We start from the raw sequence: 230,686 nt of genomic DNA, 5'->3' as shown, positions 1-230,686 counted from the left end.
TAAAAACGATCGGTCTATTATTCTCATTTACACCAGTTAGAAACGGTGAAAACCAATCACATGTAGGCCAATCTAATTGTTGATTTAACTTAAATAGTCTATTTAAATGTTCAAAGGCACCACTGCTTACTAACTGAGGGTGCCATTGCTCATAAGGGGTAAACCGCTTCATGAGTACCTTTTGCTTTACAGAGTATTCGCTCAGTTTACCGCAAAAACTGGTTCTATTTAATAGAAGTTCTTATACTGTTGGTACTTAAAACAAAAAAAGAGTGACTATGAAACGTTATTTTTCTCTTACACTACTGGCAAGCGCAGTGCTTGCAGGTTGTGCAGCAACAAGTCTCACTTCTGAAGATGTTGAACAAGGCTATGAGTCTATCAATGCACAGCAACTTGCAGAGCATGTAAAGGTATTGGCATCTGATGAATTTGGTGGTCGTGCACCATCATCTAAAGGCGAAGAGCTGACTCTTGCTTATCTAACTGAACAATTTAAAGCAATTGGTTTTGAACCAGGTAATGGCGACAGCTTTTTGCAAGAAGTACCGCTTGTATCTCTTGAAGCAGATTCTGATATGGTTTTATCAATTGGTGGCAAAGATTACCAATATAAAAAAGATATGGTCATGGGCAGCAGCCGTATTAGTGAAAACGAGAGTATTAAAGATTCAGAGCTTGTCTTTGTTGGTTATGGTGTAAACGCGCCAGAGTATAACTGGAATGACTATGAAGGCCTTGACGTAAAAGGTAAAACAGTAGTCATGCTAGTGAACGACCCCGGTTTTGCCACCAAAGATCCAGCACTATTTACTGGCGATGCAATGACCTATTATGGTCGTTGGACATACAAATATGAAGAAGCTAGTCGTCAAGGTGCTGCTGGTGCAATCATCATTCATGAAACAGCCCCAGCTTCTTACCCTTGGTCTGTTGTTGAGAACTCATGGAGTGGCGAACAATTTGGTTTTCAAAAAGAAAATAACAACATGGATCGTGTCACTGTTGAAGGCTGGGTTACAACTGATGTAGCTAAAGAGCTCTTTACAAAAGCAGGCCTTGATTTTGACACTGCAAAGCAAAATGCAGCAAAAGGTGCCTATCATGTCGATATGGGCGATTTAACAGCATCTGTAGCGGTTAAAAACACCATAAAAAAATCTATCTCATATAATTTCATCGCGACGTTACCAGGTAGCGAAAAGCCAGATGAGCACATCATTTATTCTGCGCATTGGGATCACCTAGGTACAGATAAAAATCGTAAGGGCGATCAAATTTATAATGGTGCTCACGATAATGCAACTGGCACAGCGGGTATGATTGAAGTGGCTGAAGCATTTGCTCAATTGCCTAAGCATCCTAGCCGTTCAATGACTTTCTTAGCAGTGACAGCAGAAGAGCAAGGTTTACTAGGCTCTAAATACTATGCTGCAAACCCAGTGATCCCAGCCAATAAAACCGTTGCAAACATTAATATGGATAGCCTGAATCTATTAGGCAAAGTGAAAGATATTAGTGTAGTCGGCATTGGTAAATCACAAATGGACTCTTTACTCGCTAGCGCAGCGAAAAAGCAAGGCCGTACTGTGTCTGGCGACCCTAAACCATCTTCAGGTGGTTACTACCGTTCAGATCACTTTGCCTTTGCCAATATGGGTGTACCAGCCATGTATGCTGGTGGTGGTAGTGAAGCGTTTGACGAAGAAACTGCAAGTTACCGTAAACGTATGAGCTTAGTGCTTCGTGGTTGTTATCATCAACCTTGTGATAGATACCGTGATGAATGGGATTTATCAGGTGCTGTGCAAGATTTACAGCTGTTTTATCAAGTAGGTTTTGATATATCTGAACAGGTAGAATGGCCAAAATGGAATGAAAGCTCAGAATTCCAAAGAAAATAATGCAAATGATATTGATTTTCATTTGATTTAATTCTAAAGTGCAACTTAATAACGTTTTAGGTTGCACTTATGTTCACTCTCACATTGCCAAAGTTTATGTCATCTATATCAACACGCTCTTTTATTGAAAATAAACGCATGTTGTTGCCACTGGTTTTACTTATTTGTTTGGCCTACTCCCCTATTCGCGACATTACTCTTACTGCAATGAGCGATGCTTTTTTTCAAGTTAGCGTATTTGTCGCTGCTACGCTTTTTATTTACTACTACTTGATTGATAGACTTCCTCAGTTAGAGTTAGCCTACCTTAATGCTAAATCACCTATTTTAGAAGTTAGTTTTGCCTCTTTCTTAGGCGCTTTGCCTGGTTGCGGCGGCGCAATCATCGTGGTGACTCAATTTACGAAAGGACAGGCTAGCTTTGGCTCTATAGTCGCTGTGTTAACAGCCACCATGGGCGATGCCGCTTTTTTGTTACTCGCAACTAAACCAACTGAAGGTTTACTAATAATGCTTATTGGATTAAGCGTTGGTGTGATCAGCGGTAGTTTGGTGAATTACTTTCATAAAAGTGACTTTTTAAAGCCAGAAAACCAAGATGTAGAGCATGAATACAAGAGCCAACCAAGTAAAGCCATCATTTTGAGCAAATCAATTTGGAAGGTTATATTAATTCCGAGCCTTATTATTGCGTTTCTTATTGCGCTCAATGTTGATTTTGCACAATTTGGCTCAGGATTAAATGATACGGTTATGTTTTTTGGTGCTGCAATGGCATTATTTGCAGTAATAGCGTGGGCTTTTTCATCTAAAGGTAAAAGCTATCAAGACATTACCTGCGAAGAAGAATCTAGCCAACCGCCTTCTAAGCTCTATAAAGTGTTACAAGACACACACTTTGTCACTGCGTGGGTTGTGGCGTCTTTTATGCTGTTTGAATTATTGGTTAACTTTGCTGGTGTTGACCTAAAAGCGTGGTTTTCACATTACACCTACCTTGCACCACTCATCGCTGTGCTCATAGGCTTTTTGCCTGGTTGTGGTCCACAAATCATTGTCACTACTTTATATATTCAGGGTATTATTCCGTTTAGTGCCTTGGCAGCAAATGCTATTTCTAATGATGGTGACGCCCTCTTCCCGGCAATTGCAATGGCACCAAAAGCCGCACTTATCGCAACCTTCTATTCAGCCATTCCTGCGGTGTTAGTTGGCTACGGCTTGTATTTTTATGGTGTTTAATAAAACCAACAGACACAAAAAAGCTCAACAATAACGTTGAGCTTTTTTTGCTACAATAAGCGTTAGCTCATTGCCATCATCATTTTAGCGGGTTCTTCTAGATACGATTTCCACAGATTATTAAAACGAGCAATAGTCCCGCCATCAATAACACGGTGATCGCCAGACCAACTTACCTGCATGATCGCTTTACTTATCACGTTACCTTTATCATCAAAGCGAGGGAGATGCTGAAGTTTACCTAATGCAACAATGGCAACTTCTGGCTTATTGATAATAGGCGTTGCGATAGTCCCACCTATTGCGCCAATATTAGAAATACTGATTGTGCCACCTTTTAAGTCATCAGGGCTAACACGACCGTCTCTAGCAGCATCAGTTAAGCGTGTAACAGCATTTGCAACATCAATAATACTCTTATTTTGACATTGCTTGATATTAGGCACTAAAAGACCAATTTTAGAATCAACGGCCATGCCAATGTTATGATCGTTAAAATAGGTTAATTCAGTACACTCATCATTTACTTTAGAGTTTAGTACTGGGTATTCTTTCATTGCTAGCGATAACGCCTTAATAAAAAACGGCATCATCGTTAATTTAATGCCCTGCTGCTTGTATTGCTCTTTCAACGAACTACGTAAAGCAATTAAATCGGTTAAGTCTATTTCATCACAAAAAGTAAAATGTGGAATGCTACTAACAGAGGCAACCATCTGTTTAGCCATAGCAGCTTTAATCCCTTTAATAGGCTCAACACGTGTGCTTTCATTGCTAACAGCAGCTGTATTGACCACAGGTGCGTCAAGCTCAGACGTATCAATAGTATTTGGTACTTCTGAATTTACAAATTGTTCAATGTCTTCTTTATAAATACGGCCGTTTTTTCCGCTACCTGGTACGCACGTTAAATCAACATCCATTTCACGCGCTTTTCGACGAACAGCCGGTGAAGCAACAGCCTTTTTATTCACAACCGGAGTAATAACATTACACGTTGGTGCAGCTGGTGTGTGCTCTTTGGCGTTGGACTGCGCTTTAACAACAGCTTCATTCACATCAACCTGGGATTGGCCTGTACCTGCAATGCTCATTTGAAACAGCGGACTATGAACCTGTGCAACATCCCCTTTTGCATAATAGAGCTTATGAACTGTACCAGTATATTTAGCAGGAATTTGTACCAGCGCTTTATCTGTCATTACATCACAAACAGCTTGGTCTTCTTCAATGTGCTCGCCTTCTGCGACTAACCATTCAACAATTTCACACTCAACAATTCCTTCACCTATATCAGGTAAAATAAAATCTTCTAATTGTTCAGAGCCATTATTTGCTGGGTTTATTGGTTGCTCAACCGGTTGCGAGCTCGCTTCACCTGCAACATCCATCGCAAATAAAGGGGCATGTACAGCCGCGATATCACCTTTTTGATAATACAACTTGGTAATTACGCCATCGTGAACGGCGGGAATTTGCACCAACGCTTTATCTGTCATTACATCACAGATAGGTTGATCTTCATCGACTGTGTCGCCTTCTTCTACAAGCCATTCAACAACTTCGCACTCAACAATGCCTTCGCCAATATCGGGTAAAATAAAATCTTTTGCCATGATAACTCCTAAAATTCGACCGATTGCTTAATGGCAGCAAGTACTTTTAATGCATCTGGCACATATTCTTTTTCAAGTGCCAACGGATAAGGTGTATCAAGTCCACATACTCGTAAGATTGGAGACTCTAAATGTAAAAAGCATTCTTGCTGAATCGTTGCCGCGATCTCGCTACCAAAACCGTTAGTGATTGGTGCTTCATGGCTTATTACTAAGCGCCCTGTTTTCGTAACTGACTGCGCAATTGTTTCAACATCCCAAGGTAGTATGCTGCGTAAATCAATCACTTCACAGCTAATGCCTTGTTCAGCAGCTTGTTTTGCAGCATCTTCGATAATTTCCATTTGTGCGCCCCAAGCAAGTAATGTTACATCACTTCCTTGCTCAACAACCTCAGCTTTACCAAGCTCAATGCTGTAATCATCTTCAGGAACTTCCCCTGTAGATGCACGGTATAAACGTTTAGGCTCAAAGAAAATAACCGGGTTATCATCTTTAATAGATGCACGTAATAAACCTTTAGCTTGGTACGGGTTACGAGGTACTACAATTTTTAATCCTGGGGTATGAGCAAAATAAGCCTCTGGAGATTGAGAGTGATATAACCCCCCTGCTATACCACCGCCGTAAGGCGTGCGTATGGTTAAATTACCCACATTAAACTCATTACCACTGCGATAACGGAATTTAGCTGATTCATTTACAATTTGGTCAAATGCAGGAAAAATGTAATCGGCAAATTGTATTTCTGCAAGCGCTGGCGCGCCAAATGCAGCCAAGCCATTAGCAAAGCCCATGATCCCTTGCTCAGTCAATGGAGTATTGAAAACGCGATGCTGACCATATTTTTCTTGTAACCCTGACGTGGCACGAAACACGCCACCAAAGTAGCCCACATCTTCGCCAAAAATACAGGCTTGCGGATGCTCTGCCATCGTAATATCAAGGGCTGAATTAATTGCATGTAACATATTCATTTTAGCCATTACTTAATTCTCCCTGCAGTGACTGGATAGGCATCAGGATGTTGCTTAATATGGGTTTTTAATTGCTCATATTGACGTTGTAATGATGGTATTGGCGTGTCGTATACATCAGAAATCAACTCTTCTAATGCTGGTTTCTCAATCACCTCTGCACGTTTTAATGCAGCAAGAATGTCTTCACGAATTTGTTCTTTCGCTTTTACATCGTCTTCGTCATTGAGCCATTCTTGTTTTATTAACCACTTACGGAAACGCTCAATTGGGCAAGCGTGATAGTTAGCTTCTTCCGCTTTTGAACGATAACCACTTGGATCATCTGACGTTGAGTGAGCACCTAAACGATATGCAATTGATTCTATTAATACCGGCTCACCAGTGGATGTTGCTATTTCACGCGCTTTTTGAGTTGCCGCAAATACCGCTAATGCATCGCCGCCGTCAACTCGAATGGTTTTAATACCATAGCCCACACCACGAGAAGCTATGCCATCACCTTTAAACTGCTCATCTGCTGGGGTAGAGATAGCATAGCCATTATTACGAGCAAAAAAGATCACCGGGGCTTTATGCACAGCAGCCATATTTAAGCCTGCATGAAAATCACCTTCAGAGGCCGCCCCTTCACCAAAGTAACATATAGTGACATTGTCGATATTACTTTTTAGCTCACCGGTTTTAGCGTCAACGTGCTTAATTTTTTGGCCATAAGCGTAACCCGTTGCCTGCGGTATTTGGGTACCTAAAGGCGACGAAATAGTCATGTAGTTCAACGCTGCACTACCATAGTGAATCGGCATTTGACGCCCTTTACCTAAATCAAGTTCATTTGAAAACATTTGATTCATAAATTGGTCAAGGGTGAAACCGCGATAATGCAATGCTGCTTGCTCACGGTATTGAGCCATGATCATATCATTTTGATCCAGTGCTGCTGCTGAGGCTGTAACCGCAGCTTCTTCACCTAAACATTGCATATAAAAGCTAACGCGGCCTTGGCGTTGAGCTGCTTGCATACGTTCGTCAAGTGCTCGAATAAAACGCATTGTTTCGTATAAGCTAATTGCTGTGTCTTTATCAATATCGGGTGCACAAGCACCGCTGTGGATATCGCCATCCTCGGTTAAAATACTCAAGGTTGGAATATTTAAGGCATGACCATCAATAAATTCAAGTTCATGACTAATATTCTGCGATACGTTATTTGGGTTACTCATAACCTACCTTCTTCTGTTGTCGAGAAATACAGTGCTAAATTAGGTAACCTGATCTTAGGTTAATTATTATTATTCGTAATTTTTGCTAGGTTAATCTTTGCAAAAATTGCACTGTAATTAAATTAAAGCTGCCAACACTTTACGTTAACGTAAAATGTTATTCAACTAATGATAGACGAATGATTGATAAATGACGAGAGAGGGACTGGAAAGTTAACTATACAATATAAAGTGATATTTAAAATCATATAGTTAACTCAAATATTATACTGGAATTAATTAAAATTCTCATTAATTTCAAGGGGAACAACAGTTAATAATGCACGTTGGCCTAGTGCTACATCTGCATTTGGAAAAATAATCGCTTCACCATCTACATCTGCGTAATAACAGGTCTGACCATCTTTGGCGAGCAGTTCGCCTTTTGCAAAGCCTGTAAAATTCACGGCATCATCAGAAAATGGGAAAGAAAAATCCTGCTCTGTGCGATTTATTGAACGATGTACAGAGAACAGCTCAAAATCATCTGCATTAAATTGCTTGTAGTTAACTTCATTTTGAGTAATTAATGCAATTAATGTATCTTTGGTTTTGGCAAAGCGAGACATATCATTTTCACCAAAAGGTTTTACCTGGCCAAGTTCTACGGTGAACGAGTCAGCGCCGTGTACATAAGAAGAGTAATAACTGAATGTAGTAGCGGCAGACTTCATCATCAATACAGTATTTACACCACAACTGAGTAAAAACTGCAGCTGAGATTTTTTCCACGGTTTACCATGCAAAAAAGGATACACTGCAAATTTGTCGTTTTTCGAGCCTCTTATCGCAGTATGTAAATCGTAATGATAGCGTTCACGTTGTTGACCACCACGATTATAAAAATCAGTCACGTACTGTTCGAGTTGTGCCGCCCGTTTTCGTTCATTATTCATAGCTATACCATCAACTGTATGATGGCCATTAAATAAACGGTTTAAGTTTTCTTCAACAAACCGTTTACCAATATTGATTGACTGCGGATTACCGTAAATAAACAAAACCCTTTGTGCGAGTGTAAGTTTACCACTGATAATACTTTTAATTAACGCATCACATATTTCAATTGGAGCTGTTTCATTTCCATGAATAGCACTTGATAGTACAACGTCTTTTGTGGTGTCGCATGTTGGTTGGAATTCAATAACCCCTGTGTCATGTACATTTACTTTTGTACCGTTTGCCAAGGTGAATTCACCTGGGTCTAAGTGCCATTCATTTTCTCGGCTTAATGTAAGGAAATCCCCTGAGCTTTTTAATTCTTCTATATAATCTGATTTGGCTGACATGTTCATCGCCTTTTGTGTGGAGTAAATACAAAAACGGCTGAAAGAATCAGCCATTTTTAAAATTATGCGCAATATTAACTAATTACAGAATCAACTAGCTTTTTAGCTTCTTTTTCTAGCAAGGCTAAGTGCTCTTCACCTTTAAAAGATTCTAAATAAATTTTATAGATATCTTCTGTACCCGATGGACGTGCTGCAAACCAACCGTTTTCAGTCACAACCTTAAGGCCGCCAATAGCAGCATTATTACCTGGCGCGTGCGTTAATTTTTGTAAAATTGGCTCACCTGCTAATGTATCCGCAGTGACATCTTGCGCACTTAATGCTTTTAAACGCTGTTTCTGTTGTGCCGTTGCTGGTGCATCAATACGCTTATATAAAGGCGCACCAAATTCTTGCTCAAGCTCTTTATAAAGTGCTGATGGCGTTTTACCTGTCACAGCTATAATTTCAGCAGCAAGTAAGCCCATGATAAAACCGTCTTTATCTGTATTCCATACCGTGCCGTCTAAACGTAAAAACGACGCCCCTGCACTTTCTTCACCACCAAATGCGAGTGATCCTTCGTTTAGGCCCTCTACAAACCATTTGAAGCCAACAGGCACTTCTTTGACTTGACGATTATTACGTTCGACTACGCGATCAATCATCGCACTTGACACTAACGTTTTGCCGATTTGAACATCACTAGACCAATTACGGTGATTAAGTAAATAATCTATCGCAACGGCTAAGAAATGGTTTGGATTCATTAAACCATCAGGGGTCACAATGCCATGTCGGTCATAATCAGGATCGTTACCAATACCAAGGTCGAATTCATCTTTTAACGCAATTAAATTTGTCATTGCATAAGGAGAAGAGCAATCCATGCGAATTTTGCCATCTTTATCTAGCGGCATAAAAGCAAAACGCGGATCAACACTTTCATTCACGACTGTTAGGTCTAAATTAAATTTCTCTGCAATTATTGGCCAAAAGTTAATCCCTGAACCACCAAGTGGATCAATGCCAACTTTCACTTTTGCTTGAGCAATTTTAGCAACATCAACTACATTGACTAAATCGGCAATATACGGTGTCATCAAATCTTGGTACTTTATAAATCCCGAACGAGATGCTTTAGCAAACGGGAATAATTCAACCTCAACTAAGTCTTCTAATAACAACTTATTGGCTCTGTCTTCAATCCATTTGGTTACGTCGGTATCTGCCGGACCGCCATTAGGTGGATTATATTTGAATCCGCCATCTTCAGGTGGATTGTGTGAAGGCGTCACCACAATGCCATCAGCTAATTCGTGAGGGTGGGCTTTATTATGACAAACTACCGCATGACTGATCACTGGTGTCGGTGTGTAATCATCATTTTCTTGAGTAATTACTTGAACTTCGTTAGCAACTAATACTTCAATTGCAGAGTTATAAGCGGCTTCACTTAGGGCATGGGTATCTTTACCTAAAAAAAGCGGACCAAAGATATTGTTTTGTTTTCTGTAATCGCAAATTGCTTGGGTAACAGCAAGGATATGTGATTCATTAAATTTCACATCGTAAGAGCAACCACGATGCCCTGATGTACCAAACGCAACACATTGCTCTGGATTTTGTTCTAAATCTGGCTCATTTAAATAATAAGCCGACACTAATTTTGGTACGTTTACTAAATCAGATTGAGTTGCAGCTTTACCTGCACCTGGATGAATCGCCATTACATTTCCTTATTTGTTATAAGTAATCTCTAATTTGTTCTGCTTGTTCGGCATTATAACCCAAGCCAAGCGCCACTTCGTGCAACATCATTTTCTTTCGTGTTGTATTTGAATTTGTCATGACCCAATATTCACTGTCCGTGATATTTTTTGGATTCATGCTGCTTCCACTATTTACTAAATCTTCTTTACTAGTAGCAAAATAGACACGGTCACGGCCTTGAACATCAAGGACTGCTGAAAAATCGTCTTTGTGTGTGCGGTGTAGTGCAGACAGAATAAATAAAAACCGTCCAACTACGCCCTTTTGCATCGCGAGCTCTTCTTTATTGAGTACATTAAAGACACTAGCGTTTTTTTGCTTCATTTTTGTGACTGGCTTTGTTGGGGTGTCTTCTGTTGTTGCCTGTGCGGCGGTAGTATCACTTTGCGATGTAGCATCTACCTCTGCGTGGTCCTGCTCAACGTTGTCAGTTGTTTGTTCAATATCGCCGTTAAGGTTTAATAAACGACGTAAAATAGTTGATGCACTTTCGCCAATACTTTGCGTATTACTCGCAATGTATTGATACAACTCGTCGTCTATGTCAATTTTTTTCATGTTATTCCTGTCGTTACGGGTCATATTTTTTCATTCAGCTTGATTATACCCAAAGCTGATTTAATTCTCTATGTTTTGCAATTTGTTATTTCACTAGGCAAACTAAGCACACTTTTATTGGAGACCACAATGCTATTAAATTATAAACAATCGGGCCAAGGTTTGCCTGTTATTCTTATACATGGTCTATTCGGCTCACTTGAAAACCTGAACGTCATTGCCAACTCATTGGCTGAAAATTTTCTCGTCATCAACGTAGACTTGCGTAACCATGGACGCTCAGCACACAGCGAAACCATGGACTATGCCAGTATGAGCCAAGATATCATAGAGCTTATGCAGTATTTAAATATAGATAAAGCACATTTTATTGGTCACTCGATGGGCGGAAAAGTCGCTATGCAAGTGGCTCATTTATATCCTGAAAAAGTCAGCCGTTTAGTCGTTCTCGATATCGCACCTGTTGCCTATCAAGCACGTCATACAAGTATTTTTAAAGCCCTTAATAATGTTGCTAATCAAGCCATTAATGATAGAAAACACGCTGATACTGTTATGCAAGAAGATATTAGCGAACTTGGCGTACGCCAGTTTTTACTTAAAAGCTTAGCTAAAAATGAACAAGGTACTTTTGCTTGGCGATTCAATTTAGCAGCTTTGAACAATAAATATGAAAATATTTTATCAGATATTAAAGCAAATGATTCTTGTTTATGCGATACTTTGTTTATTAAGGGTAATGACTCTGATTACATATTGCCTCAATATAAAGAAGCAATTATGGCTCGCTTTAAAAATGCGAAGGCAAAAATTATTCACGGCGCAGGCCACTGGCTTCATGCACAAAAGCCTCAAGCCGTGAATAAAGCGATCAGTGATTTTTTACTTGCCGACTAGGCCAAATTTAATCACGTGTTTTTGATCAAGCACACTAAATTATTACGATTTAGTGTGCTATAGTACGCGCCGTTTAATTTAAAGGTTATACGTTGATGGTCAGTCAGTTAATTAACGAATTTGATACCCTTGGGTTGTATTTTGGCTTAGCCGGTGTGTTCTTTTTTATCGGTATGGCTATTCAAGATGTACTAAAACGTGGCAATGTGCCTAAATTTGGTCGTTATATAGTATGGCTTGTACTCTTTTTAGGCTGTTCTGGTTTTATTGCTAAAGGGCTTATTCAAGTTTTTTGGCAAGGCGCAGGTGTAGGGTAACTAACCATGGCTAAATCAGAAACAGACAGAACAACGCTCGATTTATTTGAATACGAAAAACGCCCAGGCAGGCCTAAAACGAACCCCCTTCCACGGGACATTCAGTTAAAGGTAAATAAACGTAATCAAATAAAAAGAGATAAGGCACGTGGTTTAAAACGTGTTGAATTTAAAGTTTCATCTCAGCTTTATCAGGCGTTAAGTGATATGGCCGATGCACAAAATATTAGCCGCAGTGCACTGATTGAAACGATTTTACAAGAAAGATTGGCTATTGATAGATAAAAGGTTTTAAATTCATGGCAAGTGTAGGTATTTTTTTCGGTAGTGATACAGGTAACACAGAACACGTAGCTAAAATGATCCAAAAAGAATTGGGTAAAAAGCTTGTGGCTGTTCATGATATTGCGAAAAGCTCAAAAGAAGAGATCGCAGAATTTGATTTAATCTTATTTGGCATCCCTACCTGGTATTATGGTGAAGCGCAATGTGACTGGGATGACTTTTTCCCTGAACTTGAAGAGATAGACTTTGATGGCAAACTTGTGGCTATTTTTGGCTGTGGTGACCAAGAAGACTACGCTGAGTACTTCTTAGACGCGATGGGTATGATTAACGATATTGTCACTGAACGTGGTGCTATCGTTGTTGGTCATTGGTCAACAGAAGGCTATGACTTTGAAGCATCTAAAGGCATGGCTGATGATAACCACTTTGTTGGTTTAGGAATTGACGAAGACCGTCAACCAGAGCTGACAGAGCAACGTGTTAAAGCATGGTCTGCCCAAGTGTATGAAGAAATGTGCTTGAGCGAACTTGCTGACTAACAAGCTTAAAAAGCGTCAAATGACGCTTTTTAATTATGCTTTTGTTTAGCAATTAAGCTTTCAGATACTTTATTGAAATTGATCTTTGCACTTGAGCGTTTAGCACGTTATTCTAAGCGTTGCTAATGTGTCGTGCACATCTTTTTTAAGGTGTACTAGTATAACCAAATTAAAATTGAGACAGATTTAATGACTGATCACAACTTGGAATTAAAAAAAGCCGGTTTAAAGGTAACTTTACCGCGTATTAAAATTTTAGAGATATTGCAATCTCCAGATAACCAACACATCAGCGCTGAAGATGTTTACAAAATTCTTTTGGATCTAGGCGAAGAAATTGGTCTTGCTACGGTTTACCGTGTTTTGAACCAATTTGATGATGCAGGTATTGTTTCTCGTCACCACTTTGAAGGTGGTAAGTCAGTATTTGAATTATCTGGCAGCACTCACCACGACCACCTTGTTTGCTTGAAGTGCGGCAAAGTTGTTGAGTTTGAAGATGACTTAATTGAACGACGTCAGGTTGAAATCTCTGAAGCAAATGGTATTAAGCTAACTAACCATTCTCTTTACCTTTACGGCGAGTGTACTGACACTGAGGCCTGTAAAGCTTTTGCTGACAGCCAATAATTTAGCTTTATAAATAATAAAAAAAACCTGCTTAAGCAGGTTTTTTTGTGTCTATTACGTTTAGAGCAGAATTACTTCTGCTCTATTTTAGCCCATGAATCACGAAGACCCACAGTTTGATTAAACACTAAGGTTTCAGACTTAGTATCGCGGCTAAAGTAACCTGTTCGCTCAAACTGAAAACCTTGCGCTGGCGTAGCGTTTGCGAGTGATGGCTCAAGCTTTGCATTAGGTAAAACAACTAGAGATTCTGGATTTAGTGTAGTTGCAAAATCTTCAGCCGCAGCTGGGTTTGGCACACTAAATAAACGGTCATATAAACGTACTTCAGCTGTCACTGCTTCAGTTGCGCTAACCCAGTGGATCACACCTTTAACTTTACGCCCATCACTTGGATTTTTCCCTAGTGTTTCAGGATCATAGCTACAATATATAGCAGTGATTTCACCATTTTCATCTTTTTCAACGCGGTTCGCTTTGATCACATAAGCACCGCGTAAACGCACTTCTTTATCAAGTACTAAACGTTTAAATTTATTGTTGGCTTCTTCACGGAAGTCTTCGCGTTCAATATAAAGCTCACGTGTGAAAGGCACGTCACGACGACCCATTTCTTCCTTATTTGGGTGATTAGCAACAGATAATATCTCTTGCTCACCATCAAAGTTTTCGATAACAACTTTCACAGGATCGAGTACAGCCATTGCACGAGGCGCGTTTTCATTTAAATCTTCACGAATACAGGCTTCAAGCATGCCCATCTCAACCATGTTTTCTTGCTTAGTTACACCAATTCGCAAACAAAACTCGCGAATAGACGCTGGTGTATAACCACGGCGACGAAGACCGGCAATTGTCGGCATACGTGGATCGTCCCAGCCTTCTACGTGCCCATTTACCACTAAGTCATTTAACTTACGCTTAGACATAATGGTGTATTCAAGGTTTAATCGTGAAAACTCAATTTGCTGTGGATGACATTCAAGGCTGATGTTATCAAGTACCCAGTCATATAGACGGCGGTTGTCTTGGAACTCTAACGTACACAAAGAATGAGTAATACCTTCAAGCGCATCTGAAATACAATGCGTGAAATCATACATTGGGTAAATACACCACTTATCAGCAGTTTGATGGTGATGCGCAAAACGAACACGATAAATAATTGGATCGCGAAGCACCATAAATGAGCTTGCCATATCAATTTTAGCGCGTAATACACATTCACCCTCTTTAAACTCACCATTACGCATTTTTTCAAATAACGCGAGGTTTTCTTGCGGTGATGTATCGCGAGTTGGGCTATTTTTACCAGGCTCTTTTAATGTGCCACGGTATTCACGGGCTTGATCTGCCGTTAAAAAACACACATAAGCCAAGCCTTTTTCAATTAACTCAACCGCATAACCATATAGGGCATCAAAATAGTTAGATGAATAATTGATTTCACCATCCCATTGAAAGCCTAACCACTGCACGTCTTCTTTTATTGAATTTACATAGTTGATGTCTTCTTTTTCTGGGTTAGTATCATCAAAACGTAAATTACAAAGACCGTTATAATCTTGTGCGATACCAAAATTTAAACAGATCGATTTTGCATGGCCAATATGTAAGAAACCATTAGGCTCTGGTGGAAAACGCGTATGCGTGGTCGCATGCTTTCCTGATGCTAAATCTTCATCAATACGGGTTCTAATAAAATTACTTGGGCGATTCTCAATTTCCGCCATAGGAGTACAATCCTCACATAAGTGCATGGTTACAAAACTACTGCATTATTACAAAAACAACCGTTAACATACAGTAAAACATGTGGGTTTATTACATATATACCCAAGCAACCTCACAAAGTGACACAGGGTTTAAAAATTGGGCTATAAATTGTTCTAGCGCAATAAAAAAGTCATTCAAACAAGTTAAAGTGGCGCCATTAACGAAACAATATTAGGGAATAAATATGGCTTCATTATCGCAACATCGCGTGTACATACCAACGAGTGCACGAGCAAATCAATACATACTTGCTGAATTTAAACCAAGCAATAAACTCTACTCACAGTTTGAAACGCCGCGGCAATGCTATGAGCGAATCGCAAGGCAGCTATTTGCTCTGTGTGATGAATATGAGCTGCACAATGTTCATCTAATAGCCAACGATAAATTACCTGTTGTTAGATTTCACGAAGAATCCTATTGTTTACAAACAAATAAGCAAATATTGTTTTTCTATAACCCTCGTTATCACGAAGCGCATAAGTGTTTTTATGACACTGAGCAAGCAAGTACAAAAATTCGCCTACTATTTTTAGCAACCGGTGATGATTTACGTGCTAACAGTGCTATTTTTCATAATAATGTGAAGAAGGTATTAGACACTTTGCAAGAAAGTATTCTTGATGGCGAGGAGCAATTTAAACTGCGTGACCATCAGCATTTAACTTACGATCTATTTGCTAAAGCGAAAGGTCACAAAGAAAGCTACGGCTACAAACTGCGAGGCTTATATCAACGCTACCAAAGTCGTCATTGTAGTTTACCCGAACACCATAATGAAATGACCTACGCGACCTTTAAAATTCCTGTGACTCGCACCATTAAAACCCAGTTTCAACATTTACTGAACAAGGGAAACTACACCGAGTTTTATGAGCATTTCTACAATGAGTTTATAAGCCAGTGCGAAGCTAAACAATTAAATATTGCCGCTATGGTGGCTAATGGCAGTATACCCATAATTCGAAACAGTAAGATTGACAAAAATGACAGTAACAGTGAACTACAAAAGTTAAGCTTTTCGACCAATGAACAAACCTGCCAGTTCAATCATTACTTTTTAGAGAACAAGCTTGTTGAAACAATGCATTTTATAATTGTGGCCAATGAAAACGATGAACAAGGCGTAGGTCATGGGCGTTTTATGAATAAAGTAGAAAGTGTCATTCGTAATATGGTTGAGCCTCTTGCGATTAATAAAGAGCGTCAAGATATCACTGTGCGTTTCTTTCAACATATCAGCTATTATCAATAGCAAATAATTCATAAAGCAGTTTTGCTTCACCCATAAAAAAACCCCAAATAGTTGGGGTTTTTCTGCAAACTTATTTGGCTTAATTATTACGTTGCGCGTCTTTTTGTGCCTTTTTAGCTTCTTTACGCTTTTGTAATACAGCCTGAGCTTCATTACCTATATGCCCTTCCCCGCGCGCTTGAGCTAATTCAATTTGCTTTTGACGTTCAGCAAAACGCGCACGTTGTTCATCGGTCACATCATCAATACAGTGATGGCACGATACCCCTTCCATATACTCAGATTTTAGCTTTTCTTCTTCAGTGATTGGCATACGACACGCATGACATTGATCGTATGAGCCTTTTTGTAAATCATGATCAACCGCAACGCGATTATCAAAAACAAAGCATTCACCTTGCCACATGGTCTCTTCTTTTGGCACTTCTTCAAGATACTTTAAGATGCCACCTTCAAGGTGGTATACATCATCAAACCCTTGCTCTTTCATATACGCGGTTGATTTTTCACAGCGAATACCACCAGTGCAAAACATGGCTACTTTTTTATGTTTTGTTGGATCGAGGTTTTCTTTTGCCCATTGTGGGAATTCACGAAATGTTTTTGTATTTGGATCGACTGCGTTTTCAAACGTGCCAATTTCAATTTCATAATCATTACGGGTATCAACAAGGATAACCTCAGGATCTGAAATTAGCGCATTCCAGTCTTTTGGTTTAACGTAACTGCCAACCACTTTAAGTGGGTCGACCCCTTCAACACCCATAGTGACAATTTCTTTTTTTAATTTCACTTTGGTACGGTAAAACGGGCATTCATCATCATAAGACTCTTTAGACACGATATTGTCTAAATTAGGCTGGCTATCAAGCCAAGCAAGTAGATTATCAATGCCTTCACGTTTAGCTGCAACTGTACCATTAATACCTTCGGCAGCAATTAACAACGTACCACGTACATCGTTTTTCTCCATTACATCAAGCAAAGGTTGGCGAAGGTCTTCATATTCAGGTAGGGCAACAAATTTATACAGTGCACACACAACAAAGTGCGCGCTAGTGACATTATCTTTATGAATGGCTGTCATGAGCGTTCCTAATTTTGCTTTTTGATAACCGAATCGTAAATCCGGCGCATTGGGGCGCATATTTTACGCTTTTTCAAATTAAATGCAAAAAAACTAATGATTAACGGGTTTTTACTGTGAGCAATCACCTTGACTGAGCTATAATAGCGGCCAGATTTATGAAGATTTAAATTACTCATTTGGAGATAGACACTTTGCACTTTACTGATCTTGGCATCGATAACCGCCTTGAAACTCAACTTGCGCACCAAGGCATTACTAAGCCTACAGATATTCAGGCTCACGCTGTGCCGACAGCATTGGCTGGCCATGATATTTTTGCTCAATCTAAAACTGGTTCAGGTAAAACATTAGCGTTTTTATTACCTGCCGTTCAGCGTGTCATGAAGCAAAAAGCGCTCAGTAAACGTGACCCACGCGTTTTAATTGTCGCTCCAACTCGCGAGCTTGCCACCCAAGTTTTTACTCAACTTAGGTTACTTATTGCTGGTACCAACATAAAAGCGGTAAAAATACTCGGTGGTGAAAACTTTAATGACCAAATAAAAGCGCTAAGAAATGACCCGCATTTTGTTATTGCTACCCCTGGCCGTTTAGCTGATCACCTAACCCAACGTTCATTGCAGTTAAGTGGTTTAGAGTTATTAATTTTCGATGAAGCAGATCGGATACTTGATTTAGGCTTCACTGAACAATTAAAAATGATTAATGATTTGGCCGACCACCGTTTACGCCAAACATTATTGTTTTCGGCCACGCTTGATCACGCCCAAGTTGATGCGCTATCGCGTAATTTACTTAAAAAGCCTAAAAAAATAATGCTAAGTGCCGCAAATGAGCAGCATTCTGATATCAAACAGAGCTTATATTTAGCTGATCACTTAGATCACAAAGAAGCGCTATTAGAGCACTTTGTTAAACAAGAAGACGTAGGCCAATGCATTATTTTTACCGCGACACGTGCAGACACAGCTAGATTAAGTGAGCTTTTAAATAGTAAAGGACTAAAAACACAAGCGCTTGCTGGCGATTTAACACAAAGTAAACGCCTTGAAATCATGGATGCCTTCAGCCGAGAAAACTTCAAAGTCCTTATTACCACGGATGTTGCCTCGCGTGGCTTAGATTTATTAAGCGTAACCCATGTAATTAATTTTGATTTACCCAAACATGCAGAAGAATACGTTCATCGTATTGGTCGCACAGGTCGCGCCGGATTCAAAGGCACAGCTATCTCATTGGTCGGTCCTAAAGATTGGCCTAGTTATAAGGCCATTAAGTCATTTTTAAATGATGAATTAGAATTTCACACTGTTGAAGGGCTAACGGGTAAATTTAAAGGCCTACGGGATAAAAAACCGCAAATACAGAACAAAGTAAACGATAAAGTAAAACCAAAAGCTAAAGCTGCACCTAAGCGCAAAGCTAAGCCTAAAAAACCTCAAGCACCAATAAAAGCACCATTAAATATTGATGGTGATGCACCAATGCGCCGTCGTAAAAAGCCAGAGCAGGAATAATTATGAGTTACCTTGGTACAACCCAAACCTTATTTGTTAACGAAGTCAGTAATGAAGGTGCTTACCTTGATGGCCACGATTTAGGCGAAGTTTTTTTACCTAGTCATGAAATTAAACATGAGCTTGAAGCCGGCGATAGCATTAGTGTTTTTATCTTTTTAGATAATGCTAATTTACCGACAGCAACAACTAAAAAACCACACGCACAAGTGGGTGAATACGCCCTACTGCGTGTTAAAGAAATTAATAGCATCGGCGCTTTCTTAGATTGGGGTTTAGACAAAGATGTACTTGCCCCGTTTAATGAACAAAAGCCTCGTATGCAAGAAGGCCACTCCTACTTAGTACGCCTTTACTTAGATAACGCAAGCTCACGTATTTGTGCGTCTAGCAACTTTAATCGTTTTCTATCAAAAGATGAACCACAATACACTACCCTTCAGGAAGTGAATTTAATTGTTGCTGGCAAAACAGATATCGGCTACAAAGTATTGATCGAAGAAGCACATTTTGGTGTGGTTTTTTATAATATGGTATTTAAAAACCTGTTTGTTGGTCAAAAGCTCAAAGGCTTTATTCAGAAAGTTCGTGAAGATGGCAAAATAGACGTCATACTTGAAAAGCCAGGTATGGGGAAAGTCAGTGAGCTGGGTGAAAAAATCATGCAAAAGCTAAAAGACGAAGGCGGTGTTTTAGCAATTGGTGATAAGTCAGACCCTGAACTTATTAAAAAAGTCTTCTCTACCAGCAAAGCAAACTACAAAAAAGCCATTGGCGGTTTGTTTAAGCAAGGTTTAATTGATATTGAAGCTAAGTCTATTAGGCTTAAGTAAGCGGTCAGCGGTAATTTAAAATGATATAGAAAAGAGTAAAGTGAAAGCTTTGCTCTTTTTGTTTTATACGCTCCAATGGCAACTATGAGCGAACAGTGGTCATGGATCAAGATTCAAATTTTAGCCATTTTAATTACTTGTTTACAAAAGTAACTATTGGTGAAATTATCAGGGTATGTATATACGCTGTTTTGGTGCGTTATAAACAACCAAAATGGCGTTCAATAAAATTGTTAAAGTTTTAAGTTAGTCAGCACCTAAATAGGGAAATTATGTACATTAGAAAAGTTATTAGTTTTGAGGGTTCTTGGACGCAATTAGATAAACATATAAGCCAATTTAACGATATAAAGAGCTTTATTAGCCAAGTTACATTAGAAAATATCCGTAAAACTCCTGACCGCTTTAGGAACGAAATTAATGACGAGATTAACCCTAGGAAACTATTTGGTTGCTGGGAAGAAATAATAAAAAATTCAGAATGGGTTTCATCTCGTAGCTACTTAGCGGATGACCGTAATAACAGAAAATATTATGGCTATCTTGGAGATTGCTTAAAAGATATATCAGTAAGGTTTATTACACATAGAGATTTGGTAAACCGTTGGTTATTTAGTACAACGCCTATAGCTTATAAAAACTCCGTGATTAATATACCTGTTGCCGTAATGTTAACTACAGACGCTGAAGAAGCTATTCACGGAGATAAGCGAAGAAGCATGATGTCTGCAAATTTTGAAAAAACAGTTGAAGAATTGCAAGCACTAGCACCTTTATCTCAATCACACCCTTTTGTAATTATCGGTGTTTCTTTTGATGATGGAGCACTTGAAGTTATAGATATTGAATCTGAACTCGGAATTGCTGAAAAACAGGTAGTAATAAACCGCTCTATAGAATTTCCGCCTGAGTTCCATAGTGCTGGAATTGGTATTTTAAGTTATTTTGGTACAGTTCTTCGAGAAAAATATCCAGATCAAGAGGCAAAAGTAAAGATTGAACAAGATGGACATATGGTTCGAATGGTTATTGAAACCGAAGATGGAAATAAAGAAATAATTGAAAAGGCATTGCAAGAATATGAACTAGTTGTTACAGGAGAAAAACCTCCTGAAGCCTTCTACGATAATGCTTTAAAGGTTATAGAGTTGAAAACTGAATTACGTGTCGCTTATACAAAAATAGAAGCGCAAAGAGACCTTCTAATTCATAAAGGGCAGGAATTATCTACATTAAAAAGCCTTTTCGAAAACTCTTTATCAAGGCCAAACGAACAACCTTTAAGTTTAAATTTTTCACCGGTGATAAATGTTACTACCACTCAAACAAATACCACTGTAATTAACAATGATATTCTTGATGTTGCAGATGAAATTAAATCATTAATATCTAAAAGTGGAGATGATTCTGGAACTGAATTAAGGCTATTAGATTTAAATAGCTCTATCGAAAATATTGATGCAACAAGTTCTCCAGAAGAAGTTAAAAATTCGGTAGGCCTTACCAAATTAAAGAGGCTTATTGACGATGCATTAAATACTGGCAGCGACTTGAATGACTTCTTTGAGAAAATATCAGGAGGAGTCGACAAACTTAAAGGCTTAGCTTTTAAATACAATTCGATAGCTGAGTGGTGTGGTGCTCCTCAAATCCCATCGGCTTTCTTAAAATAAAACTCTAATCGGGTAGCCGGAGGTCTCTAACCTCCAGCCCCCACACCACCCATCATGCGCTTTTTATTAACAGGAAGTGCAACGGGCGGTTCATCTCCCGTAATGAATATTGATCCAAATATCTCTCAATGATGCTAAACCTTGTGAAGCTAGATAGTCATTGCCTAGCGCAATGTTAATTCCTTTTGTTTTTGAGCTTCGACAAGGGCCTTCGCTTCCAAGCGCCTACTTTTGGTACTGGTGATACCACAGGCTATGGCAAGTCGTTCACTGACCCCTAATTTCATTAAACTGCGTACTTTATAAAGAGCGCCATTGTCGCCAGTAGCAAATTCTTATCCTTCAGCGTATCCAGTGATCTAAATCCACCGTTAGGTGATAAGCATTGGCTATTAGGTAGTAGTGTCGTCAGGCGCGCAAATACTTTTGAGCCTAGAACCTGTTTCACTCTTAAGCGCAGCGTCTCTTAACCTCTTTGTGAATCATTTACTAAATTTTTTGCACAAATAAAAGTGGGAAATGGGTTCGTGTCTTGCCTTTTGCCACTTTGTGTTTTGAATCACCGCAACTGACATATTCAGTCTATTTATCACCAAATGATTAAGTTTGAATACCTACAAACAAAAAGAGCAAAGTAAATACTTTGCTCTTAGAAGTAATAGTAAAAATAACGTTTGTTTATTTTAACGAGTCATTAATTTCTTTAAGAACCGCGACAGGATCTGCGGATTGTGTGATCGGGCGACCAACAACTAGGTAATCACTGCCATCATCAATGGCTTGTTTTGGCGTCATAATGCGCTTTTGGTCGCCAGCATCACTGCCTGCTGGGCGAATACCTGGGGTTACAAGTTTAAAATCTTCACCTAGCTCTGCTTTTAATTGCTTGGCTTCTTGTGCTGAGCACACTACCCCGTCAAGGCCTGACTCTTTTGCAAGCTTGGCTAAATAGATTACTTGTTCCGCAGGTGTTTTCTCGACACCTAATCGTTTAAGTTCAGCTTCATCCATACTTGTTAATACAGTGACCGCAATTAATAATGGTGCTTTATCACCAAACTGCTCAAGCGCTTGTTTAGCTTTCTTCATCATTTCTACGCCACCGCTGGCGTGAACATTAACCATCCATACACCCATTTTAGCCGCGGCAGTAACCGCTTTTGCTACCGTGTTAGGAATATCATGGAATTTTAAATCTAGAAAAACATCAAACCCTAGATCAATGAGCTCTTTTACAAACGCCGGCCCAAAATAGGTAAACATTTCTTTGCCTACTTTTAATCTGCAACTATCTGGAGAAAGTTGTTTTACAAAATTTAAGGCTGTTTGCTGATCATCGTAATCAAGGGCGATAAGAACTTTTTTTGATTGTTCGAGAGACATAACTTTCCTAACAAGAATGAAAATATAAGTAAAATTAAAAACCGTCTATGCCACGGCTTGGCACTATGGTTTCCCAGTGCTTACACGAAGGACACACCCAATAAATAGTGTGGCTAGTAAAACCGCAGTGTTGGCACTGAAAATCGGGTTTAGTTGCAATATAGGACGTAACCAAGTTATCAATTTGGTCTAGCACTTCTTTAATATCATGATTTTGCTTAGCTAATAACTGTAATAAAAAACTAAAACCACGAATTGTCGGCTGGCGTTTTAAACTATCCGTTAAAAACTTAATTGCTTGTTCTGTATGCCCTTGCTCTAATAAAGCTTGGCAATGCTTTATTTTTATTAAAACGCCACCTTTATCAAGTAGTTGTACTAGTAGCTCGTGAAATTGGTGGGTTAAATTTAACTGACTGTAACTATGCGCTAAATCGTCAATAAATAGTGGAGCGAAAAATGTAAAGTTTGTAATTAGTTCGCGCCAATAGTAAATGGCTTTTACGTAATCTTCTTTAGCAAAAGCTGACTTTCCAAGCTCGAATAATGGCCTCATGGCTTTTTGGTTTAAGCTAATTGCTTTTCGCATTATCTGCGGGTCGTTTTCAAGCAATGCAGCTTCACAGTAAAAATTAGCAATCGCTTTAAAATGTTGAGGTTTTGAAAATAAATCGCTATGGGCTTCAAACATATTAATGCCTTTTTCCCACTCACGTGTTTGTGAATACAAGGTAAGGATAGGCTCGAGCGCTTCACTTTGATTCGCTTTAACCAGCCATACTAAATGCTCTTCTGCACCATCTAAAAGTCCAGCCATAATATAGTCTTCAGCAAGCTCTAGACGACTAGAGGCTGCTTGCTGTTCATTGAGGCTAGGATGCTTTAACAAAAGTTCATGGATTTTAATTGCACGGTCTAACTCACCACGGCGACGAAACATGGTCGCAAGTGTTGAATAATGCTCTACAGAGTCCGCTGCAACTTCTAACAGATTAATGAGGTGTTCAAGGCCTTGATCTTCTTCTCTATCGAGCAAGAATTTTAAACCTTTACTGTATTCTGAGGTGATCTGACGGTTTAATTGATGAGCTTGGTTTTTAGCACTGTTTTTACCCATGATCCAGCCATAACCAGCCGCAACAGGTAAAAGTAAAAACAAAAGCTCAATCATAGTTAGGTGTCTTTATTGGCAACAAGCTTATTATTATTTTTTTCAGGCGCTAATTTTTTTTTCAAACGATAATTTTGCCACTTCAATTGTGAAAACAATTTAAAGCTAATAAAACAACCAATTGCGACACCTAAAGCAAAGCAGATACTAATTATCATTGCTAAGGGTAATGTATTACTAGCAATAATATAATTAATTTGTACCAACTGTGGATTCTGTGAACCAAGTACAAATGCAAAAATTAAGCATATTGCTACCAAGATTACTTTTAATACCCGAAACAAGTAACTACTCCTGCTGGTAACTAGGCAATGCTCGCGTTAACGCGATCTCTAAGCTCTTTACCTGGTTTAAAATGAGGTACATGTTTACCGTCTAATTCAACCGTATCACCTGTTTTAGGGTTGCGGCCAGTGCGCGGTGAACGAAAATGCAATGAGAAACTACCAAAGCCACGGATCTCAATACGATCTGAGCTTGATAATGAGCCGGCCATTTGTTCAAGAATTTCTTTAACAGCATTTTCAACATCTTTCACAGGTACGTGTGCATGTTGCTCGGCAAGTTGTTCTATCAATTCTGACTTAGTCATAGCGTTTCCTTAAAAAGAGATAAAGGAAGGGCAACACTGCCCTTCCAATTATTAAGACTGATTAATTAGTCTTTTTGTGCATTTGCGAATGCAGCAGCCATTGCGTTTTCGAACACTGGCTCTTCTTTCTTAAGCTTTTCTAGTACTTCTTTCTCTTCTGCTTCGAAAAGAGCTTTAACTGAAAGGCTTAAAGTGCGGTTCTTACGATCAACACCAACATATTTCACTTCAACTTCGTCGCCTACAGAAACAACAGTAGTTGCATCTTCAACGCGCTCTTGTGCGATATCAGCTACACGGATGTAACCTTCAACGCCTTCGATAAGTTCAACAGTTGCGCCTTTCGCATCAACTTCTGTCACTTTACCTTTAACAATAGCACCTTTTTTGTTTGCATCAAGGTAGTTATTGAATGGGTCAGCTTCGATTTGCTTAACACCTAGAGAGATACGTTCACGCTCTGGGTCAACTTGCAATACGATAGCAGTGATTTCGTCGCCTTTCTTGAATTCACGTACAGCGTCTTCGCCAGGTGTGTTCCAAGAAATGTCTGAAAGGTGTACAAGACCATCAATACCACCGTCAAGACCGATAAAGATACCGAAGTCAGTGATTGATTTGATCTTACCAGTAACTTGGTCGCCTTTGTTTTGAAGACGAGCAAATTCTTGCCAAGGATTAGCAATACATTGCTTAAGACCAAGAGAAATACGACGACGCTCTTCGTCGATTTCAAGAACCATAACTTCAACAGTGTCGCCAAGGCTAACAACTTTTGAAGGATGGATGTTCTTGTTAGTCCAATCCATTTCAGAAACGTGTACTAGACCTTCAACGCCTTCTTCGATTTCTACGAAGCAACCGTAATCTGTAAGGTTAGTTACACGGCCAGAAAGTTTAGAACCTTCTGGGTAACGACCAGCGATAGCTGCCCATGGATCTTCGCCAAGCTGTTTAAGGCCTAGAGATACACGAGTTTTCTCTTTGTCGAATTTAAGAACTTTAACTGCGATTTCGTCGCCAACATTAACGATTTCTGAAGGGTGCTTAACACGCTTCCACGCCATATCAGTGATGTGTAGTAGACCATCAACACCACCAAGGTCAACGAATGCACCGTAGTCAGTAAGGTTCTTAACGATACCTTTAACTTCTTGACCTTCAACAAGGTTAGCAAGAAGCTCTTCACGTTCTTGTGAGTTTTCAGATTCGATAACTGCACGACGTGAAACAACAACGTTGTTACGTTTTTGGTCAAGCTTGATTACTTTGAATTCAAGCTCTTTGCCTTCAAGGTGAGTTGTGTCACGTACTGGACGAACATCAACAAGTGAACCAGGTAGGAAAGCACGGATTGAATCAACTTCAACTGTGAAACCGCCTTTAACTTTACCGTTGATAACACCAGTAACAGTTTCTTGCTCTTCACATGCTTTCTCAAGACGGATCCACGCTTCGTGACGCTTCGCTTTCTCACGAGAAAGGATAGTTTCACCGAAACCGTCTTCGATTGCATCTAGTGCAACATCTACTTCGTCGCCAACTGCAACTTCTAGTTCACCAGCAGCATTTTTGAATTGCTCTGCAGGGATAGCACTTTCTGATTTAAGACCAGCATCTACAAGTACAATGTTATTCTCGATAGAGATTACTGTACCTTTAACAATAGAGCCTTGCTCTGCTTCAAAACCCTTTAGGCTTTCTTCAAATAACTGCGCAAAATTTTCTGACATACGAATATACGTCTCATATATTTAATACCAATAAGCAACCATGCTGCATGGGGTTGTTAAAATAGCACTGGCATCCTGCTGGCGCATGTAAAAATGTGTTTACTTTCTGCTAGGAAGTTTACCTTCAGAAACCGCAGCATCCAATAAAGTCATAACTTTATCAAACACTTGCTGTGCATTGAGCTCACTTGTATCAAGTTCAATAGCATCTTCTGCTGGTACAAGCGGCGCAACTTCACGATTCATATCGCGTTCGTCACGAGCTTGAATATCTTCTAATAGACCACTTAGTGTAACATCAAGACCGCGTTCATTCAACTCAACATAACGTCTACGGGCGCGTTCTTGTGCACTGGCAGTTAAATAAATTTTTAATGGTGCATCTGGGAATACTACAGTCCCCATATCACGACCATCCGCAATTAAGCCACTTTCGGTTCGAAAAGCACGCTGACGACGAAGTAGTGCTTCTCTCACTCGTGGTAAAGCCGCTACTTTTGATGCAGCAGCACCAACTTCTTCATTACGAATAGTGGTTGATACATCTTCGCCTTCAAGAATAACCTTTCCAGCATTGGTTTGACTATCAACTAAAAACTGCACATCCAGATTGGCAGCTAAAGGCACCAATGCCTCTTCGTTGTCCAATGCAATTTGATGATGAAGTGCCGCCAGTGATAACACACGATAAATCGCGCCACTGTCTAAAACATCCCATCCTAATTTATCGGCTAACAAGCGACAAACAGTTCCTTTACCTGAACCACTTGGGCCATCAACGGTGATTACGGGCATTAATAACGCCTGCATTTAAAACCTCCTGCAATGCACACCAAAATAAAACCGCCGTATTATACGCCAGATATTAAAATAGATCCGCTTTTTGTACGCAAGTTTTTATTTTTACGTATTGTAACTATTTACTTACAGACGCTAGTACATTGAAAAACGTTGGAAAAGTTTTATAGGTACATTTAGGATCGTTAATTGTGATTGCTTGACCACCCACTGCCACCATGGCAAAGCACATGGCTATTCTATGGTCATCATAAGTGTCTATGGCCACATCGTTGAATTTAGTTGGTGGCGTTATTTCAATAAAATCTTGACCTTCAACAACCTCAGCCCCCACTTTACGTAGCTCAGTGGCCATGGCATACAATCTATCAGTTTCTTTTACTCGCCAATTATATATATTTCGAATAGCAGTCGGCCCATCGGCAAATAATGCAACGGTGGCAAGAGTCATGGCCGCATCAGGAATTGCATTAGCATCAATGTCGACCCCTTTCAATTGGCCTTTACGCACGACTAATCGCTCATCATACCAATCAATTTGTGCGCCAACCTGCTCCATTACTTTGGCAAAACCAATATCACCTTGAACTGATTTAGCACCCACTCCTTTAATTTCAATTTCACCACCTGCAATAGCCGCTGCGGCAACAAAATATGATGCAGATGAAGCATCACCCTCTACCATAATTCGCTCTACGGCTTGATATTGTTGTGAGCCTTTAACTTTAAAAGATTGATAATTATCATGGCTAACATCAACACCAAAACGCGCCATCACGTCTAAAGTAATGTCGATATATGGTTTTGACACTAAAGTGCCTTTAATTGTGATTGTGGTATCGCCATTAAATAGTGGTGCAGCCATTAATAGAGCTGTTAAAAATTGACTTGAAATACTGCCATCAATTTCAACATTGCCACCATTAATTTGACCACCGGTGATTTTAAGGGGCGGATAATCTAAATGCTTTAAGTATTTGATTTCACCACCGAGCGCTTGTAATGCATCAACCAAATGGCCAATTGGGCGCTCTTCCATACGCGGCTCGCCAATTAACTCATACTCACCCTGCACAGCCGCTAGCACGGCTGTTAGAGGTCGATATGCTGTACCTGCGTTACCTAAAAACAAAGGTTCACTTGGCGTTAAAAACTGCCCACCAACGCCTTGTACGGTAGCCACGGTTTTATCTTCATTAAGTTCAACATTAACCCCTAATAATTTAAGGGCGCCAAGCATGTGACGAATATCGTCGCTATCAAGTAAGTTTTCAACAACGGTGGTGCCTTGTGCAAGAGCAGCCAGTAATAATATTCTATTAGATAAACTCTTAGAGCCTGGGAGGGTAACAGTGCCATTTACTGATGATATTGGCTCAAGTCGTAACTGTTCCATTAACTGTTCTCCTGAGCAAATTTAGCCATAAAATCAACCAGCGCTTTTACACCTGCAAGGGGCATTGCATTATAAATACTCGCGCGCATACCACCAACAATTCTATGCCCTTCCAATGCAAGTAAACCCGCGGCTTTAGCTTGAGCTAAAAATTGCTCATTTAAACTTTCGTCATTTAACCAAAATGGTACATTCATGCGAGAGCGGCAATGCTTGGCTACTTTATTATTATAAAATGGCGACTCGTCAATAAAATTATATAACAGCTCGGCTTTTGCTATATTTTGCTGCTCCATGGCTTTAACACCACCGTTTTGCTCAAGCCATTCAAATACTTCAGCGGCTAGGTACCAAGCAAACGTTGGCGGCGTGTTATACATGCTGCCTTGTTTAACTTCCAGGGCATAATCAAAAATCCCCGGCTTTGGTAGGCCTTGGCGTTCAAGCAAACTTTTACGAATGATGACTATTGCAAGCCCTGAAGGGCCGATATTCTTTTGTGCACCGGCATAAATTAGGTCAAACTGGTTCACATCAAATTCGCGAGACAGAATTGTTGATGACATATCAGCGACAATAGGCGCTGTTGGGTGGCTTGGCACATCAAACACTTCAATACCATCAATGGTTTCATTTGGGCAGTAATGAATATATGAAGGATCCTTTGGAAACGACCATTCACTCACTGGCTTAATCGAAAACTGTTCGTTTGTATCATTACGAACATCAAGCTCTTCAACTTGCGTAAACTTTAATGCCTCTGCTACAGCGCCTTTAGACCACACACCATTTTCACAATAAACAGCGGCTTTATCATCCAAATGCAAATTTAAAGGAACAGCTGCAAATTGACCACGGCCACCACCGTGCATAAACAGTACTTCAAACTCATCGCTAATATTCATTAATCGGCGCAAGCTTGCTTCGCATTTTTCAGTTAATGCTAAAAATTCTTTACTACGGTGACTAATTTCCATCACCGAGACACCTAAGTTTTGCCAATCGACAAATTCTTTTTGTGCTTTTTCCATCACAGCTGGCGGTAGCATTGCTGGACCCGCACAAAAATTATATATACTCATTACCTTTCCTCATTCCAGTAATTACCTTTTTTATTTATAAATAAAAAAAGCGGCCGAAGCCGCTTTTTAATGGTCAATGTTATTCAACCGGTGGATTATCACCTGCTTCTTCATTTACCGTTTCGACTATTTCTTCACTCTCGCCTTCGATAGCGTCAAGCTCATCGATTTCGATCTCTTCGATACGTTGTAAACCAACTACTTGCTCTTCGTCAATAGTTCTTATCAAAATAACACCTTGAGTATTACGCCCAACGGTAGAAACTTCGTTTACACGAGTTCGAACAAGCGTACCACGATTAGATATAATCATGATTTCGTCATTGTCGTCTACTTGTACAGCGCCAACAACAGCACCGTTACGCTCACTCACTTTAATCGATACAACACCTTGTGTTGCACGACTCTTAGATGGGTAATCTTCAAGTAATGTACGCTTACCGTAACCATTTTCAGTCACTGTTAAAATAGCACCATCAGTCTTAGGCACAATCAAGGATACAACACGTTGCTCATCGGCCATCTTGATACCACGAACACCCGTTGCGGTACGGCCCATTGGGCGCACACCTTTAAAGCGGATTTCAGGGTTACCATCTTCATCAAGCACAGGGTTACCATTTTCATCAACAACAGCTGTCTCTTCGGCTTCTTTAAAGCGTACAACTTTACCCGCATCAGTAAAGAGCATGATTTCGTTGCTGCCGTCGGTGATATCAACACCGATTAAGCTATCGCCTTCATTAAGATTTACCGCGATGATACCGCTAGCACGTTGACGGCTGTATGCAGTCAATGGTGTTTTCTTCACTGTACCAAATGCCGTTGCCATGAAGATGTATTTATCTTCTTCGTATTCACGTACCGGTAAGATAGCAGTAATACGCTCATCAGCTTCAAGTGGTAGCAAGTTAACAATTGGCTTACCACGTGCCGCACGACTCGCTAGCGGTAATTGATACACTTTAAGCCAATACAAGCGTCCTGCTGTTGAGAAACACAAAATAGTATCGTGGGTGTTCGCAACCAATAAACGCTCGATGAAGTCTTCATCTTTCATCTTGGTTGCTGATTTACCTTTACCACCACGTCGCTGCGCTTCGTAATCTGATAATGGTTGATACTTCACATACCCTTCGTGAGACAAGGTAACAACAACATCTTCTTCATTGATCAAGTCTTCAAGACTAATATCGTGTGCTGCGGCGTTAATTTCTGTACGACGCTCATCACCGTATTGGTCTTTAATTTCAACCAATTCGTCACGAATAACTTCCATTAAACGCTCTGGTGATGCCAAGATATGTAATAACTCAGCAATTAAATCTAACAACGTTTGGTATTCGTTTAAGATTTTTTCATGTTCAAGACCTGTTAGCTTGTGTAAGCGTAGATCTAGAATTGCTTGAGCTTGCTGCTCAGAAATATAATATTGACCGTCACGGATACCTAAGTCATCTGCTAACCAATCAGGGCGTGCAACGTTTGCTTCACCTGCTTTTTCAAGCATCGACTTAACGTTACCTAACTCCCAAGGGCGTGCTGTTAATGCGGCTTTCGCTTCTGCTGGTGTCGGTGATTTACGAATTAATTCGATAATCGGGTCGATATTCGCAAGCGCGATAGCTAAACCTTCAAGGGTGTGAGCACGGTCACGGGCTTTACGTAAGTCAAACACGGTACGACGCGTAACCACTTCACGGCGGTGAATGATAAACGCTTCAAGCATTTCTTTTAAGTTAAAGCATTTAGGCTGGTTATTGATCAAAGCAACCATGTTCATACCAAACACTGTTTGAAGCTGTGTTTGTGCATATAGGTTATTAAGTATAACTTCGCCTACATCACCACGTTTGATCTCGATAACGATACGCATACCGTCTTTATCTGATTCATCACGTAATGCGCTGATACCTTCGATTTTCTTATCTTTTACAAGCTCAGCAATTTTTTCAATCAAACGCGCTTTGTTTACTTGATAAGGAATTTCATGAACGATGATGGTCTCACGACCTGACTTTTCGTCCACTTCAATTTCAGCACGAGCACGAATATACACTTTACCACGGCCGGTTAAATAAGCTTGTTCAATGCCTTTTTTACCGTTAATGATTGCCGCAGTTGGGAAATCAGGACCAGGAATGTATTCAATTAACTCATGAATAGTTAAATCTGGGTTTTGTATTAAAGCCAAACAGCCATTAATAACCTCAGATAAGTTGTGTGGCGGTATATTTGTTGCCATACCAACGGCAATACCTGATGAACCATTCACTAATAGGTTAGGAACTTTCGTTGGTAACACATCTGGGATTTGCTCAGTACCATCATAGTTAGGTACAAAGTCTACGGTCTCTTTCTCAAGATCGGCTAATAATTCATGCGACATTTTTGCCATACGTACTTCGGTATAACGCATTGCTGCCGCTGAGTCACCATCAACAGAACCAAAGTTACCTTGGCCGTCTACTAACATATAACGTAAAGAGAATGGCTGGGCCATACGGACTATGGTGTCATAAACCGCACTGTCGCCATGGGGATGGTATTTACCAATTACGTCACCGACAACACGTGCCGATTTTTTATATGGTTTATTCCAATCATTACTAAGCTCGTTCATTGCAAACAAAACGCGGCGGTGAACTGGCTTTAAACCATCACGCACGTCAGGCAATGCACGTCCAACAATTACGCTCATCGCGTAATCTAGATAGGACGTTTTTAACTCGTCTTCAATATTGACTGGCAGAATTTCATTGGCGAGATCAGTCATTTGATATCACATTCCTTCAGTATTAACTCACAAAGTGCCGTTTTAAAGGCGCTATAGAGTATTTGTTGTTATTAAACGTATTCTAATAGACCATGCTACCACAATTAATTTAGATTTACAGGCGCTAAATCTTTGCGATTTATTAATTTAGCCCTATATAATGGCCTCAGATTGACGAGGAAGTATTTTATGACCGAACATCAAAATGTAGATAGTGCAGAAATTGCAAAGTTTGAAGCCATTGCCGAAAGGTGGTGGGACCGCGAAGGTGAATTTAAACCCCTTCATGAGATTAATCCGTTACGATTAGATTTTATCTGTAATAAGACACAAGGGCTATTTGATAAGGAAGTACTTGATGTTGGCTGTGGTGGCGGAATTTTAACAGAAAGTATGGCCCGTATGGGTGCTAAAGCGACCGGCATTGATATGGGGCAAGAGCCATTAACAGTGGCAAAGTTACATAGCTTAGAAACTGGAGTGAATGTTGATTACATTAAAGTACCTGCAGAAGAGTACGCACAACAACACCCTGCTCGCTTTGACGTAATTACCTGTATGGAAATGCTTGAGCATGTCCCTGATCCATCCTCAATTATCCATGCTGTGGCAGCACTGGCAAAACCGGGGGCTGACATATTTTTTTCAACTTTGAATAAAACCCCTAAAGCGTATTTATTCGCTATTGTCGGTGCAGAAAAGCTTTTAAAAATGGTGCCTGAAGGTACTCATGATCACAAAAAGTTTATCAAACCCGCCCAATTAATTGCTTGGGCTGAACAAGCGGGCTTAAAAGTACGTGCTAGTACGGGTTTAAATTACAATCCACTGTCAAAGCAATACACATTAAATAGTGATGTAAGCGTTAATTATATTCTACATTTTGAGAAACTTGCCTAATGGTAAGTTTCAATAAAACAGAGCAAACAATTGAATATGATGCATTTATTTTTGATTTAGACGGTACCCTACTTGATACAGCGGATGATTTAGGTGCTGCGCTTAATAGTGTTCTCAAAGCACATTTAATGCCCTTGGTCACTGCAGACATATACCGCCCTGCCGCCTCCAATGGTGCAGTAGCACTTTTAGAAGTCGGTTTTGGTCAGTTATGGCAATCACGGCAAGACCAAAGTGAGCTGCGTCAGCAATTACTTGATGCCTACAGTGCTAATATTGCAGCTCATAGTCAGTGCTTCACCGGCGTCGCGCAATTGTTATTAGCCCTTGATCAACAAAAGATAAAATGGGGGATCATGACAAATAAGCCAGAGTTTCTTACTAAGCCATTAGTTGCCCAAATACCTGAACTCAAAGATACTCACGCTTTAGTCAGTGGTGATACCCTCAATATTGCAAAGCCCTCCCCTTTACCTTTGTTACATACAGCTGAGCTTTTAGATGTCGAACCTAAGCGCTGTTTATATATCGGCGATGCACAACGTGATATAGAAGCTGCAAAAGCCGCCAATATGCACAGCGCGACCGCACTGTGGGGTTATGTACCAAGTGAAGCCGAGGCATTAAGTTGGAATGCAGATTTTAACTGGCAAAGCCCAATTGATGGATTTAACCACATATAGTGCATTTACAGTTTAAAAACACTATATGTTGTGATTAGTTTAAAATTAGCTCAAACTGTGTTGATAAAAAAAGCAGCCAAAATTTATTTTTAAAATGACTAAATTTAATAGATCTTGAGTTGCTTTTTATAAATTTCACCTTAATCAAATGGTCAAAGGTTAATGGCTACTAACACAAGCATGTTATCCCAAACTTATCCACAAAGGGTCTCCTTTCTGTCCCTTGCAAATGATCGCAGACCACACTATCTTGTGATCTAGAATTTGAAGAGCACCAGATATTGTGGCTAAATGTTATTCAATTAAATTCGCTTTTAACGTTATAACTAGAATAATAATTTTCTAAGACTATATTTCCCAAGGAATACAGGCAAAACTATGAACCAACAGCTATCTGTAAGCAAACGTGACGGCCGTAAAGAGTCACTTGATCTTGATAAAATTCATCGCGTTATTGAGTGGGCCGCCGAAGGTTTAAATAACGTTTCAGTTTCGCAAGTAGAGTTAAAGTCACATATTCAGTTTTATGATGGTATTCGCACTGAAGACATCCATGAAACGATTATCAAGGCTGCTGCTGATCAAATCTCTAAAGACAGCCCAGATTATCAATACTTAGCGGCTCGTTTAGCTGTATTCCACCTACGTAAAAAAGCATATGGCCAATTTGAGCCACCACGTTTATATGATCACATTACTAAGTTAGTAGAAGACAAGCGTTATGATGCGCATCTACTGGTTGATTACACAGAACAAGAAATTGACGAGCTAGATAACTACCTTGATCATAGCCGAGATTTAAACTTCAGCTACGCAGCTGTAAAGCAGCTAGAAGGTAAGTATTTAGTACAAAACCGTGTGACGGGTGAAATTTACGAAAGTGCACAGTTTTTATATATTCTTGTTGCTGCAAGTTTGTTCTCGGATTACCCAAAAGAAACGCGTTTAGATTACATCAAGCGTTTTTATGATGCGGTATCAATGTTTAAAATTTCATTACCAACGCCAATTATGGCGGGGGTACGTACACCAACACGTCAATTTAGTTCATGTGTTCTAATTGAATGTGGTGACAGCCTTGATTCTATCAATGCCACTTCATCTGCCATTGTAAAATATGTATCGCAACGCGCAGGTATTGGTATTAATGCTGGTCGAATCCGTGCTTTAGGTAGTCCTATTCGCAATGGTGAAGCTTACCACACCGGTTGTATCCCATTTTATAAGCACTTTCAAACAGCGGTTAAAAGCTGTTCGCAAGGTGGTGTCCGTGGTGGTGCAGCAACGTTATTCTACCCATTATGGCATTTAGAAGTTGAAAACTTATTAGTACTTAAAAATAACCGTGGTGTTGATGATAACCGTGTTCGTCACTTAGACTACGGCGTACAATTTAATAAATTAATGTATGCGCGTCTGATCAAAGATGATTACATTACTTTATTCAGCCCATCTGATGTGCCGGGTCTATACGATGCATTCTTTGAAGATCAAGATGAATTCGATCGTTTATATGTTCAATATGAGCAAGACGAGTCAATTCGCAAAAAGCGTATTAAAGCAATTGAGCTGTTTTCAATGTTTGCCCAAGAGCGTGCCAGCACCGGCCGTATTTATTTACAAAACGTTGATCACTGTAATACGCACAGCCCATTTATTTCTAAGGTTGCACCGATTCGTCAATCTAACTTATGTTTAGAAATTGCATTACCAACTAAACCACTGAGCAATGTAAATGATGAAGAAGGTGAAATTGCCTTATGTACGCTTTCTGCCTTTAACTTAGGCGCAATTGAGTCACTTGACGAATTAGAAGAGCTTGCAGAGCTTGCGGTACGTGCACTAGACAATTTACTTGATTTCCAAGACTACCCAGTGCCTGCAGCTAAAAATGCGACTATGGGTCGTCGTACACTGGGTATAGGTGTTATCAACTACGCATACTACTTAGCTAAAAATGGTAAGCGTTACTCAGATGGCAGTGCCAATTCACTTACCCACAAAACATTTGAAGCAATTCAATATTACCTTATGAAAGCATCAAACGAGCTTGCAAAAGAGCGTGGGGCATGTCCTAAGTTTAATGAAACAACGTATTCACAAGGTATAATGCCCACTGATACGTATAAAAAAGACTTAGATAAGATCTGTGACGAGCCACTGCATTTAGATTGGGATGCATTACGTGCGAGCATTAAAGAACACGGTATGCGTAATTCAACATTGTCAGCGCTTATGCCGTCAGAAACATCATCACAAATCTCAAACGCAACCAATGGTATTGAGCCACCACGTGGTCATATCAGTGTTAAAGCAAGTAAAGATGGTATTTTAAAACAAGTTGTACCTGAGTATGACCGCTTAAAAGAAAATTATGAGTTATTGTGGGATATTCCTTCAAACCAAGGGTATTTGCAACTTGTGGGGATTATGCAAAAGTTTGTTGATCAAACTATCTCAGCAAATACAAATTATGATCCAAATAAGTTTGAAGGTGGTAAAGTACCTATGAAGGTATTACTGCAAGACTTACTTGCTGCTTATAAGCTTGGCGTAAAAACCTTGTATTACCACAACACCCGCGACGGTGCATCAGATTCACAAGATGAGCTTGCTCCGCAAGTAGAAGATGACGATTGCGCAGGCGGTGCGTGTAAAATATAAAAATATTTAAATAAAATCACAGCGGGCTTTATGCCCGCTTTGCCCTGTTAGTTTTTTGAGTGAACCTATGTCTTATACTACTTTTAGCCGAAACCATAATAACCAATTACAAGAACCGATGTTTTTCGGCCAGACAGTTAACGTATCTCGTTATGATCAACAAAAGTACCCTATTTTTGAAAAATTAATCGAGAAGCAGTTATCTTTCTTTTGGCGCCCTGAAGAAGTAGATGTAAGTAAAGATCGATTAGACTTTCAAGCACTGCCAGATCACGAAAAACATATATTTTTAAGTAACTTAAAATACCAAACGTTACTTGATAGTGTTCAAGGGCGCTCTCCAAATGTTGCCTTACTACCCATTGTATCAATCCCAGAGCTTGAAACCTGGATTGAAACATGGGCGTTCAGTGAAACAATTCATAGTCGTTCATACACGCATATTATTCGTAACGTGACACAATCACCTGAGCTCATTTTTGATGATATTGTCAGTAACGATAAAATTAGTGAGCGCGCTGATGCGGTGACAAAATATTATGACGAACTGATCAATAAAGTGGCTATCTACAACCTTTACGGTGAAGGTAAACATGAATTAAATGGTGAAACCGTGCATATCAGCTTATTTGAGCTGAAGAAGCTGTTATACCTCGCCATGATGTCAGTTAATATTCTAGAAGCAATTCGTTTTTACGTTAGTTTTGCTTGTTCATTTGCCTTTGCAGAGCGTGAATTAATGGAAGGTAATGCCAAAATCATCAAACTCATAGCCCGTGATGAAGCATTGCATTTATCTGGCACTCAGCATATTTTAAATATTATGCAAGATGGTAAAGACGACCCTGAAATGGCTATTGTCGCTGCACAATGTAAAGATGAAGCTATAAAGATGTTTGTTGATGCCGCAGAGCAAGAAAAAGAGTGGGCTGAGTACCTATTCAAAGATGGCTCAATGATTGGTCTTAACAAAGATATTCTTTGCCAATATGTCGAATACATCACTAATGCACGTATGAGTGCTGTAGGTCTACCAACGCAATTTGCTAATAACAGTAACCCAATCCCATGGATAAACTCTTGGTTGGTTTCTGATAACGTTCAAGTAGCACCACAAGAAGCCGAGATCAGCTCTTACTTGGTTGGTCAAATAGATTCACAAGTTGATGCATCTGACTTTGGTGATTTTGATCTGTAATGCCTGATAGTAAAACTGTAAGGGTTGACCTTACAGATAGCAGCCAGAATGTACGCTTTGACTCTGGCTGCCCTTCTCTTTTAGACTGCCTCGAACACAATAAACTAACGGTTTCATACCAATGTCGTGAAGGGTATTGCGGCGCCTGTAGAGTCAAGTTAACGAAAGGCAGCATCATCTATAATCAAGAACCTCTCGCGTTTGTCCGTGAAGGTGAAGTATTGCTTTGTTGTTGTAAACCCGACGGCGATATCGCTATCACTTTAGAATAAAGCACTCGCTAGCATACAAATACACCTATTAGATAAGACAAACCAGGCAGTCTATTTGAAGTTAATTACAAGGGGCATTGCCACTTTACTAGCACCCCTTGAATTAATCCTCTATATTTTAGCCCCCTAAATAAACCATTAACTTTTTTTACAATTAAGACCTAAGCGCTATTAAAACCCTTCAGATATTACCTATTGCAAGATATAGAAACCTACAATACTTACGCTTCAATTTAATTTTAGCTTAATAAATTTAGGCCTTTGTTTTCTTGCTGATGAATTGTAACAGGCCAACCTGGGAACTGGTTACTTGCCGTATTATCAGCTACATCAACTAAAAACCGATATGCTTCCATTGTGTAGGTGAGCTTTTTAGAGTCAAAGGTAATAAAACCAAAACCACTGCCTTTCTCATGTGCCTTTACATATCGGTTAGTAGATTTCCCTACTTCAGGATTACCTACCGCATAGACATAAATTTTATTACCAAAGGTATCATGATACTCGCCTGTTTCAGCAAGCCCATGTGCTGGGCGATTTTGATAAGGCATCTTCATAGAGTCAGGTTTCCACCACCTTGGCCAACCGGCAGAAATAGCTGGCGTACAAAAAGCCCAGTTGCTATCTCTTTGCTGATTTACCCCATATTGTGATAAGGAGCCTAAGTGGGTATCACCACAAATATGTAACGCCATAGAATCACGCATTGCGTCAATTGCACGGTTACGTGCAGATGCAGGCCAACCACTTGAGTCGAAATCATATTTTAAGAAACGATCAGGTAAGGGCTGATGAGTAGAAATAGCAGCAAATACGGTTTGGCTTAATACCGCTTTTAATTTATGTCCACGCCAGTCATTACCCCACTTCACAAGAAAGTTCTCTTGGGGGTTTCCTAACAGGTCTAAGCCAAGGGGGTTAAATATTGGATTATAATAAAGCGGATCTTCGTCTTGTCCTGTTTCTCCTACCGCAACATCAATACGTTCTGGAGCACTTTTCCACTGCCTATCGGCAAGTATGGCAAAACCAACACCGCCGTATAACATCGTTCCGTAGTACGAGCTAATACCATTGGTTGGTGTTGGATCATGAGGATCTGGGTGATGGTTTAGAGTCGTTCTATGTACCATATTAACCACGCGTGCAGAATCAATGTAGCCACCTAAAACACTCGCTGTAGGGTCTTTCGAAATGTTTTCCATCCTTGCACCACCCTCACCCCACAAATTACCTTGGAGTACATCATGATCATCGGGCAAACAAATTGTCGGCTGATTACGCATGACCTCTTTGAAAGCCCAACCAAACTGATAGAATTTTCGTAAATAATTTAAAATTGCTAAATTATCTGGAGTACGAATTACACCAAACCCGCCATGACTTTCATAAATTTGGTCACCAGAAAAGAACACCAAATCGGGGTTTAGTTTTTCGACATTTTGAGCAACTGGCTGGTACGGAAAACCATAATCATTTTGACATGTCAGCGCAGCCATTCGTAATTTTTCACTCGCTGGGTTCGCTTTTATAACTCCTGAATATATATCTGGGGTTTGAGTACCGTCAGTGTGTTTTTCACGATATACAACCCGAAAAGGCGTATCGCGTGTTTCATCCCAATTGGCAATACGAAAAGTTGCCAACCAGCCGTCATGATCAATGGATTGCGAATCGATAGCAACCCATTGATTATCACGTTGTACTTGCAGCTCTAATTGTTGATTATCCTGCTCACCTATTGGCCCTGTGTATGCACTCAATTTCATCACAAAGCCTTCATCACTCAATGTATCGCTTAACGAATACATGGTCCAAAGTATCGGACCAAACGCCTGTTCATCTTTTACTGAAAAAGCTTCACCTTGCATGGTCCATTGGCTAAATTTATAACGTGCACCTAATTTGTCTTCAGGTGCATTTTCATAAGTAACAGAGGGTATTGAGAAATTACTCACTAGCGCCACATTACCTAATAGCTCTGATGCAGGTGCCAAATGCGTAACCGTGCCGATTAGTTTTTCGGACGATGTTAAACGAGCCGTTAGCTCTAACGCCATAGCACCTGATTGAGGAGTGCCAGTCAGCGTTAGAGTAACTGCTTGATTTTCAATCGTAGTCGTTAAAGGTGTTGTGTTATTACCTAACACTAAATCGTTATTTTTAATACCGAGGTCGTATCCCTGTTGAACAAAACAGTTACTACGGTATTCATTGAGTTCACTTTTAGCGCCAAGACGAATACCAGCACCACCATCATTACTGTTTTGCTCTAAACGAGCAACTTCCACTGACATGGAAAAAGGTTTAGCAATATTCGTTATTTGGTGTGTTAAAGAATGAACACTGCGATTACCCCCTCGAGTTATACATTCAGCAGCACCATTAACAACGCGCCAATCCTCCATTGGATTAGCCCAATATTGTTTGCCTAGCCAGACTCTGTTGTAGGTTTTATGCCAATTATCATGGTGCGACTGGGTCCCGCTAGTTATAACTGATGCAGTAGTACCTAAATGACTCTTACAACCAGAAACTCCTGTAGCAACAACTCCTGCGGCTAGCATTTTGAGGACTGAACGACGAGATATATTTTTATTCATAATTTTCATCTCACTTATTGGATATTGTTAACAGTAAACAAACAATATATGTTTTTGGTGAAAATATCAGCATTTGTTTTCATAAAAACGTTAAGAAATTATAAAAACGTCATTCAAACCTGAGGTTACATGTTTTATAGGCCCCTACTTCATGCGCACTAACACACGGTTAGACATTGTTTTAATTCCTTATATTTAACGAGTTTGCCATTTATCGAAGTGACACGATAAAACAATTAACTAATCACATTTAGCACCCAGCTTCATGCTTTGGACTATTATTGCGCTAATTAATGGTTGCTATTTAATAACAAAAAAATATAATCTAAGAAAATTGTTAACAATTAACATTGAATTAAATTCATTATGTCATTTCTAACTAACTATAAAATAAAGACACGAATTTTAGCGCTAGTGCTCATTCCATTGCTAATTACAGGATTGATGTCAGTTGAAAAAGTACGATCCTCTTTGGCGCAGCAGCAAGCGATAAGTAAACTTGATGCAATACTCGATTACGCTCATGTCACTTATCCACTAATTTCAAGCTTATTAGAAGAAGGGTTTTACACAAGATTGTATCTTGATGCAGTCTCAGGAGCACAAAAAGCGCAGCAACAGATGCTCACTTATCGACAAAACGCGCTAACAAATGCTAATCAGTTTAAACAATTCATTACTGAGAACCAGCATACAATTAAGCAATTTCCGACCCTGAATAACCAAGTAGAAATAATAAAAAAGCAATTAAGGGATCTGCAAATAGTCAGACAGGTAGCTGATGAAAAAAATCACCTAAGTAAAGCATACACAGCGCAATTTGGCCGAGAAGTTCACACAATGTATGAGATTAACGATCTGATCCGCAAATTATTAATGACGTTGAGCGAAATTGTAGTCATCGCCAGTAGTGAACAACAATTAGGAAAAATGTCGAATGCTTACTATTATTTAGTTGCCAGTAGTGTCGAACGCTCATTTCACGATAGCTTTATAAATACGGCAAGCAACACACAGTTGGATGTATACATATACGGTGAAATATTCAGAAGTGCCACTGCTATTCAGACCTATAACAACCTATTTTATAATTTCGCCACTGTAGATGCACAATCTGCGTTTACCCAAATGAAACAAAATGCGGACTACCTAAAATCTGAAGAAGTTGCGCTACAAGCCCGCACAAATATATATCAAACAGTCAACAAACCGCTAAATATAGAAGGTACTCATTGGCCAGAGGTTGTTAAAAATGTGTCAGACATACAGCAGCGTACTATTGAAATTGTACTTAAAGAGCTGATCGACACTAAAAATAATTTAATAGACCAAGCAAAAAATCAGCTATACAGCAATGTTTTAACCCTCGTGCTGCAAGTTGTATTTCTGGCTTTATTTTCGTGGTTTATTATTCGCAGCATTACCCAACCATTATCTGAAATCGTAGGGAATGTGTGTGAGTTGGCACGTACAAAAAATTTAACCTTTAGATTTAACCAAAATGGACAAGATGAATTAACTGAGCTCACTAACGCATTTAACTTATTATTATCCAGCTTTCATGGCACTTTAACTAAAATAACTGAAGAGTCGCAACAAATATCACACAGCTCAGACACTATCCACCACGCAATAAAAGACAGTACGTCGTTGAGCAATAATCAACAATTAGCAACGCACAGTATTTCCGTGGCAATTAATCAAATGACAGCAACCATCAGTGAAGTATCGTCAATGACTAATCGAACTCATCATGCGATAGAACAAGCTCATACACTCTCAACTAATAATTTAGAGAACTCCAATATCAGCCAAACCATGATGCAGCAACTAAGCGAAGAACTCAGTGTAACCACTGAGGTAGTTACAAAGTTAGATGAGCAAGCTCAACTGATTAGTAATATTTTAAATGTGATTGAAGGAATTGCAGAGCAAACGAATTTACTTGCACTTAATGCCGCGATTGAAGCTGCTCGCGCAGGAACAACAGGCAGAGGATTTGCAGTTGTTGCCGACGAAGTAAGAAACCTTGCTAGTCGTACACAACAATCAACTAAACAGATTCAAGGGCAAATAAATACTCTACAAACAGGTGCGACAACAGCCACCCAAAGCATGGCGCAGTTACAAGAAAAATCGAATCAAGCAATTGATAATGTAATTAATAACACACAGGCTTTTACACAATTAAAAGAACAACTTGATCAAGTAATAGATATGGCGCTGCAAATAGCTACAGCCACAGAAGAACAAACATCGGTATCTAATGCCATTAATAAGCAAATAACCTTGATCAATAATGACGCTCAATCTGTGGCAAGTACTACCCAAAGTAGTCAACAAACGGTCGATAACTTAACTGGCATTGTTGAAAACTTAGAAAGCTATATTAATGAATTCACTTTGGTGAAACCCTCTACCAACAAATTGTAAGGAGTATTTTCTATGAACAATACACTATTTAAACTCAGTGCTATCTCAATTGCACTCACCATCACAGCTTGCAGTAATCAACCTACCAGCACACAGGTTCATTCCAAGATAGTGTTCGACGATGTTTCTGTTGAAACTGGATTAAAAACTGATGAAAATTGGAAGTATGGGGGCCCGACTATTTCTGATTTAAATAATGATGGTCATTATGACTTATTATTGACGAATCATGATTCAACTCCCATACGCTTATTTATGGCTAATGGTGATAATACATACACGTTACAACCCGATATTTATCCTCGTGTTGACCTACATGGTATGGCCAGTGGTGATTACGATAACGATGGTGACAATGACATTTTAATTGCGCTAGGTGGCGGCAATGGTCAAACGCCACAGCCTCAACGACTGTTGCGTAATGATAATGGAAAGTTCACGGATGTGACTGTCGAGTCAGGATTATCAGAAATGGGCGCACGAGGCCGCTCTGTGCGCTGGGTCGATTTAGATAACGATGGTGACCTTGATTTTATGCAAGTTAATGCGGCCAAGCAAGTAAACGAAGATACACCACGGAATATACTTTTTGAAAATCAAGGTAATGGACAATTTATATACCACCCTTCTGAAGAATTTGAAAACTTACACGCTGAGCGGGTGTTATTAAGCGATTATAATAACGACGGCATTCTAGATATACTTGGCTTTAACGGCCATAGTGAGTTAAGTATTTACAAAGGCAATAACGACTTCACTTTTACCAATGTAACTGAAGATGTATTAGCCGATAACTCAAAAGACTACTTTGGTACGCTTGCAATGGCACAAGCCGATATTGATAACGATGGTGATATGGATTATTACCTTGCTCGTGGCAAATTACACTATGCCATTGCTAATAATAGTATTTCGTTTAATGAACGTAAAAAACGTCTCGATATTCGTGATGAAGGTAATAAGAGCCACGATGGCATCACTCTCGTTGCTGAAGGTGATATCATCCTCAGTGATTTTTATCATTTCCCACGTGCAAAATTACTCGATCATATGCCTGTTTACCTAGGTAAAAACAAAGAGCTGATCGAAACACCTGATAATAATATTCAGATCACAAAACAACGTGCCCAAGGATTTCCTGTAAAGACTGATAAAACAGGTTGGTATATTGGTTATATTGGTAATGGGCAGTGGCGCGTTGAGTGGATGCTTGCAGATAATCTTGCTTGGGATGTGCGTGCATCATTTAAAAATATTTCAGCTTATAAAAGTGACTGGAAACCACAAAACTTAGCGATACCAGATGCTTTATTACGAAATGATAACGGTAAACTCGTTGATGTGTCAGATCAACTACCAGCTCTTACCAACGCAAACAATTGGGGCGTAGTACCTGGGGATTTTAACAATGATACATACGTTGATTTTATGGTTTATCGTTTTGGTGAATTAAAGGAGCGTATTGAAGATGTACTGCTATTAAATAACGGTGATTTTACCTTTAAAACACAACTGACTCATAATGCGTCGACTGAGTTAGGGCAAGACTCTCATGGTGATATGGGAGCTGCATTTGATTATAACCAAGATGGTAAACTCGATTTACTTAGCGGTGATGATGACAACGGAAAATGGCATTTATATCAGAATAATACCGATTTAAGCCATGCACACCACTTGCTTGTTCGAGTTGGCTATTCTGAATCGGGTGTAGACCCACTCGGTGCAAAAATTGAGGTTCAATCTGCATCTACAAAGCAATATCAAATTGTGGGTTCGCACAGTGCCACTCACTCTCAAAGCCAACTTAATATTGCACACTTTGGTTTAGCTAACGCGAATAAGGTTAATTCAGTCGTCGTTACTTGGCGAGATGGTAGTAAAAAAATAGTGAACGATATTAATGCTGATAAGCTAATTAAAATAGGTAAGTTTTAAACTTCTTACTGTATAAAAATATAATAGTTAGAAAAACCTGTGACTTAATTCAGTCTCAGGTTTTTTATTGTCATGTTACATCAAACCAATGATCTCTACATACCAAGACCGCACGAAAGCTTTAACTTTGTCATCTTAACCTATAGAAAACTAGAGAGTCGTGACTGGCAATGATTCAGGGCAAGATCACTTAAAAAGACGATTGCCGAATTAAGCGTGAAGTTGCTCCACCTGTATTTACGAAGCTGACACAACACATAGCATTTAATCAGCTAAAAGCAGAGGCTAGCTTTGATAAATGCATACATGCAAAACAGAAAAAAGCTATGCGCAGTACAACCTACCTTGAAAAGGTATTGAACAACTCATAGACTTTTTTCATGCTCTTGCCCTAGCTTTAGTGCTGGCTTATTAAAGTATATTTAAACTAGAACTTATTATGCCCATAGAATATATAATTAAATAAAATTCGGTGGTATTGGTGAGTCATTTCGGCGAGTTACATACACAATGCAATCACCATCAGTTTGATTACTAAATGCCCTGCTATGTTCAATAGGTACCGAGAATGTATCACCTTCGTTGAGCTTTAATACCTCTTCACCCAAGTCGATTGTTAAGCACCCTTGGTGAACAAAAATAACCTCTTCTTCAAAACGAATGTGTTGCGCTATCTCGGCATTCGGCTGAAGTTTTAAAGCGGATATATTAAACCCATGTGGCCAGTTTAGTTGCGTTTGAATGAGCGTATCAGCATTTAAATTACCAACGAGTGGGGCTTCATAAACACCTTTAAACTGGCTCAGGTAAGAGTGCTGTTGCCAATTGAAGTTCGTTGCTCTAACAACTGTTTCAGCAAGCTCTTCATTGGTAATCACTCTGTGTTGCGCTATTTGTTCTTTACTCGTCACCGCCATGGGTTTAACCCCATCTGGAATTTCTTCATTTAGCGTGGTATCAACTAAACTACCATTTTCTAATAGTATTAAGCCAAACTCTTTTGCCATATCAAATACTTGTGGGGCCCATAACACTCGACCCGGATCATCACTACCCAGTACTGCATATAAGTAACCAATATCATCGCCTACGTTTTCAAAGCCTCTAAAAATATCCAGTGGGATTGAAATGATATCGCCTGCATTTAAAATTACTTTGGCATCTTTACCCTCTACACCGGTATAAAATGCCCACGTACCAGTGTGGACAACAAAAATCTCTTCGGTTAAGTGGCTATGCTGTGAATTTAAACATCCTGCAGGCTGGCGTGCACCACCAATATTAAAACCATGAGGGATCGAAATATGGACATGCTGATTCGGGTTCTCGGCAACGCCTGGACCAATAATAGTAAAATTTTCTTTTTGATCGCTACCTGGCGAACGTGTATCTATAAAAGCATTTTTGCACGGAATTAAATCATTGTATCGTACTAAGCGCTCTGCAAATAAACTCATTACTATCTCCTTAATTAATTATTGAGCGGTCCAGCCGCCATCAATTTTTATACTTGTACCCGTGATCATTGCCGACAGTTCACTAAGCAAAAATACACAGGCATTAGCAACATCATCTGTTTGAGCGATTTTTTTCATTGGGATCATCTCATAAACAAATTTATTAAAAGCAGGGTCTGCTAACATAGGTTTGGTCATTGGGGTTTCTACAAATGTTGGAGCTACTGTATTAACTCTTACATTTTGTGTTGCTAATTCAACAGCAAGCGCTTTTGTTAGTCCTTCCACCGCATGCTTGCTCATGCAATACAAACTGCGATTGGCCGAGCCCACAAAGCCCATTTGCGATGACATATTAACCACAGTTCCAGCACCTGAGGCTATTAAGGCTGGCAATGCCGCTTGGCTAATTTTGTAAACACTACGAATATTCATCGCAATTACATCATCAATATTCTGATCTGTTTGCTCAAGTATGGGAGCAACACGATTAATGCCTGCATTGTTAAGCAATCCATCAAGTTTAGAAAGCTCACGTAATCGTGCAAAAAATGCATCGCTATTTATATCAAGTGGCCAAATTTCTATTTGTGCAGGCGCGTATTGTTTTAGCTGTTCTAAATCTTGTTTTGTTCTAGCCACCGCAATCACGTTTGCGCCAGCAGCAACGCACTTTTGTACGCATGATTTGCCAATGCCTTTACCCGCTCCTGTAACTAAAATGGTTTTACCAAGTAACAGAGTTTTATCAAATCCCATTCTTTCACCTAAATTCTATATTGCATTCGAAGTCATTATTAATTAGAGTGCAGTTAGATGCAAGACATTATTTAACCAATGCGTCTCACCAAATGTGTATATAAAAACGATTCACAAAGGATATTAGCAATGATAAAGCACTTAAAAAAGGGTCAACCATCTGACTCAAAAGAAAAACAAAATCAATCAGTAAGAGATATTGTAGAGAATATTTTGGCACGTGTTGAATCCGAGGGTGATGCAGCAATTCGCGAGTATTCAGAACAATTTGACAAGTGGACTCCGAAGTCTTTCAAACTTTCAACTGAAGAAATCAAAGCGTGTTATGCACAACTTGATGAGCAGTTAATCGAAGATATTAAATGGGCACAAACCCAAGTTAGAAACTTTGCGCAAATTCAGCGTGACTCTATGAAAGATGTTGAAGTCGAAACTTTACCCGGTGTTACACTAGGTCATAAACATATCGCCATGGATAGCGTCGGTTGTTATGTACCTGGTGGTAAGTACCCATTATTAGCTTCTGCCCATATGAGTGTGCTTACCGCCAAAGTAGCGGGTGTTAAACGTGTTATCGCAATGGCCCCGCCTTTTAATGGTAAACCATCACCTGAAATTGTGGTTGCTATGGATATGGCAGGTGCAGATGAAATATACTGCTTAGGCGGCGTGCAAGCCGTTGCTGCCATGGCAATTGGTACACAAACTATTGCCCCTGTAGATATGATTGTCGGTCCAGGTAATGCCTTTGTAGCAGAGGCTAAGCGCCAGTTATTTGGTCGTGTAGGTATTGACTTATTTGCAGGCCCTACTGAAACACTGGTTATTGCGGATGACAGCGTTGATGGTGAGCTATGTGCTGCCGATTTACTAGGGCAAGCAGAGCACGGTCCTACTTCTCCCGCTATTTTACTGACTAATTCTGAGCAATTAGCTAAAGATACAATGGCCGAAGTACAGAGACAGCTGACTATTTTACCTACTGCCGATATAGCAGGCGTAGCATGGCAAGATCATGGTGAAGTCATTGTGTGCGACACTTATGAAGAAATGATTGAAGTAGCAAACGACTTGGCTTTTGAACACGTGCAAGTAATGACTAGCAACACTGGTTACTTTAAAGATAACATGCAAAACTTTGGCGCCTTATTTCTAGGCCCACAAACGAATGTCTCCTATGGTGATAAATGTATTGGTACCAACCATACACTACCCACAGGTAAAGCAGCGCGTTATACTGGCGGACTATGGGTAGGAAAATTCATAAAAACATGTACTTTCCAACAAGTAACTGAAGAAGCCTCAGTAGTAGTTGGTGAGTATTGTTCACGTTTATGTGCTGCAGAAGGGTTCGCTGGTCACAAAGAACAAGCAGACATACGAGTAAGACGATATAGGAAATAAATCATTGTCAAAGCAAAAAAAAGTCACCTCATACGATGTAGCCCGCGAAGCGGGTGTTTCACAATCGGCGGTATCGCGTGTATTTAGACCCGGATTTAGTGTGTCTAAAAAAACCCGTGACAAGGTAATCGCTACGGCCAATGAAATGGGCTATCGCCCTAATGCCATTGCCCGTATGTTGATCACCAAACAATCTGGTATGGTTGCGGTGATATTATCATCGCAGGCTAACCTAAATTACCCTGAGGTACTCTCTGAGCTTAATAAAGAGCTAGCACTTAATAATAAACGAGTGCTGCTTTTTACACTAGATAATGCCGACGAGCTAGACGAATTACTTGAAAACATTTGGACATTTCAGGTTGATGGCGTAATTGCTCTAGCCGCCCATTTTGATAGTAAAAGCTTAGATTTATTTGCTAAACACAGTACGCCTATTGTGCTTTATAACCGCAATGTGCCTGAGTCGAATGCAAACACGGTTTGCTGCAATCATGACAAAGGCATTAAGCAGTTAATAGACTTATTACACCAAGCTAATCATAAATCGTATTTAATAATTGCCGGCCCTACTGATTCTGACGTGGCAAACGAACGCAGAGAAATTGCCGAAAATTATTTACACACTCTTGGGGTAGAATACACCCCAGTTATTTATGGTGATTATGGGTATAAATCAGCACGTGAAGCACTAAATGAATGGTTAAAAAAACACCCCAAGCCCGATGCCATAATATGCAGCAACGATGCAATGGCCATTGGCGTAATTGATGAACTAAAAGAAAACTTCCATATAAATGTCCCCGACGATATATCGGTAGTAGGGTTTGATGGTATAAGCGCTTCATCGTGGTACAACTATCAAATAACCACAATACAACAACCTATGAAACAGCTAACCAAAGCCGCTGTAGACATACTCATGGAGCGTATTGAAAACCCTCAAGCGGCGGCAGAAGCGCGAGTTTTTACTGGTTCATTAATTGAGGGGAACTCTATTAAAACACGTTAAATTAAGGAATTTTTGTGGCCAAAAATCCTGTTTATATTTTACCTGGTACATTGTGTAACCAGCGTATGTTTGCAGCGCAAATAGTTGCGCTGAAAAATGCGGGTTACACGCCCCATGTTATTCCATTTACCCAGCAAACAAGCATTGCGGAAATGGCAGAGCTTACTAAAACCATAGCCCTTGAACCCGCGCCTTTTATTGGTTTTTCAATGGGCGGTATTGTTGCGCTTGCTCTTTTAAAATCAAACCCTGAACTGATACAATCGCTGTGTTTAATATCTAGCAACCACCTAGCGGATAAGCCAGAACGCTCTGCGATTAGACTCAAGCAAATAGCACAAGCAAACAGTACCAATATTGAAGATGTATTAAAAAACGACTTTTTACCACATTATTTCCACCAGCCAAATGAGCAACACTCTCAAATAGCCTTAACTATGGCAAACGAACTTGGCGTTAACGCTTTTAGTGCGCAGCTGCAAGCACTTGCCACCCGTGAAGATACCTTAAACGTTATTGCGCAAACCGCTAAAAAGTTGCTGTTCATTGGTGGTGAACATGACGTTTTATGTCCAACTAACATTCAGCAAACCATGCATAACGCCTGCGCTAATAGCGATCTTATTTTATTAGGTAATTGCGGGCACTTTATCCCTCTTGAGCGAAGCAACACATTAAACGTAATACTTTTAGATTGGTTGGAGTCTTTATCATGAATTTAAAACAAAAATTAAACGCCAAACAGTTACTGCTTGGCACATTTATAAAGAGCACGCATTATCATAATACTGAGGTACTCGCGCATACCAACCTAGATGTACTGTGCCTTGATGCCGAGCATGCTCCCTTTGATAAAGGCGATTTAGACAGCTGTATTATGGCAGCACGCACTAAAAACATGCCCACACTAATACGGGTTAGTAATACCGATCACGCCACATTATTAAGCAGTTTAGATATGGGCGCAGAGGGTCTTGTACTACCGCACATAAAAACGCCAGCGCAAGCCAAAGCGATTATTAAACACTGCTTTTATGGAAACAATGGTCGAGGTTATGCTGGCTCTAGCCGTTTTGCAGGTTATACCACCCATGCTTTAACCGAGAACTTAGCAGCTAATAAGTCATCAACCTGCATTATTGCTCAAATAGAAGATGCCGATGCACTGGAGCATATTGAGCAGCTATGCCAAATAGACGAAATTGATTGCATTTTTATAGGCCGAATGGATTTAACTATTTCTCTTGGCGAAACCAACCCAAGTGCACCGAGTGTTTTAGAAGCCGTAACAAAAATAGCCAATGCGGCAGCCAAGTATAATAAATGTTGTGGCATGTTTGTCGGTAACTTGAGTGAACTAAGTCATTGGCAATCACTCGGGGTAAGCTTTTATTTATTAGGCTCTGATCATAGCTTTTTATTAAGCGGCGCTAAGCAATTACGTAACCAATTTGATACCGAGATGAGCACGACAAAATAATGAGTATTCATAATAGCAACAAAGCGCTAATACAAGGTTTTACAGAGGCACTGTATAACTTTGATCAGCAAGCCTTACAGGCACAAATCAATCGCGTCTTTGCCGATGACGCGCTCATTCAACTATGTTATCCGTTTGAAACCTTCGCAAACCCAAACGCACTTTTAGAGCAAGCCTACACCCCCCTTGCCAACGCATTTATAGGTCTTGAGCGCCGTGACACCATTGTTATGGCAGGTAGCTCCATTAACAACTCTGAATGGGTTGGTTGTTGCGGCTATTATACCGGCTCATTTGAAAAGCCATGGCTTGATATCCCCCCGACAGGGCACCAAGTGAGCATGCGTTTTCATGAATTTTATCGCATAAAAAATAACAAAGTAGTTGAAGTACAAGCTATTTGGGATATTCCTGAAGTAATGATGCAAGCCAATGTGTGGCCGCTCTCTGCTAGCTTAGGAAAAGAGTGGCATGTACCAGGCCCAGCCACTCAAGATGGGTTAATCACAAGCCCATATAATACAGAGCAAGCAGCACAAAGTTTAAAACTTGTCGGCGATATGTGTGAGCATCTGGGGTTTTATGCAACAGGTGGTATAGCAGCTATGAAGCTAGAACAGTTTTGGCACCCACACTGTAGCTGGTATGGGCCAAGTACGATAGGAACCGCACGGGGTATAAAAGGCTTTAGAAACTGGCACCAAATTCCATTTTTAAACGCCCTGCCCAACCGTGTTGGCGATGCTAGCAAAGGTTATTTATTTGCCGATGCAAACTATGTCGGGTTTACCGCATGGCCAGGTATGAGCATGACCATAAGCCACGATGGATGGTTAGGTATTGCGCCTGCAAATCAAAACATTACTATGCGTAGCTTAGATTTTTGGCGTACTGAAAACAATCTCATCCGCGAAAACTGGGTATTAATAGATATGCTCGACGTTTATCATCAAATAGGTGTAGACGTACTCGCACGTATGAAAGAGCTTAGCAAAGCGCGCTACTTAAACTTTGCTCCCTAACGGCCCTTAAAATGTAAAAAGCTCTGTAATAACAGAGCTTTTTTATAAATTAACCCTACTATGCTCCTGGGTTTGCAATACTTTGCATGCGTTTTAAAATATCTAACCCTTGCTGTTTTAGCCAATAAGGGATATCAATAATCACCCAGTTCTCCACTAGTTTATCGCCTTCACGATGGTAAACATCAACTACGCGCATATCAGCTGGGGTATTCGCACCGGGTAAGCCTAAAAACCCCCCAATCGCAGTATTAGTTAAATTCGGCCAACCAAAAAAGCAGGCGAATTCATCTTCGGCAAAACGGCAAATATGGCCATTAAACACTTTACCCGTTAACCCTTCTCTAAACGGGTACATGTGTTGTTGTTGGTATCGCTCAATAGTATATGTAGCACCTATGCCGGCAGGACCATACCACACCATGTTTTTATCCCACGTTTTTGCAAGTACTTCAGGCGGACATGTATCAATACCACTTTTGTTAAGCGTTGTAAGGTTATCAATCATCTGATTCACTAGCGCCATGGTTTTTTCACTTTGCTCATCATTGCTTTTACCTAAGCGTATGCCATCGTGAGTACGCGGGCCTGGGTAAGTAAAGTATTGCCCAGTAGAGAGCGGTAGCGGATTTAAATCAACTTGCAGCATTAAGCCAATAATATCGACAAAAAAACCTGTTTCAACAATTTGCCCATCTTTAACGCAGTTAAACTCAGCGTAGCGAATAGTCACCAGCTTATGAGAAGGGGCAATGCCTAGCCAATCGTTATCGAATAAGCCCATAAAGTGACCCATACTCATAACCCACTCGCCGCCATCCGCTTCACTTTGCCCTGCAATAAAAATATCTTCACGGCGTTGCAGTGCACTAAACGATCGAAATAACGGCTGCCAAACTTGTGCAATGACAGCATTAATATTATTCAGCTCATTAAACGGGTGTACCCCTTTAAAGCGGTAATCATCCACCATGTATTTATTAAATACTAAATTTAAATCAGTACCTTGCGTTTTTTCTAATGCAGCATGGAATTGACGAACCAGCTGCTTATTATTGATTGTTTCTGCCATGATGTTTCCTTGTTGTTTTCGCAGTCAAATTTAAACTCTCAAGCCGCACATAAATATGCATTAGCAAAATGTATTCTATTTAAAGAGTAATTAAAAGCCTGTGAATAATAAGTTATAAATTGGTTTAAAATAATACTAATGACAATTGACTTCGAAGTCAAAGTGATTCATGATGATTCAAAATAAAAAATACAAATAGGCTCTTAAGCCCGTAAAACCTAATCTAACAGGATTAATTATGAATGATTTTGGATTATTGAATTGGAGCATTCTCATCGGGTACATTATTGCTAATCTCATACTTGGATTTGTAATAAGTAAAAAGGTGAGTAGTGCTAATGACTTTTATATTGGCAGAAAAACTACACCATGGTGGGCCATCGGCATATCGGTAGTGGCTACCTATGTAAGTGCCCTTACCTTTTTAGGCGCACCTGCGTGGTCATACAAAGAAGGCCTTTCTGTTATTGCTATTCACTTAAACTACCCACTGGTTATTGTGGCTGTGGTGTGTTTGTTTTTCCCGTTTTTTTATAATGCCGGTGTCGCGTCTATTTACGAGTACCAAGAACGGCGATTTGGAAAAAAAGCACGTATTTTAATCTCCACAATTTGGCTTATTTCGCAAACAATGGGCTCAGCCGCCGTGCTTTATGCCACATCCTTAGTACTGGCATTTATTGTTGATATAAACGTTATTACAGCAATATTTTTAGTCACTATTATCGCTCTTATTTACACCATGCTAGGTGGCATAACCGCGGTTATTTGGACTGATGTAATTCAGTCGGGCATTTTGTTTATTGGCGCTGGTATTATTATGTATGCGCTAATTACCTCTATGGACGGTTCATTTAGTTCAACACTGGCAGAGTTAAAAACACAAGGTAAGTTAGACCCACTCAACTTCTCGTTCGACTTTACACAAGTGACCACCGTATGGTCCGGTGTGCTAGCCATGTCGCTGTACCATATTACTGTGTATGGCACTAACCAAATGATGGTACAACGCACGCTTGCAGCTAAAAATATTGGTGATGCCAAAAAGTCATACCTACTTATGGGCTTCATTGCATTTTTTATCTACCTCTTTTTTATAGTTATGGGTGTGTTGTTCTATAGCTATTACGGTGGACGCACATTTGAAAACGACAATTTAATTATCCTACAGTTTGCAGCCGATTATGGCCTACCAGGATTAATGGGGATTATAGCCGCAGCAGTCATGGCAGCTTCTATGTCGAGCCTTGATTCAGCACTTAATTCGCTTTCGACCATTAGCACCATCGACTTTTATAAAAAGTACTTTGCGCCAGATAAAAATGATGTCCATTACTTAAACGTTACTCGTTTATTTACCTTAGGGTGGGCTGTGATCATTATTGTGCCTGCAATTATGTACCACCTTTATAGCGAAGGCTCAATTTTAGAAATACTCACCAAAGTTGGCTCTTACTTTGTTGGTGCTCAACTGGGAATGTTTGCTCTAGGTTTTTTCTCTAAACACACCACCGAAAAAGGATTGCTAATAGGTACTTTGATATCGTTTGTAACCGTTGCTGTATGTGCCCTTTATACCGATATTGCGTGGCCTTGGTACTGTGCAATAGGCGCCATTACCTGTGTGCTATTTAGTATTGCATTAAGCATTGCATTTGATGGCTTTCAAAATGATTACAACGAATACACGATTAAAGGCCAACTAAAAGCATTTAAAGAACAAAATCGCCCAGAAAAAGAAAATGGCTGGTACTTAGTGCCTGGTAAGTTCGACTCAATCAACTACTGGTTACTTGGCTTTTTTGTACTGAGTTTTGTCTCCCTCATGTTATTTGAATATTTTGTGTAAGGTGAAATAAATGAATATTTTAGAACAACTTTTTGAAAACTTTAGCGCTGCAGAATTACCAAATCAAGCATTACTCGCAGACTCCGTTAAATGGCAGGTAAGCCACCCTTTTGAGCCTATTAGCACAAAAGAAAATGTCATTAATAACTACTTTGCAGTACTTAAAAACGCATTACCGGATATAGAGCGTAAACCATTTATCTCTATTCAAGGCGACTATAAAAGCGAGCAATGGATCTGTGCCACCGGTTACTTTACCGGCACATTTTCCCAGCCATTATTGGGGATCCCTGCCAGCGGTAAAAGTGTCTTTATTCGATACAGCGAAATGGCGCAAATAGAAAACAATCAAATTGTTAATGTTTATACTTTTTTAGACTTCATTGATGTAATGAACCAAGTAGGCGTAAATCCACTGCGCCCAAGCTTAGGCTATTCAGGCTTAGTAATGCCCCCCACTACACTTGATGGCGTCCCATTGACTGCAAAAAGCGAGGAGCTTAGCCAAACTAACGAGCAACTCGTAGTTGATATGCTCACAGAGCTTGGCCGCTACGATGGCGAAGATTTATACAGCATTAATTTAGAAAAATACTGGCACCCAAATTTTATTTGGTACGGTCCTGCAGGCATAGGCACAACCCGTGGTATTAGCGGTTTTAGAGAGCATCACCAAGGGCCATTTTTAAAAGGGTTTCCTGATCGCGGCATTAATAAAACCCTGTGTTTAGTGAGTCACGATAACTTTGTAGCCACCGGTGGCTGGCCACATATGTACGGAACTCACACCGGCGCAGACTGGTTAGGTTTACCGCCTTCAGGCAATAAGCTGTTCCCGCGAGTTATGGATTTTTGGCGCTGCGAAAACGGTATTTTAAAAGAAAACTGGGTCGCTATTGATATCCCTCACTTATTAGATGGTATGGGCATTGATATTTTTGAGCAAATGCAACGCAAAATAGCTGCAGCTAAATAAGAGGTAAGTATGAATAAACACAATAATATGACCCAACCTTACTGGCTACCATTAGCAAACGTGTTAAATCCGCAAGGTAACAAGCAGCAGCTTTTAATAGGCTTTGATGACGAGTTTGTCGATATCGTTGATTACATTTTGCGTATAACACACCGCATTTGGGAACAAAAAAACATTGGCCTCTGTTATCGCTATTACGCCGACTTATGTCCCGTATTTACCCTAGGTACCTACGGTGAAAACATAGAAGATGTCATTCAAGGCACACTTAAAACTATTGCAGCCTTCCCCGATAGAAGTCTGATTGGCGAAAACGTGGTGTTTTCAGAAGAAGCCAACGAGCACTATTATTCATCACACTTAATTAGCAGCGTGATGACCAATACGGGTAATTCTGAGTTTGGCCCTGCAACTCATATAACTGGCCGCGTAACCACAATTGCTGACTGCGTGTGTTTTGAAAATAAAATAGTAAAAGAATGGCTAGTACGCGACAACGGCTTTTTAGTTAAACAACTGGGCCTAAATATTATTAATGTAGCCAAGTACATGGCGCAAATACCCAGTAATGACAAACACACTCTGTGGCTTGAAGAAGAATTTAACCGTGTTCGCGCGATAGATCATCGCGTCGCAAGTACCCCTATTTTAACAGGGGAGTTGGCTGCCTTTGCACATAATTGGCTAGATACTTTATTTAATCAAAAACAGTTTGCAAAGGTACACGAGTTTTATAACTTAACAGCCACACAACAATGGCCTAGCGGCAGAATGGCTACTGGCCTTGCACAAATAAACGGCGTGTTTATACAATTTTTTGCAAACTGTCCTGACGCTAAGCTCACGGTTGATCATTTAGCGATCACCCCATTTAACGAAACCACCACCGATGTCGCTATTCGCTGGTCACTTGCGGGGCATTTTAACCCGCAAAATAATGAGTTAAAGGCATTAAAACAGCAACCTTATTTTATTTTAGGCGCATCACATTTACGCATTAAAAACAAAAAAATTATCGAAGAGATCACGGTTTTTGATGAAGTGGCACTTTATGCAAACTTATTTAAAGCACATGCATTAATTAGCGAAGCACAGTTGGAGGAAAATGCATGATCAACGCTATTATCGATTTATACACTAAAGCCGACATTGAAACTCTAAGCGGTAAACTACTACGCAGTAGCCGTTGGCAGCAACATCATTTTACGGCCATGGGCGCTTTGCAAGCACAGCCATTATGGCTTAGCTTTTTAGCTCAGTATGGTGTTTCAGAGCTAGTATCGCAGACACACAGTAAAGGGGCAGAACGTGAAACCCTACAGCTGGTTTTACAGCCTAAAAAGCTTAAAAGCCCGGTGCACTTAACGTTTGTAATTAAACATAACGGCACGTTTATTAAAACAATAAAGTGCATCGTGGATACGCTGTCGCTGGCTAATAACGAGTATGTAAATACAACGCTAAATAACAACTCGGTTATTCCTAAACTACCAAAAAGCGATCCTATTATTGTTAGCGATTTAGATAATCAGCTACACCCTACTACTTTTCATGCAACGCCCAGCGCTATCTGCGAGCTACCCTCTCACATTGCTCGTACTTTAGATAACTGGTGGCAAATTTGGCAAACCAACAACCTGGCTCACTTTAATTCCCTTTATACTCCAAGCGCTACAGCCATTCTTGCAGGTAATACAGAGCCACAACCGATTAGTGCATTGCTTGATTGCCATTTAGACTTTACACAATCACTAAGCAGACGTTATGCCCAGCTAGAAACTGTTGAGTATGACAGCGCTAAAAACCAAGCCACCGTATGTTGGACCCTCGATGGCAGCTTTAACACTAAAAACGTGCGTGTACGCCAGCAAATAATTAGCGTTATTAGCATTACCGATAACCAAATAACCCTCGAAGTAATGCAATTTGATACGCTGGCGCTAAGCCAACAATTTGCACTTTAAAGGAATTACATATCACTTCCCTTCAAGCGCTCATTGAGCGCTTTTTTTGTTTATGGGCTTTGCTTTTTATATTGTCTTAATTATACCAACTTAAAATAACTGCATATACAACAACTTAACATCACTTTTTTATAATTAGGTGTTCTTTAATAAAGCAATCGATAAAATCCTCTATATTTAAGAGGCTATAATTGTCATATATCGTTATTTGTTTAGAAAACCGTTCACTCTTACTCTGTTTGTTTATTGATACTCTAAGCTTTTCTAATAAACTAAAAACATTCTCTCCATATTTTTCATAACAATTATAGTAAGGACGGTCATCTTGATTTTTATTTGTTTGCTGATTTATTAACTCTTCAGGTAATAAAAAGCACTCTGGTTTTATTGTTTTTATTCCACCATTTTTTTGCGTCATCATGAGTAATGGTTCTGGGATATTAATCATAGCTTCAAACAAAAGCTTAATACCGCTCAGATCATTAATCTGGTTGCTCCAAATATTTGCTATTATTTGCCTAAAATCTTGATACTTATCAAGATCAACCCCTTCCCAAATAACTTCAATTAATTTCATATCAGATATAATTTCACTACAACAATTAATGTTTTTCTCGCCTGTATCAACTATTTTTTTTAAGAGTTCTTTCTGTTTTTCTTTGTATTCCAACACTCCTAAATCATCTCTCTGCTAATAAATTTTTTATCAAAAGCCTTGTTTGTTCATAAAAAGCCGTAAGGTTAACAAAAAGTAGTTGATTATTAATAATTACCTTTTTACTCTCATCAAATTGAGTAGTTAATTGTATCCTCTGAATATCTGTTTGAACTTGTTGTATTTTAACTTGTTTATTTATTACTAAAATTTGTATAAAGAGAAAAAGAGCTGTAATAGCGCTTAAGATCGGTGCATACACACCAGAGAAGTACGTTCCCATTTCAGACCACATCTTATGGGTAGACCATAAACCGAATCCAAATCTGTTTGCATAAAAACCGAGAGGTAACATTAAAATAATAAAAACTAAAGAGCTTAATAATATCTTTGAGAATCTACTCATCTATTAACTCATCCTTAAATTACAAAGATTTAGATTGCTACATTTTATTCACATAAGCACAACATTTAATTTAAAGCCAAATTATCAGTTAAAAAGAAGAGTAATAAAAAAAGCCAGCTAATAAATAGCTGGCTGGAAGTGATGACCGTTGCGGCCATTTTCAGAAACTCTAAAACTGATATTTTAAGCTTGCGCCCCACGTACGTGGGTTGCTCCAGTTAGCTTGTACTGAGTTAGCGGGTAAGCCATCAACAATTTGTGAGTGAACTACGCCTCGGGTTAAAATAGCTTTATCACCAATGTTTTTAATGTACGCTTCTACTTGAACACTGTCGTTTATATACCACGTTAAGCGTGCATCAGCCATTAAATGCGCATCTACTTGCACCTCTGGAATATTCGTATCAAACGCGTAGTAATCGTCGAGGTAATTCATTTGAATGTACGGTACTAAGTACGAATCTCCGCCCAAGCTAAACTCGTAACGAGCCGATAAACCAACACTATACTCAGGTGCCATAGCTGGGCTCCAGCCTTCAAAACTAAACTGACTAGCATTGTCGTTAATGTCTTGGCGGCCACCTTGGTTACCCAGTGCCAGTAACGGACGTAATTGCTCGTTGCCAACGGCGTAGCCATCTGCAAACTCACTATCTAGCAGCGATAAAGTTCCTGTTAGCGTTAAGCTATCTATTGGTACCCATTGTATATCTGCTTCAAGGCCTACCGTTTCTACATCACCACCATTTTCGTAGTATTCAAACGTAGTGGCTGTACCTGCAGATACACACTCTAAAACCGTATCGCCTGTGGTTGTATCGTTACATGAAGTTGCAAATAACTGTGCTTTTACATCTTCGTATTCATTCATAAATACAGAAAGATTTACACGCATTGCGCCATCGAGCAAATAGCTCTTCATTCCCATTTCGTAGGAAATAACATCTTCGTTATCATATAGTGGATCCGCACCACGTGCTACAACGCGCGAGTCGTTAGCGCCACCGGTTCTGTAGCCTGTCGCTACACTTGCATACACCATAATATCGTTATTAATGTCGTACTCGGCAGCCGCTTTATAAAGCAGGGCTGAATCATCCCAATCTGGTATTGTATCGCCAGTAAATGTTTTGTCGTCTTGGTTTACACGCAATCCACCTACCACGCGCAAATCTTCTGTTACTTGGTAGCGTAATTGTCCATACGCCGCAATTGATTTAGCCGTATGTGGGTCGTAATCAGGGTTCCCCCACGAAGGCACTACAACAGAGTCAGATATACCGTCGCCTGTGGTATCTGTATGCGATAACCAGCTCCAGTCGGCTTCTTGATCAAAGTAGTAAAGGCCACCAATCCACGAAAAATCACCATCGTCGTTAGAGGCAAGCTGTAACTCAGAGGATAAAGTTTTTTGGTCATCCTCACGGCCAAAGCCACCCACAAAATCAATACCGCCATCGCTGTAGTCATTATCGTAATATTGCTTACCACTAAGTGTTGAGTAATTAGTGGTCCATTTAATATCAGCAAAGTCGGTATACCACTCAAGTGCTAATGTGGTCGAAAAGCTTTCTTGCTTATCAAGTGAAAATCCATTGCGGTAAACATCATACGGGCCAAGATCTTCGTGCTGCGCATCACTTGGCTGATAAATATGCCCCTCGGTTACTGTAGGTGTGGTGTTAAATACACCCGAACCCGGCGAGGTTTCTTCAATTTGGTAGCCCGCTATTTGCTGATAACCCCAAATAGCTTCTGAGTTTGAGTCTTTACGTGAATAGTCAAAGCGTACTGTGGCATTAAACTTTTCGTTTGGTTCCCACTTGGTAACGTTACGCATATAAAACTGATTTTTTTCACGTAGGTCATCCGAAGGCCCTGGAATGACTAAATTATTGATATAACCATCGTGGCGATCAGAGGCCACTACAAAACGGGTTGCCACCGTGTCACTCACAGGGATATTTATGATACCTTCATAAGCGCTGCGGTTATAACTCCCTGTTTCAACTTTTACACTCCCCAGTAAATCATCAAAAACAGGTTGGTTCGTAATGATATTAATGCTACCCGCAAACGTATTACGGCCATATAACGTACCTTGCGGCCCACGTAATACTTCTATACGTTGTACATCCACCAACGCACCTAAGCCCGATGAAGTAGTAGGTACATAAATTCCATCTTGAAATATACCGACAATTTGCTCGGCAATACCGGTGCCAGCTACACCTACTTCATTTGTACGTGCGCCGCGCATAGCAGGGCGAACCTCACCACCCGATGACCCCATACGTAAGCCAGGTACAACCTGCTCAAGACCCGTCACATCAATAATACCAGCACGGGCAATATCGCCTTCCCCTAATGCCGTAATTGATGATGATACTTCCTGCAGATCTTGTGATCGTCGGTTTGCGGTTACCGCTATGCGCTCAATAGCAGGCTCTTTAACTTCTGCTTTAACTTGTTCTAGCACTTGTGCCGATTCAGGCTCTTGTGCTGCGTGGGCATTCATTGTGGTTGCTGCAATAGCGGTAGTCACAGCAAAATGAACGAGAGTCGTTGTAAATTTAGCTTTCATTATAATTATTCTCCCGATTATAAAATATATTAAGTTCTCCCCAAAACCTACATTTTCAATTACTACAGTAAACAGTTTGTATTAATTGAAAATGCATTAATACAAAATAGACTTCGAAGTCAAAAATATCAACACATTTATGCAACAGATTTAACAAAAAATTTCATTGCTGTTATAAAACAATGAGATACAACATGTTAAAAATTGATTTCGAAATAAAAATATAACGGTACCTACGAATAATAAAAACTCGATTTACGGCCTAGTAGCATTTAAAACTGCTGCTGAAGATATAGAGCTGCTTTTTAGATCAAACGTGGTGACAAGCCTTTCCATTTGCATGGAAGCCTTAAAAGTAAGGGTATACCTATCTAACAAAGCGTAGTGAAAATCAAGAGGGCTTTTTTCGCCTATACCACCCTATACCAAAATATCGACTAAGTGTTTTCTGAATCATATGTAGCACAGATAAAACTAATACTTGAAAAGGTTGGTTACGACTATGAAATTGTAATAGTTGCTTCCAAAATCTCCAAAAGGTTAGGAGATGTTGAACTTCAGGGTTAAATTTGTAGCAATTTTTTTTGTTTAATAGGCTCACAGCAAAGCTGTGAGCCATAAGTTTTTAAAAGTTAATACGAGTGTTTAATCTAAATGTACGCCCAGTATGGTAGTTATAGACCGTGCGTGAACGCGTTGCATCACCATCAAGTGGGCTGCCTTCTGCAAATGTTTCGCCACCCGCTGATAAAAAGCGACTGGTAAAGTATTGGCGAACACCTTCATCTGTTAAGTTAGCAACTTGCAGCGATACAGAAATATTGTTGTTTACTTTATATGTTGCTGAAAAATCAAGTGTCTGACGCCCCTCTTCCCATAAAGAACCATTTTCCCATGAGCGTTGTACTAACTGGTCGGTTGTACCTTGATACGCTAAACGCAATTGGTGACCATTTTTTTCCCAGAAAGCTGTTAAGTTATAGCTGTGCTCTGGTGTATAAGCGACGGCCAATGATGGCAATTTCACATCATCATCAATAGATGATACTTCTTGCTCATACTCTGAGTCTTGGAACGTATAGTTTGCTTGCACCCCTAGACCAGACCAAATTCCTGGTAAGTCGTCGTAGGTTTGCATGTACTGCAGCTCAAGGCCCTTAATGCTTGCACCCTTACCATTTTTAATTCGTGTGGTATTAAATTTGGCACACATTTGCTCTAAATCACCAGAGTATAACCAATCCTGTTGGAATTCGGCATCACCTTGGAAGCGTTTTGGCATACAGCCTTCTAAACTATCTTGACCTGCAATAAGTACAAGATCATTCGGGTCGTATACTTCTCCTTCTGTTAAACCAACTTCACGTAAATCATCCATGTAGGTAACAACTGTTTCTGATTCTTCAAAGTTTGTCATATCTTTATAGAACAAGGTTGCGGCTAGTAAGCCTGAATCATTAAAATACCATTCATAAGATAAATCAAAGTTAATTGATTCAAGAGGATCAAGTTGAGGGTTCGTTAATTGAATCCAGTTATTACGGTTATCTCCACCCCATTGTGTTTCGTTTACGGTAAAGCCTGGGCGAAGAGAATCGATTTGCGGACGCGCCATGGTTTTTGAGGTTGCAAAACGAATAATCGTATCTTCATCATGTATATAATTGATGTTTAAGCTTGGTAAAAACAAATCATACTCATGCTCACCCGTTACTTTAAATGAGCGTTTGCTTCTATCTTCTGTCGCGAGCAAGTTACCATTTTCATCAAATTTGCGCTCACCATAAGTGTAATACCGCTCTGTAGATACATCAGAATGACGCCATAACCACCAAGCAGTTTGTTGTGGGTTGCCTTGTAGTGCTCTTGGGTCATGACATGGGCCTTGATCAGGCAGCGCTACATCATCACGCTTATCATCAGTACCCATAGTGTCATAACCAAGTCCATCAACACGAGACCAACGAACATCATCGTTAAAGTTATTACCATAGAAATCGATGTCGCTACATAAAGGTAAACTCGTATCGCGTAGCTCTTCCAGTTTGAACGGGTCCTGCAAACGACCAACGTTATTTGGATCTGATGCAAACTGAATACCTGACGCCCCTTGTACTTCTACAGTTGTTCTTACATAGCGAACACCTACATCACCGGTAATGCGGCCATCCATTAGCTCAAAGTTTAATTTTGTATATAACGCTAAATTATCAAGCTCAGCATTGCGCGTTTTTGAGTCATCAATATTAAATTCAACATCTGATGCACCTTGAGCTACCTCAAACGCTTTAAATGCTGAAAACCGTGACCAACCGTCAGTAATATTGTCGCGACCATAGCCAAGACCAGCCATAAAGTCATCTACAGGAAACTCTTCGCCAGTAGTGACCATTTCACCGGTAATATCACGCAGGCCACTACCAAGCACTGTAGGCTGGCCTGTATACGGGTTCATTACTACAACCCCTTCTGCAACCGAGTTAAAAAAGCCTTGTTGCGCGTCAACATATTTGGTGCGGTTTGACCACTTTGCACCAAACTCAACTGAACGGAAATTATTAGAATCTAATATATAATCAAAATCTACAAATGCTGATTTTTGCTCATCTTCAACACGGTTTAATGTTCTGGTCATGTAACTTAAATGTTGCGCTCTTAGTTCATCAGGGTTGAAACCTGTTGTACCATAGTTATCCCACACGTTGAGTGGATCACCAAAGGTATCATTTTCACCATAATCAATATTGCTAGTACCTGAAACCAATTTACACGGGCCTGAAGTACAATCATAGCCAACAGGCTCAATGTCCTCTGGTGGTACACCTTTGAGAATAAATGCATTGATATTTTGATAGTTTTGCATGCCTACAAATACTGAATTTTTAGGCACTTGCTCAGCTTTTGAATAACCAATGCCCGCGTCCATTTCAAGGCGGTCTGAGAAGTGGTGAGTCATATCTAACGAAAATACGTTACTTTTGTTATCAAATTCAGATTCAGATTGAGTTAAATCACCAGCGCCAAAGCGATTCACAAATTTTGTGAAAGTATTTGATTCTTCATCAATTGTACGCCAACTTGCTTCAGGATCAGTATATTCAGCGGGGCCATTTGCAAGCCCAGGATCTTCGCCTTCAACTAGGTTTTTATGTTCTAAAAAACGAGTTCTTATACCATGCATCGAATTATCAATATTCTGCTGGCTTACATTTGCATTAAAATTAAACTCAGTGTTTTCACTCATCAACCATTGCAGGCCTAAGTTAACATTGGCACGGTCTTGGCTGTTTTCAAAATACTGGTAAGCTGTTGTTCTAGGTGCAATACCTGATACATTTTCAACAACATCGCCCTGAGTATTGGTAGCCAGAGGCGATGTAATTGCAAACCAATCGATTGCTGAGTATTGATCTTTTCGAAATGAGTTGGTTTCTTTTACGCCTGTGATAACAACACCAAAGGTTTCATCAAAGAACTTTTTAGAGAGCGTGCCTGATATTTTATAGTTATCTTGTTCTGATAAGTCGTTATACCGACCTTCTAAAGTCATGGTGGCTATTTCATAGCTTAAATCTAAAGGTTTAGTGGTGGTTAAATTAATATTAGCACCTAAAGACCCTTCTTCATGGTCAGCACTTGGAGTTTTTACAACTTCAATTTTAGATAAAATATCAGACGAATATTGTGATAAATCTACACCTTGGCTATTTCCTGTTGAGCCAAGTTGTACACCATTCATACTAATATTATTTTGTTGTGAATTTGCACCACGTACAGAAATTCGTGAACCTTGCCCATCAACAGACTGTACAGAAACACCTGTTACTCGCGATAACGCATCTGCAATATTTTGGTCGGTTGATTTACCGATATCTTCTGCGTTGATTGAATCAACAACATTTTCTGCAAAGCGTTTATCGTTTATCGATTTTTTAACACTGGCCGCTAAGCCACTGACTTCGATTACTTCAATATCCTCCTCGGCCTTTTTAACTTTTTCTTCTTGCTGAGAATAAGCAAATTGAGTTGTCAATAATGCTGCGGTTATAGCACTGAGTTTAAATACACTGTTGATGGTTTTCATGTGTGTTCCCCATTGAAGGTTTTATTATGTTGTCAGGTTATCATTTTGTAAACAATAATATGATTAGCAAATCATTGTCAACTGTATTTTGTTAACAATCTTGAAATTTTAATAGAGGGTTAATTATGTATAGAGCCATCACTGCCTGCCTTTGCGTTATATACTGAATTAATCAAATCAGTAAGAAGCAAACTTTTTAACTGCTAGTGCCTATGTTATTAATACTTTTTTGCGAACAATAACAGCTCTGAGAAAACGAACCAATAAAGATTAGGTATAAGCTTATTTATTCGGATGGCAAATGGATCTCAAATTTAATTTGCTGATAATACGGTTTCTCTGGTGCGTAAAGCGTACTTAGAAAGTGCGGATGATTGACTGCATTCGGTAATTCATGTGGCTCAATACACAGTCCCATATAAGGGCCAAATTGTTGGCCATCAAGGTGCTTATATTGCGGGTCAAGGTAAAACCCGGTGTAAAACTGACAACCCGGTGCAGTTGAGTATATATCAACTTGATAGCCGGTTGCTTTATTTACAATAGAGCCGTGAAGTTGTAATCGCTTGGACCCTTGCGGGTCTAATAAGTAATAATCGTCGAAGCCGTTGTCAGTTAAAACTGAGCCTAGCTTAGTAAACTCTGCAAAGTCATAATGACTGTTATAAACATTTGCAAATTCACCACTTGCAATATTTTGCTGATTTTTTAATAGTCGTAATCTTGCCGGTAATTTCACAAAGTGCTCAGTAATATCGTGCTGTTTACTTAGCGCTAAGTTCCAATAGATATGGTTGGTTAAACTAAGTGGCGTGATTTCACTCGGAGCACCGTGCAGTGTGATCATCAACTGGTTATCAATAAGCTGATACTTGACAATAAATTCAACACGACCTGGAAAACCTTGATCGTTGTCAGGGCTAACATAACGAAAAACCACTCTATTGTTGTCGATATCGTGCTCGAGAACTTGCCAGTCAACATGGCTCAAGCCCTTTTTACCACCATGTAATTGGTTAGCGCCCTCATTAGCAACGAGATTAACAACACGTTTTTCACCGAGATATTTACTGCCAGCAATGCGATTAGCAACACGACCCACCGTAGAACCTAAATAAGCAGCATTGCTGCGCCAATCGTCTTCATTTTCATAACACAGGGCAAGGTGATCACCATTAGGCGCCTCAATGCTTCGAATAGTGGCGCCATAGCTACTTAAAGTCACGTTTAAGCCGTTGTGCTGTTTAAGCGTAATTGTCTGCATCACTGTTACTCGCTTAAAAAACCTTGTGGATTTTTACTTTGCCAGTGCCATGTATCTTTCATCATATCAGCCAAGGTGTACTGACATTGCCAGTTAAGTAATGACTCTGCTTTACTAGACTGTGCCCAAAATGCAGGTAAATCACCGCTGCGTCTAGGAGCCATTTCAAACGGGATATCAACACCTGTATGTTTTATAAAGCTCTTCACAATAGCTAATACTGAAAATGGACTGCCCGTGCCTAAGTTAAATGCTTCATAAATGGGTTGTTGTTGAAGGTTTAACCACTGCAGTGCTTTAACATGGCCATTGGCTAAGTCACTTACATGAATATAATCACGCTCACAAGTGCCATCTTCAGTTGGGTAATCGCCCCCGAAAATAGATAGTTTGTCACGTTTACCAACTGCTACTTGCGCGATAAAAGGCATCAAATTATTTGGAATACCCAATGGGTCTTCGCCAATTAAACCACTTTTGTCAGCACCAATAGGATTGAAGTAACGTAGACTTGCTACCTGTAATGTACTGGCCTTTACAATATCTTGCAGCATTTGCTCAATCATGACTTTGGTTTGCCCATAAGGACTTGATGCGCGGTTCAGCGGGAGTTCTTCAGTATAAGGTGGTTTTGCATCTTCACCATAAACTGTTGCTGATGAACTAAACACCAGTTTATTAACATTAAATTCTGCCATGCATTGACATAAATTAAGTGTTGATATCAAATTGTTTTGGTAATAGCTCAATGGTTTTTGCATTGATTCACCCACCGCTTTTAAACCTGCAAAATGAATTACAGAGCTAAAATCGTGGGCGTCAAATGTCGCTTTGAGTTTATCTTTATCCAGTAAATTTGCATGAATAAACTCTACTTTTTTTTGTGCTAGCTTTTCGACTCTTATTAGTGATTCACGACTTGAGTTACTCAAATCATCAATAACAACCACCTCAAAACCACTGTGTAATAAGCTCAATACAGTATGACTGCCAATATATCCGGCACCACCAGTGACAAGTACTTTTTTCATTTAACCACCCTTATGCTCTAATTACTGACACGCCTGATGCAGGTAAACTGGTATAAATAGTTTCTTTTATACCGGTTTGTTGCTGATAATTAGCTTCAATTGCCGCACTAACCTCTTCGACCATACAATTTGGTACAAACGCAACCACACAACCGCCAAAGCCACCACCAGTCATACGTACTCCACCTTTGTTCCCCAATACACTGTTAATAATTTCCACGAGGGTATCTATTTCTGGTGTGGTGATTTCAAACAAATCGCGCATAGACTGATGGCTTTGTGCCATCAGCTTACTTAACGTAGCAATATCATTATTTGTGAAGGCTTGCATTGCCGATAGCGTCCGCGCGTTTTCATACACTATATGCTCAACACGCTTTGCAACTTGCTCATCTAACTGCGCTTTATTTGCTTCATATTCTTCAATAGAGACATGGCGCAGACTTGGTTTTGAAAATGCTTTTGCACCGTCATAGCATTGTTCGCGGCGTAAATTGTATTCGCTATCAACTAAACCACGTTTTACATTTGAATTGATCATCATGATGGTCATGCCTGCATTAATGCTCACTTCAATTAAATCTAAAGACTGGCAATCAATTCCTAAAGCTTGACCTTGTTGACCGCACGCGGAAATTAATTGATCCATAATGCCGCAGTTGCAACCTACAAAATTGTTCTCAGCCGCTTGACCAATTTTAGCGATTTCTTTACGTTCAATAAATAAATCACATAAATGGTTAAAGGCATAAGCAACACCGACTTCCAAGGCGGCCGAAGAACTTAATCCGGCCCCTTGCGGCACATTGCCTGTAATGCAAATATCACAGCCCGACAACATATGACCGCGTTTTTGTAATTCATCAACCACACCGCGCACATAATTGCTCCAACTTTGACTTGGGTGATGAGCTACTTCTTGGCCTAGCACAAAGCTGTCAATTTCGTTGTTACAATCAAGTGCTAACACATTCACCATGTTATCTGTCCGTGGAGCTACAGCAATATAAGTGGCATATTCAATGGCGCAAGGAAGTACAAAGCCATCGTTATAATCGGTGTGTTCGCCGATTAGATTTACTCGGCCCGGTGCTTTTACAACAAAATCAGCATCACGTCCGTAATGAGATAAAAATACGTTGCGGGCATTGCTTTCAATGTTCATTTTTTCACCTCTTTATAATGCGTCAGTGATTGCTGTTTTAAAATGGTAGCGGCTTGCTCTGGCGTTATATCACGCTGAGCTTCGGCCATCATTTCATAACCCACCATAAACTTTTTAACGGCTGCAGAGCGAAGTAATGGCGGAAAAAACTGGCCATGTAATTGCCAAAATGAGTCATCTTGATCATCATATGGCGCACCATGCCACCCCATTGAATAAGCAAATGAACATTGAAATAAATTGTCGTACTTAACTGTGATTTGTTTGATCACCCCAGCTAAGCTGACTTGCTGAGCTGTTGTCAAATCAGTCATTCTGGTTATCGCAAAGCGCGGTAATAATAGCGTTTCAAATGGCCACGCAGCCCAATAAGGCACAACCACTAGCCAGTCATCATTGATACATACAACGCGCTCATCTAATTCCACTTCTCGTTTGGCATAATCAAGCAATAAGTTTGACCCATACTGCTGGGTGTATTGTTTTAAGTTAGCCTGCTTGCGTTCGACTAAACTAGGTAACTGGTGTTGCGCCCAAATTTGTCCATGCGGGTGCGGATTAGAGCAACCCATTACAGCGCCTTTGTTTTCAAACACTTGTACCCAGCGGTAGGTCTGTGATAGCTCTTTACATTGCTGCTGCCACGTTACAACCACATTGGTAATTTCTGCCAAAGACAATTCAGGCAAGGTTTTCGAGTGATCCGGCGAAAAGCAGATTACTCGTGCAGTACCGCGCTCAGTTTGCATACTAAATAATGGATCATCAAACGCGACATCAGGTACATCTTCACGCAGTGCAGCAAAGTCATTGGTAAAAACAAATGTCCCTTCATAATCAGGGTTTACTTCACCGTTTATGCGCGTATTACCTTTACATAGAAAGCAATTTTCGTCATAAGCGGGTTTAATTTCATGATCAACACTCTCTTCTTGGCCCTGCCAAGGGCGCTTAGCCCGATGCGGTGATACCAATACTGATTCCCCTAATAAAGGGTTAAATCGACGATGTGGGTGTTCAGTTGGGTCAAATTGGCTATTTTGATTATTCATTACTGCAAACCTTAATTACTATTTTGAAATGTGCCGGCATCAAGCACTTGCTTACGCGGTGTAAAGCGGCAAATATAATTCCAATTCCAACTAGCATCATATTTATGACACAGCCCCCAACTTAGACCTGGCGCAGGGTTTTCATCAAAGCCTTTGCTTGGGCGGTATAAGCCAATGGCTTCAGGCCCGCCTTTAATATGTGCCATGATTTCAAAATTAATACCGTCTTTAGCAAATTGAATAGTATTCTTTTCAGGACCGTCAGTTGTCAGTAGGCTGGCAATTCCGCCTCTGAAGTTCCACACCACCACTTCATGACCACTGTTAGAGATAGGGTTAAACTCTGATTTTACATACGGGCCCATTACGTCATCAGCAATTGCAACGCCATGTTTTATTTCGCGCCCGCCAAAGTTCATGCCCTCACCTTGCGTTTCACCTTTGTAATACAGGTAAAATTTATTTTGGAAAAAAACTAAACAGGGATCGTGTACTTTATGACTATCAAAACTACCTTTTTTACTAACGGCAAAGCGGTTGTCTTCTTCCCCAGACCAAACACCATCTTTGCTTGGACTTACGATAGGCGCAGGCGATTTGTGCCATGGTCCAAAAGGTGAATCCGCATGGGCGATAGCAATATGCTCATATTGACGGTTGGTATAAGGTGTTTCAACTGTTTGATAAACCAAATAGTACTTACCTAAATGAGCAAAGACCTCAGGCGTAAAAACAGCTCTATCATCGTATTGACCCGCTTCACCACGGGCAATGGCAACACCTTGTTCTTGCCACGTAATACTGTCTTTTGAAGTAGCGTGCCACACTTCTGTCAAATCCCAAGGAAATACCTTTGCTTCTGGGTCATTCGCATTAAAACCTAATGTTTCGCCTTCGCCTTTGGTGTACCAACAATGATAAACACCCTCAATATACAAAACTGATGATGGATCACGACGAATAACGCCTTCTTGATATGCAAAGTCACCTTTTAATGGTGTTACATCAAATTCGGTTAACCATTGAGGACCCCGGCTGTCATAGCCTCTTTCGATTGCTCGCAGACTCGCTAAACTTAATTTTTGTTGATTATCGGACATGTCTATTCCTTACTTTGCACTGCTTAATTTAAGCGCTTGGTAAACGTCTAAAGATAAAATGGCGCCTTGATGTTGCACAACCTGTGAGGCAACTTTATCTGCTATATGTAATGCGGATTGTGGTTCATGATGAGTCATCCTGGCAGCTAAGTAAGTGCCGGCAAAAGAGTCGCCTGCCGCGGTGCTGTCAACTTGCTGTGGCGCAGGATTAAATGAGCATTGTGCCGCTAAACTATTTTGGCAAAACACCTGCATGCCTTTATCACCGGCTTTTACCACCACTTCATTAACAGCAAATTGTTGGCAATATTGGACTATTTCGCCAATATCCGTGTGACCAAATAAGGTGTGGTGGTCATCAAGCCCAGGCAATACGAGATCACTGATTTGGTATGCGCGCTCTAACCAGTCAATTGCATGCTCTTTTGATTGCCACATACGGGCACGGTAATTAGGGTCAAACGCAATGGTGCAGCCTTGTCGTTTTAAACTGGCTAATAAATCGAGCAGTCCTTGTTTTGATTTATCATCAAGAATGGCTAAACTGATACCACTAAAAAACACCCAGTCATTCTTACCTAAACCTAAATCAAATGGTTTGGCAGCAAACAACTGCATCATATGTTTAGCAGCTGACTGCTCGCGCCAATAGTCAAAACTACGTTCACCTTGTTGATCTGTTGATATCGCGTAGATCCCCACGTTATGTTTGCTGGTTTTTATAACCTGTTTAGCGCTAATGCCTTCTTGTTGCCACTTTTTAAGCATGTTGATACTTAATACGTCTTCCCCAACCGCTGTAAATAATTCACAATTTAACTGCTGTGCAAAACGCTTTGCATACACTAAAGCATTATAGGTATCACCGGCAAAGGACTGCTTACATTCGCTGACACCTTGAGGAACCAGCTCCACCATACATTCACCTATCGCTAATAAAGTACTCACACACCCTCCAATACTTTTTTAGCTGATACGCCGGCTAACTGCTCTTCAATCTCTTCTATCGACTTGTTTTTCGTCTCTGGCATAATTTTATAAAGTAAAGCAAAACCTATTACGCCACTAATGCTATAAAACAAAAAGATATTCGCCGCACCTAAGTTATTTAATTGCCAAGGGAAAAACTGCTGAACTAAGTAGCTCACAACACTGGCAATAAAGGCAAACGTTGGGATGGCAACACCACGGATACGGGTTGGAAATATTTCAGAAAAAATAACCCACATTATAGGCCCGATTGAAAAGTGGAATGCTGCTATAAAGCCTGCAATACCGAGTGAAATAAGCGGAGCATTAATTGTTGCTGCACGTTGAATTAAGTCGCTTTCAAAACCTTGTAGTTGTGCTGCAGAGAACACCGTGGCCAACGCACGTTTAAACTCAACATCACTGTGATATACCTGACCAATTAATTGCTCTAACCCAGTCACTGTATTTAAGCTTGAAAATTCAGCAATATGCTCTGCTGATAAGCTGTATTCAGCTTGACTAAAACCGATATAACACATAAATAAGCTCAACGTTGCCGTTGCTAAGCCACCAATTACTAGCGGTCTACGGCCAAGCTTATCAATCAAAACGATAGCCACCACTGTAAACACAATACTAACTAAACCAATTAACACCGCATTTAAAAATGCAGCATCAGTCCCCACACCCAATTGCTCAAACACGGTTGGCGCATAAAACATAATGGCGTTAATACCAGTTACTTGCTGTACCAGTGCAATGGTTAACGCAATAATCACAGCTGCACGAACACGACTATCAAGTAACTGTTTAAACGAGGCTAAATAGCTACCGCTATCTGAGTAATCAGTTAAGCTCGTTTTTATTATTTGCAGTTGCTCAGCGGCCAGAGTACTACTTTTCGTTAAGCGTAATAACACAGCTTTAGCACGTGTCTCATTGCCTTTCATAACTAACCAGCGAGGGCTTTGTGGAATGGTAAATAACAGTAAAAACCAAATAACTGCAGGAATAACTTCAACACCTAGCATCCAACGCCATAAATTATCTTGCACTGCATAAGTGCTAACCCATTGATAACTACTTTGCGATAACTCAACAAGCAAGTAATTCGCAAAATACGCCGCGGATAAACCCACAACAATATTTATTTGAATCATAGAAACGAGTTTGCCGCGGTATTTAGCAGGTGCCACTTCACCAATATACATCGCCGCGACTGATAACGACGTAAACGCTAAGCCACCAATAAAACGCGCAATGACTAACGCTTCGTAGCTTTGCGCTAACACCGATGAAATAGCTGAAAAAATGTAAATGAATGCAATACCAATAAGTGTATTTTTACGGCCGAATACATTACATATATAACCTGTGATCAACAGCGCAAATAAAACACCAAAACCAGGTGCACTCACTACCGTACCAATTTGTATATCAGTTAAATTAAACTCAGCAGAAACAAAACGTACCGTACCTGAGATCAAAGCAGCATCTAAACCAAAAATAAAGCCGCCAAAGGCGACTACCAAAGCGAAAAAGAACACATTACGGTTGCTACCATTCATACATCTTTATCCAATTTTGTTGTTATCATTGTGTGTGGTATTAATTGAAAAATTAACGGCAATGGAGTTTGGCCTTTAAATTGTTAACAATTAACCATGAGCGATTCATTTGAGGTTATTTCATAATTAACTCGTATGCAACATATATTTTGAAAAAACTAGCAAATTGAATTTGTGCTTATAATTTTTTTAAACTTTTAAATTATTAAAAATCAATAAATTAGATTGAATTAAGCACAGTAAAACAAATTGCACTTTGTTAACAATTTTCAATTTGTTATTTTTCGTGTATGGTGTGTTAAATAGTTAAAAAAGGTTGGACAATAATGAAATATAAAAAAAATCTAGCTGTAACAGCACTGTTACTCGTACTAACAGGCTGTAATCAGCAGACTAATACCGTCTCAGAGCCCGAGGCAGCCGCTACAACAAAGAGCAGCACAACCATCCTGCATTTGTTAGATGATGCTCAGCATACAGCTGACACAGCAGTTAAAATGAATACCCGCGGTGCGAGAGTTACTAATAGAACAGGCATTGTTGATATTGCTTTTGATTCAAAGAAAAACATCTATTCAGGCATAACATTAACCCCTGATACACCTTGGGATTGGAGCCAGTATAAAGATTTCAATATTGCCTTCGAACTTGCAAACCCAGGCCAGCATTCAGTACAAATATATTTAGATATATCAGATATTGACGGCGCTACTTACACTCGAACGGTAAATGTACCTATAGGTGGCTTTAATACCTATTATGCAAAACTCGATGGTCACGACTTAGCAACCCCTGAAGGTGATGAAAATGTAGAACTTAACTTTACCTCAGGCTTGCGTTCAAATCCAGCAACCTGGCAGTCTGATGAAATTCAATTTACTTCAATGTGGGGCAAGAAGAACCTTAACCTAAAAGGTATTACTAAAATATCTCTAAGCGTACAAAGCGTATTACATGATAAAGCATTACAAATTAAATCGATCGACTTACGTGCTAACCCTGAATTTGATACTGAATTTTTAACGCATATTGTTGATAAATTTGGTCAAAATGCAAAACAAGATTTTCCATCTAAAGTAAACTCTGAGGCAGAATTAATCGCTGACAAAGAACAAGAAGCTAAACAGTTGCTATCACAGCGTCCAGCAGATCGCTCACGCTTCGGCGGTTGGGCACAAGGTCCAAAGTTAGAAGGCACGGGCTACTTTAGAACTGCGAAACACAATGGTAAATGGTCTCTTGTAGACCCAGATGGTTACCTTTATTTAGCCACCGGTTTGGACATTATCCGTCTTGCAAACTCAACCACATTAACAGGCTATGATTTTGATCAGTCTCTATTTAAAAGTGCTAATGAATTGGGTTTAACACCTGAAGATTCTCAAGGCTTAAACCGAGTTAATAAAGAAGCGTTATCAAGCCGGTTTGTGGCATCAGAGGTACGTAAAGATCTGTTTGAATGGCTGCCAAGCTATGATGAGCCAATGGGTAAACACTATGGCTATCGTAAAAGTGCTCACTCTGGACCACTTGCTCACGGCGAAACTTACAGCTTTTACTCAGCGAACCTTGAACGCAAATATGGTCAGAACAATACTGATTTTATGCAAAAATGGCGTGAAATTACTCTACAGCGCATGATCACTTGGGGATTCACCTCACTCGGTAACTGGACAGATCCAAGCTACTACGATAACCAACAAGTCCCCTACTTTGCTAATGGCTGGATCATCGGTGACTTTAAAACAGTTTCAAGCGGCAATGACTTTTGGGGTGCAATGCCTGACGTATTTGACCCGCATTTTGCTGAACGTGCCAACATAACAGTAGAAAACGTAGCCAAAGAAGTAAAAAATTCTCCTTGGGCAGTGGGCGTATTTATTGATAACGAAAAAAGCTTTGGCCGCCCTGATTCAGTGCAAAGCCATTATGGTATCGTAATTAATACCCTAGGTAGAGATGCTGCCACGGTGCCAACTAAAGCAGAATTCTCACGTTTAATGAAACAAAAATACACTGACATAAACGAACTCAATCAAGTGTGGCATTTAAATTTAGCCTCATGGGAGGAGTTTGATAAAGGTGTAAAAGTAGATGTTAAAAACAACGATCAACTTGCTGACTTTTCAATCATGTTAACCGCCTACGCCGACAAATACTTTAGTGTAGTTGATGCGGCAATGGATAAACATTTACCTAATCACTTGTATTTAGGCGCGCGTTTTCCTGATTGGGGCATGCCAATTGAAGTTGTTCGAGCATCAGCAAAGCATGTCGATGTGATAAGCTTCAATGCATATAAAGAAGGCATTAAACCTAAAAAATGGGAATTTTTAAGCGAATTCGACAAGCCAACTATTATTGGTGAGTTCCATGTAGGCGCATTAGACTCTGGCCTATTCCACCCAGGTCTTATCCATGCGTCAAATCAACAAGACCGCGCAAAAATGTACACTGACTATATGCGATCAGTCTTTGACAACCCATATTTCATTGGCGCTCATTGGTTCCAATACATAGACTCACCTATTACTGGGCGTGCTTATGATGGAGAGAACTATAACGTTGGTTTCATTACAGTCACAGATCGTCCTTATACTGAAATGGTTGAAGCAGCAAAAACTGTGAATAATGAAATGTACGAGCGCCGATTTAAAAAATAAGCTTAAATAGTGGTCTATTGTAATGTGTTGACAATAGATCATTCGCTTTTTTTTATATACACTAAGTAAAGAAAAACAAAGCATAAAATAAACGTAGGAAAAAATATGGCCGCAACTAAACCAACAAAAATTTTATCTGTAAAAGATCAAATAGCTGAACAGCTACGTTCAGATATTATTTCTGGTGAGATGCCCCCACAAACTAAATTAAATGAAAAAGAATTAGCAGAACGCTTTGGCTTATCACGTGGCCCTATTCGTGATGTAATACTGCAATTGACGAAAGAAGGTTTATTGATTTCACGAAATAACTGTGGTGCATCAGTAAACAGCGTACTTGATCCTAAACTGCAAAAGTTAATGATCAAACTACGTAGAAGTATCGAAGAATATGCGGTTACAGAACTAAACGGCAACTTAACTGAGCAGAATATCGCAGACTTAGAAGATATATTAGCTTCGCTACAAGATGCCCTTGAACGTGAAGATTACACTGAAGTCACAAAAATCGATATATCGTTCCACCAATACTTAGTTTACCAAGCTGGTGGCGAAGAGCTGGTTAATATTTGGTATCCGTATGTTATGCGTATGCGCTTAAACTACAAGCGTATTACCTCAAGCTCTGAATGCGTTAACGAGCATCGCGCAATTCTTGAAGCCTTAAAAGCGCAAGACAGCGCCACTGCTATCAAAGCGATTAAACACAATATCAAGTAATGAAATAAATTTTATGCTGAATCAAAGCCGCTGCAAAGCGGCTTTTTTAGTTTTAAAGCCAACTAAACCCCTTTAAGTTATTATTCACAAAGAGATTATGAGGCGCTGCACTTAAGAGAAGACATTTTAAAGATAAATAGTAAAGCTGTGTCAGACCGCTTAGCACCAGTGGACGGTGATTACGCCGTTCTAACCAGCAAAAAATTGTTGGCTAAAATGTGAAGCGAACAGCCAGCTGTTTTTTGTTGTGATTCAATGAAACCGGACACTAATTTAGGTGTGACTTTAAGCTCTGCGACGCCTTCTATGCGGCAATTAATTGCTTTTGTTTTACCGTCGGACTGTGTTGCAACTTCAAAATAAATAGTATCGCCCACTTCAGGCTTGCGGCTCACGTGTTTAAGCGCTGAAATGTGTATAAAGGTGTCGTGTTCTAGGGTGTCTGATTTAATAAAACCAAAACCTTTATCGGTTTTCCACGACTTTAACAATCCTTTGTTCATGTATCCACCTGTTCTGCTTAAGCTGCGTATTACGCAAATTCCATTTAGTTAACATTTGTTATTATACGTTCCTAAATTATGACGGTGCAACCAAATATTCATGTCGCGTTAATTTTTACGCTACACCTAATTAACTTAACCATTAAAATAAGCTTAAAAATAAACGCGCTAAAAACAGCTAAAACTCAACTTATTTTATTTATAATTTGCGGCCAAATGTCCTTTAATCCATATCAACCCATACCCACACAACCACTAGCTTAACAGATTGTTTACACTCGGTTTTGTCATTAGTTATTTCTATCTAAATCAACCGTTTTTAGTACGATTTTTCATTCGTTATTTACTTTATTTATCTATACAATCCACACCTTATTTTTACGCACGTATTTTAAGTGATTACTTCATGCTATTAACCGTTGTTTATATTATTGGTATTACCGCAGAAGCCATGACCGGCGCACTTAGCGCTGGGCGAATGAAAATGGATTGGTTTGGCGTAGTGCTGGTAGCCAGCGCCACGGCAATTGGCGGTGGCAGCATTCGAGATATATTACTAGGTAATTACCCGCTTACCTGGGTACAACACCCAGAGTATTTATTAATTACCTGTATTGCGGGTATTGTGACTACGTGGCTTGCTAAATGGGTAGTTAAATTTAAAGGCATATTTATGCGCTTAGATGCGCTGGGGCTTGCGGCATTTAGTATTATTGGCTGCCAAGTTGGGCTAAATATGGGCCTGCATTATGGTATTTGTGCAGTGGCTGCGGTTGTAACCGGTGTATTTGGTGGATTACTGCGAGATTTAATATGTCGCCAAGCACCGTTGGTATTGCATAACGAGCTTTACGCGAGTGTATCGTTACTTGTTGCTTGCTTATACTTAGCGCTGCACCATTATAATATTGATGACAACATCAGCATTATTGTAAGCCTTGTTGCGGGATACTTAATACGTATGGCGTCAATACGCTTTAAATGGCGCCTACCTACCTTTAGTTTATTAGAGCAGCACGCTAAATAACTTAGGCATTAATACAAATTAAGGCAGGTAAACAGCCTGTCTTAGATAATTTGTTGGGCATTATTTAATGACCACTTACATCGCTCAGCGCGGTTTTTAAGCCGCTGTTATTTTGCTTAAGGACGCTAAAACTGCCGTCGGTTTCTAGCACTACGGCGGCTACATCTTCTATGGCCAATATACCCGCGCCACGAATAGCGGCGCGAATTTCTGATTTAGTTACCCGCTGCGACTTAAGTGCAGCCGTGCAGTATTCACCATCACTTAGTAACAACGTGGGCTCTGCTTTTATAAGCGAAGCAAATTTAGAGGAGCGCACGCTTAGCCAAGTAATTAAGTATTGCAGCCCTATTAACACAACAAACGCGAGTATGCCCTCTAGCAGCGCCACACTTTTTGAAATAATCACCGAGGCTAAAATAGAACCCAGCGCAATGGTTACTATAAAGTCGAATACGTTCCATTTAGATAACGTACGCTTGCCCGATAGACGCAGCCAAAACACCAGCGCTACATAACCTAGTACACCAATTATAAGTACACGTATTAAACCCTGCATATCATCAAAAACATAATGACTCCTTTTCTATTTTAACGCTTAATGAAAGTGCTCATTACTTGCTTACATTTTTTAATTTATTGCTTAACCGTAGTTGTTGCGAGTGTGTTTAATACTTTGCTTATTTTTTAGCAGCTGGGCAATTTTCTGCGTTATGGCGCTCAGCTATATAAGCAGGATCGTTGTAACTTAACCACACTTGCGATTGCGCGTCTTCCCATACCAGTGCTTTTAGCGGTAAATCGATACCTATTGTTTGAGCGCACTGCATTAATGGTGTTCCGCCTTTTGGGTTTCCAAAAGTAAGTACTTCTGTTGGGTTAAGCTCTTTATTTACTTTTTTAGCGCCTGCAGCATGGTCGATTCGTGCAAATATAGTAAGGCCTTTGCTTTTGGCTAGCTGTTCAAACTTATTCATGGTGGCTTTTGCACTTAATGGGCTTTTTACTGAAATTAGCCCCTCTACTGCGTTAGCATTTGTAATAACAAAGAGTAATGCGATTCCAAAAATAATGTTTAGTGTTTTCATACTTTCTCCTTTGAATATAAGTAACTAAAATTTACAATTTTAAAAGTTAAATCAAAGAGTTTCACTTTACTATATAAAATTTACTTCTTACACGTTGAGTTACTCTCGAATAACTTAAAGCGGTTTAAATTTATCTTACGGTTGATTATGATGGGTCAATAATTATTTATTCCGCTTTATAATTTTCAGTAAGGGTTACCATGTCTAGCTATAACGAATCCCCAGAGCAAATTGAACAAGCCACTAAAGGCTATGTTATGCAACAAACTATGTTGCGTATTAAAGATCCCAAGCCATCGCTTGAATTTTATGAAAACATATTAGGTATGAAGCTACTAGGTAAGTATGACTTCCCTGCGATGAAATTTACACTGTACTTTTTAGGTTATGAACAAGAGATGCCAAAAGGTGATGATAAAGAAAAGACCGAGTGGGTATTTGGCCGCCCTGCACTTATTGAGCTGACTCATAATTGGGGCACTGAAAACGATGATAACTTTACGGGTTATGTAAGTGGTAATGAGGAACCTAAAGGTTTTGGCCATATTGGTATTAGCGTTCCTGATGTGTACGCAGCGTGTGAACGCTTTGCCAAGTTTAATGTAGAATTTGTTAAAAAACCAGATGATGGCTCGATGAAAGGCTTAGCTTTTATTAAAGACCCAGACGGATATTGGATTGAAATACTGTCACCGGAGGGCATTACCGATATTATTATTTCTCAATAACATAAATCAACTATAGTTTTATAACTAACTTTAGCCTAATATTTTACTTTAATATTAGGCTAAATTTCATGGAAAAAAACATAAGGGAAGTGAAATGTTAAGAGTAATAATTGTATTCGCCATTTTTCTGGGAGGTTGTAGTTCAATGGTGACCATTCCAAGAGATAATAAGGATGCCCTTCGTTATTCTCCTGATATAAAAGAAGATAGTTTAACTTTTAACGCTAACTATCAAACTCTAATAAAATGTTGGGATGAGAAAGCAGAGAAGCAAAAGATTAATTTCTCAAATGCTACTTATACCAATATATATTCAGACTTGGGGGTTGCTGAAATAACCGTCAATTATGACAACTATTACTACTTATTTATTGAAGTTTTGAAAGTAACAAGTGATGTATCTACAGTAAATGCCTATGGAATGGGAGAAATAGGTAACTCAAATATTCCTAATTGGCTAAGCATAATGAGAACTTGTGCTAATGAGTGACTATCACATTAAGTATTAGATATATAATCTAAGCTCATTAAATCGAATTAGGCAATTGCACTAAATACTCTAAATAGGTATAGCCACTAATTCTTATTTTTTCACTATCTCAAAAAAAGCCAGCTTAAGCTGGCTTAGTATATTTACTAATTTACATAATTATTTACGAAGTGCGTCTATGCGCGCATCAAGCGGTGGGTGAGATGAAAACAACTCTGCCATACCTTTACCGCTAGCAATACCAAAGGCCATCATTGAGCCTTCTAATTGCGATGGGTGGTTTTGCTTTAACCGCTCAAGCGCTGAACGCATTTTATCTGCGCCAACCAATTGCGCTGCGCCGTTATCGGCTGCAAATTCACGTTTACGGCTGTAATGCGCCACAACCACACTGGCTAATACACCAAATAACACTTGGAATAACATATCGAATAGAAAATAAGTCCAGCTACTGCCGCCCTCTTCTTCATCGCTATTAATAAAGTTATCAACGATACCGGCCAATACTTTGGCAGCAAAAATAACAAAGGTATTAACAACGCCTTGTATCAGCGTTAGCGTTACCATATCGCCATTAGCTACATGAGACACCTCATGGGCGAGTACAGCTTCCGCTTGGTCTTGCGTCATGTTATGTAACAAACCAGTACTTACCGCCACCAGCGAATTATTTTTACTCGGCCCTGTTGCAAATGCGTTCATCTCTGGGCTGTCGTAAATAGCGACTTCAGGCATTTTAATACCGGCTTTTTTTGCCTGCTCAGCAACAGTGTTTACTAGCCAATGTTCGGTTTCGTTGCGTGGTTGTTCAATAACCTGCGCACCGGTTGATCTTTTTGCCATCCATTTCGACATATACAATGAAATAAACGAGCCGCCAAAACCAAATACCGTTGCAATCAGTAAGATTCCACCCAGACTACGATGGCTTAAGCCCAGCACACTCATTATTATTGAAAGTACAACACCTAATACCAACATAACCGCCAGGTTAGTTAATAAAAACAAAAATACACGTTTCATACATGTTCTCCAAAATAACGACTATTGCTAAGTGATTAACCTATTGTTGATCAGCCATAGCATCACTGACTAATGACATACTAGGTCATTAGTCAGCGCTATTCTGTGACAAACTATGTCATAAAGCAAGGGTTATTTATCACTTTAGATAATAAATATTTTGGGGGATGAAATTAGCAATCATAAAAGCTAACTGCATGTTATCAAGTAATATTTCACTTGATTTAGAAAGATTCAGACAGATTTAGGCTGTTATTTATACCTGCCATCGCAACAGGAAATCCACGTTCTTTTGCGAGTACTTGCGCCATTTGAGTTATGTCTTCATTATTACTCTGTTTTAAGTAAGGCCATTGGTGATTGACTCGATGATGATTAATATCAGATTCACTGCCAACTAAGCCTAGTTGTGTAAATTCAGCAACAATTTCATCTGCGGCTGTGAGCGTTGATGAAGCCTTTACATTTTCTGCACGAGCATAGCTTAAGTGCGAATATAAACTCACATCGGCTACTCGGAGTGTATCGTCTTCTCCTGGAATTTGCTGACCACCAAACAGTACATTATTTTGTATATTTGCGCTTTTAAACGCAGGAACAAACTCAGCCACGTAATCAATGGCTTTTTGACTGCGTGCTTGTAGCGCTGCTTTATCCCAGCCTTCACTAATATAATTTATGTATTTATGTGGCAGCTTAGGCTGTGCACTATTAGCAGGTGTTTCAACAAGACCATCGTTAAATAATGTTATGGCATTGGTCATACCGTGTATTTGATAATAGCCATTAGGGTATGGCGTTAATTGTGCCATGCCTTGGGGTGTGCCGCGGTTACCATAAATAATAATTTCTGGCATTTGTCCACCAGCCCCCTGCCAATGAGAAATATACGACGCTTTAAACTCAACCATACGTTTAGTATCGACACCCACCATATCGTCGATTTCTCCGATTTGAAACCCACAGGCATTAATAAGGTAATCAACCTCAATGGTCTCACTGCTGTGGCTTTGATCTCTTTGGTATTCAATGTTCCACTTTATTGCTTGGTTTTTAGCATTTCCGTCTGGAATAACCTTTGTTACCTGTTTGACGTAAGTGTTTGTCAGTATCGTTGCATGTTCATATTGTGCAAGCGCAAGTTGCGCACTGGCTGATAAACGAAATATATTCCAGCCATACTCTTGGGCAACAATAAGTGGGTATTTAACTTTGTTTAAGTCTAAGTGTTTTGCAACAGGGATCATCCATTGCTCAAGTGTTTTGGGCTCAGTGACTTGCTGCCTTTTAGACAGTACAACCATTTGTTCGTAGCTGAAAAGCTGATAATAATCATCAGGCTCACCGAGTACTTGGTTATTGCTATCTTGCTTTATCAGCTCTTTGTAAACCTGCGTAAGCTTATCTAATCGAGGGAGTAAATCATCTGGTGAGTCGTCATCTCGTGTCGGCACGGCAAATACTGTAGGGCGTACATCTATTGTGTAAGGGTAAAGGCGTAAAATATCTATACACTGTTTTAGTAATTCTATGCAGTCTTCATCAGGGATTTCGCGATATAAATTTCCCCCTGCATGTAAATGGCACATAGGCGGGCCATCAATCAGTGAACTTTTTTTCTCAAAAACTGTGGTATATATACCCAATGCAGCTAATCTTATTGCTATTGTTGCCCCTGCAGTGCCTCCACCTAAAATACCCACCCGCGTTTTAGGCATAGCTTTTCTGTGTGCTTGAAAATCGGCTTTTGCGTGCGTATTTTGAGCATGGCCTTGAATAAAAGGGTGTGTCATGTTCGTTGTCGTTTCCGTAGTAACAATAGCAATGTAGTCATAGACTTAATATGTGTACTAAGGCAGGCTATTTCAAGATTTGCACTCCAGCATTTTGTCATTTAACACTTAAACATTGAGTGACAAGGTATTAAGTAAGGTTTTATATATTTGTAATTTAGGTGTTTGCTCACTATATGGGCTAATAGCAAGTATTGGGAACGGTAAACGCGCTTTAAGTGAATCTAGGTTTGCCTGGTATTCATCCATTGTCGGGTCTACCTGATTAGCAATCCAGCCTACGCAGTTTATCCCCAAACTTTGCATATGAGTAGCGGTCAATAATGCATGATTTAAGCACCCTAACTTCATACCAACCACTAATATAACGGGTAGTTGCTCGGATTTAACCCAATCGTAAAGGTAGTGGGTGTCATTAATTGGTAATGCCCAGCCACCAGCCCCTTCCGTGAGTAGGTATTCTGCTCCTTGTTGCTTGAGTGTTGTATACGCACTACTTAGCTTATCAAGCGTGATTGTCGCACCGACTTGCTCAGCTGCTATGTGCGGCGCTATTGGCGGTGCAAATGCAAAGGGGTTTATTACATCATATTTTGCACTGACTGTTGCACTTTCCATCAGCATCAACGCATCAGCATTGACCAGTTGATCAAATGCCATTTCGCACCCAGCTGCTAGTGGCTTAAAACCGATGGCATTTTTTTTATGCTGAGCAAGTAGTTTTAATAGCAAGCTGGTAACGTGGGTTTTACCTGCATCGGTATCAGTACCAGTGATAAAAAATTGTTTCATAAATTTGTTACTCTTTTTGTAAACTCAACAGCCCTACTTGGTAACTAACAACAACCTGATTCGCTATCAATGGGTATTGTTCGCACACTTTTTTTAACGCTGACTTAGTCAGTAAACCTTGGCGTTTATTTTGGCTGTGTAAGTGTGTTGCCCCAATTGCTTTAATGGAACGTAACGCATGCAGAGGGCTTGGGTAAACGTCTTGGTAGCATTTTAATTCAGCATTCTTAATGATAAAACCAGTATTTTCAACAAATTGATTTATTTGTTCAAACGAATGAAATTCATTAACATGGGTTTGGTTATCAACAGCGCTAAACGCTGTTTTTATTTCGTTTAATGAACCATCGCACACGCAGCTTAAATATACCCGCCCACCCGGTTTTAATATTCGCATAACCTCATTCAGTAAATAGCCTAAATTAGCAGACCATTGCACAGCAAAATTACTGAACAAAGCATCAACTGATGAAGATTGAAAAGGCAAAGCATCCATATCGCCACATATAGCAGTTTTACCTGCATTGCTTTGTTTTAACATCGCGATACTTAAATCAAATGGTAATACGTAATCAAAATGCTTATTGAGCTTTACAAGATTAACCCCCGGCCCTGCACCTAAGTCTATACAGGTAAGTGTATGCTGGGGATTAATTTTTTTAAATAATTCATTTGCGGCGCGCTTTTGCACGTTAGCATGTAAAGCATAGTTAGTTACGGCCTGGGAAAACTTCGCGGCTGTTTTATTTTTTGCTAATGTATCGCCTTGCAAAGGCTGCGATAGATGATCGCGTAATAATGCACTCATAAACTATTAACCAGTTCATTAACGAGTCGTTCTATATCATCACAATTATGACCAGCGGTGAGTGTAATTCGTAATCGCGCTGTATTAAATGGCACCGTTGGAGGGCGAATAGCACTGAGCCAAATACCAACTTGTTTTAACTTATTAGCCGCGTGCAAGGTTTGCTCGGCGCAACCAAGTACAATCGGTTGAATCGCTGTAGATGATGGCATCAGTGCAATTTTGTGCTGTTTGGCAAGCATTTTAAATTGATTAATATTAGCCGCTAATTTTGCGCGTTGTTTATTACCACGCTCAGATGTGATGTGTTTTAACCTCGCCAATGTGTGCTGTGCAATGAGCGGTGACATACCAGTAGAGTAAATATAATCACGATTATATTGCAGCATATAATCAATCACTTCTTTAGTACCTAGCACGCACGCTCCACTACTTGCAGCGGCTTTACCAAACGTAATAACTAAAAGCTGGGGTTTAATTTTCTCGCAGCTGCCTAGTCCGTTCTCACCTAGCACACCAAACCCATGGGCGTCATCAATCATCAACCAAGCATTGTGCTGTTTAGCTATTACAGCGAGCTCAGCTATAGGGGCTTTATCGCCATCCATTGAGAACACGCCTTCACTGACAATTAATTTATTTGTCGCTTTTGATTTTTCAAGACGTGATGTTAAGTGTTGCATGTCATTGTGGTTAAATCGCATCATCGCAGCGTGAGAACTTAAGCCTCCGTCAAGTAAACTGGCGTGATTTAATTTGTCGTGAAACATCACGCTTTGCTGTGCAGCGTGTTTATCTTGAAATAGCGCTTTTAATACACTGCTATTAGCACTAAACCCGCTGTTAAATAATAGGGCCGACTCATAACCAAGCTTGCTACATAAAAATGCTTCCAACTCTTGTGCTGTATCAGTATACCCTGTTACAAGCGGTGAGCTATGACTGCCCAGCTGAGCACCCTCAATTGGCGCATCGAATTGAGCAAAGCCCAAGTAATCATTACTGGCAAAGTTAAGATACGTTTTACCATTGACTGTAATTTCACGAGCATTAGATTGGCTGACTAACTGTCGCTCACGCAAGAGCGCATCTTCTTGGCGTTGTTGAAGATGCGTTTTAAGGTATGTAAAGGCCATTATGCTTCGTAAAACAGCTCAGACGTAGCTTTGTCTGCCACTTGTGAAATCAATGAGGCTTCATGTGCTTCATCTGAATAATCGTGGCGTTTTTCAGGATTCATACCCAGCTTTTTAATTAGGTTCATATCGGCATCAGCTTCAGGGTTTTCTGTGGTAAGCAGTTTATCACCATAGAAAATTGAATTTGCGCCTGCAAAAAAGCACATTGACTGCATTTGTTCGTTCATCGCGTTGCGACCTGCTGATAGACGCACATAGCTATGTGGCATCATAATACGCGCCGTTGCTATGGTCCGGATAAAATCAAAATGATCTAAGTCGTCAACGTTCTCAAGCGGTGTGCCTTTTACTTTAACCAACATATTAATAGGCACGCTTTCTGGTTGCTGTGGTAAATTTGCTAACCCCATTAATAAACCAAACCTGTCCGAAGCTTGCTCGCCCATGCCAACGATTCCGCCAGAACATACTTTCATACCCGCATCTCGCACATTTCCTATGGTGTCTAATCGGTCTTGATATGTCCGTGTGGTAATAATTTGCTCGTAATATTCAGGCGATGTATCAAGGTTATGATTGTAGTAATCAAGGCCTGAATCGCGTAATGCATGGGCTTTGTCATTATCAAGCATGCCCAGTGTCATACATGTTTCAAGGCCGAGCTCTTTGACTTCTTTAACCATTTTAGAAATGTATGGCATGTCTCTGTCTTTTGGATCTGACCAAGCAGCGCCCATACAAAAACGGGTTGCGCCTTTTTCTTTTGCAACCCGAGCTTGCTCAACTACTTTTTCAACTTCAAGCAGGCGTTCACGTTCTAAATCTGTTTTATAATGTCCTGATTGCGGGCAGTATTTACAGTCTTCTGGGCAGGCACCTGTTTTAATAGAGAGCAGAGTCGATATTTGCACTTCATTCGGGTTAAAGTTAGCGCGATGAACTGACGCAGCTTTAAATAATAAATCATTAAATGGCATCTCAAAAAGTGCTTTTACCTCTTTGTGTGTCCAATCGTGGCGAACGGCTGCAAACTCCATAATTCTCTCTTTTTATTTTATGACGGTGGATATTGGCTTAGTCTACGACTTGGCGTAACATTGTCAACGAACCCAAGCACAAAAAAGTTTACCAATGAACAGAAAGCAAACGATAGACCTTAATTTTGATCGTCAGCACATTTGGCACCCCTATACATCTATGACGCAGCCTTTGCCGGTATATCCGGTAACCCACACTCAAGATAATAAAATTTACTTAGCAACCGGTGAGTGTTTAATTGATGGTATGGCATCGTGGTGGAGTGCTATTCACGGTTACGGTCACCCTGTATTAAAAGCCGCTATGCATCATCAAATCGATACAATGAGTCATGTTATGTTTGGTGGTATTACCCATCAACCTGCTATTGAGCTATGTAAAAAGCTGGTAGCAATTACGCCAAATAGCTTACAAAAAGTATTCTTAGCAGATAGCGGTTCTGTAGCCGTTGAAGTTGCCATCAAAATGGCCTTACAGTATTGGTTAAGCCAAGGCATTACAACAAAGCAAAAACTCATGACTCCGCTTAAAGGCTATCACGGCGATACATTTGCTGCGATGAGTGTGTGCGACCCAATAAATTCAATGCATTCCTTATACAGCGGCTTTTTACCTGAGCATGTATTTGTACCAGCCCCTGTTAGTCAATTTGGCCAGACTTTTGATCACCATGAGGCACATCAATTAGCTGAGTACTTCGCTGCTCACCACCAAGATGTTGCAGCATTTATTATTGAGCCTATTGTGCAAAATGCTGGAGGCATGAACTTTTATCACCCAGAGTATTTAAAAACAGTTCGCCAATTATGTAGTAAGTATGACGTTTTATTAATTTGCGATGAAATAGCCACAGGATTTGGCCGTACAGGTAAAATGTTTGCCGTTGAGCATAGCCAAATTGAGCCTGATATAATGTGCATTGGTAAAGCACTTACTGGTGGCACAATGACGCTTTCAGCCACACTCACCACGGACAAAATTGCTATTGGTATAAGTGAAGGAGAAGCAGGTGTATTAATGCATGGCCCTACGTTTATGGGTAACCCACTGGCCTGTGCGGTCGCTTGTGCAAGCATTGACTTATTAATCGAACAAGATTGGGCAAAGCAGATTGCTCATTTAAACGATGCATTAAGCTCCTTGCATAAATGTACTGAGCTAACTCACGTTAAAAATGTACGTACATTAGGTGCTATTGGTGTTGTTGAATTAACAGATGCTGTGAACGTTGAAAAAATTCAAGCTTACTTTATCAGTCAAGGGGTATGGGTACGGCCATTTGGTAAACTTATTTACTTAATGCCACCGTATATCAGCACCAAGGCAGACATAGACACCCTCAGCAACGCTATTTATTGTGCGATAGAGGGAAGCCACTTTAAATAGCTTAAAATTACCATGTTTGAATGGCTTACCATTCAAACATGTAAGCCATTTTGCTAATCATGCGAAGTGGAATATTATGTTCATTGCGTTTTGCATATAAGTGTTGCATTGATTTATCTTTCACCTCGCCTACAATCACCTCTTTGACCTGATACCCAAGTGCAACGGCTGCTTGACTATAGGCAATAAACTCCCATTTTTTAATATTGGTGTTATCTACAATAACTAAGGGAATTGACTGCGAAAGCGCATTTATAAAGCGCGCTAAATTTAAATTATGAAATTGTGATAATTTAAATTTATCAAACTTATACTCACCCTGCTCGTTGTAAAAATAATCGTCAGTTGAGCATATCAAGTATTGGCTTTGATCGCCCAGCACGAGCTCATCAGCAAGGTTTTGCGCATAATAAGACTTACCTGAGCCTGGTAGTCCGCGTAAAATAAAAACTTGTTTCATGGAACCTATAATTGTTAGTTGGTTAATTAGCTAGATTATCAAAAACCTATAATGCCACAAAAGCGACATTAATCGCACATTTAAGAGACATTAATTTACAATGGTGATTAATAATCCGCCGCTTTATAAAAAAATATCAAATTTCGACAAAAAAAGCATAAAGAAACGACAAAGAGTTGCATCCACATGTTTTTTTATTTTCCGTTCAAAGGTAAGATACATGGTTCAAGTGCAACAAAGCACACATTTATTAATGTAGGCAACTTATATCATTGGAGTGAAGATGAGCCACTTAGCGATTTCAGAGCTATTAAAAGGCAAGGTTGCGGTAGACAGCCAAGTAACAGTAAAAGGCTGGATCCGTACTCGCCGCGATTCAAAAGCAGGAATTTCATTTTTAGCCGTTCATGACGGTTCATGTTTTGACGCAATTCAAGCGGTAGTGCCTAATTCACTGAATAATTACGAAGAAGTGACCCGCTTAACAGCAAGCTGCTCTGTATCAGTCACTGGTGTACTGGTAAAATCTGAAGGTAAAGGTCAGTCATTCGAAATCCAAGCGAATAAGGTTGAAGTATTAGGTTGGGTAGAAAACCCAGACTCATACCCTATGGCAGCTAAACGCCATAGTATCGAATACCTACGTGAACACGCCCATTTACGCCCGCGTACTAACATTATTGGTGCCGTAACACGTGTACGTAACTGTTTAGCACAAGCTATTCACCGTTTTTATCACGAACAAGGTTTTTACTGGATCAGTACACCTATCATCACGGCAAGTGACTGTGAAGGTGCTGGTGAAATGTTCCGCGTGTCTACGCTTGATATGCAAAACTTGCCACGTACAGATAAAGGCGATGTTGATTACAGCGAAGATTTTTTCGGTAAAGAAGCATTCCTTACCGTATCTGGCCAGCTAAATGGTGAGACCTACGCATCTGCGATGTCTAAAATCTATACGTTCGGCCCTACTTTCCGTGCTGAAAACTCAAATACATCTCGCCACCTTGCTGAGTTTTGGATGGTTGAACCAGAGGTTGCGTTTGCAGATCTTGAAGATATTGCAAAGCTTGCTGAAAACATGCTGAAGTATGTGTTTAAAGCCGTGCTTGAAGAGCGCCGTGATGATATGGAATTTTTTGCACAACGTGTAGAAAAAACAGCTATATCGCGCTTAGAAGAGTTTGTTGAAAAAGACTTTGCTCAAGTTGATTACACTGACGCTGTTGAAATACTAAAAGCTTGCGGTAAGAAATTTGAATATGCCGTTGAATGGGGTGTAGATTTACAGTCTGAGCATGAACGTTACCTTGCAGAAGAGCACTTTAAAGCACCGGTAGTTATTAAAAACTACCCGCGTGATATTAAAGCATTCTACATGCGTCAAAACGAAGACGGAAAAACGGTTGCTGCTATGGACGTCGTTGCACCTGGCATTGGTGAAATCATTGGTGGTTCACAACGTGAAGAACGCCTAGATGTACTTGATGCACGTTTAGACGAAATGGGCCTTAACAAAGAAGACTACAGCTGGTACCGCGACCTACGTAAATACGGTTCAGTACCACATTCAGGTTTTGGTTTAGGCTTTGAGCGTTTAGTTGCTTATGTAACAGGCATGGGCAATGTACGTGACGTTATCGCCTTCCCACGCACCAAAGGCAGTGCAACTTACTAAATAAGTAATTTGTTTATTATAAAAACCAGCTCATTCAGCTGGTTTTTTTATATTCAAAATTCAGATTTAACCAAACGGCTAATCAGCATGATACAAAAAAGTCACCCTTAGGTGACTTTTAAAATAATAGCTTAAACATCACTAACCAATAATTAAATCATCTTGCTGTAATAGCTTAGCCGTGTTTCCAACAATGTCTTCAACAGATAATGCATTGATCAGCTCAATACCTTCAGCTTGTTGCTGGGCGCTTAATGGTACATATGGTAAACGAAATACTGGGTTAACGGCCGCTGTCATCATCAATGCAGTGTTGATTGCAATTGGATTAGGCTCACAGAATAACCAATTCATTAATGGCTGTAATGAACGATTGAGCTCAACGTTTTTTGTATCCATTAATTGGCGGAACAACCCTGGTATTAGGTTCGATGTGACTGAAATTACACCATGTGCTTTATAAATATGACGAGCATCATGAGCTTCATCATCATTACCTGACCAACATGCTATTCCTTGTTGCTCGTAATGTTCAATACGTTCATTACCACCACACTCTTTAACACCAATAAAGTGCTCATGCTGAGCTAAAGGTTCAATAATATCGGGGGTCAAGTCTTGCCCTGTACGCCCTGCAACATTGTAAATAAATGCAGGTCCAATCGCCAACACTCGTTTAAAGTGCTCTTTAACACCCGCAATTGATGTACGACCATAATAAGGGTTAATTTGCAGCGCTGCATCCATACCGCTAGCAAAACCATACTCCGTCGCTTTTATTGCTTCACGGGTATTATTGCTTCCTGTATTACCTACAATAATTAACTTATCTGAATATTTATTAACGCTGTGCGCAATAAGCATCAAATGCTCTTCCCAATTCATTAACTGGCCTTCACCGGTTGTGCCACCGACAACAATGCCATCAACGCCACCAGCAATTTGCTGCTCAACTAATTGATCATAGGTTGCAAGGTCAATTTCACCCGTTGATAAGTATGGGGTTTTAATTGCTGTGATAAGACTTGCTTGTTTAATTTGTTCTAGGCTGCGCATAAAAATATATTCTTAAAAAAACTTGCCGTATTTGTAACATAAATGAACTTATTTTGGGAGTTTTGCAAAGCCTAATTAATAAAATAACTTGTGTTATGACCGAGTGTAAGACAAAATAAAACAACTGTACAAATAAACAGTACCATTGTTTTTTTACTTCGAGTATCAATTTATGCGTTTATCACGATTTTTAGCAACCCATTTTTATCACAGTGAAGAGCTTTGTCAGGCCCTAGCGATTGACGAAGACACACTCTTACTATGGCAGGAGTCGGGACTATTTCCTAAACCCAGCTATTGCATTAAAAATCAGCTAAGTTGTAGCTCATATTCCGGCCTTTATGAATGTGAAGAGTACGACGATTATTATCCGCGCGGATGTGTTAATTGGGGTCAAGGATTAGCAAAACAAAAAATAACGTCATCCAGCCAAGCATTTAATTACTTTGCTCAACAATATATGGCCGCACTGAATAAGCTTGCACAGCAAGGTTTTGAGTTTAACGAGGAACTATTTGGTAGTGAAGTTGAAGAACACCTGCAACAAGTATGGCAACAGTATTTATGCAGTAAGTATGGTGTACTAACACAAAACGGCTTAATTGACGAAATAGCGGCTGTTGATATTGGCCGTTTAGTGGTAGACGACATAACAGAGCTTCGTACTAAGGCGTGTCTTAATCAAGATGAGCGCACACAACTCCACCCCGCTATGAAGTTATTAAACCGCGCATTGAGCCATGGTGCTGATCATGAAAAGCAACATACTTTGCGCACGCGATATATTGATGCGCTCGTGCTCAAATACGACTTATCGGTAAAATAATTATTACCAAATAATAGTAAAGAAATAAGAGTGTATGACGTTAAATCATGGTTATCATTTCTTAATGATTAGTTTACTCATAGTCGCTTTGTTTAAGCCCTATTTTGCCTTAAGTTTTGAGTACAACCAATAATCTAAGCTGACAAAGCGGCCGCCACCGGTAAAGAATAAACTGAGCAACATAACAAAATAAATTGCTGAGAATTCGATACCATTATTCAAAATAACGGGGGTTCCTGTTTCGTAAAGGTACTCTGGATAGCCATGTTCATTAACCAAGGTTTTAATTTTATCAATACGTTGCTGTGCCTCAAGAGAATTGGCTAAGCTGTCTTTTGCGCCAGGTATAGACAACCAATCTAATACTTGTGCTGCGCTCGTTTGTGGATTTGTTGGTGTTATAGCAAACCAACCATTACCCCAATGCACTGTGGTTGCTGCAACAACCATAGTGAACATTAGTGGGATTGTAATAACGCGAGTAAATAAGCCAAGTAATAAAAACCATCCTCCTAAAAACTCACTCCAACCAGCTAAAAAAGCAAGTAAATCAGGAAACGGTAAACCTAAACCCCATTGCTCATTACCAAACCATGAAACTACATCTGGCGATGCTAGGAATAGCTCACTCAACCCTACTGAATCACCACTTAGATTAAGTTTAGAATAGCCGGCAATAATCATCACTGGTGCGAGAATTAAGCGAAATAATAATGAAGGTATGCCATCCAATATAGTTAATTTTTTAATTGAATTATTATAACTAGTGAGAAGTGAATTTATCATAGCGGTCGCGCCTTTTTAACTTATGCTAATAACAAGACCGCTATGAAGGAGAGATTATTTCAGTTAAATTTTTCGGGCAACCTGTAATGCTTCATAGATTGCGCGTTTAGCATCTATAGCGGCAGCTAGCTTTGCACCACCAATTACATGCACCTTAGAGTTTTCACTAAGCGAACTCAACTCTTCATTATTTGAAACCTGCCCTATACAAGCAATAACAGTATCTACAGGTAATACTTGCTCTTCTCCACTTACGCTGATAGTTAAACCGTGCTTGTCGAAGCCTAAATATTGGCAATCAGCAATTTGTTTTACGCCATGTTGTTTAGCCACTTGGCGATGGATCCAGCCGGTTGTTTTGCCTAAATCACTGCCAAAGCGGCCAGCACTTCGTTTGAGCATATACAATTGACGACTATCTTTGTGCGGCGATGGTTCACATTCAATGCCCCATTGTGACTTAAACTCACTAATAGATTGCTCGCGTTTTTCTGTTAAAAAAGCGACCATATCAAAACCAATACCTCCAGCACCTAATATTGCAATGGATTTACCTAACTCTACTTCACCTCTGATCACTTCATCATAGGTATAAACACGTTTACCATCAGTGCATTCAAAGGAAGCTTCTCTAGGTCTTACACCTGTTGCGAAAACAATATCATCGTATTCTTCTAGCATCTGCTGAGAATATGCTTTTCCTAGTTCAATTGTGACGTTCAAACGTTCAAGTTCATTTATAAAATAGGTCAGTGTATGGTTAAAGTCTTCTTTACCAGGGATACGCATTGCTAAATTAAACTGCCCTCCCATGTCTGCCTTCTTATCAATAAGGGTTACTTGATGACCTTTTTGCGCTAAATAACAACTAGCCGATAGTCCTGCAGGTCCCGCTCCAACCACCAATACATTTTTTGTTTTATTGGTTTTGTGCAGTGGATAATCTAGCTCAAACCCGGCTTGTGGATTCACTAAACACGTTGCGCGTTTACCTTTAAACACATGATCCAAGCAGCCTTGATTACAACCAATACAAATATTTATTTGTTTGCTTTGTTGGGTTTTATATTTATTAAAAAAGTCAGGATCAGCAAGTAATGGTCTTGCCATTGAGATCAAATCAGCCTCACCTGCATTTAAAATATCATTAGCTATATCGGGAGTATTAATTCTATTTACCGCGATAACAGGTAAGTTAACCGCTTGTTTTAAACGTTTAGACGCTTCTTTAAAGGCACCTGCTGGAACCATGCTGGCAATGGTAGGTACCCTTGCTTCATGCCAACCAATACCCGTGTTTAATATGTCTACCCCAGCTTGCTCTAAAGCTTTTGCTTGTATTACCACTTCATCAGGAGTCGAGCCATTAGGAATTAAATCAACCACTGACAACCTAAAAATAATTAAAAACTTATCACTCACTTTTTCTCGGACAGCTTTCACCGTATCGATTGCTAATCGCATTCGATTTTCTAAGCTGCCACCGTATTCATCAATTCGCTTATTTGTATGAGGAGCCATGAATTCATTAATTAAGTAGCCTTCTGACCCCATGATTTCAACACCGTCATAGCCTGCTTTTTCAGCAAGTTTTGCTGAGTGAGCAAAATCTTTGATGGTTTTTTTAATTGAACCCAACGACATTGCTTTTGGCTTGTACGGATTAATAGGTGCTTTAATTGCACTCGGTGCTTGATTGAACGGATGATATGCATAACGCCCTGCGTGTAATAACTGTAAGCAAATTTTTCCGCCATGTTGATGCACAATATCGGTGTATGCTTTATGTTTTATCACGTCATAAAAATTATTAAATGAAGACGATATAGGTGTTAATTTACCTCTTAAGTTAGGGCTATAACCACCAGTAATGATCATACCTGTGCCGCCTTTCGCCCTTGCCTCGTAAAACGCTTTTAAACGTTTTCGGTTGTGCCAACCTTCTTCAAGGCCAGTGTGCATCGAGCCCATGACTAAACGGTTGCGTAATTGTGTGTGCTTTAATTGTAATTGTTGTTCTAACATTCTGTGCCCCAATCAACTGGTCTAACCTCTATACATTAGCGAATTTTGCTTGATTGGCAAGCAATAAGCAACAAATCAGGTAATAAATGTAAAATATGTCAATAAGTTTAGGCTAGTTTTGCCTTTCATAAATACTTAGTTACGATTTAACAGTTAAATTATTTTTTATTCTGAGCTAAGATGGTGGTAGTTATAAGCTGTACCAAATTAAGGATTTATTTTGATAGCAAAGGTATTTAAAGGACTTTGGACGGGGTTAAATTTTTCCCGCCGTTTAGTTCTCAATATATTATTCGTGTTACTTGTTATTCTTTTTATCGTTGCGATAACAAGTGATGAAGATGAAATTAAAGTTGCCGATACGTCTGTATTACGGTTAAACCTCAACGGACCAATCGTTGAAGAGAAAACTTATGTCGACCCTGTTGAAGCAGCGATTAATGATGCCACTATGGGCAACGAAGCGCCTGCCGAAATATTACTTGATGATGTGATAGAAGTTATTGATCAAGCGTCTAAAGACGAGCGAATTAGCGTAATGCTGCTTGATCTTCAAAAAATGCCCAGTGCACACCTTAATAAGTTAAAACAAATCACTGACGCTATTGAACGTTTTAAAGCGCAAAATAAACAAGTTATTGCAACAGGTTATTATTACACCCAAGCGCAGTATTACATTGCCGCTCATGCTGATGAGATTGCTATGCACCCTTATGGTGGAGTCGCAATTGAAGGTTATGGCATGTACCCACTGTACTTTAAAGATGCCTTAGAAAAACTTGCCGTTACCCAACATATCTTCCGTGTTGGTACGTTCAAGTCAGCTGTTGAACCCTTTATTCGTAATGATATGTCTGATGCAGCAAAAGAAGCTAACCGTGTATGGTTAGGTGCTTTATGGCAAGAATATAAGCGTGATGTTGCAGCAGTACGCCCTTTTGATGAATCAAATTTTGATGAAACGATGGATGAATTACTTACAAAAATGCAAGCGGTCAATGGTGACTCTGGTAAATACTCATTAGAAAATCAGTGGGTTGATTCATTAAAAACCAATCAGCAAATTCGTCAACAGTTAATTGATATTGTAGGCGCTGAAGAAACCGGTAAGACATTCAATCAAGTGTCGTTCCATGAATACTTATCGTTAGTTAAACCACCTATGGAGTTTGATAATCCAATTACTGAAAAAGTAGCCATTGTTGTTGCTAAAGGGACTATTGTGGATGGTGAGCGTAAAGCGGGTGAAATTGGTGGTGACTCAACAGCTGCCCTACTTCGCAAAGCACGCTTAGATGATAAAATAAAAGCAGTGGTACTGCGTATTGATTCAGGTGGCGGTAGTATGTTTGCCTCTGAAGTAATTCGTGCTGAAGTACTTGCACTTAAAGCTGCTGGTAAGCCTGTTATTGCTTCAATGAGTTCGGTTGCTGCATCTGGCGGTTACTGGATTGCCTCTGCCGCTAATGAAATTTGGGCTGCACCAAGTACGATTACTGGATCTATTGGCGTATTCGGTAGTTTTATGACATTTGAAAACAGTATGGCTAAACTTGGCGTATATTCTGATGGTGTCGCAACCACTGAGATGGCTGGTTTATCAATCACTCGTCCACTAAACGCAAAAATGGCTCAGGTTATTCAACTTAGCGTTGAAGATGCTTACCGTCGCTTTTTAGATGTTGTGGCTGATGCACGTGACATGACACCTGAACAAGTTGATAGTATCGCACAAGGGCGTGTTTGGATTGCCTCACAAGCGCAAGAGCTTGGCTTAGTCGATAAGCTAGGTAACAAGCAAGATGCCATTGAAGCGGCCGCAGCTCTAGCAAAACTCGATTTTTATGAAGTCAAAACAATTAAACAAAGCTTAACACCACAAGAGCAGATGATGCAGGACATTTTTGGTAATGCCTCTGTTAAAGCATTTATTGGCAACTCAACCACCACACAAAGTGTGCTAGCGAGTCAAACAGATCTTAACTCTATCGTGAAAAAGTTAAGTACTGAGATCAATGATTTAAAAGATTATAATGATCCACAGAATATCTATTCTCGTTGTTTAGTGTGTAACGTTATTCAGTAAATTAGTCCTTCTCGACTGTACTCTATACCTACACAGGTTATACTAAGCCCAGTTTTTTTACTGGGCTTTTTTATGAAACGTAAACGTATTTATATCGCTTACACTGGCGGTACCATAGGAATGAAAAAATCAAGCCGCGGCTATATTCCTGCAGAAGGCTTTTTGACCGAAACAGTGGCTAATAACGCAGAATTTAACCGTGATGAAATGCCTCTTTTTGACATTCACGAATATTGCCCTTTGATAGATTCCTCTGATATGTCTCCTGAACATTGGCAGCTCATTGCCGATGATATTAAAAATAAATACCAAGACTATGACGGTTTTGTTGTACTTCATGGTACTGACACCATGGCTTATACCGCGTCGGCATTATCTTTTATGTTTGAAAACCTCACTAAACCTATTATTGTGACCGGCTCACAAATTCCATTATCACAACTTCGCTCTGACGGACAAGTTAATTTACTTAATGCCATGTACTTAGCAGCTAACTACCCGATTGCTGAGGTTAGCTTGTTTTTTAACAACCAGCTTTTTCGAGGTAATCGAGCTACCAAAGCACACGCAGATGGCTTTGATGCATTTGCATCCCCAAATTTAGACCCGCTCGCGCTCTCTGGTATCAACATACAATTATTAAAAGGGCAACTTAGCCCCTATGTTGAAAACGAACTCCAAGTAACCAACATAACGCCACAGCCTATTGGTGTTTTATACCTCTACCCAGGTATTAGCCATGCAGTGGTTAAAAGCTTGGTTAACGACAACATAAAAGCATTGGTGTTATTAAGTTTTGGTGTAGGAAATGCCCCTCAGGACCCTGAGTTTTTAGACATACTATCTAGTGCCAGTAAACGTGGTATGGTCATTATTAACCTGACTCAGTGTTTAAAAGGTCATGTCAATATGGGTGGCTATGCGACAGGAAACGCCTTATTAAATATTGGCGTAATAAGCGGCTATGATATGACATTAGAAGCTTGTTTAACTAAACTGCATTACTTATTCAGTCAGCAGCTTGAAGTGGAAACCATTCGTCACTTAATGCAGGATAATTTACGAGGTGAACTGAGCCGTTAAATATAATGGCTAAATAGATAGAAAAAGCACGCTAAATAGCGTGCTTTTTGTTTTTAGAGCTAGTTAAAATTAACGAAATACGCGGCGCAAACCAACCAGCGGAAGCAATAATAACGTATACCACGGGAAGCTTGCAGATTGACGCTCATAAGTCTCTGTTTCTGGATCTGTACAACTATCTACTTCACCATCAATTGGGGTTAGCTTGACTGCTACAGAAACACTTTCGTATTCTATATCGCCGTTAATATCAGTAACTACACCGCCTAATGTATCTGTTTTTTCAACCGTTTTCGTTGCTACACCAAAGATTTCGTTGTTGTTATTAATAGACTTCGCCTCTGAAACAACGTATTTGTAACGTGTTTCACCGTCTTCCTCATAACAAGGTAGCAAGTCGTTAAGGTTAGTAATGCTATCTTCACCTATCTTATACAAGAAACCTTCGCGACGACGAGACCCAACATTAAATACATCAGTTTCACCTTCACCTACAATATAACCATTATCATTAATATCATTGGCAAATGAGCTTGAGCTATTAAAGTAATCAGTCGGAAAAACCGTGCTACCCGATGCGATATCGTGATAGAAAAATTTATAACGATTCGCCCCTTCAATAGGACGTACACCATAACCTACCACAACATCATTTTCATTTATTGCTAACGCTTTACCACTAAACCAATCGTCTTCTTGATCAAGCATTTCGACGATTTTACCATCTTTATAATAAACTGGCAGCGTTCTAATTGTACTGGAATTATCATTATCTCGAACATCTGATGTACCAGCAACTGTACCATTACCATTTACAGCGAGTGCGTTACTTATAAATGCAAAATCATCATCTTCTTCTGGTGTCAGGCCTAGACCTAGCTCCTGCGTATCAATAACATTAAAATTAGAGTCTAAAGACCATTTTACAGCTCGTAAATCAAATAAACGTGATGAAGTATTTCTATACAATGCTTCAATACATACACTGATTAACTCATCTTCTCCATCACAGTTATCATCAATATTTTCTTGTCTATCAACTGGGATCCCCGTTGAAACCTGACCTACAATTGTATACCCTGCATTCGTTTTAACAATATCATTGGCAGTGCTAATACCACCATGTTCGGCAAACTCTGGTACTAGTGGGTATGGAACACCCGAGTCAGACACAACAACGCCGCGAGAAATAAACTCTCGTTCAAAATGGGTTTCTTCATCATCTTCACCATCAGGCGTAAAAAGCACTTTATCATAGGGCGCACTGCCCCAACCAACAGATACGCCATCATCAGAAATTGCATTGTAAATATTACTGACTGAACGAGTTAAACCATCAAAATCAACTGAACCAATATCAAAAAACACTTGTTCTTGCGCTGGTGAACCATCCTCTGAAAATCTTATCGCAGCAAGGTTGGCGAGCTTTTGATATTCAGAATTAGTTGCCTGTTTATTAGTTAAAAAAGAAAGCATAAAGCTGTGTGCATCAGAGTTTGTTGCCGCAGCGTTATTATTTTGAATATCGTCAAGCGTGAAGCTTATTTCTTTCTTAATTTGCTTAAAGTACTCTTCTCGCTCACGATAAGCACTTTCAATTAAACTGTCTGTAAAATCAATATAACTAACATCAATAGGTAAATTATATAAACCATTTACTAGGCCAATCATATGGCCGTTTTCACTTACGTCTGTAACATAACTATGTTTTGCTTCATCAAATGAACCAAGTTCGGTCAATTGGTAAGTAGCACTTAAAGCTGATGTGCTTATTGTCGCTAAAATACTGGCAGCGAGTAATTTATATTTCATTTTAGTCCTTACTACTGATTCTTTAAATCTTCAAGTTCTTCCCAGCGCTCTAACGCGGTTTCAAGGTCAGACTCAAGTTGTGCTAAATGGTTCAATGCTTGAGAAGTAATGCTTGCGTCTTGTTTGAAAAAGTCTGCATCATTAACAACCGATTGCTGATCATCTATTGCTTGTTCAAGTTGCTCAAGCTTACTGGGTAATTGCTCTAATTCAAGCTTTAATTTGTAAGAGAGTTTATTGCCCTTACTTTCGTCGTTTTTAGCTGTTTTAACCGCAGGCTTTTCAGCTTTTTTAACGGGTGCCGCCGCTTGTTTTTTTTGCTCTTGCGCAAGGTAGTTTACATAGGCTTCATAATCACTATACCCACCTACCATATCAGTAATAGTACCGTTACCTTCAAACGCCCATACACTGGTACATGTGTTATCAATGAACTCACGGTCATGGCTTACAATAAGCACTGTACCTTGATATTGATTAATAATATCTTCTAATAACTCCAGTGTTTCGATATCTAAATCATTGGTCGGCTCATCCAGTACCAAAATATTTGATGGTTTTAAGAATAATTTAGCAAGTAATAAGCGGTTTTTTTCACCACCTGACAATGCCTTAACGGGTGTACGAGCACGCGCAGGCGGGAATAAAAAGTCTTGCAAATAACCAAGCACGTGACGCGAACGCCCGCCCATCATAACTTCCTGCTTACCTTCAGCAACGTTATCTTGCACGGTTGCTTCTTCATCAAGCTTTTGACGATATTGGTCAAAATAGGCAAACTCTAAGTTTACGCCTTGTTTGATATCACCACTATCAGCAGCTAAATCACCAAATAATAACTTTAATAGTGTCGTTTTACCGATTCCATTTGGGCCAACCAGTCCAATTCTATCGCCACGCATTACCAATGTAGAAAAGTCATCAGCAATCACTTTATCTTTAAAAGCATGATGAATGTGCTTCGCTTCAAATACAAGCTTGCCTGATCTATCCGCAGTTTCGATATTAAAGTCAGTTTTACCTACCTGCTCTACACGTTGCTTTCGTTCAACGCGTAATTGCTTAAGTTCACGTACTCGCCCTTCATTACGCGTACGACGCGCTTTTACACCTTGTCGGATCCACGCTTCTTCTTCAGCTAAACGCTTATCAAAAAGCGCATTTTGTGTTTCTTCAACTTTTAAATCATGCGCTTTTTGCTCAAGATAAGTCGCGTAATCACCTGGGTAAGAGATTAATTTACCGCGGTCTAAATCTAAAATACGCGTCGCAACTGCACGAATGAATGCACGGTCATGAGAAATAAAGACAATTCCGCCTTTAAACTCTTTTAAAAATTGCTCTAACCACATAACACTGTCCATGTCTAAGTGGTTAGTCGGTTCATCAAGTAATAATAAATCAGGCTCACTCACAAGAGCGCGAGCTAATGCAACTTTACGTAACCAACCGCCTGAAAGCGATTCAAGTTTTGCTTCAGGTGAAAGCTCTAAGCGAGTAAGAACCAGTTGAATACGGCTATCGAACCGCCAACCATCCGCTGCTTCTAACTGATTAGATAAGCGCTCTAATTGATTTAGTAACTTATCGGTGCATTCAGTTTGTAGTTGAGTACTGACATGATGATAATCAATAAGTAAGTTTGCAATTTCAGGCATACCTTGAGCAACATAATCAAATACAGTGCCACTGGCGCCTTTTGGCGGATCTTGCTCTAAACGAGAAATTTTGATGCCGCCTAGCTGGTTAATTTCACCATCGTCTAAAATAACTTGGCCATCTAACACTTTTAATAAAGTTGATTTGCCTGCACCGTTACGACCAACTATACACACTCGCTCACCGGTTTCTATCACCGCATCAGCATCATCTAATAATGGGTGTGTGCCATAAGCTAATTGCGCTTTTGAAATTCTGATTAAATCCATGTTGTTTATGTACTCTTTTATGCTGTTTGCGTAAATAACTGACGCACTTGTTGCGCAGTAAATGGCCAAAATAACATTTGGCCATTTTCGCTTTTTAAAACGGGTATACTGATTTGATACTCGGCAATGAGCTTTTTGTCACTCATTATATCCACCAGCTTTAAATTCTGCTCGTCTTGCAATAATGGGACGATTAACTCATGGGCTTGCTCACACAGGTGACAGCCATCAGTATGGTACAAAGTCCAATTAGCCATGCGTAATTAACCAGCTATTATGAATTTGCTTATTACGTTTAAAGTCTGGCGATAGTGTTTGCTCTGAAATATTAACCGCTTTGAGCCCTAATCCGATTAAGCCAACCTCATCCATCGCAAAACCACGTTTGTTATTTGAAAATATAAGCGTGCCTGATGGGCTAAGAATCTTTTTCACCCAGGTTAGTAACTTGATATGATCTCGCTGTACATCAAATGCATCTTTCATTCGCTTAGAGTTTGAAAATGTTGGCGGATCTAAAAAAATCAAATCATACTGGCTTGTTGCATATTCTAACCATTTTAGACAATCAGCTTGCTCAAAACGGTAGCGAGTATTACTAATATTGTTCAACTCAAAATTATCTTGCCCCCACTTTAAGTAAGTTTTAGATAAATCAACAGTCGTAATCGCTTTAGCTCCACCAAGGGCGGCATGCACAGAAGCAGTTCCGGTATAGGCAAATAAATTCAAAAAGCGTTTATCTTTGGCATTTTGTTGAATATACCGACGTGCTAAACGGTGATCTAAAAACAAACCGGTATCTAAGTAGTCAAACAAATTAACTTTAAACTTAGCACCAAACTCTTCAATTACTTGAGTCCGGTTTTGCTTCGCCATTGGGGTGTATTGCTCTTCCCCTTTTTGTTTTTTACGAACTTTAACAGCGATGTTTTCGGGTGCAATATTAAGCTGCTGAGCGGTTAAAGTGATCACATCTTGCAGGCGTTTATGCGCTGTTGCGTCATCAATCTCTTTTGGCGCGGCATACTCAAAAATAACTGCTGAGTCACCATATACGTCTACTGCCACGTTATATTCTGGGATATCGGCATCGTAAACGCGGTACGCTTGCACATCATTTTGCTTGAGCCAGTTTTTTAAACCTTGTTTGTTCTTTTTAACACGGTTTGCAAAAGACATTGAGCCTTCAAAATTAAGCGCAGGCTTATCTTCACTTGTTTGACTGACTTGCTTATCGTCTAACTGATATAAATTTAATACCACATCAAGCGGTCCATTTTTAAATTTATAACGTTTAAGTTTAACTAATTTTAAAAGCTTAAAGAGGCTTTCATCCATGCCCAAAAGAGCCAGCTTCCAATTATTAAAGTGCTTTTTAAACCCCGTGCCTAAACTACGATGTAAATCAACCAACTCTGCCATTGAACCTATACGTTCACCATAAGGTAAGTTTGAAATCACGACACCAGGTAATTTTGCAACAGATGTCAGCTTAGTGGCATCACTTTGCTTAAATTTAATAATATCACCGAGCTCTGCGCGCTTGGCATTATCGACGGCTTTACTTAACACCTGCCCGTCGTAATCATGGCCAATTAGCCATAATTTAGGATCTGTAATTTGAGCAATAAGCTCTTCTCTTAATGCATTGAATTTCGCAACACGAAAGCTTGGCAGTCTTTCAAAAGCAAACCCTTCACGAAATAAGCCTGGGGCTTCATTTCGAGCCATACCTGCGGCTTCAATTAAAATAGTGCCAGCACCACAACATGGATCAAATAAAGGTTGTTGTACATTATCAAGCCAACCACTGCGCTTAATAAGTGCTGCAGCTAAGTGTTCCTTGATAGGTGCTTTACCCTGTCCTTCACGGTAACCACGTTCAGACAAACGCGGGCCAGAATAGTCGATGTACATTGCCACACCTTGTCGAGATAAACGCGCTACCACACGCACGTTAGCATCTTGCTTATCAACATTAGGACGCTGTTCATATAAATCATTGAAGTAATCAACAATCGCATCTTTGATCACAAGGCCAGAGAACTGCGTATTTTTCAATGAATCATTCGTGCCATTAAAATCAACAGCAAAAGTCTGAGTCGGCCCAAACCATTCTTGCCATGGTTGTAGACGGGCAAATTTGTACAGGCTATCTTTGTCATTAACGCCTTCTTTTTCTTCAATCAACATCATAACGCGGGTCGCGAAACGGCTCATTAAACATACTTTTTGTGCTAGTGTTGTATCCGCGTCAAAACGCACAGAGCCCACTGTTTGCTTGGTGACAGTTGCCCCAATTTCAGTAAGTTCATCAACCAATAAATTTTCGATTCCGATAGAAGTAAGCGCGATAAATTGCAAAGTAAAAACCCTTAGTAGCTAATTACGCGGGATTATAGCATAGGTTGGCAGACAAACACGTGATAAAGGGGTTAACAATAAAAAATTTGCTTAGGCTGTTTTACTGTTTTGTGCGTGGGTATAAATTGGGTGTACTCGATTGTTAAGTACACGGATAGCTTCAAACTGGTTCAAGCTCAGGTTTTCATCTAGTTGATAATGCTCAGACAAACTAATACACAAGGATGCGTCATCACTGTGGTCAATTATTAAAAATTCTCCCGTTTGAATACGAGATTGTAACTTAATTATTGCCTCTACACTTGGCTCATGGCCTGTATACGGTTCAAAAAACCAACTTTTAGCAAGCACAGGTTTTAAATGAAATTTTGCCGCAGTAGCATTAAGCGCAATCTGACAAAGCTGGGCTGCTTGCCATAAATTAAAACCATCAAGATATTGATATACTTGCTGATAAAAAGCTGCATCTTCTAAACTAAAATTAGGCTCCGATAAAGCGCTGTCGGTAAGTTGTCGAAGTTTATAAGGCGTGCACAGTTGCATATCTTGGTCTAGATCGACCAATAAGCGATTATTTGTAGGACAAGCTATCCATTTCCATTGTTTTGATGCTTGTAACATGTGCTTCCCCATTGCTCCTAAAATTTACTGCATAAATGAGGATTATAGCGGCTTTTGACCATTTAATAAATATTTTATTAGAACATTTATTGAACGATCAAAAGCTTAGATAACTGATCCTTATAAGCCTGAGAGGATCGTTTTTACCAATTGTGGGCCTTTATATATAAATCCTGTGTATACCTGTACCAGATCAGCCCCGCTGGTAAACTTCTCCTTTGCACTGGCAGCATCGTCAATCCCACCTACACCAATAATAGGTAGCTTGCCTTGTGTAAGACGCTTAAGCTCTTTAACCACGTGGGTTGAGCGTGCGCGCACAGGTTGACCAGATAAGCCTCCTGCTTCATTAGCGTATTGCTGTCCTTGCACTGCTGTTCGCTCAAGAGTGGTATTTGTGGCAATCACTCCATCGATCTTATTATTGATCAAAGACTCACTAACTTGGCCAATTTGCACCTCATCCAGATCCGGCGCAATCTTAACTAGCATAGGTACTTGCTTATTATGTTTAGCAATTAAATCAAGCTGCTCGTTTTTAAGGCTCTGTAAAAGGTCATCAAGTGCTTCACCATATTGTAAATCACGTAGCCCTGGGGTATTCGGTGAAGAGATATTTACTGTAATATATGACGCATGTTCAAATACTTTACGCATACAGTGAATATAATCGTCTTTGCCTTGCTCATTTGGGGTATCTTTATTTTTACCAATATTGATCCCCAAAATTCCATCGTATTTAGCCGCCTTGACGTTATTTACTAAATTATCAACGCCTTTATTATTAAAGCCCATACGATTAATTATTGCGTTTGACTCAGGTAAACGGAAAATACGTGGTTTGTCATTCCCCGCTTGTGGCCGTGGTGTAACAGTACCTACTTCAATAAAACCAAAGCCCATTTGCGCAAATGCATCAATACATTCAGCATTTTTATCAAGTCCTGCTGCTAAACCTACGGGATTTTTAAACGTTAAACCCAAAAAATCAACTGGGCGATCAGCCACTGATTGCGACCACGCGGCACTAAATGGTGTATTAGTAAAGCGGCGTAAATTATGTAATGCAAACTCATGGGCCCATTCCGCATCACGGGTGAACATAAAACGGCGAGCAAGATCATAAAACATTAAAAAATCCTCTATATAAAAAAATACCCCAGACTAGGCTGGGGTATTGTAAGCTATTAACTCATTATTATCACGTTAGAAAACGCGTAAGTTATTTTGCCGGTGTATCACAGTTATGGCTAAGTAACATAAGTTCACGTAATGCCACAGAGAACTTGGCAAAGTCATGACTTTGCGAAGTCTTAAACTCTGCTAACATTTGCTCCCAACGTTTAAGTAATAAATCTTGGCTGTCCATCCAATGATCTATTTGACTATCAACGTCTTTGTCATCTCCTTCAAAGCCATTAAGTACCACTTCAGCAAGTGTACGTTGTTGCCAATCTAGCTCTTCACGGTACGATGCACGAGCAAGGGCTTGCCAATGATTTGCCACAGGCTGGTTGGTTATTTGGTCTAAGAACCAATGTAACCCCATACGTGCACCTAGTTTGAAGTAGGTATTAGACACCATATCAATACTGCGTCCAGAATTATTAGCAACCTCTGCTAAATCCATTACTGAAAACAAGCTTGATAGTGCAACAATTCGTGTTGCTAAATCAGCAGGTACGCCACTTTGGGTTAATTTTTCTGCAGATTGAACTAAACGCTCGCTTTCTTTTTCTACCATATAGCTATTTAAATTTTCGCTTAAATCGCTAAATGTAGGTGCAAAGAAGGCAATGGTTTGTTCAATATTTAACGCTTTATTACGATGACGTAAGAACCAACGTGTAGCACGGCGAACAGTACGTCGAAGTTGGTATAACATTTCTGTTTGCACCGCCGCAGGGATCTTATTATCAAGCGCTACTATTGCATCCCATGTATCACTCATTTGGAAAATTTCATTCGCAACAGAATAACACAAGGCAATTTCAGCTTCGTTTGCGCCTGTTTCTTCTTGCATGCGCACCATGAAATTCAAGCCCATATCGTTAACAATATTGTTGGCTAATTTAGTGGCGATGATCTCTTTACGCAGTGGATGGTTATCCATTGCCTCATTAAACTTCTCGCGTAGTGGAGCTGGGAAAGAGTTAACTAAGAGTTGGCGATAATACGGGTTTTCAGTGATCTCTTCTGTTACTAGGGATTCTTTTAGCACCATTTTAGAATATGACACTAACACTGACAGCTCTGGACGCGTTAAGTCTTTTCCAGCGGCTGCGCGCTCAGCAAGCTCTTCGTCTGTCGGAATGAATTCAATAGCACGATTAAGTTTGCCATCTTTTTCAAGGGCATGAATAAAGCGTACTTTCTCTTTAAGAGTTGAAGAACCTTTAGATTGAGTAATCGACAGCGTATGTGTTTGGCGATAACAATCTTCTAATACTAATTCAGACACCTCATCGGTCATAGAGTAAAGTAATTCATCACGTTGTTTACGTGTTAAATCACCCGCCGTCACTAAACCGTTCAGTAAAATTTTAATATTAACTTCGTTATCTGAGCATGCAACACCGCCCACGTTATCAATAAAGTCAGTATTAACACGACCACCTTTAGCAGCAAACTCAATACGACCTAATTGGGTCGCGCCTAAGTTACCGCCTTCACCAAATACTTTAGCACCTAATTCGCCACCATTAATACGTAGCGCATCATTTGCCCGATCGCCTACATCTGCATCACTTTCTTTGCTGCTCTTAATGTAAGTACCGATACCACCATTCCAAAGTAAATCAAATTCCATCATGAGTGATGCTTTGATCAACTCGTTTGGTGTCATGCTGGCTTTTTTAGTGCCCAACATTTTTTTCATTTCAGGGCTTAGACTAATTGATTTAGCCGCACGAGAGAAAACACCACCACCGGCAGAGATTAAATCTTTATTAAAGTCTTCCCACGATGAACGTGGTAGGTTAAATAAACGCTCTCGTTCTGGGTAAGTAGCAGCTGCATCTGGCGTTGGATCCACAAAAATGTGCATATGGTTAAATGCCACTTGCAAGCGGATATGCTTAGATAACAGCATACCATTACCAAATACATCCCCTGCCATGTCACCAATTGCCACAACGGTAAAATCGGTTGATTGGCAATCAACATCCATTTCGCGGAAATGACGTTTAACCGACTCCCAAGCACCACGGGCTGTAATACCCATTTTTTTATGGTCATAACCCACTGAACCACCTGATGCAAATGCATCACCGAGCCAGAAGTTATATTCATTCGCAATGCCGTTTGCAATGTCAGAGAAAGTTGCAGTGCCTTTATCAGCAGCAACGACTAAATATGCATCATCTTCATCATGACGAGTTACATCAACCGGCGGCACAATTTCACCTTGAATGATGTTATCTGTGATATCTAATAAACCACGGATAAAGATTTTGTAGCATTCTTGGCCTTCTTTGAAGAATGCCTCACGCTCGCTCGGTAATTGCTTACAAACAAAGCCGCCTTTAGAGCCAACAGGGACTATTACTGTATTTTTAACTTGTTGTGCTTTAACCAAGCCAAGTACTTCAGTACGGAAATCTTCACGACGATCTGACCAACGCAAGCCACCACGAGCAACTTTACCACCTCGTAAATGAACACCTTCCACGCGAGGTGAGTAAACAAAGATTTCGAATGCCGGTAATGGTAATGGCATATCTGGGATCAAGCTAGGTTTCACTTTAAACGAAACATATGATTTAAACTGACCTGTTTCATCTTTTTGGAAATAGTTAGTACGTAACGTGGCAATAATCATATCAACGTATAAACGTATAATACGGTCATCATCTAGGTTAGCGACATTCTCAAGTTCAAGGTAAATTTGCGCAGCAAGCTTCTCGAGTGTTTTTTCACTCGCAGGATTTTTAACAGAAAACTTTTTAGCGAATAGATTTACAATCTGAGTAGCAATATGCGGGTAATTTGCAAATGTACTTTCAATATAAGTTTGCGAGAAAGTAACACCGATTTGGCGCATATATTTAGCGTATGCACGTAAAATAGACGCTTCACGGCCTGTTAAACCACCCATTAACACTAAGCGATTAAAGCCATCATTTTCTAAACGATTACCCCATACATTGGTTAACGCTGCACGAAAACGCGCTGACACTTTATCAAAATCTGCAACGCCTTGATTATCAAGTAACATTGAGAAATCCATGATCCAGTTTATACGACCATCGCTGGTTTTAACTGAATAAGGTGTTTCACCAATTACACGCAGGCCAAAGTTTTCAAGCATTGGCATGACATCTGATAAATGGATAGGTTCATCTTTATGGAATAAGCTTAAACGTACAATGTTGCTATTCGCTTCTTCTTGAGGGCGGTAAAACAACATTTCTAACTTGTTTTCATCGTTTAATAATTCAAGTTTTTCGATATCGACTACCGCAGCACTTGGTAATACTTCATCTTTGTAAGCACGTGCAAAACCGCTGCAGTATTTACGGTTCAGATCATTGCCACGAGCTTCACCTGCAGATTCGAGCAACGCTGCTTGCAGTTTATCTTCCCAAGTACGGGCCGCTTCAATTAAATTGTTTTCGATGTCTTTCACTTTATATTCGATATTGTTGTTAGTCACACGCACAGTGTAATGAGTTCGTGCCAATGTAGACTCAGAGAAGAAAGTAGTAAATTCGACTTTATCGTCAGAATTAAATGCGTTCGCTAATATTGATTGTGTTTCACGTCGTAGCGCTGTGTTATAACGCTCACGTGGTACATAAACCATGCACGAGAAAAAGCGCCCATATGCATCTTTACGCACAAATAAGCGACACATATCACGCTCTTGCACTTGTAATACACCCATTGCAACTTCTAACAGTTCATGCTCGCGAGCCTGAACTAATTCATCACGTGGATAGGTCTCTAAAATATTTAACACCGCTTTGTATGCATGGGTACCTTTAGCAAAATCACACATTTCCATAATGCGGTTAATCTTACTTTTTAATACAGGTACATCAACAGCACTGTTATTATAAAAACTAGAAGAAAATAAACCGATAAAGCGGTCTTCACCAATCACATTGCCTTTATCGTCAAAGCGCTTAACACCTACATAATCAATATAGGCAGGCCGATGAACGCGAGACAGCGAGTTAGTTTTTGTTAAGATAAGCTGGTTACTGCTACGCGCCTCAAGACGAGCGGCTTCAGGCAGCTCTGATAATAAACGGGCATGCTCATCAGTGGTGTTTTTCATTAAACCCAGGCTAGTATCCATCTTGCCTTGCAACTTATAGTCGCCTTGCACTGGCTCTAGGTCATATTGGCGATAGCCCATTAGGGTAAAATTATCTTTTACTAACCAATCTAAAAACTCGACGGTTTCTGCAACTTCAACTTTGTTTTCAACATTTTTACGCTTTGGTAGCTCTTTGCTTACCGCAATTAGCTTTTCGCGGATTGGCTGCCAATCTTCCACAGCAGTTGATACATCAACCATGACCGATTCAAGCTCTTGCTTAAATGAGTCAATCACTGACGAATCCGTTTGACGATCAATTTCAATAAAGAAAACTGTTTTAGTAGACGTTGATTCTTGATCGACTTTTAAATTGGAGATAGCAGATATTTTACCATTTTTATCACGTTTTACTTTTAATGGAGAGTGTAAAAGTAAGTGCGACGCAATATTTGCTCGATTCATGGCCATACGTACAGAATCAACTAAAAATGGCATGTCTTTAGCAATGATTTCAACAATCGTGTGAGACGACTGCCAACCATCTTTTGCTACTTCTGGATTGAAAACACGGATCACCGCATCATCAGAGTTATTTTTTTCTAGCGAGTTCCATAGGCTAAGTGCAGCGCCATATAAGTCACTATCGTTGCGATGTGCCAAATCTTCTCTAGACATATTGCTGTACAAGGACTTGGCAAATTTTTCAACGAGTAACACATTATCAGCGTGAACTTTTTTCTGGATTAGCTTGCAGACATTATCTAGGATAACCGAGGCTTGCCCTTCATTTTGTGTCATTACATGTTCCTTAAATCTATACCCATCTAAAATAGAGGGGAAATTTGTACAGCAATTTATATTGTGTGGAGTCAGCTAAATTCTAACCCTTTTAGAACTAATAAACAGCCCTTTCGATGAAAACATTTTAAGCATTTCAGCTATTTGGTCATCTATTCACAAATTATAGATATAAATGGCCATTACTGGCCATTTAGGAGCAAAACTATTCACATTATTTTTTCTGGTCAGTCCACAGTAGACTGCCAATAGCGGGTAATAACAACACAGCACCCAACATATTTACCAAGAACATGAAGGTTAGTAAGATGCCCATATCGACTTGGAACTTCAAATCAGAGAAAATCCATGTGCTCACACCAATCGCTAACGTTATACCTGTAAATAAAACCGCACTACCACGTTCAGCTAATGCATTGCGATAAGCAATAGGTAACGCGACACCTTGCTTTAATTGCCCCATCATAGATGACAAGATATAAATCCCGTAATCAACCCCGATACCCACACCTAACGCGATAACAGGTAATGTTGATACCGTTAACCCTATTTGTAATTGCACCATTAACGCTTGTGCTAATGTCGATACAACATACAAAGGTAAAACAACTGCAATGGTTGCTTTGACGCTCTTGAAGCTGATCAAACATAATATGATGACCGCACCATAAACATAAATCATCATTGGCAGTTGGGCAGCTGAAACCGATTCATTTGTTGCTGCCATCACCCCTACTGGGCCAGACGCTAATTTAAACTGCAATTTATCTGTTTTCTCTTCAGCAGCAAATTGTTTAACACGGGCTATTACGTTATCAATCGTTTCAGCTTTATGATCATCTAAAAAGATAATAACCGGCATAACTGAGCAATCACCATTTAATAAGCCGGTGCTTGTTTCTACTCGCGCACTGGCTTGAACTAAGCTTGCGGTATTGCGCGGTAAGGTTTGCCATTTTAAATTGCCCTCGTTATACCCGGCATTTACTGACTGTGCTACCGAACTTAAACTGACCGCAGATTGAACGCCACTTAAGTTCTCAACCTTATATTGGAATCGACTAATACGTTCCATTACATCATGCTCAGTACAAGCTGCTGGGTACGCCTCAACAATAACTTTTAATATATCCGAGGAAATCGTGTATTTGTCCGATATTAAAAAGGTATCTTGGTTGTAACGAGCATCCTGATGTAACGACGGCGCGCCAGCATGCAAATCACCAATGCGCATTTTGTCTGCTTGCCAATAACCAACCGCAAACAGCACCAAGGTTAATGCGATGATTACTTTTGCAATTTTAGGATCCGTCGCTTTTACTAACAACTCACGCAGAGCATCTAATACATTTGGTTTTGCTGTGTTGCCCGCTTTAATTTTTACTGTGTTCTCAAAGCGCATGTACGACGCCCAAACAGGGAGTAAAATCAAATTTGTAAAAATAATAACAGCAACGCCTAAACTAGCAGTAATCGCAAGCTCACGGATAATGCCAATATCTATAGTAAGTAACGTTAAAAACCCTACCGTATCTGAAAGCAAAGCAATACCACCAGGTACCAATAACGCCCTAAAGCTTGATTGGCAGCAAATACGGGTACTACGGCCCTCAGCTACTTTCTTACCTATGGCATTTATCATCTGCACACCATGACTTACACCAATAGCAAAGACTAAAAATGGCACTAATATTGACATAGGATCCAGACCAAACCCTAAGCTTGAGAGCAAGCCTAACTGCCACACCACTGCAATTATTGAGCAGGCAATGGGCAAAATAGTCAGTTTTAAGCTGCCACAAAACAACCAAACCATAATAAAAGTAAAGGCAATAGCAATAGCAAAAAACAGCACAACCCCTTTTGCGCCCTCTGCTATATCACCGGCCATTTTAGCAAAACCAATAATATGAATACTGACTTTATCTGTACTTAATGGCTCACGAATTTGCGTTTCTAGTTTTTGTGCAAAGGCCAGTGTATCGAGCTTTTCTTGTGTTTGCGGATCAGTTTCTAAAAGTTGTGCGCTCACCATGGCACACGAGTAGTCAGACGCTATCATTCGGCCTACAACTTTGGCTTTTTCGATGTTTTCTTTTACAACACTTAAGCCCTGTTTGTCAGCCTTAAAATTAGCGGGGATGATTGGCCCACCAGCAAAACCATCTTCAACAACTTCAACAAACCGAGCACTAGGAGAGAATATTGAGTTAACCAAGGGACGGTTAACGCCTGGAATGAAATATAATTGATCGTGTACGGCTTTTAATTGAGTAAAAAACTCAGGATTAAAAATGTTACCACTGTCATCACACACCGAGATTAAAATACTGTTTGCGCCACCAAACTGTTTTTCATGCTTTAAATACACTTTCATGTAATCATGATTTAGCGGAATATTTTTGTTAAAAGATGCATCAAGCTGAATCTGTGTTGCCTTAAATGCCAGAACACAACTGATCACAGCAAAAGTAATAATCATCATGAGGCGATGACGAAACACAGCCTTTTCTAAAAAGTCTAATAAACCCTGCATTATGGAGTCATCTCCTTCACTTTAATGCCATTTTCTGATGCCATAACAAGTTGTTTTTTGAATAAAACAGCATCTAATATTGATTTACCATCTGGTAATTGCTCTAAGTTAAGCGTGCCATCTTTATAGTGAAAAATGACCCCGCTATTTGCTAATAGTAGCCAGCCATCTTTACCAGTATCCACGATACTGTTTACTGTTGCGGTTTTATCATTGTGAATATGTTGCCAATTAGTTTGCGCGGTGCGAGTAAAAATATTACCTCTTAAACCAGCAACAAGCTCTTCACCTTGCGTATTTTGTGCGTATGCAAAAAAAGACCCTGGGTAAATTTCTTCATCTCGTTGCCAAGTTTTACCGTTATCTACACTGTGTGCTAATAAACCCATTTCACCCACCAGCATTAATTTATTATCTGCTTTAAAAATTCGATTGAAATGTGGGAGAATAGAAGCCGTTTCCGCCTCATACCCTTGTGGGTCTGTTTCTTTGAGATCATTGAGGTAATCACGGTCCTCTGCAAAAAGCAGGCTATCTAAAAATCGTTTGTTCCAATTTAAGCCACCGTCAAAAGTTTCATAAAACATACCATAAGCACCAACCGCAAAGCCGTGCTGCTTAGTATTAAATAAAATATCTAAGCATGGTTTATCAAGCGACTCTTTGACGTGTTGCAGTTGCCATTTCTCCCCACCATCTGTGGTGTTAATAATGGTGGCATCATGGCCGCATGCCCAACCTTGTTGCGAGTCAATAAAATTGACTGCTGTAAGTAAAACTTGTGTTGGCACTGTTGCTTGCTGCCACGTTTTAGCATCAGCACTGGTAATAACTGTCCCATGCTTGCCAACTGCAACAAGTTTGTCACCATTAAATTCAATATCAGTTAACAGTGTTTTATCAGCCTTTGTTGCGCTTATTGCAGGCAGAGGCTCTGCTGCCGACAGTACAAAAGTAAGACTTGCTAAGGTACTTAACCCTGCGTAAAGCAAATACTTCATAGTTTAAAATCGCCTTGAGGAGAGTGTGTTTGAAAAAGACATGCAAATGGAAATACCAGAGCGTGTCAGAAAGACAAACGCGGCTTGAAAAAGGCACCTAACTTATTAGGTGCCAGTTAAATTTTAACGACCTGCGCGACGTAACGCGTTAGATGTAAATTCATTATCATTAAACGATTTAGAAAAATCGTACATCTTTTCTTGGTTATCTAAACCAATTGCTAGATAACGGCGAGAGTTCAAATCATGATATACGTCAAGCGTGCTCCAGTTTGTTAATGCATCATAGTAGTTTAGGCCGTGTGCCATAGCCACACGATACATCTGGTCGCGGTTATCATAAATATCAGTTACATGAATTTGCCAGCTGTCTTCATCAATATAAAAAACACGCTTTTTATAGATATGACGAGTGTCTTCTTTTAAATCTGCTTCTACCACCCAAACACGGTGTTTTTCATAACGCACATGCTCAGGGTTAATGTGACCGGCCATTAAAATATCATCATACTCTAGCTTATCACTGTGTAATTTATAGCTGTTGTAAGGGATATAAAGTTCTTTTTTACCTTTTAGCGTCCACGAATAACGATTAGGCGAGCCATTAAACATATCGAAATCATCGGTAGTACGTAAGCTATCAGCTGCTGTACCCGGTGCGTCATAAGCAACATTTGGCGCACGACGAACACGACGTTGACCAGTGTTATAAGTCCAAGCTTGGCGAGGAGTTAAAATTTGGTCCATGGTTTCATGCACTAAAAGTGCAGTACCGGCAAGGCGCGCAGGTTGTGTCACTTTTTGTTTAAACTTAAACAGAATATTAGACTCTTGAAGCTCGGCCGGCGTTGCTTTTGGATCAGAGTACTTAACAAGTAGCTGCTCATCAAAACCAACCATATTATAAGAGCCCGATGCGGTTGGGGCTGCTTGACCACCAAAACGTTCAATCGACAAACCACGATAACGTAATAAGTGGTTCCAAATAGCTTCTAAACCATCTTTTGGAATGGGAAAAGGAATACCAATGGCGGTATTTTTTATACCATTACCGCCTTCAATTAACTCTGCAGTTGGCGCATATTGCTTCGTAGCATCATACACAAATTGTGGGTTAGACGCGCTACGGTGAGTTTTGTAGATATTCATCTTAAATGTCTCTGGGTAGGCTTCAAATAAAGCTACTTGTCCAGGGCTTAAATTTTCTTTGTACTTATCAACATTTGATTTGTCTATTGTAAAAAGTACTTTGTCATCGGCATAAGGATCTGGGTGATGCATACCAGGTGTATAACCAGCAGGTGCTTTTGTTATACCACCTGTCCAAGCTGGAATAGAGCCATCTGCATTTCCGGCCTTTTCAGCGCCAACAGGTGTTAAGTCTTTGCCTAAACGTGCAACTTCTTCTGCAGACATTTTTGCAACAGCTGACGTAGTCGAAAGTAAACCACAAACAGCTAATGCGATGAGGGTAGGTTTTTTTATCATGATGATACCCTTAAATTGAATATTTAATATTGAAAGAAACGTAATCACGGTCAGAGAAAGTATTTGTGTCACCACCACCCCAAAACGAGTTGTAGCTGAAGTCAAAAGACCATGCATTTTGGTAATTAAAATTGGCAGTTACACCCAATGACTTGCGATCCTCAATAAATAGGAACATAGGGTCTGGTGTAATACCATTTACGTCATGTGAAAATACAAAGCGAGGTGAGAAGTTAACCCCTTTAAAGAAGTTATAATAATCACCTTTGGCGATTAAACGATAACCCCAAGCAGATGCCGTCGGGAATGGGTTCGTTTCTGGACCATTTGATAAACCTAAGTGAAGTGTTGAATAATCATCAGTACCTGGACCCATAATTACACCACTGCGCCCAGTACCTGAAACATTTAAACGTAATTCGTCATATTCAGGCATGTCATTAATTCTAACACCGCCAACTTCACCCACAACAGCCCAACTATCAGCACCAAGCGATGGGCCAAACAGGTGTGTTGCTGTAAATTGAAGCTGTGCTGTGTTTCTTAAAATATAACCCGCGGCAACTTGTCCCGGTGCAACAGCACTGGTTACCACGGTTCCATCAGCTTGAGTGGTTTGTGCATTACCTGGCACTTGTGATATGCGCTCAAGGTCAGGGCGTAAGCCTGCCACAGCTAACTGTTCAGGCATACCTGCGTACAATAACTCCACGTCATCAATTTGCAATGGTTCATCTTGGCGAAACGCAAATTCACCAGCAAAAGCAGTTTCACCTAATGATGTATTAAAACTAAGCCCATACAATTTGATATCTTCGGGGTATTCTAAAACACCTTGGGTGAAAGCATTTAACTGGGTAATGTTATCTTCTGTGATTTCGCCCGACAAAATAGTTGCGATATCTTGGCTAACAGCAGCTGTAGAGAAATCAGATACCTTACCAGAAATTAAAGGGCGACGACTGTGATAATTAATATGATAAAGCGCAACCTCAGTATCATTGAGCTCAGGTAAAAACATACCTAGGCGCAAGCCATACTGACCACCATCTTTAGGATCAGTTTTACCGGCACCACCCTTGCCTTTCAAGGCAACTTTAGTCGGATAAGCCATATACATCTGGCTCATCATTTCTTTACCTTGATCACTGGTTGGATCAACACCTTGTGATCGGACAATATCATCTAAGCTGTTTAAACTATTTGTTAAGAACTCCAGATCAATATCAGGGTTTGAAGTAAAACCTAATTGGATATTCTGCTGATAACCATTTTCAGAGGCAAAGTCATTAGTTGAAAAATAACTACCGGCAGCAGGCAAGCGTGTTTCATGCCATTCATATTGATAAAAAGCTTCAAGGTTTAAATTTTCAGTTATGCCTAAAGACGCCCATAACATACCTACAGGGATAAACGCTTCTTTAAGTTCTGCACCAGGCGCTTTTAAACGATCTATATCAACAGGATTAACGTTAATACCATGAGAGATCAAAGTACTTTCCCCCCAGTTAACCACTTGCTGGCCAAGGCGGATTGAAAGTGGGTTATTACCATCATTCAAATCAAAATTGGCCCAAACATAGGCATCAAGTAAACGCAGATCAGCACACACTTGCTCTTTAGTGTCGTCGTCATCACATGGATCGACGCCACCACCTGATGTTGGATTAACATAGGCGCGGTCGCCATCCATTAATTCAAAATCATAAAAATACATAAAACGAGTAAATAAGCCAAAATTGTCTTTGCTTATAGATAGGTCATGTGTGCCTTTGAGTAACTTAGAAAATGATTCACCGCTATCAAAGTTCAAATCTCCTGCATCACCATTATTAGAATAAGCACCGGGTTGTGCCCACACATCTTGTGAAGAATAAACAATGTTGTTAATTGAAGGGTTATAACCAGTCCAATCAAGTGCAGGGCTATTACTTTTACCAATCAGCGCAAAGTCACGGTCTTCTATACGTATGCTTTGTCCATAAGAAAAGTTTGAATCGAACGTAATATCAAAGCCACCAACATCAAAGTTAGCGGCTTGAGCTACGCCAGTGGATAAACCTAACGAAGCAGCTGCTAGGCCTAAAACTATTTTGTTTTTAACAAAAAGCGATCTTCTTATCATTGTGTGTTTCCCCCTGTCGCGGGTCATTTTGTGATCAAGTTGTTGTTTTTAGTGTAGTAGTAACGATAGAACCGAAACATAAAAATTACAAATAGAACGCGTTGAAACAACCATTAATTTACAATTTAGTTAGCGTTTACGTAATGGTAAGACGTCCTACCAGATAATTTATACACGTAAATTAACAATAGGACAAATTGAATTAACAAAAAGATAATATAAATGTGGAATATTTTAAATTTTTTAGCTTACTCGCTCAAGCCTAATAAATTGATTTTCGGCTGTAAGCAACAACCTAAACCGCCCTCTAACCCCCAAAGATGAAATAAAAGGTCGCAAATGATGGGCAGCAAAACGTACTGTTTTACCACCATCTTCAGTTACTTGTACTGACGTATATTTACCATCGTAATAATCCATACACTGTTTATACGTCAGATTTAGTAAAAAGTAATACTCGCGCATGCTTAAGCTAATGCTTTCTCAACTTTCTCAAATAAATCATCACTGAGATTTTCCAGTTGTGACAATCGCTCTAGCTGAGCTTTCATTGCCATTGAACGCGTATCATCGTAACGCCGCCATGACATAAATGGTGTAAGCATTCTTGAGGCATTTTGTGGATTTATCGCATTGAGTTTAATCAGCAAATCGCCTAATAGCGCATAACCTGCTCCATCAATACGATGAAACTGTGCAGTATTAAAGTGACTAAAACTACCAACCAGGGCTCGTACACGATTTGGATTCGAAAAATCAAAGCAAGGGTGTTCATACAAGCTTTGAATATGTTTTATGGCATCAGGCTTACTTTGCATAGCTTGTAATGCAAACCATTTATCCATAACCAGTACGTCATGGCGCCATTGACCATCAAAACCATTTAACAATTCATCTGTTAACGGGTGCTGTGCTTTGACTGCTGCACTTAATGCCGCTAGTACATTGGTCATATTTGTTGACTGAGCAACTTGCGATAGATATGTCGTTACGCGATTATCTTCAGTTTTAGCCAAATAATGTAAACATTGCCCTTTTAAAGCTCGAACAGCAACTGCATTGGCATTGATTGAGCCATCATCATGAAGTTGATTATAACAATTATGCAGTGCTGACTGCAGCTCTTGAGCCAGCTGCAGTTCGAACCTCTCAGTGACATTTAAGATGCTATCTACAGGGATAACATCAAACTCTGCAGCTAATGTATCAAAACTTGGCAGTTTTAACAGTTCTGCTGTCAGAGCTAAATCACCCTCTAAATTATTAATTAATGCTGTAAATACACTAATAACAGCATCACTTAACTTCACTTCTGTTGATGAAGCTATCGCCTGCTTAACTGCCATAACAAAGAGTTTTTGCTGTGCATCCCAGCGCGAAAAATCGCTACGCGCATAACGCATGATATGCAATAAACTGGCTTCATCCGTTGTTTGCTCAACAATACAAGGCGCTGAAAAGTCCTCTAATAACACCGCAACAGGACTTTTAGTTAAACCATCAAATTTAAATTCTTGCGAGCATTCAGTAACATTAAGTACAGAATCAAGCTCTTTACCATTAAATGATAAGGTAATGCTCTGCCCTTTCTCATCTAGTAACTCGATTGCAAATGGAATATGTAAAGGCGCATTATCGGGTTGATTAACAGGTGCAGATTGCATAACAGATAAGGTCAAAATACCCTTGTCTTTATCAAAATCTTGCTTAACACTTAAGCGAGGCGTACCTGCTTGATTATACCAACGCTTGAACTGTGTTAAATCAATGTTCGACGCGTCTTGCATTGCTGCTACAAAATCATCACACGTGACCGCCTGACCATCATGGCGCTCAAAATAAAGTGTCATACCTTGTTGAAACTTTTGCTCTCCTAACAAAGTGTGCATCATACGAATAACTTCTGCTCCTTTGTCGTATACGGTTACCGTATAAAAGTTATTCATTTCAATAACTTTTTCAGGTCTAATAGGATGAGACATAGGGCCTGCATCTTCACTAAATTGGTGTGTACGCATCACTTTAACAGCATCAATTCGATTAAGTGCACGAGAGCCTAAATCGCTACTAAACTCTTGGTCACGAAATACTGTAAGCCCTTCTTTTAACGATAGCTGAAACCAATCTCTACAGGTTACGCGATTACCAGTCCAGTTATGAAAGTACTCATGACCCACAATAGATTCAATTGTATGATAATCTTTATCAGTGGCTGTTTCTTGATTGGCTAATACACATTTAGAATTAAATATATTCAGGCCTTTGTTTTCCATCGCCCCCATATTGAAGAAATCAACAGCAACAATCATATAAATATCAAGGTCATATTCTAGGTTAAAGCGCTCTTCATCCCATTGCATAGACTTCTTAAGTGAGGCCATAGCATGAGGGGTTTTAGGCAAATTCCCTTTATCTACAAACAAAGCTAGTTCAACATTTCGTCCACTTTTAGTCACATAATTATCAGTTAAAACATCGAAGCTTCCCGCAACTAAAGCAAACAAATAGCTTGGCTTTTTAAAAGGGTCTTGCCATTTAGCAAAATGTAGGCCGTCGTCAAGTAAGCCTTCATCAACTTTGTTACCATTTGATAATAAATGCTCAAATTTTTGCTCAGCAATTATCGTTACATCAAAACTGGCAAGCACATCAGGGCGATCTAAATAGTAGGTTATTTTTCTAAACCCTTGCGCTTCACACTGGGTACAATAAGCCCCACCCGATAAATACAGACCTTCTAAGGATGAATTAGTATCCGGCGAAATATTCGTCACAATCCTAAGCTGACAACTCTCAGGCAAGTTTTTAATTATTAGTTGTTCGTTCTGCTGTTGATAATCAGCGTAATCATCCCCGTCAACTTGAACAGAGAGTAACGTGAGATCAATACCGTCTAGTATTAAATCAGCTTTACTCTCATTGGTTCTGACAAGTTGTAATACAGACGTTACTTGCGTTTCAAGTGGACTGAGTTTAAATGTCAGATCGACATGCTCTATATTAAAATCGGGGGCTTGATAATCTTTTAGATATTGTGCTTGAGGTTTATTGCTTGCAGTCATAGGTAAACTCCACAGAGGCTCCCCTATAAAGAGGAGCACTAAATTTAAGCCTGTTGTTTTGGTTTGATGCGTAAAATTTTGATACCTAAATAGGCGTAAACAACGGCTAAGAATGGGTTGATTAAGTTAAAAAACGCATAGAATAAATAATCAAATGGATTAACATGCAATACACTTTGCATGTAAGCTCCGCATGTATTCCAAGGGATCAACGGGCTGGTAATAGTACCGCCGTCTTCTAATGTACGAGATAAATTAACAGGTTTAAGCCCACGTTTTTCATATTCATCTTTATACATACGCCCAGGCACAACAATCGCAATATATTGATCGGCAGCAATAACGTTTGTTCCAATACAGGTAGCAATCGTTGCTGTAATTAATGAGCCTGTGCTTTTTGCTATTTTTAAGATGCTTTTAACAAAAATGTCCAGTAAGCCAGTCTTTTCCATAATGGCACCAAACATTAATGCAGTCATTATCAGCCACGTAGTAGTTAACATACCAGCCATACCACCACCGCTGAGTAAGGAGTCCATTTTGTCGTCACCTGTAACAACTGAAAAGCCATCGAAAAATGTGCTCCATATTAACTTAAAGTAACCAATAATTTGCCCTTGTGACCCATCTATTTGACTGGTAATTAAATCTGATTGGAACAACATAGCCCATAGAGCACCAATTACCGCACCAATAGAAATAGCCGGAAACGCGGGCATTTTTCTAATCGCTAATACGAGTAAGACAATTAATGGCACAAGCATTTCAATGCCAATGTTAAAATTTTGCTCTAGAATAAGGGTAATTTCATCAATACGACCAGCTTCGTTTTCGGCACTGGCATTAAAACCCATCACAATAAAAATAATTAAAGCGATAATAAAGCTGGGTACTGTGGTCCATAACATATGATGAATATGTTCAAATAAATCAGCGCCAACAACAGCAGGAGCCAAATTGGTTGTTTCAGATAAAGGACTAAGCTTATCACCAAAATAAGCACCTGATATAACCGCCCCTGCTGTAACAACCTGATCTAATCCCAATCCTGTTGCTACCCCCAGTAGCGCAGTACCTATAGTTGCCGCCGTGGTCCATGAGCTGCCGATACTCATCGCAACAATGCCACAGATTAAACAGCTAGCTGCATAAAACCAACTCGGATCGATAACTTGTAGGCCATAATAAATTAAGGTAGGCACTGTACCAGAAAGCAACCAAGTACCAATTAAAGCACCTACCATAAGTAAAATTAGTATCGCTCCCAAAGATAAAGTGATGCCTTCTATCATTGCATCTTCAAGCTTTTTCCAGGTATAACCGTTTTTAAGGCCTATTAAAGCTGCCGTGAATGTTGCAAACAATAATGCAATTTGGTTTGGACCTGATGAAGAGCTATCACCAAATAAATAGACCGCTGCACCTAATAAACAAATTAACACTGAGATTGGTATCAGTGCATCCCAAAAGCTTGCTTGTTGCACGTTTTTTTCTTCTTGTGGTATCAAAATTGGAACTCCTACACGTAGCAATGTACGCGCTTAATTATTATTTTTTAGCACTGTTAACTATCTAAAGCATAGTTTTTCTCAGCGTTTAATCAGCGATTATAGCAATTCATATTGCTTTAGGCAGCAAAAAAGGCGCTATTGCGCCTTTTTAAAATTGACTGATTTATGTGTTTATTTCTTCGCGATTTGGCCAAACTTAATATAGTCTTGAGTAATCAGAGCCGCTTCTTCTAAAAACGGGTCTAAGTCGTCAAGTACTTCTGGCAAATCATCTAAGTTTTCAACAGGCTTTTCACCTAAACGTGTTAGGCGCTCGTTAGTTCTCGCAAGCGCGCGAGCCTCATTTTCATCTTTTTCTTTGATGCGTGCGGCTTCCATTAAAGAAATAGTCTTACGATCTTTTTCTTCTTTATAACGAGTAATATCCTCAAACACATAGTTAAACTCTGGTTCGGTTTTAATACGCTGCGCATGTTGTTTAGCAATATAGTTAATTGCAGGTTTTAAATTATCTACCGAATTATACTTAGCACGAATAATACTATCCCAAGGCAATGCATTATCTTCTTGGCTTTCACCCCACTCAGCAGGGTCTATCGCTGAAGGAAATGAAATATCCGGTATAACACCTTTGTGCTGAGTACTGCCGCCGTTAATGCGATAAAATTTGGCAATAGTATATTGTACACTGCCTAATGGGTTGTCATACAAATCATAGGCTCTACCCAACCCTTTATGTTGTTGTACAGTACCTTTACCAAACGTTTGCTCACCAATCACCACTGCGCGGCCATAATCTTGCATCGCTGCAGCAAAAATTTCTGAAGCTGATGCACTATAACGGTCAACTAAAACAGTCAATGGCCCATCATAAAATGTAACACCATCTCTGTCTTTTTGTTCTTCGATGCGATTATTAAGAGTATGAATTTGCACTACAGGGCCTTGGTCAAAAAACAAACCTGACAGCTGTGTTGCTTCATATAAAGAACCACCACCATTTTGACGTAAATCAATAATGATTCCATCGACTTTAGCTTCTTTGAGTTTAGCGAGTTCAACTTTTACATCTTTAGATAAATTATTGTAAAAGCCAGGTATCTCAATAACGCCTATTTTACTGGTTAAATCTGAATACTTCGCTTCGAAAACCTCTGATTTTGCAGCTCGGTCTTCAAGACGAATTTTATCACGGGTAATTTCTACAACTTTTGGGGTGCCATGTGCATCAGCGCCTTTTAGGTATTGCAAGCGAACTTTAGTGCCCTTAGGCCCTTTAATTAAGTCAACTACATCATCTAAGCGCCAGCCAATGATATCAACAAACTCTTCACCATCTTGTGCAACTCCGATAATACGATCATCAGCTTTGATTTGTTCAGACTTATCGGCAGGACCACCTGGTACAAGGCTACGTATTACAGTGTAATCTTCATCGTAACTCAGCACAGCACCAATACCTTCTAATTCAAGATCCATGTCCATCTTGAATTGCTCAGCTCGACGCGGCGAGAGATAAGATGTATGAGCTTCAATGCTTCTGGCAAATGAATTCATAACAATCTGGAATGCATCTTCGCTATTTGTTTGCACTAAACGTTTTTGTGCATTGTGGTAGCGTTTGGTCAGTACTTCTTTAATACCTTCCCAATCTTTACCCGTCATCTTTAAACGTAGCGCGTCATACTTAACGCGTTCACGCCAAAGCTCGTCAAGCTCTGCTTGGGTTTTTGCCCATGCTGCATCTTCACGATCAAAATAATATTCATCGTCTTTATCAAATGTCATTTCTTTTTCAAGCAAACTAAGCGAATAATCATAACGCTCAAAACGACGTTTCATACTTAAATTAAAAATATCAAACGTAAAATCTAGCTTACCTGTGGTTAATGCATTATCAAATTGGTTGCGGTATTGCTCAAAAGAGGCAATATCCGCAGCCAAAAAGACGCTTTTATTAAAATCAAGGGACTCGATATAACGATCAAACACTTTACTAGAAAGTTCGTCGTTAAAACGAATGGGTTTATAATGTGCACGAGTAAATAAGTTTGTCACCCGTTTGCTAGCCGTACTGTGTTGACTTTCTTGCTTAAGAACAGGCAAGTCTTTTTCTGTCAAAACATCAGCAACTTCAGCTGATGCAAATAATGAACCCGAAAACAGGGCCGCGACTAACGGAATGAGCGTAAACTTCTGACTCATACACAACTCCTTAATTTTATTTACAGCTTAAATGATATACAGGCTGTCTGCTTTTGTTTTAACTTGCATACCCGTTACTAATTCTACATGAACATCATCTTTGTTCACTTCAGTAATTGTGGCATTAACAAGGGCTTGGCCAAGTTTAACTTTAACTTTGTTATTAACCTTGACCTCACTCGCTGGTAAAGGTTCAATTTTGCCTGAGCGTTTTGCCGGTGCAGCTTTTGCTGGGCTATTGTTAACCTTAGCGTTTTTATCACCATTTTTAGCAAAGTGGCCAGGTTTCTTTTTATAAGACTTTGTGTCTGAATCATTACGAGGGCGTTGTTGCTTTTTGCGTTTAGCCATTTTTGCACGGCTTTCTTCAAGCGCTTTTTGAGCATGGTCAATATGCTCTTGCTCAACTTTTTCGCCTTGATTACCATCAAGATCAATACGGAACTCAGACTTAGTAACTGCTTCAAGGTAACGCCAGTTTGAAGTATACTTTCTAAGCGCCTGACGCACCTGAGTTTTACTTACTTTATCTGACCCTTCAATTCGCTCAGCGATATCTTTAAAGATACCGACTTTCAGCGGCTTGATACCGTCTTTTTGTTTAAAACATTGTGGAAATTCTTGATATAAGAATTCCAATACTTCATTAATATCTTTTAGCTTGTTTGTGGTTTCCATCTTAGAACCTTTTATTACATCTTTTCATCGATTGATGAATCGACATAGTGTGTTACCCAGTCGGTTAACTCTTCGAACTCAGCCTCAATAAGCGCCATATCGCCACGAAGGTGTTCCCAAATACCATTTATAATTTCGTCGATCAGTTCACATTCAAGGTCATCTGGTAGACGCTCCCAAGCAATGTGAATCAAATCATTTAGCGTTTCCGCTACGTGTTCTTCATCCCCTTCCCAATCACCAACATCAGTGATGGCAAACAGATAATCCTGTACATTTAGTAAGTCTTTCATGCAAGCGTAGCCTCAAAACAAGCAACTAACGCTTCTAGACCTTTCATATCTTCAGCATTAAACCGAGCAATACTCGGACTGTCGATATCTAGAACAGCATAAACCTCACCATTTTTAAGGATCGGTATCACTATTTCAGAATTTGACGCAGCATCACAGGCAATATGCCCTGAGAATGCATGTACATCTTCAACGAGTTGAGTTTCTGCAGTCGCAGCGGCTGTTCCACAGACCCCTCTTCCAACTGGAATGCGTATACACGCAGGGTTACCTTGAAACGGACCTAGTACTAATTCTGACGGGGAGTCCATTAAATAAAAGCCAGCCCAATTCACATCGTCTAATGATGTAAATAATAGCGCGCTTATATTTGCCATGTTGGCTATAATGTTAGTCTCACCAGTGATTAGCGACTCCGTTTGTTTAACTAATGACTGGTAAAATTCTTGCTTTTGCATACCAAACTACTTCTTATCAAACATACAGTAGCTAAAGGTACTCTTTGTGGCCAATAATTGAAACCTTTTAAGGGTAAAAAAAAACAATTTACCCTAATTTTCAGCAAGCTTGCTCAATAATCCTGCTATTAATGTGAGTCTTTTTTCAGTGCGCCTTTTCTTAACCCATATAAAAATAAACCGGCCGCAAGGGCTGACATTGAGGTATTAACTAAAAAGACCATACCTTGTGTTGCACTAAGTAAATAACTAAAGATAGCACCACCGAGTAACCCTAGTGTTAACACACCTGAATAATTAACCTTGGCGTATTTAAACATTAATAAATATCCAGGTACCACAAATGCTGCCATAGTTAACCCGACGATGTGAGCATTGGCAATGGCACTCATAAGTAAATTGAGAAAAATAGTAAACGCATCACCATTTAAGGTCAGTGCATAATAAGCACCTAATAAACTACCAATAATAATGGGGGAAAGTAGTGACAATGCAACACTCTTTGCAAGTTTATGTTTCATTAAGCGTCCTAAATCATGTAAGTATTTAGACCAATCATGCATGATGTTTTTTGACTTCGAAATAGAGACTATGGTCGTAATTATTTTTTCAAAGGTATAAAAAAACCCGCTATAAGCGGGTTTTATATATGGTGGAGAGATAGGGATTTGAACCCTAGAGGGGCTACAAACCCCTGCCGGTTTTCAAGACCGGTGCATTCGGCCACTCTGCCATCTCTCCGAAACTGCTGTAAGTTACGAGTAAGAGTGTACTCATAACTATTTTAAATTAAGTGGTGGAGAGATAGGGATTTGAACCCTAGAGGGGCTACAAACCCCTGCCGGTTTTCAAGACCGGTGCATTCGACCACTCTGCCATCTCTCCGACGGCGTGCATAATAGATAAACCAATGCTCTTTGTGAAGCTTTTTTTATAAAAAACTTTTCAAGTGCTTAAAAAACAATTAATTTGCATACTCTTCGCACAAGTAAGCTGAATAATCGTACAACCTGGAACTTTTATATTTATTTCATGGTCTATTGAACTACAAACATTTGCCCAAATATATAAGTCTTGATAGTCTAACTCTAGTTAATTATCGGAACTACAACCAGTTTCACTTAAAGGAGCTCTACAATGGCATTTAATCATTCGTACAATACCGCTAAACCGGTTATGTCGACCATTGAAACAAACAAGGTACTTAAAAACACCTATTTCTTACTGGCCATGACATTAGCATTTAGTGCAGTGACGGCTGGTATCTCAATGGCATTACAACTACCTTACTTTATGGGGTTAGTTTTCACACTTATTTCTTTTGGCTTATTATTTGTAGTGAATAAAAAAGCGGATAGCGCATCAGGCGTAGCCTGGGTGTTTGCATTCACAGGCCTCATGGGCGCAGGCCTAGGGCCATTGCTAAACCACTACGCAGCATTACCTAATGGTCCTATGTTAATTATGCAAGCGTTAGGTTCAACTGCATTAATTTTCTTTGGTTTATCTGCTTATGCACTTAATACCAAAAAAGACTTCTCATTTATGGGTGGCTTTTTAACAGTCGGTTTACTGGTGGTAATTGTTGCAAGTATTGTTAATATTTTCATCGGCAGTTCACTGATGTTTATGGTACTTAATGCCGCAGTTGTATTAATTATGTCAGGCTTAATCCTATTTGATACAAGCCGAATCATTAACGGTGGTGAAACGAATTATATCCGCGCTACAGTGTCTTTATACCTAAGCGTGTATAACTTATTTACTTCATTACTGGCCCTGCTTGGCGCAAATAATGACTAATTAAAAAGTTCTGTTAAAATAGCCCCTCTTTAGGGGCTTTTTTTTTGGATTAGTTTTGGCACGATTCGTACTTTCGCTGCATAGCGCACCGTCCGACCACGACACCACACAACGATTATATAAATTTGCATTAGCCTGTCTGGCACAGGGCCACGCTATTGATGCTATTTTTTTGTACCAACACGGTGTTTTCCATGCCAGTGAACACATTAACCTTGCTACAGACGAACTGGCAATTAAATCGCTATGGCAGCAATTACATCAGCATAATATAAATTTAATGCTCTGTGTAACGGCTGCTGAGAAACGCGGACTCAATTTAGCTACCACGGGTGTTTTTAGCGTCGCAGGGCTTGCCGAATTTGCCATGCTTGCCAGTGAAGCCGATAAGTGGGTGCAATTTAAATGATCAACGTACTGGTATTAAGTCAGCATGCTCCATTTGATGATATGCATATCCGTGATGCACTCGACATGACGTTAATATTTGCTGCTATTGAACAAAATATTAGTTGGCTATTCACAGGCCCTGCTGTTCTTGCTTTGAAAAAAGGCCAAGAAGCTGAATCGCTTGGCTTAAAAAACTACTTTAAAAGCATTAAAACGCTCGAAATTTATGATGTAGAAAATATCTACGTATGTGAAAAGTCATTAATCGATTACAATTTAGATATTAACGACTTGATCATTGAGGCAAAAGCGTTAGATTTTAAAGCACAGCGTAATTTAATTACTCAACAACAACAGGTGATTAATTTATGAGTACTTTACATATTTTTTCAAAACCAATTAGCTATTATGATAATGCCAGGCTGGTTAACTTGATTCAGCCACAGGACAAGGTATTGTTGGTCAGTGATGCTTGTTACTCAATAAACCTTTATCGCCAGCTAGCAGCATCTCTTTTAGTATTAGCTGAAGATGCTTCGGCACGGGGGATCGATATTGTAAAACCCGATGAGTGCCAAAATTATGCTGACTTTGTTGCATTAACTCTTTCCACTTCGCAATCTATTACTTGGTAACACATGCTAGAATTTAATCAACAACACATTGAAACGGATAAACAAGGCTACCTGCTCGATCACCAACTTTGGACACCTGCCCTCGCCCCGGTTTTAGCAGAGCAAGAAAGCATTATACTCAGTGAACAACATTGGGAAGTGATAAACTTTGTACGTGATTTTTACCTTGAATATAATACCAGCCCAGCAATAAGAATGCTGGTAAAAGCCATGGCTAAAGCACTGGGTGAAGATAAAGGTAACAGTATTTACTTGTATAAGCTCTTCCCAAAGGGCCCTGCCAAACAAGCGACCAAAATTGCCGGTTTACCCAAGCCTGCTCGGTGTATTTAACCATGACATCTAATAAGCCAATAAATAGACGTAATAGCGGCCGAAGTTTTAGCCGTGATCTTACTCGACAAAAACCGACAAAAGCGCATAATAAACGAGAAGTTAAACAACAAATACCTTTAGCTGAACGTAAAATTGTTTTGTTTAATAAGCCATTCGATGTGTTATGTCAGTTTACAGATGAAGATAACCGTAAAACCTTAGCAGACTTTATAGATATAAAAGGTGTATATGCTGCTGGAAGGCTCGATAGAGACAGCGAAGGGCTATTACTATTAACTAATTGTGGTAAATTACAAAATACTTTAACAGCTCCGCATAAAAGAACCAGTAAAACATATTGGGTTCAAGTTGAAGGAGAGCCTACAGATGAGGCAATTGATGCATTATGTAAAGGTGTAGAACTAAAAGATGGTATGACATTACCAGCCAAGGTCGAGCGTTTACACCCCCCCCATTTGTGGCCCCGCACGCATGCGGTTCGTGAGCGAAAAAACATTCCTACTAGCTGGTTAAGTATTACACTCAGCGAAGGTAAAAACCGCCAAGTTAGACGTATGACAGCACATATAGGTTACCCTACACTTCGTTTAATACGCTATCGAATTGGTCAATATACGCTAGATAACATTAAAAATGGCGAATACCAATTACTTCAAGGTGAGTAGCTTATGCATCGCTTAATCAATATAAGCGATGCTATTTCGTCCTTGCTGTTTGGCCTTGTATAAAGCCTGATCTGCGCCTTCTAAAAACTGAATATAATTTGCTCTTAGTGCGCTTGAATGAATCGTATTAATTCCTATACTGACAGTAATTTCGTTGGTTTGCCCAAACTTATGCGGCAAACTCAATGTTTTGAGCTCTTGTTGTATCTTTTCAGCTACTTGACGCGCCCTTTCTCGTTGACTTGTTGGTAATATAACCACAAATTCTTCGCCACCATAACGCGCTACAAAATCGTCATTTTCACTGGCTGCACTACATATAGATTGCGCGACTTGAAATAAACATTCATCACCCGCTAAGTGACCGTAAGTATCGTTATAGTTTTTAAAGAAGTCTATATCAATTAACAAAATAGAGAGTGGCTGGTTATTCTGAATAGCCTTATTAAACTCTTGTACTATTTTCTCATCAAAACGCCGGCGGTTAGCTATTTGGGTGAGTGAATCTAAAAATGCCATATCACGAAGAATATCTTCAGCTGCAATTTGTTGAGTTGCATCTTTAAAAATCGCTAGTAACTCATTTTCAATCACGATACCGGAAATTTCCATGGTAATTGTTTGACCATTTTTACAAGTTACTTGGTAATGTTTTGGTTGAATATCGGTGGCATGATTTTTTGCATATTCAAGGGCCGATTGCCACGTTTCTAGTACCCACTCACGATATTCAGGATCTGGATAAGCTTTTTGCCACCAAACTTTAAGAGTCGGTACGTCCTCAATTGTATAACCAAATACATCTACGAATCGTTGATTAATCCTGATAACGTCACCCGTAACCATACTGACATTACACAACGGGATCGGCACTTGGATGAATAAATTTGCATAATGACTGAGCTCATGCTGTCTAAGTGGCTGGGTATTACCATGAGTAAGATGGGTTACATTTTGAATTTCAACCGGTAAATTTGTAACTACTTTGCTTTGCATAAGATATACATAAGTCCACTCATGCCACCAACCATGCAGTATTTCGACAAGTAGCCTGTGCTGGGACGATTGACTCATCATCTGCTGTTTCAAATCATTGAATAACAAATTAATATTATTAATTAATTCTTTATTGTATAAACTACTTGTTATACGATTTTCAAATAATGAGTATGCTTTGTTTCTCAAATCACTGTTTACATTAGTCGCGTTATGCTTAATTTTTTCGCAATCATCCACACTAAAGTATTCAATTAATGAACACAGTGACTGTTTAATAAAGATAGAATCCATTTAATACCCTGACTTCGGTAGAAATCCCCTGCTGAGGACGTATATATCAAGCTTGAACGCGTTCCAAACATAGTTTACCAAGCAAAATCTGAAGCTATAAAATATCAATCTTCTCAAAAATAAAGCCCCCTTGATACCACCTTTACAAAAAATTTCATAAGGACACCATCAAATTAACTTAAACCCAATAAATTATTACCTACGCACTGATTTTTCCACGTAAATAATTACTAACCGCACTCACAATTTCCTACATATAAAAGCTTCGAAAGAATCCGCATAATACGCTTTACAAAACTAATATTTTGGGTGGCTAGATTTCCTGTTTGCGTGCTATAATCGCGGCCTTTCTAAATCCATTGGCTGGGCGTGGCGTTATTTATTTTATTCCACTTTTGTTTCAGCTTAATGGTAAGTAGTGTAAACGACAGCAACCTGTATAAGCGAAATTATTCATGAGCGAAAATAGTCACATTAAAGTCATCGTTGGTATGTCCGGCGGTGTAGATTCTTCAGTATCGGCTTATTTATTAAAGCAACAAGGCTATCAAGTTGAAGGCCTGTTTATGAAAAACTGGGAAGAAGATGATAATGATGAGTATTGTGCAGCCGCTGAAGATCTAAAAGACGCACAGGCAGTATGTGATAAGCTTGGTATTGAACTACATACTGTCAACTTTGCGGCTGAATATTGGGATAACGTATTCGAATATTTCTTAGCTGAGTATAAAGCTGGCCGCACGCCAAACCCTGACATCATGTGTAACAAAGAAATCAAATTCAAAGCGTTTTTAGAATTTGCTGCAGTTGCGCTTGGTGCTGATTATATCGCAACAGGTCACTACGTTCGTCGAGAGTTACGTGGTGATAAATATGTTATGTGCCGTGGACTTGATGATAATAAAGACCAAAGCTACTTTTTATATACACTTAGTCACGAACATATTGCTCAAACATTGTTCCCGGTTGGCGACATTGCCAAACCTGAGGTGCGCCGCATCGCAGAGGAACAAGATTTAATCACACATGATAAAAAAGACAGCACCGGTATTTGCTTTATCGGCGAACGTAAGTTTAAAGACTTTTTACAAAAATTCTTACCAGCTCAACCTGGAGTTATCGAAGATACCGAAGGCAACAATGTGGGTGAGCATGAAGGACTAATGTACCATACACTAGGCCAACGTAAAGGCTTACTAATAGGTGGAATGAAAGAAGGATCAGGTGAGCCTTGGTACGTTGTTGATAAAGATATTGAACGTAATGTGCTAATCGTAGGACAAGGTAAAGATCACCCTCGCCTATACAGTAACGGTTTAAATGCCAACCAATTAGACTGGGTTGATAGAGTTGGGCCTAAAGGTACCACACGCTGTACTGTAAAAACTCGTTATCGTCAAGAAGATATAAACTGTACGCTGCTTGTTGGTGATGATGGCCTTGCTCGGGTACTTTTTGATGAGCCGCAAAAAGCGGTTACACCTGGCCAATCCGCTGTATTTTATGACAACGAAGTATGTCTTGGTGGCGGAATCATAGATTCGGTGATCAAATAATGAATGAACACCAAGTCATGGCACTGGCCGCAATGTGCCAAGTTGCAAAACAAGTACAAAAAATAGCGCAATACGGAAGCAGTAATGATTACGAACTTGAAAAATTACTTTCAAGTATTGTAGAGACGACACCTGATTCTCCTGCAGATGTATATCAAGGTACAGTAAATTTACGTGCGGGTTATCAGTGTTTAATAGACCAACTCAGCGCCGGTGAAAAAAAAGATGTTGAAATCGTCAAGTATGTTGGCGGTTTAATGCAGCTTGAGCGTGCACTGAGCGCAAAAGCAAGTAGCTTGGCAGAGCTTGGTAAAAGTATAGATGATATAAAACGTCGCCTTGATCATTTTGCGATTACTGATGACACTGTGATTGCAGCACTTGCAGATATATATTCAAAGGTGCTTAGCCCCCTTGGGCACCGAATACAGGTTTATGGCAAGCCTGATTTACTAAAACAGCAATTGATACAACACAAGATACGAGCGCTTTTATTAGCAGGTATTCGCAGTGCTGTATTATGGCGACAAATGGGCGGTAAACGCCGTCATTTTTTCTTAGCTAAAAGAAAAATTATCGCTATTGCAAAAAACCATATTTAATTATCGTTCAAAACTAAAATTTAGGAGTTATTATGGAGCTTTCAGCGTTAACCGCTATCTCTCCGGTGGATGGTCGCTACGGCAGCAAAACCACTGAACTACGCAGTATTTTCAGCGAATTTGGCTTAATCAAATACCGTGTAACAGTTGAAGTTCGTTGGTTGCAAGCACTTGCAGCTGCTGAAGCCATCAAAGAAGTACCGGCATTTAGTGATGAAGCGAACGCTTTACTTAATGCAATCGTTGATAACTTCTGCGAAGCAGATGCACAACGTGTAAAAGACATTGAGCGTACGACCAACCATGATGTTAAAGCAGTTGAATATCTTCTAAAAGAAAAAGTAGCTGATAATGCTGAGCTTCATGCAATCAATGAATTTATTCACTTTGCATGTACATCTGAGGACATTAATAACCTATCTCATGGTTTAATGTTAACCGAAGCACGTGATAACGTATTATTACCTTATTGTGACCAGCTTCTTGACGCAATCAAAGAAAAAGCGATTGAGTATAAAGCTGTACCAATGATGACCCGTACTCATGGCCAACCTGCGACTCCTTCAACCATGGGTAAAGAATTTGCAAACGTGTATATGCGCCTTAAGCGCCAACGTGACCAAATCGCACAAGTACAAATGCTAGGTAAAATCAACGGTGCTGTAGGCAACTACAACGCTCACCTTAGTGCATACCCTGATTACGATTGGCATAATCATGCAGAGCAATTTGTGACAAGCCTTGGCTTAACGTTTAATCCGTTTACAACACAAATAGAACCGCATGATTACATTGCTGAGTTATTTGATGCGATTGCACGTTTTAACACTGTTTTATTAGATTTTGACCGTGACGCTTGGGGTTACATTGCCCTTAATCACTTTAAGCAAAAAACAATTGCTGGTGAAATTGGCTCTTCAACAATGCCACATAAAGTTAACCCGATTGATTTTGAAAACTCAGAGGGTAACTTAGGTCTTGCAAATGCAATCTTTGGCCACTTAGCACAAAAGCTACCTGTTTCTCGTTGGCAACGTGACCTTACAGACTCTACAGTTTTACGTAACTTAGGTGTAGGTATGGGTTATGCACTTATTGCATACCAATCAACGCTAAAAGGTGTAAGCAAACTTGAAGTAAACGAACAGCGTTTATTAGAAGAGCTTGATCAAAACTGGGAGCTACTTGCTGAACCAATCCAAACAGTTATGCGTAAATATGGTATTGAAAAGCCATATGAAAAGCTAAAAGACTTAACTCGTGGTAAGCGTATAAATCAAGAAATCATGGCTGAGTTCATCGATGGCTTAGATTTACCTGCAGAAGCAAAAGTTGAAATGAAAAAATTAACCCCGGCTAATTACATTGGTCGTGCTGTTGAATTTATTGACAACTTAGCATAAAGCTTTTAGCTAAAATGTTTACAAAGCGAAAGGTAGCCCTTTCGCTTTTTTTATTCCTATCGAGTGGTGATCATCATGTATCAATTAACGATTAACAACCTAAGCGAACAAGAATTTTTATCTCAATATTGGCAAAAAAAGCCACTGTTGATCAAACAAGGTTTTACTGATTTTGAAGATCCACTAGATGCAAATGAACTTGCTGGCCTAGCCGTTGAAGAGAGTATTGAATCACGTATTATCACTAACCATAATAACGAATGGTTAGCGCACCATGGCCCATTTGAAGATTTTGAATTACTGACCGAACAAAACTCAACCCTTTTAGTACAAGCGGTTGATCACTGGCACCCTGATGCAGCGCAATTATTAGAGCCTTTTAGGTTTATTCCTAATTGGCGGATAGATGATTTAATGATCAGCTTTTCCACACCCGGTGGCGGTGTAGGGCCTCATCTAGATCAATACGACGTATTTATTATCCAAGGTGAAGGTAAAAGGCATTGGCGTGTTGGCATGCCTGACAGCAAGCTAAAGCAGTTTGCGCAAAATAACTCTTTATTACAAGTTGAGCAATTTCCTGCCGTTATTGATTGTATTTTAGAACCCGGTGATATTTTATATATTCCTCCAGGATGTCCACATGAAGGCTATGCAGTAGAGAATGCCCTGAACTATTCTGTAGGCTTTAGAGCACCCAACCAACAAGATTTATTCTCGAGTTTTGCTGATCATGTTATTGATACCGAAACTGGCAATGTACGTTACCAAGATCAAAACCTACAATTGCGTGAATCTAAAGGTGAGTTAACTAACACAGAAGCGAACAAAATAAAGCAATTATTACAATCACTGCTTGATGATGAGCACTTACTCAAGTCGTGGTTAGGAAACACAGTCAGCCAGCCAAAACATGAAATGGATTTAATGCCACCAGAGGAGCTATACAGTCAAGCACAAGTTGAGTTATTAATAGCAGATCCTGATATTTTATTTGAACGCTTAGGTGGCACACGCGCAATTTACCAAGCAACTGATAATAGCATCATTTTTAGTGTTAATGGACAAAACTATACTTTGCCACTCGAAGATTTAACGGCAGTAAAATGCCTCACAGATCAGATTCAAGTGACTGCTAATGAGTTAAAAAGTTCAAAAAATAGTTTATTATTTATACAAACCTTTACTACACTGTTAAATGAGGGCATTTGGTTTTGCTAAAGGTAGGTTTCTATGAGCTATCATATCGACAAGGTAGAGTGGAATACAGGTAAGGATTTACTGCAACAAATTAGAGAGCGGGTATTTGTTTGTGAACTACATATACCTAAACACGTTGAGTTCGATAGTTTAGATTATAATGCCCTGCACGTGTTAGTAACCGATGATTGTCAAACACCTGTTGCAACTGGGCGCTTATGTAGTGATGGCTTAATTGGTCGAATTGCTGTTTTACCCGAGCACCGTAACCGCTCGGTATATAAATCTCTACTAACTTACATTGTCAATCTAGCACATCAACAAGGCTATGATAGCGTAAGCATAAACTGCATATTAAATGAAGTAGAACGCTTTAAACGCAACGGTTTTGAACAACAAGGGGTTGTGTTTATGGAAGCTGGTATCCCCCGCCAACGAATGCAATGCCCTATCAGCCAGTTCGATACTGAACCATTTACCTTAGTACATTAAAAAAGCGAGCCAATTGACTCGCTTATTCGTCTTGAATATCTCCAAGTCAGCTTGGCTCATTTACCCACAGCTCTTCTTTTTCATACATTTCATAAATACCGTGAGCGCGGTTAATTAATAAGTTTGCAAAATCGACCTTTGTTTTATCACCAACGCCTGTTTGCATTATTTGATCTGCTTTTAATTGCCACTGTAAAGAAAAATAGCGTAAAGCATCCCTTGCGTTTCCTGCAGCATTTTCATGTGCATGGTCTGTTGGCAAACGCCCTGTAATAACCCAATATTTTTTTCCATCTTGTGCTTTAAATTTCCACAATGCGCAAAGTGGCGCAATAAAGCGGCTTTCTTTTTCAATTAAACTTTGCGGCATGACACCTTTTTCGGCTAGATGCTTTTGTGCATTTTGAAAGCATTCTCTTTGCCACATAACACTTTGCTGATGTGCTTGAGCTTGCTCTTCTGCTGTTAGCTCTTTTACTTGTTTTTTTGGTGTTTGCTTTGTTGGTTCTTGACTCATTTTACTTATTCTCTTTTACAACATTTCGACACTTTAAGTGCTAACCAGCTCAGGTGCAAGTGTAAAACGATTAACAAAGGGATATTAAAATAAAAACTGTCCCTCTAATTCAAAGGTACAAAGGCTCTATGTTGCTATCTATTTATTTACATATTACCAATAAGTCTAATTCAAGCACAAAAAAAACCACAATTGGTTAACCTTTTGGTTGACAAGACACCATACCATTGACTACATTTGATGCAGTCACAAATTAAGACATCAATATTTAAATTGGTAATAACGTGATTCAACATGTTTCAACACACAACCTATAAGAGATCGGCATGAATATTAAATTAAATAAAATAAGTTCCGTACTTTACAACAAAAGCTTAATGTCAACTCGTAGCACTGCAATGCTCAGTGCTGCACTTGTAGCAATGCTATCTACATCAACGTTTGCTGCAGAAGAAAACCAAGAACAGCAAGCAAGTGCCGACAACGAATTTGAAGTTATTGAGGTAAGAGGCATTTTAGGCAGCCTTAAAGCGGCTTCACTTATAAAGCGTACAGATGGCCGCATTGTTGATGCCATCGTTGCTGAAGATATTGGTAAGTTACCTGACAATAATATTGCAGAAGCCCTACAACGTATTACAGGTGTTTCAATCAATAGTGATTTCGGTGTTGGTGACAGTGTTTCAATTCGTGGTTTACCGCAAAACCGCGTTGAATTGAATGGCCGTTCAACAGTGGGCGACTCTCGTGACGGTATCAGCTTACAGGATTACCCTTCTAGCTTCTTAAAAACTGTTGAAGTTGTTAAATCCCCAACTGCTGATATGATTGAAGGTGCCTTAGGTGGTACGGTTAGCTTAAAAACAGTTCGTCCACTTGAGTTAGACAAATTAACAGCAGCAATGTCTATCGATGCAGAATATGCTGATAAAACTGAAAATGTAGCACCTATATTTAGTGGGTCAATTGGTGATAACTGGGATTTAGGTGATGCAGGCTCGTTTGGTGCCATTGCAATGATCTCTTATCAAGATCGTGAGATTCGTCAAGACGAACACTCTAGCCGTGTTAAACCACAAGATATTGAAATTAATGGTGAGCCGGGTAACACACCAAGTGGTAACGCAATTGTCCGTGACGAACATAGCATTGAACAATACGTAGAAAACCGTGAACGTACTGCACTGGCATTATCATTACAATGGGCGCCTGAGTCTGGCAATGGTATGGTTTACCTTGACTTAAGTGGAACCAAGCGCTCAGGTGAGCAATCTGGTAACTCAATATTAGGTGTTGTAGGTTCACTTTCTACTGACGCCAACACAACACAGGATGCTAACGGTGTTAACAACTACACCTTAACGAATGAATTTGCTATTCCAAAAGCATACAGTGACTTTCGTGATACTGAATCATTTTCGAATGCATTAGGTGCAGAGTGGAACTTAACTGACTCAATTAAAATTTCTGGTGAGATTGCTATTGCTTCTTCTGAAAGTGTACGACCTGATTCAGAATTCACTTTACGCCCAATTGAAAAATCAACCTACGAAGCAAGTGGCGGTGTTGATTTAGTGAACCACCTTTATGATGGTGCTTTTTCACAAATAGGCAACCAATTGCCAAGCATTATTCATTCAGATCCTAGCGCATTTACTGATCCGCAAAACTTAGCATTGCGTACCTTCAAAACAGAAGACAGACTCACTGATAATGAAGAAACAGCGGTTCGTTTTGATATTGAAATGTTTGAACCGCTAAACGTAAGCTGGCTCTCAAAAGTCAAGGCGGGTGTGCGTGCTACTAACCGTGATTTTGAATATGAGCAATACAAAGTAGAAATCAAAGATATCTACAAAAATGCATTTAATAGCTCAGATGGGTCACAAGCAACAATTTGGACAGATGATTATAACGAATTATTCCCTGAAAGCTTTACTGTGATGAGCCACGACAACTCGTTTGACCAATTAGGTCAATCTGGTCAAAACGATTTGTTAACGTTCTTAAGCTATAACGGTCTTTCAAACGCTTCTAATACATTTGATCAGTTACAAACTTTACTTGCTGGTACAACCCTAGCAACCACTGGCTCACTTGCTGATAATAAAGAATTTCAAGAAAGCGCATACCGCAATGTAGTAGAAGACACTGCTGCCATTTATGTATCTGCTTATTTAGACTTTGATTACATTACTGCCATTGTTGGTGGTCGTTATGTAACAACAGATTTAGAGTCAAGCGTTTACTTAAATGGTGAAAAAATTACAGGTGAAAATGACTACAGTGATTTTTTACCAAGCATAAACGCAACTTATAATTATTCAGAAGATACATTATTCCGCTTTGCTGCTGCAAAAGTTATGCGTCGCGCTGACTTTAATCAGTTAAGCCCTGCTTTTGATGTAAACAATGATATGACAGGTGCAACTCAAGGTTCTATCGACTTAGAACCATACCGTGCAACACAATATGACCTGTCAGTAGAGCACTACTTTGGTGAAGGTAACGTACTTTCGTTCGCTGTTTTCTACAAAGATGTTGAATCGTTCTTAAGTAATGAAAGCAGCTGCGTCGCAGCTTCAGGTACTGTCACTGGTCAAAACGTAACTCAGTGGAACCAAGTTTGCCAGCTAGACACAGCAGGTGTATCTCAGTCAAATATGGTTTACTCTGATGCTACAGAATACCCGAATGACGCAGATGGCTTTGCTCATGTTGAAGGCTTACGTGACCAAGGTTTAACGGGTATCGATACTGTTAAAAACGTAAATGGTGAGAACGGGACAGTTAATGGTTTTGAAGTTGGTTATCAACAATTCTTTACCAGCTTACCAGGTGCATTTTCTGGCTTAGGTATTAATGCAAACTACACTTATGCAGACAGTGAACAACCAAATGGTAACCCACTGTTAGATATTTCTAAAAACACTTATAACATTCAACTGTTTTGGGAATATGAAGGTGTATCAACTCGCCTAGCTTACAACTATCGTGACAGTTTCTTAGATACTGAAAATGAAAAACGTGTTGAAAACATCAACTCTACCGGTGGTATTTCTGAAGATGGCACTGTATATGGCAATAACTACCGTGATGACCGAGGTCAACTAGACTTCTCAGCTAGCTGGGATATCAACGAAAACTTCACTTTAGTTGGTAGTGCTACAAACTTAACAGGTGAGCCATCTATCTACTTATCTGAACTAGGTGGTGCATGGAAATACACTGAAGCTGACCGTCGTTATAGCTTAGGTATTCGCGCTAAGTTCTAATACACAATTAATACGTAGTTCTTCTCCCTCTGCGTATTAAAAATATTGAGTGTGAGTGCAAAGGCGAAGTCTAAAATTTAGGCTTCGCCTTTCTTCATTTCTTTAATTGAATTTTCAGTGAGTAATTATGAAACTATATTTAGGTCTCCCCTTCAGTTGTATATTAGCTTTCGCAGCCCCCGTACAAGCAAAATCAACATGGTTACTAATCGACAATTTTGAAAGTAATGCGCTTAATTGGACTAAAGCAGATACTCAAAACGACACGAAGCCCTATATTAAGAATCCACAAATTACCGAAATACGAGCTGAAAAAACGGGGCATGACACTAATCATTTTTTGATTAAAAAGCCAGCTGAAGAAGGAGTCATAGGTAATCGCAAAGCACTGAGTTTTTACCCGTTACCAACAGCCGTTGCTGTGGGTGAAACTGTGACCTTTTACACCCGAATAAATGTTGAAAGCTTTCCGAACAATCACGCTTTTGGCCTTAGTAATTTAGAGCCAGCACAAATAAAGCAACACGGTTACGATGCCTTTGAAGCCACATTACGCGTGACTGATAAAGCAGAATCCAACGGGCTTAAAAATGATGGTGCTTTAATGGTTAAAACAGATGCTGGCTATAGCAATATTCAGAACTACTCAATGGCCCAATCGGCAAAACCATTAAAGCCCGGTAACTGGTACGAAGTTTGGTATGTGGTAAACAATGCTACAGTCAATAATGGTGGTCAGCAATACGATGTATATGTAAAAGGCGGTGAATTTAATCAGCAAACCCTAGTATATAAAAGTGCTACATTTAGAATGAAACGTGAAAAACCACTCATCTACTTTTTAGCTAACTGCAATACTGGACCAAAGAAAAAGCCTTATGGCAATGGTGGCCTCAAATACGACGACCTTTACATGCGCGCAGGCAAGGAGTTATCAAGGCCATTTTAGAACATAAGTAATAGTGTGAATGAAGCATTTATTACAATTGTTTACTTTTAAACATGCAACCTAATTGATTTCTATTTATATAACATGAATAATGCCGAACCCAATTCGGGAAATCATAATTATAAAATGGAAACTATATGAAAAACCTAATAAAAATAACATTATTGGCCACAACATTTGTTGCTATTCAAGGCTGTGCACCGAGCAGTTACAAAATTACTGCGCCAGTAACTTCAACGAATCAATACCATGTTGAGAATGCGCCTAGCCACACACTTCACTTTTCAGATAAACGAGACACCTCAAAAAAGTTCAATCATGGTGTTCTAAAAGCTGATTTAGTACTCAACGACAAGCCATTGCAGCCTATATCGTTTTTACAAGAACATGTTGTTCTAGAGCTACAAGCTAGAGGCTTACCTGCAAGTGTACTTGATACCAGCGATACTGAAATCCGTGTTAACACTCTTAATATGCGAAATCATAGAACAAACGCTTACACGCCGTTTATTACATTTACCATGTTAAGCGCTGATATTGTTACGCCAGAACAAACAAAACGTGTTGCTGTTTATGTTAAGCGTGGAAAAGTACCTGTATGGAGCTTTGATGAAATTATTGAACCTACACTTAATCAACCTATTGATGTTTTAGTAAAAGAGCTATCAGCCAAAATTAACCAAACTTTGTATAAACAGCAATTGGCAGATAAAGACGTACAAGCACTGATTGCAAAAATTAAAGCAAACCTTGATAAAGACATTACTTACCTTGATGTATACCAGCTTGGATTTTCAAATAATCCCTCTGCTGTTGACTACCTTGTAGAGTTAACAAAACATGACGGCGAATATATTCGCTTAGCTGCAATTTCTTCGCTTGGTACTATACACGCTGTAGAACATTTTCAGCTACTCAAAGATTTGTATAAGAACAGCCGAACATGGTCTGATCGCGCAATGGCGCTTAAAGCAATAGGTGATTTAGATACTAGTGAAAGTAGGGTATTCCTAATAAATGCAAAAGAAACATTGAGTGCAGACGATGATAAAGAATCTATTTGGTCAACAGAGTTAATAGACTTATATTTATAATTGCATAGTAAGATTAGGAGTAGCTAGCTCTGGTTACTCCTTATTTATAATTTGTTTTTGCTGTTAAACGGTTAAAAATCCCAGGAAAAAAACGTTTAATTGTCGGTGCCCAACCACTCAAGCCCTGCCCCACAACAACTTCATCTTTTTGCTTAGCAATAGCCTGTATCATCTTGTTTGCCGCTAATGATACATTCATGCCGTTTTCTATCGACTGCTCCGGCTTATTTTGTGCAACCCCATGTTCATTTAGTGAATTATGTGCAATCGCAGTTTTAATCGAGCCAGGGCAAATAGTTAAACAGTGAATGTTTTTATCTGCTACTTCAGCTCGTAAGCAGTCCATAAAACCAACAACAGCATATTTACTGCCAGAATAACCTGTACGAAATTTTGACCCAACTTTACCTGCAACACTACTAATTGACACAATAGAGCCGCTGCCTTGCTCAACCATAGAAGGTAATACCGCCTTCGTCAGGGCAACTAAACCAAAATAGTTCACTTCCATTAGCTGTCGGTACACAGAAAAATCGTTTTCTAAAAACAAACTACGTTGAGACACTCCACCATTATTAATTAAAATATCAACCTGACCAATGTCATTAATAGCGCTTTTAACGTGCTGTAAAACTTGCTCTGGTTGTGCTAAATCAAGCGCAATAACTCGGTGCTTACCCGTTGCTAATTTTATTTTTAATTGCTCTAACTGATCAACACTACGTGCACTTAAAATTATATTTGCACCTAAATTTGCCAGTTGAATAGCAAGTTCTTGACCAATACCTGACGACGCACCAGTGATCCAAATAGTTTTATTGTTAAAATTCATAAACTCTCTTTAAGGCTTGCTAGCGCCTGCAATATCAATTACCTGCTGCTCAAGCGAACGATAGAAGCCCATTAAAAATAATGCTTCAGCAAGTACAAATAGTGGCCCAATAATTAAGCCTACAATGTCATCAACAAATGCTGGTTTTTTACCTTCATAGTAGTGCCCTATAAATTGCAGCACCCAACCCACTACAAATAAACCAATACTAATAACGAGCCAACCCTTAAGGCTTAGCTGTGCAATCACAATAGCGCCCAAACTAAGCAGCACAAGAATAACCGCCATAATAAGCCCCAGTGACACACTGAGCATTAAGTAATAGACCACGCTTGCGAAAACTACGATTTGCGCGGTATTTATTAAATAGCCAGCAACGGAAAACTCAATACGCGCACATAAACATAAGACAGCAAAGACAATTAATGGAATACCAAAAAAATGTGTAAAGACATTGCGCTTAGAGCGATGATAAAGGGCATATTGACCTAGTTGTTGCTGAAGTGTTTTCATGAGTTACTCTTTTAATTGCAAGAATAAATTCACTGTAGCAAATAGCACCAGGCAAAAATGTCGGCTACCCGACAGTTAGCTATACTAAAATAAATTTAAACAAATGCACTGATAATTTTACCTTTTTCATGTTCAGGTTTTTGCTCTAGTCGCTCTCGTCCCTTTTGATACTCTTGCTCAAGCATACTTTGCAGCTCTTGCATTTTTGCTTGTAACGTCTCAATATCAGCACCTTGTTGTTGCATTTGCTCTGCTAGCTCTTCAATTTGGGCCTTTATTTCATCTATTTTTTCTTTATCAACACCTAAGCGTTGATAAACAAGGGCTTCTTTGGCTTCTTCTAAAAAGCTTTTATCATGAGTTGGCTGTTTTAACTGAGTGGCAAAATCTTGCTGGCCAGGTTTTGCCACATCTTTTATTTGATCTACAGGCTTCACGGGCAAGCTTACTTTAGGTGTAGAAGGCGCACTGTATGGCTCTAAGCGATATTGGTTGTTAAACGTAAGTGATGACATTACTTAAGCTTCCTGCTTTATTTGACTGTATGCATAAATAAAGCAATTATGACGCCAAGTTTCCTTTATAGGGGCGGGTTCAGGTTATCTCCTAATGCAGACTTGTCTAAGATCTCAATACGTTGGTAATACAAAGCAATCAAACCTTGTTTACTCAAGGCCTGAAGGATCTGATTAATTGTTTGCCGTGTTAAATAAGTTATATCTGCCAACTGTTGTTGCGATAGATAAACATTCGAGCTGTTAGAGTCGAATGCTGTTAACATCAACAGATATTTACTAACCTTTTGCTGCGCCGATAACAGTGCTTGATCTTCCAAAGACGAAAATAACAATCGTACTTTTTGCGACAATAAAACGCCAAAATCCTGCCAATAGGTAGGGTGCTCACTCAACAACTTACTTAATGCGCGCTCACTTACATGCACAAGCCTAAGTGTCGTTTGGGCATATACATCATGAGTACGGCTACCACCATCAAACAATGCGACTTCGCCAAACCAAACAGCTTGAGGAATAAAACTTAAGACAGCTTCCTTGCCCTGAGCGTTAATACCACTGACTCTTGCTACACCACTGATAACACAATACACACCGCAGTTATTGTCACCGCGTAAAAATAAAGATTCTCCAGAGTTTAGTTCAACTATTTTAGCGTGACTAAGTAAGTCATGCTGCAAGCAGTTACCACAACTGTTAAACCAATTTCCTTGGTTAATTATCGCACGGTCCTGTTCATTGAGCATGGTTTACTCTACATTGATATTAATACACTAATAATAAAAGGGATCAGCATGTTACACAAAGTTATTTATAGCAGCCTAATACTAGGCACTCTAGCAACGCCCTGTTTTGCCAGTGACATCAATACAGAGCTTAAAAAAGCAAATACCAGCGTAAGTGAAAAAGTGATTACGTGGCGTCGGCATTTGCACCAGCACCCAGAGCTCAGTAACCGAGAATTTGAAACGGCTAAATATGTTACAAAGCATTTAAAATCCCTTGGACTTGAAGTACAAACAGGTATTGCCCATACCGGCGTAGTAGCTAAATTGAAAGGCGGCAAAAAAGGGCCACTTGTTGCACTGCGTGCTGATATGGATGCCTTACCTGTTACTGAGCAAGTCGATTTACCTTTTGCCTCAACACAAACATCAACCTATCGTGGTAACGAAGTGGGCGTAATGCATGCCTGTGGCCATGATAACCACGTTGCAATACTCATGGCTGTAGCCGAGTCTTTAGTCAAAATTAAAGATGAATTAGCGGGCGAGGTGCTTTTTGTATTTCAACCTGCCGAAGAGGGTGCGCCAGAAGGTGAAGAAGGCGGCGCAGAGTTGATGCTCAAAGAAGGTCTATTTAAACAAAAACCTGATGCTGTATTTGGATTACATGTGACCAGCTCGTTAAATACAGGCCAAATTGGTTTTCGTGAGGGCCCATTAATGGCCAGTGAAGATTCATTCACTATTAACGTTCAAGGGCGCCAAACGCATGGTTCACGCCCTTGGAACGGTGTAGACCCAATAGTTGCTTCATCACAAATCATCATGGCCACGCAAACCATTTCATCACGCCAAGTTGATGTAACTAAAGCCCCTTCAGTAATCTCTTTTGGTGCAATTAATGGCGGTGTTCGCTCTAATATTATTCCTGATAGCGTAGAGCTCATTGGCACAATACGCACCTTTGACCAAACAATGCGAGCCGACATAAAAGAGAGATTAGTTAAAACAGCCGAAATGGTTGCACAGTCAGGGGGAGCCAAAGCCGATGTGCATATTGATCACGGCTACCCTGTTACTGTAAACGACATTGCATTAACTCAAAAAATGGCCCCAACACTCGCTAAGGTGGCTGGAGCTGACAACATAATCACTACTGACTTAATCACTGGCGCAGAAGATTTTAGCTACTACGCTCTTGAAGTACCTGGTTTATTTTACTTTTTAGGCGTAACACCACAAGGTCAAGACGCAAAAACAGCACCGAGTAATCATTCGCCACAGTTTTTTGCCGACGAAAAAGCACTGCAGCTAGGAATCGATTCTATGACTCAGTTAGTTGTTGATTACCTACAGTAACTATTAGTTTAATACCATCGCAGTAGCTTTGTGAAATACGACTACTGCTATTCAGCATAAATAAATACTCCATGAGCTAAGCTTTTTCGCGAATACAAAACGAGGAAAGGATACCAAGTGACAGCAGAATATTTTAATTTTCTAAGTTTAATAGGCGTCGCCTTTTTTGCTATTTCTGGCGCGTTACTTGGGCACGATAAAGACATAGGTGGCTTTGGCGTAGTTGTTGTCGGCACTGTCACAGCCTTGGGCGGCGGTACATTACGTGATGTACTGCTTGATCAACCCATATTTTGGATTGCAGAACCCAATTATTTATATGCCACTTATGGCTCTATATTTATAGCCGTTATGTTTATTCGCTACCTACCTGATGTGTCGAACTATTATATGTTATTGGTTGATGCCGTTGGCATGGCTATTTTTAATATAGTCGGCATTGAAAAAGCCCTTATAGAAGGCACCACCATGATAGTCGCGATCACCATGGGCATGACCACAGGTATTTTTGGTGGCTTAATGCGCGATGTAATATGCCGTGAAGTGCCACTTGTGATGCGCGACGAACTTTATTCTACCACCTGCTTTTGTGGTGGTCTTACCTACGCTGCACTGTTTTTACTCGAAGTAAACTACATATGGTGTATTATTGGCTCGCTCTTTGTCACCGTTTTTTTAAGGCTCAGCGCCCTACATTGGGGCTGGCAACCGAATATATTTAGAAAAAGAACGGTGAGGAAATAGGTTCTAGGTTCTAGGTTCTAGGTTCTAGGTTCTAGGTTCTAGGTTCTAGGTTCTAGGTTCTAGGTTCTAGGTTCTATCGTGAATCATGATGCGAGAAAAGCAATACGCGTATATTTATTCTTGAGGCCATGGTTATGTAGAATGGCTTTTAGTTGATGCACTAAAAACTATTAATGGCTAGTGAAACAATTAGCAAATTAAATCTGTTAGCCTTTGTTCTTAGATTTTATAAGAAACTTTACTGCTCCAAAGTAAACAAATGGTGCCATTACATATAAAACTAACAGTGAATCAAAAACTAAGAGCCAGGTTAAGATAACTGATTTGTCTTTTGAGTCACATAGCTCTCGAAATAAAATGCTAAAGCAATCGCCATCAATTGAAGTCAGAATATATACTGCGATGCACAGTAGAACCAAAGCTATAAATACCCTTTTGAGCATTTCATTTCGGAGCTTTTTATTGGGTTTAACTTTCAAACATTTCTCCAAAAAACCTTACTCAACTGAAAATATAAGTATGCTGAGTACTGTAGCTTCTAATGACTTACTAACTTAACCCTCGCTAACTCGCAAACTGAAACAATCACAGCTAAAGCAAGTTCCCACATAATAAACTTAACACCGCGCTAGTCTCTAACCTCGCTAACTTAACCCTCGCTAACTCAACCTAGCCAACCTCTCATACAACCCTGATGCGCGGCTGACTGATTTACTCATGGCCATGAGTAATACTTTTTTGTCGGCCACCAGCTCAAATGTATGTTTTGCACGGGTGATACCGGTGTAGACCAATTGGCGATTTATACCTGCCGTTGCTTGGTTTGCAGGGGGTAAAACCATGGCGGTGTAGGCAAATTCTGAGCCTTGTGATTTATGTATGGTCATTACATACACTTTGTCATGGGCTGGGAGTCGTGCGGGTGAAAATGCCCGTTCATTGCCCTGCTCGTCTATAAATACCGCTTTTAGCTGCGCGTTTTCATCGTGCAGTAAAATACCAATATCGCCGTTAAACAGTTTTAATTGGTAGTCGTTTTGCGCAATCATAATAGGTAAACCTAAATAATGGCGGTTATTTGCATGGGTATTGATTAAACCAAGGTTATGTAATTGCTTTTCAATGCGAAGGTTTAAGCTGTTTACGCCATAATCACCTTCACGCACGGCGGCGAGTAATTGGTATTGAGTAAATGCTTGATGAATGTCTGCACTCGGCGCTCCTTGTTTAATGAGGTTTAAATACTCACTGTAATGACTAGCAGCGCTTTGCACCAGTTTTTCAATTGGCTTAGTGACAATATCGTAATCTAAAATAACGTCGTTAAATTTACCTGAATAGATTTCCTGCTCAACATAATTGAGCTTACCGCTATTGTTAGTGTTAACCGCAAAAGCCAGCTCGCCAATGCCGCTTTTAGCATCAAAACGATAACTATGTTGTAAAAACGCAATGCAATCGGCCAATGCAAATGAGCTTTGTTGTGGTTGAAGCTTTTGCTCGCCTTTAAAACACAGCTCATTAAGCTCAGTGCAGCGCGTACCAGAATAACTCGGCGTTTGCCCAAGAGATAATCCTTGGCATAAGTCGCTCATTACACTGCCCGTATCTACCGACGCTAATTGGTCTTTATCGCCGAGCAATATTAACCTTGCGCGAGCGGGTAATGCCTCGATTAGTTTAGCCATCAGTGATAAATCAACCATCGACGCTTCATCAATGATCAATACATCAACGTGCAATGGGTTACTGCTGTTATGTTTGAACTTATTGGTAAAGGGTTTAACTCCAAGCAAACGGTGAATAGTTTGCGCCGTTTGCGGAATATTTGGCTCAACATGATTTGGTATCAGCGCTTTTAATTGCTGCTTAGCCCCTAAAATAGATTCACTTAACCGCGCGGCAGCTTTACCTGTTGGGGCCACCAGCTTTATGCTTAACGGCGCACTTTGGTACAGTGATTGTAATATGGCTAATAGCTTAGTTACTGTGGTAGTTTTACCAGTACCGGGGCCGCCAGTGATAACACTAAAGCCTTTTGTGGCCGCCATAGCGCAGGCTACTTTTTGCCAATCGAGCCCTTCTTGGGGGGCTTTATCTTCGGGGAAATAGTCATTGAGCAACTTAACAAGCGCTGCTTCGTCTATTTTAATTTCACGCTTACTCATAGCTAATAAGCGTGAAGCGAGCGTTTGTTCATATCCTGCAAGGCGGGCAAAGTAGAGCCTAGTACCAAATAAACACAATGGTTGTTGCTCACCCACACTTGGGTGCGACTCTAAACAGCGAACCGCTTGCTGAATATCAAACGCATCACTAAATGGGCTAACTGTATCGGGTGTTGAACCTTGCGCTTTATTAAAGTCAGACTTTCGTAAGTTAAATGGATTTTGCCAATTTACATCATCTAGATTTAAACAGCTGTGCTGGCTTTGCCCTGCTAAGCACAGCAGTAAAATTAAATTAAATACATCACTATTATCAGCACCGCTTGCTACATGCTCGGTTAAAAGCTCAGCGAGTTTTACATCAACTACTCGCATGCGCCCTTCACTTACTAAATAGTCAATTAACGGCACAGTAACTACTGTGCTATCAGGCTCCGCAGCTAATAATGGTAAATCATTTATTGCATCGACTTCGCTCATGATGCTTCTCCTTTTTTAATCGCGGGTTGAGTAAATAAGCCATCTAAAATAGCCACTTGCTCAGTGGTGAGTTTATTAAAGAAGATACCTTTACCTTCACCCATCCCCCGTAAAAAGGTGTAATACACGCCGCCTAAGTGCTGCTCTGGGCTGTAGTTTGCAATGCGCTGTTTTAACAAACGGTGCAACGCTACTGTGTAAATTAAATACTGCAAGTGGTATTGATGGCTGCTCATGGCTTGCTCAAGAGAGTCTTGCTCGTAGTCGCTTGGCATGTTCCCTAAGTAATTCGATTTATAGTCCAAAATATAATACTGCCCTTCAAAGCAAAATATTAAATCGACAAAGCCTTTTAATAAGCCTTTAACATTCAAAAACTCTAGGTTGCTTTGGTTAAAACCAAAATGCTTTATAAGCACTGCATTGAGCTGTTTGGCGTTTAGGCTCTCTAGGGGTAAATTAAATTCCATTTCCACTAAGCAATCACTCGGTGGCAGTACACTTAAGCTTAGCCCTTCGTTATTAAGTGGGCATTGTAGGGCGCTGAGTATCCACTGCTCCGTGGTTTCTTGCCAACTGCTATCGATGTGATATTTGTTTAAACTTTTTTCTACTACACACGCGAGATTTTGTTCATCGTTGCTTGGGTGTGTTATGGGGCTGGTAAAATCAATTTGCTCAAAAATTTCATGTAAGCAGCTACCTGGTTTTGCGCCTTTAGGGAAACTGTATGGCGATTTAACGTCTTCTTGCTCTGCAGCAAATTCGTCTTTTTCGTGATCTTCGTCACTGCGTCCAGGTTGAATATAATCAGTGTGTTTTTTAAAGCTCAAGGCACTAAAGCTAGTGGCACGCCAATCTTTTTCAATGTCTACGGTCACATTATTAACGTTGAGATTGTGCTTTGAGCTTTGCGTTGATGCCAATTGCAACGTGCCCTGCTCTAGCAACTGTTCACTGGTAAATTCTGTGTATTGCATCGCTTGGTTTTCATCGCAGAATGCTTTTAGATGATTTCGCCACACTTCGCTACTGGTAATATCAAGCCCTGCAAATAAAACATGACCCAATGAGCTACTTTGTATAGCAAGTCGCTTGCTTTGCCCTTGCCCTAAGTTATAAATGCCAATGGCGCAAAAATGAATGGCTCGCGTGAGTGCCACGTAGAGTAAGCGTAAATCTTCTGCTAGGCGTTCTTGCTCAGCTTTTTGCAGTGCATCGTCGGCTTTACTTAAATCGTAAATAAGTTGCCCATCTTTATGATACAAAGCCTCTTTAGTTTCACGGTAACCACTGGCAAATGGCATAAACACCAGCGGGAACTCAAGCCCTTTTGATGCATGCATGGTCACAATACGCACTAGGTTTGCGTCACTTTCAAGGCGAACTTGTACCGCCTCACCATCTTGTTGGCTCACCTTTTGCGCAAACCAACGCAATAGCCTTAATGTACCTTCAAGCTCAATTTGCTTTTGTTGCAGTATTTCACTTAAATGGCGGTAATCGGTGAGCCAGCGTTCTACGTTATAGCCTAAACCTTGCCATTTCGCGCTTAGTTGATTGTGGCTTAACAGGTGCTCTAGCATCGCCATGGCGCCTTGTTTATGCCACATTGCAGTTAAGGAGGAAAAAAAGTTAAGGTACGATTGCCACTTTTCTTCATCGTCAGCCAGCGCATAAATCTCGTTATAACTTAAACAAAACAGCGGTCCTGCCAATACACCGCGCAGTAATGATTCATTATATTGGCCATGCAATGCGGTTAAAAAGTTAAGTAAATGATGACTAAGCTCTTGGCTAAATACACTATCGCGAGATAAATACACACTGGCAATTTTCGCGTCGCTCAGTGCTTTTTTAATGATTTGAGCTTCTAATCGGTCGCGTACCAAAATACAAATATCAGCAGCGGTTACCGGTGTTTCACCAATGCATGCACGCCCTTCTTGTGCTTGGTTGAGTAAGGTGACAACTTTGTTAGCAAAATGACTTGCTAAATGATGCTGCCCAACGCCTTTGTTGGTGGGTTTTTTACTGTCATCGGCAGCTGTGTCGTTGAATACACAAAACTCAAAAGCCTTGGCGGGTTTACCATCGATTAAAAATGATTCATCGGTCTTTTTACCTTTGGCTGCAACCGGATTAAATGGAATGGCCTCATTATAAATAAAGCTGTTATCGTGCTTGGCAAATAGCTTATTTACACTGCTTACCACATCACTACTTGAGCGAAAGTTAGTGCCTAATGTGAATTGTTGTTCCTGCGTAACTGCATGCTTTGCGCCAATATAGGTGAAAATATCTGCGCCCCTAAAGCCATAAATCGCTTGTTTAGGGTCGCCAATCATCGCAAGTGTAGTATTTTCTTGGCCATAAATTTTACTAAAAATACCGTATTGAATGGGGTCGGTATCTTGGAATTCATCAATCATCGCCACTGGGAATAACTGGGCTATTTTTTGCGAAAGCGTATTTCCTTGCTCACTGTTAAGTGCACTGTGTAAATTACTTAATAGATCATCAGGGGTGATCACACTTTGCTCTGTTTTACGTTTAACAATGGCTGTTTTAACCCAGCTTGCAGCGTGTTGAACAATGGCTATACCAAGACCTTTGTTAATGGTACTACTGAGCTTTGCAAGCTCATCAAATTGGGGCAGTAATTCATGGCTAAATAAAGGCTGATTCTTTTTATAGTTACCCGGGTCACTTAAGTTTTCAGTGCTCCAAACTTCAAACGAATACTTATTAGTGCCAAATTTAAAAAATAGCTCATCACCACGGCAAAAATCCTCAAGCGCTTGTAAGCTGCCTTTGCGCGCCGGCGTTTTAGAGCCACTAAGCCCTGATGCTTTTACCGCTGCAATAAACTCGCTATTTAAACACGCTTGTTTAAAAGTGGGTATTTTAGCTAAGTACTCTTCACGTGCTTGCCATACATCATCAAGTTTGATCGTAGGAGTAATGAGTGCATTGCCTTTGTTAAGCAAGCTCGATACCTGACTAAACAATGATTCAGGTGCTGGGAAGATATCTAAAATAGCATCAGTTTTTTCTTTATTTAGTGGGTATACAAAAGTACGCCAAAAATCTTTAATGGTCTCAAGAAGAATTTCGCGCTCGTCGAGTATAAATTCTAAATTAAACGCCACGCCAGATTCAAACGCATGTTGTTTGAGCATGCGCTGACAAAAACCATGAATGGTAAAAATGGCCGCTTCATCCATCGATTTTGCCGCGGCATCGAGTAAATCAAAAGCACGGTGTTTATCTTCGATGCTTGCAATGATCTCGCTTACCAACTCATCTTTAGTTTTTAAGCCAAGTAAGGCATCGCGCGCGGCAATTATACGAGCGCGTACTCGGTCTTTAATTTCTTGCGTGGCGGCTTCGGTAAAGGTTACAACCAAAATTTGTTCCACGCTTAGTGGCTTATTTACCTCACAATGCGGATCATCCGTTATTTGCATGCCGAGTAAGTAGCGTAAATACAAACCAGTAATCGTATAAGTTTTACCTGTGCCAGCACTGGCCTCAATTAAACTTTGCCCTGTAAGTGGCATTGTAAGTGGCTTAAGCGCTTGCATAATCGCTCTCCTTAGCGTTATCAATTAATGGCGTTAGGAGTGTATTGCTCCACTTCGTAAATTCTTCTTGGCAATCTAATAGAGATTGCGTAGTTAAACGAATATAAGGGTTTTCTCCCTCGCCGCGGCCAATGTATTGTGGGCTAAATTTAGCAATCGCTTTATTAATATCGCCCTCGGATTTTACGTATTCATAACTACTGGCCGGAAAAAACGCCACTGGCGATTGCCTGAGTGCCGCGTATAAACCAAACCACTGGTTTAATTGTTGCTGTGCGTACTTTGCACTTAATGGCGCAAAAGCGATTTGTTTATCTAAACCTAAAATCAAGGTTTCCACAGGATGGCCCATCACTTGAGCCGTTAAATGATAAATAAAGCCTTTAATTAGGTCTTTGGCTTTAATACTGGCACTTCTGTAGAACACTTGTTTTTGTAAGTAAATATGATTGAGCCACCCTTCAAGCTGGCTGCTTTGGTTATTGCCATCAGCATCTTCACAGTTAAGTGTTAAAGACACTTCAACAGGCTCATTTTTGCCATTAGCAATATGTGCTTTTACTTGCCCTGCAAGCGCGTCAACACGGTGCTCCATACTTTCAAAAATCAAGTCACCCACATTAGCTTGGGGTAGTTCCCCTCGTTGCAGTATTTGTTCACGGCTCAGGGGTCTATCAAAAATGGCCGCTTCAAGTATTTCATCTAAGTAAAAATAACGTTTCAGCGCATCAACACTAAACGGCTCTTCATCTTTGGCCACATCGTTAAACTCAGGTAAGCGTAGACCCAACGTTTGCTGATAAAAGCTTTCATGGGGGTTGCATACACTGCGAATAAACACATCAAGGTCAAGGCTCTCAGGCATTGTCACATCAAGTTTACTAAGTGGCTCAGGAGTTATGGCCTCAGCCGGCAACCATACTGGGTTATAACTATGCTCATCAAACGCTAATTGCGCAGATGATTCCTCGCTTGGCATATAATAGTGGCGATTAAATGGCTGTAGACGCTGCGCTTTTACTAAACAATCTGGCAAGGTTTGCTCGCTTTGCTCAATTAAGGTAAAGCTTCGACCAATGTATTCTAATAACTCACTCACCAGCGTGGATGGCATGCGTGGTTGGTTGTCAAAACACGAACGACCAATGTAACTCATATATAAATTATCGCGGGCACTGAGGAGCGCTTCTAAAAATAGATAACGGTCATCAAGTTTTCGTGATCGGTCACCTTTTTGCTTTTTAGAGTACGGCACTAAATCAAAACCAATGGGTTGTACAGTACGTGGATAGTCGGCATCATTTAGCCCTAGCATACACACAACTTTAAATGGTACGGCGCGCATCGGCATCAGAGTACAAAAGTTAACTTGGCCGACTAAAAATCGCTGGCCAACGCCTTTTTCTTGAATGCCTTGTTTGATTAAATAGCTGACAATACGCTGCGACACCGCTTGAGTGCAATCACCGTTTTCATGATGTTTTTTCAGCTCATCGAGCACTTTTTTAAGTACTAAAAGATCCCAGATATCATCGCTTTCACTTTCATAAATGGCTTCAAGCAGCTCATCTAAAATATCGGCTTTATTAATAAGGGTGTCATCTGGGCTTAAGCGCTCTTTAAATGTTTGCAGTACATCAATAAAATGCACCAATTTATTAAGTGTATCGAGTGCCATACCTTCGACTTCATCGGCGCTGTAAATACCCTCAAATGGGATTTGCTCATCGCGCTGTGCTATACCGAGCAGTAAACGGTTCAAGCCATGTTGCCAAGTGTTTAAATCTATTGCCGGTAAATCAAAGCTACTTTTATGCTCGGCGTTAATGCCCCACTTTACCCCTACTCGCTCAAGCCAGTATTGAATTTGTTCATACTCGTGGGGCTCTAAACTAAACTTTTCGGCAATTTGTGTTACTTGCAGTAAGTCTAAAATGTCAGACACGCCAAAACGCGAAAACGGTAAGTTGGCTAGACTTGCAAACGAGCTCAGTACGGGTTTTTCTTGCTCTATGGCTAAATCGGCTAACGCATACGGAATATGGCGCTTGCCATGAGCACCACCAAATACCGCCTCGATATACGGGCTATAGGTGCCTACATCGGGCATCATAACAATGATGTCTTTTGGTGTAAGTGCTGGGTTTTGATGAAACAAGTTAAGCAAATAATCGTGCAGGCGTTCAACTTCACGAAGCGGCGTATAACAATCACTTACTATAATACTTGTGTCAGTTTCGCTTATTGGCAGTTTGCCTTCGTCATTGATAAACCACTCTTTATCTAGCGTTAGTGATTCACCTTTAAATGCTAGTTGGTATATTTCACTTTGAATTTTACCCAATAGTGAGTCCGCGAAGTCATTTTTGAAACCATCATCAATCCAGTTAGCATCGAGTTGTACTAATTGCTCAAAGTAATCGCGGCCTAATTTACCCCACGATGACAGCAGCGGATTACCAATAAAGTAATATTCATCATCTGGTTTACTAAGTGTATGCTCTACAGCATCAATTAACGGGGTTTTGGCGTATTTAGCAGTAATTTTAGCTGCGGTTTTTTCATCAACCACATCACCCCAATAGTGTTCACTTGGGTTAAAAAAGAATAAAAACACCTGTGTTTTTTTACTTAATGCGTCAAAAATTTCCAGTTGAGAGCTGGCTATGGCCGATATACCAAATAGGCTAATGCGTTTTGGCAATAAACTCTCGTCCATAGTCTCAAGTGCTGCCAGTAATTTGCCTTGCATATTGGCACGATGAAACTGGCTTTGCCCAAGCTCAACACTTAAAGCAACTATGCGCCGCCATAAATCGGGTTGCCAGGGGGAAATACTAATGTCAACATCATCAAGGGCATCTTGGCCGCTATCCCACGTTGCAATCCAGTGTGGGCGATACATTAAATATTGGTCGTACACGTCGGCTATTTTTTCACACAGAGCAAAGGTTTTTTGCCCGTCTAAATCACCTTCTAAGTAGGTTTTAAGGGGTAAATATAATGGTTCTTCAATGCAATCAGGTAAAATCGTAAATATTTTCCATGCAAGGTTTGGTTTATTAAACGCAGACTCTTTGGGTACGTTTGGTAATAACTGCTGATAAAGCTGCCAAATAAAACTCGAAGGTAGTGGAAAATCTACCTGCGCTGCAATACCGAGCTGTTCACTTAAACCTATTTTTAACCACTGCGACATACCCGGCGACTGCACCAGTACCACTTCTTTTTCAAATGGGTTGGTGAGCGGGTCAACAGTTAACAGCTTATGGAACTGCGCTTGTAGGGTTTCCATTCGGTTAGATTGAATAATATTGAGCATTGCGACACTGTCCTTGCATGAGATAAAAACAGTGTAAGATATTTTCTATTACAGGGGTAGCCATTAACGGTTAATGGCGTCAATAAATCAGGCGGTTAGCTTTAAAGTTAATCGCACAGAGTAACATTTACTCTGTGCATGTGAATTTCTAGTTATATGGGCTAATGCTCGATAAACTAAATTGGCTTTGCATGATCACTTTGCCATCAATTCCTTTGAGCTGTAATGAAATAGCTGGATCTGTATGTTGCCAATCAATACTTAAATCACCGTAGTTAACTTGATGAGTAAAATCGCCAACACGGTGCTTATTTGGGCTAACATCTTTCCATTTTTCAGTTAGGCCAGAGCTTGTCATTTCAACCAATGAATAGTTAAGGTTTTTACTGTATTTTGATATTTCACCCCAATGCGTATCACCACTGACGATAATAACCCCATTTACTTTATGCTTTTTTATCAGTGAAAATAAACGATTACGGTCTTCGGGGAAGTTTGCCCATGATTCCCAGCCAGTAAACTCTGGTAATAACTGTAAACTTGAAGCAATAAGTTTAATAGCAGCAGGCTTTTGTAGCTCTTGCTCAAGCCAGAGCCACTGCGTCTCACCAAGCATTGATGCACCCTTTATCTGTGTTGGACTATACGGACCTTGATTATTCGCTTTGCGCTGAGTGTAGTACTGCGTTTCACTCACGTGATTAAGTGCGTCACGATTCCAGCGTAAATCAGGCATGATCACCCTCACTGTTTGATCTCCCTCACCATACATGTACGAGGTATATATACCATCAGGGCGTGTGCGGCGTATGGAATTTTTTGGTTCGCCAAAAAAGTCGAGCATGATTTGCCGTGATTGCTCTTTGTGTGGGTACTCTTTCCCTGCATCGTTTTGGCCAAAATCATGATCGTCCCACATGGCAATAATCGGCGTGTTCGCTTTTAACGTTTTAAACCCTGCCTTTGCCCCCAGCTTTTGGTATTTATTAGCCAATATGGTCATATCATTGGTATCACCATAAATGTTATCGCCTAAAAAGATAAACAAATCGGCATTTTCGTTATTGATTGCATCAAATATTGGAATGGCTTTATCTTGGTGGCCACATGAGCCAAACAGAATTTTATCCGGTGCAGGTGCAGCTAAAGTACTAAAGCTGAAAAATACACATGTTATGAGGGCTGATTTAAGTCGTTTCATTTTAAAACCTCGTTAATCGCAGGTGCTATATTTGGGTTAAGTTTCTGTGGGTTTTGCCCTAGCACTTTTAATACAGTGGCTGCAACTTGTGCTTGTTTAAATTCTTGCTCAGTTTTCACTAAACCAGTTGGTTTAATAGCCGGTCCCATTGCAGCCAGCCATATATGTTCAGAGCCAACAATCCCATTAGGAAACGCTTTACGGCCTTGCTCTGATTGAGCCAGCGCACACTTTGAGCTATGGTGCTGCCAGTCATTAGCATGACTGCCACGGCCATGATCTGTAGTAACAATCAAGGTAGTGTTATTTTTATAGCCATCGGTTGTTTGTAGCGTTTGCCATAAGTCTTTAATAAACGCATCGCTTTGTTTAGCCGAGTTTAAATAGTGATCGTAATCACCATCATGGGCAAAATCATCAGTTTCACCCAGGCTTATTACCAGTAGCTTAGGCTTTTTAGCCAGTAAATAGGCTTTAGCAAAGCGATAGGTAAAACTGTCTAAACGCACATTATGCCAAGGACTGGGGATCTCATTTTGCATGGCATTGAGTAACTGCGCATCATCTGATAATTCATCGTCGATAGGCATAAAACCCGCGTTTACGTAAACACCACTGCGTTTATCGTTAACAATAAACGGGAATACATCCCAACTGCCAAATAATGCGGTTTTATTTTTATATTCGTCCTGTTGTTGTAACAACTCTAAAATGGTTTTATTTGGATTATAGTTTTTATCGTTACTATTAATGTTTTCATCAACAGTACCGGTTAAAATTTCGTTATACCCCGGGTATGAAAAATACCATGGATTACTCACCGACATACGCGAACCATTTTCTCTATCGCCTATAATTAAGCCGCCTTCTGCCATTGTTTGAGTAATAAATGGCATTAATAATTGCTGGCGTTGTTTAGGGTCGCTATGCCAAAAGTCCCTGTTTAATTGTGCTTTATTTTTTACAAAATCCACGTTGTTTATTAATGCTTTGTCAGCGCCAGTAAACACTTCTTGCCAACGTACACCATCAAGTGTTACTAACACGACATTTTGAGTGGCACTCACCAAGGTGCAGGTAATCGTGAGAAGTCCTAATATTGTTATTTTTATAAATTTGTTCATTGAGTTACCCTTTAAAGCAAAAAGCCCATCACTGATGGGCTTATAAATTAATGCAACTACTTAAAAGTTAGCAGTAAATGTGAGTGCAGCCGTACGCGGTGCACCTATAAAGTAGGTAGAACCATTCCCAGTCCCGCCACTTAGGTATTGCTTGTCTGTCACATTGGTTACTGCAAAAGCAATATCAATTGAGGTAAATGCACCTGCATTTATTTCTGCGTAGTAGCCTGCGTTAAAGTCAATCACGGTGTAGCTATCGACTTCGTTCCGCGCGCGTGTTTGTTCATCGGTCCACGCACCTAAACGTTCACCAGTGTACTTAGCTGATATTCCAAAGCGAAAATCTCCACTGTAGTAATCAGTAGAAAGTACAAACATGTCACTCGGTGAGTCTATGACATCATCGCCCGATCTAAAGCTTGGGCCTGCACCATCAATCAATTTGCCATTAGCGTATGAACTTGGGTCATCAGATGCATATTCAGAACTATTATTGGTATACGAGGTATAAACATTCCACTCATCGGTTAGCATATAGCTTGCAGATAATTCAAAGCCTTGAGATTCAATACCGCCTACATTGATGTATGAGCCATTAGTACCAATGGTGTAATCAATACCACTGGTATCACTTCCTGGAGCAATAAAAGTTATACGGTTTTCAAATTCAATTGAATAAGCGGTTGCAGTTAAGCTTAAACGGTCAGCTTGGTAACGTACACCAAAATCAATATTCTCAGCGGTTTCTGGCTCTATATCTGTCAGTGCTGAACTATCACGCTCTAAAACCCCATCTTTAATGGCAGCAAAGTTTTCACTGTAGCTGGTAAACAACTCAGTGCTGCTATTGAGTTGATAAAGTACACCGGCACTAAATAATACGTCTGAATCACTATTGATTTTATCAGAAGTGATATCGTTAAAGTGGTCGTATTTTTGTAACTCAACTAAGTACTGCTTAGCACCGAGGTTTAAAGTGAAATCCCCTAATGCCATTGAGTCTTGGATGTACCATTTGAACGTATCTGTATCAAAGGTATTTTTATATTGCGTCCAATATGGTGTGCTATCAAAATGATGGTATACACGAGCATCAATTACTTTGTGCCAATCACGGGATTCATCACGCTCTGATTGCTCATACCAAATACCCGCTTCAATATCATGCATACCAAGTGTTACGCTATAGTCTGCAGTTAAACCCAAGCGGTTTTTATTATAATGGGTATGCCGATACGACATAACCGGTGTGGCTGAATCATCATAACAAGCAGGGTTTAAACCTGGGCCTGAAGCCCAAGGCCAACTTAGACTCTCGGTACAATTTGCATCAGGTGCGAGTGGGTTACCATCACTGTCTGCAAAACCATATGAACCTGCATTTGTGCCGCCTTCAGTTGTTGGGTTTCCTTCATTATCAACAGGAGAAGTTAAATAAGGTGGGATCCAGTCGCCTCGACCTGAGTTTTTATGGTAATACGGGCTAATAGTTAATAATGAAGATGGCGTAATCGCGTATTCAAACTTTACATACCCTAACGTATTTTCGCGCAGTGTACCCCAGCCTTCTGCAAACATTTGGTCAAAATGTGGGGTGCCCGTCCAATTCCACGTAAGTTGATCCCAATCAGGCGTTTGTGCAAATTGTTCAAGGCTAACACTGTTGTAGTTAGTTTCGCTGACATCATCATACGATAAACGACCAGTAACTGTTAACGCCTCAAAGTTAGATACAAACTTAGCTTCAGCGTGTTGGTTGTCTTTACCGCCATTACTGCCATCGCCAATCCAACGGCTGGTGTCTGTTTGTGAATAACTCACATACGCTTGGGTGTTATCAAAAATAGTACCGGTTTCATGCTTAAAGTAATAACGTGTGGCATCATGGTCGCCGTTGGTATAAGCAAATGTAGTACTTTTATCAAGGCTTGGATCTTTACTCACAAAGTTAAATGTACCGCCAAGTGCTTCAAGCGATGCAGATGCGATATCAGAGGTTCCTTGACCTACTTCTACAGTTGCAAGGTTTTCACTGTCTAAGTATCGATTCGCTTTAGCGCCACCGCCATAATTCGAGCCTCCATTTGGAATACCATCAACAGTCATACCCAGCTGTTGTTGATTACCATCAATACTAAAGCCTCGCATTGTAATGGTGGTCGACCAATCATCACCGCCAAAGGCATCACCTTCGTTTATACTAATGCCGGGTAAGTTATCAATAACAGCTAATACACTTGATACAGAACTTTGCTGTTCAAGCATTGAAGGCTCGATAACGTTATTAGCATAACTAGTTGGTTTAGCTACTACTGTAACTTCTTCTATTTCGGTGGCATTGGCAAAGCTATTTGAAGAAAAAGCCAAAGCAATAGCTAAGCTCAAAGTGGTTTTCTTATTGAAAGCGCGCATTGTTGTCCCATTTACAATTGTTGTTTTAAATTCGGGCAAAGTATGGCGACTTTAAATGACAGAAAAATTAGTTTTTACTTACCATACAGTTACAAAGGTATGTATTTTTTGTGGCTAGTAATAAGAAGATATAAGAAAAATAAACTAAATACTGCTCCATATTTAGTTAAATCGAATTGAATTTTAACTAAGCGCACGGCTTTATTCATGCGCTTAGTGATAGAGTCAAATAGCTATACCAAATTACTTAACATCGCATCCTCATATTCAACGAGCTCTTTGTTATTTGCTATCTTATTAATATAATCTGGATTTGCAATAAACGGGCGACCAATAGCAATTAAATCAAACTGATTGTCGTTTATGGCTGTTTTAGCAGATTCAAAGCTATAACTTCCCACCCCAACGAGTGTGCCGGAAAAACTAGCACGTAAATATTCTGAGGTTGTTTTGTCTTCTAAACTGGCAAAGCGCATGCTGTCGTCAAAAATACCTCCATGTAAATAAGCCAACTTTCGTGTGTTTAATTGCGTTATTAAGTAATCAAAAACCGCTTTGTCACGATTATCTTCTTGCATATTAAAATACGCACCCGGAGATAAGCGCAGTGCTGTTTTATCTGCTCCAATTGCGTCTATAACTGCATCAACCACCTCAAGTGCAAAACGCGACATATTTTCTGGGGTTTGGCCGTATTCATCATCGCGCTGATTAGACGCATAATGTAAAAACTGGTCAATTAAATAACCATTAGCACCGTGTATCTCCACACCATCGAAACCGGCTTCAATCGCATTTTCAGCCGCTTTTGCATAATCAGCCACTAGGCCTTTAATATCTTCAATAGTCGCCGCTTTTGGTGTTTGATAAGTCAGCTCGCGCATTCTGGGTACTGACCCTTCGATGCCAATGGCTGACGGCGCGAGTACTTCGCCATCAAAAAAGTGAGGATGTGCGACACGGCCAACATGCCAAAGTTGGGCAAACATTTTACCGCCATTTGCATGTACGGCATCGGTTACTTTTTTCCAGCCTTGAATTTGTTCACTGCTAAATAAGCCTGGTACGTTAGGATAACCTTGTGCATCAGGACGAATAATAGTCGCTTCACTAATAATTAAACCAGCATCAGCACGACGAGCGTAATAATCTACCATAGCTTGTGTTGGTACTAAGTTGTCATCGCTCATGCAGCGGGTTAAGGGCGCCATTAATACACGGTTTTGCAGCTCAATGCTGTTATTAAGTTTAAACGGTTTGAGTAAATCTGTGGCCATTGTAATAAATCCTTATCTTGAGTGTATATTCAAGATAAGGATGGTTAGCTTATTATTCAAGGGTAATTTTGAATATTTGTTCAAGATTAAGTAAACTAGAACATTAAGCCCTTCTTACACTATTTGCTATAGAGATAATTAATGAGAGTAGCTGAATTTGACCGTGAATACGTATTACGTCAAGCCATGCTTGCATTTACACAATTTGGTTATGCTAAAACCAGCATGCAAAAGCTCACCCAAGTTACCGCATTACACCCCGGCTCTTTGTACGCTGCATTTAAAAATAAGAAAGGTATTTTTTTAGCCGCAATTGAACAATATCAAACAGATAGAAACCAACAATTTACGGCTCTATTTTGCGATCACAAACCTGTACTGCCAAGCTTGCGCAACTATATAGACTCTGTGGTGGCTGAATGTTTAAGCGGTAATAGTATGAAAGTATGCCTGCTAACTAAAAGCATCAGTGAAGTAGAAGGACAAGACGAGCAAATTAGTAAAGTATTAAGTGCAAATTTAAATGCCTATGAAAATGCCCTTGCCAAGCAGTTTGCTCGCGCTATAGATCAGCAAGAGATAAACACCACACGCTCGGCCAAACAACTCGCACGATTTTTAGCTATGGGCCTATATGGTCTGCGTACATATGCATTAACCAACAGCAATATTGAAGACATAAATCAGCTAGCAAATGATTTATATACATCAATTACGAATTAATTTTAAAGCAATCGATAATCTGTCATATTAGTCAATATACTAAAGTAAGACGATAGCCAATCAAAAGTGAGCCTCTATATGAATAATGCAACAGCGAGTGCAACTGAAAAGTTCGAAACAATCCTTGGATTAGGAGCAAAGAAACGACTGGCATTTATGTTCGAAACCGTCCAAGAATACAAACAAGTATGGATATTAAACGACGATGACGGCTGCGTTATGCTGGCAAATGAAGATGATGACTGCGTACCCGTGTGGCCTGAGCGCATTTACGCTGAAGCGTGGGCAACCGGCGAATGGGAAAACTGCACAGCGAAGGCCATTCCTGTGAAAGACTGGCAAAGCCGTTGGACTCCAGGCCTAGAGCAAGACGACTTACTCATTGCCGCTTTTCCAACAGAAGAAGACGACGGCACAATCTTATTCCCTGATGAATTTGACTCACAATTAAGAGCGACAAAGAAACGCTATTAATTTTAATAACGTAAAAAGCAAAAAAGCGACCTAAGGTCGCTTTTTTTGAATTTGAATGGCGGTGACGGAGAGATTCGAACTCTCGAAAGGTTGCCCTTTACACACTTTCCAGGCGTGCTCCTTCAGCCACTCGGACACGTCACCGCAAGCGTTATTTTATAACGCGGCGTAATAGTATGAAATAGCGCACAATGGTGCAAGGTGTTTTTCAGCATTGTATTTCAATTGCTTAGTATATACACAAAAAAGGCCGTTAATCTTTAAATTAACGGCCTTTCGCAATAACGTTTGAGATATTAACGCTGTAATGATGCTGAGAAATCAAGCATACGATTAAGCGACTTGAGTGCACCTTCACGAAGGTCCATGTCAACAAACACTTCTTTACCACTTGCATCGAGTAATGCTTCCTCAATGGCTTTGAGGCCGTTCATTGCCATCCACGGGCAATGCGCACAACTTTTACATGTTGCGCCTTCACCTGCCGTTGGTGCTGCTACAAACTCTTTATCTGGGCATAGCTGCTGCATTTTATAAAAAATACCGCGGTCGGTGGCCACAATAAACTTTTGGTTATCCATTGTTTGCGCCGCTTTGATCAACTGACTGGTTGAGCCTACAGCATCAGCTAACGCGACTATTTCAGCGGGTGACTCAGGGTGAACCAATACGCCAGCATCAGGATACAGTGCTTTCATATCTTTAAGCGCTTTGGTTTTAAACTCATCATGTACAATACACGCGCCATCCCACATGATCATATCAGCGCCAGTGTTCTTCTGAATGTAAGCGCCAAGGTGTTTATCAGGGCCCCAGATGATCTTTTCGCCCATTTCATCTAGATGCTCAACTATTTCAAGTGCGCATGATGAAGTAACAATCCAATCAGCACGTGCTTTAACGGCTGTTGAAGTATTGGCGTATACAACCACTTTACGATCAGGGTGCTCGTCACAAAACGCCGAGAACTCATCAATTGGACAGCCAATATCAAGCGAGCATGTTGCTTCAAGCGTTGGCATGACGACGGTTTTATTTGGCGTTAAAATTTTAGCTGTTTCACCCATAAAGCGAACACCAGCAACAATGATCATATCTGCATCATGTTTTGCGCCAAAACGCGCCATTTCTAATGAATCGGCGACACAGCCGCCGGTTTCTTCAGCAAGTGCTTGAATTTCAGGATCAGTATAATAATGGGCAACAAGTACCGCATTTTTATCAATTAATAGTTGTTTTATACGTGCCTTATACTGCGCTTGCTCATCAACATTCAATGGAGCTGGCTTAGGAGGAAAGATGTATCCTTCAGGCATAATAGTTTGAGCTAAACTCATTTCTCGACCACTTAAATCTACAGTGCATTTATGGGGCGAATTATACGAGAATATAAAGCTAAATAACAGTAGTGGTTACGAACTCAAAGGGAATAAAATATAAAAAGAAAGGAATACCAAGAATGGTGGGTCATGATGGACTTGAACCATCGACCAATGGATTAAAAGTCCACTGCTCTACCAACTGAGCTAATGACCCGCTCTTGTGCTACTGATTGAAATAGCTGCTGCGTGAATCCGCCGATTTAACCATTCAATGTTAAAAAGAATGGTGGGTCATGATGGACTTGAACCATCGACCAATGGATTAAAAGTCCACTGCTCTACCAACTGAGCTAATGACCCGCTCTTGTACTACTGATTGAAGTAGCTGCTGCGTGAATCCGCCGATTTAACCATTCAACTCTTAACATAAAGCCAAGCAAAGAATGGTGGGTCATGATGGACTTGAACCATCGACCAATGGATTAAAAGTCCACTGCTCTACCAACTGAGCTAATGACCCGCTCTGGTTGTGCAATCTGCACTGCGTGAATCCGCCGATGTGACCATTCAACTCTTAGCATAAAGCCAAGCAAAGAATGGTGGGTCATGATGGACTTGAACCATCGACCAATGGATTAAAAGTCCACTGCTCTACCAACTGAGCTAATGACCCGCTCTGGTTGTGCAATCTGCACTGCGTATATCCGCCGATGTGACCATTCAACTCTTAACATAAAGCCAAGCAAAGAATGGTGGGTCATGATGGACTTGAACCATCGACCAATGGATTAAAAGTCCACTGCTCTACCAACTGAGCTAATGACCCGCTCTGATTGTGCAATCTGTACTGCGTAAATCCGCCGATTTGATACCACTCAACTCTTAGCATAAAGCCAAGCAAAGAATGGTGGGTCATGATGGACTTGAACCATCGACCAATGGATTAAAAGTCCACTGCTCTACCAACTGAGCTAATGACCCGCTCTGATTGTGCAATCTGCACTGCGTAAATCCGCCGATTGATACCATTCAACTTTTAGCATAAAGCCAAGCAAAGAATGGTGGGTCATGATGGACTTGAACCATCGACCAATGGATTAAAAGTCCACTGCTCTACCAACTGAGCTAATGACCCGCTCTGACGTTACAACTAAATGTAACTAGACAATACGTAAATCCGCCGATAAAAGACCATTAAATTGTTAACATAAAGCCAACTTTAAAATGGTGGGTCATGATGGACTTGAACCATCGACCAATGGATTAAAAGTCCACTGCTCTACCAACTGAGCTAATGACCCGCTCTTTTTGCCGCAATTTGAGTGGTTGAACCATTCGTTTGCTGCGGGCGCTTATAATACTTATTTAAAAAATGAGTGCAACAGAAAATGTCTCTTTTTTTAAGTTTTTATGTCTAGTTGACCAATTTTAGACCGCTTATGACAAAAAGCAGTCTAATCAAGCTCATTCTACATTTTTGCTAGGCGTTCTGTGGCCAATTTTGCAGCAGTGGTACTTGGGTATTGGTTGATCAGTTCGTTCAAGGTTTTTGTTGCTTGATCTGCTAATCCTTGTTCTTGTAACAAAGTACCTAATTTTAACATCGCATCAGGACGCTTGTTTGAATTAGGAAATTCGTTAACAACTACCCTAAAATGTTCAGAGGCTTTCACCGAATCATTTTTGATTGTCAGTAATTGCCCTAACCAATAATGCGCATTAGAGGCATACACTGATTCTGGGTACGTCGTTAAGAACGTTTGAAATTCAGGAATAGCTTGATCGTAACGCTTATCCTTCATTATTAATGCCACTGCACGCTCATAAGCTTCGTTCTCTGATAAGTCAGAGCTTATTGTTTGTGATGCCGCTTGCTCGGTATAATCGGGCTGAGCGCTTTGGCTAGGTTGTGAGTAAGCTTGGCTAACACGGTTTTCAATTTCTTGATAAAGCTCGCGTTGGCGTTGAAGTACTTTTTCAAGCTTATAGCTTTGTTCTTCGGTAATACCGCGAACTTGGCTAACTTCATCTTGAAGTACATTTAGCTGTTGCTGTAATTCAACTTGTAATAAGTTTCGTGACTGCATCATATTCTCTAATGCAGCTAGGCGTTTTTCAATGCTTGATTGTGAACTTGCAGCTTCTGAAACAGGAGCGGGAGCAGCCCAAACTTGGGTGCTCCCGCTCAATATCATGGCTGCCAAAATAATTTTCGGCTTCATAATGTCTCTAATCTTAGTAAACTAGTACCGCACGGCGGTTTTTAGCGAAAGCTGATTCAGTACGTGACTTAACCATTGGCTTCTCTTCACCATAGCTCACAACTGACATTTGGCTAGCTGAAACACCTAAACTTTGTAAGTATTTTTCAACTGCTTGACCACGGTGCTCACCAAGTGCAATGTTATACTCTGGTGTGCCACGCTCATCTGCATGACCTTCAATAAGTACTTTAACTGATGGGTTTTGTACTAAGAACTCCGCGTGTGCGCGTAAAAGCTCGCCGTACTGACCTTGAATAGTCGCTTTATCAAAATCAAAGTAAATTACTTGCTCTTGACGAAGCGCTTCATATTTCTCACGAAGCTCTTCTTGTGCTTGCTGTTCAGGAGTTAATGTTGCTACTTCTACAGTATCGTTTTGCGTAGTTTGTTCAACAGTTCCTTGGTTTGATTGGTTTGCAGCACCTTCATCGATATCTGATGATGAGCTACAAGCCGCTAGAGTAATAACTGGCACAGCGATTAACAGGCCTTTAAGTATTTTATTAAGTTGCATGAGTAGATTCCTATATTGAGTAAACTAGCAATTATTACTGCAAGTATGGCGACCAAGCTGGTGCCTTTACTTGTCCGTTTAGCACAGGTAAGCGTGCCTTAAAGCGACCGTCCATTGATACCAGCGCCAGTACCTGTTTATTATTATGAAGCGTGCTATAGATAATCATTGAGCCATTTGGTGCTATGCTCGGTGATTCATCCAAACGCGTTCGTGTTAATACTTGAAACGCGCCACTAGCCAGCTCTTTCTTAGCAAGATGGTACTGTCCGTTAGTTCGGTTAACCATCACTAATTCTTTACCGTCTGGAGTAATTGAACCTGCAAGGTTCATGTCACCATCGAATGTCATTCTTTGTGACCTACCAGTTTGTAAATTTAACTTATAAATCTGAGCATTACCACCCCTTTCAGAGGTAAAGAGGATTTCTTGACCATTAGGATGCCAAGATGGCTCGGTATCTATGCTACGGTGATTTGTAAGACGCGTTTCTTTACGCGTTTGCATATCTAACATATACACTTCAGTGGCACCGTTTCTATCTTTAGATAATACTAATAATAGCTTTGTACCATCAGGTGAAAATTGTGGTGCTCCATTGATGCCTTCATGGCTGGTTATCAGCTCACGTTTACCTGAGTATAAATCTTGGATAAAAATTTGGCTTTGGCGATTTTCAAACGTTACATAAGCAAGCTTAGTTCCATCAGGAGACCAAGCAGGTGACATAAGCGGTTCTTTTGAACGTAATAGCACTTGCTCGTTAAAACCATCGTAGTCAGCAACCACTAGTTGATATGGCTTAGGCTCATCATCACGCACGATTACATAGGCAATTTTAGTTAAAAATGCACCTCGTTCGCCAGTTAGCTTTTCATAAACAACATCACTTATACGATGAGCGTACCGTCTAAAACCCGTTTCAGAAATCACACTTTCACGTGCTTCTTGTACGTGATCTTGGCTTTTGATAAGTTTGCCGTTACTCATCATTTGAGTTTCGCCACCCGTGATTTGGCCACGAATAACATCAACAAGTTCATAACTCACTAAATAACGGCCATCAGTTTGTTGCTCGACATTACCAACTAATATGGCTTCAACACCCAAATTGACCCATGCTGAGTAATCAATATCACTGTCTTTACTCGGTAATTGTGGCATATCATTTATGCTAATAGGCTTAAATTTACCGCTGCGCATTAAGTCAGCGGCAATTACTTCACTGAGTTTTTGCGGTATTGGGCCCACACCATTGTATTGAAAAGGCACGATAGCAATGGGGCGTGCACCATCGATCCCTTCTGTAATGACAATTTCAAGTGCAGCATTAGCTACACTTGTAAAGCCAATAACTAAAATTAAACAAACTGCTTTTAACTGGTTGAACATACCATTCCTTTAAAATTGTGGCTTAATTGTTAAGTTAATATTTTTTAATTGCTCAAATACATCTTTATCTTTCGATACGGGCAACGTGTCTGCCATGCGAACGGCTCGAAGTGCAGCTTCGCACACTAATTTATCACCTCCTAACGATTTGACCTGAGTCACTAGGCCATTAAAACCTAAACGTATATTAACTCGACACTGTTGATTTTTCATTTTCTCATCAATCAATAGGTTTTGCTGAATACGGGCCATTATCAAGGCTTTATATTTATCAACTTCTGAAACGACCTGCTGCTGACGTACTTTATTACGTGCCGCCTGCTCTTTCGCTAATTGCTCTTGCAACATTTGCTCTTGCAAGGCTTTTTGTCGTGCTTGCTCAGCAGCTTCAGCACGTTTTTTAGCCTCTAACTCTTGACGCTTTCGCTCTTCTTCTGCTTTTTTAAGGGCATCTTCTTCAGCTTTGCGTTTATCGGCAGCTGCTTTTGCTGCTTGTTCAGCTTCTTGTTTTTGCTTTTCGGCTTGCTGCGCTTTAGCACGCTCTTTTTGCTCTATTTCACGCGCTTTTTTAGCCTGAGCTTGTGCTTGTGCGGTTTCTTTTTCTTTTGCTCTGCGTTCTTGCTCTAACTTTTTGATCCGTCTTGATTCTGCTTCACGCTGCTTACGAGCATCAGACGCTCGACGCTCTAAATCACGAATACGCTTATCTTCAGCGCGTTTTTTTTCATTTTCTTTACGCTTTAGCTCTGCTACTTTTTGCTCAACCATTTTTTGATCAACAGTTACCGCAGCCACAGCGTTTTCAACCTCAGGCATAGCTTTAGAGTTTAATGTCACTTCTAACACTTTTGGACTTGGCGTATGAAAATTTGCCGTACCAAACAACACACCTATAATTGCAAGATGTAATAATACTGACTTTATTACTGAAGCACCCATATTAACCTTTACTTCCTTCAAATGACTCAGTCATCAAACCAACTGAAGGTACACCCGCATTCTTTAAGAAATCCATTAATAGTAGAACTTCTTGATAAGATACTTTACCTGAACCTTTAATCATCACTGGTGTTTCTGGTTTTTTCATTAATTGTAGTTTAATAACCGCAGCAACATCGAGTGCTTCCATTGGCTCTTCTGGATCAGTGCCAATACTTACATAATACTTACCCGCTGAGTCAATTGACGCAATAATAGGGGGTGTATCTTTTGTATCAACTAAATCAGACTCTTCCATTTTAGGCAAATCAACTTTAACACCATGAGTAATTAAAGGTGCTGTTGCCATAAATATAATCAGTAGTACCAGCATTACGTCGATGTAAGGAACTACGTTTATCTCTGCAACAGGACGACGCTTCTTACGCTGATACATTCGCTTTTGCCTCTATTTGTGTAGCTGCTTGACGGTGTAGGATATTTGCAAACTCTTCGGTAAAGTTAATGTAATGAGATTCAAGTTTTTCAACACTATTTGCAAAGCGGTTATAAGCTATAACGGCAGGAATAGCGGCAAATAAACCCATGGCCGTTGCAATCAAGGCTTCGGCAATCCCTGGGGCTACCATTTGTAGTGTTGCCTGCTTAACTTCACCAAGTGCGATAAAAGCATTCATAATACCCCACACTGTACCAAACAAACCTATATATGGGCTGATTGAACCTACGGTTGCCAAAAAAGATAAACTTGATTCTAATTTTTCAATTTCACGTGATAAAGCAACACGCATCGAACGATGGGTACCTTCCATAACAATGCTGGCACTTTGAAATGAGGTTTTCTTATGACGAGCAAATTCTTTGAAACCTGCTACAAATAACGCTTCAATACCAGTAGCACTGCTGCGTGACGAAATTTCATTGTAGAGCTTACTTAAATCGATACCAGACCAAAACTTTTGCTCAAATCGCTTTGCATTTAACAGCGCATCTGAAATAGCTTTTTTACGTTGAAAAATAATAGCCCATGACATAATAGACATGCCAACTAACGCTAACATCACTAATTGTACCAATACACTTGCTTCGAGGATTAAATCTACAAAATTAATTCCTGATCCCACAATAAACTCCCAATTCAATTTCTTGTTAAAGTCGTACTTTTTATAAAGTGCGACTATGACCAATAATATAGCCAATAGTTCAGGCTAGTGTATCCACTGCGCAGTGAACTGACAACGCTGTTGCTACGAATTAGCAGCAAAAAACGGTGAAAACCCAACTGAGTGCCTCTTTATTGTGCAACCGACATAAAATAATAGATTACAGTTAAAACAACAATATTATATAACAACAGACTATTCGATTATTTATATCAAAAAACCGATAAAAACCCCTGCTTTATTCATTATCCGTGCATAAACAATCAAAAACCAACAAAGAACTAAGACTAGCCAAAAATAAACTAATCTATAACAATAAAACACAAAGCATTAAAAACCTTAAATAACATAGCGATAAATAACCTTCATGAATTTATTGAGCGAAAATAAAACAAATTAAAAAATTTTGATATTACTTTTTTTAATCTGAAAATAAAATTTTTCTAGTTTGAACAAGACATCGCTTTTACGTATTATTCACTCATACCGAGCTAGCGCAGTAATAGCTAACACTATTAAGCCCAGTTCTTCGTAATATGATTCTGATTTTTCGTATTACACCGCTTAAAGCACTCATGATAAAACATGATTTAATTAAGCTGTATACTCTGGATTACTTCCTTCAACTTGTTGTTTGCCCGCATGCTTATGCGGGTTTTTTTTTGCCCACAGAAAACTCGCTCCTGCAAATTTTGGTTCATAAGATAGAGGTTTCTAGCTTAACAACATGTGAATTTTTAATGGTGAGTTTTAATTATCATCTTAGGTTTGTATAGATGACAATCAGTTGGTCAAGTACCAAACAAAAGTTACAGTAAATACAGCTCTACTGACGTAAAGCTGTATTATAAAATCAATCTTTTTTGGGGAGTAACCCAAAATGGTGATAAGCATTATCGGATACTATACGCCCTCGTGGGGTTCGTTGAATAAACCCTTGCTGGATTAAGAATGGCTCAATAACATCTTCAATCGTTTCTTTTTCTTCACCAATGGCAGCTGCAAGATTATCCAGACCAACCGGTCCGCCCATAAATTTTTCAATAATGGCGAGTAAGTATTTACGATCCATGTAATCAAAACCGCTTTTATCAACATCAATCATATTAAGGGCCAGCTCTGCAACTTCCGCGTTTACAGTACCGTCTGATTTAACTTGTGTGTAATCGCGTACACGTCGTAATAACCGATTAGCAATACGAGGAGTGCCACGGGAGCGTTTAGCAATTTCAGTTGCACCGTCATCACACATTTCTAAATTTAAATAATGTGCAGAGCGCCCAACAATCGTTGATAAGTCAGCAATTGAATAAAACTCTAACCGTTGCACAATACCGAATCTATCGCGTAGTGGTGACGTTAAAGAGCCTGCACGCGTTGTTGCACCTATTAATGTAAATGCTGGTAAATCCAATTTTATTGAACGCGCTGCTGGTCCTTCACCAATCATTAAATCAAGTTGGTAATCTTCCATCGCGGGATAGAGAATTTCTTCAACTTGTGGGCTTAATCGGTGTATTTCATCAATAAACAACACATCACCTTCTTCAAGGTTAGTTAATAACGCCGCTAAGTCCCCTGCTTTTTCAAGTACAGGGCCAGAGGTGGTTTTAATATTTACATTTAGCTCATTGGCTACAATATTAGCTAACGTTGTTTTACCCAGCCCAGGAGGACCAAATATTAATAAATGATCGAGTGCTTCACTACGACTACGTGCCGCCTCAATAAATATTTCCATTTGCTGTTTAACATGAGGCTGACCAGTGTAATCTGCCAGTAATTTTGGCCTTATGGCACGATCAACAACATCTTCGTTACTTTGCTCGCTTGCGTCTATGAGACGATCCGCTTCAATCATGGTTTACTCACAACATTGATTTTAGAGATTCTTTAATCAGATTCTCTGTAGACATACCCGGTTTACCAACAGCTTTAACTGTTTTTTGTGCTTGAGCTAGTTTATAGCCTAAAGAAACGAGTGCAGATACCGCATCGTCTGCTGCATTATTTGCGACCAGCGTATCGTTTGCAACCGGTTCAATAACTGCATTATCGCTAAATGGTGTGAATAAGTCATTACCCCAGTCTTTTAGCCTGTCTTTCATTTCAAGAACCAGGCGTTCTGCGGTTTTTTTACCAACTCCAGGTAGTTTTACTAGGCTGGTTGCATCTTCATTGTTTACACAACTGACAAACTGTTGCGCCGACATACCGGATAAAATTGCAAGCCCAAGCTTTGGTCCTACCCCATTTGCTTTTAATAGTTCACGAAATAACGCTCGCTCTATTTTATTATTAAAACCAAATAATAATTGTGCATCTTCTCGTACCACAAAATGGGTATATATAACGGCATTTTCACCAACATTCGGTAAATCATAAAAACAGGTCATCGGCATGTTTACTTCATACCCGACACCGCTGACTTCAATGAGTATTTCTGGCGCTTGTTTTTCAACTAACACACCATTTAAGCGACCGATCATATTTATTTCCTTAATCTTCCTCTAACGGTTTTTGAAGCACTACCCGCTAGTTTTATTAAATTTTGTTCAGAGTGTGCATGGCAGATTGCGATGGCAAGCGCATCTGCAGCATCAGCTTGAGGAGTACCTGGCAACTTTAAAATATTTTTAACCATTTGCTGTACTTGGGACTTGTCAGCCCCGCCGTGCCCAACTACAGCTTGCTTTATCTGCCTAGCTGAATACTCAAACACAGGTAGCTCAGCCATTGATGCCCCCACAATGGCAGCCCCTCTGGCTTGACCAAGCTTTAGCGCTGAGTCTGGATTATGGGCCATAAATACTTTTTCAATTGCAAACGTAGTTGGCGAAAACTGCTCGATAAGCTGGCTAACACCTTGGTAAATCATTTTTAATCGAATAGGAAACTCGTGTTCAGCTAATTTGATACAACCACTGCCTAAGTAGTTAAATTTAGCGCCTTGGTGTTCAATGACACCATACCCCGTTAAACGAGAGCCGGGATCGATCCCTAAAATAATAGCCAAACGCTACCCTACACCTATTAATCGTTAATATGGCAATAATGCCAGAGCACTGTATAAATTACCAGTGCTCTGTTAATTTTAAATAAATCAAAAAAATACCCGCTAATGCGGGCATTTAAAAAATCAACTCGAAAGCTTATTTATAGACTTAAGCCAATGAACGCAATAACCCTTGTGTATTTTTGCGCATAGTTCGGGCAATCATTAAATAACCTAACGCAGCTACAAATACACCGCCAGCGATAGGACCAATTAACCAAATATGCGGGTGTAATTTACCTGCTAGTTCAAACATTTCTCTTTGTACAATAAATAATGCTAAGTCACTGATAAGCGCTGCAACAAACCCAGCAGTAGCACCAAGCAGTAAAAACTCATACAAAGTGGCATTTTTTATTAAACGGCCTTTAGCGCCCAATGTCCGCAAAATCACAATTTCTTGCATCCGTTCACCAAGGCTTGCCTGCACTTGAGAAATAAGAACCAAAGCACCGCATAACACAACAATCGCTAATACAAAGCCTATTGCCAGCGATACTTGCGAAATGGTAGAACGAATTTGCTTAACAAAGCTATCAACATCAATCGCATTAATTGTTGGGTATGTACGTAAAAGCTCACTAAAATCTTGTTTTTGCTCTGCTTCAATACGTACTGACGATATATACGTTGCAGGAAAATCGGCTAAAACATCTGGGCTTAAAATAATAAAGAAATTAGGCTTTAATGTCGCCCAGTTTACTTTGCGTACACTGGTTACTTTCGCGTCAAACGACTGTGCGCCAATTAAAAACGTTAACGTGTCTCCGAGTTTAATATCAAGCCTATCAAGCATCGATTGTTCAACTGATGCCTCAGCAGTCGCACCATCAGCAAACCACTGCCCATCAATAATTTCATTATGGGCCGGCGGTGTTGCAAGCCAAGTTAAATTAAGCTCACGGCCAATACCAGAGCGAGCTTCTTCATCTTTTTTCTCGTTGTCTTCAAGTGAGACTTCGCGGGCAACAAGCTCGCCATTTACCGCATTAACACGGCCACGTATTGTGGGGTAAAACTCTGAAACAAGAATATCTTTTTGTGCCAAAAAGGTATTGACTTCAGGCAATTCAGTTTCAGTTATATTGACTAAAAAAGCATTTGGCGCATCACTGGGAAGTTGTGATTCCCAATCTGAGATCATGTCATTCTTAAGTACAATTAAAAACAAAAGCAATTTGATTGCCAATGAAAAACTAATCAACTGCACAGCATTGGCATTCGCCCGCTTTTGAATAGACGCTATCGCTAACGACCAACTATTACCTGGGCGCAAGCCAAGTTTACGACCGCCACCAAAAATTAATCGCGACAAGCCAAATAATAAACCAATCAGTACAAGAGTAGAGATAAATAAAATTGCGGTGATTTTTAAATTATTACTAAACAACCACATTAATAAAAACACTGTAACGCCAGACATCGCTAAATGTATTTTACTTACTAATAGCTTATCACCTAAGTTACGGCGCAGTACTCTCAATGGCGGTATATCGAATAGGTCAAGTAGCGGTTTGATAGAAAACATTACCGCACAAATCACACCGGTGCTAATAGCCACAAGCCATGGCTTTATACCTGCAGCGGGTAACGTGTTATTCATTGATTTTGCAAGGTAATCTGTGGCTATTTCTTGTAAACCAAACCCAATTAGTAAACCTACAGCGACTGAGAAAAAACACACCATTGATAAATGCAGTAAATAGATTTTTCGAATCGTAGTGCGGCTACCACCAAGGGTTTTCATCATAGCTACTGGGTCATATTGACGTTCACAATAACGTTTCGCCGACACGGCAATCGCCACAGCTGCTAAAATGATTCCTAACAAACCCGCTAATAACAAAAAGCTCTCTGCACGGTTTAAGCTATTAGCAATAGGCGATTGTCTGTCTTTTACCCCATACCACTGTTGGTTTTCTTGCATTTGCGGCTTTAGCCAGGTGTAAAAATCGCTAATATCTCCTTCGTCACCGGCATAAAGTTGGCGATAATACACCCGACTACCCGGCTGGATAACTTGCGTCTTTGCTATATCTGTTTCGTTGAGTAGTACGCGTCGGCTACTTGAAAATATATTAAAAGGCGCATCAGGCTCTTCGACTAATACTTTTTCGATAGTAAATTGCGCAGCGCCCAACTCAACTGTATCGCCCACTTTGACGTTTAAAGCATAAAAAACAGACTCGCTAAACCAAACGTTACCAACACTTGGCCCATTTGTTGCAATTTCTACGTCGCCTGTCAAAGATGATTTAATTTTTAACTCACCCTTTAAAGGGTAGTGCTCGGACACTGCTTTAACGGAACTTAATTGCATTTCATCATTAGCAAAAAGCATAGTGTCAAAGTAAGTTAGTTTGGCCGTTTTTAAATTATAGCTATCGGCCTCAGATAAATAATTATCAGGTAATGCATGACTACTTGCCAGTACACGGTCTGCAGCGATAAAGGCACTGCTCTTTTGTGCAATACTTTGGCCTATTCGATCAGTTACCATTGATAAAGTTAAAACGGTTAAAACAGCCAATGAAATAGCTGCGCAGATCACCGTTAGCTCGCCGCGACGAAATTCACGGCTAAACAATTTTAATGCTAATTTAGCCCACATTCGCCACATCCTCACTCGTATCTTTTACCAGCTTACCCGCTTCGATCTGCAAAATGTGCTGACATTTTTGGGCGAGCGCTTCATCATGAGTCACTAAAATAAGCGTCGTACCGTGGGATTGGTTTAGATCAAACAATAAAGATTCAATCATTTTACCATTTTTACTGTCTAGATTTGCCGATGGCTCATCAGCAAATAAAATCTTAGGCGTGCCGATAAATGCACGGGCAATCGCAACACGTTGCTGCTCCCCTCCAGATAGTTGCGACGGATAGTGCTCTACACGATGACTCAAACCCACTTTTTCAAGTAGCTCAAGCGCCTGTTGCTTTGCATTTTGCTCCCCTGCAAGCTCAGCAGGTAGCATCACATTCTCAAGCGCAGTTAAGCTTTGCACTAACATAAAAGACTGAAATACAAAACCAACTTTAGAAGCTCTTAGTGCGGCACGGGCTTCTTCGTCTAATGAATGCAGTGGTTCGCCATCCAAAAAGATTTCACCTTCGCTAGATTGGTCAAGCCCTGCCAGTAAACTCAATAATGTTGATTTACCTGAGCCAGACGTACCAACAACCGCAACTGAATCGCCAGACTTGACATTAAAGCTGATGTCACTGAGGATGGGCAAATCCCCTTCAAGGGTTGATACCGTTTTAGAAAGACCATTAACCTGAATAATATTTAATTGAGATAGCGCTGACATATGATGCATTCAATCCTACGTTTTATATTCGTTTTACTGTTAGTAATCAAACCACTTACTGCAGCAGCTGACAACACAATTTTAATTTTAGGAGACAGTTTAAGTGCCGCCTACGGGTTAAAACAAGAGCAAGGCTGGGTTAAATTGTTACAAGATAAATACGACGCCGAGCAAGCAAATGTACAGCTTATAAATGCCAGCATTAGCGGGGAAACCACCGGCGGCGCTCTACGTCGTTTAGAAGGCCTACTAAATGAATTCAGCCCTAGCCATGTACTTATTGAACTTGGCGGCAATGACGGCCTGCGTGGCTTCCCGATTAAAAAGCTGCAAGACAATTTGACGTCTCTCGTGCAAACCAGTAAACAAACCGATGCACAAGTGGCGATTATGGAGATACATATTCCTCCTAACTATGGACCACGTTACACAGGTATGTTCACTGAAAGCTTTACAAAAATCGCAGATGAAACAAACAGCTACTTGATGCCTTTTTTCGTACTTAAAGTAGCAACAGATAACAGTTTGATGCAGAACGATAATATACACCCTAACAAAACAGCCCAACCAATACTACGAGATGAGATGTATAAATCGATCAATGATTGGTTAGATGACTAATATTTTATTAGAGCTAAGTGATTTTTTCACTTAGCTCGCTCAATAAACGTTCAAACAAACAAAAGCTTATTGATTTTTCAAAATAATTACGTATATTGCTCGTGTAGTCGGTATGTGGCGCAGCTTGGTAGCGCACTGTCATGGGGTGGCAGGGGTCGAGAGTTCGAATCTCTCCATACCGACCATCACTTCCCCCTTTAATATCATGCGCTTACATTAAAATTAAAGCTAACTTCTAAAAAACCATTTGTACTAGATTTGTATTATATTTGTATTATTAATTTTCAAAATGACTTTTAGTTTAAATTTTAGGTTTGAGAATTACTAATGCCCTCTATTACAACTAATCTAATTTATCTCAAATTATCAACACAACTTGCACATGACGAATCTTAAGAGCCCACTAGTTTTTTACGCTTTCAATATAAGCAAGAAACAATCTTCCAGCCTTAAATGCGAAATGGCGAGACCGAAGTCTGATGAACTATAGACTGCAACGGTAAAAGCGCTTTGATACTCCAACCAACCCCAAATCACCTTGTTGATCAATTTGAAGCTTAAAAAGTTTGAGCAACCTATCACAGTCACCGATAAAGAAATTAACTATTTGCAGCGTTACGGTATCAGTGGTGGTAAAAAATGGTCTGATTCATTTTCTAAGGCCTCTAACCGCACCCGATTCTTTTCAACTGGTGCATACGACCTGAGGCACAGCTATGCTCAAGAAAGAACGGTTGAGCTTAATGCGTTAGGTTTTAAATATAAAACGGCCTTAGAGACCATTTCGCAAGAGATGGGGCATTTTAGACCTGAAATAACTGAAGTTTATTTGCGTTAAATATAAAAGCTACCGTGGAGATAGCTTTAATTTCAAGTCTTATCTATTTCTTTGAAGATTTACTAGGTTTTAACCCTGAGGTGTTCCCTGGAGTATTTTTATTATCACGTCTACGTTTATCAGGTTTGCCAGTTGAATCAGCAATTGGTTTCGGTCCAGGTTTAAGAGCCATAATCGTTATCCTTTCAATTAAGAGGAAGTCCCTCACTTATAAGTGTAGCTTAAACAAATATTTTGGAAGGCATTATTGATAAATATTTGCACTTCCACTTAATCGAAAGAGTGTAATTTTGTCTAAAACCTGAAGACATATTACGGATACATAATGGCTATGAAAACTTGAGTAGATGAACTGAAGCTAGGTAGATTTACAAAAGATAGGGCGCTTAGCTGATATCACACAGGTTTATTTTGGATAATTTTTCTTTACACCATACTTATCTCTACACAGTGCAGGTATAGAGTCTTAAAAGTACAGACAATAAATTATTTGAACTTTTCTAATAAGTTAAGCGCTTGTATATCTATAAGTTCATTTGCCCACTCGTCTTTCATTTTTACTCGTTTAGCAGCACTATAATAATCCTTTTTACGCTTTATTATGTCTTTAAGTGCGCTCCGTAAGCTTGGAATAATAACTGCTTCACCATAATAGGCCTCAGCTAGTTTAATAGCCCCTTCAGGAATGTTGCCCCAAGCTTTATACATAGCAAGTAAATCAAAAATATCTTTGTAAGGCTCTTGAAGTTTCCGATCACTATTAGCGAGAAGCTTTGTATAAAAACACGACGCCCTATCTAGATACGGAACTACAAACTTATTCGTATCATTCTCTAATTTCAAATCGTAATCGGCAAAACTCACAAATTCTAACTTTATATTTACTCCTTCATGTTTAATAATTGTTCTTACTGCATCTCTATCAGCTCTAATTTCTCTTGGGTAATGGAATTCTTCATTGACTAGTTTATTTAAGCGAACGTTTGTTACTGAACTACGTACAGCCCTATAAGATTGTTTATTTGGACACAGGAAGTCTATATCAACTGATTCTCGATATTCATCTAACTCAAGCGCAATTCTAGTCCCTCCACCAAATATGATATTATTTTCATAAAAAAAGTCAGCATTAAACTTAGTTAACGCTGACTCTATAATTTGATGGTGTGTAAGTCGATACTTGCTCATATTTTAATGTGCAGCAGGCATAAAAATACCACCGCCTATATTTTTTACTAACCTTTGAACCAGAGCCTTTTCTTTTTTAGTTATTTTTGTCTTATCAACATAACTCCAACGCTTTTCATACAGCTCCAAAGCAATTTCAGGTTTCACAAATTTATTGTGCATATCCCACAAAATAAGGTTCAACTCATGGTAGTGAGTTCTATTGATGTTTCCCATGCTACCCCCTTAAATTAGTTGCTCGAATATGGAAAAGTTAATGGTGATTGAATGTGCTAATTTGTGCCCTAAGCACAAATTAGCACATTCAATCACCAGACACAATCTATCAATTTCGTTGTAAGTATAACATATAACCGAGTTACCTACCATTCAAGTTTATCCCCCCACGCAATTAAGGCCCTCTTTCTTTTTTCCAAATATCCTGCATGTTATAACCCCCCTGAACTCCTTGTAGTTGATGTGCTTGGGAATACATATTTTGAATTGAGATATCCAAATGCTGCCCGTAATTCATCAAGCAAAAATACCATATTTTGAGTAATCGGTACTTTATGGGTTCTTTCGCCATTTTTATTTTGCTTCACGCGCTCGGCTGGGATTGTCCATATATTTTTATCAAAATCAAACTCTTGTCACTGTGCGCCTGTGACCTCTATTGGCCGACAACCTGTTAAAGTTATGCATTTCAATGCGTAAATAACTTGCTGGCTGATACCTAGCTTTGGCAAGCGTTCGAAAACTTGAATCACTTTTTCAAACTCAAACGCTCTGGTTCGCGACTTTTCTAGGCCACTCACACTCTTCTTTTTAACAGTGCTTATTGGGTTACCTTGTATTAAATCTCGCTCAACACCAAAATTAAACATTTGTTTGAGAATGGATAACGTTTTATTAGCCTGCGTTTTAGCACCTCTATCTGTCCTAAATTCGGATAATCGAAGGTTTATTTATTAATACGTTGGCAAAAAGTTAACAAGCCGGAGTTAGAGCAGCCAATTGCTGCTCTACGTAATTAAGGGGAGTACTAAGGTTTTAATTTAGAGAAGTGTGAATATAAAGCAACACCCGCTCGGCTCAGTGATGAAGACAAGCCTATTGCAAACTTATCACTTAGATTCTTTTTAATTTTATAACTTACTTTAAAAATTTGCTTATTTTCGTATTGAGCCATAAGTACATCATCACTGGTATTAATTTCATCGACTAGGCCTTTACCTAGCGCTTGTGTGGCAAACCAATGTTCACCAGTAGCGACATCGTCAATATCTAAGCTTGGTCTTTGTTGCGTGACAAACGACTTAAATAAGCCATGGGTTTGTTCAATTTCTTCTTTAAACTTTTCTCGGCCTTTATCTGTATTTTCACCAAATAATGTTAACGTTCGCTTATAATCACCAGCGGTGATCTGCTCAAATTCTATGTCGTTCTTTTTTAATATTTTATTAAAATTAGGAATTTGTGCTATCACACCAATCGAGCCGACGATAGCAAATGGTGCTGCAACTATTTTGTTTGCAACACATGCCATCATATACCCACCACTTGCTGCGACCTTATCAATAGCCACAGTTAAGTTAATACCTGCTTTAGTTAATCGTTGTAGTTGAGACGCCGCTAAGCCATAGCCATGTACTACGCCACCACCACTTTCTAATCGTACAAGTACACTGTCTTTTTCTTTATCAGCAAACGTTAAAATAGCACTAATTTCTTCACGTAAGCTGTCAACTTCATGAGCGTCAACACTGCCATTAAAGTCAATTACATACAATCTAGGTAATGGTGCTGGTTCGGTTTTTTTTGCCTCAGCTTTTTGCTTTTTCTGATACGTTTTTAATTCTTTTTTCGATAAAGTGCTCGAAATAAAGCTATCTTTTAGTTCTGTTAATTGCTCAGATAAGTCATCTACAACAATCTCACCTTTTTTGCTTTTAGGCTTAACTGATGAAGCAACAACAATAGTCACAACTGCTATAGTAGCAACCACAAAAGTAATGGTTTTTGCGAAAAACAAACCATATTCATATAAAAATTCCAAAAATATCTCCAAGTACTTTTATTTAATTGGCAACAATTTACCATGGTTTACTATAAAAAAAAGCCACTCTAGGTGGCTTTTTGCATATTGGTTGCATTGAGTACTATAAATCTATTCAGTTACAACATCTGAGTTAGTAACTTGTAAAAACAGGCCGCGACTCTTTAAGAAGGTCGCAATTTGCATCTGCATTTCACTGGTTGCAGCAGCACTTCCCTCGGCTGTGGCTCCTGCTGAAGCATCAGCTCTTGGATCAAGCACAGTACCATGATGACCCTGAGTAAATTTCACTAAATAGCTCATTCCGTCCTCTGTTGGACCTTGAGTTTCAGTCACTCCTTGGAGCCCCATTAAGTTAGCTAGTGGCAACGAACCTGCAATTGGGTTATTCACAGTTGTCGGTGGAATCACTTGGTCTGGTTTATTACCGTCCTTTCCTCCTACTACAACATTCATATAAACAGGCGTACCAAGCGCTTTTATTGCAGCGGCATAATTTGTCGGATCACCGCTATCAAGAGCCGACTGAGCTGCAAACGAGAATTGCGACATTACACCTTGAATATTTGCTATTTTAGTTGTTTCACCCGCAACTGTTAAAGAAGTCATGTATTCAGCATAACCACAAGAAACACTTGCTTGCGTATCTGCACTCTCTCCACAATTAGCCACTGCTGGACCTTCTCTGTAAGCTTCAAATTCGGCTGATTCAGCCGCTCCTGCTGATTTTAAAACAGAGCCTTGTACAAATGGGCCAAAACTCGCTGACTCTAACAAGAAGCTAGCGATACCGCCGCCGCCACTTGCTAAAGCAACCGTATTAACACTAAATAAACCATCGACCTGGCTATCTAAAGGCGTATTCGCTTGAGCCACAAATGCTGGCGCAACAATAGAGCCTAATGAGTGCCCAATAAATGATACATCAGATGAATTTAACGAAGTGTCATCAGTAAAATTAAGACCAAAACGTAAGCCAAGTAAATCCGCAGCCGATTGTCTTAAGTTATCACGCGCAACTAATAAGGACTCTAAGTTCATATACGCAAGAACCGAGCCTTTGCCTTTGGTTGCGTTAAAATCATACTTACCATCATCATCCTTGCCATCAACATTAATACCGCGTTCACCATGAACAGGGTGGTCAATTGCAACAGTAGCAAAGCCTTGCATAGATAAAGCTGCAGTTAGCGCAAGCATATCTTCTTTTTGAGAAGTTATACCATGCTGTAAAATCACCACAGGCCAGCCACCTTCAGGCATTGTCAGCGCTGGCTTATTCTGCTGTTCGAGTATTGTATTTAACACTGGCAAATAAGGTTTAGTAACTTGTACTGGAACATCAGCAAGAGTTTGTTTCTTTGGAATAGGATTGTATTTAGTTAAGTGACGAGTGGTGTCGATTTTCGGGTAATCATGTAATCTGCCTTCGCTTAAACCTTGGCAGAGCGGCTCATATGGACCAACATCAAACATTGTCGGGTCTACTTCATTTTCTTTACCTGCATCAACAAGCGCTTGGTCTGCAGCTTGTTGATTAAGTACAGCAACAGGGCTTGAACACATACCTTGCCAATATGTGTCTGCTAAATCAGCATTATCTGTGCCTGTAGGCGTAGATAAATACATAGGAAGAAAAACATTGCCTTTTTGATATTGCACCCCCGCAAAAATAGCCGGGGCGGGCCTTTCTAATTCAACTAACTTGTCTTGAACAGTTGTAATGGTATCTGACTCAGGAATATTAACTACAGGACTATCCAGCGCAGGATTTTGTCTACTTATCGCAAGCATTGATTTAATCGTGTTAAGTACAGGGCCGACAGATTGGATAGTCATTGCAGCAGAGTAAATTATTTCGTCTTTACTAATAGCGCCACCGGAGGTCACCACTTTTTCGTAACTATTTACTGCACCTTGTAAACCCAATTGAGCTTCAGTGATTAACGGAGCTTCTTGTTTAACAAGTCCGTATGTTGAAGAGGGCTCTATTGAGCGGCCTAACGAATCTTTTAAATCTGTAGTTAATACATTAACGTATGAGCTGCCAGCTTTAAACGGCTTAAGAGGGATAACTGCCACGGCATCGCCACTGGCTTGGGTTATAAAGTCAACACCAAAAGTTAGCTCGCCAATCAACTTACAAGCAGTACCTGCAGGTGCTTGTGAACATTCTGCATCCGTTAGACTTGCGCCCATAATGACTTCAAATATTCTTACAGCACCAGGGGCAGCCGCAGAAGCGGCATCTAAACTAACACCTTCAGGTACATCATCGCTAACAAATGAAGGCATAACGAGATCTATTTTGTACGGAACTTGGCTAGACCAACCATCTAGCGCTCCTAGCGCCATTGATGGATCAGCATAGGCTGCACGCGGTACTGATACGCCATCTTCATCTAATTCATTCGGAATATTAATCGTGCCATCTTTTGTGCCACTCATTAACAGGTCATTCGGTACGGAAATATCTCCGTTAGCAGGGTCAAAATAAACGGTTGCAGTTGGGATAACAGGTGGTGTGTCGTTCTTCACATCTTCTAACGTTTCACCGCCGCCGCAACCAGCAAGTGCAGCTGTAATTGCGAGTGAGAGTAGCATTTTTTTCATATGATTTGCTCCGCACATAATCTTATTTTTATTGTGTGTTCAGTTGAATAAGTATAGTTAATGGTTCTAATTTATTGTCAATAATAGTTAAAATAATGTAATTAGTTTATTAATGAGACATTAGACCAGTTAAAGTTAACGTAAAGTTTCAAATTTCGCCACCTTATTTTGCAATAAATTCGATAACTTGGGGATTTGCTATGTTAAAATCACAAAAATTGATACTTTTGGACCTCTATTATGCAGACCTATAAAGCGGCTAAAAATGCCCTGCAAGACAAAGTTATTCTGATCACGGGTGCTGGCGATGGTATTGGCCGCGTTGCGGCTTTAACTTACGCGCAACACGGAGCTACAGTAATCTTACTTGGCAAAACAACTAAAAAGCTAGAATGCGTGTATGACGAAATTATTTCTTTAGGTGGACCAAAGCCAGCGATAGTGCCAATGGATTTAAAAGGCGCAACTAAACAAAATTACCGTGATTTAGGTGCTACCATTGAACAGCAGTTTGGTAAATTGGATGGTTTATTAAATAACGCAGGAATCATTGGCTCATTAGGTCCTTTAGAGCATTTTTGCGCCTCAACGTTTGACAACATCATGAAAGTGAATGTAACCGCACAAGCGATGATCACTAAGTATATGTTTCCGGTATTGCGAAAATCACCTAATGCTTCGGTAATTTTTACTTCGTCAGGAGTTGGACGCCAAGGTCGTGAATTTTGGGGAGCTTATGCTATTTCTAAATTTGCGGTTGAAGGTATGATGCAAACGTGGGCTGCAGAAGTTGGCAAAACTAATATTCGTATAAATTGTATCAACCCTGGCGCAACACGTACTTCAATGCGTGCAACGGCATACCCTGGTGAAGACCGAGATAAACTAGCAACACCAGAAGACTTAATGCCTACTTACTTATATCTAATGAGTGATGACTCTAAAGATGTTAACGGGCAGTCATTAGATGCGCAGGAAAAAAAACCGGCATAATCCGATCCTAAAATAGAAAAGCCGCTTTTAATGCGGCTTATATTCTAATAAAACAGTGACTTAACGGCGTTTAGTTTGTTTTACACGATTATTGTGCTTTTTAACCGCTTTACGTATTTGGTTAATTTTGGCGCGTTTATCTTTGCGCTTTTCTGGCATAACTGACAGTTTAGTTTGTGTTTCACGACCCAGTTTTACAGTTTTACGTAAGTAGTTAACAGTTTCTAAATCTAGCTCACTCCAGCCACCTTGTGGTAGACGCTTATCAAGCTCTAACTTTCCGTAACGAATACGAATTAGACGAGAGACTTCCACCTCTTGAGATTGCCATAAACGACGCACTTCACGATTACGCCCCTCAGTTAGTGTAACATTATACCAGCGGTTAATTCCCTCACCGCCTAGTGGTTTAATGTTTAGAAATTTAGCCATACCATCTTCAAGCTCAACACCTTTGGTTAAGTTCTTAATAGTCTCATTAGTCACTTCACCAAATACCCGTGCAGAATACTCACGTTCAACTTCATAACTTGGGTGCATTAAGCGGTTAGCCAACTCTCCATCATTGGTAAATAGCATCAAACCAGCTGTATTGATATCTAGACGACCTACAGCTATCCAACGTTCGCCGTCAATGCGTGGTAAGCGATCAAACACGGTACGACGCCCTTCTGGGTCTTTGCGTGTACACAATTCACCTTCAGGTTTGTTGTACATTATTACGCGGCAAATACGCTCTGCTTTTTCTTCAATTTTAACGGTGTGGCCGTCAACACGGATTTGGTCGGTCTCTTCGACTCGATCACCTAACTTGGCAACTTTACCATTTACACTCACACGATTTGCATCAATGTATTTTTCCATCTCACGGCGTGAACCTACACCAGCACGGGCTAGGACTTTTTGTAACTTTTCACCTTGTATACTCATTCGGATAGTTCTCTCACAGAAGGATCACTCAATAACTGGTCTATTTTACTTTGTTGCTGCTTTGGCAAATCAGGTAAATTATCAAGACCCGTTAACGAAAAATAATCTAAAAATTGTTTTGTTGTCGCATATAAAGCAGGCCTTCCTGGCACCTCTTTATGCCCGACCACTTGTACCCACTCTCTTTCAAGTAGGGATTTCATAATTCCAGAACCCACAGCCACGCCACGGACTTGCTCGATTTCACCACGAGTTATAGGCTGACGATATGCAATTAGTGACAGTGTTTCTAATAACGCACGAGAATATTTAGGCGCTCGCTCTTGAAATAAATTACTCAGCCATGGAGCTAAACTTGCACAGGCTTGAAACCGATACCCACTGCCGACTTCAACTAATCGAATACCCCGCGTTTGATAATGAATTTGAATATGATCAATAGCATCATTAACTCGCGACATCGATACACTTAATTCACTTAAAACGGTTTCTTTAAGGTGCCGCTTACTTAACGGCTTACCTGCAACAAAAATTGCCGCTTCAATGATTTCAATCAGTTGCTCATCACTAATTCGTTTTGTTGCCATTTAAATAACCATTTAAGAATAGACGCGCTAAAGGTTGGATATTATGAGCGTTATATTATGACAGAACATTAGCTAGGTTGGAAAATTTATTATCTAAAAAAGCAAAAATGCCAGCATAAAGCTGGCATTAATATCACTAAAAATAAAATTAGCTATTTTTTATCATTTCAAGAGCTTCATCTTCAGCAACGCCACTACCATGAGTTTTGATATAAGTGACAAATTCGTTTTTGCTGATACGCTTATCTTTATTGCGATCCATGTAACCAAAGTGATTTGAAATATCGTCATCGTTTGCTTCGACGACTGAGATATAACCATTACGATCGTTATCTAATGACTTAAAATCACTTTCAATCGGATCAAACTTTGCAATTTCTGCCTTAAATGCTGACTCAGTTACTTCGCTGTCTGTTGCAACTTTACCTGTATTTAGGTGAGTGTAATTTGCAAATTCTTTGCGGCTAATCTGCTCGTCCATATTGGTATCGATGTTTGAAAAATGCTCCCAAATATCGTCATCATCAGCTTCGACTTTAGAAATATAGCCATCATCATCGTTGTCTAAGCTACCAAAATCACTATCGATTTTTGCAAGAGAAGAATTCGCTGAACATGCGCTTAGAGTTAGAGCGGCCAAAATAGTTGATGCAAGTGTTAACTTTTTCATAAGACGTTTCCTTGTAATAAATAAAAATCAAATTCAAATGAAATAATACAAGGACTGCGCCAACTCTATAAATACTTTATTATCAATCAGTTAACTAAAAACAATTTCACTAATAGAATAAGGCTGTAAAATCATTGCACAACTTTTGTAAAAATTGCAGACATAAAAAAAGCGCTAATCAGCGCTTCTTTACAATAATTAACCGTTATATTGCTGCATTTTGATAACGCTTAACAAAATCAGTTACTGGCTCACCATTACAGCGTAATGAGTTTAAGTTGCCAATTTTTTCACGCACAGGTGTAAGACCTTGCTTTACAGCAGTAACACAAAGTTGAGTTTCAGTTTGATCATTGGTGGCGAATACTTCTACAACTTTTACATTACGCTTTTTGTCACTCTCTTTTTTAGCAATATCACGAATGTCTTGACCGTTACATAAAATACTTTGTGAGTGACGAGAGATAAAAATACCATGTTGGTGAGCTACTTTACGTGCGGCAGAAAAACCTTCGTTTGCACTAATTGAGCAAAGTTGAGATTCAATTTTTTTATCAGCACTGAAGTACTGAGCTGCTTGAGCAACGTGAGAGAGTGAAGCTATTGCAACGAATAAAGTTAAAAGCTGTTTTTTCATGACTTACCTGTATGAATATAGAGTGAACGGGTGAATTTCGCGCATTATATATACAAAAAAATCAGATCAACTGAATAATCAATTTAATTTTTTAATTAATTCAAGTTTAACAATGCTTAATCTTTAATCATCATTTGTTCAACATTAGTCCAACTATATTTCCAAATAATCGCATGTACCATCGACATTTTAATGATAGAATTTGTCGCAAATAAATATGCACTTTAGGCCAATAATATGAAAGTTATTTCATTTAACATCAATGGGCTTCGCGCCCGACTTCACCAACTTCAAGCAATTATTGATAAACATCAACCTGATGTTATAGGTTTGCAAGAAATCAAAGTACATGATGAAGCTTTCCCTTTAGATGATGTACAAAAAATGGGTTACCACGTTTACTTTCATGGCCAAAAAGCTCATTACGGTGTAGCTATGCTCTGTAAGAGTGAGCCTAAGTCAGTATTTAAAGGTTTTGCTACTGATACTGATGAATCACAAAAACGTATGATCAGTGTAACCGTTTCACAAGAAAATGGCCGAGACTTAACGGTTATGAATGGCTACTTCCCACAAGGTGATAACATTAATCACGAAACAAAATTCCCTTATAAACGGCAGTTTTACAAAGATCTTATGACTCACCTTGAGACTAACCATACTCCGGATGAAGATGTCATTGTTATGGGTGATATAAATATTTCTCCGACCGATTTAGACATTGGGATTGGTGAACCCAACCGTAAGCGTTGGTTAAAAACTGGTAAATGCTCTTTTCAACCGGTTGAACGTGAGTGGCTCGCCACTTTATTAAACTGGGGTTTTAAAGATACCTATCGTGAGCTTCACCCTGATACAGGTGAACAATACTCTTGGTTTGATTATCGCTCAAAAGGTTTTGTTGACAACCGAGGCTTGCGTATCGATGTGGTCCTTGCAACGCCAGCATTAGCAGGGCGTTGTACTGATGCCGGTATTGACTACGAATTAAGGGGCATAGAGAAACCGTCTGATCACGCTCCAATTTGGTCAACTTTTAGTTAATTTACAATGTCTCATAACCTTGAACTTACAGCTCTTATCAGCACAAACACTCAATTAGTTTTATGGCTTGTGGTTGGGGTTATTGCTTGGGGCAGTTTTGATAAGGGACTCTATAAAAGCCTTATTACTACACCAGCACGCCAAACCGGTATATTTTCCTGCGCAATGGTATTTTGTGTTTTATGGCAGATTAAAGCGGGTATCTTACCAGGCCTTGAACTACACATATTAGGTGTCACCGCTATCACTTTAGTGCTTGGTTGGCGCTTTGCTATTTTAAGTGCAACCTGCGCAAGTGCTCTGCTTGTAGCTTTTGGCCAAATTAGCTTGGTACAATTGCCCTTACATTTATTATTAACAGCATTTATTCCTATACTGTTTTCTTACGCTGTTTTTATTATTTGTTACAACCTATTACCTCGCCATTTTTTTATTTATATATTTATCTGCAGTTTTTTATGCGCAGCGTTAGTCAGTTGCGTTAAAATAGTGACAGTAAGTGCCTTTTATTATTTTTCAGGAAACTATAACTGGTATGAATTAAGTGAAAATTACTTATACCTATGCGCCATTATTTGGTTTCCTGAAGCAATGCTCAATGGCATGGCTATTTCAATACTTATTACTTATCGCCCACACTGGGTGAAAACATTCTATGACAAGGACTATCTAGACTCATGAGTCTCGCGTATCAATGCCCTTTATGCCAAACAACTTTGCAGCTAAGTGAAAAATCACTGCGCTGTGTTAATAATCATACTTTCGATTATGCTAAAGAAGGCTATGTTAACCTCTTACCCGTGCAAAATAAAAACTCAAAACAGCCTGGGGATAACCTTGACATGGTGCAAGCTCGACGAGCCTTTTTAAGCACCGGGCACTATCAATTTTTGCAACAAGCAATCGCAAAGCTTGTCGCAGAGCTTGCTCCAAAGAGTGTGATAGATTTAGGTTGTGGAGAAGGCTTTTACACGCACGCAATTGCAAACCAGTGCCAAATTAAGGTGTATGGTGTTGATATATCTAAGTCAGCCATTAAGTATGCCGCCAAACGCTATGAAAACTGCCAATTTAGTGTTGCCTCAATAAGCCAAGCTCCATTTTCTGCTAACCAAGCTGATGTTCTTGTGAGTATTTTTGCACCATTATTTGAACAAGAACTCGCTCGTTTAGCTAATCAGAATAGTTCACTGATTGTCGCAAGCCCAGGCCCTTGGCACTTAAAAGAGTTAAAACAAAAAATTTATAGAGAAGTAAACGCACATACGCCTATTGATGTGCCTAGAGGTTTTACATTAACCCAACAAGACTTAATTGAACAACAGGTTAAACTTGGGTTTGAAGACCTTAAAAACCTGATTACTATGACACCTTTTGCATGGAAGTTTAGACCAGAACATTGGCAAGAATTAGAACAACAAGGTGAACACACTGTCACCTTGTCATTTTATGTAAGTCATTTTAAGAAAGTCGATTAGAGATTCTCTTTAGTAAAAGCACGGTCCATTTTATCAAACATATCGTTAAGTAAATGGGCCAAATCCGCGTAGCGTGGTTTGTTTTTACCCAAAGCACCTTGGTAACCATTAGCCACCATTTTAGTATGAAGCTCTTTAAACCAATGTTCTATTGCTGGTTCAAGTGTAGTCTCTGCACGTTTACCTAACCACAAAAGCCCTTGTAGCGGCAACGATAAAAAGAACAGCGCTACGGCAATCGCTTGCGGTAAAAAATCACTCCCTAGATAATTAATTTGCATAAATAACGTTAACATTGCCAATATCGGCATAACTGTAATTGCATGCTCGGTGGCTTTAATAACCTTAAACTCGGCAAATAACGGTGCTAGCTCTTTTCGCATTGGCCACTTTTTTGCGTACTCTCGACCAGTTTGGACTTGTGACATCACACTTTTTTGCATCATGACTCCTAGGTGTCGCTAGTTTAACGATTAGACTCTTTAAGTGTACCATACCCAAAACAACATTCCTTTGTAAAATCTAATTACTATCCTTGTATTTGATCAAGGCTATGGCTAACGTTAATTCAATAAATGAGTTAAAATATTTAAGCATTAAGTCAACTAGACTTTAGTTTAATCTTAGTTGTTAATCGGCAAAATACTATTTATCTTTAGCCTGTATAGCACTATCACAATAGATATGCATCAGCTTAACTTAATGCGCACTTACAGACATACACAATAATGAGACTTTATATGCCTTTGCAACCTAGTTCCCCTCACCATGTGCTTGTACTTAATTGTGGAAGTTCAAGTTTAAAATTTGCGATTTTAGATGCGCAAACATCGAATGAAGTTATTTCAGGTCTTGCTGAACGCTTAAGCTCTGATACACCATCTATTAAATATAAATTTCAAGGTAAAAAAACACTGGTCGAACTGACAAAGGGCCAAGCTCACGCACATGCCATTAATACGCTTGTTAATCTTATTAAAGATCATCACTTAGCAGATAACCTGATTGCTGTTGGTCACCGTGTTGTTCACGGTGGAGAACACTTTACTAGATCAGTACTTATTGATGAGTCTGTTATTGAAGGTATAACAAAAGCTGCGGCACTTGCTCCATTGCATGGCCATGCGAATTTATTGGGTATCGCTGCTGCGCAAGCCTCATTTGAAGGACTCCCACAAATAGCCGTATTTGATACTGCATTTCATCAAACAATGGAACAAGTTGCTTATTTATATGCCCTACCTTACAAGCTTTACACAGATTATGGAGTGAGGCGCTATGGCTTTCATGGTACCAGTCATTATTATGTTGCAAGTCAAACTGCTAAATTATTGGAAAAACCACTAGAGCATAGCAATTTTATTAGTGCGCATTTAGGTAATGGCTGCTCAGTATGCGCCATTAAAAATGGCATAAGCGTTGATACAAGCATGGGACTCACCCCTCTTGAGGGCTTAATGATGGGCACCCGTAGTGGCGATATAGACCCAGGTTTATTTAATTTTTTAACAACCCAGTTAGATTACAGCGCGGCACAAATTGATGACTTGTTAAATAAAGAAAGTGGTTTATTAGGTGTCAGTGAGTTGTCAAATGACTGCAGAACTATTGAAGACGCAGCATTAGCTGGAAACAAAAGAGCAATGCTTGCTCTTGATATGTTTTGTTACCGCCTTGCAAAACAAATTGCCGCATTTATGGTGCCAGTACAACGCTTAGACGCACTTATTTTTACAGGCGGCATTGGCGAGAATTCAGATATAATTCGTCAAAAAGTAATCAAGCAACTTGCCTTTTTAGGGCTCGACTGTGATGAACAAGCAAATCTGAATGCTCGTTTTGGTAGTGAAGGCATAATTAGTTCAGCACATGCAAATACAACCGCTGTTGTAATGCCGACAAATGAAGAGTGGGTAATCGCCCGTGATGCAGCAAATATTGCACAGGAGCAATAATATGGCCCGTCGAATTATGTTAGTGCCTATCTCTACCGGTGTTGGTTTAACGTCGGTGTCAGTAGGTTTAGTACGTGCACTTGAACAAAAAGCAGTAAAAGTAAATTTTTTTAAACCCATCGCACAACCTCGATCTGGTGAAACCGGGCCTGAAAAATCAACCTTAATTGTGACACAAGGCTCACCTATCAACCCGCCTACCCCATTTGCATTAGATTATGCTGAACAGATGATTGGCGATGGCAAAGGTGATGACCTACTAGAAGAAATTGTCGAACGCTTTGAAAGCACAATCAGTAATGATGAAGTTGCCATTATCGAAGGTATGGTCCCAACACGTCGCCAACCGTACGCAGGTCGGGTAAATCGTGAAATAGCCCAAACTTTAGGCGCTGAGATTATTTTTGTGCTTACCCCAGGTAATGACAGTAACGATCAAATTGAAGATAGATTAGAAATAGCCGCCGGTTATTATGGAGGCGTAGGTCATGCACGGGTACTTGGTTGTATATTTAACAAAGTAAATGCCCCGCTTGATGATGAAGGCCGTGCCCGTGCCGACTTAGTTGATTCGCATAACCCTGAAGCACTTGAAAATGAGCTTAACCGCCTAGCATCTTTGCCTATTTTCACAAAGCACCCTTTTATGCTGTTAGGCTCTATCCCGTGGGACTTTGAATTAGTTGCACCACGTGTAAAAGATTTAAGCGCTTATTTAAAAGCTCAGGTATTAAATGAAGGCGACATGGCACACAGACGTCTACGCCGCGTGACATTTTGTGCACGAACTGTTTCAAACATTCTTAACCACTTTACCCCTGGCGCATTACTTGTAACACCAGGAGATCGTTCTGATGTTTTAGTCGCTGCATGCTTGTCTGCAATGAATGGAACTAAAATTGGTGCCATTTTACTAACGGGCGGTTTTATGCCAGAACCTCGCATAATGACGTTATGTGAACAAGCAATGGCAACAGGCTTACCTATCTTGTGTACAGACGCAGATACTTGGCGCACCTCTTTGTTATTACATAACTTTAATATGGAAGTACCCTGTGATGATGAACAACGGATTGACAAAGTCAAACATCATAATGCAAGCCATATTGATTCTGACTGGTTAGACACACTTGCGCAAAGCGTAGGTAAAACCCGTAAAATGTCACCTCCTGCATTTCGTTATTTACTGACAGATAAAGCACGTAACGCCAATAAAACGGTTGTTTTACCTGAAGGCAACGAACCACGTACTATTAAAGCTGCCGCTATTTGTGGGCAACGCGGGATCGCAAAAACAATTTTACTTGGTAGTCGAGAAGAAATTCACCGCATTGCAAGCCAGCAAGGCGTAGAACTCAATGAAAATGTTACCATCATTGAACCTCAATCAGTACTCAATGATTATGTTGCACCTATGGTTGAAATTCGAAAAGGCAAAGGTTTGACTGAAGTTGTCGCCCAAGAACAGCTGCAAGATAATGTTGTATTAGGCACCATGATGTTAGAGCGCGGTATTGTTGATGGCTTGGTTTCAGGTGCTGTCAATACCACTGCAAATACGATTAGACCACCACTGCAATTAATCAAAACGGCCCCAGGTTCTTCGTTAGTATCATCGGTGTTTTTTATGTTGTTACCTGATCAAGTACTGGTATACGGTGATTGTGCAATTAACCCAGATCCAACCGCCGAGCAACTGGCTGATATTGCAATTCAATCTGCCGATTCTGCTCAAGCATTTGGTATTGAGCCACGCGTCGCGATGATAAGTTACAGTACAGGTACCTCAGGCACAGGTGCTGATGTTGAGAAAGTGCGTGAAGCAACCAAGCTTGCCCAACAAAAGCGTCCTGATTTAATTATTGATGGCCCATTGCAATACGATGCGGCAATTATGGAAAATGTGGCACTGAAAAAAGCGCCGAATAGCCCTGTCGCTGGTAAAGCTACTGTATTTATTTTCCCAGATTTAAATACTGGTAACACAACCTATAAAGCCGTACAAAGAAGCGCCGACTTGATCAGTATTGGTCCAATGCTGCAAGGTATGCGTAAGCCCGTAAACGATTTAAGTCGTGGTGCTTTAGTTGATGACATTGTTTACACGATTGCTTTAACTGCAATTCAAGCAGCTCAAGTGAGTGATAAGTAGTATTTTATGATGGTGTAAAGCAATGCCCTTTTACTTTACACCATCGCTGTCGTTTATCTACCCAAATTAAAAATGAACGCTATATTAATACCTTAAGTCGGTTATACCTTTTTAATCCCATTGTTATCCACAGAAATTGTGGACAAGATTACTCTTTTATTCGAATCTTTTTAACTATACTATTAATAAACCAAGGTGGTTACATAAAAAGGCTTTTAATGTCTAAACAAACGTTACAACTTCACAGTACTGAATTTACTATTCATAGCCTTGATGCTGTACACAATTGGTTAGCTCTTGAAGTTGTTGGGCCACTCGGGTTTTCACTAACAGGGATCATGGCCAATATTTCTGGCGTATTAGCCAAAGCTAATATCTCTATTTTTGCCATATCAACCTATGATACCGACTACGTGCTAGTGAAAAAACAAGCCATTAATGATGCTATAAAATCACTTAAAAAAGACGGTTACAATGTAATAGGTGACTCACTCTAAGAATGCAAAATAACGATATAACTTATTTGCCACAGCAGCAAATTCAAACTAATACCTTGTCTATTTGCAGTCCGTTTAGCGGCAAAGTTCTCCCATTGAGTGAGCACCCAGAGCCCTTCTTCAGCTATGGCACTGTTGGCCCTGGTATTATGGTTGAATTAACTAGCCACAAAATATTATCTCCATTTGATGGCATTTTATTACAGGTAAAAAATGCGGGATGTGAGTTCATTTTGCAAGCAAAAAATGGTCTCAAAGTGTTGATCAATTTACATCTTGATAAGCAACTTGATATTCACCACACCCATATTGCTCAGCTCAATGGCAGTAAAATAGCAAAAGGTCAACGGCTTGCTTACTTTGATTTGCGTGATTTAAACACCCCGTTACTTGCCAGTTTAATTTTATTAAACGGCCATCAATTAAAGCCTATGTATTTTTCTTTATCCCATGTAACTGCTGGGACTGACACTCTTTTAACATTAACTAAGAAGTAAATAATATGACCACTCTTTACGGTATCAGTAATTGCGATACGATAAAAAAAGCAAAAAAATACTTAACAGATAAAAACATCGATTTCACTTTTCATGACTATCGCAAAGATGGTGTAAGCCTTGAGATGATCACAGAGTTTGCTGCCCATATTGATTGGCAGGACTTGGTTAATAAACGTGGCACAACTTATCGCCAATTACCTGATGAGCAAAAGCAAAATCTAGACAAAGACTCCGCTCTTAGTTTATTAGTTGAGCAACCTGCAATGATAAAACGCCCTGTTATGATCCATGACCAAAGCTATCATTTAGGTTTTAAACCCGCTCAATTTGATGAGATTTTTGGCCTATGAAAAACCCTGTTATTGAACTTGCCCAAGCACTTATTCAACGCCGCTCTGTGACACCTGAAGATGCAGGTTGCCAAGCGATGATTAACGAACGTTTAGCAGCACTTGGTTTTAATATCGAATCACTGTTTTTTACAGATACTCTAAATACCTGGGCTAGAAAAGGACAGCAATCTCCTCACTTTTGTTTTGCTGGCCACACTGATGTTGTACCCACCGGACCTGAACAGAACTGGCAACACCTACCTTTTTCAGGGCTAGTAGAAAATGGCATGTTGCATGGTCGCGGCGCTGCTGACATGAAAGGATCTTTGGCAGCCATGATTGTAGCTACTGAACGGTTTGTAGCTAAGCACCCTGATCACAAAGGGTCTATTTCATTTTTGATCACCTCCGATGAAGAAGGCCCATTTATCAATGGCACCACTAAAGTAATTGATACCCTTGAACAGCGTGGCGAAAAAATAGATATGTGTTTAGTCGGTGAGCCTTCTTCTCGCGATATGTTAGGCGATGTGGTTAAAAACGGCCGCCGTGGTTCTTTGACCGGCTTTTTGAAGGTTAAAGGTGTACAAGGGCATGTCGCATACCCGCATCTTGCTAAGAACCCGATCCATCTGGCAGCGCCTGCGCTTAGCGAACTTAGTCAAACTCAATGGGATAATGGGAACGCATTCTTTCCAGCAACCAGTTTTCAAGTGTCTAATATCAATGGCGGTACTGGGGCAGGCAACGTGATACCTGGCGAACTTGAGATTCAGTTTAATTTTAGGTTTAGTACTGAGGTCACGCATCAGCAATTGCAGCAACGTGTGAATACCATATTACAAGACTATGATTTTGATTATGAGCTAAATTGGATCGTGAATGGCCAGCCATTTATTACTGAAGGCGGCCCATTAATAGAGGCCACTGTTGCAGCTATAAAATCAGTAACAGGCCTTGATACTGCACTTGAAACCTCGGGAGGCACATCAGATGGCCGTTTTATAGCGCAGACAGGCGCCAAAGTAATAGAACTTGGTCCTCGTAATGAAACAATTCATAAAGTAGATGAATGTGTAAGCACCGATGACTTAATCGAATTGAGTGATATTTATGAACAAATATTGGAGAAACTATTAGTATGACCGCCTTATCACTAAACCCGTTACAGTTATCTGCATGCGCAACGGGTTGCAGTGACGCACATTTGGTTGATTTCGCTAACCACCGTATTCATGTCGGTATAGTGGATGACTTTATAGCATTGCAAAATGCCGCAAAACAAGCTGGCTTTGAGCTTACAATAGCCTCTAGCTTTAGAGATTTTGAGCGACAAAGTACCATTTGGAATGCTAAATTCTCTGGCGCTCGCCCTGTGCTTAATAAAGATCAGCAGCCAGTTGATTTATCAACCTTATCAGAACTCGATATTTGCAATGCAATATTACTCTATAGTGCATTGCCCGGAGCGAGCCGCCACCATTTTGGTACTGATGTTGATATATTTGACCAAGCCGCCATTAAGCAAGGCTACAAATTACAGCTTGAGCCGCATGAGTATGAAGATGAAGGCCCCTTTGCAGCGATGACAACTTGGCTTAACGATAACCTAGTTAAATTTGGTTTTTACCGCCCTTATGAGAAAGATTTAGGCGGGGTTGCACCTGAACCTTGGCATATTAGCCATATTGAGCAATCACATATTATGTGTGAAGCAATCAATATCGAGGTGCTTAGTAAGCTAATTCAGCAAAGTGATCTACTGGGTAAGCAAACCATTTTAACCCACCTACCCGAATTATTTGAACGCTATGTTACTAATGTGTCGGCGCCGATTTAGCCATCAGAAAAACCAATACAGCGCCAAGGATCACGGCGCTGGCTATAACAAATTGCACCGTTAAGGCTTCGCCTAAAAATATCACACCTGCAATAGCCGCCAAGACAGGCACGCATAATTGCACCACTGCTGCCTGACTGCTTTTTAATAATGGAAGAGCAAGATACCAAACACTATAACCAAGCCCTGAAGCTACAGAGCCTGAAAAAAACGCAAGTAAAACTCCTTGCCAACTTATTTGAGATACCGCCATAAAGCCTATAATCATCAATATTGGTAAGGCGACAATGCTTCTAGCAAAATTATAACTTGTCGCTTTTAAAGGAGCTCCACAGTTTTTACCACGAATACTATAAACTCCCCAAGCAACACCACTCAAGGTCATTAATAACGCCGGTAATAATGATGGCACCGCGGCGGATGGCAGCATTAAATAAACAAAACCAGCAAGCGCCACAAAAAATGCTAACCATTGCACCATTGAAAAGCGCTCTTTGTTGAAGATCCCCCACCCTATCATGGTCAACTGCACCGCTGAGAATAATATGAGCGCACCTGTTCCGGTATCCAGCTCAACATAGGCAATAGAAAAGCAAAGCGCATAAATAAGTAAACTTATACCACTTCGCCAACTCCCCCGCTCTTGGGTAATAACAGTGTGGTTAGTTGCAAAACGTTTTTGTTGAATTAATAAAATAACTCCTAAACATATCGCACCACTGAATAAACGTATCGACGTAAAGTTCCATGAATCAATAGACCCATCGGCTAATGCCATGCGTGCAAGTAAAGAGTTACCAGCAAAGGCAACAAGCGCAAGTACTGTATATATTATTGCTTTCAAATCTAATCCTTATTAGCTGGCTTTTTGCCTTTGAACTTTGAACTTTGAACTTTGAACAAGCTGTAGCAGGGTATCAGTTTTCATAATACCCATATAGGCTAATATAAATTAAATACTACGAATTTTTACATTGTTTATCATCAACCATTAATAAGACTATGCTAATCTATATTAAAAGCATAAAGGAGTGACGTGTGAAGCGCCGTTTTATTGTTGGATTGGGTTTTATATTAGCGAGTATCAGTGGCTGTAGCACAGTGGGCTTTGGTGATCTTTTCACTGATTATGCAACGCAAATAAACCCCGTACGTCAAGCGATACGTGTGAATGATGTCACTGAAGCTCAGCAACTTTTACCCAGTAATTCGCAATCGCATAGCAACTATTTGCTCAATCAATTGGAGCATGGGCGGTTAAACGATTTGAGTAATCAAAATAGTAAAGCACAAACAGATTACGAAGCTGTGTATCAACAAATGGAAAACATTCGCCAAGCAGCAAAAGTGCAAGTATCGAGCGGTCTTGAACAAAGTAATGCATTGCTAACCAATGACTCTGTGATTGCCTATGAGCCAGCACCTTACGAAATGAGTATGCTGCACAGCTATAAAGCACTTAATTATGTGTTTAATAATGATATAGAAGGTGCACTGGTTGAAGTACGCCGAGCTAACAAAGTACAAGTTGATGCTTTAGCACAAAACCAAGGTGAAATTGATGCCACGGTTAAGGAAGCACAAAAACATTACCCGAGTATGGATGAGGTAATTAAGAACGTAAAAAATGGCTACCAAAATGCCTTTACGTTTTATCTTTCTGCGCTACTTTATCAAAGTAACAAACAATTCGACGATGCTTACATTGATTATAAAAAAGCATTAGAAATAAACCCTGATAACCGCTACTTACAGCAAGATGTCATGCGTTTAGCAAAGCAACAAGGCTTTGAGCAAGATTTAGAACAATTTATCAAGCGTTTTGGTCAACCTAAGCAAGCAACTAGCAATGGCGAGGTAGTTGTAATTATTGAGCAAGGATTGGTGCCTCAAAAAGATGAATTTGTATTACGTTTACCCATTTACACCTCTCGAGGAGACGCACGCTTTTACAGTTTAGCGATGCCTGTTTATAAAGACAGTGCATTTGTACCTGCGATTGAGCAGATAAAGATTGCCAGTCAAAATGTTTCACTCAGCCCTTTGGTGCGTATAGAGGCGTTAGCAGCTAAAACATTACAAGAGCAAACACCAGCACGTGTTACTCGTCAGGTATTGCGGTTAGTTGCAAAAGAAAAAGTACGAGCTGAACTTGCCAGAAGTGGCGGTGATGTTGGAAATATCTTAGCAAATATCTATAACTTAGCATCAGAGCAAGCTGATACACGAAGCTGGTTAACTTTGCCAAATCAAATAAGTGTTGCACGTACGGATATTACAGCTGGAACACATACATTAAACATTGGTAACAATCACCCAAATATAAACTTTGAAGTTAGTAAGCAAGGGTTAACGTTGATTTACCTAACCTCTATTAATAATTACTTTAACTCTCATGTAGTGCAACTTTAGGAGCGACCATGAAAATTTTAATACCAATACTCGCGGTATGTATACTGGCAGGATGTTCCAGCAGACCAACAACATCAGGTGTTGCAGTGGAGCAATCAAGTGCACAATATCAGCAACAGTTAAAAGTAAACAACCCTGAGCTTGGAAAAAAATTAGCAATTACAGACGTCAAGACGCGACAGACAAATCAACTGACTGATGTTGTTGTTACATTGTCGAGTCAATATAAAAAATCACAGTATTTACAATATCAATTTACGTGGTACGACAGTGATGGCTTTGTAATAAAAGGGAATCATTCTCCTTGGCAGGCACTCACATTGTTTGGTTTTGCCAATATACAATTGCCGGGGCTTGCACCTACTTCTGACGCCGTTACTTTTTCGCTCGCGGTACGTGAAGTTTCCACCGAAGCACAAGAATTTGAAGATTAAGGAAATAAACATGAATACAATTAATCAAAAAACGACTTTTAATAAGCTGTCAGGGTTTGCTTTAGTAGGTTTAAGTGTGCTCACTTTAGCTGGTTGTGCTAATAAAGCAGTCGTCAGTTATGGCGATGCACAAGCAGTTGAAACCACTGATATCAATTTTGGTTCTACTGATCTACAAAAAGTAGCAACACAAATGACAGATTCACTACTTTCATCTCCTGTAGTGGGAACTATGACAGCTAACAGTCGCCCTATCGTATTTGTCGAACGTATAAAAAACAAAACCAGTGAGCATATAGATACTGAATCAATTACTGACTCTATCTCGACTCAGCTGTTACGCAGCGGTAAGTTCCGCTTTGTTGATATGGGTCGTGTCGAAGCTGTACGCGAGCAATTAAACTTTCAAAACGTAGACGCACTTGTTGATCCATCTACTGCGGTTGCATTTGGACAACAAGTGGGTGCGCAGTACATGCTTTATGGCAACTTATCGAGCATTGTTAAATCTAACGAAGATAAAGCTGATGTTTATTATAAGTTCACAATGCGTTTAATGGATCTAAAAAGTGGCTTAGTTGAATGGGCCGATGAAACTGAAATACGTAAAACACGTGAAAAATCAACCTTTGGCTGGTAATAGCTAAGGAGAAAACCATGAAAAAATCAGGGTTAGTTCTGTGTACAACACTGTTATTTACTGCACCGAGTTTTGCAGCATATGAACGTAACAAAGCAGTACCTGTGCAACAAGTTCTATTTGGCGAGGTAAGATCAGTACGTAAAATCGCCGAACAAGAATTGGTACAAGATAAAGCAAATGGCTGGAAAACCTTTGGCGGTGCTTTACTTGGCGGTGTTATTGGAAATCAATTTGGTGGTGGTAGCGGACGTACCGCAGCCACTATTTTAGGTTCGGTGATTGGTGGAAGCGTTGCCCACAATAAACAACAAACCAGTCATTATAATGAATACCATTTAGTTGAGTTGATGATAAAAGTCGAAAACGGTGAGCAGTTTATGGTGGTACAAGACGTAGACAGCCAAATGCACTTTAATACTGGCGATGATGTTCGTTTAGTCTACTTATCTGATAACACAGTCAGAGTTGATAAATCCTATTAGGGTGGTAGTAAAAGCGAGCACTGGGTGCTCGCTTTTGTGTTTATAAATCAAGCTTGTCGATAATGAGTAAAAAAACGCTGCATCTTCCCCATTGCCGATTTTAAGTCATCTTTGTTGGGTAAAAAAACCAATCTAAAGTGATCTGGGTTAGACCAATTAAATGCCCGACCGTGAACCAGTAATATTTTTTCTGCTTTAAGTAAATCTAAAATCATCTTTTCATCATTTTTGATATTAAAGCGTTCAGTATCTACTTTTGCAAACGCATAAAGCGCACCTTGTGGTTTCGCACACGTTATACCCTCAATTGCATTTAAACCATGCCATGCAATGTCTCGTTGCTCGTATAACCGCCCTCCAGGATTTATTAGGCTATCTATAGATTGCACCCCACCCAGCGCTTGTTGAATAGCATATTGAGCCGGCACATTAGCGCATAACCGCATAGAAGCCAAAATATTTAGGCCTTTACTAAGATCATCCATCAAATCAATACGACCACTTAGCACCATCCAACCCATGCGTAAGCCTGCTGCACGATATGTTTTGGCTAAGCCGTTAAACGTAATTATTGGCACATCATCGCACAAAGCACCTATAGAGCTATGACTTACACCATCGTACAAAATCTTTTCGTAAATTTCGTCACTCAACAGCAATAGCTTATGCTCTCTAGCAACATCAATAAGCTGCTGTAACAAGTCGTCACTATAAACCGCCCCTGTTGGGTTATTTGGATTTATAAGTACCAGCGCCTTTGTTTTTGACGTGATTTTACTGCGTATATCTGCAATATCAGGAAACCAGTCTTGTTCTTCATCACACAAATAATGTACTGGGTTTCCACCAGCCAACTTTACTGATGCTGTCCAAAGTGGGTAATCTGGGGCAGGTATGAGCACTTCATCATCATTATTTAACAAAGCTTGTGTGGTCATTTGAATAAGTTCGCTGACGCCATTACCGATATAAATATTATCTACGTCTAAGTTATTTAAGCCGCGTTGTTGGTAGTGCTGATAAATAGCCACACGGGCTGAGTAGAGGCCTTTAGAATCACAATAGCCTTGGGCTGAGTATAAATTACGAATAATATCGCGATGCATATCTTCTGGCATATCAAAACCAAATGCCGCCGGATTACCAATATTTAACTTTAATACTTTTTGGCCTTCATCTTCCATTTTACGTGCTTGTACTAAAACAGGCCCGCGAATGTCATAACAAACACCTTCTAATTTGTGACTCTTTTTAATTTGTGACATTTCTACCTCTACTAGTGAATACCTAGATTAACCTAATAGAGGATCAAAATGCTAGCGTGTGTTGCTCTTTGTGAATTGAAATTTGTTCAACCTAAGTAGTTTTTATACAACGAATAATTTAGCGTGTAGATAACCAATCAGTTAAAGCTTGTTTAGAGCCTTCAACTTGCTCATCCAGCAACTTTGAAGCCGTAATTGCTTGCTCCTGTTGACCATTCGTAAGGCTTTGCTCTATCTCTCTTGCCACATCAGACAAACTTGTTGCCCCAAACTGAGATGCATTCGATTTTAAGCTGTGCGCATGACGAATAGATGCTTCTAAATCTTTCCCTATAGTGGCTAACACTTCACCGGCTAAACGTTCAAACTCAGCACAACAAAAAGTCAATGTATCGCTAAATTGCTCTCCAAGTAATGACTCCATACTCTTTAGGGCATTTTCATCAATAACTACTGTATTCATTTTATTTCCTTTGTATTCTGTTTACTATCACGCACTTTTTAACTACTTTAACTGTCTTTAGAAAAAAATCCACTTAATCGATATATTAAGCGTATAATTACAGTGTTTTCAAACTAATTGTTATAAGAATAGATTATTTTTATGTCTCGCACCGTATGTGATAAATGCCAATATAGTGCCGTAACTTGTCTTTGTGATGATCTGGTTACAGTGCAAAACCAACTTAACATTATTATCTTGCAGCATCCAAGTGAATTAAAAATAACTAAAAATACAGCTAAGCTACTTAATTTATGTCTGAAATGCTGTACCCTTGTACAAGGTGAAAGTGATAAAGATTTTAAAATTTTAGACACACTACCAGCAGCTACAACAGCCCTACTTTACCCCGATCACGATGCAATCTTGCTCGATAAAATAAACTCACACACCAAACTTTTTTGTGAACAACTCACTCATTTAGTGGTCTTGGATGGAACATGGAAAAAAGCATTTAAAATAATGCAATTAACACCTAAGCTAAAGATGTTTAAAAAAGTGAGCTTTGCCACTGTTCCTACTAATAGGTATCGGATCCGTAAAGCACCAAGAGCTGATAGTTTATCGAGCCTCGAAGCCGTTGCACATAGCCTGATGTTGATAGAGCAATGTGATCCTGCGCCCTTATATCAAGTTTTAGATGCACTCAATGATAAACAGACACAATTTATGCCAGAGCATGTAAAAACACGTTACTTAAACCCATGATCTACACCAATCGATTAAAACGCGGCTTTTACCGGCAAGGGCCTGATTACCGTTTTGATGACCAAGTTGACTTCAGCGATATTAAAAACACTTTTGGTTTTCGCACTATGGTTGTTGGAAAATGGGTCACTAAAGAAGAGCGTTATATCAGCGCAAATTTAATTTATGATGCATTAGCGGATTTAGCACAAATATTACAGCTACCACCGAGTGCCATTGGACTTAGAGGTAAATTAAACTTTGCTTTTGGCCATGGTGGGCAACAGCATGTTCAGGCTCATTATAATAGTACAACACAAACGTTAGCCCTGGCTAAAAACGCTGGCGGAGGTGCTCTTGCCCACGAGTGGTTTCATGCCTTTGATCATCATATAACACGCCACCTATACCCTGATTTCAGCTCTCATTTCTTTGCTTCCAAGTTATGGCTTGAAGAGCCTATTAACAATAGCCATCCGCTCAACAGTGCTCTCAATGAATTTTACAAGCACGTATTTTTAAGCCGTGACACATTGCAAGAAAATGACTACGTTAGGCGTTCAAGGTTAATCGATGAACAACAAAAATTATTTTATATGAGCATGCCTGAGGAACTAGCAGCGCGTTGTTTTGAAGCATGTATTGCGAGTAATAAGCAAATAACTAATCTTTTTTTGGTTGATAACTTAGCAAATTCAGAGCTAGTTTATCCAGATGCTGAACACATCCTAAAAAGTAAACAAGCACTCGACGATTATTTTCATGGTTTAGGCGCGTTATTAATTCGCTAAATCAATTTAGCTGGTATATATCAGCCTTAGTGTGTGTTTGTAAGTTATTTTCAAGCCATGCAAGGTAGTCTGTAAATGCTAATGGCCGGGAAAAATAATAACCTTGGCCAATTTCGCAACCAAAGCTTTTGAGTCGTTTTAAACTTTGTATGTCCTCTATGCCTTCTGCGACCACATAAGAACCTAAGCTTTTAGCAATATCACACGTTGCACGACAGATTGTTTGGTCATTTTTAGAGTACTCAATATTCATCACGAATTGCTTATCTATTTTTATTTCGTCAAAACCCATCTTACTCAAATAAGCTAAAGAAGAATAACCAGTACCAAAATCATCAATCGCAATTTTTAGCCCTATCAACCTGTAATCATTTAACGCTGTTTTAATGTTTACACCATCATTTAATGTTGCTGACTCAGTCAGCTCAAGCATCACATTTGCGGCATTTATTTGATACTCATTTAAAAGCGTTAAAAATAATACCGGTAACTCTTTACGCAATAAATCTTTGGCCGATATGTTGATGGAAATAATATGGTCCGGGTAAATAGCCTGTACTTCTTTTTGATATGCTAAAGCTTGCTCAACCACCCACTCTGTCAGTTCAAAAATCATTCCTGAAGATTCAGCAATGGGGATGAATTGATCTGGTGGCACATGCCCTAATGTAGGGTGATGCCAACGTAATAAAGCTTCTGCGCCGTGAAGGTTACCTGTAGTTAAACAAATTTGTGGTTGAAAAAATAACCTTAGTTGATTTTCTTCAATGGCTTCTTTTAACGAGGATGTAACTTCTAGGCGGTATTGCGACAAACTTGAGTTTTGCGCATCATACATATGCCAACGCTCACCATGAAGTGGTTTTACGCTCAATGCTTGCAAGCCGCGTTGAATTAACTGCTCCGCATTTACAGCATGTAGCGGGTAATTTGCCACCCCTATATCAACTTTATTCACAAAATGATTGCTGTTATGGCTAATTCCTTCGGCAAATACCGCCATCGTAACGCATACAAACTGCTCTATTTGGCTCAACTCCAATTTACCGTTAGCCACAAATGCATATGTACTATCATCAAGTCGCGCTATATAGTGACTTTTAAGTTGTGTCGCTTCTATTTTTTCTGCATTCATTACACTCAACTGATGGGCTAATTTAGCCATCGTTATTTTTATCTGCTCATTCGCATGTTCATAACCAAAGTTAGCTCGTGCATCTAACAATATAGCAGGCTGAAATAAAATAATTGAATGCGGCTGGGATAACTTTACCTTGCTTTGAAGACAATTTAGTAGCAGCTTCTTATTGGGCAATGCAGTTTCATCATCATGTAACAGGTTATAATTGTATTGCAAAATACGTAATCTATCTTGAATTAATACTGTACCGATAAACACGCAGGTATTTATTACTATAAGGATATCGTTTAGTAAGTATGACGATAGCTGCAGCATCAGAGTTAACTGCCAGACAACCGCTTGAACAATAATCACATACCAAGCTAAAAAATAGATACTACTACAAGAAGGTTGAGTTTCTTTCCATTGCATGTATAAATATATCAGAATGGCTGATTCAGCAATAAAGCTTGTCATCAATAGATAAATAGCAAAGTCATACGTTAAGGTATTCGCGATAACACTCAACCCAAAAACAGTCAGCAATATCAGTGGCAGTCTTACTCTTGCGATGATAATTTCTCTTCGCCCATAGCTCGAGCGCATAAAAAACATACATGCAAAACCAAGTGCAGCAATGAAGCTTGCAGCACTAGCCTTCACAGCAAAGCTGACGGGGATCGTTGTATCAATAAATATGAATACACCTTTACTTGCTAGCATACCGACCAGTAAACACAATAAGTATGCGAATAAATAAACAAACTTAATACGTCGTGATAAAAAATAAAATGCACAACTGATAGCCATCGCAACCAAGAGTAAAACTGTAAGGGCTGAAACAGTAAATAATCGCTGCTCCACGAGGTTATAAAAAGCCTGCTCAGGGACTATATTAATGGCCAATTGGCTGCTGCGGCTATGTTTAAGGTAAAGCGCTGCCCAACTTTGATTTGAACCTGATTTTAACACGCTATGGGGAATTATCTTATCAAGATAAGCGCCATGACGGTGAGAAGCTGAGCTCAATAACGCAAAATCACTATCTAATAAGTAATATTTAACGGTGTCAATTTGTGCACCGTCAAGGTATAAAATATGGTCTTGCTTGGGGCTCAACTCATGAAGATTAAACAGTAACCAATAACCTTGCTGGGCTGGTAGATTAAATGATGAGGCATCTTTGTATTCGGCAGTGCGAATTAACTGCTCAAATGGAGGAAGTGTATCTGACAAAGTATCACTGCGAAGCACAGCTGCATTTTCCACAACAGATGCAAGCACACGTGGGCTAACAACACTGCCGAATAACAGTACAGCCAGAATAAAAGCCTTATACAACGTGTTTATATACCTCACTCTCACTCCATGTGTCGATTGAGCTATACTAAAGTATGGAAGGAATATTTATAAATGCCAGTAAAAAACTCTAATCTGTGTCCCAAAAACAAAAAAGCCTGATTTCAGGCCTTTTAATTTCTTTTTGTGAATATTGCTTTTATTCGTTTTTATCGTCACTAATCCGACTTGCTATCGCACTATTTTGATCTTTATACTTTGCATCTTTACGAATGTTATACGGGTTAGCTGCAGGGCCTGACATCGTCTCAAAGCTCATTGCACCAATTTTCATCATAGGTCTTAGCGCCAACGGTAGTTTCCCTGAATTGTAAAACTCCAAGACAATATTACCAGACCAACCGGGATCAATTCGGTGTGCCGTCACATGCACCATTAATCCTAAACGCGCCAGTGATGAACGCCCATCGAGCCACCCAACTACATCAGCGGGTAAAGTAACTTTCTCGTGAGTAATAGCTAAAGCAAGTTCACCTGGGTGTAAAAAGAATGCTTGCTCTTGATCAAGCACAATTTCATCACTCATTATCGATTCCATTGCTTTATTAAGCTGATCTTTGGGTCCGCTTAAATCAACATACGCGGCTGTGTGATCTTGAAAAACACGAAACTTATTTCCCAAACGTAAATCAACTGTCACGCCTGAAATCATCTCATCGCTTGGACTTGGCTCTATAACAATGCGTTGTTGTGCAATGTATTCTTTAATATGGGTATCTGATAATCTCATTATTTTAATCGTCCGTAATCACAATCTCTAACGGATTATGATGGGGTTGTTGATAATAAAGCTGGCTTGCTATTAAACGTGCTGCACTGGCATAAGTACTACTGATAGCCGCCTCGTTGTCATTGGCAATTAACTTGCCTCGCTCTGAATATTCTCGAATATCTATCGCTAGCGGAATGTGGGAAAGGACCGGCACACCGTGACGCTGCGCGAGTTTAACCGCACCGTCTTTACCAAACACATGATTTGGCTCGCCACAATGAGTGCAAATAAAGTGGCTCATATTCTCAATTAGACCTAGCACAGGCACATTGACCTTGTTAAACATAGCAATGCCCTTTTGTGCATCGGCAAGTGCTAAATCTTGTGGGGTAGTGACAATAACGGTACCGCTTGAGGGCACTTTTTGGCTCATAGTAAGTTGGATATCGCCAGTGCCTGGTGGCATGTCCACGATTAAGTAATCAAGTTCACCCCAGAGAGTTTCGTTTAATAACTGTGTTAATGCGCCGGATGCCATAGGTCCACGCCATACAGTTGCATCGTCACTGGGCACTAAAAAACCGATAGACTGCGCCTTAATACCGTTGGCATCAAATGGGTATAGCTGCTTGTCATCTTTTGCTGTAGGTGTTGCGCCTTCAAGACCAAGTAACATGGGGATCGACGGACCATAAATATCCGCATCTAGAATCCCCACCTTGGCGCCTTCTTGCTGTAGAGCACCGGCTAAATTAACCGCAGTTGTAGATTTACCAACGCCACCTTTACCAGATGCTACTAATACAATGTGTTTTATTTTTTTGAATTTATACTGCGCAGGTAATGCCACCGTTGCACTGATTTCCACGAGTTGTTTTAGTTGTTCACTAACAAACGCCGCTAAAGCATTCATTTCTGAACGAGCAGCGAACGGTAAAATTAGTTCAATAACGAAAGATTTATCATCTTTATTGTGGATAGATTTAATAAACTGCTCATCAACACCCACTGCAAATGCAGCACTGCGATAAGCGGCTAAGGCGGCAATTATCGGTTGTTTTTGCACCGATTTAGAAGAGAATAGTTTTGACAGTCCAAACATAGCAATAAAATAGCGTTTCTTTGATGAAAATTGCCTCGGAATTATGTAACATTCAGGGCATTAACACCAGTCAATTAATAAATATCGGCTAGCCTTGTACGCTTGCGTTACAGTTTAGTGATAAAAATTATGATTTTCATCCGTTCCTTTACCGGAACCGTCAATTCGGAATGATTATGGCACAGCGAAAGATCCTTATAACCAGCGCATTACCTTATGCCAATGGCCCAACTCATTTAGGCCATTTATTGGAATACATTCAAACTGATATTTGGTCACGTTTTCAAAAACTACAAGGCCACGAAACATATTATGTTTGCGCCGACGATGCCCACGGCACGCCAATTATGCTCAATGCGCAAAAACAAGGGATCACGCCGGAAGAAATGGTAAAAAACGTTAGCATAGAGCGTCAACGTGATTTTGCTGATTTCAATATCAAGTTTGATAACTACCACAGCACTCACAGCCAAGAAAACAAAGAGTTTAGCGAATTAATTTATAATCGTTTAAATGCAGCTGGTCACATCAAAAAGCACACTATCTCTCAGTTGTTCGACCCTGAAAAAGGCATTTTCTTACCAGACCGTTTTGTCACAGGCACGTGCCCTACGTGTAAGTCTGAAGATCAAAATGGCGACAGCTGTGATGCATGCGGTGCAACATATAGTCCGACTGAACTAATTAACCCTCGCTCAGTTATGTCAGGTGCTGAGCCTGTATTAAAAGATTCAGAACATTACTTCTTCGACTTACCCGCCTTTGAAGGCATGTTAAAAGAGTGGCTACACTCAGGCACAATTCAGCAAGAAATGGCAAACAAACTTGATGAATGGTTTGCTGATGGCCTACAACAATGGGATATTAGTCGCGATGCCCCTTACTTTGGTTTTGAAATACCCGGTGCGCCAGGTAAATACTTTTATGTATGGCTAGATGCACCAATCGGTTATATGGCCAGCTTTAAAAACTTATGTGATACCAAAGGCATTGATTTTGATGCATTTTGGGCTGAAGACTCAGATGCAGAGCTTTATCATTTCATTGGTAAAGATATCATCTACTTCCATAGCCTATTTTGGCCTGCAATGCTGGAAGGCGCAAACTTTAGAAAGCCTACAAACGTATTCGCCCACGGTTTTGTTACCGTAAATGGCGCCAAAATGTCTAAATCAAAAGGCACCTTTATCAAGGCGCGTACTTATTTAGACAACTTAGATCCTGAGTTTTTACGTTATTACTACGCGGCTAAACTTAACAGCGGTATTACCGATCTTGATTTAAATCTAGAAGATTTTGCTCAACGTGTTAACTCTGACCTAGTTGGTAAAGTGGTTAATATTGCAAGCCGTTGCGCAGGTTTCATTACTAAAAAGTTTGACGGCAAGCTAAGCGACACTATTATGCAGCCTGAACTACTTACCGAGTTCCAAGCTGCCGCTGACGGTATTGCACAGCATTATGAAAACCGCGAATACAGCCGCGCAATTCGTGAAATAATGGCTCTCGCCGACAAAGCTAACCAGTTCATCGATACTGCAGCACCATGGGTATTAATTAAAGACGAAGCAAAGCAGGAAGAAGCACATCAAGTCTGTTCATTGGGCCTGAACTTATTCCGTGTACTGATGACTTACTTAAAACCTGTACTTCCGGGCATGGCAGCTAACGTTGAAGCTTTCTTAAATGATAAGCTTGCATGGCAAGGTACGCAAACCGCGTTAGTGAATCATGCAATCAATAAATTTAAACCGTTAATGCAACGTGTAGAAATGGATAAAGTAAACAAAATGGTTGAAGAATCAAAAGAAAGCTTACTCGCTGAAAAAGATAAAATAGATCCAAATAGCCCACTTGCAAAAGAGCCTATTGCAGATGAAATCGAATTCGATGATTTTGCCAAAGTAGACTTACGTGTAGCTAAAATTGCTAAAGCAGAACATGTTGAAGGTGCCGATAAACTTCTTAAACTAACACTCGATTTAGGTGGCGAAACCCGCCAAGTATTTGCCGGGATTAAATCAGCTTATGCGCCAGAAGATATTGAAGGCAAATTGACAGTGATGGTGGCAAACCTTAAACCTCGCAAGATGCGTTTCGGCATGTCAGAAGGCATGGTTTTAGCAGCTGGTCCTGGTGGAAAAGAAATTTATATTCTTAACCCGGATGACGGTTCAGAGCCAGGTATGCGCGTAATGTAATTCAACGATATGTATACAAAAAGCCGCTTTTTATAGCGGCTTTTTATTACTGTTTTTGTTGTGGAAAAATTAATTTAATCTAAATTCCTTAATAGCGCGTATAAGCCTACTAACTATTACAAAGCCGCTTATTCTACCAAGGAAAAATCATGTTTTCATTCTTCAAATCTGATCCGTTAAAAAAATTGAATAAAGACTACAGCATAAAACTAGAGCAAGCGATGCATGCCCAAAGAAACGGTGATATTCGACGCTACGCTGAGCTTACACACCAAGCTGAAAAAATATTGGAACAAATCCAAGCATTAGAAACAGCTTAAAGGTTAGTTCATTTTTGGATCTGAACGTTTAACCGCTTTTCCGTCAGCAAAGTTAGCAACCTCAGTAATTATTGCGCCTTCTTTACCTGCCATTTGCCAGTGTTTAGATAACACTTGCTGTAAATTAGTAAATGAGCCCGGCACGCCCTCAACAATGTTTTTGGCTTCTACTTTACCACCCCAATGTATGTGTGGAATTTTAACCTGAGGAAAATCAGCCATATTATTCTCGCCAACACCGGCAATATAACTCTTGCCCCAGCGCACCAACCAACCTTCACGCTTAGCTGCTGTTTCTTCGCCATCTACATGCCAATGCTCGGCAAGCATTTGATTAGGTAATAAGAAGATATCTAGCAGCATGTACAAGTTTTTCTGGTTATTCTCATAAGTGATCCCAGAAAGTCCAACTTCTGCAAAACGCCCCGCGTTATAATCCATTACCCATAAATCGTCACGGATACCTTCATATATAGGGTATTGATGGTATTTCATTAGAGCAATAATTGCATCTTTCGCTTTTTCTTTGGCAAACTCACCTTCGCTATTGTAAAAATAAGCATTTTCAAATTTTATCGAGTTTAATTGTTTATCTGATGTTGGTTCATGTGCCAAAACTTGAGAGACGAATAGTAATCCAGTGACTATACATGCAGTCATTATCTTCATTTAATCTTCCTTATATAGCATTGTCAGAATGATGTATCGCCCAACATTCAACCAATAGTTAATGTAACATACCACACTAATTGTAAGACAAAGAACAAGTAAAGAAAAGACGTCACATGAAAAACCCAGTTAAAAATCAGACTAAATTGGTTAACAAAATACGTTATGAAAGTTATCTATTCAATATTATTCTTTATTAAGGAGTCCGCCTTTAAAATAGATTCAATAGGCCTGCCACTCTTTTTATTAATAAAAACATTGATATTTTTATCAATAAAAACAATATAAAGCATCTTTACTCAGTTTCCTACCCATCAGTTTTACAGACAACAAAACCAATTAAACCAAATTGTATTACCAATACACAAAAACAGACTTTAAAGTTAAGTTTATTTGTATTACAATGAAATGGTATTTATAGCTTGATTACAAATCAAGCTACTGGAAGCCTCAATATGAGTGCCTTCTTTACGAGCCTTTACTTAAGTAAATAGCATTAAGCTCATACCCTTAAGTATCACTAATTAGTTAACTAAATACTGAGAACTTAAATATGTCTAAAAAAATTGCACTAATCACCGGGGCTACCGGTGGTATTGGTTTCCAAGTAGCTAAACGTCTTGGCGAAGATGGTTATACAGTGGTACTTAATGGTATCGAAGATGAAGTAGGCGCTAAACGTGTTGAAGAGCTAACCGCTGCTGGCATTGAAGCAGAATATTACGGTTTTGATGTAACCAATGATGAAGCTGTTACAGAAAACGTCACAGCAATTGGTAACAAATATGGCCAAATTGATGTCGTGATCAACAACGCGGGTGGCTTAGGTGGACGTAGTCCAATCGAAGGTATGACAACTGAGTTTTTCCGCTTCGTAATGGCGCTTAACCTCGACAGCGCGTTTTTTGTTTCTCGTACAGCTATCCCATTCATGAAGAAAACAGAAGGTGGTTCAATCATTAACTACACTTCAAATGCGGCATGGAATGCAGGCGGCCCTGGTGCTGGTATCTATGGGACTTCAAAAGCTGCTGTGCATACATTAACACGCGCATTAGCAAAAGAGCTTGCACCTGCAGGGATCCGTGTAAATGCAGTGTCACCAGGCACTATTGACACTCCTTTCCACGCTCAAATTAAAGAAACCAAGCCAGAAGTTTTTGCTTCATGGAAAGACAGCATCATGCTGGGTCGACTTGGTCAGCCTGAAGATGTGGCTGGCGTAATTTCGTTTTTAGTAAGTAAAGACGCTGCTTTCATTACTGCTGAAACTATCCAAATCGGTGGCGGACAAGCGTTAGGTATTTAATTCATTCCTTTATCAATGAATAAACAACACTGATTTAGCCCGTCAATTAGTTGTTTTTATACATTGCTATTGGTTGAAAATTAAAAGTCGCTGTAAGCTGAGCTTACAGCGACTTTTCCTTATGAGCGTACTCTATCTAATCTAATTCTTTTAAAAAGCGATTTTTACGGGGAAAATAGTAATTATCATAATCTAACGACGCGATAACGCGCTTTGCTTTACCAAGTAGTTCAGCTCTGGGGACAAGACCAATCACGCGAGAGTCTGCACTGTGATCCCTGTTATCACCCGTTGCTAAGTAAAACCCTTTAGTAATGATGATAGTATCGAATGGTTGCATTTTTGAAGCATACTTCGACACGCGTATTTTATGTTTTATACCCAGCAAGTTTTATATAAATATTTCATAGTCTTCGTCCGTTTATTAAGTAACATATTAATGGACTCGACCCTATTTAAATCAGTTCACTGGAATTTGTAACAAAGAATGAATGTTAAAGATGTAAACTGAGCTCAATACCAGCCATTTGTACTAGTGATTTTTGTTCGGATTTAAATAATACTTATTGGAAACAACATAATAAAAAACAACAATATGGAAATTGCTCAAGATCTTCCTACACCATCAAACAACGCTAAATTTTTCTTAGATTTATTACCGGGTAAAATTATTGACATTCAATTTACCAACCCTTTGTCATTTAGATTTAAGTTACCATTAATTGGTTATGAAACCGGTAAATACCTCATTTTAAAGTACCCAAAGCAAGCTAAACTCAATGAATATTCAGATATACTCAAAGAAGGCAATGGTGCGATTGTTCGCTATATCGTCGAAGGAGAACGAGGAGAGTGTGTTGCTTTTGCGACCACAATTTTAGCGATATCAGTGCGACCTGAAAAGTTACTCTACCTCACTTACCCTAAGCAAATTGAGAGTCGGCAGCTCAGAGAAGTTAACCGATTACAAACACATATCCCAGCAAAAATAAGCATCAAAAAAGATCAAGATTTCAATAGCGAAAATTTATTACAAGGCGTTATTATTGATATCTCAGCCACAGGTTGTCGCTTTACAGTACATGTTAATTCAGGTTTTTTAGCACTAAAAAAACGCCAGGTTTTTGTTCATTTACTCTCGCCAATAGACAGCACTGCAGTGATGATTAGTGCACATGTACGTAATAATCAAATGCAAGGTAACCGGCTCAATGTTGGAATTGAGTTCGCAGACCAAGAACGAGAAAAAATGCAATCGCTGCTGGAAGCTTACGCAATAGATATTAATTGACTAGTCACTGGTTAATAGTAAACAGTTCATATAACAAGTTATATCTTCTGGAGTAAAATTATTGTGCAGTTAATTCCCCCGCAGGAAAGTCACCTTGTACAAATGCTAAACTGGTTTGAAAGTGAGAAAGCGCTTCGTGAGTGGGCTGGGCCAGATTTTAGATTCCCGTTTGATTTAGCGTCATTTACCGACGACTTGCAACTGAATACTTTGAACTCATTAGTTTTGATCTCAACTGAGGGAGAATTTTTAGGGTTTGGGCAATTTTACCTGCGTGTAAGAAGGTGCCATCTGGCTCGTCTAGTAGTTAACCCTAGGCTTCGAGGTAAAGGATATGCCTCGATTCTTATTGAGCAATTATGTGAAATACCATTAACCAATGGTTTATACATGGTGAGAACATAACTCAGAAACACATACCCAGACAAAAAATTAATTACTCTATTTCACTATAAATCAGTTCAATATTAATAATTTTGCTGCGGTTAAGCGTTATTTTGTAGCGCTGATGCCTAACCTGATCCCTGTTTTGATACACCACAACAACATTCAATTGATACCTGCGTTCAACACTCTGCTTAGAGATTTTACTATTATCAAGATGGTAAAGCTTACCCTCACCTTTTTTCAGATAACGGGTAAAGGGTGCAAGGCTAAACCTTAGAGTTTGTTGCAGTGTGTCATAGCCGGGTAAGAACTCTTTAGCCCCAACTCGCGTTTCACTAGCAAAATGAAACCATTGTGCAGCGAGCTTATTTTGCTGGCGGCGCTTAGAAAATATATTACGTACACTTTCAGGGATTTTTTTAAACCGAGTATATTCAAGCCAAATGAATTGCGTTGCAACTTTATCTTTCGTCACACTGTTACGAAATTGAAAGCGCCATTTCGGCCGCCCTTTTACAATAGTCCGCCAAATAACTCGCGTTATATCTTCTTTAAAAATCTCACGCATGCCATAAATAGCCCCTAAAATAACAATCAATGTGGCTGTTACTTCGGTAAAACTGCTTCGTGCATTTAGTACAACCAGCATTACCAATGCCATTATAACTGCTGTCACACTTCCTTTTACCAATCGCTTTAAGTAGCTATTCAAATAACGCGTATGGCGATTTAGTACCACGCCGTGTTCAATAAGGCGCTGTAGTAAACGCATTTTATTGGTGATGCGGTTTGCATCTTTTAACGTTGAGTCAGAATTATATTGCTGCTCTTGCCGATATGCTTGCTCAGCTTTACAAAAGTTCAATAAGTCCCCACGTTCTTTTGCGTGGTCACTGCTTCTTGGCCCTTCATCAAGTAACCTTAAAAACGACTGCTCAATTTGCCAACTTAAATAATTGTCTGCATTGGTATAAAAAGAAATTAACTTTTCGTTATCGGGTGTATAGCGGCGAAGTTTTTTTAGCAGCCCTTGACTTAGCTCTGATAATTCAATTGCACGTTGATAAAACTCATCCGTATCCTCAATTTTCAGTGCATCTTTAACATCTGTATCAATGGCTAAGCGAACTTGATAACAGTAAAGGTTTAAGTTTTGTCGATAATCTTGCTGTTCACCTTTATTCTTACTCACAAAACGGCTTCTTACTAAAGGTAAGTGAATATTGTTCGCGTTGTAAGCTAAGTGAGATTTAAAGTGATTATTAAAGTATGCTTCTTCACTGAGCGTTTGTGGATTAATGCCCATTTCATTGGGGATGGAAAAATACAAGTCAATACGTTGTTCTGAGCGCGGGCTTAGTTCTGGTTCAATAATAAAGGATAAGTTCTCATCCTGTTTTAACAATCAATTCTCCTAAAAGTTTATTTGATAATTAGTTTACTGCCACAGTTAAAATTGTTCAACAAAAAAGGCCTAGTAAACTAGGCCTTAAGAAGAATCAAATATTTTTACTGATTAGAACTTAACGTTAACACCAGCAAAGAAACGACGGCCAAGTACATCGTATGTGTACGGGTCTGTATTTGAATCGTTGTTACCTGTGTAGTAAGGAGGCTGCTTGTCAAACAAGTTATTAACACCAGCTGATAAAGATACAGTCTCGCTTACTAAATATGAGCCGCTAATATCATGGTATACAACCGATGGCGTTGTAGGCGCATAACAGCTTGCAGGATCATCAATACATGCAAAGCTATCCATACCTGAGATATATCGAGCTTGATACTGCGCATCCCAATTATCACCAGCAACATTCAGTGTAAAGTTTGACTTAACTTCAGCATAACCACCTGAACCAGATGTAACAACACCTGTATAATCAGTTGGTTCGCCTGTTACTTGTGTTACATACTCATCTAAGTAAGTAGTATCAAGGCCCGCTTTCCAATTTAAACCCGCAGCTTCAAAGCTGTAAGCTAGGTTTAAATCATAACCAGATGTTTTCTCTGAACCAATGTTTTGTAATTGGTTGTTGAAAATGATACGGCCTGTACCATCAATCGATGCATTCGCTGATTGACATAAAGCTGTACCAGCGTTAGCTGCATTATTTACACACTGTTCAACAATGTATTGACTATCAACTGTCACGATGGCATTTTCAATTTCAATGTCATAGTAATCTAATGTCATTGAAAAACCGTCAAACCACTCTGGCTCATATACGATACCAGCAGTTAGCGTATCTGCTTCTTCAGGTGTTAATTGATCATTACCACCTACAGTTACTTCTGCTTGGCTTTGAGCACCTGGGTATGTAACATTCTCAAACGAAGGTGAATTACCCGAATAAAGTTCAGAAACAGTTGGGGCACGGAATGCAGTTGAAACAACGCTACGGAACATTAGTTCATCATTAGCTTTCCAAGTTAAGCCAAGTTTCCAGGTTTCATCTGAACCAAATGTGCTGTAATCAAACGCACGAATTGCAGCGCTTAAATCAACGTTTTGAGCAAATGGTGCATCAGCTAGTAATGGAATTGCAAATTCTACATATACTTCATTTACATCAAAACTACCTGATGTAGGCTCAACTGGAGGATCGTTCGCTAAACCTTGTGCTGTCAATGAATCAGGCGTGTACCATGCTTTTTCTTGACGACGTTCAACACCGGCTGCAAATGCAGCATAACCTGCAGGAAGCTCAAACATTTCACCAGATACAGAAGCAGCTAAAATAAATAATTGGCTACCGCCGTTATTTACTTCAGTGTAAACATTTTTACGGAAGTCTTCCGATGTCCATGCAGCTTGATCAAGTGGGTTAAATGTACCTGCAGTGATCTGGTCTTGAATAGCGCCCATATTATGAAGGTTGCTTAGTTTATCTACCGAGTCATTACGGCCAAAGTTAGCAGAAACATCCCAAGAATAATCACCTACAAAGCCTTCAGCACCAATTACTGCACGTACAGTATCAACTGACTGTTCAAAGTAACGAGCGCCTGTATCACTCATACGACGACCATAGAAAATATCATCACCATAAGCGTAATTAGCACTTTCTGTGATGTAGTCACCATTTGCATCACGATCTGCGATACCGTCACCATCACGGTCAACTTTACTGTTATACGATTGACCTAATAGTGAATCACCCATTTCTTCTGTGTAGTTAAAACCAAACCATACTGGCTGTGCAGCCATTTGCTGCTCTGACCAACGTTTAGTATAGGTAAACTCAGTAAAAAGATTAGTATCATCATTTAATTCGTATGTCGCGATACCCGTAAGGTTTAAACGCTCCATTGGCGTGTAAAGGTAGCTAGCTGGAGCAAAGTTATATCGGTCTGCATCAGTAAATGGGTGAAGACCACCTTGACCACTTAAACCATTATCACCAATAGCAAGACCTGATGTAATTGGATTCCCATCATCATCAAAAAACTCACCATCTGAGTTCATATCACCAATAAGGCTGTCTTGCCAAATATGACCGCCTTCATTGTAAGGTGAGCCGCCATTGCAATTTAAACCATTCTCACCTTCAGCGATTGGGCAGCTTGAAAAGCCACGATCAGACTGCTTTGCTTTACCACGGTCAGTATACTGCATTCCGATTACAATGTTACCTTTATCGAATGATGTACCAACAGTAAAGTCGATAGAGTTTTCAGATGCATCGCCTTCACCAGTGATTGCTGCATTTACATTCATGTCCAGGCCTTCAAAATCATCTTTTAAGATGATATTTACAACACCTGCTACAGCATCAGTACCGTAGACAGCAGAAGCACCATCTTTTAGGACTTCTACAGATTTAATCATTGATACAGGGATGGTATTAAGGTCAACAGAAGATGCTGCACCAGTACCTGACGCAATCATACGGCGACCATTTACAAGCACTAAAGTGCGCGGTGAGCCTAGACCACGTAAATCTATACGTGCGTTACCACCAGAGCCATTATTAACTGCAGGGTTTGTCATTGCGCCGCCAGTGGCAGTCATTTTTTGTAAAACACTATCAATGCTTGTTGCACCCATAGCTTTAATGTCATCTGCACCTATAAGAGTAACTGGGCTTGCGTTTTCCATATCAGAACGCTTAATACGAGAACCCGTTACTTGGATTTTTTCAATAGATTGTGCTGCTTCGTCTGCAGCTATAACACTTGTTGAGAACATAGGAATTGCTGAAATAACAGCTAAACCAATAATTGATTTTTTCATGTGAAACCCTACTTGTTGGAAAAAGTACCTTATTCAGGTAGTGCTCGTTTTTGTTAGAATGACGAGTCAACGGCAGGCAACTTAGGCTGAATTAACTGAACGAAAACTGAATAAGGGAACGTAATATAACCCACTGTTTTTATTAGGAACTACAAAAGAAACAAACGTTAATTGATGTTTCAGTGTTAACACTATAAAACATATAAAAATCAGTAGAATGAGAATATCAAATCACATTAAAAACACGAATGAAATCAAATGGCCGGACTTTGTAATCAAATGTAACTGAACGCCAAATATACCCAAAACAGAAATTTTCACATATTGATCACACTGTTTTATAGAATCCGTAAAACTCGCTGCTAAAAACTAACCATAATTATTCAGTAAGAATGCGTAAATAATCGAAATTACAAAGGATGAGTGGCATATAACACTAGGTATGGCTATATTCATTACCGTTTATTGCGAAGTAGAGGTAAAAATATGCAAGAAGCTGAGAGTCTATTTTATTTAGTAAAGAAGCAAGGAAGGTTGTTTGGAACTAACGCAACCTAAAGTTGGAACCTTAAATAGTGCAGAGATCAGCCACTTGGTTTATAAATAGTTCTCACGCTATATGAAAATAATATTTTGATGCTTAGGGTGTAGTAAAAGCGATAAATGATAACCTAGGCAAAGTTATCGCTAATACCTAACAATGAAAAAATAAGTTATGTGCTGTGTATGGCCCTCTGAGTCTTGCAGTTGTAGCCGTAATTTCCATTTCATGTTTTTTTCAGAACAAATACCAACCATAGTAGTAGCTTGATAAATATCATCAATAGCCTCGAAAGTAACTGGGATGTAACCCATATACATAGTCACGCCCTCCAATTTGGCAGAAATAATTGCACTACCTTCGGGAATAGACAAATTGATTTTAAAAGCTGTTTCCGGTGTTAGGTCTGTTACAGGTAACCAAATTTTTGTTGTATTAGAATAATCACATGGTTCATTTGGTTGGCAACTTGCAGCAACGGGCTGCTCTTCTATACTAATCGCTTGGGGATTACATGCAGTCAAACAGAGTATTATCGACAAAAAAAGAATTACCTGGCTAAAAGTCATGTGTGTTACCTATTATATAAAAAGCAAATACTAATTAGCGCACACTATAAACACAACGACGAAGAGTTAAAAAGCAGGTTAATTTCAAAAAGTGTAACAAAAAATAGTCAACTACATGATAAAAATTGATTGATGTCATAATTTTATGCAATTGACCTATCTTTTTTAGGTCAAAAATTTTATCATTTCCCCCGCAAAAAATAGGGTTTCTCGAGTTTGTTTTCTGAAGCAGTCAAGTATTGGTCGTTTTAGATAACACACTTGTGAAGTAATAGTAGGCCCCGCTTTTCATTAAGTGGGTAATTCATTTCTAAACGCATATATTGCAGCGGAAGCCAGAAAATGAGCCAAACAGTAGCATCACAAACTGAGTACAATTATAAAGTTGTACGCCAATTCGCTATTATGACAGTGATTTGGGGCATCGTTGGCATGAGTATTGGGGTTCTGATTGCTGCCCAATTAGCTTGGCCAGCACTTAACTTTGATACACCATGGTTAACATACTCTCGACTTCGTCCGTTACATACGAACGCAGTTATTTTCGCATTTGGTACAAGTGCACTTTTCGCAACATCATATTATGTTGTGCAACGTACTTGTCAAACGCGCCTTCTTTCAGACAAATTAGCAGCCTTTACATTTTGGGGTTGGCAATTAGTTATCGTATTGGCAGTCATTACACTACCACTAGGTATCACAAGCTCTAAAGAATATGCAGAGCTAGAGTGGCCTATCGATATTTTAATCGCGATTGTATGGGTAACTTATGCAGTTGTATTTATGGGCACTATCGCTAAACGTAAAGTGTCGCATATCTATGTCGCTAACTGGTTTTATGCTGGTTTTATTATTACTGTTGCAGTATTACACATTGTAAACAGCATGGCTGTACCTGTATCACTTACTAAATCATATTCAATCTACGCAGGTGCTGTAGATGCAATGGTGCAGTGGTGGTATGGTCATAATGCTGTAGGTTTCTTATTAACTGCTGGCTTCTTGGGTATGATGTATTACTTTGTACCAAAGCAAGCTGGTCGCCCTGTCTATTCGTACCGATTATCTGTAGTTCACTTTTGGGCATTAGTGTCTCTTTATATTTGGGCTGGTCCTCACCATCTTCACTACACTGCACTACCTGATTGGACACAAAGTTTAGGTATGGTGATGTCTATCATCTTATTCGTTCCTTCTTGGGGCGGTATGATCAATGGTATTATGACGCTATCAGGTGCATGGCATAAGCTACGTACTGATCCAGTACTTCGCTTCTTAGTTGTTTCATTATCTTTCTATGGTATGTCTACCTTTGAAGGCCCTATGATGGCAATTAAATCTGTAAACGCACTTTCTCACTACACTGATTGGACCGTAGGTCACGTTCACTCTGGTGCGTTAGGTTGGGTTGCAATGATTTCTATCGGCGCTATCTACCATCTAATTCCGGCACTATTCTCACAAGGTCGAATGTACAGTGTGAAACTTGTTAACACCCATTTCTGGTTACATACAGTAGGTGTAGTACTTTACATTGTTGCTATGTGGATTTCAGGTGTAATGCAAGGCCTAATGTGGCGTGCTGTTAACACTGACGGTACATTAATGTACAGCTTTGTTCAGTCACTACAAGCATCACACCCTTTCTATGTTATGCGCTTCTTAGGCGGTGTATTCATCGTAACAGGCATGCTAGTTATGGCTTATAACGTTTACCGTACAATTACAGCGAAAAATGATTCGTTGAAATTAGACGCGCAAGCCCAGTTAGCATAATGGAGTGAGATGATGAGCAATAAAAATTCACAAAATAAACACGAAATAGTCGAAAAGAATATCGGCCTAATGGCTATATTGACTGTTTTTGCTATCAGCTTTGGTGCATTAGTAGAAATCACTCCTCTAATGTTCCAAGACGATACAACAAAACCGGTAGATGGCTTACGTCCGCTAAACGCCCTTGAAATGGAAGGTCGAGATATATACGTACGTGAAGGCTGTTCTAACTGTCACTCACAAATGATTCGCCCTTTTCGTGATGAAGTTGAGCGTTACGGTCACTATTCTGTAGCCGGCGAATCAGTATGGGATCACCCTTTTTTATGGGGTTCCAAACGTACTGGTCCTGATCTTGCCCGTGTAGGTAAGCGTTACTCAGATGATTGGCATTATGCCCACTTAATGGATCCACGAGCAGTGGTTCCTGAGTCAAATATGCCAGCGTTTCCTTGGTTAGATGAGAATCGTGTTGATACAAGCCTGACTCTTAAAAAACTTAAAATTTTCCGTGATACGTTCGCTATCAATCCACAAAACCCAGCTCACCCAGGCTTAGGTTATGGTAGTGATGAAGAACTAATCGCTGATATTGCTAAAGTTGATGCAATGAATGACGGTAAAGGTGCAACAGAAATGCAAGCACTTATCGCCTATTTGCAACAGCTTGGCACACATTTGAAGTAATTAATTATGGATTACGGAACATACAGAGGCATTTTAACTCTGGTAATTTTAGTATTGTTTATTGTGATTGTTGTGTGGGCATATAGCAAACGTAGCAAAACGCGTTTTAAAGATGCAGCTAATGCCATCTTTGAAGATGAGAGCAAACACAACAAAACACTCTCTAATGAGGAAAAGGGGTCTGAGAAATGACTAGCTTTTGGAGTATTTGGGTTATTGTATTGACCCTATCATGTCTAATTATCTTGTTTGCTCTGCTTGTGTGGAACTTAAAAAACTACGCTGGCGTTGAAGAAGGTGAAAGTTGTGGCCATGAATTTGATGGCATTGAAGAACTAAATAATCCACTGCCAAAATGGTGGACATACATGTTCTTCGCTACATTTGCATGGTCTGTTTATTACCTAGCAGCTTACCCTGGTTTAGGTAACTGGGAAGGGCTAGGTAAATGGACCAGTTCTAACCAAGGCATAACATCTTTAGCTGAATCTAAAAAAGCAATTGAAGAAGCCAAAGCCAACGGCCAATTTGTTAAGCTTGATAAAGAATATGAAGCTGCAGACGAGCGTTTTGGCCCAATCTTTGAAGGTTTTGCTAAACAAGATATTGAAACATTAGTTAAAGATGAAAAAGCGCTTGAGATTGGTCAACGTTTATTTGCGCAAAACTGTTCACAGTGTCATGGTTCTGATGCACGAGGTGGTCAAGGTTTTCCAAATTTAACTGATAAAGATTGGTTATATGGCGGCACACCTGACAAAATTAAAGAAACACTTTTATATGGTCGTATTGCAGCAATGCCACCATGGGGTGCAGCGTTAGGTGAACAAGGCATTAAAGAAATGACTGCCCATGTCCTAAGCTTATCAGGTCGTACTGTAAACCAAAAAGATGCGAGTGCTGGTGCCGCCAAGTTTGCTATGTGTGCAGCATGCCACGGTGCTGACGGTAAAGGCTCTGTTGCTCATAATTTACCATTTGGTGCTCCTGATTTAACCGATAACATCTGGTTATATGGTGGTTCTCAACGTGCAGTTGAAGAAACACTTGTTAACGGCCGCGCTGGTGTAATGCCTGCTTGGAAAGATATTTTAGGTGAAGACAAGGTACACTTATTAACTGCTTATGTTTACAGTTTATCGCAAGATAAATAAGCAAAATGTTAATAAAACGTTTAAACTTTAATCTTTTATATCAATAGATTAATTAAGATCAAAAAAGCCTCCAGATGGAGGCTTTTTTTTAGTCTTTTTATATCAATTCCTATAAAATGTCCTTATCACAAACTAATTAAGTGTTTTTATGAAACCTACTCCTTGGTATAAAAATTTCTGGCCTTGGTTCTTAATCTTTTTCCCAGTGGTTGCCATTATTGGATGTATTTCATTGTTTATTACTGCAATCGGACATGGCCCAGATATGGTTGTTGATGACTACTATAAGAAAGGCAAAGCGATTAACTTAGAATTAAGTAAATTTGATAAAGCCAAAGCATTATATTTACATGGTAATTTAACCGTAGAGCACGACAAAGTTAGCTTTAAATTTAATAAAGGTGACACCAATAATATTCATTCGTTAAAAATGTCTTTTTATCATCGCACAATTGGTGAGCATGATTTTAGTGCGCATTTAACACCCAATGCGAATGGCGAGTTTACTGCAATCATTGAGCCCTACAGCGAAGGCAATTACACCGTATTTATTGAGCCCATTGACGCTAGCTGGAAGCTAAAAGAAAATATTACTTTGCCAAATGAGCAAAGTATTGCGATAAATCCGGAATATAAGTAGTAAGTTATCATGTCAAAAAACTGCTTTCATTGCCTTGAAAGTGTACCGACTGGGTTTAATGCTACCGTTGTAATAAACGGTAGCCCTGAACCTATGTGTTGCATTGGCTGTCAAACTGTTGCCGAAACAATTGTTGCTCAAGGAATGACGGATTACTATAAATTCAGGACCGTGCAAGCTGGTAAAGTTGAACAACTCGTACCTGAGCAATTAAAGCTTGTTGAAAGCTACGATAACCCTGATATTCAAGAAGAGTTTATTTCACAAACTAACGAAATCAGTGAAGTTTTATTAACTGTTGAAGGCATAACCTGTGCGGCATGTGCATGGCTTATCGAAAAACAATTATTAAACATGCCTGCTGTAAAGCGCGTTGATGTGAACACCTCGACTAACCGCGCGATGATCCAATGGCATAAAGACGAACTACCCCTTAGCGAAATAATCAAATCATTATTAGAGATAGGCTACAAAGCCTACCCTTTTCAAGCCGATATTGAAGCAAGTCAAAAGCAACAAACTGCAAAAGCCTATATTCGCCGTTTAGGTGTCGCAGGCCTGATGACCATGCAAGTGATGATGTTCGCCTTTGCTATGTACTTTGGTATGTTCTCTGGCATGGAAGAAAACTTTGAACAATATTTTCGCTGGATAAGTTTAATTCTTGCTTCTCCGGTCATTTTATACAGTGCCCTACCATTTTTAACCAATGCTATAAATGGTCTTAAAGCCAAACAGTTAAACATGGATTTACCCGTTTCCTTAGCCATTTTTGGAGCCTATGGAGCAAGTTGCTATGCAACGATTATGGCCGTGGGTGAGGTTTACTTTGAATCAATTTGTATGTTTACCTTCTTACTTTTATTAGGTAAATACTTAGAATTTAGAGCACGTCTTAAAGCCAGTGAGTTCACCGCAAACTTACAAAAGTTACTACCTTTAACCGCCCGTATATTAGATGAGCAAGGTAAAGAGCAGATTATTGCAGCCAAAAAACTTAAATTAGATGACCGGGTTCTAATAAAGGCAGGTGAAACAATTCCTGCGGATGGTATTGTATCAGCTGGAACCACGAGCGTTGATGAGTCAATGATGACGGGCGAACACCTCCCCGTTAATAAGTACATTGAACATCAAGTGTTTGCAGGCACCGTGAATCACGATGGTGTTATTGAAATTCGCATTAATAAGCTTGGCCAAAACACTTTATTAAACCAAATTATAAAGTTACAACACAGCGCCCTTGCCACACGCCCCAAGCTTGTAGAAATTACTGATAAAGTAGCTCAGTGGTTTGTGGCATGCTTGCTAATATTTGCATCGATTACCGCGGTTGGTTGGTATCAAATTGACCCCGAGCATGCATTTTGGATTACCATCTCGGTCCTCGTTGCTACTTGCCCATGTGCACTTAGTTTAGCTATACCAACGGCGTTAACCTGCGCTGTCGCGACACTCACACGCAAGGGCATTTTAATCAAACAAGCCCATGTGCTTGAGACTTTGCCGCAGTTAACACGCGTTGCGTTTGATAAAACAGGCACATTGACGCAAGGACGCTTTAGTCTCGATGCGATTGATATACTTGCAAAGAATATCAGTAAAGAAGATATATTAGCGCTGGCTGCCCAACTTGAAAGTTACTCTGAGCACCCTATCGCTTCAGCGTTTACTCAGTTTACTCCCCAAAGCCGTCACCTTGAAGGTATCAAAGTGCATCCGGGGTTAGGCATCACAGGTACAGATGAAAGCCACCGCTATGCCATTGGTAAAAGTGGATGGTTTGAATCTAAAAAAACCAATGCCCAAGCAACTTTTTATATTGATGAACAACCCATTGCACACTTTTATTTTGTTGATGAAGTAAAACAAAATGCCCATGGCTTAATTGCTTCACTAAAAAATCAAGGCTTGAGCTGTCATATGTTGACAGGTGATGCTTCAAATGCAGGACAAAATATAGCCAAAAAGCTAAACTTAGATAGCTATACGACGGGTTGTTTACCTCAAGATAAACAAAAGTATGTCGAGACTTGGTCTGCTCAAGGTGAAATCGTCGCTATGGTTGGTGATGGCGTAAACGACAGCCCTGTTTTTAACAGTGCGCATTTATCTATCGCCATGGAGACTGGCGCTGATATTTCCAAAAATACGGCCGATGTGGTATTACTTAACAGTGATTTAGCAGCTATTTCGCACTTGCTTAGTGTATCGAAAAAAACACGCCGTATTATTAAACAAAATTTAGCCATTTCATTACTTTATAATGGGTCAATTTTACCGCTTGCTGCAATGGGCCTAGTTGCTCCGTGGATGGCAGTGATTGGCATGTCTGCCAGTTCAATCATTGTTATAACTAACTCCCTGAGGTTATTAAAGTTATGAGTATAATTTATATCTTGATCCCGATCGCTATCTTGTTTGTTATTATCGCCATAGCGGTGTTCTTTTGGGCTGTTCGAGGTGAGCAATTTTCAGATCTAAATAAACAAGGCCACAGTATCTTGTTTGAAGACGATAAAGAGCAACACAAAAAAAGTAATGATTAATCCTCTTTTTATTAGTGCATTCATTATGGGGTTAATTGGTAGCGGCCACTGTATTGCTATGTGCGGGGGCATTGCCAGCTCTTTACAATTGGCAACAGATAAAACGCGGCCCTTTGCCTACTCGTTAGCTTATAACTTAGGCCGTGCAACGAGCTATATGCTAGCAGGAGCGCTAGTAGCTGGGATCAGTAGCCATTTTGCAAGCCAAAGCCACTGGTTTGCCATGCTATTAGCATTTTTAAGTGGTCTGTTCATGTTGCTTGTTGGGCTGTATGTTATGCGTTTAGGGATAAGTTTACAGTGGCTCGAATCACTTGGTAAAACACTTGTTTGGCAACACTTAGTTAAACTAAATCGTTTCATAATGCCAATAAACTCATTACCAAAAGCAGCAGCTTACGGTGCACTTTGGGGCTGGTTGCCTTGTGGTTTAGTCTACTCAGCACTGACATGGGCAATGACTAGTAAAACAGCAATAGATGGCGCCTTAGTAATGCTATTTTTTGCGCTGGGAACTTTTCCTGCCATGTTAAGTATTGGAATGGGCGCACAAGTTTTACATAAATTTCTCAATCACCCATGGGCACGTGTGGCTATGGGCAGTATACTTATATGGTACGGTTTATACTTACTTATTATTGCAACTGACAAATTAGTGCATTAGTCTAACTAAAAATACGCACTTTAATGGATTTAACTGATGGATTTATCTCACAATAAAGCGAAAAGCAACTGCACAATTAGCTGTAACGACTGCAGCATTAGCCAACTATGCTTACCATTTACCCTTAATGGCCAAGAAATGGATAAACTTGATGAAATCATTGAGCGTAAAAAACCCTTGCATAAAGGCGACTATTTATTTGAATCTGGCGCGCCTTTAAATGCTATCTTTGCTGTGCGTTCTGGTTCATTTAAATCATACACATTATCTGAACAAGGCGATGAACAAATTACTGGTTTTCACTTAGCCGGAGATTTAGTCGGTTTTGATGCTATAAATAAAATGCAACATCAAAGCTTCTCCCAAGCTCTTGAGACATC

196 protein-coding genes, 12 tRNA genes and 2 pseudogenes (2 of these 210 only partly in view) are annotated in these 230,686 nt (G+C 39.8%); 89 read left to right on the top strand and 121 right to left on the bottom strand.

Going from position 1 to position 230,686, the window contains the following annotated elements; translation table 11 throughout:
• On the bottom strand, window positions 1-172 hold the beginning of the coding sequence (locus QMA12_RS03655; protein ID WP_087532176.1) for a DUF3025 domain-containing protein. It extends 641 nt beyond the left edge of the window; the window shows 172 of its 813 coding nt (coding positions 1-172); the start codon lies at window positions 170-172; its stop codon lies off the left edge, out of view.
• A 106-nt stretch (window positions 173-278) separates the two neighbouring features.
• Here QMA12_RS03655 and QMA12_RS03650 point away from each other — a divergent pair, with 106 nt between their 5' ends.
• Both QMA12_RS03650 and QMA12_RS03645 read left to right on the top strand, forming a co-directional pair.
• Window positions 279-1,904: a M28 family metallopeptidase gene (locus QMA12_RS03650; RefSeq protein WP_290208465.1), complete on the top strand. Its 1,626-nt coding sequence runs from the start codon at window positions 279-281 to the stop codon at window positions 1,902-1,904.
• Between the two features lie 69 nt (window positions 1,905-1,973).
• The gene (locus QMA12_RS03645; protein ID WP_290208467.1) at window positions 1,974-3,146 is read left to right on the top strand and encodes a putative manganese transporter; all 1,173 of its coding nucleotides are present in this window, start codon (window positions 1,974-1,976) and stop codon (window positions 3,144-3,146) included.
• 62 nt (window positions 3,147-3,208) lie between these two features.
• Here QMA12_RS03645 and QMA12_RS03640 read toward each other — a convergent pair whose 3' ends face one another.
• From QMA12_RS03640 to seqA, 6 genes are all read right to left on the bottom strand, one after another.
• On the bottom strand, window positions 3,209-4,762 hold the full coding sequence (locus QMA12_RS03640) for a dihydrolipoyllysine-residue acetyltransferase (RefSeq protein ID WP_290208468.1): 1,554 nt from the start codon (window positions 4,760-4,762) through the stop codon (window positions 3,209-3,211).
• 8 nt (window positions 4,763-4,770) lie between these two features.
• Entirely contained in the window at window positions 4,771-5,748 is a 978-nt protein-coding gene (locus tag QMA12_RS03635; protein ID WP_290208469.1) for an alpha-ketoacid dehydrogenase subunit beta, read from the bottom strand.
• On the bottom strand, window positions 5,748-6,962 hold the full coding sequence (locus tag QMA12_RS03630) for a thiamine pyrophosphate-dependent dehydrogenase E1 component subunit alpha (RefSeq protein WP_290208470.1): 1,215 nt from the start codon (window positions 6,960-6,962) through the stop codon (window positions 5,748-5,750). Before QMA12_RS03630 ends, QMA12_RS03635 begins: the two co-directional genes overlap by 1 nt.
• A 275-nt stretch (window positions 6,963-7,237) precedes the next feature.
• Window positions 7,238-8,290, bottom strand: coding sequence for a succinylglutamate desuccinylase (astE, locus tag QMA12_RS03625; RefSeq protein ID WP_290208471.1), 1,053 nt, complete (start codon window positions 8,288-8,290; stop codon window positions 7,238-7,240).
• 74 nt (window positions 8,291-8,364) lie between these two features.
• Entirely contained in the window at window positions 8,365-10,002 is a 1,638-nt protein-coding gene (gene pgm, locus QMA12_RS03620; protein ID WP_087532183.1) for a phosphoglucomutase (alpha-D-glucose-1,6-bisphosphate-dependent), read from the bottom strand.
• Window positions 10,003-10,018: 16 nt separating this feature from the next.
• Window positions 10,019-10,603 carry a replication initiation negative regulator SeqA gene (gene seqA / locus QMA12_RS03615; protein WP_087532184.1) on the bottom strand — a complete coding sequence of 195 codons (585 nt, stop codon included), beginning with the start codon at window positions 10,601-10,603 and terminating at the stop codon, window positions 10,019-10,021.
• Window positions 10,604-10,732: 129 nt separating this feature from the next.
• On the opposite strand from seqA, the gene QMA12_RS03610 reads away from it, so the two are divergent.
• The 5 genes from QMA12_RS03610 (at window position 10,733) to fur (ending at window position 13,274) form a co-directional block, all read left to right on the top strand.
• Entirely contained in the window at window positions 10,733-11,500 is a 768-nt protein-coding gene (locus tag QMA12_RS03610; protein WP_087532185.1) for an alpha/beta fold hydrolase, read from the top strand.
• A 95-nt stretch (window positions 11,501-11,595) separates the two neighbouring features.
• Complete coding sequence (locus QMA12_RS03605) at window positions 11,596-11,817, top strand: DUF2788 domain-containing protein (protein ID WP_064666161.1); 222 nt, start codon at window positions 11,596-11,598, stop codon at window positions 11,815-11,817.
• Between the two features lie 6 nt (window positions 11,818-11,823).
• The gene (gene ybfE, locus QMA12_RS03600) at window positions 11,824-12,102 is read left to right on the top strand and encodes a LexA regulated protein (protein WP_058558703.1); all 279 of its coding nucleotides are present in this window, start codon (window positions 11,824-11,826) and stop codon (window positions 12,100-12,102) included.
• A gap of 14 nt (window positions 12,103-12,116) precedes the next feature.
• Window positions 12,117-12,644 (top strand): flavodoxin FldA, encoded by a 528-nt coding sequence (gene fldA / locus QMA12_RS03595; protein WP_087532186.1) that lies wholly within the window; start codon window positions 12,117-12,119, stop codon window positions 12,642-12,644.
• Between the two features lie 189 nt (window positions 12,645-12,833).
• Window positions 12,834-13,274: a ferric iron uptake transcriptional regulator gene (fur, locus tag QMA12_RS03590; RefSeq protein WP_087532187.1), complete on the top strand. Its 441-nt coding sequence runs from the start codon at window positions 12,834-12,836 to the stop codon at window positions 13,272-13,274.
• Window positions 13,275-13,345: 71 nt separating this feature from the next.
• Here fur and glnS read toward each other — a convergent pair whose 3' ends face one another.
• Complete coding sequence (gene glnS / locus QMA12_RS03585) at window positions 13,346-15,007, bottom strand: glutamine--tRNA ligase (RefSeq protein WP_290208472.1); 1,662 nt, start codon at window positions 15,005-15,007, stop codon at window positions 13,346-13,348.
• Window positions 15,008-15,234: 227 nt separating this feature from the next.
• Here glnS and QMA12_RS03580 point away from each other — a divergent pair, with 227 nt between their 5' ends.
• On the top strand, window positions 15,235-16,305 hold the full coding sequence (locus QMA12_RS03580) for a DUF3083 family protein (RefSeq protein ID WP_290208473.1): 1,071 nt from the start codon (window positions 15,235-15,237) through the stop codon (window positions 16,303-16,305).
• A 79-nt stretch (window positions 16,306-16,384) separates the two neighbouring features.
• Here QMA12_RS03580 and QMA12_RS03575 read toward each other — a convergent pair whose 3' ends face one another.
• A complete protein-coding gene (locus QMA12_RS03575; protein WP_290208474.1) occupies window positions 16,385-17,392 on the bottom strand; it encodes a rhodanese-related sulfurtransferase in 1,008 nt (335 codons plus the stop codon).
• A 194-nt stretch (window positions 17,393-17,586) separates the two neighbouring features.
• Here QMA12_RS03575 and QMA12_RS03570 point away from each other — a divergent pair, with 194 nt between their 5' ends.
• The 3 genes from QMA12_RS03570 (at window position 17,587) to QMA12_RS03560 (ending at window position 21,418) form a co-directional block, all read left to right on the top strand.
• A complete protein-coding gene (locus QMA12_RS03570; RefSeq protein WP_290208475.1) occupies window positions 17,587-18,912 on the top strand; it encodes a DEAD/DEAH box helicase in 1,326 nt (441 codons plus the stop codon).
• Window positions 18,913-18,914: 2 nt separating this feature from the next.
• On the top strand, window positions 18,915-19,745 hold the full coding sequence (locus tag QMA12_RS03565) for a S1-like domain-containing RNA-binding protein (protein ID WP_290208476.1): 831 nt from the start codon (window positions 18,915-18,917) through the stop codon (window positions 19,743-19,745).
• A gap of 272 nt (window positions 19,746-20,017) precedes the next feature.
• A complete protein-coding gene (locus QMA12_RS03560; protein WP_290208477.1) occupies window positions 20,018-21,418 on the top strand; it encodes a hypothetical protein in 1,401 nt (466 codons plus the stop codon).
• 678 nt (window positions 21,419-22,096) lie between these two features.
• Here QMA12_RS03560 and pyrF read toward each other — a convergent pair.
• The 9 genes from pyrF to gyrA form a co-directional block, all read right to left on the bottom strand.
• Window positions 22,097-22,801 carry an orotidine-5'-phosphate decarboxylase gene (gene pyrF / locus QMA12_RS03555; protein ID WP_290208478.1) on the bottom strand — a complete coding sequence of 235 codons (705 nt, stop codon included), beginning with the start codon at window positions 22,799-22,801 and terminating at the stop codon, window positions 22,097-22,099.
• A gap of 34 nt (window positions 22,802-22,835) precedes the next feature.
• Entirely contained in the window at window positions 22,836-23,972 is a 1,137-nt protein-coding gene (gene lapB, locus QMA12_RS03550) for a lipopolysaccharide assembly protein LapB (protein WP_290208479.1), read from the bottom strand.
• Between the two features lie 2 nt (window positions 23,973-23,974).
• A complete protein-coding gene (locus QMA12_RS03545) occupies window positions 23,975-24,256 on the bottom strand; it encodes a LapA family protein (RefSeq protein WP_087532198.1) in 282 nt (93 codons plus the stop codon).
• 20 nt (window positions 24,257-24,276) lie between these two features.
• Entirely contained in the window at window positions 24,277-24,564 is a 288-nt protein-coding gene (gene ihfB / locus QMA12_RS03540) for an integration host factor subunit beta (protein ID WP_087532199.1), read from the bottom strand.
• A 65-nt stretch (window positions 24,565-24,629) separates the two neighbouring features.
• Window positions 24,630-26,297 carry a 30S ribosomal protein S1 gene (gene rpsA, locus QMA12_RS03535; protein WP_087532200.1) on the bottom strand — a complete coding sequence of 556 codons (1,668 nt, stop codon included), beginning with the start codon at window positions 26,295-26,297 and terminating at the stop codon, window positions 24,630-24,632.
• 99 nt (window positions 26,298-26,396) lie between these two features.
• Window positions 26,397-27,107 (bottom strand): (d)CMP kinase, encoded by a 711-nt coding sequence (cmk, locus tag QMA12_RS03530; RefSeq protein ID WP_087532202.1) that lies wholly within the window; start codon window positions 27,105-27,107, stop codon window positions 26,397-26,399.
• A 106-nt stretch (window positions 27,108-27,213) separates the two neighbouring features.
• On the bottom strand, window positions 27,214-28,491 hold the full coding sequence (gene aroA / locus QMA12_RS03525) for a 3-phosphoshikimate 1-carboxyvinyltransferase (RefSeq protein ID WP_290208481.1): 1,278 nt from the start codon (window positions 28,489-28,491) through the stop codon (window positions 27,214-27,216).
• Window positions 28,491-29,573, bottom strand: coding sequence for a 3-phosphoserine/phosphohydroxythreonine transaminase (gene serC / locus QMA12_RS03520; protein ID WP_087532204.1), 1,083 nt, complete (start codon window positions 29,571-29,573; stop codon window positions 28,491-28,493). The genes aroA and serC overlap by 1 nt, the downstream gene beginning before the upstream one ends.
• A gap of 79 nt (window positions 29,574-29,652) precedes the next feature.
• Entirely contained in the window at window positions 29,653-32,349 is a 2,697-nt protein-coding gene (gyrA, locus tag QMA12_RS03515) for a DNA topoisomerase (ATP-hydrolyzing) subunit A (RefSeq protein ID WP_290208483.1), read from the bottom strand.
• Between the two features lie 189 nt (window positions 32,350-32,538).
• On the opposite strand from gyrA, the gene ubiG reads away from it, so the two are divergent.
• From ubiG to yfaE, 5 genes are all read left to right on the top strand, one after another.
• Complete coding sequence (ubiG, locus tag QMA12_RS03510) at window positions 32,539-33,249, top strand: bifunctional 2-polyprenyl-6-hydroxyphenol methylase/3-demethylubiquinol 3-O-methyltransferase UbiG (RefSeq protein WP_087532206.1); 711 nt, start codon at window positions 32,539-32,541, stop codon at window positions 33,247-33,249.
• Window positions 33,249-33,932 carry an HAD-IA family hydrolase gene (locus QMA12_RS03505; RefSeq protein WP_087532207.1) on the top strand — a complete coding sequence of 228 codons (684 nt, stop codon included), beginning with the start codon at window positions 33,249-33,251 and terminating at the stop codon, window positions 33,930-33,932. Before ubiG ends, QMA12_RS03505 begins: the two co-directional genes overlap by 1 nt.
• Before the next feature lie 378 nt (window positions 33,933-34,310).
• A complete protein-coding gene (gene nrdA / locus QMA12_RS03500; protein ID WP_290208486.1) occupies window positions 34,311-36,596 on the top strand; it encodes a class 1a ribonucleoside-diphosphate reductase subunit alpha in 2,286 nt (761 codons plus the stop codon).
• A 67-nt stretch (window positions 36,597-36,663) separates the two neighbouring features.
• Entirely contained in the window at window positions 36,664-37,794 is a 1,131-nt protein-coding gene (nrdB, locus tag QMA12_RS03495) for a class Ia ribonucleoside-diphosphate reductase subunit beta (RefSeq protein ID WP_290208487.1), read from the top strand.
• Entirely contained in the window at window positions 37,794-38,066 is a 273-nt protein-coding gene (gene yfaE, locus QMA12_RS03490; RefSeq protein WP_087532213.1) for a class I ribonucleotide reductase maintenance protein YfaE, read from the top strand. Before nrdB ends, yfaE begins: the two co-directional genes overlap by 1 nt.
• Before the next feature lie 239 nt (window positions 38,067-38,305).
• On the opposite strand, the gene QMA12_RS03485 is transcribed toward yfaE, so the two are convergent.
• Window positions 38,306-40,669, bottom strand: a complete 2,364-nt coding sequence (locus tag QMA12_RS03485; RefSeq protein ID WP_290208488.1) for an alkaline phosphatase D family protein — start codon at window positions 40,667-40,669, stop codon at window positions 38,306-38,308.
• A 444-nt stretch (window positions 40,670-41,113) separates the two neighbouring features.
• Between QMA12_RS03485 and QMA12_RS03480 the strand changes: the two genes are divergently transcribed.
• Both QMA12_RS03480 and QMA12_RS03475 read left to right on the top strand, forming a co-directional pair.
• Window positions 41,114-43,102 carry a methyl-accepting chemotaxis protein gene (locus QMA12_RS03480; protein ID WP_290295244.1) on the top strand — a complete coding sequence of 663 codons (1,989 nt, stop codon included), beginning with the start codon at window positions 41,114-41,116 and terminating at the stop codon, window positions 43,100-43,102.
• Between the two features lie 12 nt (window positions 43,103-43,114).
• On the top strand, window positions 43,115-45,040 hold the full coding sequence (locus tag QMA12_RS03475; protein ID WP_087532217.1) for a CRTAC1 family protein: 1,926 nt from the start codon (window positions 43,115-43,117) through the stop codon (window positions 45,038-45,040).
• 458 nt (window positions 45,041-45,498) lie between these two features.
• Here the strand turns inward: QMA12_RS03475 and QMA12_RS03470 are convergent, their stop codons facing one another.
• Together QMA12_RS03470 and QMA12_RS03465 are read right to left on the bottom strand one after the other, a co-directional pair.
• Entirely contained in the window at window positions 45,499-46,497 is a 999-nt protein-coding gene (locus tag QMA12_RS03470) for a cupin domain-containing protein (protein ID WP_290208490.1), read from the bottom strand.
• Between the two features lie 18 nt (window positions 46,498-46,515).
• The gene (locus tag QMA12_RS03465; RefSeq protein ID WP_087532221.1) at window positions 46,516-47,256 is read right to left on the bottom strand and encodes an SDR family oxidoreductase; all 741 of its coding nucleotides are present in this window, start codon (window positions 47,254-47,256) and stop codon (window positions 46,516-46,518) included.
• A 129-nt stretch (window positions 47,257-47,385) separates the two neighbouring features.
• Here QMA12_RS03465 and hisD point away from each other — a divergent pair, with 129 nt between their 5' ends.
• The 5 genes from hisD to QMA12_RS03440 are packed head-to-tail and all read left to right on the top strand — an operon-like array spanning window position 47,386 to window position 52,174.
• Window positions 47,386-48,660 (top strand): histidinol dehydrogenase, encoded by a 1,275-nt coding sequence (gene hisD, locus QMA12_RS03460; RefSeq protein WP_290208492.1) that lies wholly within the window; start codon window positions 47,386-47,388, stop codon window positions 48,658-48,660.
• A gap of 4 nt (window positions 48,661-48,664) precedes the next feature.
• On the top strand, window positions 48,665-49,672 hold the full coding sequence (locus QMA12_RS03455; protein WP_290208493.1) for a LacI family DNA-binding transcriptional regulator: 1,008 nt from the start codon (window positions 48,665-48,667) through the stop codon (window positions 49,670-49,672).
• A gap of 14 nt (window positions 49,673-49,686) precedes the next feature.
• The gene (locus QMA12_RS03450) at window positions 49,687-50,388 is read left to right on the top strand and encodes an alpha/beta hydrolase (protein WP_087532228.1); all 702 of its coding nucleotides are present in this window, start codon (window positions 49,687-49,689) and stop codon (window positions 50,386-50,388) included.
• Window positions 50,385-51,152, top strand: coding sequence for an aldolase/citrate lyase family protein (locus QMA12_RS03445; RefSeq protein WP_290208494.1), 768 nt, complete (start codon window positions 50,385-50,387; stop codon window positions 51,150-51,152). Before QMA12_RS03450 ends, QMA12_RS03445 begins: the two co-directional genes overlap by 4 nt.
• Window positions 51,152-52,174: an ester cyclase gene (locus QMA12_RS03440; RefSeq protein WP_290208495.1), complete on the top strand. Its 1,023-nt coding sequence runs from the start codon at window positions 51,152-51,154 to the stop codon at window positions 52,172-52,174. Before QMA12_RS03445 ends, QMA12_RS03440 begins: the two co-directional genes overlap by 1 nt.
• A gap of 58 nt (window positions 52,175-52,232) precedes the next feature.
• Here the strand turns inward: QMA12_RS03440 and QMA12_RS03435 are convergent, their stop codons facing one another.
• Window positions 52,233-53,246 carry an ester cyclase gene (locus QMA12_RS03435; RefSeq protein WP_087532232.1) on the bottom strand — a complete coding sequence of 338 codons (1,014 nt, stop codon included), beginning with the start codon at window positions 53,244-53,246 and terminating at the stop codon, window positions 52,233-52,235.
• Window positions 53,247-53,484: 238 nt separating this feature from the next.
• Between QMA12_RS03435 and QMA12_RS03430 the strand changes: the two genes are divergently transcribed.
• The 4 genes from QMA12_RS03430 to QMA12_RS03415 are packed head-to-tail and all read left to right on the top strand — an operon-like array spanning window position 53,485 to window position 58,035.
• The gene (locus QMA12_RS03430; RefSeq protein ID WP_087532233.1) at window positions 53,485-55,095 is read left to right on the top strand and encodes a sodium/solute symporter; all 1,611 of its coding nucleotides are present in this window, start codon (window positions 53,485-53,487) and stop codon (window positions 55,093-55,095) included.
• Between the two features lie 10 nt (window positions 55,096-55,105).
• Entirely contained in the window at window positions 55,106-56,071 is a 966-nt protein-coding gene (locus tag QMA12_RS03425) for an ester cyclase (RefSeq protein ID WP_290208496.1), read from the top strand.
• A 9-nt stretch (window positions 56,072-56,080) separates the two neighbouring features.
• Window positions 56,081-57,184 carry an ester cyclase gene (locus QMA12_RS03420; RefSeq protein WP_290208497.1) on the top strand — a complete coding sequence of 368 codons (1,104 nt, stop codon included), beginning with the start codon at window positions 56,081-56,083 and terminating at the stop codon, window positions 57,182-57,184.
• Window positions 57,181-58,035 carry a hypothetical protein gene (locus QMA12_RS03415; RefSeq protein ID WP_290208498.1) on the top strand — a complete coding sequence of 285 codons (855 nt, stop codon included), beginning with the start codon at window positions 57,181-57,183 and terminating at the stop codon, window positions 58,033-58,035. Before QMA12_RS03420 ends, QMA12_RS03415 begins: the two co-directional genes overlap by 4 nt.
• 121 nt (window positions 58,036-58,156) lie before the next feature.
• On the opposite strand, the gene QMA12_RS03410 is transcribed toward QMA12_RS03415, so the two are convergent.
• From QMA12_RS03410 to QMA12_RS03360, 11 genes are all read right to left on the bottom strand, one after another.
• The gene (locus QMA12_RS03410; protein WP_290208499.1) at window positions 58,157-58,705 is read right to left on the bottom strand and encodes a hypothetical protein; all 549 of its coding nucleotides are present in this window, start codon (window positions 58,703-58,705) and stop codon (window positions 58,157-58,159) included.
• Between the two features lie 10 nt (window positions 58,706-58,715).
• Window positions 58,716-59,096, bottom strand: coding sequence for a hypothetical protein (locus tag QMA12_RS03405; RefSeq protein WP_290208500.1), 381 nt, complete (start codon window positions 59,094-59,096; stop codon window positions 58,716-58,718).
• A gap of 169 nt (window positions 59,097-59,265) precedes the next feature.
• Entirely contained in the window at window positions 59,266-61,680 is a 2,415-nt protein-coding gene (locus QMA12_RS03400; protein ID WP_087532238.1) for a TonB-dependent receptor, read from the bottom strand.
• Between the two features lie 625 nt (window positions 61,681-62,305).
• A complete protein-coding gene (locus QMA12_RS03395) occupies window positions 62,306-65,764 on the bottom strand; it encodes a TonB-dependent receptor (RefSeq protein WP_290208502.1) in 3,459 nt (1,152 codons plus the stop codon).
• Window positions 65,765-66,050: 286 nt separating this feature from the next.
• The gene (locus tag QMA12_RS03390) at window positions 66,051-67,028 is read right to left on the bottom strand and encodes an aldose epimerase family protein (protein ID WP_290208503.1); all 978 of its coding nucleotides are present in this window, start codon (window positions 67,026-67,028) and stop codon (window positions 66,051-66,053) included.
• A 5-nt stretch (window positions 67,029-67,033) separates the two neighbouring features.
• A complete protein-coding gene (gene galE / locus QMA12_RS03385; protein WP_290208504.1) occupies window positions 67,034-68,059 on the bottom strand; it encodes a UDP-glucose 4-epimerase GalE in 1,026 nt (341 codons plus the stop codon).
• A gap of 10 nt (window positions 68,060-68,069) precedes the next feature.
• A complete protein-coding gene (gene galK, locus QMA12_RS03380) occupies window positions 68,070-69,224 on the bottom strand; it encodes a galactokinase (RefSeq protein WP_290208505.1) in 1,155 nt (384 codons plus the stop codon).
• On the bottom strand, window positions 69,221-70,276 hold the full coding sequence (locus QMA12_RS03375; RefSeq protein ID WP_290208507.1) for a UDP-glucose--hexose-1-phosphate uridylyltransferase: 1,056 nt from the start codon (window positions 70,274-70,276) through the stop codon (window positions 69,221-69,223). Before QMA12_RS03375 ends, galK begins: the two co-directional genes overlap by 4 nt.
• An 11-nt stretch (window positions 70,277-70,287) precedes the next feature.
• The gene (locus tag QMA12_RS03370; RefSeq protein ID WP_087532244.1) at window positions 70,288-71,376 is read right to left on the bottom strand and encodes a family 43 glycosylhydrolase; all 1,089 of its coding nucleotides are present in this window, start codon (window positions 71,374-71,376) and stop codon (window positions 70,288-70,290) included.
• A 9-nt stretch (window positions 71,377-71,385) separates the two neighbouring features.
• Window positions 71,386-72,324 (bottom strand): sugar kinase, encoded by a 939-nt coding sequence (locus tag QMA12_RS03365; RefSeq protein WP_290208508.1) that lies wholly within the window; start codon window positions 72,322-72,324, stop codon window positions 71,386-71,388.
• On the bottom strand, window positions 72,321-73,916 hold the full coding sequence (locus QMA12_RS03360; RefSeq protein WP_290208509.1) for an MFS transporter: 1,596 nt from the start codon (window positions 73,914-73,916) through the stop codon (window positions 72,321-72,323). Before QMA12_RS03360 ends, QMA12_RS03365 begins: the two co-directional genes overlap by 4 nt.
• Before the next feature lie 326 nt (window positions 73,917-74,242).
• Between QMA12_RS03360 and QMA12_RS03355 the strand changes: the two genes are divergently transcribed.
• A complete protein-coding gene (locus QMA12_RS03355; protein WP_290208510.1) occupies window positions 74,243-76,579 on the top strand; it encodes a beta-galactosidase in 2,337 nt (778 codons plus the stop codon).
• 105 nt (window positions 76,580-76,684) lie between these two features.
• Entirely contained in the window at window positions 76,685-77,299 is a 615-nt protein-coding gene (locus QMA12_RS03350; RefSeq protein ID WP_087532248.1) for a GntR family transcriptional regulator, read from the top strand.
• A 284-nt stretch (window positions 77,300-77,583) separates the two neighbouring features.
• On the opposite strand, the pseudogene QMA12_RS03345 reads toward QMA12_RS03350, so the two are convergent.
• A pseudogene (locus tag QMA12_RS03345) lies at window positions 77,584-77,802 on the bottom strand (cold shock domain-containing protein); the annotation flags it as partial.
• A gap of 406 nt (window positions 77,803-78,208) precedes the next feature.
• Between QMA12_RS03345 and QMA12_RS03340 the strand changes: the two are divergent.
• Complete coding sequence (locus QMA12_RS03340; RefSeq protein WP_087532250.1) at window positions 78,209-78,829, top strand: trimeric intracellular cation channel family protein; 621 nt, start codon at window positions 78,209-78,211, stop codon at window positions 78,827-78,829.
• A 64-nt stretch (window positions 78,830-78,893) separates the two neighbouring features.
• Here QMA12_RS03340 and QMA12_RS03335 read toward each other — a convergent pair whose 3' ends face one another.
• Together QMA12_RS03335 and QMA12_RS03330 are read right to left on the bottom strand one after the other, a co-directional pair.
• Window positions 78,894-79,388, bottom strand: a complete 495-nt coding sequence (locus tag QMA12_RS03335) for a YetF domain-containing protein (protein WP_087532251.1) — start codon at window positions 79,386-79,388, stop codon at window positions 78,894-78,896.
• 121 nt (window positions 79,389-79,509) lie between these two features.
• Entirely contained in the window at window positions 79,510-79,917 is a 408-nt protein-coding gene (locus QMA12_RS03330; protein ID WP_290208512.1) for a DUF302 domain-containing protein, read from the bottom strand.
• 200 nt (window positions 79,918-80,117) lie between these two features.
• Between QMA12_RS03330 and gloA the strand changes: the two genes are divergently transcribed.
• Window positions 80,118-80,645 carry a lactoylglutathione lyase gene (gloA, locus tag QMA12_RS03325; RefSeq protein WP_290208513.1) on the top strand — a complete coding sequence of 176 codons (528 nt, stop codon included), beginning with the start codon at window positions 80,118-80,120 and terminating at the stop codon, window positions 80,643-80,645.
• A 94-nt stretch (window positions 80,646-80,739) separates the two neighbouring features.
• Window positions 80,740-81,135, top strand: a complete 396-nt coding sequence (locus QMA12_RS03320) for a hypothetical protein (RefSeq protein ID WP_290208514.1) — start codon at window positions 80,740-80,742, stop codon at window positions 81,133-81,135.
• A 159-nt stretch (window positions 81,136-81,294) separates the two neighbouring features.
• On the opposite strand, the gene htpX is transcribed toward QMA12_RS03320, so the two are convergent.
• The 6 genes from htpX to bioB all read right to left on the bottom strand — a co-directional run bounded on the left by htpX (window position 81,295) and on the right by bioB (window position 87,727).
• Window positions 81,295-82,158 carry a protease HtpX gene (htpX, locus tag QMA12_RS03315; RefSeq protein WP_290208515.1) on the bottom strand — a complete coding sequence of 288 codons (864 nt, stop codon included), beginning with the start codon at window positions 82,156-82,158 and terminating at the stop codon, window positions 81,295-81,297.
• Between the two features lie 224 nt (window positions 82,159-82,382).
• On the bottom strand, window positions 82,383-83,951 hold the full coding sequence (locus QMA12_RS03310; RefSeq protein WP_087532255.1) for an FAD-dependent oxidoreductase: 1,569 nt from the start codon (window positions 83,949-83,951) through the stop codon (window positions 82,383-82,385).
• A gap of 108 nt (window positions 83,952-84,059) precedes the next feature.
• Window positions 84,060-84,743 (bottom strand): dethiobiotin synthase, encoded by a 684-nt coding sequence (bioD, locus tag QMA12_RS03305; RefSeq protein WP_290208516.1) that lies wholly within the window; start codon window positions 84,741-84,743, stop codon window positions 84,060-84,062.
• 7 nt (window positions 84,744-84,750) lie between these two features.
• The gene (locus QMA12_RS03300; RefSeq protein WP_290208517.1) at window positions 84,751-85,551 is read right to left on the bottom strand and encodes a methyltransferase domain-containing protein; all 801 of its coding nucleotides are present in this window, start codon (window positions 85,549-85,551) and stop codon (window positions 84,751-84,753) included.
• On the bottom strand, window positions 85,548-86,687 hold the full coding sequence (locus QMA12_RS03295; protein WP_290208519.1) for an 8-amino-7-oxononanoate synthase: 1,140 nt from the start codon (window positions 86,685-86,687) through the stop codon (window positions 85,548-85,550). The genes QMA12_RS03300 and QMA12_RS03295 overlap by 4 nt, the downstream gene beginning before the upstream one ends.
• Window positions 86,687-87,727, bottom strand: a complete 1,041-nt coding sequence (gene bioB, locus QMA12_RS03290) for a biotin synthase BioB (RefSeq protein WP_290208520.1) — start codon at window positions 87,725-87,727, stop codon at window positions 86,687-86,689. Before bioB ends, QMA12_RS03295 begins: the two co-directional genes overlap by 1 nt.
• Window positions 87,728-87,821: 94 nt before the next feature.
• On the opposite strand from bioB, the gene bioA reads away from it, so the two are divergent.
• Window positions 87,822-89,114, top strand: coding sequence for an adenosylmethionine--8-amino-7-oxononanoate transaminase (bioA, locus tag QMA12_RS03285; RefSeq protein WP_290208521.1), 1,293 nt, complete (start codon window positions 87,822-87,824; stop codon window positions 89,112-89,114).
• A gap of 25 nt (window positions 89,115-89,139) precedes the next feature.
• On the opposite strand, the gene QMA12_RS03280 is transcribed toward bioA, so the two are convergent.
• A complete protein-coding gene (locus QMA12_RS03280; protein WP_290208522.1) occupies window positions 89,140-89,574 on the bottom strand; it encodes an ATP-binding protein in 435 nt (144 codons plus the stop codon).
• Between the two features lie 283 nt (window positions 89,575-89,857).
• On the opposite strand from QMA12_RS03280, the gene asnS reads away from it, so the two are divergent.
• Complete coding sequence (gene asnS, locus QMA12_RS03275; RefSeq protein WP_087532262.1) at window positions 89,858-91,255, top strand: asparagine--tRNA ligase; 1,398 nt, start codon at window positions 89,858-89,860, stop codon at window positions 91,253-91,255.
• Window positions 91,256-91,396: 141 nt separating this feature from the next.
• Here the strand turns inward: asnS and dapA are convergent, their stop codons facing one another.
• The gene (dapA, locus tag QMA12_RS03270; RefSeq protein WP_087532263.1) at window positions 91,397-92,311 is read right to left on the bottom strand and encodes a 4-hydroxy-tetrahydrodipicolinate synthase; all 915 of its coding nucleotides are present in this window, start codon (window positions 92,309-92,311) and stop codon (window positions 91,397-91,399) included.
• A 172-nt stretch (window positions 92,312-92,483) separates the two neighbouring features.
• Here dapA and QMA12_RS03265 point away from each other — a divergent pair, with 172 nt between their 5' ends.
• On the top strand, window positions 92,484-93,137 hold the full coding sequence (locus QMA12_RS03265; protein WP_290208523.1) for a DUF6058 family natural product biosynthesis protein: 654 nt from the start codon (window positions 92,484-92,486) through the stop codon (window positions 93,135-93,137).
• Between the two features lie 99 nt (window positions 93,138-93,236).
• Here QMA12_RS03265 and QMA12_RS03260 read toward each other — a convergent pair whose 3' ends face one another.
• Window positions 93,237-93,923, bottom strand: a complete 687-nt coding sequence (locus QMA12_RS03260) for a DoxX family protein (protein ID WP_290208524.1) — start codon at window positions 93,921-93,923, stop codon at window positions 93,237-93,239.
• A 63-nt stretch (window positions 93,924-93,986) separates the two neighbouring features.
• Window positions 93,987-95,948 (bottom strand): NADPH-dependent 2,4-dienoyl-CoA reductase, encoded by a 1,962-nt coding sequence (locus tag QMA12_RS03255; protein WP_290208525.1) that lies wholly within the window; start codon window positions 95,946-95,948, stop codon window positions 93,987-93,989.
• A 220-nt stretch (window positions 95,949-96,168) separates the two neighbouring features.
• Here QMA12_RS03255 and sppA point away from each other — a divergent pair, with 220 nt between their 5' ends.
• The gene (gene sppA, locus QMA12_RS03250) at window positions 96,169-98,034 is read left to right on the top strand and encodes a signal peptide peptidase SppA (protein WP_290208526.1); all 1,866 of its coding nucleotides are present in this window, start codon (window positions 96,169-96,171) and stop codon (window positions 98,032-98,034) included.
• Between the two features lie 72 nt (window positions 98,035-98,106).
• Window positions 98,107-99,117 carry an asparaginase gene (gene ansA, locus QMA12_RS03245; protein WP_290208527.1) on the top strand — a complete coding sequence of 337 codons (1,011 nt, stop codon included), beginning with the start codon at window positions 98,107-98,109 and terminating at the stop codon, window positions 99,115-99,117.
• A gap of 69 nt (window positions 99,118-99,186) precedes the next feature.
• On the opposite strand, the gene QMA12_RS03240 is transcribed toward ansA, so the two are convergent.
• From QMA12_RS03240 to QMA12_RS03140, 21 genes are all read right to left on the bottom strand, one after another.
• The gene (locus QMA12_RS03240) at window positions 99,187-100,929 is read right to left on the bottom strand and encodes a DUF3466 family protein (protein WP_290208528.1); all 1,743 of its coding nucleotides are present in this window, start codon (window positions 100,927-100,929) and stop codon (window positions 99,187-99,189) included.
• Between the two features lie 11 nt (window positions 100,930-100,940).
• Window positions 100,941-102,857: an ABC transporter ATP-binding protein gene (locus QMA12_RS03235; RefSeq protein WP_290208529.1), complete on the bottom strand. Its 1,917-nt coding sequence runs from the start codon at window positions 102,855-102,857 to the stop codon at window positions 100,941-100,943.
• A 17-nt stretch (window positions 102,858-102,874) separates the two neighbouring features.
• On the bottom strand, window positions 102,875-103,114 hold the full coding sequence (locus tag QMA12_RS03230) for a glutaredoxin family protein (protein WP_290208530.1): 240 nt from the start codon (window positions 103,112-103,114) through the stop codon (window positions 102,875-102,877).
• A complete protein-coding gene (gene rlmKL, locus QMA12_RS03225; RefSeq protein ID WP_290208531.1) occupies window positions 103,107-105,224 on the bottom strand; it encodes a bifunctional 23S rRNA (guanine(2069)-N(7))-methyltransferase RlmK/23S rRNA (guanine(2445)-N(2))-methyltransferase RlmL in 2,118 nt (705 codons plus the stop codon). The genes QMA12_RS03230 and rlmKL overlap by 8 nt, the downstream gene beginning before the upstream one ends.
• Before the next feature lie 90 nt (window positions 105,225-105,314).
• On the bottom strand, window positions 105,315-105,845 hold the full coding sequence (locus QMA12_RS03220) for a cell division protein ZapC (protein ID WP_087532273.1): 531 nt from the start codon (window positions 105,843-105,845) through the stop codon (window positions 105,315-105,317).
• Between the two features lie 120 nt (window positions 105,846-105,965).
• Window positions 105,966-106,976, bottom strand: a complete 1,011-nt coding sequence (gene pyrD / locus QMA12_RS03215; protein ID WP_290208532.1) for a quinone-dependent dihydroorotate dehydrogenase — start codon at window positions 106,974-106,976, stop codon at window positions 105,966-105,968.
• Between the two features lie 91 nt (window positions 106,977-107,067).
• The gene (locus QMA12_RS03210; RefSeq protein WP_290208533.1) at window positions 107,068-111,909 is read right to left on the bottom strand and encodes an NAD-glutamate dehydrogenase; all 4,842 of its coding nucleotides are present in this window, start codon (window positions 111,907-111,909) and stop codon (window positions 107,068-107,070) included.
• Between the two features lie 214 nt (window positions 111,910-112,123).
• Window positions 112,124-114,445, bottom strand: coding sequence for an MMPL family transporter (locus tag QMA12_RS03205; RefSeq protein ID WP_087532276.1), 2,322 nt, complete (start codon window positions 114,443-114,445; stop codon window positions 112,124-112,126).
• Window positions 114,445-115,446, bottom strand: coding sequence for a YCF48-related protein (locus QMA12_RS03200; RefSeq protein WP_290208535.1), 1,002 nt, complete (start codon window positions 115,444-115,446; stop codon window positions 114,445-114,447). The genes QMA12_RS03205 and QMA12_RS03200 overlap by 1 nt, the downstream gene beginning before the upstream one ends.
• Before the next feature lie 123 nt (window positions 115,447-115,569).
• Complete coding sequence (locus QMA12_RS03195) at window positions 115,570-116,934, bottom strand: DUF1329 domain-containing protein (RefSeq protein ID WP_087532278.1); 1,365 nt, start codon at window positions 116,932-116,934, stop codon at window positions 115,570-115,572.
• Window positions 116,935-116,944: 10 nt separating this feature from the next.
• Complete coding sequence (locus tag QMA12_RS03190) at window positions 116,945-119,059, bottom strand: DUF1302 domain-containing protein (protein WP_290208536.1); 2,115 nt, start codon at window positions 119,057-119,059, stop codon at window positions 116,945-116,947.
• 243 nt (window positions 119,060-119,302) lie between these two features.
• A complete protein-coding gene (locus QMA12_RS03185) occupies window positions 119,303-119,524 on the bottom strand; it encodes a DUF2835 family protein (protein ID WP_087532280.1) in 222 nt (73 codons plus the stop codon).
• 2 nt (window positions 119,525-119,526) lie between these two features.
• Window positions 119,527-122,121 carry an aminopeptidase N gene (pepN, locus tag QMA12_RS03180; RefSeq protein ID WP_087532281.1) on the bottom strand — a complete coding sequence of 865 codons (2,595 nt, stop codon included), beginning with the start codon at window positions 122,119-122,121 and terminating at the stop codon, window positions 119,527-119,529.
• A 44-nt stretch (window positions 122,122-122,165) separates the two neighbouring features.
• Complete coding sequence (gene nhaC / locus QMA12_RS03175; RefSeq protein WP_087532282.1) at window positions 122,166-123,629, bottom strand: Na+/H+ antiporter NhaC; 1,464 nt, start codon at window positions 123,627-123,629, stop codon at window positions 122,166-122,168.
• A 174-nt stretch (window positions 123,630-123,803) separates the two neighbouring features.
• Window positions 123,804-125,837, bottom strand: coding sequence for a carboxy terminal-processing peptidase (prc, locus tag QMA12_RS03170; RefSeq protein ID WP_290208537.1), 2,034 nt, complete (start codon window positions 125,835-125,837; stop codon window positions 123,804-123,806).
• Between the two features lie 27 nt (window positions 125,838-125,864).
• Entirely contained in the window at window positions 125,865-126,515 is a 651-nt protein-coding gene (gene proQ, locus QMA12_RS03165) for an RNA chaperone ProQ (protein WP_087532284.1), read from the bottom strand.
• 14 nt (window positions 126,516-126,529) lie between these two features.
• Complete coding sequence (locus tag QMA12_RS03160; RefSeq protein ID WP_087532285.1) at window positions 126,530-126,808, bottom strand: hypothetical protein; 279 nt, start codon at window positions 126,806-126,808, stop codon at window positions 126,530-126,532.
• Window positions 126,805-127,266: a GAF domain-containing protein gene (locus tag QMA12_RS03155; RefSeq protein ID WP_087532286.1), complete on the bottom strand. Its 462-nt coding sequence runs from the start codon at window positions 127,264-127,266 to the stop codon at window positions 126,805-126,807. The genes QMA12_RS03160 and QMA12_RS03155 overlap by 4 nt, the downstream gene beginning before the upstream one ends.
• Before the next feature lie 128 nt (window positions 127,267-127,394).
• Window positions 127,395-127,787, bottom strand: a complete 393-nt coding sequence (locus QMA12_RS03150; RefSeq protein ID WP_087532287.1) for a hypothetical protein — start codon at window positions 127,785-127,787, stop codon at window positions 127,395-127,397.
• A gap of 129 nt (window positions 127,788-127,916) precedes the next feature.
• Window positions 127,917-128,007, bottom strand: a tRNA-Ser gene (locus QMA12_RS03145).
• Window positions 128,008-128,060: 53 nt separating this feature from the next.
• Window positions 128,061-128,151: transfer RNA gene (locus QMA12_RS03140), tRNA-Ser, on the bottom strand.
• A 252-nt stretch (window positions 128,152-128,403) separates the two neighbouring features.
• On the opposite strand from QMA12_RS03140, the gene QMA12_RS03135 reads away from it, so the two are divergent.
• Genes QMA12_RS03135 through QMA12_RS03110 form a run of 6 tightly spaced genes read left to right on the top strand, consistent with a single transcriptional unit; the run spans window position 128,404 to window position 131,095 of the window.
• On the top strand, window positions 128,404-129,069 hold the full coding sequence (locus tag QMA12_RS03135) for a Bax inhibitor-1/YccA family protein (protein ID WP_087532288.1): 666 nt from the start codon (window positions 128,404-128,406) through the stop codon (window positions 129,067-129,069).
• Between the two features lie 55 nt (window positions 129,070-129,124).
• Window positions 129,125-129,478: a sulfurtransferase complex subunit TusD gene (gene tusD / locus QMA12_RS03130; protein WP_087532289.1), complete on the top strand. Its 354-nt coding sequence runs from the start codon at window positions 129,125-129,127 to the stop codon at window positions 129,476-129,478.
• The gene (gene tusC / locus QMA12_RS03125; RefSeq protein WP_290208539.1) at window positions 129,475-129,831 is read left to right on the top strand and encodes a sulfurtransferase complex subunit TusC; all 357 of its coding nucleotides are present in this window, start codon (window positions 129,475-129,477) and stop codon (window positions 129,829-129,831) included. Before tusD ends, tusC begins: the two co-directional genes overlap by 4 nt.
• On the top strand, window positions 129,828-130,094 hold the full coding sequence (locus tag QMA12_RS03120) for a DsrH/TusB family sulfur metabolism protein (RefSeq protein ID WP_087532291.1): 267 nt from the start codon (window positions 129,828-129,830) through the stop codon (window positions 130,092-130,094). The genes tusC and QMA12_RS03120 overlap by 4 nt, the downstream gene beginning before the upstream one ends.
• A gap of 3 nt (window positions 130,095-130,097) precedes the next feature.
• Window positions 130,098-130,427, top strand: coding sequence for a TusE/DsrC/DsvC family sulfur relay protein (locus QMA12_RS03115; protein ID WP_087532292.1), 330 nt, complete (start codon window positions 130,098-130,100; stop codon window positions 130,425-130,427).
• Window positions 130,428-130,429: 2 nt separating this feature from the next.
• Window positions 130,430-131,095, top strand: a complete 666-nt coding sequence (locus tag QMA12_RS03110; protein WP_290208540.1) for a pseudouridine synthase — start codon at window positions 130,430-130,432, stop codon at window positions 131,093-131,095.
• A gap of 12 nt (window positions 131,096-131,107) precedes the next feature.
• Here QMA12_RS03110 and QMA12_RS03105 read toward each other — a convergent pair whose 3' ends face one another.
• Complete coding sequence (locus QMA12_RS03105) at window positions 131,108-132,385, bottom strand: sensor domain-containing diguanylate cyclase (protein WP_290208541.1); 1,278 nt, start codon at window positions 132,383-132,385, stop codon at window positions 131,108-131,110.
• A 455-nt stretch (window positions 132,386-132,840) separates the two neighbouring features.
• Here QMA12_RS03105 and mnmA point away from each other — a divergent pair, with 455 nt between their 5' ends.
• The 5 genes from mnmA (at window position 132,841) to QMA12_RS03080 (ending at window position 137,638) form a co-directional block, all read left to right on the top strand.
• A complete protein-coding gene (mnmA, locus tag QMA12_RS03100; RefSeq protein WP_290208542.1) occupies window positions 132,841-133,941 on the top strand; it encodes a tRNA 2-thiouridine(34) synthase MnmA in 1,101 nt (366 codons plus the stop codon).
• Window positions 133,941-134,543 carry a high frequency lysogenization protein HflD gene (gene hflD, locus QMA12_RS03095; RefSeq protein WP_290208543.1) on the top strand — a complete coding sequence of 201 codons (603 nt, stop codon included), beginning with the start codon at window positions 133,941-133,943 and terminating at the stop codon, window positions 134,541-134,543. The genes mnmA and hflD overlap by 1 nt, the downstream gene beginning before the upstream one ends.
• 32 nt (window positions 134,544-134,575) lie before the next feature.
• Window positions 134,576-135,946, top strand: a complete 1,371-nt coding sequence (gene purB, locus QMA12_RS03090; RefSeq protein ID WP_290208544.1) for an adenylosuccinate lyase — start codon at window positions 134,576-134,578, stop codon at window positions 135,944-135,946.
• Between the two features lie 75 nt (window positions 135,947-136,021).
• Window positions 136,022-137,167 carry a cupin domain-containing protein gene (locus QMA12_RS03085; RefSeq protein ID WP_087532298.1) on the top strand — a complete coding sequence of 382 codons (1,146 nt, stop codon included), beginning with the start codon at window positions 136,022-136,024 and terminating at the stop codon, window positions 137,165-137,167.
• Window positions 137,168-137,179: 12 nt separating this feature from the next.
• The gene (locus QMA12_RS03080; RefSeq protein ID WP_087532299.1) at window positions 137,180-137,638 is read left to right on the top strand and encodes a GNAT family N-acetyltransferase; all 459 of its coding nucleotides are present in this window, start codon (window positions 137,180-137,182) and stop codon (window positions 137,636-137,638) included.
• A 46-nt stretch (window positions 137,639-137,684) separates the two neighbouring features.
• Here the strand turns inward: QMA12_RS03080 and QMA12_RS03075 are convergent, their stop codons facing one another.
• Entirely contained in the window at window positions 137,685-138,155 is a 471-nt protein-coding gene (locus QMA12_RS03075) for a DUF4826 family protein (protein ID WP_290208546.1), read from the bottom strand.
• Between the two features lie 332 nt (window positions 138,156-138,487).
• Between QMA12_RS03075 and QMA12_RS03070 the strand changes: the two genes are divergently transcribed.
• The 3 genes from QMA12_RS03070 to QMA12_RS03060 all read left to right on the top strand — a co-directional run bounded on the left by QMA12_RS03070 (window position 138,488) and on the right by QMA12_RS03060 (window position 143,473).
• Window positions 138,488-141,430, top strand: a complete 2,943-nt coding sequence (locus QMA12_RS03070) for a TonB-dependent receptor (protein WP_290208832.1) — start codon at window positions 138,488-138,490, stop codon at window positions 141,428-141,430.
• A 127-nt stretch (window positions 141,431-141,557) separates the two neighbouring features.
• Window positions 141,558-142,379, top strand: a complete 822-nt coding sequence (locus QMA12_RS03065) for a hypothetical protein (RefSeq protein ID WP_290208547.1) — start codon at window positions 141,558-141,560, stop codon at window positions 142,377-142,379.
• 137 nt (window positions 142,380-142,516) lie between these two features.
• Window positions 142,517-143,473 carry a HEAT repeat domain-containing protein gene (locus QMA12_RS03060; RefSeq protein WP_087532301.1) on the top strand — a complete coding sequence of 319 codons (957 nt, stop codon included), beginning with the start codon at window positions 142,517-142,519 and terminating at the stop codon, window positions 143,471-143,473.
• Window positions 143,474-143,513: 40 nt separating this feature from the next.
• On the opposite strand, the gene QMA12_RS03055 is transcribed toward QMA12_RS03060, so the two are convergent.
• From QMA12_RS03055 to QMA12_RS03040, 4 genes are all read right to left on the bottom strand, one after another.
• Entirely contained in the window at window positions 143,514-144,305 is a 792-nt protein-coding gene (locus QMA12_RS03055; RefSeq protein ID WP_290208548.1) for an SDR family oxidoreductase, read from the bottom strand.
• A 9-nt stretch (window positions 144,306-144,314) separates the two neighbouring features.
• On the bottom strand, window positions 144,315-144,818 hold the full coding sequence (locus QMA12_RS03050) for an Mpo1-like protein (protein WP_087532303.1): 504 nt from the start codon (window positions 144,816-144,818) through the stop codon (window positions 144,315-144,317).
• Between the two features lie 95 nt (window positions 144,819-144,913).
• Complete coding sequence (locus QMA12_RS03045; RefSeq protein WP_087532304.1) at window positions 144,914-145,333, bottom strand: hypothetical protein; 420 nt, start codon at window positions 145,331-145,333, stop codon at window positions 144,914-144,916.
• A gap of 65 nt (window positions 145,334-145,398) precedes the next feature.
• On the bottom strand, window positions 145,399-146,079 hold the full coding sequence (locus QMA12_RS03040; protein WP_290208549.1) for a Crp/Fnr family transcriptional regulator: 681 nt from the start codon (window positions 146,077-146,079) through the stop codon (window positions 145,399-145,401).
• A gap of 48 nt (window positions 146,080-146,127) precedes the next feature.
• Between QMA12_RS03040 and QMA12_RS03035 the strand changes: the two genes are divergently transcribed.
• Together QMA12_RS03035 and QMA12_RS03030 are read left to right on the top strand one after the other, a co-directional pair.
• Entirely contained in the window at window positions 146,128-147,417 is a 1,290-nt protein-coding gene (locus QMA12_RS03035; RefSeq protein ID WP_290208550.1) for an amidohydrolase, read from the top strand.
• 117 nt (window positions 147,418-147,534) lie between these two features.
• Entirely contained in the window at window positions 147,535-148,161 is a 627-nt protein-coding gene (locus tag QMA12_RS03030) for a trimeric intracellular cation channel family protein (RefSeq protein ID WP_290208551.1), read from the top strand.
• A gap of 659 nt (window positions 148,162-148,820) precedes the next feature.
• Here QMA12_RS03030 and recD read toward each other — a convergent pair.
• The 7 genes from recD to QMA12_RS02995 form a co-directional block, all read right to left on the bottom strand.
• Window positions 148,821-150,809: an exodeoxyribonuclease V subunit alpha gene (gene recD, locus QMA12_RS03025; protein ID WP_290208552.1), complete on the bottom strand. Its 1,989-nt coding sequence runs from the start codon at window positions 150,807-150,809 to the stop codon at window positions 148,821-148,823.
• Window positions 150,806-154,396 (bottom strand): exodeoxyribonuclease V subunit beta, encoded by a 3,591-nt coding sequence (recB, locus tag QMA12_RS03020; RefSeq protein ID WP_290208553.1) that lies wholly within the window; start codon window positions 154,394-154,396, stop codon window positions 150,806-150,808. The genes recD and recB overlap by 4 nt, the downstream gene beginning before the upstream one ends.
• Entirely contained in the window at window positions 154,383-157,718 is a 3,336-nt protein-coding gene (gene recC / locus QMA12_RS03015) for an exodeoxyribonuclease V subunit gamma (RefSeq protein ID WP_290208554.1), read from the bottom strand. Before recC ends, recB begins: the two co-directional genes overlap by 14 nt.
• Before the next feature lie 148 nt (window positions 157,719-157,866).
• Window positions 157,867-158,919: an alkaline phosphatase D family protein gene (locus QMA12_RS03010; RefSeq protein ID WP_290208555.1), complete on the bottom strand. Its 1,053-nt coding sequence runs from the start codon at window positions 158,917-158,919 to the stop codon at window positions 157,867-157,869.
• A complete protein-coding gene (locus QMA12_RS03005; RefSeq protein ID WP_290208557.1) occupies window positions 158,916-160,043 on the bottom strand; it encodes an alkaline phosphatase family protein in 1,128 nt (375 codons plus the stop codon). The genes QMA12_RS03010 and QMA12_RS03005 overlap by 4 nt, the downstream gene beginning before the upstream one ends.
• A 60-nt stretch (window positions 160,044-160,103) precedes the next feature.
• A complete protein-coding gene (locus QMA12_RS03000) occupies window positions 160,104-162,455 on the bottom strand; it encodes a TonB-dependent receptor (RefSeq protein WP_290208558.1) in 2,352 nt (783 codons plus the stop codon).
• A 233-nt stretch (window positions 162,456-162,688) separates the two neighbouring features.
• Window positions 162,689-163,732, bottom strand: a complete 1,044-nt coding sequence (locus QMA12_RS02995; protein WP_290208559.1) for an alkene reductase — start codon at window positions 163,730-163,732, stop codon at window positions 162,689-162,691.
• Window positions 163,733-163,873: 141 nt separating this feature from the next.
• Here QMA12_RS02995 and QMA12_RS02990 point away from each other — a divergent pair, with 141 nt between their 5' ends.
• The gene (locus tag QMA12_RS02990; RefSeq protein WP_290208560.1) at window positions 163,874-164,455 is read left to right on the top strand and encodes a TetR/AcrR family transcriptional regulator; all 582 of its coding nucleotides are present in this window, start codon (window positions 163,874-163,876) and stop codon (window positions 164,453-164,455) included.
• A 78-nt stretch (window positions 164,456-164,533) separates the two neighbouring features.
• Window positions 164,534-164,929 carry a DUF2750 domain-containing protein gene (locus QMA12_RS02985; protein ID WP_290208561.1) on the top strand — a complete coding sequence of 132 codons (396 nt, stop codon included), beginning with the start codon at window positions 164,534-164,536 and terminating at the stop codon, window positions 164,927-164,929.
• 56 nt (window positions 164,930-164,985) lie between these two features.
• Here the strand turns inward: QMA12_RS02985 and QMA12_RS02980 are convergent.
• The 21 genes from QMA12_RS02980 to QMA12_RS02880 form a co-directional block, all read right to left on the bottom strand.
• Window positions 164,986-165,073, bottom strand: a tRNA-Ser gene (locus QMA12_RS02980).
• Between the two features lie 152 nt (window positions 165,074-165,225).
• Window positions 165,226-166,266 carry a quinolinate synthase NadA gene (nadA, locus tag QMA12_RS02975; protein ID WP_290208562.1) on the bottom strand — a complete coding sequence of 347 codons (1,041 nt, stop codon included), beginning with the start codon at window positions 166,264-166,266 and terminating at the stop codon, window positions 165,226-165,228.
• Window positions 166,267-166,389: 123 nt separating this feature from the next.
• Window positions 166,390-166,465, bottom strand: a tRNA-Lys gene (locus QMA12_RS02970).
• A gap of 70 nt (window positions 166,466-166,535) precedes the next feature.
• Window positions 166,536-166,611, bottom strand: a tRNA-Lys gene (locus tag QMA12_RS02965).
• Between the two features lie 84 nt (window positions 166,612-166,695).
• Window positions 166,696-166,771 (bottom strand) — tRNA-Lys (locus QMA12_RS02960).
• A 77-nt stretch (window positions 166,772-166,848) separates the two neighbouring features.
• Window positions 166,849-166,924 (bottom strand) — tRNA-Lys (locus QMA12_RS02955).
• Between the two features lie 77 nt (window positions 166,925-167,001).
• Window positions 167,002-167,077: transfer RNA gene (locus QMA12_RS02950), tRNA-Lys, on the bottom strand.
• Between the two features lie 79 nt (window positions 167,078-167,156).
• Window positions 167,157-167,232: transfer RNA gene (locus tag QMA12_RS02945), tRNA-Lys, on the bottom strand.
• Between the two features lie 78 nt (window positions 167,233-167,310).
• Window positions 167,311-167,386 (bottom strand) — tRNA-Lys (locus QMA12_RS02940).
• A gap of 90 nt (window positions 167,387-167,476) precedes the next feature.
• A tRNA-Lys gene (locus QMA12_RS02935) sits at window positions 167,477-167,552 on the bottom strand.
• A gap of 168 nt (window positions 167,553-167,720) precedes the next feature.
• Window positions 167,721-168,473: a tol-pal system protein YbgF gene (gene ybgF / locus QMA12_RS02930; RefSeq protein WP_087534443.1), complete on the bottom strand. Its 753-nt coding sequence runs from the start codon at window positions 168,471-168,473 to the stop codon at window positions 167,721-167,723.
• A gap of 13 nt (window positions 168,474-168,486) precedes the next feature.
• Window positions 168,487-169,029, bottom strand: a complete 543-nt coding sequence (gene pal / locus QMA12_RS02925) for a peptidoglycan-associated lipoprotein Pal (RefSeq protein ID WP_087534444.1) — start codon at window positions 169,027-169,029, stop codon at window positions 168,487-168,489.
• 34 nt (window positions 169,030-169,063) lie between these two features.
• Window positions 169,064-170,422, bottom strand: coding sequence for a Tol-Pal system beta propeller repeat protein TolB (tolB, locus tag QMA12_RS02920; protein ID WP_087534445.1), 1,359 nt, complete (start codon window positions 170,420-170,422; stop codon window positions 169,064-169,066).
• 9 nt (window positions 170,423-170,431) lie between these two features.
• Complete coding sequence (gene tolA / locus QMA12_RS02915; protein WP_087534446.1) at window positions 170,432-171,361, bottom strand: cell envelope integrity protein TolA; 930 nt, start codon at window positions 171,359-171,361, stop codon at window positions 170,432-170,434.
• Window position 171,362: 1 nt separating this feature from the next.
• Window positions 171,363-171,797, bottom strand: coding sequence for a protein TolR (gene tolR / locus QMA12_RS02910; protein ID WP_290208563.1), 435 nt, complete (start codon window positions 171,795-171,797; stop codon window positions 171,363-171,365).
• Window positions 171,784-172,485 carry a protein TolQ gene (tolQ, locus tag QMA12_RS02905; RefSeq protein ID WP_087534448.1) on the bottom strand — a complete coding sequence of 234 codons (702 nt, stop codon included), beginning with the start codon at window positions 172,483-172,485 and terminating at the stop codon, window positions 171,784-171,786. The genes tolR and tolQ overlap by 14 nt, the downstream gene beginning before the upstream one ends.
• Before the next feature lie 892 nt (window positions 172,486-173,377).
• A complete protein-coding gene (gene ruvB / locus QMA12_RS02900; protein ID WP_087534449.1) occupies window positions 173,378-174,385 on the bottom strand; it encodes a Holliday junction branch migration DNA helicase RuvB in 1,008 nt (335 codons plus the stop codon).
• A 7-nt stretch (window positions 174,386-174,392) separates the two neighbouring features.
• Window positions 174,393-175,013: a Holliday junction branch migration protein RuvA gene (ruvA, locus tag QMA12_RS02895; protein ID WP_290208564.1), complete on the bottom strand. Its 621-nt coding sequence runs from the start codon at window positions 175,011-175,013 to the stop codon at window positions 174,393-174,395.
• A gap of 2 nt (window positions 175,014-175,015) precedes the next feature.
• Window positions 175,016-175,540 carry a crossover junction endodeoxyribonuclease RuvC gene (ruvC, locus tag QMA12_RS02890; RefSeq protein ID WP_290208565.1) on the bottom strand — a complete coding sequence of 175 codons (525 nt, stop codon included), beginning with the start codon at window positions 175,538-175,540 and terminating at the stop codon, window positions 175,016-175,018.
• Between the two features lie 148 nt (window positions 175,541-175,688).
• The gene (locus QMA12_RS02885; protein ID WP_290208566.1) at window positions 175,689-178,190 is read right to left on the bottom strand and encodes an FtsX-like permease family protein; all 2,502 of its coding nucleotides are present in this window, start codon (window positions 178,188-178,190) and stop codon (window positions 175,689-175,691) included.
• A complete protein-coding gene (locus QMA12_RS02880) occupies window positions 178,180-178,893 on the bottom strand; it encodes an ABC transporter ATP-binding protein (RefSeq protein WP_087534453.1) in 714 nt (237 codons plus the stop codon). The genes QMA12_RS02885 and QMA12_RS02880 overlap by 11 nt, the downstream gene beginning before the upstream one ends.
• On the opposite strand from QMA12_RS02880, the gene QMA12_RS02875 reads away from it, so the two are divergent.
• From QMA12_RS02875 to QMA12_RS02865, 3 genes are all read left to right on the top strand, one after another.
• On the top strand, window positions 178,894-179,514 hold the full coding sequence (locus tag QMA12_RS02875) for an arylesterase (protein ID WP_290208567.1): 621 nt from the start codon (window positions 178,894-178,896) through the stop codon (window positions 179,512-179,514).
• A gap of 108 nt (window positions 179,515-179,622) precedes the next feature.
• Window positions 179,623-179,699 (top strand) — tRNA-Pro (locus QMA12_RS02870).
• Window positions 179,700-180,064: 365 nt separating this feature from the next.
• Window positions 180,065-180,352: a hypothetical protein gene (locus QMA12_RS02865; RefSeq protein WP_290208568.1), complete on the top strand. Its 288-nt coding sequence runs from the start codon at window positions 180,065-180,067 to the stop codon at window positions 180,350-180,352.
• A 486-nt stretch (window positions 180,353-180,838) separates the two neighbouring features.
• On the opposite strand, the gene QMA12_RS02860 is transcribed toward QMA12_RS02865, so the two are convergent.
• The 4 genes from QMA12_RS02860 to QMA12_RS02845 all read right to left on the bottom strand — a co-directional run bounded on the left by QMA12_RS02860 (window position 180,839) and on the right by QMA12_RS02845 (window position 186,191).
• Window positions 180,839-181,540: a nucleotidyl transferase AbiEii/AbiGii toxin family protein gene (locus tag QMA12_RS02860; protein ID WP_290208569.1), complete on the bottom strand. Its 702-nt coding sequence runs from the start codon at window positions 181,538-181,540 to the stop codon at window positions 180,839-180,841.
• 3 nt (window positions 181,541-181,543) lie between these two features.
• Window positions 181,544-181,756, bottom strand: coding sequence for a hypothetical protein (locus QMA12_RS02855; protein ID WP_290208570.1), 213 nt, complete (start codon window positions 181,754-181,756; stop codon window positions 181,544-181,546).
• An 808-nt stretch (window positions 181,757-182,564) separates the two neighbouring features.
• Window positions 182,565-183,578 (bottom strand): protease SohB, encoded by a 1,014-nt coding sequence (gene sohB, locus QMA12_RS02850; RefSeq protein WP_087534462.1) that lies wholly within the window; start codon window positions 183,576-183,578, stop codon window positions 182,565-182,567.
• A gap of 111 nt (window positions 183,579-183,689) precedes the next feature.
• A complete protein-coding gene (locus tag QMA12_RS02845) occupies window positions 183,690-186,191 on the bottom strand; it encodes a VolA/Pla-1 family phospholipase (RefSeq protein WP_290208571.1) in 2,502 nt (833 codons plus the stop codon).
• Between the two features lie 240 nt (window positions 186,192-186,431).
• Between QMA12_RS02845 and QMA12_RS02840 the strand changes: the two genes are divergently transcribed.
• Window positions 186,432-187,184 carry a YciK family oxidoreductase gene (locus QMA12_RS02840; RefSeq protein WP_290208572.1) on the top strand — a complete coding sequence of 251 codons (753 nt, stop codon included), beginning with the start codon at window positions 186,432-186,434 and terminating at the stop codon, window positions 187,182-187,184.
• A gap of 60 nt (window positions 187,185-187,244) precedes the next feature.
• On the opposite strand, the gene rluB is transcribed toward QMA12_RS02840, so the two are convergent.
• From rluB to QMA12_RS02820, 4 genes are all read right to left on the bottom strand, one after another.
• Window positions 187,245-188,114 carry a 23S rRNA pseudouridine(2605) synthase RluB gene (gene rluB, locus QMA12_RS02835; RefSeq protein WP_087534338.1) on the bottom strand — a complete coding sequence of 290 codons (870 nt, stop codon included), beginning with the start codon at window positions 188,112-188,114 and terminating at the stop codon, window positions 187,245-187,247.
• Complete coding sequence (gene scpB / locus QMA12_RS02830; protein WP_290208573.1) at window positions 188,111-188,701, bottom strand: SMC-Scp complex subunit ScpB; 591 nt, start codon at window positions 188,699-188,701, stop codon at window positions 188,111-188,113. Before scpB ends, rluB begins: the two co-directional genes overlap by 4 nt.
• Window positions 188,702-188,849: 148 nt before the next feature.
• Window positions 188,850-189,371, bottom strand: a complete 522-nt coding sequence (locus QMA12_RS02825) for an EF-hand domain-containing protein (protein ID WP_290208574.1) — start codon at window positions 189,369-189,371, stop codon at window positions 188,850-188,852.
• 205 nt (window positions 189,372-189,576) lie between these two features.
• Window positions 189,577-190,008, bottom strand: coding sequence for an exonuclease III (locus tag QMA12_RS02820; protein ID WP_087534341.1), 432 nt, complete (start codon window positions 190,006-190,008; stop codon window positions 189,577-189,579).
• 237 nt (window positions 190,009-190,245) lie between these two features.
• Between QMA12_RS02820 and xthA the strand changes: the two genes are divergently transcribed.
• The 3 genes from xthA to rlmA are packed head-to-tail and all read left to right on the top strand — an operon-like array spanning window position 190,246 to window position 192,530.
• Window positions 190,246-191,052, top strand: a complete 807-nt coding sequence (gene xthA / locus QMA12_RS02815) for an exodeoxyribonuclease III (protein WP_087534342.1) — start codon at window positions 190,246-190,248, stop codon at window positions 191,050-191,052.
• A gap of 6 nt (window positions 191,053-191,058) precedes the next feature.
• A complete protein-coding gene (locus QMA12_RS02810) occupies window positions 191,059-191,733 on the top strand; it encodes an energy-coupling factor ABC transporter permease (RefSeq protein WP_087534343.1) in 675 nt (224 codons plus the stop codon).
• The gene (gene rlmA / locus QMA12_RS02805; protein ID WP_290208575.1) at window positions 191,730-192,530 is read left to right on the top strand and encodes a 23S rRNA (guanine(745)-N(1))-methyltransferase; all 801 of its coding nucleotides are present in this window, start codon (window positions 191,730-191,732) and stop codon (window positions 192,528-192,530) included. The genes QMA12_RS02810 and rlmA overlap by 4 nt, the downstream gene beginning before the upstream one ends.
• Here rlmA and yfbV read toward each other — a convergent pair.
• Entirely contained in the window at window positions 192,527-192,973 is a 447-nt protein-coding gene (gene yfbV, locus QMA12_RS02800) for a terminus macrodomain insulation protein YfbV (protein WP_290208833.1), read from the bottom strand. The genes rlmA and yfbV overlap by 4 nt on opposite strands.
• Before the next feature lie 297 nt (window positions 192,974-193,270).
• On the opposite strand from yfbV, the gene QMA12_RS02795 reads away from it, so the two are divergent.
• From QMA12_RS02795 to QMA12_RS02765, 7 genes are all read left to right on the top strand, one after another.
• Window positions 193,271-194,485, top strand: a complete 1,215-nt coding sequence (locus QMA12_RS02795) for an acetate kinase (RefSeq protein WP_290208576.1) — start codon at window positions 193,271-193,273, stop codon at window positions 194,483-194,485.
• A gap of 1 nt (window position 194,486) precedes the next feature.
• Window positions 194,487-196,637, top strand: a complete 2,151-nt coding sequence (pta, locus tag QMA12_RS02790) for a phosphate acetyltransferase (RefSeq protein WP_087534347.1) — start codon at window positions 194,487-194,489, stop codon at window positions 196,635-196,637.
• Window positions 196,638-196,855: 218 nt separating this feature from the next.
• The gene (locus QMA12_RS02785; protein ID WP_087534348.1) at window positions 196,856-197,134 is read left to right on the top strand and encodes an ACT domain-containing protein; all 279 of its coding nucleotides are present in this window, start codon (window positions 196,856-196,858) and stop codon (window positions 197,132-197,134) included.
• 2 nt (window positions 197,135-197,136) lie between these two features.
• Window positions 197,137-197,631 carry a PTS glucose transporter subunit IIA gene (locus tag QMA12_RS02780; RefSeq protein ID WP_087534349.1) on the top strand — a complete coding sequence of 165 codons (495 nt, stop codon included), beginning with the start codon at window positions 197,137-197,139 and terminating at the stop codon, window positions 197,629-197,631.
• A 5-nt stretch (window positions 197,632-197,636) separates the two neighbouring features.
• Complete coding sequence (locus QMA12_RS02775; protein WP_087534350.1) at window positions 197,637-197,984, top strand: ArsC family reductase; 348 nt, start codon at window positions 197,637-197,639, stop codon at window positions 197,982-197,984.
• Window positions 197,981-199,111, top strand: a complete 1,131-nt coding sequence (gene dapE / locus QMA12_RS02770; protein WP_087534351.1) for a succinyl-diaminopimelate desuccinylase — start codon at window positions 197,981-197,983, stop codon at window positions 199,109-199,111. The genes QMA12_RS02775 and dapE overlap by 4 nt, the downstream gene beginning before the upstream one ends.
• Window positions 199,108-199,806: a M15 family metallopeptidase gene (locus tag QMA12_RS02765; protein WP_087534352.1), complete on the top strand. Its 699-nt coding sequence runs from the start codon at window positions 199,108-199,110 to the stop codon at window positions 199,804-199,806. Before dapE ends, QMA12_RS02765 begins: the two co-directional genes overlap by 4 nt.
• On the opposite strand, the gene QMA12_RS02760 is transcribed toward QMA12_RS02765, so the two are convergent.
• On the bottom strand, window positions 199,784-200,650 hold the full coding sequence (locus tag QMA12_RS02760) for a DMT family transporter (RefSeq protein ID WP_290208577.1): 867 nt from the start codon (window positions 200,648-200,650) through the stop codon (window positions 199,784-199,786). The genes QMA12_RS02765 and QMA12_RS02760 overlap by 23 nt on opposite strands.
• Before the next feature lie 194 nt (window positions 200,651-200,844).
• On the opposite strand from QMA12_RS02760, the gene QMA12_RS02755 reads away from it, so the two are divergent.
• Genes QMA12_RS02755 through QMA12_RS02740 form a run of 4 tightly spaced genes read left to right on the top strand, consistent with a single transcriptional unit; the run spans window position 200,845 to window position 203,777 of the window.
• On the top strand, window positions 200,845-202,218 hold the full coding sequence (locus tag QMA12_RS02755) for an adenine DNA methylase (protein WP_290208578.1): 1,374 nt from the start codon (window positions 200,845-200,847) through the stop codon (window positions 202,216-202,218).
• An 8-nt stretch (window positions 202,219-202,226) separates the two neighbouring features.
• Window positions 202,227-202,652, top strand: coding sequence for a YcfL family protein (locus QMA12_RS02750; protein WP_087534355.1), 426 nt, complete (start codon window positions 202,227-202,229; stop codon window positions 202,650-202,652).
• Between the two features lie 10 nt (window positions 202,653-202,662).
• Window positions 202,663-203,292, top strand: a complete 630-nt coding sequence (gene lpoB / locus QMA12_RS02745) for a penicillin-binding protein activator LpoB (protein WP_290208579.1) — start codon at window positions 202,663-202,665, stop codon at window positions 203,290-203,292.
• A gap of 17 nt (window positions 203,293-203,309) precedes the next feature.
• A complete protein-coding gene (locus QMA12_RS02740; protein ID WP_290208580.1) occupies window positions 203,310-203,777 on the top strand; it encodes a glycine zipper 2TM domain-containing protein in 468 nt (155 codons plus the stop codon).
• A 47-nt stretch (window positions 203,778-203,824) separates the two neighbouring features.
• Here QMA12_RS02740 and QMA12_RS02735 read toward each other — a convergent pair whose 3' ends face one another.
• Together QMA12_RS02735 and QMA12_RS02730 are read right to left on the bottom strand one after the other, a co-directional pair.
• Window positions 203,825-205,042, bottom strand: a complete 1,218-nt coding sequence (locus QMA12_RS02735) for a pyridoxal phosphate-dependent aminotransferase (RefSeq protein ID WP_290208581.1) — start codon at window positions 205,040-205,042, stop codon at window positions 203,825-203,827.
• Window positions 205,043-205,160: 118 nt separating this feature from the next.
• Window positions 205,161-205,505, bottom strand: coding sequence for an Hpt domain-containing protein (locus QMA12_RS02730; protein ID WP_087534359.1), 345 nt, complete (start codon window positions 205,503-205,505; stop codon window positions 205,161-205,163).
• Window positions 205,506-205,646: 141 nt separating this feature from the next.
• Between QMA12_RS02730 and QMA12_RS02725 the strand changes: the two genes are divergently transcribed.
• Both QMA12_RS02725 and QMA12_RS02720 read left to right on the top strand, forming a co-directional pair.
• A complete protein-coding gene (locus QMA12_RS02725) occupies window positions 205,647-206,252 on the top strand; it encodes a tRNA-uridine aminocarboxypropyltransferase (RefSeq protein WP_087534360.1) in 606 nt (201 codons plus the stop codon).
• Entirely contained in the window at window positions 206,249-207,022 is a 774-nt protein-coding gene (locus QMA12_RS02720) for a CLCA_X family protein (RefSeq protein WP_087534361.1), read from the top strand. The genes QMA12_RS02725 and QMA12_RS02720 overlap by 4 nt, the downstream gene beginning before the upstream one ends.
• A gap of 1 nt (window position 207,023) precedes the next feature.
• On the opposite strand, the gene QMA12_RS02715 is transcribed toward QMA12_RS02720, so the two are convergent.
• From QMA12_RS02715 to apbC, 3 genes are all read right to left on the bottom strand, one after another.
• Window positions 207,024-209,501 carry an EAL domain-containing protein gene (locus QMA12_RS02715; RefSeq protein ID WP_290208583.1) on the bottom strand — a complete coding sequence of 826 codons (2,478 nt, stop codon included), beginning with the start codon at window positions 209,499-209,501 and terminating at the stop codon, window positions 207,024-207,026.
• A 139-nt stretch (window positions 209,502-209,640) separates the two neighbouring features.
• Complete coding sequence (gene dcd, locus QMA12_RS02710; protein WP_087534363.1) at window positions 209,641-210,231, bottom strand: dCTP deaminase; 591 nt, start codon at window positions 210,229-210,231, stop codon at window positions 209,641-209,643.
• 4 nt (window positions 210,232-210,235) lie between these two features.
• The gene (apbC, locus tag QMA12_RS02705) at window positions 210,236-211,315 is read right to left on the bottom strand and encodes an iron-sulfur cluster carrier protein ApbC (RefSeq protein WP_087534364.1); all 1,080 of its coding nucleotides are present in this window, start codon (window positions 211,313-211,315) and stop codon (window positions 210,236-210,238) included.
• Window positions 211,316-211,491: 176 nt separating this feature from the next.
• Here apbC and metG point away from each other — a divergent pair, with 176 nt between their 5' ends.
• Window positions 211,492-213,516, top strand: a complete 2,025-nt coding sequence (gene metG, locus QMA12_RS02700) for a methionine--tRNA ligase (RefSeq protein WP_087534365.1) — start codon at window positions 211,492-211,494, stop codon at window positions 213,514-213,516.
• A 149-nt stretch (window positions 213,517-213,665) separates the two neighbouring features.
• The gene (locus QMA12_RS02695; RefSeq protein ID WP_140394358.1) at window positions 213,666-213,836 is read left to right on the top strand and encodes a DUF6435 family protein; all 171 of its coding nucleotides are present in this window, start codon (window positions 213,666-213,668) and stop codon (window positions 213,834-213,836) included.
• Window positions 213,837-213,839: 3 nt separating this feature from the next.
• Here QMA12_RS02695 and QMA12_RS02690 read toward each other — a convergent pair whose 3' ends face one another.
• Window positions 213,840-214,505: a hypothetical protein gene (locus tag QMA12_RS02690; RefSeq protein ID WP_087534366.1), complete on the bottom strand. Its 666-nt coding sequence runs from the start codon at window positions 214,503-214,505 to the stop codon at window positions 213,840-213,842.
• A gap of 553 nt (window positions 214,506-215,058) precedes the next feature.
• Between QMA12_RS02690 and QMA12_RS02685 the strand changes: the two genes are divergently transcribed.
• The gene (locus tag QMA12_RS02685) at window positions 215,059-215,814 is read left to right on the top strand and encodes an SDR family NAD(P)-dependent oxidoreductase (protein WP_087534367.1); all 756 of its coding nucleotides are present in this window, start codon (window positions 215,059-215,061) and stop codon (window positions 215,812-215,814) included.
• A gap of 136 nt (window positions 215,815-215,950) precedes the next feature.
• Here the strand turns inward: QMA12_RS02685 and QMA12_RS02680 are convergent.
• Window positions 215,951-216,211, bottom strand: a pseudogene (locus tag QMA12_RS02680) (S26 family signal peptidase); the annotation flags it as partial.
• A gap of 198 nt (window positions 216,212-216,409) precedes the next feature.
• Here QMA12_RS02680 and QMA12_RS02675 point away from each other — a divergent pair.
• On the top strand, window positions 216,410-217,105 hold the full coding sequence (locus tag QMA12_RS02675; protein ID WP_087534369.1) for a flagellar brake protein: 696 nt from the start codon (window positions 216,410-216,412) through the stop codon (window positions 217,103-217,105).
• A 63-nt stretch (window positions 217,106-217,168) separates the two neighbouring features.
• Window positions 217,169-217,510, top strand: coding sequence for a GNAT family N-acetyltransferase (locus tag QMA12_RS02670; RefSeq protein WP_290208590.1), 342 nt, complete (start codon window positions 217,169-217,171; stop codon window positions 217,508-217,510).
• A gap of 31 nt (window positions 217,511-217,541) precedes the next feature.
• On the opposite strand, the gene QMA12_RS02665 is transcribed toward QMA12_RS02670, so the two are convergent.
• From QMA12_RS02665 to QMA12_RS02655, 3 genes are all read right to left on the bottom strand, one after another.
• Window positions 217,542-218,897: a hypothetical protein gene (locus tag QMA12_RS02665; RefSeq protein WP_087534371.1), complete on the bottom strand. Its 1,356-nt coding sequence runs from the start codon at window positions 218,895-218,897 to the stop codon at window positions 217,542-217,544.
• 111 nt (window positions 218,898-219,008) lie between these two features.
• The gene (locus QMA12_RS02660; protein ID WP_290208593.1) at window positions 219,009-221,726 is read right to left on the bottom strand and encodes a TonB-dependent receptor; all 2,718 of its coding nucleotides are present in this window, start codon (window positions 221,724-221,726) and stop codon (window positions 219,009-219,011) included.
• A gap of 687 nt (window positions 221,727-222,413) precedes the next feature.
• Window positions 222,414-222,836 carry a hypothetical protein gene (locus QMA12_RS02655; RefSeq protein WP_290208594.1) on the bottom strand — a complete coding sequence of 141 codons (423 nt, stop codon included), beginning with the start codon at window positions 222,834-222,836 and terminating at the stop codon, window positions 222,414-222,416.
• A gap of 342 nt (window positions 222,837-223,178) precedes the next feature.
• Here QMA12_RS02655 and ccoN point away from each other — a divergent pair, with 342 nt between their 5' ends.
• The 9 genes from ccoN to QMA12_RS02610 form a co-directional block, all read left to right on the top strand.
• Window positions 223,179-224,612: a cytochrome-c oxidase, cbb3-type subunit I gene (gene ccoN, locus QMA12_RS02650; RefSeq protein WP_087534509.1), complete on the top strand. Its 1,434-nt coding sequence runs from the start codon at window positions 223,179-223,181 to the stop codon at window positions 224,610-224,612.
• A gap of 12 nt (window positions 224,613-224,624) precedes the next feature.
• Window positions 224,625-225,299, top strand: a complete 675-nt coding sequence (gene ccoO, locus QMA12_RS02645) for a cytochrome-c oxidase, cbb3-type subunit II (protein ID WP_087534510.1) — start codon at window positions 224,625-224,627, stop codon at window positions 225,297-225,299.
• A 6-nt stretch (window positions 225,300-225,305) separates the two neighbouring features.
• A complete protein-coding gene (locus tag QMA12_RS02640; RefSeq protein ID WP_087534511.1) occupies window positions 225,306-225,491 on the top strand; it encodes a cbb3-type cytochrome c oxidase subunit 3 in 186 nt (61 codons plus the stop codon).
• Window positions 225,488-226,453 (top strand): cytochrome-c oxidase, cbb3-type subunit III, encoded by a 966-nt coding sequence (gene ccoP / locus QMA12_RS02635; RefSeq protein WP_087534512.1) that lies wholly within the window; start codon window positions 225,488-225,490, stop codon window positions 226,451-226,453. The genes QMA12_RS02640 and ccoP overlap by 4 nt, the downstream gene beginning before the upstream one ends.
• 148 nt (window positions 226,454-226,601) lie before the next feature.
• Window positions 226,602-227,093: a FixH family protein gene (locus QMA12_RS02630; protein WP_087534513.1), complete on the top strand. Its 492-nt coding sequence runs from the start codon at window positions 226,602-226,604 to the stop codon at window positions 227,091-227,093.
• Window positions 227,094-227,102: 9 nt separating this feature from the next.
• The gene (locus tag QMA12_RS02625) at window positions 227,103-229,478 is read left to right on the top strand and encodes a heavy metal translocating P-type ATPase (protein ID WP_290208597.1); all 2,376 of its coding nucleotides are present in this window, start codon (window positions 227,103-227,105) and stop codon (window positions 229,476-229,478) included.
• On the top strand, window positions 229,475-229,642 hold the full coding sequence (gene ccoS, locus QMA12_RS02620) for a cbb3-type cytochrome oxidase assembly protein CcoS (RefSeq protein ID WP_087534515.1): 168 nt from the start codon (window positions 229,475-229,477) through the stop codon (window positions 229,640-229,642). Before QMA12_RS02625 ends, ccoS begins: the two co-directional genes overlap by 4 nt.
• Window positions 229,635-230,306, top strand: a complete 672-nt coding sequence (locus tag QMA12_RS02615; protein WP_087534516.1) for a sulfite exporter TauE/SafE family protein — start codon at window positions 229,635-229,637, stop codon at window positions 230,304-230,306. Before ccoS ends, QMA12_RS02615 begins: the two co-directional genes overlap by 8 nt.
• 36 nt (window positions 230,307-230,342) lie before the next feature.
• Window positions 230,343-230,686: the 5' end (the start) of an FNR family transcription factor gene (locus tag QMA12_RS02610; protein ID WP_087534517.1), read on the top strand. 391 nt of this gene lie beyond the right edge of the window; only the first 344 of its 735 coding nucleotides appear in the window; its start codon is at window positions 230,343-230,345; its stop codon lies off the right edge, out of view.

Source organism: Pseudoalteromonas sp. APC 3893, from assembly GCF_030408095.1.
In the GTDB taxonomy this organism is placed as follows: domain Bacteria; phylum Pseudomonadota; class Gammaproteobacteria; order Enterobacterales; family Alteromonadaceae; genus Pseudoalteromonas.
The sequence above is the reverse complement of the archived record's forward strand: the minus strand, read 5'-3'. Positions and strand labels throughout refer to the sequence as shown.

Coding starts and splice junctions, on each gene's coding strand:
- QMA12_RS02740 (WP_290208580.1), top strand. CDS start 203,310: ATGAAAAAATCAGGGTTAGTTCTGTGTACAACACTGTTATTTACTGCA.
- QMA12_RS03405 (WP_290208500.1), bottom strand. CDS start 59,096: ATGAGTAGATTCTCAAAGATATTATTAAGCTCTTTAGTTTTTATTATT.
- QMA12_RS03120 (WP_087532291.1), top strand. CDS start 129,828: ATGAGTACTTTACATATTTTTTCAAAACCAATTAGCTATTATGATAAT.
- proQ (WP_087532284.1), bottom strand. CDS start 126,515: ATGGAAACCACAAACAAGCTAAAAGATATTAATGAAGTATTGGAATTC.
- QMA12_RS03470 (WP_290208490.1), bottom strand. CDS start 46,497: ATGAGTTTATTTGCAGAGCGCTTAGTACGATACAATGATTTAATTCCG.
- ruvB (WP_087534449.1), bottom strand. CDS start 174,385: ATGATTGAAGCGGATCGTCTCATAGACGCAAGCGAGCAAAGTAACGAA.
- QMA12_RS02845 (WP_290208571.1), bottom strand. CDS start 186,191: ATGAAAAAAATGCTACTCTCACTCGCAATTACAGCTGCACTTGCTGGT.
- QMA12_RS03160 (WP_087532285.1), bottom strand. CDS start 126,808: ATGAAAGACTTACTAAATGTACAGGATTATCTGTTTGCCATCACTGAT.
- QMA12_RS03645 (WP_290208467.1), top strand. CDS start 1,974: ATGTTCACTCTCACATTGCCAAAGTTTATGTCATCTATATCAACACGC.
- QMA12_RS03340 (WP_087532250.1), top strand. CDS start 78,209: ATGCTATTAACCGTTGTTTATATTATTGGTATTACCGCAGAAGCCATG.
- QMA12_RS02725 (WP_087534360.1), top strand. CDS start 205,647: ATGTCTCGCACCGTATGTGATAAATGCCAATATAGTGCCGTAACTTGT.
- gyrA (WP_290208483.1), bottom strand. CDS start 32,349: ATGACTGATCTCGCCAATGAAATTCTGCCAGTCAATATTGAAGACGAG.
- QMA12_RS02735 (WP_290208581.1), bottom strand. CDS start 205,042: ATGTCACAAATTAAAAAGAGTCACAAATTAGAAGGTGTTTGTTATGAC.
- QMA12_RS02880 (WP_087534453.1), bottom strand. CDS start 178,893: ATGTCAGCGCTATCTCAATTAAATATTATTCAGGTTAATGGTCTTTCT.
- seqA (WP_087532184.1), bottom strand. CDS start 10,603: ATGAAAAAAATTGACATAGACGACGAGTTGTATCAATACATTGCGAGT.
- QMA12_RS03640 (WP_290208468.1), bottom strand. CDS start 4,762: ATGGCAAAAGATTTTATTTTACCCGATATTGGCGAAGGCATTGTTGAG.
- QMA12_RS03355 (WP_290208510.1), top strand. CDS start 74,243: ATGAAATATAAAAAAAATCTAGCTGTAACAGCACTGTTACTCGTACTA.
- QMA12_RS02875 (WP_290208567.1), top strand. CDS start 178,894: ATGATGCATTCAATCCTACGTTTTATATTCGTTTTACTGTTAGTAATC.
- QMA12_RS02625 (WP_290208597.1), top strand. CDS start 227,103: ATGTCAAAAAACTGCTTTCATTGCCTTGAAAGTGTACCGACTGGGTTT.
- QMA12_RS03610 (WP_087532185.1), top strand. CDS start 10,733: ATGCTATTAAATTATAAACAATCGGGCCAAGGTTTGCCTGTTATTCTT.
- QMA12_RS03060 (WP_087532301.1), top strand. CDS start 142,517: ATGAAAAACCTAATAAAAATAACATTATTGGCCACAACATTTGTTGCT.
- ubiG (WP_087532206.1), top strand. CDS start 32,539: ATGACCGAACATCAAAATGTAGATAGTGCAGAAATTGCAAAGTTTGAA.
- QMA12_RS03575 (WP_290208474.1), bottom strand. CDS start 17,392: ATGACAGCCATTCATAAAGATAATGTCACTAGCGCGCACTTTGTTGTG.
- QMA12_RS03560 (WP_290208477.1), top strand. CDS start 20,018: ATGTACATTAGAAAAGTTATTAGTTTTGAGGGTTCTTGGACGCAATTA.
- nadA (WP_290208562.1), bottom strand. CDS start 166,266: ATGAGTTTAGCTCAAACTATTATGCCTGAAGGATACATCTTTCCTCCT.
- QMA12_RS03235 (WP_290208529.1), bottom strand. CDS start 102,857: ATGGATTTAATCAGAATTTCAAAAGCGCAATTAGCTTATGGCACACAC.
- bioD (WP_290208516.1), bottom strand. CDS start 84,743: ATGAAACAATTTTTTATCACTGGTACTGATACCGATGCAGGTAAAACC.
- QMA12_RS03320 (WP_290208514.1), top strand. CDS start 80,740: ATGTTAAGAGTAATAATTGTATTCGCCATTTTTCTGGGAGGTTGTAGT.
- recD (WP_290208552.1), bottom strand. CDS start 150,809: ATGAGCGAAGTCGATGCAATAAATGATTTACCATTATTAGCTGCGGAG.
- QMA12_RS03055 (WP_290208548.1), bottom strand. CDS start 144,305: ATGAATTTTAACAATAAAACTATTTGGATCACTGGTGCGTCGTCAGGT.
- rluB (WP_087534338.1), bottom strand. CDS start 188,114: ATGAGTATACAAGGTGAAAAGTTACAAAAAGTCCTAGCCCGTGCTGGT.
- QMA12_RS03605 (WP_064666161.1), top strand. CDS start 11,596: ATGGTCAGTCAGTTAATTAACGAATTTGATACCCTTGGGTTGTATTTT.
- QMA12_RS03630 (WP_290208470.1), bottom strand. CDS start 6,962: ATGAGTAACCCAAATAACGTATCGCAGAATATTAGTCATGAACTTGAA.
- gloA (WP_290208513.1), top strand. CDS start 80,118: ATGTCTAGCTATAACGAATCCCCAGAGCAAATTGAACAAGCCACTAAA.
- mnmA (WP_290208542.1), top strand. CDS start 132,841: ATGAGCGAAAATAGTCACATTAAAGTCATCGTTGGTATGTCCGGCGGT.
- QMA12_RS03395 (WP_290208502.1), bottom strand. CDS start 65,764: ATGAAAACCATCAACAGTGTATTTAAACTCAGTGCTATAACCGCAGCA.
- nrdB (WP_290208487.1), top strand. CDS start 36,664: ATGTCTTATACTACTTTTAGCCGAAACCATAATAACCAATTACAAGAA.
- QMA12_RS02855 (WP_290208570.1), bottom strand. CDS start 181,756: ATGGGAAACATCAATAGAACTCACTACCATGAGTTGAACCTTATTTTG.
- QMA12_RS03110 (WP_290208540.1), top strand. CDS start 130,430: ATGACATCTAATAAGCCAATAAATAGACGTAATAGCGGCCGAAGTTTT.
- QMA12_RS03350 (WP_087532248.1), top strand. CDS start 76,685: ATGGCCGCAACTAAACCAACAAAAATTTTATCTGTAAAAGATCAAATA.
- QMA12_RS03400 (WP_087532238.1), bottom strand. CDS start 61,680: ATGAAAGCTAAATTTACAACGACTCTCGTTCATTTTGCTGTGACTACC.
- ybfE (WP_058558703.1), top strand. CDS start 11,824: ATGGCTAAATCAGAAACAGACAGAACAACGCTCGATTTATTTGAATAC.
- QMA12_RS02795 (WP_290208576.1), top strand. CDS start 193,271: ATGCCTTTGCAACCTAGTTCCCCTCACCATGTGCTTGTACTTAATTGT.
- QMA12_RS03205 (WP_087532276.1), bottom strand. CDS start 114,445: ATGCAGGGTTTATTAGACTTTTTAGAAAAGGCTGTGTTTCGTCATCGC.
- ybgF (WP_087534443.1), bottom strand. CDS start 168,473: ATGAAGCCGAAAATTATTTTGGCAGCCATGATATTGAGCGGGAGCACC.
- QMA12_RS02690 (WP_087534366.1), bottom strand. CDS start 214,505: ATGAAGATAATGACTGCATGTATAGTCACTGGATTACTATTCGTCTCT.
- galK (WP_290208505.1), bottom strand. CDS start 69,224: ATGAACATTGAAAGCAATGCCCGCAACGTATTTTTATCTCATTACGGA.
- dapA (WP_087532263.1), bottom strand. CDS start 92,311: ATGCGCAGCCTAGAACAAATTAAACAAGCAAGTCTTATCACAGCAATT.
- QMA12_RS03105 (WP_290208541.1), bottom strand. CDS start 132,385: ATGGATTCTATCTTTATTAAACAGTCACTGTGTTCATTAATTGAATAC.
- QMA12_RS03200 (WP_290208535.1), bottom strand. CDS start 115,446: ATGAAGTATTTGCTTTACGCAGGGTTAAGTACCTTAGCAAGTCTTACT.
- QMA12_RS02655 (WP_290208594.1), bottom strand. CDS start 222,836: ATGACTTTTAGCCAGGTAATTCTTTTTTTGTCGATAATACTCTGTTTG.
- QMA12_RS03040 (WP_290208549.1), bottom strand. CDS start 146,079: ATGCTCAATGAACAGGACCGTGCGATAATTAACCAAGGAAATTGGTTT.
- nrdA (WP_290208486.1), top strand. CDS start 34,311: ATGAACCAACAGCTATCTGTAAGCAAACGTGACGGCCGTAAAGAGTCA.
- QMA12_RS03505 (WP_087532207.1), top strand. CDS start 33,249: ATGGTAAGTTTCAATAAAACAGAGCAAACAATTGAATATGATGCATTT.
- QMA12_RS03330 (WP_290208512.1), bottom strand. CDS start 79,917: ATGAAAACACTAAACATTATTTTTGGAATCGCATTACTCTTTGTTATT.
- pgm (WP_087532183.1), bottom strand. CDS start 10,002: ATGGCGATTCATCCAGGTGCAGGTAAAGCTGCAACTCAATCTGATTTA.
- tusC (WP_290208539.1), top strand. CDS start 129,475: ATGATCAACGTACTGGTATTAAGTCAGCATGCTCCATTTGATGATATG.
- QMA12_RS03415 (WP_290208498.1), top strand. CDS start 57,181: ATGATCAACGCTATTATCGATTTATACACTAAAGCCGACATTGAAACT.
- yfaE (WP_087532213.1), top strand. CDS start 37,794: ATGCCTGATAGTAAAACTGTAAGGGTTGACCTTACAGATAGCAGCCAG.
- QMA12_RS03430 (WP_087532233.1), top strand. CDS start 53,485: ATGAATGATTTTGGATTATTGAATTGGAGCATTCTCATCGGGTACATT.
- htpX (WP_290208515.1), bottom strand. CDS start 82,158: ATGAAACGTGTATTTTTGTTTTTATTAACTAACCTGGCGGTTATGTTG.
- galE (WP_290208504.1), bottom strand. CDS start 68,059: ATGAAAAAAGTACTTGTCACTGGTGGTGCCGGATATATTGGCAGTCAT.
- QMA12_RS03010 (WP_290208555.1), bottom strand. CDS start 158,919: ATGAAACGACTTAAATCAGCCCTCATAACATGTGTATTTTTCAGCTTT.
- QMA12_RS03265 (WP_290208523.1), top strand. CDS start 92,484: ATGCGTTTATCACGATTTTTAGCAACCCATTTTTATCACAGTGAAGAG.
- QMA12_RS03220 (WP_087532273.1), bottom strand. CDS start 105,845: ATGTTACAAGCATCAAAACAATGGAAATGGATAGCTTGTCCTACAAAT.
- QMA12_RS03005 (WP_290208557.1), bottom strand. CDS start 160,043: ATGAACAAATTTATAAAAATAACAATATTAGGACTTCTCACGATTACC.
- tolR (WP_290208563.1), bottom strand. CDS start 171,797: ATGTATCAGCGTAAGAAGCGTCGTCCTGTTGCAGAGATAAACGTAGTT.
- QMA12_RS02990 (WP_290208560.1), top strand. CDS start 163,874: ATGAGAGTAGCTGAATTTGACCGTGAATACGTATTACGTCAAGCCATG.
- QMA12_RS03050 (WP_087532303.1), bottom strand. CDS start 144,818: ATGAAAACACTTCAGCAACAACTAGGTCAATATGCCCTTTATCATCGC.
- QMA12_RS03035 (WP_290208550.1), top strand. CDS start 146,128: ATGTTACACAAAGTTATTTATAGCAGCCTAATACTAGGCACTCTAGCA.
- QMA12_RS03310 (WP_087532255.1), bottom strand. CDS start 83,951: ATGACACACCCTTTTATTCAAGGCCATGCTCAAAATACGCACGCAAAA.
- pyrF (WP_290208478.1), bottom strand. CDS start 22,801: ATGTCTCTCGAACAATCAAAAAAAGTTCTTATCGCCCTTGATTACGAT.
- tolB (WP_087534445.1), bottom strand. CDS start 170,422: ATGTTCAACCAGTTAAAAGCAGTTTGTTTAATTTTAGTTATTGGCTTT.
- QMA12_RS03210 (WP_290208533.1), bottom strand. CDS start 111,909: ATGACACAAAATGAAGGGCAAGCCTCGGTTATCCTAGATAATGTCTGC.
- QMA12_RS03195 (WP_087532278.1), bottom strand. CDS start 116,934: ATGATAAAAAAACCTACCCTCATCGCATTAGCTGTTTGTGGTTTACTT.
- ansA (WP_290208527.1), top strand. CDS start 98,107: ATGAAACGTAAACGTATTTATATCGCTTACACTGGCGGTACCATAGGA.
- QMA12_RS02675 (WP_087534369.1), top strand. CDS start 216,410: ATGGAAATTGCTCAAGATCTTCCTACACCATCAAACAACGCTAAATTT.
- QMA12_RS03435 (WP_087532232.1), bottom strand. CDS start 53,246: ATGGCAGAAACAATCAATAATAAGCAGCTGGTTCGTCAATTCCATGCT.
- QMA12_RS03425 (WP_290208496.1), top strand. CDS start 55,106: ATGAATATTTTAGAACAACTTTTTGAAAACTTTAGCGCTGCAGAATTA.
- dcd (WP_087534363.1), bottom strand. CDS start 210,231: ATGAGATTATCAGATACCCATATTAAAGAATACATTGCACAACAACGC.
- QMA12_RS03280 (WP_290208522.1), bottom strand. CDS start 89,574: ATGAAACAAGTTTTTATTTTACGCGGACTACCAGGCTCAGGTAAGTCT.
- QMA12_RS02720 (WP_087534361.1), top strand. CDS start 206,249: ATGATCTACACCAATCGATTAAAACGCGGCTTTTACCGGCAAGGGCCT.
- rlmA (WP_290208575.1), top strand. CDS start 191,730: ATGAGTCTCGCGTATCAATGCCCTTTATGCCAAACAACTTTGCAGCTA.
- QMA12_RS02985 (WP_290208561.1), top strand. CDS start 164,534: ATGAATAATGCAACAGCGAGTGCAACTGAAAAGTTCGAAACAATCCTT.
- QMA12_RS03045 (WP_087532304.1), bottom strand. CDS start 145,333: ATGTCATCACTTACGTTTAACAACCAATATCGCTTAGAGCCATACAGT.
- QMA12_RS03465 (WP_087532221.1), bottom strand. CDS start 47,256: ATGGGATTTGATAAAACTCTGTTACTTGGTAAAACCATTTTAGTTACA.
- QMA12_RS03375 (WP_290208507.1), bottom strand. CDS start 70,276: ATGAATAATCAAAATAGCCAATTTGACCCAACTGAACACCCACATCGT.
- QMA12_RS02780 (WP_087534349.1), top strand. CDS start 197,137: ATGCAAAATAACGATATAACTTATTTGCCACAGCAGCAAATTCAAACT.
- QMA12_RS02660 (WP_290208593.1), bottom strand. CDS start 221,726: ATGAAAAAATCAATTATTGGTTTAGCTGTTATTTCAGCAATTCCTATG.
- QMA12_RS03480 (WP_290295244.1), top strand. CDS start 41,114: ATGTCAGTTGAAAAAGTACGATCCTCTTTGGCGCAGCAGCAAGCGATA.
- QMA12_RS03370 (WP_087532244.1), bottom strand. CDS start 71,376: ATGTCCGATAATCAACAAAAATTAAGTTTAGCGAGTCTGCGAGCAATC.
- QMA12_RS03065 (WP_290208547.1), top strand. CDS start 141,558: ATGAAACTATATTTAGGTCTCCCCTTCAGTTGTATATTAGCTTTCGCA.
- ccoO (WP_087534510.1), top strand. CDS start 224,625: ATGAGCAATAAAAATTCACAAAATAAACACGAAATAGTCGAAAAGAAT.
- QMA12_RS03075 (WP_290208546.1), bottom strand. CDS start 138,155: ATGAGTCAAGAACCAACAAAGCAAACACCAAAAAAACAAGTAAAAGAG.
- yfbV (WP_290208833.1), bottom strand. CDS start 192,973: ATGCAAAAAAGTGTGATGTCACAAGTCCAAACTGGTCGAGAGTACGCA.
- QMA12_RS02810 (WP_087534343.1), top strand. CDS start 191,059: ATGTCTCATAACCTTGAACTTACAGCTCTTATCAGCACAAACACTCAA.
- QMA12_RS02695 (WP_140394358.1), top strand. CDS start 213,666: ATGTTTTCATTCTTCAAATCTGATCCGTTAAAAAAATTGAATAAAGAC.
- QMA12_RS02615 (WP_087534516.1), top strand. CDS start 229,635: ATGATTAATCCTCTTTTTATTAGTGCATTCATTATGGGGTTAATTGGT.
- QMA12_RS03635 (WP_290208469.1), bottom strand. CDS start 5,748: ATGGCTAAAATGAATATGTTACATGCAATTAATTCAGCCCTTGATATT.
- QMA12_RS03190 (WP_290208536.1), bottom strand. CDS start 119,059: ATGATAAGAAGATCGCTTTTTGTTAAAAACAAAATAGTTTTAGGCCTA.
- ccoP (WP_087534512.1), top strand. CDS start 225,488: ATGACTAGCTTTTGGAGTATTTGGGTTATTGTATTGACCCTATCATGT.
- ccoS (WP_087534515.1), top strand. CDS start 229,475: ATGAGTATAATTTATATCTTGATCCCGATCGCTATCTTGTTTGTTATT.
- xthA (WP_087534342.1), top strand. CDS start 190,246: ATGAAAGTTATTTCATTTAACATCAATGGGCTTCGCGCCCGACTTCAC.
- QMA12_RS02730 (WP_087534359.1), bottom strand. CDS start 205,505: ATGAATACAGTAGTTATTGATGAAAATGCCCTAAAGAGTATGGAGTCA.
- QMA12_RS02860 (WP_290208569.1), bottom strand. CDS start 181,540: ATGAGCAAGTATCGACTTACACACCATCAAATTATAGAGTCAGCGTTA.
- tolA (WP_087534446.1), bottom strand. CDS start 171,361: ATGGGTGCTTCAGTAATAAAGTCAGTATTATTACATCTTGCAATTATA.
- QMA12_RS03475 (WP_087532217.1), top strand. CDS start 43,115: ATGAACAATACACTATTTAAACTCAGTGCTATCTCAATTGCACTCACC.
- bioB (WP_290208520.1), bottom strand. CDS start 87,727: ATGGAGTTTGCAGCCGTTCGCCACGATTGGACACACAAAGAGGTAAAA.
- QMA12_RS03185 (WP_087532280.1), bottom strand. CDS start 119,524: ATGCGCGAGTATTACTTTTTACTAAATCTGACGTATAAACAGTGTATG.
- QMA12_RS02750 (WP_087534355.1), top strand. CDS start 202,227: ATGAAAATTTTAATACCAATACTCGCGGTATGTATACTGGCAGGATGT.
- lpoB (WP_290208579.1), top strand. CDS start 202,663: ATGAATACAATTAATCAAAAAACGACTTTTAATAAGCTGTCAGGGTTT.
- QMA12_RS03335 (WP_087532251.1), bottom strand. CDS start 79,388: ATGCAGGGTTTAATACGTGTACTTATAATTGGTGTACTAGGTTATGTA.
- QMA12_RS03440 (WP_290208495.1), top strand. CDS start 51,152: ATGAGTATTCATAATAGCAACAAAGCGCTAATACAAGGTTTTACAGAG.
- pal (WP_087534444.1), bottom strand. CDS start 169,029: ATGCAACTTAATAAAATACTTAAAGGCCTGTTAATCGCTGTGCCAGTT.
- QMA12_RS03135 (WP_087532288.1), top strand. CDS start 128,404: ATGGCATTTAATCATTCGTACAATACCGCTAAACCGGTTATGTCGACC.
- fur (WP_087532187.1), top strand. CDS start 12,834: ATGACTGATCACAACTTGGAATTAAAAAAAGCCGGTTTAAAGGTAACT.
- QMA12_RS03240 (WP_290208528.1), bottom strand. CDS start 100,929: ATGAAATATAAATTACTCGCTGCCAGTATTTTAGCGACAATAAGCACA.
- QMA12_RS03445 (WP_290208494.1), top strand. CDS start 50,385: ATGAATTTAAAACAAAAATTAAACGCCAAACAGTTACTGCTTGGCACA.
- purB (WP_290208544.1), top strand. CDS start 134,576: ATGGAGCTTTCAGCGTTAACCGCTATCTCTCCGGTGGATGGTCGCTAC.
- QMA12_RS03390 (WP_290208503.1), bottom strand. CDS start 67,028: ATGCAGACAATTACGCTTAAACAGCACAACGGCTTAAACGTGACTTTA.
- QMA12_RS03255 (WP_290208525.1), bottom strand. CDS start 95,948: ATGTTAGAACAACAATTACAATTAAAGCACACACAATTACGCAACCGT.
- QMA12_RS03565 (WP_290208476.1), top strand. CDS start 18,915: ATGAGTTACCTTGGTACAACCCAAACCTTATTTGTTAACGAAGTCAGT.
- lapB (WP_290208479.1), bottom strand. CDS start 23,972: ATGATTGAGCTTTTGTTTTTACTTTTACCTGTTGCGGCTGGTTATGGC.
- QMA12_RS03420 (WP_290208497.1), top strand. CDS start 56,081: ATGAATAAACACAATAATATGACCCAACCTTACTGGCTACCATTAGCA.
- bioA (WP_290208521.1), top strand. CDS start 87,822: ATGAACAGAAAGCAAACGATAGACCTTAATTTTGATCGTCAGCACATT.
- ruvA (WP_290208564.1), bottom strand. CDS start 175,013: ATGATCGGTCGCTTAAATGGTGTGTTAGTTGAAAAACAAGCGCCAGAA.
- QMA12_RS02685 (WP_087534367.1), top strand. CDS start 215,059: ATGTCTAAAAAAATTGCACTAATCACCGGGGCTACCGGTGGTATTGGT.
- serC (WP_087532204.1), bottom strand. CDS start 29,573: ATGAGTATATATAATTTTTGTGCGGGTCCAGCAATGCTACCGCCAGCT.
- QMA12_RS02785 (WP_087534348.1), top strand. CDS start 196,856: ATGTCTAAACAAACGTTACAACTTCACAGTACTGAATTTACTATTCAT.
- QMA12_RS02640 (WP_087534511.1), top strand. CDS start 225,306: ATGGATTACGGAACATACAGAGGCATTTTAACTCTGGTAATTTTAGTA.
- cmk (WP_087532202.1), bottom strand. CDS start 27,107: ATGCAGGCGTTATTAATGCCCGTAATCACCGTTGATGGCCCAAGTGGT.
- QMA12_RS03000 (WP_290208558.1), bottom strand. CDS start 162,455: ATGCGCGCTTTCAATAAGAAAACCACTTTGAGCTTAGCTATTGCTTTG.
- QMA12_RS03115 (WP_087532292.1), top strand. CDS start 130,098: ATGCTAGAATTTAATCAACAACACATTGAAACGGATAAACAAGGCTAC.
- QMA12_RS03360 (WP_290208509.1), bottom strand. CDS start 73,916: ATGAATGGTAGCAACCGTAATGTGTTCTTTTTCGCTTTGGTAGTCGCC.
- aroA (WP_290208481.1), bottom strand. CDS start 28,491: ATGGAACAGTTACGACTTGAGCCAATATCATCAGTAAATGGCACTGTT.
- QMA12_RS02840 (WP_290208572.1), top strand. CDS start 186,432: ATGCAGACCTATAAAGCGGCTAAAAATGCCCTGCAAGACAAAGTTATT.
- astE (WP_290208471.1), bottom strand. CDS start 8,290: ATGTCAGCCAAATCAGATTATATAGAAGAATTAAAAAGCTCAGGGGAT.
- QMA12_RS02820 (WP_087534341.1), bottom strand. CDS start 190,008: ATGAAAAAACAGCTTTTAACTTTATTCGTTGCAATAGCTTCACTCTCT.
- prc (WP_290208537.1), bottom strand. CDS start 125,837: ATGAGTCAGAAGTTTACGCTCATTCCGTTAGTCGCGGCCCTGTTTTCG.
- glnS (WP_290208472.1), bottom strand. CDS start 15,007: ATGGCGGAAATTGAGAATCGCCCAAGTAATTTTATTAGAACCCGTATT.
- asnS (WP_087532262.1), top strand. CDS start 89,858: ATGAGCCACTTAGCGATTTCAGAGCTATTAAAAGGCAAGGTTGCGGTA.
- QMA12_RS03300 (WP_290208517.1), bottom strand. CDS start 85,551: ATGAGTGCATTATTACGCGATCATCTATCGCAGCCTTTGCAAGGCGAT.
- ihfB (WP_087532199.1), bottom strand. CDS start 24,564: ATGACTAAGTCAGAATTGATAGAACAACTTGCCGAGCAACATGCACAC.
- fldA (WP_087532186.1), top strand. CDS start 12,117: ATGGCAAGTGTAGGTATTTTTTTCGGTAGTGATACAGGTAACACAGAA.
- scpB (WP_290208573.1), bottom strand. CDS start 188,701: ATGGCAACAAAACGAATTAGTGATGAGCAACTGATTGAAATCATTGAA.
- QMA12_RS02825 (WP_290208574.1), bottom strand. CDS start 189,371: ATGAAAAAGTTAACACTTGCATCAACTATTTTGGCCGCTCTAACTCTA.
- QMA12_RS03085 (WP_087532298.1), top strand. CDS start 136,022: ATGTATCAATTAACGATTAACAACCTAAGCGAACAAGAATTTTTATCT.
- QMA12_RS03485 (WP_290208488.1), bottom strand. CDS start 40,669: ATGAATAAAAATATATCTCGTCGTTCAGTCCTCAAAATGCTAGCCGCA.
- QMA12_RS02765 (WP_087534352.1), top strand. CDS start 199,108: ATGACCGCCTTATCACTAAACCCGTTACAGTTATCTGCATGCGCAACG.
- ccoN (WP_087534509.1), top strand. CDS start 223,179: ATGAGCCAAACAGTAGCATCACAAACTGAGTACAATTATAAAGTTGTA.
- QMA12_RS03230 (WP_290208530.1), bottom strand. CDS start 103,114: ATGGCTAATTGGACTTTGTACCATACTGATGGCTGTCACCTGTGTGAG.
- QMA12_RS02630 (WP_087534513.1), top strand. CDS start 226,602: ATGAAACCTACTCCTTGGTATAAAAATTTCTGGCCTTGGTTCTTAATC.
- hisD (WP_290208492.1), top strand. CDS start 47,386: ATGATAAAGCACTTAAAAAAGGGTCAACCATCTGACTCAAAAGAAAAA.
- pyrD (WP_290208532.1), bottom strand. CDS start 106,976: ATGTTTTATGATCTTGCTCGCCGTTTTATGTTCACCCGTGATGCGGAA.
- QMA12_RS03295 (WP_290208519.1), bottom strand. CDS start 86,687: ATGGCCTTTACATACCTTAAAACGCATCTTCAACAACGCCAAGAAGAT.
- QMA12_RS02995 (WP_290208559.1), bottom strand. CDS start 163,732: ATGGCCACAGATTTACTCAAACCGTTTAAACTTAATAACAGCATTGAG.
- QMA12_RS03650 (WP_290208465.1), top strand. CDS start 279: ATGAAACGTTATTTTTCTCTTACACTACTGGCAAGCGCAGTGCTTGCA.
- QMA12_RS03260 (WP_290208524.1), bottom strand. CDS start 93,923: ATGATAAATTCACTTCTCACTAGTTATAATAATTCAATTAAAAAATTA.
- recC (WP_290208554.1), bottom strand. CDS start 157,718: ATGCTCAATATTATTCAATCTAACCGAATGGAAACCCTACAAGCGCAG.
- recB (WP_290208553.1), bottom strand. CDS start 154,396: ATGCAAGCGCTTAAGCCACTTACAATGCCACTTACAGGGCAAAGTTTA.
- QMA12_RS02775 (WP_087534350.1), top strand. CDS start 197,637: ATGACCACTCTTTACGGTATCAGTAATTGCGATACGATAAAAAAAGCA.
- QMA12_RS03150 (WP_087532287.1), bottom strand. CDS start 127,787: ATGAAACATAAACTTGCAAAGAGTGTTGCATTGTCACTACTTTCCCCC.
- QMA12_RS03080 (WP_087532299.1), top strand. CDS start 137,180: ATGAGCTATCATATCGACAAGGTAGAGTGGAATACAGGTAAGGATTTA.
- hflD (WP_290208543.1), top strand. CDS start 133,941: ATGAATGAACACCAAGTCATGGCACTGGCCGCAATGTGCCAAGTTGCA.
- rpsA (WP_087532200.1), bottom strand. CDS start 26,297: ATGTCAGAAAATTTTGCGCAGTTATTTGAAGAAAGCCTAAAGGGTTTT.
- QMA12_RS03580 (WP_290208473.1), top strand. CDS start 15,235: ATGGCTTCATTATCGCAACATCGCGTGTACATACCAACGAGTGCACGA.
- pepN (WP_087532281.1), bottom strand. CDS start 122,121: ATGACTGCAAGCAATAAACCTCAAGCACAATATCTAAAAGATTATCAA.
- QMA12_RS02885 (WP_290208566.1), bottom strand. CDS start 178,190: ATGTGGGCTAAATTAGCATTAAAATTGTTTAGCCGTGAATTTCGTCGC.
- metG (WP_087534365.1), top strand. CDS start 211,492: ATGGCACAGCGAAAGATCCTTATAACCAGCGCATTACCTTATGCCAAT.
- apbC (WP_087534364.1), bottom strand. CDS start 211,315: ATGTTTGGACTGTCAAAACTATTCTCTTCTAAATCGGTGCAAAAACAA.
- dapE (WP_087534351.1), top strand. CDS start 197,981: ATGAAAAACCCTGTTATTGAACTTGCCCAAGCACTTATTCAACGCCGC.
- QMA12_RS03155 (WP_087532286.1), bottom strand. CDS start 127,266: ATGCAAAAGCAAGAATTTTACCAGTCATTAGTTAAACAAACGGAGTCG.
- pta (WP_087534347.1), top strand. CDS start 194,487: ATGGCCCGTCGAATTATGTTAGTGCCTATCTCTACCGGTGTTGGTTTA.